Source organism: Streptomyces sp. NPDC085937 (assembly GCF_044540535.1).
Lineage (GTDB): Bacteria > Actinomycetota > Actinomycetes > Streptomycetales > Streptomycetaceae > Streptomyces.
Genome location: NZ_JBITSH010000001.1, coordinates 115344 through 346029 on the forward strand (window position 1 = coordinate 115344; position 230686 = coordinate 346029).

Consider the following 230686-nt stretch of genomic DNA (forward strand, 5'->3'; position numbering starts at 1 on the left):
GGCCGAGTAGGGACCGGCCGGGACACGCGGGCGCGAGGAGCCCTGGTGGCGGGAACGTCACCAGGGCTCCCTTATGCCCGAATTGGGGCGGAGGTTGCCTGTCTGCCCTGTGGGATGCGCTACAAAAACGGGGATTCGTTTGAGGATTGAGAGATGCCCCGCTTAGTTTCATGCGGGCTGTTCGTCGGGCAGTGCGCCGCATCCGCGGCACCGGACAGTCATCGCCGAGTCCCCGTACGGCGCGAGCCAGGGGAGCCGGGGACCCACCTGTAGTCCCTGGGGTGAATCGGACGCCCGCGCGTGTCGCGAGGGTGCCCGTAGGAGACCTTCCTGCTCCGAACCCGTCAGCTAACCCGGTAGGCGAGAGGGAAGGAAAGGAACAGCCTGTACATGGCGTTCACGCGCGCCACCGGGAAGCACCGTCGTCCCAGCCGCGTCCAGCGCGGCACCGCCCGCGCCGCGGGCGTCGCGGCCCTCGCGGGCACCGGCGTCGTCGGCTCGCTCGCGGCCCCCGCACTCGCCGCCGAGCCCGCCGCGGCGCAGACCGGCCTCACCCCCGTCGTCACGCTGGGCGGCGTGGTCGCCGACCGCGTCGACGCCCAGGCGGCCGCCCAGCACGAGGCAGCCCGTGAGGCGGCCGAGGCCGCCGCGCGCAAGGCCGCCGAGGAGGCGGCCCGGGAGCGGGCGGCCGAGGAGGCCGAGAAGGCCCGTGCGGAGAAGGAGCGCGCTGCGCGCGAGGCCGAGCGCAAGCGCCTCAACACCTTCGTCTCCCCGATCCCCGGCTCCTACGTCTCGACGGCCTACCAGAGCGGCGGCGCCATCTGGTCGTCCGGCAGCCACACCGGGATCGACTTCCACGCCGCGAGTGGCACGCCCGTCCAGTCGGTCGGCGTCGGCACCGTCGTCGAGGCCGGCTGGGGCGGCGCGTACGGGAACCAGGTCGTGATCAAGATGCACGACGGCACCTACACCCAGTACGCCCACCTGTCCTCCCTCGCCGTGTCGGTGGGCCAGGAGGTCGCCGCGGGCCAGCAGATCGGCGTCTCCGGCGCCACCGGCAACGTCACGGGCGCCCATCTGCACTTCGAGGCGCGGATGTCCGCGGACTACGGCTCCGACCTCGACCCGGTCGCCTACCTCCGGTCGCACGGCGTGAACATCTAGGGAACGTCCAGGGCGCGCACGTCCGCCCTCCCGCCCCGGCTCCCCGTGAGCCGGGACTTTCGCCGTTTCGGGGCACAACCGTCAGCCCGCCGTCTGTCCAAAAAATATGTATGGATTCCCGCCCGCCGTCGGAAATTGTCGCCGATTGCAATAGAGTCACGAACGGACGTCAATCGACGACGTTTCACGGGGATTAATGCGGAGGTCGGTCATGCGTATTCCCGCGCACTCGGTGTGCACGGCGATCCGGGACGACATCGTCGCCGGTGTCTACGAGCGCGGTGGCCGGCTGACCGAGGAACTGCTCGCCCGCCGATACGGCGTCTCCCGCGTCCCCGTGCGCGAGGCGCTGCGCACGCTGGAGGCCGAGGGCTTCGTGGTGACCCGGCGGCACGCGGGCGCGTGCGTCGCGGAGCCCACCGAGCAGGAGGCCGCCGACCTGCTGGAGATGCGCCAGCTCCTGGAACCCTTGGGCGCCTCCCGGGCGGCCCAGCGGCGCACCGACGCCCATCTGAAGGTGCTGCGCGGTCTGGTCAGACTGGGGCAGGAACGCGCACGTCAGGGCAACAGCGACGACCTGCGCTCGCTGGGCGGCTGGTTCCACGAGACGCTCGCCCAGGCCTCGGGGAGTCCCGCGCTGACCTCGATGCTGACGCAGTTGCGGCACAAGATCGCCTGGATGTACGCGGTCGAGGGGCCGGCGGATCCGGTCGCGTACTGGGCGGAGCACGGCGCGATCGTGGACGCCGTGGCCCGTGGCGACGGCGACCGGGCGCGGACCCTCACGGCGCTGCACACCGAGCACGCGGGCGCCGGACACCGGCTGCGGTTCGCCTCCGGGGCCGAGCGTGCCGTACGCGCGGAGCGTGTGAGGAACTCGCAACATCCCGTAAACATGCCGAGCCTGCGCCATTAACACGGGTCCCGTATACAAAGAGCGGATAATTCGTGGGGGCTATTTCTGCTGCCCGGAAAGAGAAATGCAAAAGGCCCGCCCGGTGATCCGGACGGGCCTTTCGATGCCGTGTGGCCGACCTGGGGGAATTTCCCCGCGGTCGTCCGTCCGGCTCTTCTGCTCAGACGGTCTCGGGAAGCTCCTCGAGCCCCTCGGCGACCAGCTTCGCCAGACGGTCCAGGGCGGCGTCCGCGCCCTCGGCGTCGGAGGCGAGGACGATCTCCTCACCGCCCTGGGCGCCCAGGCCCAGGACGGCCAGCATCGAGGCCGCGTTCACGGGGGTGCCCCCGGCCTTGGCGATCGTCACCGGGACGCCTGCGGCCGTGGCGGCTCGGACGAAGATGGAGGCGGGGCGGGCGTGGAGACCCTCGGCCCAGCCGACGTTGACGCGGCGCTCAGCCATGTGTTGCTGCCCTTCGCAGTTCAGGGTTGTCTAGACCAGTCTTCCATATCGTGGCGCGTGCCCGGAGCGGCGTCCGGAACGGCCCCGGCGGCCCCCGGGCCGCGGCCTCGGCCCGGCGGTCGTCCACCACAGACTGCCTCGCGCCGCCGTCGGACGCGAGCCGTAGTCTGGGGCGCATGCAGACCTCGTCGGACCGCCACGAGTACCCCGCCCACTGGGAGGCCGACGTGGTGCTGCGCGACGGCGGCACCGCGCGCGTCCGCCCCATCACGGCCGACGACGCCGAGCGGCTGGTCAGCTTCTACGAGCAGGTGTCGGACGAGTCGAAGTACTACCGCTTCTTCGCCCCCTACCCGCGGCTGTCCGCCAAGGACGTCCACCGCTTCACCCACCACGACTTCGTGGACCGGGTGGGGCTCGCAGCGACCATCGGCGGCGAGTTCATCGCCACCGTGCGCTACGACCGCATCGGCGCCGGCGGCCGGCCCGCGAGCGGAGCGGACGCCGACGAGGCCGAGGTCGCCTTCCTGGTGCAGGACGCCCACCAGGGCCGGGGCGTCGCGTCCGCCCTGCTGGAGCACATCGCCGCCGTCGCCCGCGAGCGCGGCATCCGCAGGTTCGCCGCCGAGGTGCTGCCCGCCAACACCAAGATGATCAAGGTGTTCACCGACGCCGGGTACACCCAGAAGCGCAGCTTCGAGGACGGCGTCGTGCGCCTGGAGTTCGACCTCGAACCCACCGACCGCTCCCTCGCCGTGCAGTACGCGCGCGAACAGCGCGCGGAGGCGCGCTCGGTGCAGCGGCTGCTCGCGCCCGGCGCGGTGGCCGTCATCGGCACCGGCCGCACCCCCGGGGGCGTGGGACGCAGCATCCTGGACAACATCCGGGACGCCGGGTTCACCGGCCGCCTCTACGCCGTGAACGGGGCGCTGCCGGAGGGTCAGAAGGAACTCGACGGCGTGCCCGCCTTCCGCTCGGTGCGCGACATCGACGGGCCCGTGGACCTGGCGGTCGTCGCGGTGCCCGCCGAACGGGTCCCCGAGGTGGTCGCCGCGTGCGGCGAGCACGACGTCCAGGGGCTCGTGGTGGTCTCCGCCGGCTACGCCGAGTCCGGCCCCGAGGGCAAGGAACGCCAGCGCGCCCTGGTCCGGCAGGCCCGCAGCTACGGCATGCGCATCATCGGGCCGAACTCCTTCGGCGTCATCAACACCTCGCCCGAGGTCCGGCTGAACGCCTCGCTCGCCCCCGACATGCCCCGCCCCGGCCGGATCGGGCTGTTCGCCCAGTCCGGCGCCATCGGGGTCGCCCTGCTGTCGCGCCTGCACCGACGCGGGGGCGGCGTCACGGGCGTGACGGGCGTCTCCACGTTCGTCTCCTCCGGCAACCGCGCGGACGTCTCCGGCAACGACGTCCTGCAGTACTGGTACGAGGACGCCGACACCGACGTCACCCTCATGTACCTGGAGTCCATCGGCAACCCCCGCAAGTTCACCCGCCTCGCCCGCCGCACCGCCGCGGCGAAGCCCCTGGTCGTCGTCCAGGGCGCACGCCACGGAGCGGGACCGCGCGGGCACGCCGTCCGCGCGACCCAGCTGCCCCACGCGACCGTGTCGGCGCTGCTGCGGCAGGCCGGAGTGATCCGCGTGGACACCATCACCGACCTGGTCGACGCGGGGCTGCTGCTCGCCCGCCAGCCGCTGCCGGCCGGGCCCCGGGTGGCGATCCTCGGCAACTCCGAGTCCCTGGGCCTGCTCACCTACGACGCGTGCCTCGCCGAGGGTCTGCGCCCGCACCCCCCGCAGGACCTCTCCACGGCCGCCTCGGCGGCGGACTTCCACGCCGCGCTCTCCCGCGCGCTGGCCGACGACACCTCCGACGCCGTGGTCGTCACCGCGATCCCGGCCGTGGGGGAGGGCTCGGTGGGCGACGCCGCCCTCGCCGAGGCTCTGCGCTCGGCGGCCGCCGCGGCACCGACCAAGCCCGTCCTCGTGGTTCACGTGGAGCTGGGCGGCCTCGCGGAGGCCCTGTCGGCCGCGACCAGCACGGCACCCCAGCCGGGCGCGGCCTCCGGCCCGGTCCCGGCCGGCGGGGGCGCGACGGCGGACGGCGGCGGCGCGGCAACGGACGGCGGCACGGAGGCGGACGGCGGCGCCGGGCCCCAGGGCGCCGCGACCTTTGCCCCGGCCGCCCCGGTCCCGCCGCCCGAGGGCGCCCACCTCATCCCCGCCTACCCGGCCGCCGAGCGTGCCGTACGGGCGCTCGCGCACGCCGTGGCGTACGGGCAGTGGCGGCGTGAGGCCGCCGACCCCGGCAAGGTGCCCGAGTACGAGGACATCGACGAACGCGGCGCCGCCGCCCTCATCAAGGGGCTGCTCTCCCGCGGCCAGGGCCTCACCCTCACCACCCACGCCACCTGCGAACTGCTCGCCTCCTACGGCATCCACGTGCACCGCGCCCTGCCCGCGTCCACCCCGGACGCGGCCACCGAGGCCGCCCGCACCCTCGGCTACCCGGTCGCCCTGAAGGCGACCGCCCCGCACCTGAGGCACCGCGCCGACCTGGGCGGCGTCCGCCTGGACCTGGCCGACGAGGAACAGCTGCGCCGGGCCTACGGCGAGCTGACCGAGCTGTTCGGCGGCCCGGAGGAACTGCGCCCGGTGGTGCAGCGCATGGCCCCGCGCGGTGTCGACACCGTCGTCCGCGCGGTCATCGACCCGGCGGCCGGCGCCGTGCTGTCGTTCGGGCTCGCCGGGGCCGCCTCCCAGCTGCTGGGCGACATGGCGCACCGCCTGATCCCGGTCACCGACCGGGACGCGACCTCGCTGGTGCGGTCGATCCGTACCGCGCCCCTCCTGTTCGGCTGGCGCGGCTCGGCACCCGTCGACACCCCCGCGCTGGAGGAGCTGATGCTGCGGGTGTCGCGGCTGGTCCACGACCATCCGGAGGTCGTCGCCGTCACCCTGGAGCCGGTCGTCGTCGCCCCGCACGGCGTGAGCGTCCTGGGTGCCTCCGTGCGCCTGGCCCCGCCGCCCGCCCGCGACGACCACGGGCCCCGGACCCTGCCCACGTACTGACCGGGGGCGAGCGGTGCCTCGCAGTCGGTGGCCACCCGTAGGATGGGCGACATGGCCAAGACCAGTACGACGACCCAGGGGCTGCGGGCGGCGATCGAACGCAGCGGCTACTACCCGGCTCTCGTGGCCGAGGCGGTGGAGGCCGCCGTGGGCGGCGAGCCCGTCCGGTCGTACCTGGTCCATCAGGAGACGACGTTCGACCAGAACGAGGTGCGACGGCACGTGACCGTGCTCGTCCTCACCGGCAACCGCTTCATCGTCAGCCACACCGACGAGCAGGCCGCGGACAGCACCTCCTCCACCCCCTACGCCACCACCTCCACCGAATCGGTGAAGCTCGGCCGGATCTCGTCGATCGTGGTCAGCCGCGTCGTCGCCAACCCGGAGTCCTACACGCCGGGCACGCTGCCGCGCGAGATCGTGCTCACCATCGGCTGGGGCGCGGTCTCCCGCATCGACCTGGAGCCGGCCGCCTGCGGCGACCCCGACTGCGAGGCCGACCACGGCTACACCGGCAACTCCACGGCCGACGACCTGAGCCTGCGCGTCAGCGAGGCCGGTGACGGCCCGGAGACGGTGCGCCAGGCCCTGGTCTTCGCCCAGGCCCTGTCCGAGGCGACCGCGGACCTGCGCTGATGGCTCACCCCCCGCCCGCCGCCCACGACCGGGGGCACCCGGCAGCGCACCCCTGGGACACCCACCCGGAGCCGCTCCCCGTCGACTCCGCCCCCGTACCGGCGTACGGCACCGGCTCCCTCGCCGACCTGCTGCCCACCCTCGCCGCCGGCCTCGGCGTCCCCGGCATGACCGTCGGCATCGGTGAGCTCACCCCCGCCGACCGCAACTGCGTCTTCCTCATCGACGGCCTCGGCTGGGAGCAGCTGAAGGCCCACCCGGAGGAAGCGCCGTTCATGACGTCCCTGCTGGCCGCCTCGCGCGGCGGCACCGGACGCCCGATCACCGCCGGATACCCGGCGACCACCGCGACCTCCCTGGCCTCCGTCGGCACCGGGCTGCCGCCGGGCGCCCACGGCCTGCCCGGCTACACCGTGCGCGACCCGGACACCGGCGAGCTGATGAACCAGCTGCGCTGGCAGCCCTGGACCCCGCCCGGCGCCTGGCAGCCGTACCCGACCGTCTTCGAACTGGCGCACCGCGCGGGTGTGCACGCCGCGCAGGTGTCCTCCCCGCACTTCGTCAACACCCCGCTGACCAAGGTCGCGCTCAGCGGCGGCACCTTCCAGGGACGGCTGTCCGGGGAGGACCGCATGGACACCGCGGCGGAGCAGCTGGCCGCCGCCGACCGCTCGCTGGTCTACACGTACTACGCCGAGGTCGACGGGGCCGGTCACCGCTTCGGCGTCGACTCCGACACCTGGCGCGGTCAGCTGATGTACGTCGACCGCCTGGTGCAGCGCCTGGCCGAGCAGCTGCCGCCGCGCAGCGCCCTGTACGTCACCGCCGACCACGGCATGATCGACGTGCCCTTCGACGAGCAGCACCGGATCGACTTCGACGAGGACTGGGAGCTGAAGGCGGGCGTCGCCCTGCTCGGCGGCGAGGGCCGCGCGCGTCACGTCTACGCGGTGCCCGGCGCTGCCGGGGACGTGCTGGCCTGCTGGCGCGAGGTGCTCGGCGAGCAGTTCTGGGTGGCCTCGCGCGACGAGGCGATCGACGCGGGCTGGTTCGGCCCGGCGGTCGACGAGCGCGTGTACCACCGGATCGGCGACGTGGTCGCGGCCGCCCGGGACGACGTCCTGCTCATCGCCTCCGAGCGGGAGCCACGGGAGTCGGCGATGGTCGGCAACCACGGTTCCATGACCCCTGCCGAGCAGCTGGTCCCCCTGCTCGAAGTACGCTCCTGACGCGCGCCCCCGCTACTGATCCCTGCCGAAAGGTGCCCGACCCCCCATGTCCGAGCTGGTGTTCTTCTGCGGAACGATGGACTGCGGGAAGTCGACGCTCGCTCTGCAGATCGAGCACAACCGGTCGGCCCGCGGCCTGGTCGGCATGATCTTCACGCGGAACGACCGGGCCGGCGAGGGCAAGCTGTCCTCCCGCCTGGGCCTGGTCACCGACGCGGTGGAGGTCGGTGACGGCGCCGACCTGTACGCCCACCTCGTCGACCACCTCTCGCAGGGGCGGCGCGCGGACTACGTGATCGCCGACGAGGCGCAGTTCCTTGCGCCCGAGCAGATAGACCAGCTCGCGCGCGTGGTGGACGACCTGGAGCTCGACGTCTACGCCTTCGGCATCACCACCGACTTCCGCTCCAAGCTGTTCCCCGGCTCCCAGCGCCTGGTCGAACTCGCCGACCGTGTCGAGGTCCTCCAGGTCGAGGCCCTGTGCTGGTGCGGCGCCCGCGCCACGCACAACGCCCGCACGGTCGGCGGCGTGATGGTCGTCGAGGGCGCCCAGGTCGTCGTCGGCGACGTCACCGGCTCCGCGGACGAGATCGGTTACGAGGTCCTCTGCCGCCGCCACCACCGCCGCCGCATGACGGCGGCGACGGCGCGGGCGGCGGCCCTGGCACCGGACGTGCTGCCGGTGTCGTCGAGCTGACGGGCCCACGGGGCCGTATCAGCCCGCCACCTCCAGCAGCAGCTCGGTGAGTTCCTCCGGCATCGTGATCATGCAGTCGTGCCCGGTGGGCAGTTCCCGCACGCGGGACGGGGACCCGTTGGGCTGGGTCGCGGGGACGGGGCGCCGGACGATGCCCTCCGGAGCCGCGCCCACGCAGTGAATGTGGGTGCGGGCGACCTGCCGCAGGGCCGGGTTGTCCAGGCGGGCCGGCTGTTGCAGGCAGCGGACCGGGTGGTCCGAGAGTATTCCGCGCAGCCACGCCGCGTCCGCCGGATCGGTCACGCCGAACAGGCCGAAAGGCGGCGGCAGTTCCGCCAGCGGCGGGATGCGCCACGGGGCGTCCGTGGACGCGGCGAGGTCGATCAGGCTTTGGGTGACGGGCTGCGCGTCGACCGCGGTCTCGCCGTCCTCCGGCACCATCGCGTCCAGATACACCAGGTGCGCGACCCGTTCCGGGACCTCGTTCGCCGCCGACGTAATCACCAGTCCCGCGTAGCTGTGGCCGACCAGGATCACGTCGGTCAGGTCCTCGTCCTTGATCAGCCGGACGACGTCCTCGAGATGCGTGTCCAGGCCCACCTCGGGCCCGAGCAGGTGCGCCTTGTCGCCGTAGCCGGTCAGGGAGGGGTGGAACACGCGGTGGCCGGCCGCTTCCAGCAGCGGGGCCACCCGCTCCCAGCACCGTCCGTCGTGCCAGGCGCCGTGGACAAGGAGGTAGGTCGACACAAGGGTGCCTTTCGCGCAGGGGCAAGGGAGGGGAGCGGTTCCCTTCCGTGCCTCGGTACGCTTCGGGAACCGCTCGTTCATCGTGGTGCACCCGCCCGGTCACGGGCAATAAGGCACATTGCGGTGACCCGGTTCCCCGGAGGTAACCATGACCCCACCCGACGGCCCGTCAGAGCCGGTACGCCGGCAGGACCCGTGCCGGACGGCCGACGTGCTGAACATCGTCGGCGACAAGTGGTCCCTGCTGGTCGTCCGCAACCTCAGCCAGGGGCCGCGCCGCTTCACCGAGCTCAAGCGCGCCACCACCGGCATCAGCCAGCGCATGCTGACCGTCACCCTGCGCAGCCTGGAGCGCGACGGCATCCTCACGCGTACGGTCCACAACGTCATGCCGCCGCACGTCAGTTACGAGCTCACCCCGATGGGCGTGACCCTGCGACAGGCGACCGCGCCTCTGCTGGAGTGGTCCACCCACAACCTGGACGGCATCGCGGCCGCCCGGGCCGCCTACGACAGCCGCGCCGGGACCGGCCGGCCGTCACCCTCGTAAGCCCAGCCCGGCGGATCGTGCCGGACAGGACCTAGCCCTCCCGCCCGTACCGCCGCCGCAACCCCTCCGCCAGCGGGGCCTTGGCGAAGGCGCCCGCCGCCACCCGGGCCGCGACCGTGCGGCGGACGATCCGGTCGGTCAGCGCCGGGGCGTGCCGGGCCAGCGCCATCTCGGCCCGGCCGCGGCGGGTCGTCGCCACGTCGCGCGGGGCACGGCGGGCGGTGACCGCCGAGACCACCGCGGCCACCACACCCTCCAGCGGCTCCGGCCGCGACACCCCGTCCAGGGAGAGCCCCGCCTCCCGCGTGCTGTCGTGGATCGGGCTGCGCACCATGCTCGGGTAGACGGTCGTCACCCCCACATGCGTGCCGACCTCCAGCCGCAGCGTGTCCGCGTACGCGGCGAGGGCCCGCTTGGAGACCCCGTAGGCGGCGGCCAGCGGCAGCGGCATCACCGCCATCCGCGAGGCGATGAACACCACCCTGCCGCGCGCCCGTTCGAGATGGGGGAGGGCCGCCGCCGTCACGTCCCAGGCGGCGAGCAGGTTCAGGTCCAGCTGGGCGTGCACCTCCGCCGACGGCCGCAGCTCCGCGGGTGCCGGACCGCCCCGGCCCGCGTTGTTGACCAGGACGTCCACGCCCCCGCCGAGCAGCCGCACGGCCTCCTCGACTCCCTTGGTCACCGACTCCGGATCGGTCAGGTCGCAGCCCACCACCGGCACCGGGGCCGAGGCGTCGGCGTGCAGGTCCAGGCCGACCACGCGGGCGCCGAGCTCGGTGAACCGCGCCCCCAGCGCGCTGCCGAAGGTCCCCGCCGCGCCCGTCACGAGCACCCGCCGTCCCGCGAGCGGCGTCACGTCCCGTCCGCCGTCCAGGTCCCGCGCCACCTGGCGCAGGTACTGGTCGACGTCGATCCGCATGTGGGGCCGCTTGTCGCCCCAGCGTTCCCGCGCCGCGTGCAGCTCCGCGGTGACCGACGCCAGCATCCGGTCGCGCGGCGGCCTGCGCAGCCGTCCGGTCAGGTGCGCGGCGAGCAGCCGGCTCTGCGCCTCCACCACCGGCAGCGCCGACCCCGTCGACTGCATCAGGCCCACGAAGGACAGGGCGTCGTCGTCCAGAGGGAACACGTGCCGGTACAGCGGCAGCCGGGCCGGGTCGGGAACCAGTGCCGGGTCGAGGAACGGCACGGTCGCCCGGTACCCGGTGCACCACAGCACGTGGTCCACCTCGTCCTCCCGCCCGTCCGTGAAGCGCACCCGGCGCCCGTCGAAGCGTTCGATGCCCGCCCGTACGCCGATCTTCCCGGCCCGCACCAGCGCGGGGACCGTGTCGCTCAGCGTCGGATGGTCCTGGAGCACGCCCTCGGGGGACGGGGGCAGCGCCGGCCCCTCAGTGCCGCGGGCCGCGAGCCGCAGCATCGTCTGGGAGAGCCGCTGGCGCAGCCGCCACGGCAGGACGGCCGCCAGCGCGCCGTTCCACTGGTCGGTCGGGCGGCCGAACAGCCGCTTGGGCAGCACCCATACGCCGCGCCGAGCCGAGATCAGCACCTCGTCCGCCTGCTCCGCCAACTCCGTCGCGATGTCCATCGCGGAGTTGCCGGTGCCGACGACCAGCACCCGGCGACCCGCGAACTCCGACGGCTCGCGGTAGGCGTGCGCGTGCGAGGTGGTCCCCTCGAAGGTGCCGGGGTACGGCGGTTCGGGCAGACGCGGGGTGTGGTTGTGCCCGTTGGCGACCACGAGATGGGCGACCGACTCCTCGTACGCGCCGTCGGGGCCGTTCAGTTCGAGGAGCCAGCCGTCCTCGGTGCGCCGGGCGGCGGCGAGTTCCGTGCCGGTACGGAAGTGCTCCGTCACCCCGAAGCGTCCGGCGTAGTCCTGGACGTACGACAGCAGTTGGCCGCGTGAGGGGTAGTCCCCCCACTCCGCGGGCATCGGGTGGTCGGCGAACTCGGTGCGGGGCCTCGACGTGTTGAGCCGCAGCCCCTCGTACGCGGCGGTGTCCGGGGCCAGTCGCCACAGTCCGCCCAGCTCGTCGGCGCGCTCCACGCCGAACACCTCGACGCCCGCCCGGAGCAGCGCCTTCACGGCCGCGATGCCCGCTATGCCGCCGCCGACGACGGCCACCCGTCCCGGTCCCGCCGTGCCCCGCCCTGCGCCCATCGCGTCCGCGCCCTTCCCCGAGCCGTGCAGCCGTCACGCGCGGCTGTCCCGTGAAGTTATTCCAACGTGTGATGGATTATTACGTCACTTCCCTCGCCGGCACCAGACCCCGTCCCGGCCGCGCTCCCGTCCGTCCCGTACAGGGCGTCGAGGAAACGGCGCACCCAGAGCCGGAACTCGTAGCGCTCCCGCTCCCGTTCGGCGGGGGAGGCGGCGGCCAGCGCGGTGACGTGACCGTGCGCCGCCCACACCAGGCTGCGCACCGTGACGTGCGGCGTGGTCTCGCGCACGGTCCCCGCCTGGGCGGCCTCCAGCAGCGCCCGCTCCACGTCGCCGTACAGCGGCAGCGCGTACGCCCGGTCCAGGCCCGCGCCGCGCGTCGGGTCGAGCCACCGGCGCAGCCACAGGAACGTGGTGTGCGGATGCTCCTCAAGGAAGTCGACGAAGCCCTCCGCGAGCGCGCGCAGCGCCGCGCCGAGGGGCTCGCCGCCGGCCGCCGCGGCCCGGTCCAGATCGGCCACCAGCGGGGCGAGCGCCGCCCGCTCGGCCGCGTGCACCCGCTCGAAACAGGCGTCGTACAGGGCCTCCTTGGCGGGGAAGTGGTGGTGCAGGCTCGACACGTCGATGCCCACCCGCGCCGCGATGTCGCGCAGCGAGGTCCCCTCCGGCCCCCGGGCGGCGAACAGTTCCGTGGCCTCCCGCAGGATCCGCTCGCGCGTGGAGGGCCCGTCCCGCTCCGCGCGCCGGGGCCGTCCCGGACCGCGCCGGGCGGGCCGCTCGTCGGGGGATGTCTCGCTGCTCTTCCTCATCCGGCACAGTCTGGCTAGGATCCGCAGACCTCGCAATCCAACATCTGAGGGATTCATGAACGCCGCCACAGGATCCGAAGCCCCTCTCCCCGACGAGCGCGCCCCCGCCGCCGTGGCGGACGCCGGGGACGGCGCCGACGTGCCCCGCCCCGCGCTCGTGCGCTACGCGCTCGGCTCGGCCGGCATGGGCGTCTACGTCACCGTCCCGGGGCTGCTGCTCCTGTACTTCCTGACCGACACCCTCGGCGTCGCCCCCTGGCTGGCCGGCCTGGCGCTGCTGGTCCCCAAGGCCGTGGACATCGTCCTGCACCCGTACGTCGGCTCGCTTTCCGACCGGGAGCGTGCCAGCCGGGGGACCAGGCTGCGGCTCCTGAAGGGGGGCTGCGCCCTCGCGCCCGCCTTCGTCGCGCTGTTCGCCGTCCCCGGGCCGGTGGCCGACCGGACCTGGGCCGCCGCCCTCTGGGTCGCCGGCTGGTTCGTCGTCGCCAACGCCCTGTTCGCCGCGTACCAGGTGCCCTATCTCGCCACCCCCACCGACATGACCGTCGGCTACCACGGCCGGACCCGGGTGCTGTCCTTCCGGATGGTGGTCCTCACCGTCGGCATCCTCGTCGGCGGCGCGCTGGCCCCGCTGCTGGCGGGGGAGGGCGACTCGGTCGGCCGGTACGTGAGCATGGCCGTGGTCCTCGGCGCGTTCACCGTGGTCTTCCAGTTCGTCGGCGTCGGCGGCGTCCGCGACCTCCTGCCCGCCCCCGGACCCGGCGGGCGGGCCCCGGAACGGGCCCCGCACGGTCCGGCCCTCGCCCAGGTCCGGGACGTGCTGCGCCGCAACCGCCCCTTCCGGGTGCTGGTCTCCTGCTACCTCCTGGTCTCCACGACGACCCACCTGGTCCTCGCCGGTCTGCCGTACTACGCCCGGCACGTACTGGACCGCCCCGGCTTCACCACCGTCCTCATGGCCGCGTTCGTCGCCCCCGCGCTGCTCACCACGCCCGTGTGGTTCCGCCTGTCGCGGAGCTGGGGCAAGCAGCGCTGCCTGCTGCTGTGCCAGGCGTTCTTCGTCGCCGGGGCGCTCGGCCTCGCGGCGGGGAAGGGGGCCGGGCTCGGGGTGCCCGTCCTGTGCACCCTCGTGCTCGGCGTGTGCTTCGCGGGCCTGCAGCTCTTCCCGTTCTCGATGGTCCCGGACACCGTCCGCGCGGGCGGCGGCGCCGAAACCGACCGGACCGGCGCCTACACGGGGGTGTGGACCGCGACGGAGGCGACGGGCGCCGCGGCCGGTCCTTACCTGTACTCGGCGGCCCTGGCCCTCGGCGGGTACGCGGCCGCGCGGGCCGGGGAGGAGGTCACCCAGTCGGGCGGCGCGCACACGGCCATCCTGCTCGGCTTCACGCTCCTGCCCGCCCTCCTCATGGCCGCCGCCCTCGCGGTCCAGTCCCGCTACCGCCTCGACGTGGAACTCAGCGGGCCCCGGAGGCCGTGACGAGGCTCAGCCCGTCACGACAGCTTTGACAGCGCTCGGTCGGCGGCTGCCGGCACGCTCCTCGTCGTAACGGCCCGAGATACCGGGAGTTCCGCACGAAGCCGCCCCGACCCGCCGTGGCACGGCCTACGATGCCCCTCCGGGGAATCGAGTGCGCATCAGGGCTCCGGGATGCGCGACGGGGGCGGGGCGATGGCATGGGACCAGGCGCGGAGGACGGGGGCAGCCCGGTGATCGGGGTGGCCGCCGTGGACGACCACCCCATCCTGCTCGACGGCATCGCGGCGTACTTCGCTGCTCATGCGCCCGGTATCCGGCTCGTGGCCACGGCCGAGAACGTCGACCTCCTGCTCGCGGCACTCGCCGGTGACACCACGGCATCCGTTGTTCTGCTCGACCTGCGCCTGCGCGACGGCAGTGACGTCGCCTCGAATGTCCGACGGCTACGGGCCACGGGGGCGCGCGTGCTGGTCTTCACCGCCGAGCAGCGCCCCGCCCTGGTGCGTCGGGCGCTCGACGAGGGAGCGCTCGGCCTTGTGCTGAAGGAGGATCCGCAGGAACGGCTCGTCGACGCGATCCGCACGGCGGACTCGGGCGAAATCTACGTGTCCAGCCGCCTCGCCCACTCGATCGTGACCGATCCGCGGGGCGAGGTCCGGCTGTCCGCCCGCCAGCTGGAGGTGCTGCGACTGATCGCCCGGGGCCTGCCCTACGCGGACATCGCACGCATGCTGCACATCACCGAGGACACCTTGCACACCCACCGCAAGAGGGCGGTCGAGGCCTACGCCAAGGTGGCTGACGACCAGGTGGGAGGCACCAGCGAGCTCGTGTACCGAGCTGTGGCCGACGGGCACATCGACATCGGCCCGGACCTGCCGGAACGGACCGTCCCCTGAGACCGGGGTCCTACCGGTACGGGGTGGAGTGCGGGCTGTCCCGCGCGGTGGCCGCTCTGTCGGCCCTGTTCGCTCTGAGCTGGTCCGGATTCCTGCTGTCGGGAGCCGCGGAGCCATGGCCAGATGTCCGCGCGGTGGCACTGGTGTCGCTCGCGCAAGCTGTGGTGACGGTCGTACGCGGCGCACGGGTGCACCTTTCGCGTGGGGACCTCGGCATGGCGGTCGGCCTGGCGCTGGTGGGACCGGCGGTACTCGCCGCCGAGGGGACCTCCCGCGTCGTGATCGGGCAGCGTTGCCTGCTGACCACTCCCGCCGTGCTGCTCGCCGCAGCGGTGCTGCCGGGCCGTGCCCGGCGGTGGACGTACGCGGTGGTGATCGGTGCGCAGGTCGTCACCTGTTGGCCGGCGGACGGCCCGGCGGGCGCCGTCGAGGGCGTCTGGCCGCTGGTGGCGACGGCGGTGGCCGGTGATGTGCTTGCTCCGCTCATGCGCGGGGCGGGCGACCGGGCCGACCGAGCACGTGAGCGGGTACGGGCGGTACGAGCGGCTGCCGGCCGCGAGGCCGGCCGACGTGAGGCCCACCGCAACTTCCAGGGCGTGCTGCACGACGAGGTCAGTACCGCACTGCAGGCCATCACCCTGCCCGGCGTCCCGTTGCTCCGGCTGCGGGAGGCGGCTGCGGGAGCCGTGGCGGCGCTCGCGGCCTACCCGGTGCGGCCGGCCGGCGCCGGCATGGTGGACCTGACGGCTCCGGTCCGCGGACTCCGGCCGCCCGCAGGGACGGAGCTGACGGTCGAGACACCCGACGCGCTTCACGTTCCGGCACACGTCGCCGAGGCCGTGGCCGGCGCCGCCCGCGAGGCGCTGCGCAACGTCGAGGAGCATGCCGGGGCCCGGACCGTACGCGTACGTCTGCACAGCGTGGGCGGACAGGACCGTCCTGACACCGGGAGGGGCGCGGGTTTCCGGCTGAGCGTCACGGACGACGGGACGGGTTTCTCCGCCGGGGAGATCGCCCCGTCCTCGGTGGGCTTACAGCGTTCGGTCATCCGGCGCATGGACGAGGCCGGAGGACGGGCGGACATTCGCAGTACCCCTGGACGCGGCACCACCGTGCGGCTGGAGTGGCACCCGCCGGCCGCAGCTCCGGCGGACGCGGAAGAACTGGCCGGCGCCCGGGACGGAACCGCCGAGGCGACGCTCGCACGGATGCGGGCCGCCGTGGGGGACGTGCGGCGCCCCCTGGCCGCCGTATGTCTGCCGTTCCTCTCGGCCATGGGGATCGTCGCGGTCATACATGCCTCCCGCAGCCCGGGCACCGGCCCGCTCCTGGTCTGGTACGCGCTGCTCGCGGGCCTGACCGTGGCGCTGCTCCGGCGGGCGGATGCGGGCATCTCCCGGTACGCGGCCGGCGCGGCCTGCTGTTTCGCCGTTTCCGGCGTGCTCGGCAGCTTCCTGTTCCTTCCTCTCTCCGCCCTCAAGGACTTCGATTCCTGGCCGGTCGGCGCCGTGACACCGCTGCTGACTCTGCTGGTGATCGTCCGTCCTGCCTGGGAAGCGCTGACGGCACTGGCGCTGGAACAGGCGGGCATCGTCGTACTCGTAGCCACCGGCCCGCCGATCGCCTCCTCGCCCGGCGCAACCGTCGCCGTCGTGCTGCCCGCCCTCTTCGCGCCCGCACTCGGCGTCCTCACGGGCCTCGTCATCGGACGCACCATCGCCCACCTGGGCGGGGTGACCGCCCGGGCGGAGTCTGCCCGGTCGGCCTTGCTGGCCACCGAGGCGGCGCGGCGGGCCCGGGAGGAACTGCACCGTGAACGACTGGCCCTGCTCGGCGAGGAGATCCTTCCACTGCTGACCGAAGTGGGCTCCGGCCGGTGCGCGCCCGACGACCCGGGAATCAGGAACCGGGCCCGTCTGCTGTCCGGTGCCGTCCGCGACGAGCTCCAGCTTCCTGGCGTCCTCGACCGGACCGTGCGTGACCTGTTGGCGTCCGCCCGCCGGGCGGGATGCACCGTCGCCATTCAGTCGGACTCCGACGACCTGCATCCGCCCGCTCTTCTGCGGCTGTTGCTGAGTACGGCGCTGACCAGCGGCCCCGCGCCGCGCGAGATCATCCTTACCGTCAACGCCGTGACGGGCACCTTACGGGCCTCCCTCGTCGTGCTCCCAGGAGACCGGCAGCGGGCCCGGGCGCTGGAAGACGCGCTCTCGGCCGGCGGTGCCCGAACGGACGCCGACGTGCTGAACTCCGACACCTCCACCTACGTGGAAGCAGCCGTTCGCGCTCCCTGACCCCGCGCCCGTCGACCGTGTCCCCGTCGGCGGGGACAGACGGCACGATCCCCTTACCGGGACGATCGCGGTACCGGGGCGCGGGGCCCCGGCGATCCAGAAGGGGACGGTCATGTCCGGAACCATCCGCGACCGCCTGAGGCGGTTCACCACGTCGGTCGAGCAGTCCGAGGACCTCACACCCGCCCAGAAGAAGGCGGTCCTTGAAGGCTACGAGGAGGCGCTCGGCAAGGAAGGCCCGCCCCGGCTGGTCCTCATCGGCCAGACCGGTGTCGGCAAGTCCACGACGGTCAACGCCCTCTTCAACGCCGGACAGGAGGTCGGGCACAGCAAGGCGACCACGGACAGGGCCTGGACGATCCCGGTGCAGGAGGTCAGTGGGTGCAAGGGCGCCCTGGAGGTCGTCGACATGCCCGGCCTCGGTGACGACATCGCGAACTACCGCCGCTACCTGGACCTGTACCGGCAGATCCTGCCGACCGCGGACGCCATCGTGTGGATACACCCGGCCGAGGACCGGACGGTCCAGCTCGTGCAGCAGGCGCTGGCGGACGTCTTCGGGAACAGTCCCGAACTGGTCGGCCGCCTGGTGTTCGGCCTCAACAAGGCCGACGAGATCGGTCCGCACGACTGGAACAGGCACGCGAACCTGCCCTCCGAACTGCAGCGGACCGCGCTACGGGAGCGGGAGGAGGAGTTCACCCGCAGCATCGCCCGCGTGCTGCCGTCCTGGCGGGGCCGGGCGGTGTGCTACGCGGCCGGCCGGTTCTTCAACCTGACGGCCCTGTTCAAGGAGATGATGTACGCCGTCCCCGAGCAGCGCCGGTGGGTTCTGGAACAGCGCATGGCCCTGGCGGACTTCACGGCTCTGGTGGACCGCAAACTGCTTCGGGCCGCCACGGCGAGGACCCTGGCCGAGATTCCGGAAGGCGATCCGACCCCACCCGTCCCGCAGCAGACGCCCCAGGACCGGACGCGACAGCCCGATCCGCACGAGCCTCGGTCCGTCGCCGACGCGCTGGCGGAACTCTCCGACGCCCAGTGGCGAGAGCTGTACGCCGACCGGGCTCGGTTCGAGGAGTACGTACGCCGTGTGGAGCGGGGGCAGAGCCGATGAACGCCGAACCGCGTACGGGAGCCGAGTTCGACGCGGTGGTGAACGCCCTGCGCTCGGTCATCCAGGAGCAGATGGAGGACCTGCGGGAGATCGACCGGTTGTCGGAGGCGTCGTTCCGACTGTGGCTCAACAAAGTGGCCGGCCGGCTCGCGGCGGTCGCCGGCGTCTCCCTGGCGCGGGTCAGTGCCTTCATCGACGACCTCGCGTCGATCGCGGCCCGCATGGTCGAGACGGGGAAGCGGTCCTACCGGGACGCGTACCGCAGGGCCCGCCGCGTCCCGGACGACCCGCGACGGTCACCATGACGTGGGTCGAGTTCGCGTTCCCGCAGTGCCCGGCTTGCTCCCGCTCGTGGGCCGTGAGCCGGCATCGCAACTGCCCGGGAGACGCGGGGAGTGACGCCGGGAGCGGTGGCGGCAGTCTGGAGGTGGAGCCCGACCGGTCGCGCGTGCGCTGCTCGGGCTGCCGGCGGACGTGGGGGGTGTGGGAGACGAACTTCCACTGCCCCTGCGGACGCCGGTTCGAGGCACAGGAAGTGGAGGAGGCCGTTCGGGAGATCATCCGCGTCGCGTCCTTGCTGGCACAGGTGTTGGCTCAGCAGGCTCGGGACCTGGCGGACATCCGCCGCGCGGGTGACGCGTCGTTCCGCGCCTGGACGAGCCGTCTGGTCAACGCCGTGGCGAGTTCGCTCGGGACGATGGCAGGCCGTCTCGTCGGCAGTCTGCTGAGGGCCCTGGACTGAGAGCGATGGCGGCGGACCCGGGGCGCCGGCGTCCGCCGCCACATCGCCCAGATCCGGGTGCGTCCCGGGGGCTCGGCCGTACAGTCGACCGACTCGCCCCGTGCCCGGGCGCGACAGCCGCGGCCACCCGACACAGTCGCGTCAGCGCGGCCCCCGTACCAGCGCGAACCGCGCCCCCTCCGGGTCGGCCACCGTGGCGACGCGGCCGTGCTCGGTCTCCCGGGGCCCGGTGAGCACCTGGCCACCGAGGTGGAGGACCTGGTCCACCGCGTCGTCTGTGTCCTCCACCGTGAAGTACGTCGTCCAGTGCGGCCCCCGGTCGCGGGGCAGCGCGTTGCCCACGCCGTGGACGCCGGTCACCGGGCGGCCGTCCAGGCGCAGCGTCACATAGTCGAGGTCGGCCGAGACGACCGGATCCTCGTCGTAGCCGAACACGGTCTCGTAGAACTTGGCGACATGGGGCGTCTCGTAGGTCGTCAGCTCGTTCCACGCCGGGGTGCCGGGCCGGCCGGTGACGCCCCGGCCGGCTCCCGGGCCCGCCTGCCAGATGCCGAAGACCGCGCCGCACGGGTCCGAGGCCAGCGCCATCCGCCCGGCGTCGGCGGCGTCCAGCGGCCCCACGCCGACCGTGCCGCCGCACGAACGCACCACCTCGGCCGTCCGGTCCACGTCGTCCGAGGCGAAGTAGGGCGTCCAGGCGACGGGCAGCCGGCGATCGGGCGGCAGCACCCCGATCCCGGCCACCGCGTGCCCGTCGAGCACGGCACGCACGTAGGGGCCGAGCGGCTGCGGGCCCGGCCGGAACTCCCATCCGAACAGCGCTCCGTAGAACTTCTCGGTCGTGGCCAGTCCGCGCGCCATCAGACTCACCCAGCAGGGTGTGCCGGGCGTGTGCCGACCGGACCCGTCGCCGTTCGGGCGGGCGTTCCCCCGTGCGTCGGTCATCGTCACTCTCTTCTCGGCCGCTCGTACGTCGGCCGTGGTCTGCTCGCCCCTGCGGGGCCGTCTCGCGTCCGCCCGGCGGATCGTTCCCGCATCGCGGCCGACACCGTATGTGCCCGATCCCGTACGCCCGGTGACCGGATGTGCCCGGCCGAGCAGAGTAGTCGGAGCGGGACGAGTCGGCCACCCCGTGCGCGAGGATGGTGACCATGAACGCCATCATCTCCGCATCCGAACTCGCGGCCGCGCTGCAGACGGACCGCCCGCCGGTCCTGCTCGACATCCGCTGGCAGCTCAGCACGGCGGCCGCCAACGGCGAACCGCCGTTCGACGGGCGAGCCGCCTACGCGGCGGGCCATCTGCCCGGCGCCGTCTTCGTCGACCTGGACCGGGAGTTGGCGTCCGCGCCCGGCCCGCAGGGGCGCCATCCGCTGCCGGACCTCGCGGTGTTCGGTGCCGCGATGCGCCGTGCCGGGGTGTCCGCGGGGACGCCCGTGGTGGTGTACGACGGCGGCATCGGCTGGGCGGCCGCCCGCGCCTGGTGGCTGCTGCGCTGGACGGGTCACCCGGACGTGCGGGTCCTGGACGGCGGACTGTCCGCCTGGGAGGGGCCGTTGGAGACGGCGGTGCCGGAGCCGGCCGAGGGCGACTTCGTGCCGGAGCCGGGGGACACCGGGGTGCTGGACGCGGACGGTGCGGCGGATCTCGCCCGTACGGGGGTGCTGCTGGACGCCCGTGCGGGGGAGAGGTACCGGGGCGAGGTGGAGCCCATCGACCCGGTCGGCGGCCACATCCCGGGTGCCCTGTCCGCGCCGACCTCCGACAACGTGGGCGCCGACGGCCGGTTCCGGCCCGCCGACGAGCTGCGCGCCCGCTTCGGTGAGCTGGGTGTGACGCCGGAGGCACCGGTCGGCGTGTACTGCGGCTCGGGCGTGTCGGCGGCGCACGAGGTGCTGGCCCTGGCGGTCGCCGGTGTCCCGGCGGCTCTGTACGTCGGCTCCTGGTCGGAGTGGTCCTCCGACCCGGACCGACCGGTGGCGGTGGGACCGGACCCGCGGTAGCCGCCCCTTCCCGCCCCGGGGCTCCGCCCCGGACCCCGCTCCTCAAACGCCGGAGGGGCTGATTTCAGCCCGTCCGGCGTTTGAGGACGAGGCCCGTCAGGGCCGACAAGGCGGCGGGCTGTCCCGGAGAGGTGCGTAAGGGCAGCGCCCTTCAGGGGCTACGGGCCGGCGGGCCGGCCTTACTCCTGCTTCTTGCGGCGCGTCCCGAACACGATCTCGTCCCAGCTCGGCACCGCCGCTCGACGGCCCGGACGGACGCCGTCCGCCTCGGCCTGACGGTCGGTCGAGCCGATGAGACGGTCCCGGTGGCTGCCCACCGAACGGGGCATCAGCACGTCCGCATACGCGGAACCCGCGGAGGCGGCGGGCGCCGGCGGTTCCTCCGCCTCGGGCTCGGACTCCGGTTCCTCGGCGGACGGTTCGGGGGTGCGCTCCGGCACCACCAGGTCGCCGCGGAAGCTCGGTACCGCCTCCAGGAGGCTGGTCAGGGAGTCGCGTTCACCGGAGGCCGCGGCCGCGGTGGACTCCTCGGCCGGCTCGGACGCCTGCGCGGGCAGGCTCGGCCGCTCGCGGTCGCCGGGGCGGTCCAGCGGGCGGTCGCGCGGCAGCCGGGCGATGCGCGGCACGAACGGGAAGCTGGGCTCGGGCGCGGCGAGGTCGTCGGACTCGCCGATCAGCGAGCGCGCCTCCTCGTCGACGGCCTGGACCAGCCTGCGGGGCGGGTCGTACGTCCAGCTCGCCGAGTGCGGCTCGCCCGCGACCCGGTAGACCAGCAGTACTTCCCAGGTGCCGTCGTCGCGGCGCCAGGAGTCCCACTGGACGGTGTCCTTCTCCGCGCCGCGCAGCAGCAGCCGCTCCTGCACGGCCTCGCCCAGCGGGGGACCGGAGTTCTCCCCGGGGCGGCGGACGGGCGTCTTGCGGGCGCGCTCGGCCATGAAGGCGCGCTCGGCGAGGACGGGGCCTTCGAAGCGGCGGACGCGGTCGACGGGGATGCCGGCCATCTGGGCGACCTCTTCCGCGGTCGCACCGGCCCTTATACGGGCCTGGATGTCGCGGGGGCGGAGATGGCTCTCCACCTCGATCTCGATCTGGCCGAGGCGGGGACGGTCGCCGCGCACGGCGGCGCGGAGCCGTTCGTCGATCGGAAGCGTGTACTCCGTGCTGTCCGCAGCCTTCAGCACCAGCCGTGTGCCGTCATTCGAGACGGCCACGACACGCAGTTCGGGCATGGGGACCTCCCGGGTGGTGCCTGCCGACGTCACGTGCGTCGCTGCTTCCGCTAGTCGAGTGTGGCCTGCCCGGGTGCAGCCTGCCACAACCTTGCCGAGTTGCCCGGCGTGTCGGGCGCGGGCCCTGGATCGCCGTTATGGCACGGTTACCTATTCGCAACGCTAAGTGACCAAATGCGTCACCCTGTGCAACTAGCCCCCTCCCGGCGGTCCTCCGAGGACCCGGGCACCCTGACGGGAGTCCGGACCCAGGGTTCGTCACAGTACTCCATTTGGGCCACGTGCGTGGATTGGCACGCCGCCCGAGTTCGCGCAAGGGGTGGGACTTGGCCGTGGTTGCCCCACTCATCCGGCCCTGAACATGGCGGACTTGTGGGGAACTTCACGCAATCGCCGGAAACGGAGGCATGTCTACGCCCCCAGGACCCTCCGCAAGTAGTCGTTGCGGAACCGCCGTTCCGGATCGAGCCGTTCCCGGAGCGCGACGAACTCCTCGAAACGCGGATACACCCGTGAGAGGTACTCCGTGTCCCGTGTGTGGACCTTCCCCCAATGGGGTCGCCCCTCATGGGCGGTGAAAATCCGCTCGGCGGCGGTGAAGTAGCGCTGGTACGGCGTGCCCTTGTACATGTGGACCGCGATGTAGGCGCTCTCCCGGCCGGACGCCGTGGACAGCGCGATGTCGTCGGCCGGCGCGGTGCGCACCTCGACGGGGAAGCTGATCCGCAGCCCGGACCGGTCGACCATCGCCTTCAGCTCCCGCAGTGTCTCCACCAGCGCCTCGCGCGGGACGGCGTACTCCATCTCCACGAAGCGCACCCGGCGCGGGGAGGTGAACACCTTGTAGGGGATGTCGGTGTACGTCCGCGCGGACAGCGCCCGGCTGGAGATCTGCGCGACGGCCGGAATGCTCACCGGCGCGGCGCGGCCCACCCAGTTGGCCACCTGGAAGACGCCGTTGGAGAGGAACTCGTCCTCGAACCAGCCCCGCAGCGGCGGCACCGGGCGCTCGGGGCCCGCGCTGCGGTTGTTGCGTTTGGTGTTGGTGTTGCCGGTGTGCGGGAACCAGTAGAACTCGAAGTGCTCGTTCTCGGCGTGCAGCGCGTCGAACTCGGCGCACACGCGGTCGAACGTCATGGGCTCCTCGCGCGCGGTGAGGAGGAAGAGCGGCTCCACGGCGAAGGTGACCGCGGTGACCACGCCGAGGGCCCCGAGGCCGATCCGGGCGGCGGCGAAGACGTCCGGGTTCTCCTTCTCGGAGCAGGTGAGCACCGAGCCGTCGGCGGTGACCAGTTCCAGGCCCTTGATCTGGGCGGCGAGGGAGGCGGAGTCGCGGCCGGTGCCGTGGGTGCCGGTGCTGGTGGCGCCGGAGACCGTCTGCTCCATGATGTCGCCCATGTTGGTCAGCGACAGGCCCTCCCGCGCGAGGGCCACGTTGAGCCGCTTCAGCGGGGTGCCCGCCTCGACCGTGACGGTGCCCGCCTCGCGGTCGATCCGCCGGATCCCCGTCAGCAGCTCGGGGCGGATCATCAGGCCGTCGGTGGCGGCGATGGAGGTGAAGGAGTGGCCGGTGCCGACCGCCTTCACCGGCAGCCCGTCCGCGGCGGCCCGGCGCACCGCCGCGGCCAGTTCGTCGACGGAGGCAGGCGTGACCTCCCGGGCGGGCCGGACGGAGACGGTGCCTCCCCAGTTACGCCACGTGCGGTTCCTCGTGCTCGTCGTGCTGCCCAACGAAGCCTCCCCGACCCGGTGCCGGCCTCTCGAGCCGGCGGTACCCGAGGAAACCGACCGCGACCGCGACGGCCCCGGCCACCGCCGGAACCCCGTACCCGGCGCGCGCCCCGGCCGCGTCGATCACCCAGCCGCCCGCGGAGGAGCCGAGGGCGACCCCGACCGCGAGCCCGGTGCTCACCCAGGTCATGCCCTCGGTGAGCTGCGCGCGTGGTACGTGCTCTTCGATGAGGGACATGGTCGTGATCATCGTGGGAGCGATGGACAGACCCGCAACGAACAGCGCCACGGCCAGAAACGGCAAGTTCCCGACCAGTAGGAGTGGGATCATACTCACGGCCATGGCGCAAACGCCCAGCAACCACCGGCGTTCCGGTGCCCCCGCGAAGTGCAGCAGCCCGAACACCAGCCCGGCCACGCAGGAACCGAGGGCGTACACGGCGAGCACCACGCTGGCCGCGGCCTTGCGACCCTCCTCCTCGGCGAAGGCCACCGTGACCACGTCGACCGCGCCGAAGATCGTCCCCGTCGCCGCGAACGTCGCGACCAGCACCTGAAGACCCCGCGACCGCAGCGCCGAGCCGCCGCCCTGCTGCTCGCGGGGGTGCGGCGCGGGCTCGGTGGCGCGCTGGGCGGTCAGCCAGAAGACGCCCACCGCCAGGAAGCAGGCCGCCAGCAGCGGGCCGGCCTCCGGGAACCAGGCCGTGGACAGACCGATGGAGACGATCGGGCCGACGATGAAGCAGACCTCGTCCACCACCGACTCGAACGAGTACGCGGTGTGCAGCCGGGGCGTGCCCCGGTACAGGGCGGCCCAGCGCGCCCGGACCATGGCGCCGAGACTCGGCACGCAGCCGATCCCGACGCACGCGACGAACAGCACCCACTCCGGCCAGCCGTAGTGCGCGGCGCACAGCAGCACCGCGGCGCCGGACAGCGAGAGGAGTGTGGCCGGGCGCAGCACCCGGCGCTGGCCGTACCGGTCGACCAGGCGCGACACCTGCGGGCCCGCCAGCGCGGCGGAGAGCGCGATGGTGGCCGAGAGGGCGCCGGCCAGGCCGTACCGGCCGGTCACCTGGGAGATCATCGTGACCACGCCGATGCCCATCATCGACAGCGGCATCCGGCCGAGGAACCCCGCGGCGGAGAAGGCCCTGCTGCCGGGGGCGGCGAACAGGGCGCGATAGGGGCTGGGCACGGGGTTCTCCGGAAGATCAGTAAGGTGCTACCGCAGTCGATACAGCTTACTGGCGGCGTCACCCGGTTGCTCCGGTGATCCGCGGCACCTCCGGCGACACCCCCGGGCCCTGTCCCGGCCGCCGGTGCCGGGTGGGAGGATCGAGACATGTCTGACGTGCTCGATGCCAGTCCCTACGACGCCCTGCTCCTGCTCTCCTTCGGCGGCCCGGAAGGCCCGGACGACGTGGTCCCGTTCCTGGAGAACGTGACCCGCGGGCGGGGCATCCCCAAGGAACGCCTCAAGGAGGTCGGACAGCACTACTTCCTGTTCGGCGGGGTCAGCCCCATCAACGACCAGAACCGCGCCCTGCTGGACGCGCTGCGCAAGGACTTCGCCGAGCACGGCCTCGACCTGCCGGTGTACTGGGGCAACCGCAACTGGGCCCCCTACCTCACCGACACCCTGCGCGAGATGGTCCGCGACGGCCGCCGCCGCGTCCTGGTCCTCGCCACCAGCGCCTACGCCTCCTACTCCGGCTGCCGCCAGTACCGCGAGAACCTCGCCGACGCGCTGGCCACGCTGGAGAAGGAGGGGCTGGAGCTGCCGAAGATCGACAAGCTGCGCCACTACTTCAACCACCCCGGCTTCGTCGAGCCCATGGTCGACGGGGTGATCCGGTCGCTCGCCGATCTCCCCGAGGACGTCCGGGACGGCGCGCACATCGCCTTCTGCACCCACTCCATCCCCGACGCGGCCGCGGACACCTCGGGCCCGGTCGAGGCGCACGGCGACGGCGGGGCGTACGTCGCCCAGCACCTGGACGTGGCCCGGCTGATCGCCGACGCCGTCCGCGAGCGCACCGGTGTCGACCACCCCTGGCAGCTCGTCTACCAGTCCCGCTCCGGCGCCCCGCACATCCCGTGGCTGGAGCCCGACATCTGCGACCACCTTGAGGAGCGGCACGCGGCCGGGGTCCCGGCCGTGGTGATGGCGCCCATCGGCTTCGTCTCCGACCACATGGAGGTCCTCTACGACCTCGACACCGAGGCCACGGCCAAGGCGGAGGAACTGGGCCTGCCCGTGCGGCGATCCGCGACCGTCGGCGACGACCCCCGGTTCGCCGCGGCCGTCCGTGAACTGGTCCTGGAGCGCGCGGCCACCGAGAGCGGGCGGCAGATCACCCCGTGCGCCCTGGGCGCGCTCGGCGCCAGCCACGACCTGTGCCCGGTGGGCTGCTGCCCGGCCCGCGCCCCGCGCCCCGCCGCCGCGGGCGCCGACAGTCCCTACGCCTGAGGAGCCCCGTGACCGACCCCCTGCACGCGGAACTGCTGGAGCTGGCCCGGGAGGCCGCCCGGCGCGCGGGTGAGCTGCTGCGCGACGGCCGCCCCGCCGACCTCGCGGTCGCCGCCACCAAGTCCAGCGCGGTCGACGTCGTCACCGAGATGGACATCGCTGCGGAGAAGCTGATCACCGGGCTGATCGCCGAGCGCCGCCCGGAGGACGGCATCCTCGGCGAGGAGGGTGCCTCCACGGCCGGCAGCAGCGGCGTCCGCTGGGTCGTCGACCCCCTCGACGGCACGGTGAACTACCTGTACGGGCTGCCGACCTGGGCCGTCTCGATCGCGGCCGAGCAGGACGGGGTGACCGTGGCCGGCGCGGTGTTCGCCCCGATGCGCGGCGAGGCGTACCACGCGGTGCTGGGCGGCGGGGCCTGGGTCACGGGCGCCTGGGAGGGCGAGCGGCGCCTGGCCTGCCGGCCGTCGCCGCCGCTCGACCAGGCGCTTGTATCCACCGGCTTCAACTACGTCGCCGAGGTCCGCGACCACCAGGCCGAGGTGGCGCGCCGGCTGATCCCGCTGGTGCGGGACATCCGGCGCGGCGGCTCGGCGGCGATCGACCTGTGCGACGTGGCCGCCGGCCGGCTCGACGGCTACTTCGAGCGCGGGCTGCACCCGTGGGACCTCGCCGCGGGCGACCTCATAGCGCGGGAGGCGGGCGCCCGCACCGGCGGCCGTCACCCCGGCAGCGCGCCGTCCGGCGAGCTCGCGGTGGCGGCCTCCCCGGGCGTCTTCGACCCCCTCCTCCACCTCCTGGAGGACTTCGGCGCGTGGCACGACTGAGGTGACGGGCGGACCACCGCCCTGAGCCGCCCGACGAAGCACCCCCGAACACCGCCCCACGGCCAAAGGGCCCCGCCGCTGATCCCAGCGCCGGGGCCCTATGGCGCGAGGGCGCCGGCACGCACCGTCCACCACGCCACAACCCCTGGTGCCGAGCCGGGCACCGGTCTGCTGAGCCGTCCGCACGGCCCGGCCGGGCGGACGTCGTCAGGTGGCCGGCGCCTTGCGTCGGTGGTCGCGCACGCACGGGTGGGTGCACAAGGGCGGGCCCCGGCGGCTGGATCCGCCGGGGCCCGCCCTTGGTGCGGTGCCGGCTGGTCAGACGCTGTACGCGCCGACTTCCACGCCGTGCTCGGCGGCGAGGCGGCGCAGGTCGTCGAGTTCGCCCTGCTCCACTTCGACGAGGAAGTCGTCGCCCTCGTCGCGGGCACGCGACAGATCGGACTCGGTCGCCTTTATGCGCTGCAGAAGTCCTGCGGTGAATGCGTCCATGCTGCGCCCCCTCGTCCTGGGTCGGTGGGTCGGTGGCACGGGGGTGTGCCGTCGGAAGGGATGATCACGTCCGTGGCGGATGCCCAGCGCCGCTGGCCGGGCGGCGACGGTACCGGACATCCACGCCCGCTCTGCGGAAGCGGACCGTGTGCACCGCATGGTGGTGCGGTACATGCAGAGCGTGATCGCGGGATGTAAAACCCGTCCTCCCCAAGCTCCCTTCCGCGGAAACCTAACCGCGCGAGAAATTCTCGTATTCCCGGCCCGTTCGCCCGCAGGTTCCCCGGTCCCGGGCCGCCGGCCAACCCCGGGCCCGGCCGCCTTACAGCCGACTTACGGTCGAAAAGGGCAGGATGGAGGCAACACACCCACCCGTACCCCTGCCCGAGTGCGCGCTGCCGAAGGCCGCCGGGCCGGTCATGAGGAAGGACTAGCGACGTGCGTGTACTCGTCGTCGAGGACGAGCAACTGCTCGCCGATGCGGTGGCCACCGGACTGCGCCGGGAGGCCATGGCCGTCGACGTCGTGTACGACGGCGCGGCCGCCCTGGAACGCATCGGTGTCAACGACTACGACGTGGTCGTCCTCGACCGCGACCTCCCCCTCGTGCACGGCGACGACGTCTGCCGCAAGATCGTCGAGCTCGGCATGCCGACCCGCGTGCTGATGCTCACCGCCTCCGGCGACGTCAGCGACCGCGTCGAGGGCCTGGAGATCGGCGCCGACGACTACCTTCCCAAGCCCTTCGCGTTCAGCGAGCTGATCGCCCGCGTGCGGGCCCTCGGCCGGCGTACGAGCGTCCCCCTGCCGCCCGTCCTGGAACGGGCCGGGATCAAGCTCGACCCCAACCGCCGCGAGGTCTTCCGCGACGGCAAGGAGGTGCAGCTCGCACCGAAGGAGTTCGCCGTGCTCGAGGTCCTCATGCGCAGCGAGGGCGCCGTGGTCTCCGCGGAGCAGCTGCTGGAGAAGGCCTGGGACGAGAACACCGACCCGTTCACCAACGTGGTGCGGGTGACCGTCATGACCCTGCGCCGCAAGCTGGGCGAGCCGCCGGTCATCGTGACCGTGCCCGGCTCCGGATACCGGATCTGATCAACTGACCATGGCTGCCACCCCCGCGCCCCCCACGGCGCCCCCCAAGCCCACCTGGGACCCTCGGTCGCCCACCCCGCTGCCCTGGCTGCGTCCCACCATCCGCATACGGCTCACGCTGCTGTACGGCGGCATGTTCCTGATCGCCGGCATCCTGCTGCTGTCGATCATCTACCTGCTCGCCGCGCAGGCCCTGCGCACCGGCAGCCAGCCGCTGTTCAAGATCGTCGACTTCGACGGCCTCAAGGTCTCCAGCAACGACTGTCCGGGCATCGCCGACGGCAACCTCTCACTGTCCGAGTTCAACTCCGCGATCAGCGAGTGCATCGACCACCAGCGCCAGGGCGCCCTGGACAACCTGCTCAGCCGCTCCCTGCTGGCCCTGCTCGGCCTCGCCGTCATCGCGTTCGCCTTCGGCTACGCCATGGCGGGCCGGGTGCTGTCGCCGCTGGGCCGCATCACCCGCACCGCCCGCGCGGTGGCCGGCTCCGACCTCTCCCGCCGGATCGAGCTGGACGGCCCGGACGACGAGCTGAAGGAGCTGGCCGACACCTTCGACGACATGCTGGAGCGTCTCCAGCGCGCGTTCACGGCCCAGCAGCGCTTCGTGGGCAACGCCTCCCACGAGCTGCGCACCCCGCTGGCGATCAACCGCACGCTGCTGGAGGTGCACCTCTCCGACCCCCAGGCACCGGTGGAGCTCCAGCAGCTCGGCAAGACGCTGCTGGCCACCAACGAGCGCAGCGAACAGCTCGTCGAGGGTCTGCTGCTGCTCGCCCGCAGCGACAACCAGATCGTCGAGCGGGGTCCCGTCGACCTCGCCGAGGTGGCCGGGCAGGCCATCGACCAGGTGACCACGGAGGCGGACGCCCGCCACGTGGCGATCCGCAGCAGCCGCCGCCCGGCGGTCGTCCAGGGCAACGGCGTGCTGCTGGAGCGGATCGCCCTGAACCTGGTGCAGAACGCGGTGCGGTACAACGTGCCGGAGGACGGCTGGGTGGAGGTCACCACCGAGGTCCAGCACGGGCAGGCGATCCTCGTGGTGTCCAACACGGGCCCGGTCGTCCCCGCGTACGAGATCGAGAACCTCTTCGAGCCGTTCCGCAGGCTGCGCACCGAGAGGACGGGCAGCGACAAGGGCGTGGGACTGGGTCTGTCCATCGTGCGGTCGGTCGCCCGGGCGCACGGCGGGCACATCTACGCCCAGCCGAGAGAGGGAGGCGGGCTCGTGATGCGTGTCACCCTGCCGATCTGACATCATGCCCCGTCCCCGACATGTGTTCGCTCTGCGCGGAATTTTCGAGTCGCTCCGCAATCGAATTCATGTGTGATCGATCACAGACGCGCCGATTCGGCCATCTACTCTCCGTGATCATGGGTGCCGCTGTAAGGCCGGAAAAGTCCCGGTTTTCAGGGGCCCCCATCACGGGAAGTACACGGTGAGGTGCCTTTGAAGTGCGGCATCGGGACCGTGTACGGTCCCCTTCGCCATCCAAGCCGATCACTCGTGAGGAGTCCGGTTGGGTGTCGATTGAGTAACAGACCTTGATGTGAGGCAAAATCTCCGCCTCAGGTCGGGCACAAGTCCGGCCTCTCACGCGTTACGTGCGCTGGAGACACCGCATACACCCAGAGGGGGAGAGCGACATGGCTACCGACTACGACACTCCACGCAAGACCGACGACGACGTCGACTCGGACAGCTTGGAAGAGCTGAAGGCCCGGCGGAACGACAAGTCGGCCTCGGCCGTGGATGTCGACGAGTTCGAGGCCGCGGAAGGCCTGGAACTGCCCGGTGCGGACCTCTCGAACGAAGAGCTGGCCGTCCGGGTCCTGCCCAAGCAGCAGGACGAGTTCACCTGCATGAGCTGCTTCCTGGTGCACCACCGCAGCCAGCTGGCCCGCGAGAAGAACGGCCAGCCGATCTGCCGCGACTGCGACTGAGGCGGGGTCGGCCGTGACTGGCTCGACCCCACCGCGGAAGCGCCGCTTCTTCTCGAAGGGAGCGGACCAAGGGTCCTCCGAGGACCCACAGCACGACACGCGTGACCGAGAGCGAGGCTGGACCGGATCCGGGTCGGCCTCGCTCGAAGCGCCGGCCGGCCGGGGTGACCTCCCGGCGTCCCTGGAGGTCACCGCGCCCGTGGCGCGCAGACGTGCCGCCGTCGTCCGTGACAAGGCCCGGGAAGGCGTCCGCAAGGGCGGCACCCGCGCCCGCGCGGCGTTGGCGCACCTCGCCGACCGGATCATCGACATCGCCCCGCGCGTGCCCGTACGGGACCTCGCGACACTGCGGGAGCAGTTCCCCGGGCTCGGGCCCGAGGAGCTCGCCGACAAGCTCGTGGCGGGCGCCGCGAAGGCCACCGCGACGGTCGGGGCCGGAGTCGGCGCGGCGGCCATGATGCCCGTACCGCCCGCGATGCCGACGGAACTGGCGGCGGAGATCACCGGCGTCGCCGCGATCGAGCTGAAGCTCATCGCCGAACTGCACGAGGTCTACGGCGTACGCCCGGCGGGCGGCCTGGCCCAGCGCAGCACCGTCTACCTCAACTCCTGGTCGCAGGAGCGAGGGGTCGAGGCGACCAAGCCCTCCACCGTGAGCGCGGCGCTGAACAGCCGCATGAAGCGCGAGCTGCGCCAGCGGATCATGAAGCGCACGGTACGCAACCTGCCGAACCTGATGCCGTTCCTCGTGGGCGCGGCCGTGGGCGCCGTCATGAACCGGCGCGACACCAGAAAGCTCGCCACCCGCATCCGTGACGACCTGCGCAAGATCCAGGTGCCCTGGGACGCGCTGCCCGCGCTCCCGGCGCTGGAGCGTCCCGACGACGTCCTGCCCGAGGACGCCCTGAAGGAGCTCGGTGGCCGTCCCCGGAAGGACGACGGGCACTCCGCCCCCTGAGAACTCCCCCGTGCGGGCGACACCCCGCCCGCACGTCCCTCCCGTGCGCGCGCCGCTCCTCCTGTGGGCGCGGCGCTCCTTCTGTGTGCCCGGGCGCCTACGAGGCGTCCGCCGCGTCCTTCGCCGCCCGGAGCGCCTGCGTCAGCCGCTCGGGCTCGCGGGTCGACAGGAAGACGTAGGGAGTGGGGTCCGCCGGGTCCGTGACGTCCACGCGCAGCGCACCGGGAATGTACGCGCGCAGCAGCATGAAGGCGCGCGGGTCGGCCTTGGGGCCGCGCCAGGCACGGGCCTCCTCCGCGTCCAGGATTTCCGCGGTACCGAGCGCCGCCACCGGAATCTTCGCGTCGCCCGCGATCAGATGACCGTTCACGACGCGGATCCGCACCGAGCCGTACGCGCTCACCACGACCGCTGCCGCGGCGGTGCCGCCGGCCAGCCCGGCCAGCATCGGCAGGGTGCCGAACGGCAGCATGATCAACGCGAGGGAGAACCCGGCCAGGAGGGACAGGAACCACCAGGAGCGGGGCGCGGTGAGACGTTCTTCGTACGGGGCGGCGGAGAGCTGCATGAACCCAAGCTTGGCACGCTCCCCGCGGGCGTCCGGCTCCAGGGCGGGCGCGTGCGGAGCACCCACGGGGCGGGCGGGTAAGGTTCGCGCCTGTGAGTGGTAATTCCGCAGCTCTTCAGCCCCCCGCCGACGCCGTACCGCCCGTCCGTCACCCCGACGCCCCCGCACCCGGTGAGCTCCTGGGCGCGCACTACGGGCAGTGCTTCGGATGCGGCGACGAGCAGCCCCACGGGCTGCACCTCGAGGCGCGCGCCGGTGAAGGCGTGTCGATCACCGCCGAGTTCACCGTCCAGTCCGCCCACCAGGGCGCCCCCGGACTCGCCCACGGCGGCGTGCTGGCCACCGCCCTGGACGAGGCGCTCGGCTCGCTCAACTGGCTGCTGCGCACGATCGCGGTGACCGGCCGGCTGGAGACCGACTTCGTGCAGCCCGTCCCGGTCGGCACCGTGCTGCACCTGGAGGCGGAGGTGACGGCCGTGGCGGGACGCAAGATCTACTGCACCGCCACCGGGCGGATCGGCGGCCCCCAGGGCCCCGTCGCCGTCCGCGCGGACGCGCTGTTCATCGAGGTCAAGGTCGACCACTTCATCGACCACGGCCGGCAGGAGGAGATCCAGGCCGCCATGGAGGACCCCGACCAGGTCCGCCGGGCCCGCGCCTTCGAGGTGAACCCGTGAGCGAGCCGGCCGGCGGCGCGCTCGAGGTGCGGATCCGGCGCGTCGACCCGGACGTACCGCTTCCGGCGTACGAGCACCCGGGCGACGCGGGGGCCGATCTGCGCACCACCGAGGCATGCCTGCTGGAACCCGGTGAGCGGGCCGTGCTGCCCACCGGGGTGTCTGTCGCACTCCCCGAGGGGTACGCGGCCTTCGTGCACCCGCGATCCGGTCTCGCCGCCCGCTGTGGCGTCGCCCTGGTGAATGCCCCGGGGACGATTGATGCCGGGTACCGTGGGGAGATCAAGGTGATCGTGGTGAATCTCGACCCGCGCGAGACCGTGCGGTTCGAGCGCTTCGACCGGATTGCCCAACTGGTCGTGCAGAAGGTCGAGAGGGTGCGCTTCGTGTCGGTCGCGGAGCTTCCCGTCTCGGCCAGGGCCGAGGGGGGCTTCGGATCCACCGGCGGCCATGCCGCGGTGGAAGGTAAGAGCGGCACAAGCGTTCAGGCCGCCGTGGGCGGTGCAGCGGGTGGGAATCGATACGCTTCGGTCGTATCCGACCGGGAAGGACAGTGACGTGTTCGGACGTCGCAAGAAGACGGATGCCGCCGACGGTGCGGCCGGCGAGGCCGAGCAGGTCGTCGACGGTGTCGACGCGGAGGCGGACGGGGAGGCCGGGCGGCTGAGGCTCGAGCCCGCGCCGCGGCCCGACGGGCCCTGGGACAGCTCCGAGGTCCGCGAACCCGGTGAGGGCCGGGTCGATCTGGGCGGCCTGTTCGTGCCCGGCGTGGACGGCATGGAACTGCGCGTGGAGGTCGCGGGCGACGCGATCGTCGCGGCGACCGTCGTGCTGCGCGACAGCGCCATCCAGCTGCAGGCCTTCGCCGCGCCCAAGCGCGAGGGCATCTGGGGCGAGGTGCGCGAGGAGATCGCGACCGGCATCACCCAGCAGGGCGGCATCATCGACGAGGTCGAGGGCCCGCTCGGCTGGGAGCTCCGCGCCCAGGTGCCGGTGCAGCTGCCGGACGGCACCGGCGGCTTCCAGGTCGTGCGGTTCGTCGGCGTGGACGGCCCCCGCTGGTTCCTGCGCGGTGTGATCTCCGGTCAGGGCGCGGTCCAGCCGCAGGCCGCCGGACTGCTGGAGCAGATCTTCCGGGACACCGTGGTGGTGCGCGGTGAGGGCCCGATGGCCCCGCGCGACCCGATCGTCCTGAAGCTGCCGAACGACGCGCAGATGGTCCCCGAGAACGTGCAGCAGGACGAGGGCGGCTCCCGCTTCGCCGGCGGCATGAGCCGCCTCCAGCGCGGCCCGGAGATCACCGAGGTCCGCTGAGCCCGCGCCGGAGCGGGTGCAGTGCCGCTCGCTCCGGCTCGGTCCCTTCGACCGCCCTCCGGCCCCGGTCGCTGTCGGCGGATGCCGGGCAGGGGCTGTTATCGTCGGCGGGTGCGCCCGGAGGGCCAAGGCGGCGCTGGGGGTTGATCGCCCTGGATGCGGGGCCTGGTGGCGGGCGTGCGAGTGGCGGAGTGGAGGTCCGGGCCGCAGGGGCCGGTGGCTCAACTCGGCCGCGTTGACAAGGTGGTGCGGGCGCGAAATCCGCTGTCGGCGCGTGTCGGCGTCGTGTCAGGATCCGGCGCATGTCAGTCCGCTACCCGCGCCCCCTGCGCCCCGGTGACCGTGTCGGTGTGACCGCTCCGTCGAGCGGTGTCCCGAAGCCCCTGCTCGCGCGGCTGGACGTCGCCCTCCAGGACCTGCGCGCACGCGGGTACGAGGTCGTCGTCGGGGAGTGCCTGGACGGCTCCGGGCACGTCAGCGCCCCGGCCGCCGACCGTGCGCGCGAGCTGACGGCGATGCTGACCGACCCCGCCATCAGGGCCGTCGTGCCGCCGTGGGGCGGGGAGACCGCCATCGACCTGATCCGGCTGCTCGACTGGGACCGGCTGCGTGAGGCGGAGCCGACCTGGCTCGTCGGCTTCTCCGACCTCTCGACCCTGATGACCCCGCTGACGCTGCTCACCGGCACGGCGACGCTGCACGGCAACAACCTGATGGACACGCCCCATCGCGTGTCCGAGGGGCTGCTGTCGTGGCTCGACGTCGTAGCCGCCCCCACCGGTCACCGGTTCACGCAGACCCCGCCCGGCCGCCACCGGACCGTCGGCTTCGACGACTTCGCCGCCTTCCCCGACGTACGGGAGTACACGCTCGACGCGCGGGGCTCCTGGACCCGGCTCGACGGCGACGGCCCCGTGGAGGCCGAGGGCAGGCTGATCGGCGGGTGCGTCGAGACGCTGTGCAACCTCGCGGGCACGCCGTACCTCGACGTCTCGGCCTTCGCCCGCGACGAGGCGCCGGAAGGGCTCCTCGTGTACGTGGAGGCGGCCGAGGACAACGCCTACACCATCTGCCGGTACCTGCACGGCATGCGGCTGGCCGGGTTCTTCGACCACGCCAACGCGATCCTCGTCGGCCGTACCGGCGCGCCGGACGGTGCCTCCCTCAGCCAGCACGACGCCGTCCTCGACGCCATCGGCTCCCTGGGCGTGCCGATCGTCGCGGACGTCGAGTGCGGCCACGTCCCGCCCTACCTGCCGATCGTCAACGGAGCCCGCGGCCGCGTCGTGCACGCACCGGGGCGCGGCGAGCTGACGCAGACGCTGGACTGACGTCGACGGCGCGGGTCCCGTCCGGAAGCCGCCGTCCCCGTATGCGTGCGCGGACCCTTGACGGTGAATTGGTCTGGACCTACCGTGCCGGGTCATCCGGGCGTTCAAAAGGACGCCCTCTGTTCACGTACGAGAACGGATGGCCCCCACATGTCCGCTGCACCCCCACGTCACCGCCGCAGAGCTCGTGCCACCCTGTTCGCCCTGCTGACCACCGCGCTGGTCGGCACCCTCGTCCTCCGTCCCGACGCCCCGCCCGCCGACGCCGCCCCCGTCGCGGCGGCCCCCGCCACCTTCACGCACCCCGGCGTCACCGTCTCCCGGGGCCAGCTGGACTTCGCGCGGAGCAAGGTCCAGGCAGGCGCCCAGCCATGGAAGAACGCCTACGACCGGATGGCGGCGAGCAAGTACGCCGACCTGAACCGCACGCCCCGGCCCCGCGCGGTCGTGGAGTGCGGCTCGTACTCCAACCCCAACCTCGGCTGCACCGACGAGCGCGAGGACGCGATCGCCGCGTACACCCAGGCGCTCCTGTGGTACGTCACCCGCGACGACCGCCACGCCCAGAAGGCCATCCAGCTGATGGACGCCTGGTCCGCCGTGATCCGCGACCACACCAACAGCAACGCGCCCCTGCAGACCGGCTGGGCCGGCTCCTCCTGGGCCAAGGCCGCCGAGATCGTCAAGCACACCTACACCGGCGGCTGGCCCGGCGCGGGCCGCTTCGCCACCACGCTCCGCGACGTCTACCTGCCCGAGATCATCAACGGCTCCCATTCCAACGGGAACTGGGAGCTGACGATGATGGAGGCCGCCGTCGGCATCTCCGTCCACCTGGAGGACCGCGCCTCCTACGACAAGGCCATGGCGACGTTCCGCACCCGCACCGCCGCCTACGTGTACCTGGCCTCCGACGGCGCCCTGCCGAAGACCGTGCCGAGCCAGAACCTCGACACCCGGGACAAGATCGTCAGGTACTGGCAGAACCAGTCCACCTTCGTCACCGGCCTCACCCAGGAGACCTGCCGCGACTTCACCCACACCGGGTACGGCCTCTCCTCGATCTCCCACATCGCCGAGACCAGCCGCATCCAGGGCCAGGACCTCTACGGCACCGACGTCGGCGAGCGACTGCGGCACGGACTCGGCTTCCAGGCGAAGTACGAGCGGGGAGAGGCCGCTCCCGGCTGGCTGTGCGGAGGCACCCTGCACCGCGGCCTCGGCCCGGTCACCGAAGTCGGCTACAACGCCCTGCACAACCGCCTCGGCCACGCCATGACCAACACCCAGGCGCTGACCGAAGGCACCCGCCCCGCCGGCACCAACAACCTGTTCGTCGCGTGGGAAACCCTCACACACGGGGACAACCCGGCCTGACCCCGTTGATCAGCCGGGCGCCGGACAGCGATACTGGCGCCCGGTTCACGGGGAGGGCAGGCACACATGGGTCGGACGGTCACCGAGACCATGGTGCGCGTCGAGGACGTGCACAAGTCGTACGGCACCGGGGCCGCCGCGGTGCACGCGCTGCGCGGCGTCTCCTTCGAGATCCCGCGCGGCGAACTCGTCGCCCTCAAGGGACGCTCCGGATCGGGCAAGACCACACTGCTGAACATCGTCGGCGGCCTGGACACCCCCGACCGGGGCCGGGTCGACGTCGGCGGACGCGACCTCGCCGGCCTCGACGAGAACGGCCTGCTCGCCCTGCGCCGCGACCACGTCGGCTTCGTCTTCCAGTCCTTCGGGCTCATCCCCATCCTCAGCGCCGCCGAGAACGTGGGCGTCCCGCTGCGCCTGCGCGGGGCCGACCCGCGCGAGCGCGAGGAGCGCGTGGACCTGCTGCTGTCCCTCGTCGGCCTCGCCGACCACGCCGCCCAGCGGCCCGGCGAACTCTCCGGCGGCCAGCAGCAGCGAGTCGCCATCGCCCGCGCCCTCGCCAACAACCCCTCCCTCCTCATCGCCGACGAGCCCACCGGGCAGCTCGACGCCGAGACCGGGCACGCCGTGATGGAGCTGCTGCGCGCGGTCGTCCGCAGCGAGAACGTCACCGCGCTCGTCGCCACCCACGACGCCACGCTGCTCGACCTGGCCGACCGGGTCCTGGAGCTCGGCGACGGCGAGATCGTCGAGCACTGACCGCCCGGCCGGGACCGTCCCGGCGTCAGGGTTGCGTCAAGGACGGTCCGCGGGCCCCTCCCACCGCCCGTCCCGCGCGTACGGCGACCTAAGGTCGACTCCGCGACACAGGAGCGGAAGACAATGGGGCCATGGGACGCGGCAAGCTTCGGATCCACCTCGGCGCGGCACCGGGCGTGGGCAAGACCTACGCGATGCTCGCCGAGGCGCACCGGCGTGCCGAGCGGGGCACCGACTGCGTCGTCGCCTTCGTCGAGACGCACGGCAGGCCCCGCACCGAGGCGCTGCTGACCGGGCTGGAACGCGTCCCGTACCGGGAGCTGGAGCACGGCGGCGCCGTCGTCACGGAGATGGACCTGGACGCCGTCCTCGCCCGGCGCCCCCGGGTCGCCCTGGTCGACGAGCTCGCCCACACCAACGTCCCCGGCTCTCGCAACGCCAAGCGCTGGCAGGACGTGGAGGAGCTGCTGGCCGCCGGGATCGACGTGCTGTCCACCGTCGACATCCAGCACCTGGAGTCGCTGGGCGACGTCGTCGAGTCCATCACCGGCGTACGGGAGCGGGAGACCGTGCCGGACGAGGTGGTGCGCCGGGCCGACCAGGTGGAACTGGTCGACATGACGCCCGAGGCGCTGCGCCGCCGCATGGCGCACGGCAACATCCACCAGCCCGACCAGGTCGACGCCGCCCTCTCCAACTACTTCCGCCCCGGCAACCTCGCCGCCCTGCGCGAACTGGCCCTGCTGTGGGTCGCCGACCGGGTCGACGCCCACCTCCAGCGCTACCGCAGCGAGCACGAGGTCTCGGCGATCTGGGGCTCCCGCGAGCGGATCGTGGTCGGTCTGACCGGCGGACCCGAGGGCCGCACGCTCATCCGGCGGGCCGCGCGGCTCGCGGAGAAGGGCGCCGGCGGGCAGCTGCTCGCCGTGTACATATCCCGCAGCGACGGGCTCACCTCCGCCTCGCCCGGGGAGCTGGCCGCCCAGCGCACCCTCGTGGAGGACCTCGGCGGCAGCTTCCACCACGTCGTCGGCGACGACATACCCGCCGCCCTGCTGGACTTCGCGCGCGGCGCCAACGCCACCCAGATCGTGCTGGGCTCCTCCCGCCGCAGGGCCTGGCAGTACGTCTTCGGCCCCGGCGTCGGCGCGACGGTCGCGCGGGACTGCGGGCCCGACATGGACGTGCACATCGTCACCCACGAGGAGGTCGCCAAGGGACGCGGCCTGCCCGTCGCCCGCGGTGCCCGGCTGGGACGCCTGCGGCTCGCCTGGGGCTGGGCGGTCGGGACGGCCGGGCCCGTGGCCCTGGCGGTGCTGCTGAGCGCCGTCGACCCGGGCCTCGCCATCGACATGCTGCTGTTCCTGGCGGTGACGGTGGCCGCGGCGCTGCTCGGCGGACTGTGGCCGGCGCTCGCCTCGGCGGCGGTCGGCTCGCTGCTGCTCAACTTCCTCTACACCCCGCCCCTGCACACCTGGAGCGTCTCCAGCCCGCGGAACATCATCGCCATCGTGATCTTCGTCGCGGTCGGGTCGTCGGTGGCGTCCGTGGTCGACCTCGCAGCCCGGCGCACCCACCAGGCGGCCCGGCTGCGCGCCGAGTCGGAGATCCTGTCCTTCCTCGCGGGCAACGTGCTGCGCGGCGAGACCGGTCTGGAGGACCTGCTGGAGCGGGTCCGCGAGACCTTCGGCATGGAGTCCGCCGCGCTGCTGGAACGCGCGGGCGACGTCGAGCCGTGGACCTGCGCGGGACGGGCCGGCCGGGGGAGGCCGGTCGAACGGCCCGAGGACGCGGACGTCGAGGTACCCGTCGGGGACCACATGGCGCTCGCGCTGACCGGCCGGGTGCCGCCCGCCGAGGACCGCAGGGTGCTGGCCGCGTTCGCCGCGCAGGCCGCCGTGGTCCTGGACCGCCGGCGGCTGCGGGAGGAGGCCGACCGCGCCCTCGCCCTCGCCGAGCGCAACCGCATCCGCACCGCGCTGCTCGCCGCCGTCAGCCACGACCTGCGCACCCCGCTGGCCGGGATCAAGGCAGCCGTCTCCTCGCTGCGCTCCGAGGACGTCGAGTGGTCGGACGAGGACCGGGCCGAACTGCTCGAAGGCATCGAGGACGGCGCGGACCGGCTGGACCACCTGGTGGGCAACCTGCTGGACATGTCCCGCCTGCACACCGGCACCGTCGCGCCCCTGATGCGCGGGACCGACCTGGACGAGGTGGTGCCGCGCGCGCTCGGCGGGGTGCCGGAGGGCAGCGTCGCCCTGGACGTGCCCGAGGCGCTGCCCATGGTCGCCGCGGACCCCGGACTGCTGGAGCGGGCGATGGCCAACGTGATCGAGAACGCCGTGAAGTACAGCCCGCCGGGGGAGAGGGTCCTGGTGGCCGCCAGCGCCCTCGCCGACCGGGTCGAGGTGCGGGTCGTCGACCGCGGCCCCGGCGTCCCCGACGAGGCCAAGGACAGCATCTTCGAGCCCTTCCAACGGCACGGCGACGCCCCGCGCGGTGCGGGCGTCGGCCTCGGCCTGGCGGTCGCCCGGGGCTTCACGGAGGCGATGGGCGGCACCCTGAATGCGGAGGACACCCCCGGTGGGGGGCTCACCATGGCCCTCACCCTGCGCGCGACCGCCACCCGCCCGCCGGCCCCACCCCCGCCCGCCGAACCCGGCCGCCCGGCGCCGGACACGGCGCCCCGGCCCGGGAGCGCGGCGGGACGGCCCGGCGGCGTCGGGCCTGGTCGGGCGGGCGAGGACTTTGTGGGTGGCCGGGAGGACGGAGATCCCGTGTGCGGTCGTGCGGACGTGGAGAAGGGGAGGCGGTTGTCATGACCCGTGTGCTGGTGGTCGACGACGACCCGGCCATCGTGCGTGCCCTGGTGATCAACCTCAAGGCACGGTCGTACGACGTCGACTCCGCGCAGGACGGTGCCGGTGCCCTGCGCGCGGCGACCGCCCGCCACCCGGACGTGGTCGTCCTCGACCTGGGCCTGCCCGACATGGACGGCGTCGAGGTGATCCGGCGCCTGCGCGAGTGGACCCGGGTGCCGGTCCTGGTGCTGTCCGCGCGGCACGCCTCCGCCGAGAAGGTGCAGGCGCTGGACGCCGGCGCCGACGACTACGTCACCAAGCCCTTCGGCATGGACGAGCTGCTGGCCCGGCTGCGGGCCGCCGTACGCCGCGCGGAGCCCGTCGGCGACGAGGGAGACCTGGTCGTGGAGACCGAGGCGTTCACCGTCGACCTGGCCGCCAAGAAGGTGCACCGCGACGGCGGGGACGTACGGCTGACGCCCACCGAGTGGCACCTGCTGGAGGTGCTGGTGCGTGGCGGCGGGAGGCTGGTGGCGCAGAAGCAGCTGCTGCGGGAGGTGTGGGGGCCGTCGTACGGGACGGAGACCAACTACCTGCGCGTGTACATGGCCCAGCTGCGCCGCAAACTGGAGGCCGACCCGTCGCGTCCGCGGCACCTCATCACCGAGCCCGGCATGGGATACCGCTTCGAGAAGTGAGGCAGGCCCGTTCGGACCGGGCAAGCAGGGGGTACGTAACCGTCAGTGCGCCCCGGTACGCTTCAGATATGAGTGCTGTTCCTCGACCAGAGAAGCCGGCAGGCCGGTTCCGGCGCATGCTCGACCGGCTCTCGTCCTCGCAGGAGGACCTGGAGTCGGAGGAGCTGCGCGAGGACGCCGCGACTGCCGGGTGCACGCGGATAGGTGACTGCCAGGACCGGCAGGTCGTTACCGTTACTGGTACCTTGCGCACGGTCACGCTGCGGCCGCGTGCGGGAGTCCCGGCCCTGGAGGCCGAGCTCTTCGACGGTACGGCCGCGCTGGACGTGGTGTGGCTCGGCAGGCGCTCCATCGTGGGGATAGAGCCGGGGCGCAAGCTGATCGCATCGGGCCGGATCGCCATGAGCCACGGCCGCCGGGTGCTGTTCAATCCGAAATACGAACTGAGACCCCTCGGACGGGAGTAGCCGGTGACGTCGCTCGACAAGCCGACAACCGAAGAGACATCCGCGGACACGTCCGCGGACGACGCCCGGGCGGTGACGGAAGCCGCCCTGTTCGAGGCGTTCGGCGGTGTCCGGGGCATGGTCGAGACGGTGCTGCCGGGGCTGCTGTTCGTCAGCATCTACACGGTCAACAAGAACCTGCACATGTCGGCGCTCGCGGCGCTCGGTGTGGCGCTGGCGATGGTCGTGGTCCGGCTGGTCCGCAGGGACACCGTGAAGCACGCGTTCAGCGGCGTCTTCGGCGTCGGCTTCGGTGTGGTCTTCGCGATGATGACCGGCAACGCCAAGGACTTCTACCTGCCGGGCATGCTCTACACGCTGGGCCTGGCCGTGGCGTACATCGTCACGGCGATGGCGGGCGTCCCGCTGATCGGCCTGATGCTGGGCCCGGTCTTCAAGGAGAACCTCTCCTGGCGCACCCGCAACCCCGGCCGCAAGAAGGCGTACACCAAGGCCAGCTGGGCCTGGGGCCTGATCCTGCTCGCCAAGTGCGCGATCCTCTTCCCGCTGTACTGGTGGGCGGACACCACCCAGCTGGGCTGGGTGCTGGTGGCGCTGAAGATCCCGCCGTTCCTGCTTGCGGTCTACCTGACCTGGGTGTTCCTGGCGAAGGCGCCGCCGCCGATCGACGTCTTCGCCGAGATGGAGGCGGAGGAGCGCGCCGAGGAGGAGCGCAAGGCGGCGGCCGCCGCGGGCGAGAGCGAAGGGGCACCGGCCGGCCGGCACCGCCGCGAGTCCTGACCGGCGACGACATGAGGGGCGCCCGGAGAGATCCTCCCCGGGCGCCCCTCACCAGTACCTGGGCACACGCGCGTACGGCTATGCCTGCTTGCGGACCGAGAGCAGGTCCTCCAGCTGCTCCTCCCGGGCCTGCGCGGCGACGAAGAGCAGTTCGTCACCCGCCTCCAGGGAGTCCTCGCGGGTCGGGGTCAGCACCCGCGTGCCGCGGATGATGGTGACCAGCGAGGTGTCCTGCGGCCACTCCACGTCCCCGACCTGCGTGCCCGCCAGCGCGGACTCCTCCGGGAGCGTCAGCTCCACCAGGTTGGCGTCGCCGTGGCTGAAGCGCAGCAGCCGGACCAGGTCGCCGACGCTCACCGCCTCCTCCACCAGCGCCGACATCAGACGCGGGGTGGACACGGCGACGTCCACGCCCCAGGACTCGTTGAACAGCCACTCGTTCTTCGGGTTGTTCACCCGGGCGACGACGCGCGGCACACCGTACTCGGTCTTGGCGAGCAGCGAGACGACCAGGTTGACCTTGTCGTCGCCGGTCGCGGCGATGACGACGTTGCAGCGCTGGAGCGCCGCCTCGTCCAGGGACGTGATCTCGCAGGCGTCGGCCAGCAGCCACTCCGCCTGCGGCACCCGCTCCACCGAGATGGCGGTCGGCGCCTTGTCGATCAGCAGGACCTCGTGGCCGTTCTCCAGCAGTTCGCCCGCGATCGAACGGCCCACGGCGCCGGCTCCGGCGATGGCGACCCTCATCAGCGACCGCCCTCCTCGTCGGGTCCCTTGGCGAAGGCCGCCTCGACCCGGTCGATCTCGTCCGTACGCATCATCACGTGCACCAGGTCCCCGTCCTGCAGCACCGTCTGCGAGCTGGGCAGGATGGCCTCGCCGAGCCGGGTCAGGAACGCGACCCGCACGCCCGTCTCGTCCTGGAGCCGGGAGATGCGGTGTCCCACCCACGCCGTGGAGGTGTGCACCTCGGCGAGCTGCACCCCGCCCGTGGGGTCGCGCCACAGGGGCTCGGCGCCCGAGGGGAGCAGCCGGCGCAGCATCTGGTCGGCCGTCCAGCGGACGGTGGCGACGGTGGGAATGCCCAGGCGCTGGTAGACCTCCGCGCGGCGGGGGTCGTAGATGCGGGCGGCGACGTTCTCGATGCCGAACATCTCGCGGGCCACCCGGGCGGCGATGATGTTGGAGTTGTCGCCGCTGGACACGGCGGCGAAGGCGCCCGCGTCCTCGATGCCCGCCTCGCGCAGGGTGTCCTGGTCGAAGCCGACGCCGGTGACCCGGCGGCCCCCGAACGAGGAGCCCAGCCGGCGGAACGCGGTGGGGTCCTGGTCGATCACGGCGATGGTGTGCCCCTGCTCCTCCAGGGCCTGGGCCAAGGCGGAGCCAACCCTTCCGCAGCCCATGATGACAATATGCATCGCGTCACACCGCGCTTCCTGCAGGCCTTCCGACCTTCATGACCTTCGTGCTCATGTCTCTCTTTCGGCTCGCCAGGCAACACGTCGCGGCCTGCGTGCGGGCCGCCGGGCAACATCATGCCGGGGTCCGTGCACCCTGACGCCCCTCGGGGGCGCTCTGCCCGCCGTAACCGACGGTACGCGCGGTCACCGTCACCGGCGGTAGGACGGGCGCGGGCGTGGCGCCACCATGGGGCCGCTCCCCCCGGCGGGGGGGGCGGTTCGGTTCGATTCCGTCCGCGGCGCGGTGAGGGCTTGGCGCGCAGTTCCCCGCGCCCCCGAGGGCGCTGCGGTGAACGCGCCCGGAAGGGGCGCGGGGAACTGCGCGAGCAACCCACGACGACCCGCACCCGCGTGCGGCCTGAACCGCCACGGCGGGACACGGGCCACCCAACACCTAGCGGCGCGTGATGCTGCGCACGCTCGCCACCGCCAGGATGCCGAGGACGACGAGTCCGGCCGCCGCGCCGATCAGTTCTGCGGTCGTGTGCATGGAACCCTCCACGAGGCGTGGCGACAACGGCCGGACATGTGGTCGTACAGGCATGGGACTCCCCCGGCCCGCCCCGTCCGCAGCCCGCTGCCCGCACTTTTCACCCGGAGGGCAGCGGCCGTATGGATGCCGTATGGATGTGGGGTGGCGCGTGCGTCACTTCCCGGCGGACGCCTTACGATCCACACTTGTGTCCAAACTGACCGACGTGCCCAAACGCATCCTCATCGGGCGCGCACTGCGCAGCGACCGGCTGGGGGAAACCCTCCTGCCGAAGCGCGTCGCACTCCCCGTCTTCGCGTCCGACCCGCTGTCCTCCGTGGCGTACGCACCGGGCGAGGTACTGCTGGTCCTGTCCATCGCGGGCCTGTCGGCGTACCACTTCAGCCCCTGGATCGCGGTCGCGGTCGTCGTGCTGATGTTCACCGTGGTCGCCTCCTACCGGCAGAACGTGCACGCCTACCCGAGCGGCGGCGGCGACTACGAGGTGGCCACCACCAACCTCGGCCCGAAGGCCGGCCTCACCGTCGCGAGCGCCTTGCTCGTCGACTACGTCCTCACCGTCGCCGTGTCGATCTCCTCCGGCATCGAGAACCTCGGCTCCGCCGTCCCCTTCGTCATCGAGAACAAGGTGCCCTGCGCGATCGGCGTCATCGTGCTGCTGACGGTGATGAACCTGCGCGGGGTCCGGGAGTCGGGCACACTCTTCGCGATCCCCACCTACGTCTTCGTCGCGGGCGTCTTCCTGATGATCGCGTGGGGCGCGTTCCGCGGGGTCGTCCTCGGCGACGACATGCGGGCGCCGACCGCCGACTTCGAGATCAAACCCGAGCACCCCGGACTCGCCGGCTTCGCCCTCGTCTTCCTGCTGCTGCGCGCCTTCTCCTCCGGCTGCGCCGCCCTCACCGGCGTCGAGGCGATCTCCAACGGCGTGCCCGGCTTCCGCAAGCCCAAGTCGCGCAACGCGGCGACCACCCTCGCCCTGATGGGCCTGCTCGCCGTCACCATGTTCTGCGGCATCATCGCGCTGGCCTCCGCCACCGATGTGCGGATGGCCGAGAACCCGGGCAAGGACCTGGTCCACAACGGCGTACCCCTCGGCCCCGCCTACGTCCAGGACCCGGTGATCTCCCAGGTCGCCGAGGCCGTCTTCGGCAGCGGCACCTTCCTGTTCGTCGTCCTCGCCGCCGCCACCGCCCTGGTGCTGTTCCTCGCCGCGAACACCGCCTACAACGGCTTCCCGCTGCTCGGCTCGATCCTCGCCCAGGACCGCTACCTGCCCCGCCAGCTGCACACCCGCGGCGACCGCCTCGCCTTCTCCAACGGCATCCTGCTGCTCGCCGGCGCCGCCGGACTGCTGGTGTGGGTCTACGGCGCCGACTCCACCCGGCTGATCCAGCTGTACATCGTCGGCGTGTTCGTGTCCTTCACCCTCAGCCAGACCGGCATGGTGCGGCACTGGAACCGCCTGCTGGCCACGGAGAGGGACCAGGCCAAGCGCCGGCACATGATCCGCTCCCGGGCCATCAACGCCTTCGGTGCCTTCTTCACCGGCCTGGTCCTGGTCGTCGTGCTGCTGACCAAGTTCACCCACGGCGCCTGGGTCGCCCTGCTCGGCATGTGCATCTTCTACGCGACGATGACCGCGATCCGCCGCCACTACGACCGGGTCGCCGAGGAGATCGCCGCGCCGGACGCCCCGAGCGAGGACACGGTGCGGCCGTCCCGCGTCCACTCCGTGGTCCTGGTCTCCAAGGTCCACCGCCCCGCCCTGCGCGCCCTCGGCTACGCCAAGCTGCTGCGCTCCGACACCCTGGAGGCGGTCAGCGTCAACGTGGACGCCGAGGAGACCCGGGCACTGCGCGAGGAGTGGGAGCGGCGCGGCATCGACGTCCCCCTGAAGGTGCTCGACTCGCCGTACCGGGAGGTCACCCGTCCGGTGATCGAGTACGTCAAGAGCCTGCGCGCGCAGTCGCCGCGCGACGTGGTGTCCGTGATCATCCCCGAGTACGTGGTCGGCCACTGGTACGAGCACTTCCTGCACAACCAGAGCGCGCTGCGGCTGAAGGGCCGGCTGCTGTTCACGCCCGGTGTGATGGTCACCTCGGTGCCCTACCAGCTGGAGTCGTCCGAGGCCGCGAAACTGCGGGCGCGCAGGCGGCAGAACTGGTCCGCGCCCGGCTCCGTGCGCCGGGGCCCGGCTGAGCGGACGAAGGACACCTCCCCGCGCACGTAGACTGGTGGGCTGTTGTCCCGGGCCGCGAGGCCCGGCCGCCCGTACCCGATGTTGTGGAGTCACCCCGCCATGCAGGCAGAACCGAAGAAGTCACTGGTGGGGGAGGAGTACGAGGTCGAGATCGGCCCCGTCGCCCACGGCGGCCACTGCATCGCCCGTACGTCGGAGGGGCAGGTCCTCTTCGTCCGGCACGCGCTGCCCGGAGAGCGGGTCGTCGCCCGGGTCACCGAGGGCGAGGAGGGCGCGCGGTTCCTGCGCGCGGACGCGGTGACGGTGCTGGACGCCTCCAAGGACCGCATCGACGCCCCCTGCCCGTTCGCCGGCCCCGGCCGCTGCGGAGGCTGCGACTGGCAGCACGCCAAGCCCGGTGCCCAGCGGCGCCTCAAGGGCGAGGTCGTCGCCGAGCAGCTTCAGCGGCTGGCCGGGCTGACGCCCGAGGAGGCCGGCTGGGACGGCACGGTGATGCCCGCCGAGGGCGACAAGGTACCGGCCGGCCAGGTCCCGTCGTGGCGCACGCGCGTGCAGTACGCGGTCACGGCCGACGGCCGCGCGGGTCTGCGCCGGCACCGCTCGCACGAGGTGGAGCCGATCGACCACTGCCTGATCGCCGCCGAGGGCGTCAGCGAGCTGGGCATCGAGAAGCGGGACTGGACCGGCATGGACTCGGTCGAGGCGATCGCCGCGACCGGCTCCCAGGACCGCCAGGTCGTCCTGACCCCCAAGCCCGGCGCCCGCCTCCCGCTGGTGGAGCTGGACCGCCCGGTGTCGGTGCTGCGCATCGACGAGCGCAACGGCCAGGTGCACCGCGTGCACGGCCGCCCCTTCGTCCGCGAGCGCGCCGACGGCCGCACCCACCGGGTCGGCAACGGCGGCTTCTGGCAGGTGCACCCGAAGGCCGCCGACACCCTCGTGACGGCGGTCATGCAGGGCCTGCTGCCCCGCAAGGGCGACATGGCGCTCGACCTGTACTGCGGCGTCGGCCTGTTCGCCGGCGCGCTGGCCGACCGGGTCGGCGAGCAGGGTGCCGTCCTCGGCATCGAGTCCGGCAAGCGCGCGGTGGAGGACGCCCGGCACAACCTCGCGGAGTTCCCGCGCGTGCGGATCGAGCAGGGCAAGGTCGAGTCGGTCCTGCCCCGCACCGGCATCACCGAGGTCGACCTGGTCGTCCTCGACCCGCCCCGCGCGGGCGCCGGCCGCAAGACGGTCGAGCACCTGACGTCCCTGGGCGCCCGCCGCGTCGCGTACGTGGCCTGCGACCCGGCCGCCCTCGCCCGCGACCTGGCGTACTTCCGGGACGGCGGGTACAAGGTGCGGACGCTGCGCGTGTTCGACCTGTTCCCGATGACCCACCATGTGGAGTGCGTGGCGATCCTTGAGCCTGCTGAAAAGGGCCGCTGACCTGCTAGTTTGCTGATTGTCCAGTTTCGGGTGGGTCGCGCCCACATGTTTCCATGGGCATACGACGTGAACGTGCGTCGCTTGTCGGGCAAACACTTCTGACCTGCGGTTTCGACCAGGGAACGGGGGGATCGCAGTGACGTCCTCCGGTTACCGCGGAGCCAGCGCAAGACAATCTCGACGCTCGTTTGACGCTCTTTCTGCCGGGGCGTCAGATGTGTATGAGGGCGACGGTCAGGGGCGTTCGGCTCATGTGTCAATGATTCAGCGGTCCACTGCCGACGAGCCGCTGCTTCGCTCACAGGTCGAATAGTGCATCGCCCGCGTCCGACTTCGCCTGCAGTGCCTTGGTTGCCTCTGTGGGCACGGGAAGGATGCCCGCTGTGGTCAGGTCCGTCACCGTGATCAGCGGGCCCGCGCACACCTCGTTCAAGAGGTCAGCCTGCGCTGGCTCCTCCCGTATGAGCAGGCCGAGGACGTTCAGCAACTCCAGCAGTTCCGTGGTCCAGGAGGGAAGCCAGCGCGTAGCCACCACGTGGTCCAGTTCGAGGCGTCGCTTGCCGGCGGGATTCCTCCGGCGGTAGCCGAACCACTTGTCGAGAACGTTCATCCCGGACACTTCGTATTCCCGGACCGTGCGAGGTACCGGACTGATCCGTCCACTGCCGACGCACAGGTCCTGCGTCACGGGGTCGTATGCCAGTTTCTCCGGCATGGCTTCCACATCGTCTGGGATCTCCGTGACGCATCGGGGACGGTCGCGTGGTAGCAGCACCCTGCCGTACGGCCTCCCGGCCGTCTCGTCGGCGTACCGCTCGCCGTAGGTGTGCAGCCACAGAACTCGGCGGCCGATGGCAACCGCCCGCTCCCACAGGCAAGGGGCGGCGGTGAGGGGTATCCGTGCGCCCGGGACTTCGAGGTCTTCCTGGAATCGAGCTGTGTACTCCGGGTGGGACGCGATCGCGGCGATGTAGGCCAGCAGGTCTTCGGCGACGACCGGTATGCCGAGCCGCCCGGCGAGCAGGGGGAGCAGACCGGGCGTGACGTTGGGCAGCGTACCGGCAGCGTTGCGGTGGAGAGGACGGGCGCAACCGCTGCGGTTGTTGAAGTAGTGCATGTCGGGAATGAGGGCGCTGAAGACCAGTGCCGGACCGTTGGCCACCGGGTGGGCGTTCTGCTCTACGGTGTAGATCTGGCGGTCGCTGCGGACTCGCCAGAGGTCTGCCCTGCCTCGTTCCATCAATCGACTGTCCGGCAGTACATACTGCCGGTCGAACGACCGGAACCCGATGCGCACCGTTTGAGTGTTTGTCCTGTGCTCGGCGGCGAGTGGTATCCGCCCGTGGGATTCAACCCCGGGCAGGGGCGGGACATTGTCTCCAGGCGTTCGCTCGCCAGAGGGTCCGAGCATCTCGGTGCGCCGGTCGGTGTCCGCGGCGACAAACCGCCGCCACCGTTCATGGAGCGTGTCCTCGTCCGGTGCATAGACCCACATGCGCCCGGGGGTGACGCCACGCGACGACCACGGCATCAGGTCTCTCAGCTGCGGGCAGGACTCCCACAGGTCGCTGCCGGGTGGCAGGAAGGCGTCTGTCTCGCCTGTGGCGCACTCGCGCCATTCCGGGTCATCGAGCCTGAGGGTCGTCAGGCGTTCGACCTTCTCGCCGCGGCGCCCGCCGATCTTGAGGTGTCTTACTTCTGCGGCCTGCCGGTCTGTCCGCGGCCTGGGGCTGTCCCGCCATCGTACGAAGATCGCGATGCACAACTCCTGGGCGACCTCGGGGAAGATACGGGTCGCGCCATCTGCGCGGTGGCCCTCGGGGGACAGATCGATGATCCAGCCCTCATCGGCGGTTTCACGCAGGTAACGCCGCATTCCGGCGAACGCCCGCCCCTTGAGCCATGCCTTCGGCGTGATCAGCGCGACCACACCGAATGGCGCGTCGTCGTGTGCGTCGAAGACCTTCCACGTGGCCCAGCGCCAGAAGTAGACGTAAAGGTTGGCGATCTTCGACTCGTACCTACCGTTACCGGGTTGCCGGAAGGCCCCCAGCGGGGCGGGGATGTCCGCCTCGGGTTCCCCCCGTTCCACCCACTTGCCGGCGCCTCGACTTACAGCGTCGTGAGGGGGGTTGCCCATGACGACCATGACACGCTCGTCCCGCTTGACCTGGTTGGCCTGGCGGCGGGATTCGGCGAGCGCCCGGTAGGTATGAGGGATCCAGTTGAACTCGGCTGTCGGGCTGTCCAGAGCATCAGCCACCAGCAGTCTGAGACCTTGGGAGGGGGCCGCGGACCCGTACTGCTTGAGCATGGCGTGCATACGCAGTTCTGCGACGGCGAACGGACCGACCTGCATCTCGAAACCGACCAGCCGACGTCCCACCATTTCTCGCAGACGCGGTCCCACCGCGCCCGGACCCTCTTCTTCGGCGATGGTCTCGGCAGCGAGCTCTAGCGCCGACAACAGGAAAGTGCCGGTACCCATGGCCGGATCGACAAGGACCACATCGGGAGAAGCGAAGCCGGACGGGATACGGAATCCCTCCCGTCTCAGGACGTCCTCGACCAGCCGTGCCATGGCCGAGACGACACCACGCGGTGTGTAGTACGAGCCAGTGCGTATCCGCAGATCAGGGTCGTAGATATGGAGGAAGTGCTCGTAGAGCAGGAAATAGGCGTCGCCCGTTCCGTCGTCCAGCACGTCCCATCTGACCGCGCCGATGACACGGAGCAGTGTGTTGAGCGTGGTGGACAGCCCAGCGACCGAGTCTCCGGCGAGGGCGTCCAGTGCCTGGCCCATCAGCGAGTGCTTCTTGCCCAGCTTCGTGGCGATACTGTGCATGGTCTCGCCCTCGAAGGTGATCTCCTCCACCCGAGCCAGCAGAAGGGCGAACACGACGGCTTGACCGTACTGTTCGACGAACTCGGCGTCGGTAGCCTCCGGGAACAGCAAGTGCCGCCAGTCCTTGGCCAGTTTCGTGAAGGCCGGCAGACGGCGTCGGCTCTTTTCCTGCTCGATCGCCTCACCGACCTCTTCCGACAGAAGTTGGCATAGCCCGGCGACTGCTCGGATGAGCTGACTGGTGGTGCGGGGTGTCTGCGGCTCCCAGGTCAGGAAGTCGTACAACACCCGCGCAAGCGCCCCGTCGGCGGGCGTAAGCCGGGCGCCGGAGGTGAGGACCGAGCCGCGCAGGTAGGCCACTTCGCCAATCTGCTGGCCCTGCTGGTGGACGGAGAACTCGTTTCCGTCACAGAGCAGTACGTTGTTGAGCAGCCGCAGTTTCGCCCACTGTTCGGCGTTGCGGCCTGTGTAGACGGACGGGTCGGCCTGGCTGCCCGGCTTCTTGAGCTCGATGTAACCGACGAGAGCGCCGCCGACCTCAACCGCATAGTCAGGGCGGGCTCCCATGTCGACGAGCGGAACCTCGCCGATGAGGGTGACGTCCAGACCGAGGCCACGGCACACGGACCGGATCATGTTCTCCAGCGGCCCCCGAAGCTGGTCCTCCTGCCACCCGCTGCCTCTCAGCTTCGGCATGACCTCCGCTCCAAACGCGGACACAGCGGATTGGACTGCCTGCTCGAAGCTGTCATGGATCCTGCGTCGGGAACTCATACCGCCCCATCCCCAAGGCGGGCAGATCCGGCCGACGTCAGGTCGGTGCGGCTATCTGCCGCACCTTGCTCCCGTCGGGGCCGGACTTCATTCCAGCCCTCGCTTTCCACGACCGTAGGAGGGGAGGGTGGGGCGCAACGAGGGTGCATGTGGGGGCGCGCAGAGGCGCGTAGGCATGCAAGATGCGCCATCGGAATGCCTGCGCGTTGCACTGCCGACATCGCCAAGGGCGGCAGACTCACCTCCAGATACATCAGTGCAGTTTGGGGCGGAGCCTTGGGGTGGCGTGTGGTGCTCCGGCTCTGTGCTGCGCAGGTTCTTACGCTCGGCGCCGGCCGGGTGCTGCGGCATTGGATGCGTCAGGCGGGGGGCCGGTTCTGCTGCACGATCGGGATGCATCGCCCGCTGCTGCTCGCGGAGATCGACCACGTCGCCACGCGCGAGCTCGGTCGTGAAGCGGCCCTCAGTGCGGTCGACGACATCCGCCACTGGGTGCGCCGAGGCCGTGTCGTTCTACCCGAGATCACGGAGGATCACCTGGGTGTCGCCCAGTCGGTGCGCGCCCGCTATCGCGACTTGGACCTGGACCTCGCGGATGCGGTGAACGTGGCCCTAGCCGCTGAGTACGACACCGACGCGGTACTCACGCTCGACCGTCGCGATTTCCGGGCTGTGCGCCCGTTGGGCCGGCACAAGGCGTTCCGGGTGCTGCCAGACGACCTTCCGATCTGATGTCGGATCTGTCCGGCTGTGTCGTCAGATTCCGTGGGTCGTGACGCTCGCATGACGCTCGCGGCGCGCGTGGACTCTCCGATGAGGCGGGAAAACCTATCTGACCTGCAGTTTCCCGGATGCGGTTCCGGCTGACGTCCTTTCGATGACGTCGCACGTGGAGTGCGTGGCGATCCTGGAGCCGGTGAAGAAGGACGTCTGACCTGCGGGTTCTCTGTCCCGGGTCGGTTATCGACGTGTTCTGCCATGCACAACAGGTGGGGCGGGGTACATCCGCCCCACCTGCGGTTTTCCGCTGCCGGGATGCGCACGCGAGAGGTCGCCTGCCAAAACACCAGGAATCTTGACGCACATCTGACGCTCGATACGACGGCCGGACTGGATTGCCGGCGGCTCTGACGCCGAAGCCGTCACCCGCCAAGAACGGTGCCCTGTACGAGGGGCTGAGGAGCCCCGCCGACGGCGACGGCTTCCGCCCCGGAGGTGATCTGGTGACGAGAGCGGTTCGGGGCGGGATTCATGCGTGCCTCCTTGGCAGAGAGGGGACGTGTCGGTGCAGGAACGTGATCTGGTCTGCGATGACGGTGTCGAACAGGGGCTCGACGTAGGGATCGAAGTGGCCGCCCTCGTAGACGCGGACCGTGGAGTGCCGCATCTTGCCCGCTGCGCGTTCGGCGACGCGCCGGGGGGTGATCGCGTCCTGCGCGACGATCTGGACCAGGACCGGGCACTCGATGTCGTCGGCCCAACGCCGGGGTGAGTAGAGGCCGATCTTCAGCGCGATGCGGGCCGCCACGGTGTGGGGGTAGGCGTCCTCCTTCAGCCCCGACTTGCGGAGGAGCGTGTGCATGCCTGGATAGGCGTCCGGCGAGGTCATCATCGCGGTGCGGCCGGGAAGGCCGACGCTCTGGACGTAAACAGGTTCACGACCGAGCCGGGAGGCGATCGCGTCACGCATCCCCGGCACGCCGACCCGGAGAGCGGCCCGCAGGCCGGTCGACCTCACCGCTGCCGGGCCGCTGACGTGCGGGACCTGAGCGATGACGGCGGCGAGGGGCTCTCCTTGGCCGGCGATGGTGATGACGTGGCCGCCGGCGAACGAGGTACCCCACGCCACGACTCGTGCGGGGTCGATGCCCTCAAGTGACCTGGCGTAGCGGAGGGCGGCGCGCCAGTCCGCGTGCTGCATCGCGATGTCCAGGACCTGGCGCGGCGCACCCTCGCTCTCCCCGAAATTTCGGTAGTCGAAGACCACGACGGCGTATCCGGCGGCGGCGAAGCGCTCGGCGTAGGCGTAGAGCCGCAGCGCACGCACCGCGCCGAAACCGTGCGCCATCACGACGACGGGCGGCGGTTGATCTGCGGTGGTGGGCCGGTAGACGCGTGCGGCGCAGCGGGTGCCGCCGGAGTCGAACCACTCCTCCGACGTCGTGTACGTGCCGTCGTGCGACTCGGCCATGGTGCACTCCTCATCTGACTGCGTCGTCTTGACGATGTCCAAGGCGACGGGCGGTTCTCGACCGGCGGACGCCGGTCCACGCCGCTAGGGCGCGCCACTTCGGCAGTCGCCGCGCCACCACGGCGTCATGGACGTCGCGACGATCGCCCCGGAAGAGCCGGGAGCCTCGCGAAGCACGCCCGTGCTGGTGATCCGCGCAGTGCTCACGGCGTCGCCTCCGCCCCGGCGAGAGGCCCAGAATCGCCCGTGCGGACGAAGAAGTCCTCGGCCGGACACACCAAAAAGAGCGGCTCGCTCCGTGGTCGTGGACCAATCCGTTCTCATCCGTGCGGGGATCCGGTGGGGATCACGGAGATCGGGGGAGCACGGCAGGTCCGAGCCAGCGGCACGCGGCGAGCGCGAGCTCGAGGTCGAACCGGTCCTCGTCGAGCGGCCGCCCCCGCAGCCGCACCGCTTTGTCCACCCGGTACTTGACCGTGTTCTTGTGAAGGTGAACCTTCGCGGCGGTTGCGACGAAGCTCTGGTTCTCCTGGAGGAAGACGGTGAGTGTCTCACGCAGCCGCTCGACACCTTCGTCGTCCTGCGCCAGCCCCCCGAGCATCGATGTGACGAGGTCGCGGGCGGTGGTGAGGTCGCCTGCGAGGATCGCGGCCGCCCGGAGGCCGGGGGCGGTGAACGAGGTGATCCGGTGGGCCCGCTCAGCTCCGGCGACGGCGACCTGGTGAGCTTGCAATGCCTGACGATGTGTCGCACGGAAGCCCGCCGGTCCCGTCCCGACCGCGCCGATCGCCGCCTTCACCTCATTCCCTGCCCCACCGAGGCATCGGGCCAAGCGGTCGAGGTCGATGCTCGCCCCTGCGGGCAGCGGCACCCAGCCCCAGCCGAGCGAGCGGTCCTGCGGGACGAACAGCGGCGATGCCTCCGAACCAATTTCCTGGGCCATCTCGCCGGTCAGTTGCCCAAGACGCGCCAGCGGTCCCGTCGAGGCCATCCGTTCGTCCGACCAGAGGACGAGTCCGAGGTGTTCCTGGCGGAGCCGATAGCCGAGTACCTGCTCCGCCGCGTCCACGTCCACCTCCTCCCCGGCGAGGAGCGCGCTCAGCGTGGCCGTGCGGATCGTGCTGCGATTGGCCAGCCACCGCTCCCGCTCGGTCTCGTACTCCGCGACGACCTGCTCGGAAACCCGGTCGATGTAGGCGAAGGCGGCGTCCTGGAGCATCTGCAACGCGGCGAAGGAGATCCTGCCGTCCGGCTCGACGACGGCCAGCTCCCCGGCCACCCACTCAAGGACGCGCCGGTGACCGAGGCGGTACGCCCGCAGCAGGGCGTTCGAGGAGATCTCGCGCTGCGCAAGGCGTCGCGCGTACTCGACGGCCGGCCAGGGTGCCTCCACCGTGTCGACCGGGACTCCGTACCGCGCGATGTGGAAGAACGTCTTCACGTTGCTCTCCACACTCGCGTGGAGGAGGTCGAGCATCAGCTGGTCCCCGCGAAGCTCCGAGATCGACCCGGCGAGCTCGGTCTGCAGCAGGCGCGCCACCTCGTCGAGCTGCGCGCTCGAGGCCGCGGCGATGTCGGCGACGCGGGCGGCCGCACGGCGGGCGATCTCCTCGCGGTCCGCCCAGGGATCCATGGTCGACGCTCCCTCCGGTGTTGGTCCCCGGGCACAGGTGTGTGGTGGGCACTCGGGCCGTCACTGCCGGAACGGTGGCCAGGAGCGGGAGGCACGGAGACCAATCCCCACCCGCTCTTTCGGTTCGCGCGCACAGTGTCCCAGGTCTCCCCGTCTCCCTAAAGTTCGTGCGTCCGGATCGCGTGACGCGACCTCGGAAGCCGACGGCGTGCCATCCCTGGCGGGTGGCCACCGATGCGCCCGGACCACCACGATGAGGAGCACCCATTGGGATTCATCAGACCGTCTCCGCAGCCGGTCGAGCCGACGGTCTTCCTGAGGCTTCCCCTGCGCGAACGCGTTCGCATCCTCAGCACCCACTGGGTCGACGACGGCTTCGGCACACCGCGCGTGCTGCACATCGTGTACATCGTCAAGATGCTCGGCCTCTACTTCGGCGTCGGCATCTGGATCGCGTCGGCGACGTCCGGGATCGAGTTCACCGACATCGGCAGCTGGTACCACAACATCGTCGTGTACCAGAAGCTCGCCGTGTGGCTGATGCTGCTGGAGGTGATCGGACTCGGCGGTGCGTTCGGCCCCTTGTGCGGCCACTTCCGCCCGATGATCGGCAACATCCGGTACTGGATCCGACCCGGCACCATCCGCATGGCGCCCTGGGGCAGCCGCGTGCCGCTGACCGGCGGCGACGAGCGCACCTGGTTCGATGTGGCGCTCTTCGTCGGCGTGCTCGCCGGCCTCGTCTACCCGCTGGCCGCGTCGGCCGAGCCCGTGCCGAGCGCGTTCCTTCCGGCGGGCACCGGCACGCAGGAGCTCATCGCGCCGCACTGCTTCCTCCCGGTGCTCGTCCTCATGCCCCTGATGGGTCTGCGTGACAAGGTCGTCTTCCTGGCCGGCCGGTCCGAGCAGTACCTGCCGATCATGCTGTTCTCCGCGCTGATGGGGAGCATCGGCAGCACCGCGGACTTCATCGACCTCGTCGTGGTGTTCAAGATCGTGATCTGCGTCGTATGGATCGGGGCCGGCGTGTCCAAGTTCGGTGCCCACTTCAAGAACGTCGTGCCGCCCATGGTCTCCAACAGCCCGGCCATGCCAGGACGAGCCCTCAAACGTCTGCACTACCGGGACGCCCCGGACGATCTGCACCCCTCCCGCGTCGCCTGGTTCATGGCGCACGCCGGCGGCATCGCCGTCGAGATCGTCGTCCCCGTCACCCTGCTGCTCACGACGAGCGCGCCGGTGGCCCTGATCGGCGCGCTCTGCATGCTGGCCTTCCACATCTTCATCACCTCGACCTTCCCGCTCGCCGTCCCATTGGAGTGGAACGTCTTCTTCGGGTTCATCACGATCGTCCTGTGGGTCGGGTTCGATCCCGGCACGTACAGCGTCTGGAACTTCTCGCAGCCACTCCTGCTCGTCCCGGTCCTCGCGCTGCTGATGTTCGGGCCGGTCCTGGGCAACCTGCGTCCCGACCTCGTCTCCTTCCTGCCCTCCATGCGCCAGTACGCCGGGAACTGGGCCTCGTCCGTGTGGGCGGTGAAGCCCGGCGTGGAGGAGCGGCTCAACGAGCTGCCCGGGGTGGAGAACCAGATCGACCAACTGCAGCGCATGATTCCGACGCCTGCGCCCGGCCCGACAGCCCGTGCCTCTCCGACGAGACCGTCGGTACGCTCACCGACCAGGCATTCGCCACACGGGTCGAGGCAGCGTCACGCGTGCTCGCGACCCACGGGGTGGCTCGCGGCACGGTGGTCGCGGTCGGCAGGTTCGACAAGACGCGACGGCGCACCACCGTCGCGTCCACGGGCGCCCGAGCCGTGAGCCCCGACCAGGAGCCGTCGTGACGACCGCTGTCGTCGTCGGCAGCGGTCCCAACGGTCTCGCAGCCGCGCTCGTACTGGCCGACGCCGGGGTCCGGGTACGCGTCGTCGAGGCCGCCGACACTCTGGGGGGCGGCACGCGCTCGGCGGAACTGACCCTTCCGGGACTCGTGCACGACGTGTGCGCGGCGATCCACCCACTGGCGGTCACCACGCGGTTCTCCAAGGCGTTCGGCCTCGCCGAGCACGGCTTGTCGTGGGCGGAGCCGCCGGTGCAGTACTCCCACCCGCTTGACCACGGATGCGGCGCCGCCGCCTACCGCTCCGTCGAGGAGACCGGCCGTCACCTCGGTGGGTGCGACGGCCGCACCTGGAGCCGCGTGTTCGGCTCGCTGACCGACCGCTTCGACACCATCGCCGACGAGTTCCTGCAACCGGTCCTCCACATCCCGAGGCACCCGCTCCACCTCGGCCGGTTCGGGTTGTACGCCGGGCTGCCCGCCTCGCTCCTGGCCCGACGCTGGCACCACGACGAGGCCCGCGCCCTGCTCGCCGGGCTCGCCGCGCACGCCTTCCGCCCGTTCGGCGCCCTCGCGTCCTCCGCCATCGGCGTGGCACTCGGCACGGCCGCGCACCGGTACGGCTGGGGTGCCGCCGTCGGCGGCTCGGCCGCCATCGCCACGGCGATGATCGCCGCGGCCAAGCAGCGGGGCGTGCTGTTCGAGACCGGGCGCACGGTCACCAACCTCGACGAGCTCGGACCCGTCGACCTGGTCATGCTCGACACCGCCCCCGGCGCCGCAGCCGACATCATCGGCGACCGACTTCCACGACACGTGGCACGCGCGTACCGCGCCTACCGCCACGGCCCGGGCGCCTTCAAGGTCGACTTCGCCGTCGAGGGCGGTGTGCCGTGGACACATGAGCCGAGCCGGCACGCCGGCACGGTGCACGTCGGCGGGACGTTCGAGGAGATCGCGTCGGCCGAGGCGACCGTCGCCCGCGGCCGCATGCCGGACCGGCCATTCGTCCTGGCGGCACAGCAGTACGTCGCCGACCCGTCGCGGTCCGTCGACGGTGTGCACCCGTTCTACACCTACGCCCACGTGCCGGCCGGCTACGCCGGGGACGCGACGGAAGCGATCATCGCCCAGATCGAGCGCTTCGCGCCCGGCTTCCACGACCGCATCCGCGGCACGGCCGTATGCAGCACCACCGAAATGTCCCGCAAGAACGCCAACTACGTCGGCGGCGACATCGTGTCGGGCTCCAACGACCCCCTACAGCTCGTGTTCCGCCCTCGCGTCACGCTGCACCCTTACGCCACCGGGGTCGACGGGGTCTTCATCTGCTCGGCCGCCACGCCCCCCGGAGCCGGTGCACACGGCATGTCGGGCTACTGGGCCGCACAGGCCGCCCTACGCAAGGTCGCCGCAACAAGGTAGCGGCGCCCTGATGTGCCGCGAGCTGACGCTGAACTCGTCCCCGAGACATGGACACCAGGGCCGAGGCTCGTCCGTGTCTTTTCCCACCTCACGCCTCGGCGTGAGGTGGGAAAAGGTGGGTGCGTACGGCCAGGTGTGACGCTCATTTGACGCTCTGGGTGCCCTCACGCTGCTCAGCGAGCCGGAAAAGCTGCCCTGACCTGGCCTTTTGTATAACTTGCTTAGGTTGACGCCTTTTCGATGACCTCGCATGTGGAGTGCGTGGCTATTTTGGAGCCTGCTGCAAAGGGGCTCTGACCTGCCGTTTTCCTGGGTTTCTCATACGCGGCTGGTCGTATTCGACCTGTTTTCCGAAGCGCGGCGGTTCGAGCGGGCGGATCGATCTCTATAACTCGCTGACCTGCAGATTCGTGAGCGAGGTGCGTTGCACCGGCGACGTCTTTGAGGGGCGTTCGGAGATTCTTGACGCTCGGATGACGCTCGCAGCAGAAGCCTCTGCTGCCCCTCCTGAGGTGCTGTGCGCCGCCGCCTTGGGCCCTCCGTCTTCGGGGATCGCGACTCGACCGAGACAGCCGTGATACCGGTCAGGTATCATGACTGTATGGCGATGACACTCCGACTGCCTGATGACCTTGACGCGAAGCTGTCCGAGCGGGCTCGTCGGGAAGGCCGTAGCAAGCAGGAGCTTGCTATCGAGGCCATCCGTGATGCCCAGGACCGGGCCGAGCTGAAGGTCGATGACGTTCTGGCCGAGCTGATGGACAGTGATGCGGAGATTCTGGACTACCTGAAGTGACGGACGTGCGCTACCTCCAGATCGACGAGATCCTGGCCATCGCCCGCGCGGTCAACGGTACCGAGCACAGTGTGCGTGACATGGGGCTTCTGGTCTCGGCGATCGAGAGACCACGCACGAATGTGTTCGGGGCCGAGCTGTATCCCACGCTGCACGAGAAGGCTGCGGCACTGCTGCACTCCGTAGCCCGTAATCACGCGTTGATCGATGGCAACAAGCGGACCGCCTGGCTCGCCATGCGTGTCTTCCTGCGGTTCAACGGCGTGAGCGCCGGCACCGTCCCGCCGCCCGTCTCCGTTGCCGGCCCGTTCGTCGAGGACGTTGCACAGGACAACATCGATGTAACCGTTGTCGCCAAGCGCCTCTCGACCTGGTTCCCCGTTTCCTGACGTGCGGTGTCGTGCGGTGGGGAGTCGGAACGAGGTCTGGAAAGTGGTGCTGGCTCCGTGGATTCCGATTGGCTGGCCGCTAGCCGCGGAGGAGCGAGGAATGGGAATACGGCCAGGTGGCAACGACATCCCCCGTGAGGGTGAAGGAACAAGTGCCATCCCCACATGAGTAGGGGCCTCGGCGACGACGCCCTGGCCACCACGATCCCTTGACCGCCTCCTGCGCCACTGCCAGATCGTGCCGATCAACGGGCGACAGCTGCCGGCTCAAGAACCGCCTCCAGGCCATCGAGCGGGACACCGACGTGGCCTGAGCAGTGGTGCACGGAAACTCGTACTCGGGGGTGCATTCAGACGAGTAGGCGGACAACATAGCGGCGATGCTGCCAGGGCGCGGGTCAATGTGGCCCCGGAGCCGGGCCCTGGGCCGGGGCGCCTTCCAGGCAGGTGTGAGCGCCACCGCATGGACCCGGGGGGGTCTCCGAGTATGTACTGCTGGCCCGGCTGACCACCGGTGAACGGCAAGCGCGGCGGCGGCGCGTTCGTGCTGCTGCTGAAGGTGGTCAACTCCCAGGCGTACGGGCCGGACGCGGTGGAACTGGTCCGCGACGTGCCCCGGGCCGCGACCACCCCGACCCCGACCCCGGACCGAGATCCGGAGCCGGGCCAGCCCTGTCTCAGTCGGCCATCTCCACCTCGGGCGACACCTCGAACCGATTGAAGATCATCCAAGCCACCCGCACCTGCTCCCGCAGGCAGGCCAGCCCTTCGGCCACAACGACCCTGACCTCCGTCTCCCCTTCCTCCACGACCCGGGACATGGCGACCTCAAGAGCGGCGTCGTCGCCCAGCGGATAACCGAACCAGCCGTCGCCGCCCGCCCCCACCTCCAGCCCCGCTTCGACGGCTCCCCAGTCGGAGCCGTCGAAGCGGTACCCGATGACCTCCGACAGGGCGACGAGGAATCCCTTCAGGTTGTCTCGCCGCAGCCAACCGCCGACGTGTTCCACGACCGCACCGCCCTCAGTCATCGTAAGGAGTACTCACCTCCATGACCTCCAGAGCCTCCCGGGCATTCGCCATGACCGGTCCCCACTTCTGTGAGTGCAACGCCTCGTCGAGGACGAGGCCCAGCCTTCGCATGGCTTCCGCCTCTCTCTCGTCACGGAGCAGGTAGCCGATGCGTGCCCCGGGGTCGTCCAGCACCCCGGTGTCGTCGAAGAAGTCCAGCAGGTGGTCCAGGGACTCGCTTCCGGACGGAACGCGGAGCGTTTCTAGTTGGCTCCTGTCCCCGAGCTGCCGGAGCCAGTCGACAAGCTGGTCACGCAACCAGGGTGTCTGCAGGTCCGTGTCATCAGGGCCCTCAGGGGGCATTCCAGCTCCTCCATGTCTGCCACTCGCTCAGTGGTACGTGCGCTTCGACCGGGTAGTCCTGGATTCTCGCGTTGGGAGGCAGCAGCACGCCATTGCGTCCCACGGTCCTGCCGCCTGAGTTGATCACGACGTGATCCACCTGCTGAGTGGCGTGCGCCGAATTAGGGTCGCCCTTGTCGATGCGTACACTGTCCTGGCCCTTGGGGGCACGCCATACAAAGCCGGGTTTATTGGCGTCCTTGCGGTACTTCCTTGTCATGTCGGGACCGCTCCATCCCCCGGGGATCTTTCCGCTGCCGTACGGGAACCAGCCCGGGCCCACGTCGCCGGTCGGCTTGGGCTTGCGTACGCCGTTGTGCGCGAAGATCGCCGCCAGTGCCGAAGGCGCCTGGTACTCGTCGCTGGAGATGTCGTAGCCCCTGCTCGGCCACCCACTGGTCGAACTGCGCCCCGTAGTCACAGCCCGGCGTTCCCGGCCCACCGCCCCAGCAGTCCTCGTCCCAGAGCCAGCCGGCGTACTCGACTGCGTGCGGGACGTTGCTGATGGCGCCGTAGGAGACCTCTCCGACGCTGCGGCAGACACTGGACAGGAAACCCCAGTCCTTGCAGCCGTCGTTGACCTGGACGGCTTTCTGCTGGGAGGCGTTGCTCGTGGAGGTGCCGCCACCGAAGGATCCGGCCTGGCTACCGCCGCTGTGGCCGCCGCCGCCCGAGGTGCCGCCCGTGTACTCCGGGCACTGCGGGTTGATCAGGCTCGGGCAGGCGTACACCGGCTTGACGGCCTCGTTGGGGCGGCCGTTGCCGGGGGTGCCGTCGGGGCGGGTCGGGCAGGCGACGCCGAACCGGAGGCCGCAGGCCAGGCCGAGTCGCTGGTGTCCGCCTGGGTGACGGGCTTCTGGGCGGCGTAGCCGTAGCGGTTGAGGGTCTGCGGGATGTCCGTCTGCAGTAGTGGGTCGACGCTGATGAACTGGCCGATCGCGGCGTCGTACTCGCGGGCGCCGACGTGGGTGAGGCCGGTGGTGGTGTCGGTGGGATTGTCGAGGAACGCCTTGTCGTCGGGCCAGTTCGCGGTGGTGTCGCCGCGTTCCGCGCCGAAGGGGCTCAGGTAGCGCTTGGTGAGGGCCTGGTCGTCGGAGGTGATCGCCACCGTGCCGGTGCCGTGCTGGTCGCCGGTGAGGTAGCTGGTCTTGGCCGTGCCGGACTGGTTGGTGCACAGGGCGACGGTCTCGCCGCCGTGGGTGTAGTAGCGGTTGGCCCAGGTCTTGCCGCCCTTCAGGTGCACCTCGGTGGCGCCGAGGTAGAGGACTGTCTCGCCGCCGGCCGAGGTGTCCCGGCGGATGAGCAGGCTGCCGTCGGCGCCGTAGATGTAGTCGGTGGCGCGGGCGGCGCCGTCCGGGTCCTCGGTCAGGCGGCTGAGCTTGCCCTCGCTGTTCCGGTCGAGTTGCTGGGTGGTGCTGCCGTCCGGGCGTTCGGTGGTGTTGCCGTCGGCGTCGTAGGCGTACCTGTCGCCGGCGCCGGCCGACGAGGGGCGCGGCGTACGCGGCATCGACCTGTTCGTGCGCAGCGACGCGCATCAGTTGGCGCACCTGGTGGAACTCGTCGACCGCGGGGACCTGCGCGTCGGCGCCTGACGCCCACCCGACCTTCCAGGAGGCGACCACGATGATCCCCGACGACGACCCGTCCCGTTCGCTGACCGTGGCGGCCCCCGACGACCGCGACACGACGTACGTCTCCCTCGTGGGCAACACGTACGCCATGCTGGTCACCGGCGACCGGACCGACGGCCGGTACTGCCTGATCGAGATGCACGTCCCTGACGGCGGCGGCCCGCCGCCGCACCGGCACGACTTCGAGGAGATGTTCACGATCCTCGAAGGCGAGATCGAGTTCACCTTCCGCGGCGAGAAGCACACGGTACGGGCCGGTACCACGGTCAACGTCCCGGCCAACGCGCCGCACCACTTCCGTAACGTCTCGGGTGCGCCGGCCCGCATGCTGTGCATGTGCACCCCGGCCGGCCAGGACGAGTACTTCATGCGCATCGGGGACGTCGTCGCCGGCATGGACGCGCCGGCCCCCGAGCTGACGGAGGACGAGGCCGCCGAACGCCGTCGCCTCGCCGCCGAGCTGGCCCCGGTCTACCGGAGCGAGTTCCTGTAGTGCGCAGGCCCGGCGAGTCCCGCACCGGTGCAATGCGGACTCGCCCGGGCCTTCCGCCGGCGCATCTCGGGCGCGGGGCGCCGGACTCAGCCACCCCCGAACCCGCTTTCCGCCGCCGGCCCCTGGAAACCCCGCGTTTGCCGTGATCCGGCGCGGAAACACCCCACGAGGACGAAGGTCAACGGGACGGTTCCCGGCCCCTGGCCGGCGGCGGCCGAGGGGGTGACGGACTCCCCGCCGCCGTCATGTGTCCCGTTGGTGTACCTCCCGCGCAGGTGTCGTGAGGGCCCGCATTATCCTGAGCTCCGCGACCGGTGGCCTGTGGGTGGGGCGCATCCCCTTGAGGGGTGACGGGGCGAACCGCACGGGTGGGCAGGGACGTGGCCGAGGACGTGGGCCGGCATGAGGGAAAGGGTGTCGCGTGGAGCGTGCAGGCCGGTCGGTGAACGGGTCGCGGGACGGAATCGACGCACAGGTGTTCACCGCCGACCCGGAGGTGGGCAGGGACCTCGCCGAGGTCGACTGGGCGGCCACACCGCTCGGCCCGCCGCAGCAGTGGCCGCAGAGTCTGCAGACGGCCGTCAGCATCCTGCTCTCCTCCCGGTTCCCGATGTGGATGGCGTGGGGCGAGGAGCTGACGTTCTTCTGCAACGCGGCCTACCGGCGCGACACCCTCGGCCGCAAGTACCCCTGGGCGCTGGGCCGGCCCGCGAGCGAGGTGTGGGCGGAGATCTGGGGGGACATCGGCCCGCGCATCGAGGCCGTGCTCGGCACGGGGCAGGCCACGTGGGACGAGGGACTGCTCCTCTTCCTGGAGCGTTCCGGCTACACCGAGGAGACGTACCACACGTTCTCCTACAGCCCGCTGCGGGACGACGCCGGTGACATCGTCGGCATGCTCTGCGTAGTCAGCGAGGAGACCGAGCGGGTGATCGGCGAGCGGCGCATGGCCACCCTGCGTGACCTGGGCTCCGACCCGAGCGTGATCCGCACCGAGCAGGAGGTGCTGGCCTTCGCCGACCGGCAGCTGTCCCGCAACCGCAAGGACCTGCCCTTCACCCTGACCTACCTGTTCGACGGCGACGACGCCCGGCTGGCCGGTGCGACCGGCGTCACCCCCGGCCTGCCCCTCGCACCCCGCTCTCTCCCCGGGGCCGGCTCCGAGGGCCCCTGGCCCGCCGCGGCGCTGGCCGAGGGCGAGGCGCGGGTGGTCCCGCTGACCGGCGCACCGTTCGACGGTCTGCCCGGCGGCGACTGGCCCGAGCCTCCCGAGGAGGCACTCGTGGTGCCCCTGCTGCAGCAGGGCAGCGCGCCGTACGGCTTCCTCGTTGCCGCCCTGAACCGCTACCGCGAGCTGGACGAGCGCTACCGCGGGTTCATCGAGCTGGCGGCCGGACACATCGCGTCCGGCATCGGCAGCGCCCGCAGCTACGAGGCGCAGCAGCGGCGCGCGGAGGAACTGGCGGAGCTGGACCGGGCCAAGACCACCTTCTTCTCGAACATCAGCCACGAGCTCCGCACCCCCCTGACCCTGATCACGGGACCGGTCGAGGAACTGCGCACCCGGCTCACCGACGCGGGCGAGGAGATACGCGCCGAACTCGACGTCATCCACCGCAACGGGCTGCGGCTGGGCAAGCTGGTCAACACGCTCCTGGACTTCTCCCGCATTGAGGCCGGCCGGATGCAGGCCAGCTACGAACCGGTCGAACTGGGCGCGGTCACGGCGGAACTGGCCAGCGTCTTCCGCTCGGCCGTGGAGCGGGCCGGGCTCACCTTCGACGTGGACTGCTCCCCGCTGGACGAGCCGGTGTACGTGGACCGCACCATGTGGGAGAAGGTGGTCCTGAACCTGCTGAGCAACGCGCTGAAGTTCACCTTCGAGGGAACGGTCCGCGTCGCCGTGCGGCGGTCCGGCTCCCACGCCGTGGTCACGGTGGCCGACACCGGGACAGGCGTGCCGGAGGCGGAGATGCCCCGGCTGTTCGAGCGCTTCCACCGCATCGAGAACGCCCGCTCCCGGTCGAACGAGGGGAGCGGCATCGGGCTGGCCCTGGTGCGCGAACTCGTCGGCCTGCACGGCGGCACGATCGACGCCGAGAGCGCCGAGGGGGAGGGCACCACCTTCACCATCCGGGTGCCGTTCGGCACCGAGCACCTGCCCGCCGACTCCGTCGTGGCCGCTCCCGCCGGCACCCCGGCCTCGGCCACCGCCGACCCCTACGTCCACGAGGCCCTCCGCTGGCTCCCGGAGAGCGCGCCGGGCGCCGCGGCAGACGACGGCCCGGAGCCGGAGGGCGCCGCCCCGCTCGGGTCGGACGCCGGTCCCACGCGCAGCGCGCGGGTGCTGGTGGCCGACGACAACGCCGACATGCGCGAGTACCTCACCCGCATCCTGACCGCCGGAGGGTACGAGGTCACCGCGGTCACCGACGGCGTCGAAGCGCTCGACGCCGCCCGCCGCCGCACCCCCGACCTCGTCGTCAGCGACGTGATGATGCCCCGGCTGGACGGCCTGGAGCTGGTGTCACGCCTGCGGGGTGACCCCCGTACGGCCTCCGTGCCGGTGCTGCTGCTGTCGGCCAGGGCCGGGCAGGAGGCGTCGATCGAGGGACTGCAGGCCGGCGCCGACGACTACCTGGTGAAGCCCTTCGCCGCCGCCGAACTGCTCGCCCGGGTCCGCGCCAACGTCGAACTGGCCCGGCTGCGCGGCCACCACCTGCGCTGGCGCACCGCCCTCATCGACTCGCTCCAGGAGGCGTTCTTCGTCTGCGACGAGTCCGGGGCCGTCGTGGAGATCAACGCCGCCTTCACCGACATCCTCGGCTACGGGCCCGAGGACCTGCCGTACGCCCCGGTGCACCCGTGGTGGCCGGACGCGGTCTCCGACCCGGGCGCGCACGAGGAGGTCGGCGACGCCTTCGCCGGCCTGCTGGTGAACGCGCAGGGCTCGTACACCGTGCCGGTCACCAGCCGCGACGGCCGTCGGCTGTGGATAGCCGTGACCTACAACAAGGCCGAGGACCCGGACACGGGGCGCCGGGTCACGGTCGGCACCTTCCGCGACGTCACCGCCGAGCACTACGCCATCCAGCGCGAGTCGGCGCTCGCGGCGCTGAGCACCTCGTTGTCCCGCGCCTCCAACATGCCCGAGGCGCTGTCCGGCGCACTGGACCAGCTGCGGTCGCTGTGGCACGCGGACGTCGTGGTGGCCGCCGTCTTCGGCAGCGACGACACACCGTCGCTCACGGCCACCGACGCGGACCTGCGGTGGGAGGACCTGCCGGCCGAGCGCCGGGAACTGCTCGCGGCGCTGCGCAGCCGGCCCCCGCTCACCGTGGTGACGGAGGACAGCGGAGCGGGCGTCCTGCTGGAACACCCGCAGGGCCCGCTGGCCCTGTGGGCCGACCTGGGCGGACACCGACCCTTCAGCTCCGAGGACCAGCTGCTGCTGTCGCTGCTCGCCGGGCACCTCGCGCAGGGCCTGGTGCGGGCGCACCAGATCGACCAGCAGCGCGAGGCCGCGATCGCGCTCCAGCGCGCCATCCTGGGCCCCGCACAGCTCCCCGACGGCTTCGCCGTGCGGTACGAACCGGCCACGCGCCCCCTGGAGGTGGGCGGCGACTGGTACGACACCGTCGCCCTGCCGGACGGGCGCATCGGCATCGTCGTGGGTGACTGCGTCGGACGCGGCCTGGAGGCCGCCAGCGTCATGGGGCAGCTGCGCAGCGCGTGCCGCGCCCTGCTGCTCCAGGACCCCAGCCCCGCCCGGACGCTGACGGCGCTCGACCAGTTCGCGGCGAGCGTGGCCGGCGCGCTGTGCACGACCGTGTTCTGCGGTGTGCTCGACCCGGCCACCGGAGAGCTCACCTACTCCAGCGCCGGGCACCCGCCGGGCATCCTGGTGCATCCCGACGGCACCACCCGGCTGCTGGAGGAGGGACGCGCGCTGCCCCTGGCCGTACGGCCGGGCCGGCCGCGCCCGGAGGCCTCGTGCTCCCTTCCCGCCCGGGCCACGCTGCTGCTGTACACCGACGGTCTCGTCGAACGCCGGCGGCGTCCCCTCAGCACGGGCATCGAGCAGGCCGGCGACGCCATGCAGGAGGGCCGCGAGATGCCGGTCGAGGACCTCGCCAGCGCGGTGATGTCGCGGCTCGCGCCGGCCGGCGGGTACGACGACGACGTGGCGCTGCTGCTGTACCGTCACCCGGCGCCGCTGGAGATCACCTTCCCGGCCGAGTCCTCCCAGCTGGCACCCGTCCGCAAGGCGCTGCGCAGCTGGCTCGCCCAGTGCGACCTGCCGCCGAACACGGTGCAGAACGTACTCGTCGCCGCCGGTGAGGCGTGCGCGAACGCGATCGAGCACGGCCATCGGAACGCCCCGGGAGAAGACGTACGGCTGCGCGCCGTGGCCCTGGTGGACACCCTGCGCGTGACGGTGGCCGACAGCGGCCGGTGGAAGGTCCCGCAGCCCGAGAACAACGCTCACCGCGGCCGGGGCATGTCCCTGATGCACGCGCTGATGCAGCACGTCACCGTCTCTCCCGGCCCGTCCGGCACCACCGTCGACATGCAGATGAGGATCGCCTGATGACAACCCCGCTCACGCTCATACCCGGACGGAGCCCCGACGGCACCGTCCGGCTCGCCGTCAGCGGCGAGATCGACATGAGCAACGTCGGTCATCTCGCCGAAGCCCTGGACGGAGCAGCGGGCCCCCTCGTCCTGGACCTGACGGAGGTGGAGTACCTCGACAGCGCCGGGCTGAGCGTGCTGTTCGCCCACGCCGAGCGGCTGGAACTGGTCGTCCCCCCGCTGCTCGAACCCGTGCTCACCGTCTCGGGTCTCGCCGATCTCGTCCCCGCCGTCCACAGCTCCGGCACCCGGAACGGACCGCAGGGTTGACCCGGCCCGGTGGGGGAATGCGCACCTTTGCCCGTCCTCTCCCGGCGACCGGGCGGCGGTGACCCCGCCTCCGCACCCGCCAGCCGTATCAGAGCCGCCCGTCCAGGAGTGATGTCTCACGTGAGTGACACCCTCGACACGAACATCAGCTACACCGGGGAGCGCACCGCCGTCGTCGTCGTCACCGGAGACGTCGACCTGCACACCGCGCCCGTGCTGCGGGCGCAGGCGCTCACCGCCGTGGGACAAGGTGCTCCGCACCTCGTCCTGGACATGGCCCAGGTGGACTTCGTCGACTCCACCGGCCTCAGCACCCTCATCGTCCTGATGCACGCCACCCAGGAGGCCGGCGGGTCGCTCCGCATCGCGAGCGTTCCCGACCGTCTCGTGCGCATGGTGACCATGACCGGCATCTCCCAGCTGCTCCCCCTGCACGACACGGTCGCCGACGCGCTGGCCGCCCTCGCCGCGGGCGGCGCCGCCGACGGCACCGGCCCGTCCCGGTGACCCGTCCCTCACGGGCGGACCGGTTCTCCGTGCCGTCCTGTACGGCCCGGCCGGGGTGCCGCTTCCGCGTTCGTTGCGCCACACCCCGTCATGACCGGCGGCGTGCCGGGCAGCCGGGACGCCAGGACACAGGGTCCCGCGGGAGGCAGGGGCCGGTGCCGGGGGGAACGAGTGCCGGCGCGCCGCACGCGCCGGCGGAGGGGCGAGATGAGAGCTGAACGGGAAACGCGGTCACCGCGGGGGGCGCGCCCGTCACCGGAGGCACGGGCCTCGGACGAGGACCTGTCGCTGCTGTTCGGGACGTCGACCGCGCTGTTCGCCTCCATGGCGGGACCCGCCCATGTGCTGGAGGCCGCGAACCCGGCGTTCTTCACCGCGATCGGGGGCGAGCGGCGGGAACGCACCGGTGTGCCCCTGGGCGATCTGATGCCCGAGCTGAAGGCCCAGGGCTTCCTCGCGCTGCTCGACCAGGTCTACCGGACGGGGGAGCGGCACGTCGGCCGGGACACCCGCGTCGTCCTCGGCGTCGGCAGCCAGGCCCGTGAGGCGTTCGTCGACTTCACCTACGAGGCCCGCCGCGACGCCGGCGGCAACGTCATCGGCGTCCGCATGATCGGCGTGGAGACCACCCAGGCCAAGCACGCCCGGCGCCTGGCCGCCGAGCAGCGCGCCCTGCTCGAACAGATCGCCCGCCAGGCGCCGCTGCCCGAGGTGCTGGAGGGCATGTGCCGGGTGATCGAGGAGCTGTCTCCCGGGGTCATCGTCTCGGTGCTGCTGGCGGACGAGGAGGGCCGCCACCTGCACCACGGCGCCGCGCCCAGCCTGCCCGTCTTCTACAACCAGGCCATCGACGGCATCGCCACAGGTGAGGGCGCCGGCTCGTGCGGCACGGCCGCCCACCGGCGGCGCAAGGTGATCGTCACCGACATCGCCACCGACCCCCTGTGGGACGACTTCCGTGACCTGGCCGTCCGGGCGGGGCTGGCCGCGTGCTGGTCCACGCCGATCCTCGCCCGTGACGGGCGGGTGCTGGGCACCTTCGCGATGTACCACCGCACACCGCGCGCCCCCCAGGACACCGACCTGGCGCTGGCCCGCCTGTTCGTCGACACCGCCGGCCTCGCCATCGAGCGGCACCACGCCGAGCAGGCCCGGCGGGTGGCCGACGCCCGGGAGAAGGCGGCACGCGACGACCTCTCCTTCCTGCTGAACGTCAGCACCGCGCTGGCCGGCCCGCTGGACGAGGGGCAGACCCTCCAACGCGTGGCCGACCTGGCGGTCCCGGTGCTGGCCCCGCTCGCCGCCGTGGACGTCGTGGAGGCCGGGCGCGTGCACCGGGTGGCGGTCGCCGCCACGACCGGGCACGCCCGCGAACTGCTCGCCTCGCACGGTGCCCTGAGGGAGACCGGGGACGACGCCGTCGCACGGGTCCTGGCCACCGGCCTCACCGAGGTGGCCCGCCGCACCCCGGTCGGTCCCGGACTCTGGCGGGAGCTGGGCGTCACCGGATACGTCTGCGTGCCGCTCATGGACCGGGAGCGGCCGTTCGGCGTCCTGAGCCTGTTCGCGACGGACGACTCCTCCCTCGACGGCCACCGGATCGCCCTGGCGGAGGAAGTGGCCCGCCGCGCCGCCTCGGCCGCGCGCAACGCCCGCCAGTACGCGCAGCGCGCCGCCCTCGCCCGTGACCTCCAGACCGGCCTGCTGCTGCCGGACCTGCCCGACGTCCCCGGCGCGCAGCTGGCCGCCCTCTACCGCCCTGCGGGCCAAGGGCTCGACATCGGGGGCGACTTCTACGACGTCTTCCCCCGCGGCGACGGCAGCTGGTCCTTCGTCCTCGGTGACGTGTGCGGGCGCGGGGCGAGGGCGGCCACCACGACGGCCCTGGTCCGGCACACCGCTCGTGCCGTCGCCCCGCTGATCGACGAACCGGTCGGCATCGTGAAGGCCGTCGACAGAGCGCTGAACGACCGCAACGCCCACCAGAACAACGGTTTCGTGACGCTCGTCTACGGCCATCTCACGCCGGCCGCCGACGGACTCGCCGTCGACCTGGTGAGGGCGGGCCACACACCGCCCCTCCTGCTGGACGCCGGCCACACGGTGACCCCCGTCGAGGCCCCCGGCGGTCTGATCGGCATCGGCATCCCGCCCACGCTCGAGGCGGTCCGCTTCACCCTGCGTCCCACGGAGAGCCTGGTGCTGTACACCGACGGCATCACCGAGTGCCGGGCCGCGGGCACGGAGCAGTACGGGGACGCGCGACTGGCCGACGCCCTGGCGTCCGCCCCTTCCCGCCCGACCGCGGCCGACGTCGTACGGACGCTGACGGAGGACATCCGGGCGTTCATGTGCGGCCACACGGTCGACGACGACCAGGCGGCGCTGGTCGTCACGGCGGACGGGCCGTCGGCGGGTATGCGGTAGGCGCGCGAGGCCCCGCCGGGCCGAAGCCCGGCGGGGCCGACGAGCGTGCCTTACGGCGGTGGCCGTTAGCGCACCGCGTACCCGAAGTACTCGCCGTGGGAGGGGAGTCCGCCCTGGCCCGGCTGGTACGTGGTCGCGGGCCTGCTCGTGCCGCCCGTCACGGCGTTCGGGTACGGCAGGACGTGCAGGGCACCGGTGGGCACGGGCCCGTAGGGCATTCCGGCGTAGAGGTTCCGTGAGGTGAAGTGGATGCTCGTGCCCAGCTTGGCACCCGCACTCGGGGGACCGGGAACGCCGTCGCCGTCACCCGCCTCGATCCACAGATCGTTGGCTCCCGCCGCCCCCATCAGGGAGAAGGTGTGGATGGCGCCGGCGTCGGTGACACCCGCGAGGTCCTCGCCGGGGGTGCCCACGGCGATCTTCAGCGTCTCGGCCGAACCGACCTGCCGGGGCGCGATGTTGACCGCGCTGAGGGACGCTCCGGTCTGGTCGCCCGCCTCGATCGTGCCGGAGCGGTCGTCGGTCCCGGAGCCCTGGTTCAGTGCGCGCAGGTACTCCCAGCCGCCGTCCGCCTTGAAGTGCAGGAGGAGGACGTTGCCCGCGCCGGCCAGCTGCGGGCCGCCGCTCGTGGCGGCCAGGGCCTCGCCGGGCGCGCCGACCGCGAGGATCGAGTCGGTGGCCGTGGCCGCGCCGGCCGGGCGGTAGGCGACCAGCGCGAGTGCCTGGCCGAACTTGTCACCTGCCTCGGCCCCGGCGTTGATCTCCGCGTTGTCCTGGTCCAGTCCCGTGACCACGGTGGGCCGTCCGGCGCTGTCCAGCTTGTGGCTGAACACGGCGAGGTTGCCCGCGTTCGCGTCGCCGCCGATGGCGTCGTTGGGAGCGCCGACGGCGATGAAGTTGGAGTCGCCCGCTACGGCGGTGCCGAAGCCGTCGTTCGCCTCGGCAGCGCCGGGGACGTCGGGGGAGTCCTGCGTGATGTTGATGCTGGTGTCGCCGTGCACGTAGTAGGCGCCGCCCGCCTTGGCGAGCGAACCGATCGCCTCGCCCGGCACGCCGATCAGGACCCACGGCCTGCCCTCGGCGGTGGTGCCCGCCTCGAGGGCGGCGCCCATCCGGTCGTTGCTCTCGGGCTTGGCGGTACCGATGGAGCCGGTACCGGCGCCCTGTTCGAGGTGGCGGGCAGCCGGGCCGCTGCCGAGGCCGCCCTTGCCTCCGAACAGGATGTCGACGAAGCCGGCGTCGACCGCGCTGCCGAGGTCCTCCTCGGACGCGGACACCACGAGGTCGGTGTAGCCGTCCTCGTTGTAGTCGACGGTCGCGAGGTGGTTGCCGAAGTGGTCCCCGGCCTCCGAGCCGCCGGGCACCCAGTCGAGGTCCTGGGTGATCTCGGCGGTGCCCTTGCCGCCGCCAAGGACGACGCGGACGAGACCCGCGGTGGTGTCGCCGCCGACCGTGGCCATCGGGTCGCCGATCGCGATGTCCTCGACGGCGTCGCCGTTGAAGTCGACGACACGGGTGGCGCCGGCCTTCTCCTCGACCCAGGAAGCGAGGTCGTCGACCCGCGCGACGACACCCGCGGTGGAGGTCTGGGCCTCGTCGGTGCCGAGGCAGCCGCCCTGGAAGGACCGGCTGGTGAGCCCGACGAGCTTGCCGGCGGAGACGACCGGGCCCCCGGTGTCGCCCATGCAGGCGGCGGCGTCCTTGCCGGTGACGTTCGCGGAGGTGGCCTCGGTGGAGTCCACGGTGTAGGTGCCGGTGTGCAGCTTCGGCGGCGCCCACACGGTGTCGGTACGGCCGTATCCGGCGAAGGTGAGCTCCGCACCGGACACGGGCGCCGTGGTGGCGAAGGGGGCGGGGGTCACGTCGAGGACGGGCCGGCTGAGGCGGGCCAGGACCACGTCGCGGTCCGTGCGCGGCACGATCTCGACGACGCGGCGCTCGGCGCCCTGCGTGCCGGAGAGGTCGGGCCGGCCGATGACGGCGGTGGTCGTCCTGGAGGGGACGCCGGCCGGGACGGCGAGCGAGGCGGCCGGGTCGTCGGCGAAGCAACTGGCCGCGGTGAGCAGCCATTCGGCGTCGACGAGGACGGCTGAGCAGCCGCGGTCGTGGGCGCCCACGGTGATCTTCGCCGTGTAGGCGTAGGTGGTGTCCGAGCCGGCGACCGGTGTGCCGCCGGTGACGGCGACCGCGGGTGCCGCGCCCAGCGCGAGCGACCCGGCGGCCAGGACCGCACCGAGCGCGGCCGTCCGGGGACGTCTGATGAGAGACATAAGAGTGGGTTCCTCAATCACGGGATCGCGTGACTCAGTTGGTGACGGTGATCTCGACCAGCACGTGCTCGCGGCCGTCGACGGACTCGCCGACGCCCTCCCACGTGTTGGCGGGGATGTCGTACTCGACCTGGTCGTCCTCGGCGGTCATCTCCAGGTGGGTGTTGGCCGAGTCCTCCGTCTTCACGCCGTGCACCGCGGGCAGTTCCAGGGTCAGGAAGCCCTCGTCGGCGGTGACCTCGAAGCAGACGTCGTCGTGATCGCGGGTGAGGAACTGCAGGAGGTTGCCCCCGGCAGCGCAGTCGGTGAGCACGATGTGACCGTCGCCGCGCTTGAGGAGCACGTCGTGCTCGGTGAGGATCTTGTCGGCGTTCGGGTAGGCGTAGTCCTCGACGGCGTAGCCGGGCGCGGCGTCGGCGACGGCCTCGGCCGAGGGGCCGGAGGCGGCTCCCGCGGGGCCCTGGTCGAGCACCGTCCAGGCCAGGGCGCCGGCGGCGGCCGCGGAGCCCAGTACGCGCACGAATGTGTTGCGTGTTTTCATCACAGTCCTAGAAGGTTGGGATTGTCTGCGTTCAAGCCCCGTATGAGTGCGGGCAGATGGAGAGCACGTCCGATCGCGCGCCGAAACGGGCAGGGGGCGGTGACCGGTGGGTGCGGACCGTCGTCGTGATCCGCACCCGCCCGGTGAAGGATGGTGGCGCGGCGCCGGGGCCTTGACGGTCCGGCGCCGCCCGGCGGCTCACTCCGTCCTGTCGAACGTCTGCGTGACCGGGCCGTCCGGATCGAATCGGAAGTACAGCGTGTCCTGGTCGTCCACGTAGAGCTGGATACCGCCGATGCCGTCGAGCCCGCCGTCCTCGATCCCCAGGTACACGAAGTCGCTTCCTGCGTCCGGGTCCTCGTAGTCCCAGGTGCCGGTGAGGTCGACCGGGCCCGCGCCCTCACCCGTCGTCACGCGGGTGGCCGAGAACGTGCCGTCCGCCGAGAGTTCGATCTGCCCGCCGTCGTCGTTCCGGTACACACCGGTCAGCTTCTGGGGGTCGACGGCCTCGGAGCACCCCGCGAGCGGCAGGACGGACGCGGAGAGCACGGCGAGGAGCCACCGTCCGGCCCCCCTCCCGCGCGTCACGGGCCCAACGTGACGTCGAACTCGATCACCTGGGTCTTGGGTGACATCGGCCCCTCGTCGCCGACCACCTTGTCGACGAACGCGCCCACGGTGTCGCTCCACCAGTCCGTGTACCCGATGACCGGCGGGTGCGTAGCCGACTCGATGTCCGACTCGTTGTACGCGGTGTAGCGCCAGGTGACCGAGCCGTCCGCGTTCTCCCGGATGGGCGTCATACGGACCTGGTGCGAACCGAGGAAGGTGTACGCGAGGTTCCCGGTGAGCCCGGCCGTGGTGAGCGTGCCGTAGTCGGTGACGTACTTGCCGGCACCGTCGAAGCCGCTGAGCATGTAGTCGTACATGTAGGTGCGGCCCAGTTGGTACTTCCCGGTGCGCTGCCACTCCCTGAGGAAGTAGTCGATGGCGCCCTTGGTGTGCGCGTGCTCGCGGTAGAGCCGGGTGAACTCGTCGTCCGGGCCGAAGCACTGCGACCGGGGACCGGTGCCGCTCAGCCAGCTCCAGCCCAACTCCCACGGGTTGGTGCTGTTGCTGTGCTCGATCGGGTCGCCGAACGGCGTCAGGCAGCTTTCGGCGCCGTCGGGGAGCCCGGTCTTGCCGTCGATCGGCACCTTCGAGTTGTCGATCGCGTCCTGGATCGCCTGCCGGATGGCGGCCTGGACGACCAGGATCCGCGCCTCCGTGGCGGCCCTGGCCGCCTGGGCGTGGGACTTGCCCGCCGCCAGCTCTGCCTGCCGGGCCTTCGTCGCGGAGGCCTGCGCGTCGGCGGCGTAGGCGGCGGCGGTCGACGCGGAGCGCACGGCCCGGTTGGCCGCGTCCCGTGCCACACCGCTCGCCTTCCGGGCCGCCGCGGCCGCGTTCGCCGCGGTCTGCGCGGACTTGGCGGCGGAGGCGGCCGAGGCCTCTGCGGCCTCCGCATTCTCGCGGGCCTCCTCGGCGGAATTCTTGGCGTCGGCCGCCCAGCCCTTGGCCTTGTTCGACCACGTGGTGGCCTCCTCGGCGGCATCCCGGGCGACGGCCGCTGCCTCGGAGGCGCGCGCCGCGTCCTCGAGCGCGTCCTGCGCGATCTTGGCCGCCCGTGCGATCGCCGCACGGACAGCGCTGATGTGCGTGGAGTGATCGTGGTCGATGCGCGCGAACTCGTGCTGCGTCGTTCCGATGAACTGGCGCAGCATGTGCGTGTCGCCTTCGAGTGCGACCTGCGCCGCCGCCCGCACGTACGGACCGCCGTTCGCCAGGAGCGTGGTGGCCGCCACCCTGTCGTCCTCATGGACGGCCGCGGCGCGCTCCACGTGCAGGAAGGTGTGCAACGCCTCGGCGGAACCGTCCGTCAGGGCGGCCTCGGCGGCCCGCCGCACGGCGGTGCCGGTGGTGGGGGCTGCGAGGAGCGTGGTGATCTCCACCTCGTTGTCGTCCCTGGCCGCCTCGACCGCGCCCTTCTCCAGGAAGGCCCGGATGACGGCGGCGTCCTCGCTGCGCAGCGCGGTCGCGGCGGCCTCGGCCACGTTCTGCGTGGAGACAGCGGAGACGGCCGCGGCGTTCTCGGCGTTGTCCTGCTCCAGTGCGATGATCCGGTCGGCCTCGATCCAACGCAGTACGTCCTCGTCCGAGCCGGCCAGCGCGAACTCCGCTGCCTCCCGGGTCCACGTGCCGGACCGGTCGAGGAGCAGGACGGCGGCCTGCCGTCCCTTGCTCACGGCCTCCCCGGTCCTGCCGTCGGCGAGGGCCGTCTCCATCGCCGTGATCAGCGCGACGAGTTCCTCGGACAGTCGCGCCTCCTGCGTGCGCTCCCGGTTGGCGCGCTCCAGGCGGTCGGTCTCCTCACGCCGCTGCTGCCTGGCGACCTCGACGGCTTCCTCGGTCTCCTCGTTCAGCCGGGCGATCTCGGCCTCACGGGCCTCCATCTCGACCTCCCGCGCCTCGGTGACGGCGTCGTACGCCTTGGTCGCGGCTTCCAGGGCGGCCTTCGCGGCTGCGGTGGAGCGGTTGGCGTAGTCCACGGCCTTGCCGGCGTTGCGGGCCGCTTCCTCGGCGGCGTCGGCAGCCTTCTCCGCGTGGTCGGCCGCGCTGTCGGCGGCTGCGGACGCGGTGCGCGCGGCCGCGGCCGACCTGCGGGACAGGGTCGAGGCCCGGCTCGCGGCCGCGGTGGCCCGGCCGGCGGCGGCCTCCGCGACGGCGGCCTGGCGCTGCGCCTCGGCGGCTTCGGACTGCGCGGCACCGGACGCCACGGCGGCGTCGGCGGAAGCGCGCGCGGCGGCGGCCGAGTTGACCGCGGCACCCGCGGCGGCGATGCCCGCGGCCTCCGCCGCGTCGGAGGAGAGGGCGGCGAGCTTGGCCTTCGCGGCCACCGACCGCACCCAGCTGACCATGGCCCGCGCGGCCTGCGCCGCCTGGTTGGCGGCCTCCGCCATGTTCGCGTTCTTCGACGCGCTGATCGCGGCGTGATAGGCACGCGACGCGGCGCGCCCCGCCGCTGCGGCGGCTGCCGCGGCGGCGTTCGCGGCGGACACCGAACGCCGGGCCGCGGCCTGCGCGGTGCGCGAGGCGGACACCGCCGTCGACGCGGCGGCCGCGGCACCCTGGGCGGCCCGCGCCGCCTTGTTCGCAGCCCTCGCCGAGCGCTGCACATCCTGCTCGGCGGCCTGCGCCTCGGCCTTCGCCTCCAGCGCGGCCGCCTTGGCCTTCTCGGCGGCCTGGACCGCCTGCTGGGACAGCTCGACGGCTTCGTCGGTCTTGCGTTCGGCGAGCTGCCCCTCCGACTCCACGATCTTGACCAACTGCTGGATCGTCGCCGACTCCTCGTCCCGCGCCCGGGCGATGTACTGCCCCGTCGTCAGGAACCACTGGATCGCCCGCGGCGACCCGTCGTCGAGCGCCCGTGACGCGTACTCCCGCACCTGCGGTGAAGCGGTCACGAGGATGGAGGTCACCTGGACGCGCTGGTCCTCGTCGTGCGCGTCGTACTGCCCGGTGCTGAGGAAGCGCCGCAGCGCGAAGTCCGTTCCGGTCGCCAGGGCCTCGGAGGACTCACGCTTCACGGCCTTGCCGCCGTGCGCGTTGACGGTGGTCACGGCGACCCGGAGGTCCTCGCGCACCGACGGCTGGAAGCCTCCCTCGAGGTAGGCGGCCACCGCCGCGTCCCCGCCGGACAGCGCCTGTCCGATCCCGGTACGCGTCGCCTTGCCCGCGTTGACCAGGGCCTGGGTGAGGGTGAACCGGTTGTCCTCGGCCGTGGCCGCCGGCAACCGGGTGCTGAGGAACGTGGTCACGTCGTCCGTGCCGCCCACGAGCGCCGCCGCCGCGGCCGTGCGTACCGCGCGGCCGCCGGTCCGGTACGCCTGCACGGCCTTGCCGCGGTCGGTGTCGGGCAGCCGGGGGCCGCCGTCGTCCGTCACGGCGGCCGCCGCGTACGCGGGCCGGGAGGACCCGAAAAGACTCAGGGGCACCGCGGTGCCTGCCGCGATGCCACCGAAGATGGCCAATGACTGACGTCTGCTGAATATCCCTCGTGCCTGTGGCATCGAGACCCCCTTCTCGGCTCCCACGGGAGGTCCCGCCCCCGCGGTTCAGGGCCCTAATGGAAACCGGATCTTGAAGGCTCGTCCAACCCGATAAAGAGGCGGAAACCGGGGCAACCATCGGTTCTCCGCCGTGATGTGCGTCACGCAGTGGAATGGTTGTAGCGCGGTCGGTAACGAAGTGCCGGGTGGCTTGGATTGGCGTGAATGCGTTGGTGGCGAGAGGGGGGGCCGAAGCGCGGGAGGCTACGGGGTGCGCTGGGGGATCGGGGCGCCGAGTGCCGCGAAGTGGCGGCGCCGGACCGGCGTGCGGTGCGTCCAGGCCTGTGCCGGTGGCTGGTTCTCGCGGGAGCTCGGGGGGCTGTCGTTACTTTCGCGGGGCTCCGGGCGGGTGGGTTGCCGCGCCGGTGTCGCGTCGGGTGACCGCCGACCCGTCCGCGAGCGCCCGAAAGTTTCGCCCTTCTGGCTCGGGCTTACGGTGCCATCTTCGGGAATCCGGTGCCGCCTCGCGCGAAAGGTCGTGGGTGGTCGTGCCTGACCAGCGCATATGGTCAAGTCAAGACCTCGCCCGCAAAGGGCAAGTTTCCGAAAGTGCGTCGAAACTGTTGACACGCTCATGTCGCTCTACGAACACTGTGGCCACCGCACGACAGCCAACCCCCGTGCCCCAGGCGTCACTTGCCGCCGGGGACGGTGGTCGGCCATGCAAGGCAGCGGGTGGCAGCAGCCGCCCGGCCCCCCACCGGCCTTCATCGGGAGGACGCATGTACCAGGACGGCAAGCGGCACGAGACCCAGCACAACCCCGCCCCCTTCAGCGGCCTGAGCCGCCGCGGCTTCCTCGTCGGCGCCGGGGCCGGCGCCGCCGCGCTCGCCACCGCGTCGGGGCTGGTACTGCCCGGCACCGCGCACGCCGCCACCACCATCACCACCAACCAGACCGGCTACGACGGCATGTACTACTCGTTCTGGACCGACGGCGGCGGCTCCGTCTCCATGACGCTCAACGGCGGCGGCAGCTACAGCACCCGGTGGACCAACTGCGGCAACTTCGTCGCCGGCAAGGGCTGGGGCAACGGCGGACGCAGGACGGTCCGCTACAACGGCTACTTCAACCCGTCGGGCAACGGCTACGGCTGCCTCTACGGCTGGACCTCGAACCCTCTGGTCGAGTACTACATCGTCGACAACTGGGGCAGCTACCGGCCCACGGGTGAGTTCCGGGGCACCGTCTCCAGCGACGGCGGCACGTACGACATCTACAGGACGACCCGGTACAACGCCCCCTCGGTCGAGGGCACCCGCACCTTCGACCAGTACTGGAGCGTCCGGCAGCAGAAGGTGACCAGTGGCTCCGGCACCATCACCACCGGCAACCACTTCGACGCCTGGGCACGCGCCGGGATGAACCTCGGACAGTTCCGGTACTACATGATCATGGCGACCGAGGGCTACCAGAGCAGCGGCAGCTCCACCATCACCGTCTCCGGCTGACGCCGGACACCACGCCCTCCCCGGCCGGCGGTCTCACCCTGCGAACCGCCGGTTGGGGAGCTCCACCTCGGCCGCCATCATGTGGGCCATGCACAGGCCGCCGCCCCGTCTCCGCACCCCCGAGTGGTTCACGGCCGACGGGTCGGTCCTGAACGTCGCCCTCGTCTATCCGATGCGAGGGCCCGCAGGCATCTTCGGGCCCACCTGCGCGTCCTGCGCGCGGCTCGCCGCCGAGGAGGTCAACCGGGCCGGCGGTGTGCTCGGCAGGGAACTGCGGCTGGTGGAGGTCGACGGGGGCGCCGGTCCCCGGCAGGTCGCCGACGAGGTCGAGGCCCTCGTCGCCACCGGCGCCGTGCACGGGGTCACCGGCTGGCACATCTCCTCCGTACGGCAGGCCGTCGCCCCGCGGATCGCGCACCGTGTGCCGTACGTCTACACCGCCCTGTACGAGGGCGGCGAGCGCACCGACGGGGTCTACCTCGCCGGCGAGACGCCCTCCTGGCAGCTGCTCCCGGCGATGCGGCTGCTCGCCGAGGAGCGGGGCGTGCGCCGCTGGTTCGTCGTCGGCAACGACTACGTCTGGCCCCGGCACACCGCCCGCGCCGCCAGGCGGTACGCCCGCGGCAGCCGGGGGCGCGTCTGCGGAGAGGCGTATCTTCCGCTCGGCACCGACGAGTTCGCCGGGCTGCTGCGGCGCATCGAGCGCGCCGACGCCGACGGCGTGATCGTGCTCCTGGTCGGCAGTGACGCCGTCCGCTTCAACCGCGCGTTCGCCGCCGCCGGACTCGACCGGCGCTGTCTGCGGCTGTCCACCCTCATGGACGAGAACATGCTCCTCGCCGGCGGCCCCGAGGCCACCGTCGACCTCTACAGCACGGCCGGGTACTTCGCCTCGCTCGCCGACCGCAACACCCTCGACTTCCACGGACGCCACGCCGCCCGCTTCGGCGTCGACGCGCCCGTGCCCGGCAGCCTCGGCGAGTCCTGCTACGAGGGCGTGCTGCTGCTCGCCGCGCTCGTCGAGCGGGCCCGCACCCTCGACGTGTCCGCCATCGGCGCGACCGCCGGCGACGTCCGCTACGAAGGACCGCGCGGGCTGCTCGGCCTCGACGGACGGCATGTGCGCCAGCGCATCTATCTCGCGCGGGCGGACGGGCTGGACTTCACCGTCCTCGCCCAACTGCGCGCCCCTCACGAACTGTCGTGATCCCGTCCGACGCCTCCTCCCACGCGTCGCCGAGCCGGGCCAGCAGGGTCCGCAGCGCGTCCTCGTCCTCCGGGGCCAAGGGCTCCGCCTCCGCCCACTGCGCCCGCACCGCGCGCGACACCCGCTGCCAGCGCTCCAGGCCCCGCGGGGTGAGCTGCGCCAGGACACGGCGCCGGTCCGCCGGGTCGATGCGGCGGAACACCAGGTTGTCGTCGACGAGCTGGTCGACCAGCTTCGTCAGCGTCGGCGCCGGCAGGAACGTGTGGTCGGCGACGGCGGTCATGTGGTGTCCCGCGCCGTCGGAGAGCAGGCCGAGCACCCGCCACGCCTCCACGGAACAGCCGAACTCGTCGAGCACGGACCGGATCCGCTCCACCGAGAGGCGCTCGGCCCGCGTCAGCAGATGAAGCAGTTCCTCGGGCCGCCGGGGCCGCCTCGCCATCGCACTCCTCAGCATGCGTCCGGGGTACGCCCCCGCCCTGGGGACGCGTCGAGCGTACCTGCCAACCGCGCCTCCGTTACAGGGCATTGACACGAACTGATCCTTTCCCGGGGAAGCAATAAAGGCGCGCCGAAAAGCCGTTGGATACGGTTCGTCAATTGCGCCGAAACGCCGGGGAAACAGTTCCGCCCCAGGCTGTGGACGCACTTCGGCGACCGGCCCGGAGGGTCCCCCCACTCCGTCCCCACTTCCCTCAATCGCCCTTCTGGGCAAGGAGGTTCCGCATGTCCGGCCTCGGCATCAGCAGGCGCGGTCTTCTGACCGGTCTCTCCGTCCTCGGTACCTCCGCCGCTCTCGGCGCATGCGGCGCCAAGACCGGGAGCGACACGTCCTCCGCCTCCGGCGCGAAAGCCGACACCTCCGGTGACAGCGTGAAAGTGGGCCTGCTGAATTCGCTGTCCGGCACCATGGCCATCAGCGAGGTGACCGTGCACAACGCGCTTCTTCTCGCCGTCAAGGAGATCAACGCCGCCGGCGGTGTCCTGGGCAAGAAACTCGACCCGGTCAGCCAGGACGGCGCCTCCGACTGGCCCACCTTCGCCGAGAAGGCGCAGACCCTGATCACGGACTCCAAGGTCGTCGTCACCTTCGGCTGCTGGACCTCCGCCAGCCGCAAGGCCGTCAAACCGGTCTTCGAGCGGAACAGGTCGCTGCTGTTCTACCCCGTGCAGTACGAGGGCCTGGAGCAGTCCCCGTACATCTTCTACGTGGGCGCCACCACCAACCAGCAGATCGTGCCCGGCCTGGACTACCTCAAGAAGCAGGGGCTGACGAGGCTCTACCTGGTCGGCAGCGACTACGTCTTCCCGCGCACCGCCAACAAGGAGATCCGGGCCTACGCGAAGGCCAACGGCATGGAGGTGGTCGGCGAGGACTACGCCCCCCTCGGCTCCACCGAGTTCAGCACCATCGTGAACAAGGTCAAGGGCGCCGGCGCGGACGCCGTGTTCAACACCCTCAACGGCGACAGCAACGTGGCCTTCTTCAAGGAGTACAAGTCCGCCGGGCTCACCGCGAAGAGCCTGCCGGTGCTGTCGGTGTCGATCGCCGAGGAGGAGGTCAAGAGCATCGGCACCCAGTACCTGGAGGGCCAGCTGACCGCCTGGAACTACTACCAGACCACTCCCGGCGCCGCGAACGAGAAGTTCGTGCGGGCGTACCAGGCCGCGTACGGCAAGGACAAGCCGACCTCGGACCCGATGGAGGCCGCGTACATCTCCGTCCACCTGTGGAAGGCGATGGTCGAGAAGGCGGGCTCGTTCGACGTGGCCGAGGTGAAGGCCGCCGCGGACGGCATCACGTTCGACGCCCCCGAGGGCACCGTCATCGTCGACGGCGCCACCCAGCACGTCCACAAGACGGCCCGCATCGGCAAGGTCGGCGCGGACGGTCTGATCACCGAGGTGTGGAACTCGGGCAAGCCGATCAAGCCGGACCCGTACCTCAAGGGCTACTCCTGGGCGGCCGGCCTCTCCTGAGCCCGTACGGCCCCTCGCGGCGGGACCCGGCCCCCTCACCGGCCGGGTCCGCCCCGCGCGCCCGCACTCCCCGTCCCCGACCCGGAGCCGCCTCATGACGGTCGTCCTCAACCAGTCCTTCACCGGTATCAGCATCGGTGCCGTCCTGCTGCTCATCGCCCTCGGACTCACCCTGACCTTCGGGCAGATGGGCGTCATCAACATGGCGCACGGCGAGTTCATCATGGCCGGCGCCTACACCACGTACGTCCTTCAGCAGTCCGTCAGCGGCGCGGGCGTCTCCCTGCTCGTCGCCCTGCCGCTGGCCTTCCTCGTCGCCGGGACCTTGGGCGCCCTCCTGGAGTGGCTGCTCATCCGGCGCCTCTACACCCGCCCGCTGGACACCCTGCTGGTCACCTGGGGCGTCTCCCTGATGCTCCAGCAGCTCGCCCGGGACGTCTTCGGCGCCCCCAACGTGCAGACCACGGCGCCGGACCTGCTCACCGGCAACATCTCCGTCGGCGGTGTCACCCTCGCCAACAACCGGCTGTTCATCCTCGGCCTCGCCCTGCTGTGCGTCCTCGCCCTCACGCTGATCCTGCGGCTCACCCCGCTCGGGCGCCGCATCCGGGCCGTCGTCCAGAACCGCGACCTCGCCGAGGTGTCCGGCATCGCCACCGGACGCGTCGACCGCACCACCTTCTTCATCGGCTCGGGCCTCGCGGGCGTGGCCGGCGTCGCGCTCACCCTGGTCGGCCCGATCGGCCCGACGATGGGCACCAACTACATCGTCGACGCCTTCCTGGTGGTGGTCGTCGGCGGCATCGCCCAGCTCAAGGGCAGCGTCATCACGGCCTTCGCGCTCGGCGTGCTCCAGTCGGTGCTGGAGTACTCGACGACCGTCAGCGTCGCCAAGGTCGTCGTGCTCGTGGCGATCGTCGTCTTCCTCCAGTGGCGGCCCCAGGGCCTGTACACCCTGCGCACCAGGAGCCTGGCATGACGACAACGACACCCCCCGTCGACAGGACGGCCACCGAACCGCCCGTCACGGAATCCCCGGCCCCGTTCCTGGCACGCGTCCGCGTCCCCGGCGCCTTCCTCCTCGGCGCCCTGCTCCTGCTCGGGGTCGCCCCGCTCGCCCTCTCCGACTTCCGCCTCAACCTCCTCGCCAAGTACCTGTGTTACGCGATCGTCGCGGTCGGGGTGAGTCTCGCCTGGGGCCGCGGCGGGCTGCTGGTCCTCGGCCAGGGCGTCTTCTTCGGGCTCGGCGGCTACGCCATGGCGATGCACCTGAAGCTCGCCGACGCCGCCGTCACCGGCCAGACCCTCCCCGACTTCATGCAGCTGTACGGCACCGGCGACGCGCTGCCCTGGTGGTGGGAGCCGTTCACGAACCCCGCCTTCGCCCTCGCCATGACCGTGCTGCTGCCGATGGCGGTGGCCGCGCTGCTCGGCTTCTTCGTGTTCCGCCGCCGGGTGAAGGGCGCCTACTTCGCGATCCTGAGCCAGGCGCTGGCCGCCGCGTTCGCCATCTGGCTCGTCGGCCAGCAGGCCACCACGGGCGGCACCAACGGCCTGACCGACATCCAGGGCTTCTTCGGCTACGACCTGGGCGACCCGGTCAACCAGCGGATGGTGTACTTCGTGGTCGCCGCCGTCCTGCTGCTGCTGATGGCCGCCGCCCGCCAGCTGTTCGTCAGCCGCTACGGCGAACTCCTCGTCGCCGTGCGGGACTCCGAGGAGCGGGTGCGCTTCCTCGGCTACGACCCCGCCAACGTCAAGCTGGTGGCGTACGTCGTCGCCGCCGGCATGGCGGGCCTCGCCGGCGCCCTCTTCGTGCCCGCCGTCGGCATCATCTCCCCGGCGCTGATCGGGATCGTGCCGTCCATCGGCTTCGTCATCGGCGCCGCGGTCGGCGGGCGGGCCAGCCTGACGGGCGCGGTGCTCGGCGCGGTCGCGGTGGCCTGGACGCAGAGCACGCTGTCGGACGCCTACCCCGCCGCGTGGACCTACCTCCAGGGCCTGCTCTTCGTGGTGGCGGTCGGCTTCCTGCCCGGCGGACTCGCCTCCCTGGTCACCGTCGTACGGCGGAAACGGCGCACCCCCATCACCACCCCGGGCACCGGAGGGACGGCATGAGCGGCGAGGGACTGACCGTACGCGGCCTGCGGGTGACGTTCGACGGGTTCACGGCCGTCGACGGCGTGGACCTGGACATCCGCCCGGGCGACCTGCGTTTCCTCATCGGACCGAACGGCGCCGGGAAGACCACCCTGGTCGACGCGGTCACCGGGCTGGTGAGGGCGAGCGGGTCGGTCCGCTTCGGCGGTGAGGAACTGCTGGGCAGGCCCGTGCACCGGATCGCCCGCCTCGGGATCGGCCGCACCTTCCAGACCGCCACGGTCTTCGAGGAGCTGACCGTCCTGCAGAACCTCGACATCGCCGCCGGCGCCGGGCGCGGCCCGCTGACCATGCTGCGGCGCCGCAAGGGTGTCCCCGAGGAGGTGACGCGGGCCCTGGAGACCACCGGGCTCACCGCCCTGCGGGACCGGCCGGCGGGCGTGCTCGCCCACGGCCAGAAGCAGTGGCTGGAGATCGGCATGCTGCTGGTCAAGGACGTGAAGCTGCTGCTGCTCGACGAGCCGGTCGCCGGAATGAGCCACGACGAGCGCGAGGCCACCGGAGAGCTGCTGCGGCGGGTCGGCGAGGAGCGCACGGTCGTCGTCATCGAGCACGACATGGACTTCATGCGCTCCTTCGCCCGCAGCGTGAGTGTGCTGCACGCGGGCAAGGTGCTCAGCGAGGGCTCGGTCACCGAGGTGCAGGCCGACGCCAAGGTGCAGGAGGTCTACCTGGGCCGCGCCTCCGAACCGGCACCCGACGCGGAACCCGCACCCGACGCGGAACCCGCACCCGTGCCCGGTCCCGCACCCGCGCCCGGCGCCGCACCCGGTCCCGTGCCGGCCGCCGTTCCCGTCGCCGAGGAGGCGTGACGCGCATGCTGCAGATCAACACCGTCCGGGCCGGCTACGACCGCACCACCGTGCTGCACGGCGTGACCGTCGAGGTGCCCAGGGACGGGGTCGCCGCCGTCCTCGGCCACAACGGCGCCGGGAAGAGCACCCTGCTGCGCGCGGTCATGGGGCTGATCGTGCCGACCGGCGGCACGGTGCTGCTGGACGGCGAGGACATCACCCGCCTCGCCCCGCACCGGCGGGTCGCCCGCGGCGTGGCGTACGTCCCGCAGGGCCAGCAGTCCTTCCCGCACCTCACCACCGCGGAGAACCTCCAGCTCGTCGCCGACGGACGCCCGGACGGCAAGGAGGCCGTCGCCGAGGCGCTGGACCTCTTCCCGGTGCTGCGGGAGCTGTCCGGCCGCCGCGCCGGCCTGCTCTCCGGCGGCCAGCGCCAGCAGCTCGCCATCGCCCGGGCGCTGATCACCCGGCCCCGGCTGCTGCTCCTGGACGAACCGACCGAGGGCATCCAGCCGTCCGTCGTCGCCGAGATCGAGGAGACGGTCCTCGCCCTGACCCGGCGGGGCGGTCTCTCCGTCCTCCTCGTCGAACAGCACGTCGGCTTCGCCATGCGGGCGGCGCAGCGCTACTACGTCCTGGAGGCCGGACGCGTCACCTCCTCGGGGGAGGGCGGTGCGGCGGCGGAAGGGACGGTGCGGGCCGCGCTGAGCGTGTGACGCGTCCGGGTGCGGGGGCTGCACACGGACGGGGTGTCGGTCGGCCGGGACGGGGCGTCCGCGCCGACGCCCCTGGAGGCAGACGGACGGCGGGGGACTCGCCCCTCAGTCACGGCCCCGCGCGTGCCGGAAGCGGGTGAGGGCGTCGGCGAGGTCGACGATCGGGGCCGGGTAGGCGAGCGCCGTACGGGCGTCCTCCGGCAACCGCCACGGTTCGTGGATCCGCCCGCCGGCGACGTCCGCGAGTTCCGGGACCCAGCGGCGCACGTACGCGCCGTCCGGGTCGAACCGCTTGGCCTGGACCGTGGGATTGAGGACCCGGTGGGGACGGGTGTCGGTGCCCGTGCCGGCGGCCCACTGCCAGTTGAGCTGGTTGTTGACGACGTCGCCGTCCACGAGCAGGTCCAGGAAGTGCCGGGCACCGATCCGCCAGTCGACGTACAGCGTCTTGCTGAGGAAACTCGCCGTCAGCAGACGCGCCCGGTTGTGCATCCAGCCCTCGTGACGCAGCTGGCGCATGGCCGCGTCGACGATCGGGTAGCCGGTCCGCCCGTCCCGCCACGCGGCGATGTCCTCGGCGGCGTCGTCCTCGCCGCGCCACCGGTCGTCGCGTGTGCGGTAGTCCCGCCAGGACGCCTCGGGCCGGGCCGCCAGCACCTGGTGGTGGAAGTCCCGCCAGCACAGCTGACGGACGAACGCCTCCGCGCCCGGACCTCCGAGCCCGCGCGCCCGGTGGATCGCCTCCGCCGGGGACAGCGCCCCGAAATGGAAGTACGGCGACAGCCGCGAGGTGGCGTCGCCCGCGAGGTCGTCGTGCCGTTCCTCGTAGGCGGCCATGCCCCCGGAGCGTGTCCACCGCGCGAGCCGGTCCCGGCCGGCCGTCTCCCCTCCCGCCGGCAGACCGGGGGAGGTGCCCGGCACGTCCGCGCGGCCGGGCAGCGGCTCACCGCGCACCCCGTCGGGCACGCGCACGGCGCGAGGGGCCGCGAGCGGCTCGCGGAGCCGCCGCTCCGACCAGCGGCGGGAGTACGGGGTGAACACGGCGAAGTGGTCCGAGCCGGCCGGGGTCACCGCACCCGGGGCGACGGCGGTGATCACCGTCTCGTGCACCCGCAGGGCCACGCCGGCGGTGCCGAGCTCCCGGCGCAGCCGCTCCTCACGGCGGTGGGCGTACGCGGTGACGCCCGCGGCCAGGTGCACCTCGGCGGCCCCGCACGCGGTGGCCACCGCGCGTACCTCCCGGACGACCGGCCCTGAGCGGACCACCAGCCGGCCGCCGCGGCGCCGCAGGCCGGCGTCGAGGTCGCCCAGGCAGTCGGCGAGGAAGGCCCGCCGGTTCGGCGCGTCGAAGCCGGCCGTGTGGATGCCGGGATCGAGCACGAACAACGGCACCACCTCGTCCGCCGACCGCAGCGCCGCGTGCAGCGGCGGATGGTCGCGCAGGCGCAGGTCCGCGGTGAACAGGACCACGGCGACGGTCACGGCGTCAGGCCGGGCGCCGGGCGCGTCACCCGTTCCCCCCGCCGCTGTCGTCCGGTCCGGCGCCGGGGCGGTCGGAGCGGTGGCGGGTGCCGGGCAGCATCTCCTGGACCTTGGCCTTCAGGCCCTGCCTCACCATGGAGCCGCGGTCGCTGTCGCCCTTGAGGATCGCGGTGGCCGCCGCCTCGATCTGGTCCAGGGACGCGTGCGGCGGGACGGGCGGCACCGCCGGGTCGGTGCGGAAGTCGATGACGAACGGCCGGTCCGCGGCGAGCGCCCGGTCCCAGGCGTCCTCGACCTGCTTCGGCTTCTCCACCCGCACCCCGTCCAGGCCCATGCTCCGGGCGAGGTCCGCGTAGGGGAGGTCCGGGATGTGCTGCGACTCCTCGAACTGCGGGGCGCCGGACATGGCGCGCATCTCCCACGTGACCTGGTTGAGGTCGCCGTTGTTCAGCACGGCGACGACCAGCCGCGGGTCGGACCACTCGCGGTAGTACTTCGCGGCCGTGACCATCTCCATCATCCCGTTCATCTGCATCGCCCCGTCCCCGACCAGGGCGACGGCCGGCCGGTCGGGATGGGCGAACTTCGCACCGATGCAGTACGGCACACCGGGGCCCATCGTGGCGAGGGTGCCGGACAGCGAGCCGCGCATCCGGCCGCGCAGGCGCAGGTGCCGGGCGTACCAGTTGGCGGCCGAACCGGAGTCGGCGGCGAGGATCACGTCGTCGGGCAGCCGGCCGTCCAGGGCGTGGACGACGTACTCCGGGTTGACCGGGTCGGCGCTGACGGCGGCGCGCCGCTGCATCACCTCCCACCAGCGGGCGACGTTCTTCTCGACCCCCTCCCGCCAGGTCCGGTCCTCCTTGCGGTGCAGGCGCGGCAGCAGCCGCCGCAGGGTCTCGCGGGCGTCGCCGACCAGGTTCACCTCGTTCGGGTAGCGCAGGCCGATCATGTGCGGGTCGATGTCGATCTGCACGGCCCGTGCCTGGTCCAGCTCCGGCAGGAACTGCGTGTACGGGAAGCTGGAGCCGATCATCAGCAGCGTGTCGCACCCCTGCATCAGCTCGTAGGAGGGGCGGGTGCCCAGCAGCCCGATGGAGCCGGTCACGTAGGGCAGGTCGTCGGGCAGGGCGTCCTTGCCGAGCAGCGCCTTGGCCACCCCGGCGCCCAGCACGTCCGCCAGCCGCTCGACCTCCTCGCGGGCGCCGCGCGCGCCCTGCCCGATCAGGACGGCGACCTTCTCACCCGCGTTCAGCACGTCGGCGGCCCGCTGCAGGTCCTCGTCCGCGGGGACCGGCGCCGACCGGCCGAGGCCCAGGCTGGAGGGCACCATCTTGAAGGCGTGCGTGGGCGGGCTGTAGTCCAGTTCCTGCACGTCACCGGGGAGGATGACCGCGGTGACCGTGCGGCGGGCGTAGGCGGTGCGGAACGCCCGGTCGATCAGGTTCGGCAGCTGCTCGGGGACCGTCGCCGTCTCGCAGAAGTCGGACGCCACGTCCTTGAACAGCGCGGCGAGGTCGACCTCCTGCTGGTAGGAGCCGCCCATCGCGCTGCGGTTGGTCTGCCCGACCAGCGCCACCACCGGCACGTGGTCCAGCTTGGCGTCGTACAGCCCGTTCAGCAGGTGGATGGCGCCGGGTCCCGAGGTCGCCGCGCACACGCCGGCCTTGCCGGAGAACTTGGCGTAGCCGACCGCCTGGAAGGCGGCCATCTCCTCGTGCCGTGCCTGCACGAACTTCGGCTTGTTGTCGGCGCGGCCCCAGGCGGCCAGCAGCCCGTTGATCCCGTCGCCCGCGTAGCCGAAGACGTGGTCGACATCCCAGTCGCGCAGGCGCTGGAGGATGAAGTCGGACACCTTCGTACTGGCCATGCGAGCTCCGTCTCTGCTCCCGCCGGCGGACGACCGTCCCCGGCGCCGGACGTGGGGGTGCGGCGCGGTCCCGGCGTGCGGGGTGCGCCACCGCGCGGGTAACCGAGCGGGTGGGCGGGAAACGTCGCCCGCGCCGGACGGGGTGCGTGACCCGGACCGGCGGGGTTACTCGTCCGGCATGACTGACACACGGCCACTCGCACTGATCACCGGCGCGTCCAGCGGCATCGGCCTCGAGCTGGCCCGGCAGTTCGCGTCGCACGGCTACGACCTCGTGGTCAACGCCGAGGACGACGAGCTGGAGTCCGCCGCCCGGGAGCTGCGGGAGTCGGGCGCGGAGGTGCGCGCGGTGCGCGCCGATCTGCGGACCGGCGAGGGACGGTTCCTGCTCCTGGACGCGCTCGACGGCCTGACGGTCGACGTCGCCGCGCTGAACGCCGGGGTCGGCCAGGGCGGCGCCTTCGTCGACACCGACCTCACCGACGACCAGGAGGTCATCGACCTCAACGTCACCGCGACCGTCCGGCTGGCCAAGCCGCTGCTGCGGGCGATGGTGGCGCGCGGCGAGGGGCGGCTCGCCTTCACCTCGTCCGTCGCCTCGCAGATGCCCGGCTCCTTCCAGCCGGTCTACAACGCGTCCAAATCGTTCGTGCAGTCCTTCGCCCAGGCGCTGGCGGAGGAGGTGAAGGACACGGGTGTGACCGTCACGTCCTTCATGCCGGGTCCGACGGAGACCGAGTTCTTCGACCGGGCGGACATGAGCGAGGACACCCGCATGGGCTCCATGAAGAAGGACGCCCCCGCGCAGGTGGCCGAGCAGGCGTTCGAGGCGATCGTGAAGGGTGAGAAGAAGGCCGTCACCGGGTCGCTGATGACCAAGGCACAGGGCCTGGCCGGGAAGGTACTGCCCGACGGGGTGAAGGCGGCGGCCCACCGGCGGATGGCCGAGCCGGGGACGGGGGACGGCGAGGGCTCCGGACAGAAGTGATCCGGGGACGCGTCCGGGCCGGGTGTTTCGGCGCGGGACCACGAGTCACCCGGTGAGCGGCAGGCCATCGAGGCGCAGGCGACGCAAGGAGGAAGCCGATGTCGAACCCGCAACAGCCCGAGCTGCGGCGCAGTGACAAGGGCGGGGCCACTCCGCAGGACAGCGAGGCCCGCAAGGCGTCCCAGCCCGGCCGGGGAGCCGGAGGCCACGCCCACGGCACCGACCGCGGCAACAAGGGCGGCGGCCGGGGCGGCGGCAAGCCCCCGGAGCAGCAGCCGGACCATCCGGCCTGAGAAGTCGTCGACCGAGGAGGGGCGCGCCGTGAGCCACGGCGCGCCCCTCGCGCGTGCCCGGGCACCGGAGAGCTGGACGCAGGCTGTGGGCCGTAGGCGCAAATGGATTATGTATGACATCTATCACGTGGACGGTGCGCGCGTGCCGGAGGCAGAATGACGGCGGTCGCTGTACGCCGTGCACACCCCCACGGCGTGCGGCGGACCCTTCACGGGGGCGACCTCCGCACCCCGGCACCGACAGCAGGAGAGCGCGACGATGGCATGGTCCGTCACCGGCAGTCCCGAACTGTTCCGGCGGGAGGCCGGCGCCTTCGTCTCCGCGCGGCCCGACCGGCACACGATGCTGTTGTCCGCGCTCGACTCGCTCGAACGCGCCCCGCTCGCCGGCGCCGGGACGGCCGCCCGCCTGGGCTGGTGGCGTGAGGCGTCCGACGCCCCGGTGACGGCCGCGTTCGTCGGGACGCCGCACCTCACGGTCGCCACCGCCCTCCCGCCGGACGCCGTGCGCGACCTGGCCCGGTCACTCCTCACCCACGCCCACCCGCACGCCGGGCTGATGAGCGACGAAGCGTCCGTGCGCGCCTTCGAGGAGGCCTGGGAGAAGGAGACGGGCGCGGCCCCGGGCGCCGGGCCCCGCCTGCGTCTGCACCGGCTGGACCGGCTCGCCCCGCCCGTCGACGCGCCGCCGGGAGCGGCACGCGTGGCGACCGGGGACGACCGGGCCCTGCTGCGCGCCTGGTGCGACCGCTTCGTCGCCGAGGCGGGATCGCTCGGCGCGGATCTGGACCGGTTCGTCGACGAGCGGATCGCCGAGGGCGGCTGGCGGATCTGGTCGGTCGACGGCGAGCCCGTCGCGACGGCCGCCACGACCACCGTCGTGGCCGCCACCGCCCGCATCACCCCGGTGTACGTGCCGCCCCCGCACCGTGGGCGCGGGTACGGCGCGGCGGTCACCATCGCCGTGTCCCGCGCCGCGCGCGACGCGGGCGCGGAGCACGTACTGCTGTTCACCGACCTGTCCAACCCGGTGAGCAACCGCCTCTACCTGCGCATCGGTTACCGGCCGGTGGCCGACTACCGCATCGTGACGCCGTAGGCGCTGACGAGAAGGACGACCAGCATGAACGACACCGTGCGCACGGACGCCGGACCGGACACCCGGCACGCCGGACTTCTGGACCGGGTGTACGCCAACTTCCGCCAGTACCTGACAGGCTGGGGAGAAGAGGTGCGGGCGACGGGCGTCACCGACCACTTCCGCAGCGGCCTCGCCCAGCCGCAGTTCAACGGGGTGGTCCGGCTGCGGCGACCGGCGGAGGCGGGGGAGGCGGTCACCGCAGCGGGCGAGGCGCTCGCGGGGGTGCCCTGGTGGTGGTGGGTGGGGGAGGACAGTCCCGTGGGCACGCGGGAGGCGCTCACCCGGCACGGCATGACCGAACTGGGGTCCCTCCCGGTGATGGCGCGCCCCCTCGACCGGCTCGGCCCCGCACCGCGCACACCGGAGGGCGTACGGATCGTTCCCGAGGCCGGGCCCGGCCTGCTCGCGGACGTGGTGCGCGTCTACAGCACGTCGATGGGCGCCGTCCCCGGTATCGAGCCCGACCTGGCGCGCATCGAGGCGCGGCGTGCCGACAACGGGGTCATCGACCGGCTGGCCGCACTCGACGAAGGGCGCGTGATCGGGACCGCCACGGTGATCTCGGCGTACGACGTGGCGGGGATCTTCCTCGTCCATGTCGCCGAGGAGTACCGCCGTCGCGGGATCGGCGCGGCCCTGACCGAGGCGGCCCTGCGCGCCGGGCGCGACCGCGGCATGCGCCACGCGGCCCTCGTCGCCAGTCCCGCGGGCGAACCGCTCTACCGGCGCCTGGAGTTCACCACGGTGTCCGGGTACCACCTGTTCGCGCCGCCCGCCCCCTGACGCAGTCCGTCCGCCAACTCCCCGCATCCCGGCGTCGGTTAGGCTGACTAGGGACGTTTCGCGGGGGTGGGCGGCACGGTGACGGTGACGGACGGCAGGGCGGTCGTGCCGCCGGTGGTTCCGGCGGCGCTCCGCGGACGGCTCGCGGCCGTGGCCGCGCTCGCCGCGCTGGTGGTCCTCGTGCTCGGCATGCGTTACGCCGGTGACGCCGGGCCCGGCCGGACGGACGCCCGGATCGGGGAGGCGGCGTACGGGGCCGGCGCCCCGTGGTGGCACATCGCCTCCGCGACGGACTTCCTCGGCGACCCGGCGGGCGCCCTGCTCCTGCTCGCGGCCGGCGTGACGGGCTGCCTGCTGCTGCGGTGGCAGCGCGCGGCCGTGCTGCTCGTCGCCGGCAGCGGTGCCGCCGTCGGCGTGACCAAACTGCTGAAGCCGCTGGCCGCCCGCACCATCAACGGCGACGACAACCTCGCCTTCCCCAGCGGCCACACCGCCTTCCTCACCGCGTTCGCCCTCACCGTCGCGCTGCTCGCGACGGGCCGGCTCGGCCTCGGGCCCACGGCCGGGACGGCGCTCGTACTGGGCGCCGCCTCGGCCGCCGGAGCCGCCATGGGATGGGCGCAGGTCGCCACCGGAGCGCACTACCCGACCGACACCGTCGGCGGCTGGGGCACCGCGCTCGCGGTGGTGCCGGTGGTGGCGTGGGCGGTCGACCGGACGGCCGACGCCTGCCGCCACCGGACCGGCTGACGGGACCTCACCCGACCCGGCGCCTCACGCCCGCCGGCGGAACACCGGCCGCACCGGCCGTCCCCCCAGCCACGGCGTCGGGTCGCCCGCGTCCAGCGCCTTCCGGTACACCGCGCACGCCTGGCCCACCACGTCCACCGTGCGGTCGACATCGGCCTCGTCGAGCGCGGCGCTCACCACGAACGACGGCGCCAGCACCCCGCCCGTCAGCAGCCGGCGCAGGAACAGCGTCCGGTACTCCTGCGACGGCCGCCCCCGCTCGTCCAGAGTGGCGTAGACCAGGTTGCTGGCCCGGCCCCGCACCACCACATGGCCGTCCACGCCCATCGCGGCCGCCGCGTCCCGCACCCCGGCGGCCAGCCGCTCGCCCAGCGCGTGCAGCCGCGCGGTGACGCCCTCCTCGGTGTAGGTGGCCTGCACGGCCATCGCCGCCGCCAGGGCGTGCGTCTCCGCGCCGTGCGTGGTGGACAGCAGGAAGACCCGGTCCTCGTCGTGGCGCAGCCCGCCCCGCTCCATCAGCGCGCGGCGCCCGGCCAGCGCGGACACCGCGAAGCCGTTGCCCAGCGCCTTGCCGAACGTGGACAGGTCGGGGACCACCCCGTACAGGCCCTGGGCGCCCGCCTCCGACCAGCGGAAACCGGTGATCATCTCGTCGAAGACGAGCACGCAGCCGTGCCGGTCGGCCAGCTCGCGCAGCCCGGCGAGGTAGCCGGGCGGCGGCTCGGTCTGCGCGGCCGGCTCCAGGATCAGGCAGGCGATCTCGCCCCGGTACCGGTCGAGCAGCTCCTCCGTGGCGGCCAGGTCGCCGTAGGGGAACGTCACGGTCAGCTCGGTGGTCTCCGCCGGGATGCCCGCGGACATCGGCGTGGTGCCGATGAACCAGTCGTCGACGGAGAAGAACGGATGGTCGGCGCAGAGCGCCACCCGGGCGCGTCCGGTGACGGCGCGCGCGAGGCGCACCGCCGCCGTGGTCGCGTCCGAGCCGTTCTTCGCGAACTTCACCATCTCGGCGGTCGGCACCGTGGCGAGGAACCGCTCCGCCGCCTCCGCCTCCACCACGGACGGCCGCACGAAGTTGCCGCCGCGGTCGAGCTCCCGCCGTACCGCCTCGAGGACCCGGGGATGGGCGTGGCCGAGACTCACCGACCTGAGCCCCGAGCCGTACTCGATGTAGCGGTTGCCGTCGACGTCCCACACATGGGCGCCCCGCCCGTGACTGATGACCGGAGCCAGGTCCTGCGGGTACTGGTCGTCGCCCTTGGCATAGGTGTGCGCGCCGCCGGGGATCAGGGCGTGCAGCCGCTCGTTGACCGCCTGCGACCGGGGCAGCCGCAATTCCTCGCCACTCACGCCTGCTTCACCCCCGCCCGCCGCGCCTCCAGCGTCCTCAGCGCCTCGGCCAGTCCCGGCGCCTTGCGGTCGCGTGCGGACGTCGCCGTGACGGGCAGCGGCCAGGGGACGGCCAGTTCGGGGTCGTCGAAGGCGATCGTCACGTCCTCGGCCGGATCGTGCGGCCGGTCGATGCGGTACGAGGTGTCGGCGGTCTCCGTCAGCGCCTGGAAGCCGTGCGCGCAGCCCGCCGGGACGTACAGGGTCGCCTGCGTCTCGCCGGACAGCTCGAACGTGGCCCGGCCCAGGTACGTCGGCGAGCCGGGCCGCAGGTCCACGACCACGTCGAAGATCCGCCCGGACGAGCAGCGCACCAGCTTGGCCTCGCCGGCGCCGGACCGCAGGTGCATGCCGCGCACCACACCCCGCACCGAGCGGGACAGGCTGTCCTGGACGAAGGCGTCCGGGTCGATGCCCGCGGAACGCACCACGTCCGCGTCGAACGTCCGGCAGAAGAAGCCGCGTTCGTCGGCGAACGGCGTCGGCTCGAACAGAAACGCCCCGGCGATCGCCGGGACCTCGGTCACCTTCATGGGGTCTCCTGTCGTACGGGGGCCGGGGCGGGGTCGGACCCGGGTAACAGGGCGGACAGCGCGGCGAACTGCTGCCGGACCCGCCCCACGAGCACCGGGTTGCGTTCGGCGAGGATCCGCCGCACCCGCGACCGGTCCCGCTCCAGCTCCCGGAACTGCTCCAGCAGCCGGTCGGCGTCGATCTCGCGCGCCGAGTGGCAGTAGGCGCCCACGCCCATGTCCGCCATCAGCCGGTCGCTCTTGGCCGCGTAGCTCACGGCGAGCGCCGGGGTGCCGACCTTCAGCGCGCAGACCAGGTTGTGGTAGCGGGTCGCCACCACCGCGTCGGCGACCGTCATCTCCTTCATCAGGTCGCCCAGGGACGCCGTCGCGGCCGCGGTGACCATCGGCGAGTCCACCGCCTCGATGATCGCCTCGGCCACCGGCCGGTCCACGTCGTCACCGGTCAGCAGCCGCACCGGCCTGCCCTCCGCGGCCAGCGCGCCGACGAACCGCGTGATGCCGTCCAGGTAACGGCCGTTCAGTTCCTCCGCCCGGTCCCGCTCGTCGTTGCTGCCGTGGAAGTCCATGATGCCGACGCAGACCGGCCCGGGCGGGCCCGACAGCTCGCCCCGCGGCGGGGTCGGCAGGGCGAACACCAGGTCCGTGTGGACCTGGTCGCCCGTGGTGTCCACGCCCATGGCCCGCATCGCGTCGCGGGACAGGGTGTCCCGGTACGAGCGGTACGCGGCCAGCCGCGCCGCCCACCGGGTCAGCAGCCGCACCGGCCGGCTGCCGGTCCCGGAGGCACCGACGGCGACGAGCGCGACCCGGGCGCTCAGCACCCGGCCCCACCCGCACAGCAGGAACAGCGAGTACGGCAGGCCCCAGGGCCGCAGCGGCAGCGTGCTCTCCAGGATGCCGGTGCCCGGCACGACCACCACGTCGTGCCGGCGCACCCAGGCCGCGATGCGGAAGGCGTCCACGAGCTTGCCCAGGCCCTTGCCCGCGATGTCCTTCAGCCGCGAGGCGGTGCGGTACTCGCCGCGGTACCAGTGCAGCCGGGTCGCCGGAATCCCGTACCGCGCCGTGACGGTCTCGGGTCCGCCGCACAGGGCGTCCACGACCGCGTCCGGGTGCGCGGCACGCAGGTGGTCCAGCACGGCTTCGAGCGACCCGTCGTTGCCGACGTTCCCCGAGCCGAACAGGCCGAAGATGCCCACACGAGGGGACGTCACACGTCCCCCCTCTCGCGTCCGGCGACCAGGGCGTCGACGGAGACCGCGTGCTCGGCCGGATCCACCAGGGCCCGGTCCTCGACCCGCTCGCCGGCGCCCGGCCGGACGCGGCTGGTCGCCCACGCGGCCAGATGCCGGTAGCAGGCGCGCCGGTCGGCGGCGGACAGCGGCGCCCGCTTGACCGCCGACACGAAACCCCAGGCGTACTCGGCGAGCAGCCGGGGTGTCGGGTGCAGGGGCCCGGCCCGGCGCGGGTCCAGGTTGACGCAGCGGGCGCGCTTGGAGGGGTTGGCCCGCTCGGCGCGGGTGGGGTGGTCGCGGCGGAAGTACAGCAGCTCCGGCACCTGGTGGAAGGGGCCGTGCAGGGTGATCTCGGCGACGAACGTGCGGTCCGCGTGGTGGTAGCTGTCGTGCGGCTTCACCCGCCGCAGCACGTCGGCCCGCATCACGCCGTAGAAGTCGTCACCGCCGGGCTCGAACAGCAGGCTGCGGAAGCGCTCCGGAGCGTGCGGTGAGCCGGTGTTCAGCGTGTACGCGTAGGGCACCTTGACCTTGCCGTCCTGGTCGATGACGGCCTGGTCGCTGTGCGCGAGGATCACGTCCGGGCGTTCGTCCAGCGCCTCCACGCAGCGCCTCAGCAGGTCACGGGCGTACAGGTCGTCGTGCGAGGCCCACTTGAACAGCTCGCCACGGCACTCGGTGAAGACGTAGTTGTGGTTCGGCGCGGCGCCGATGTTCCGGGGCAGCCGGATGTACCGGATCCGCGAGTCCTGCCCGGCGTAGCGCCGGCAGATGTCCTCGGTCCCGTCGGTCGACGCGTTGTCGGAAATGACCAACTCGAAGTCCTCGTACGTCTGGCCGAGCAGGGCCTCCAGCGACTCGGCGAGGTACTCCTCGCCGTTGTACACGGGAAGGCCGATGCTCAGCCGTGGTTGCGCGGTCATGACGTCCTCACTTCACGGATGAGAGATCTCGGTGGTGCTCGCGCAGTGCGATCTTCAGGTGCAGCCACCACGCGGCCGATCCGCACACCGATGCGGCGGCGGCCCCCCAGGCCGAGCCGACGGTGCCGCCGAGGGCCGCACCGCCGATCCCGAGGCCCACGTAGCAGACCGAGGCGAAGACCTGGCACCGGAGACTGAGCCGGGCCGCGCCGAGCGCGCGCAGCCCGGCGGCCGCTCCGGTACCGACACCGGCCCCCGCGACACTGAGGGTGGCCGGAACAATGAGTTCCTTGGCGGCGGGCCAGACGTCTCCCAGGACCAGCTCCCCAGCCGGGTCCGGCATCAGCAGCAGCACGCCGCCCCACAGCAGGGCGGCGACCGCCTGACCGCCGCCCAGGAGCAGACAGAACCGGCCCAGCCGGTGCGGGGCCTGCCGCAGCATCCGCGCCGCCTCCGCGACGGTGACCAGCGTCAGCCCCATCAGCACGGCCGTGAACGGACCCTGCAGCAGTTCGGCGCCCCGGACGACACCGACCGCGCCGACGCCGACGATCGCGCCGAGCCCGTACGCGCGCAGCTGGCTCGCTCCGCTCACGCACGTGTTCTCGACCAGGTACCGGAAGCCGAGGTCACGGTGGTCGCGGACCCACGGCCGCGCCCCCGCGGGCCGCGGCCGGATGCGGGACTGGAGCCAGCCGTACGCGCCCGCCACCGCCGCCGACCCGCCCCAGGCGAGCACGAACGCGGGCACGGTGCCCACCTGGGCCGCCACGACCATGGCGGGGATCAGCGCCACACCCCACACCACGTCGTTGACGAACGCCTTCCGGCCGACGCCGGCCGCGAAGAACGAGTACCGCCAGGCGTCCTGCAGCAGCAGCCCCGGCAGGACGACGCCGAGACAGGCGAAGGCGGCGCCCACGCTGCCGCCGAGCAGCGGCCACAACGCCAGGCACAGCGTCCCGATGCCGGCACCGACGACCAGCGAGGTGCCCGTCGACCGGGCCACCGCCTGCCGCCAGGACGCATCGGACACGGCGCTGAAGCGCACCACGAGCGGGTCGGTGGCCACTCCCCGGGAGACGCTGAGCACCACGCCGTAGGTCACCCAGGCCAGGCTGAACACGCCGAACGCGGTCAGTCCCAGCGAGCGCGCCACGTACACGCCCACGGCGAAGTTGGACAGGCTGGAGGCCGCCTGGTCGGCCAGCCCCCACGACAGCCGCCCCGCGACGGCCCGCGTCACGGTGCGGGCCGGCCGCGCCGGCGTCGTCGTCCTGTCCCCCTCGGTGGCCATCCGCCTCACACCTTGACCAGTCCGGCCCCGTGCAGGGCGTCGGCCGCGGCGGCCACGGTGTCGAACGGCAGACCCGACCGCTCGGCCACCTCCAGCAGTCCGTGCTCCCCGTCGGAGAGGCTGAGCACCCACAGCATCGCCATCTGGGCCTCCTGCGCGTCACTGCGGCCGCCCAGCGCCTCGTACAGCCCGCGCCGCCCCAACTGCGGCTCCCCGTACGGGCTGAGGTTCACGTACCGCCGGTCGCGGTCCAGCACCGCGAACACCTCGCGGCATACGGCGAGGGTGTCCTCCATCGCCTCCGGGGAGACGAGGTCCGGGTCGTCCGCCGAGGTGTGGTACTCGGGATAACCGGCGTACGGGGTCCGGCTGAGCGAGCCCACACCGAGGTCGAAGCCCGGCGAGCAGAACTGCCGCTCGTCGTAGCCGTACGGCGTGAACTCCCGTATCGAGTGCGGCCGTCCTGAGGTCTCCAGCACATGCCGCATCGCCCGGTCGATCCCCGCGTCCCCACGCCGGCTCCGCTTGTACGTCAGCGCGCCCCGGTCGCCGGCGCAGGCCAGCACCAGCCCGTGCTTCACCCGCTCCACCCGCTCGGCGTTGCGGGCGAGCCAGGTGATCGCCCCGATGGTGCCGGGCGCGAACAGGAACCGGTAGGTGTGGTACGGCGTGCGCTCCGCCAGCGACCGGGCGAGGAAAGCCGCCACCGCGATGCCGGCCAGGTTGTCGTTGGCCAGCGACGGGTGGCAGACGTGACTGGAGACGATCACCTCGTCGGACACCTGCCCGGGCACCACGTGCTCGGCGTAGGTGAGGTGCCCGTCGGCGAGGGTGGAGTCGACGCGCACCTCGTACTCGCCGTCCGGCAGCGCGTCCAGGGTCTCCTGCGTCAGACAGAAGCCCCAGTCCGGCTTGTAGTAACTGGTGCGGTACGGGATCCACTTCGGGTGCTCCGGCAGCGCGTGCAGGTGCGGGCGCAGCTCGGACAGCGGCATCCTCGCCGACACCGGCACGCTGTAACCCAGCACGTGCAGGCTGGAGTCGGCGAAGTCGACGACCCGCCGGCCGGACGGGTCGGCGATCCACGCCTCCCGGATGTTCCACTCCTGCGGCACCGTCCAGTCGAGCACCTGCGTGCCGGTGGGCACCTCGCGCACCTCCAGCGGCAGGTACTCGCCGACGACGTCCAGGGTGGCGCGCACCCCGTCGCCGGTGATGCTCCGGCACAGCGGGTACAGCCGCCGCACCAGGGCGTGCATCTCCTCGCCGGGCGTGGTCACGACCGCCACCGCAGGGTGTCGTCGACCTCACCCGCGTCGGACGCCGCGCGCAGCACGGCCAGCCGGGTGAACCGCTGCTCGAACGCCTCCCGGGTCAGCCCGTGCGTCCGGTAGGCGTCGGCGAGTTCCAGCGCGCCCCGCTTCACCGTCCATGCGCAGTCGAAGCCGGGGATCGCCGCGCGGAACCGGGAGAAGTCCACCCGGTAGGAGCGCGGGTCGGCACCCGTCTCCCCGGTGATGACCACCTTGGAGCCGTCCACCGCGTCCGCGACCTGCTGGGCGATCTCCGCGACCGTGACGTTGTTGGTCTCGCTGCCGATGTTGAACGCCCGGTCGTGCACCGCCTCCCGCGGCGCCTCCAGGGCGGCCGTGAACGCGCGGGCGATGTCCGCGGCGTGCACCAGCGGACGCCACGGGGTGCCGTCGGAGAGCACCAGCACCTCACCGGAGAGCAGCGCGTGGCCCACCAGGTTGTTCAGCACGATGTCGGCACGCAGCCGGGGCGAGTACCCGAACGCGGTGGCGTTGCGCATGTACACCGGACTGAAGCCGCTGTCGGCCAGCTCGTGCAGGTCGTCCTCCACCCGCACCTTGGACTCCGCGTACGGCGTCACCGGGCGCAACGGGGCGTCCTCGGCGACCAGTTCGTCCCCGCCGGCGGCGCCGTACACCGAGCAGGTGGAGGCGTACAGGAAGCGCCGCACCCCCGCGTCGCGGGCCAGCCGGGCCAGCCGCACGGACGCGTGGTGGTTGATGTCGTAGGTCAGTTCCGGCGCCAGCGCCCCCAGCGGGTCGTTGGACAGGGCGGCCAGGTGGATCACGGCGTCCACCCCGGCCACGTGGTCGGCCGTGACGTCCCGCAGGTCCACCCGCGTCCCCGGCGGGTCCGCGGGCGCCGGCCCCAGCACGCAGTCGGCGAACAGGCCGGCGTCAAGACCGACGACCTCGTGTCCGGCGGCCCTGAGCACCGGGGCCATCACGGTGCCCAGATAGCCCTGGTGTCCGGTGAGCAGTACGCGCAAGGTTTCAACCCCCAAGGTCGACAGTGAGTTTGGTGACGGCGAACGCCTCGGCGTAGCGCGCGTTGCTTTCGATGCCCCGGATCCGGGCGAGCCCGAGGAAGGCCTCCCGGTCGTACCAGGGCCGGTGCCGCTGCGAGGGGTAGTGCTCCTGCAGCAGCCGTACCTTGTCCTCGGCCGCCTCGGGCGTCAGCGGCTGGTACACCACCGGGCGGCCCAGGTCCCCGTCCCACTTGACGATCTCGTAGCCGAGCACGAGGTGGTCGCGGAACGCGGTGGTCATCAGCTTCGCGAGGCCTCGGTGGTCCTGGTGCGCGTCCTCGGTGCGCGGGGCGAGCACCAGGTCGGGCTCGGTGCGGGCGCGCAGCTCCTCGACCGCCGCCTTGGCGTCCGCCCAGTGCGCGGGCAGCCGGCCGTCCGGCATCTTGTCCACGGTCAGCCGCAGGTCGGCACCCGGGCAGAAGGCGGTGAGCGCCTCCTGCTCCTCCTGCTCGCGCTCGGTGCCGCCGCCGGAGAGCACCAGCGCGTCGACCCGGAGGCCCGGGTGGGCCCGGCACAGGGACAGCAGGGTGCCCCCGGCGCCGATGGCGATGTCGTCGCAGTGCGCGCCCACGGCGACGACCCGCTCCAGACGTCCCGTTCCCAGCCGGATCACGCGGTCCCCACCCCCGCCTCGGTCCGCTTCCGTTCCCACACGGCCCACGGGCGGTCGCCCCGGGCGTAGGCCTCGTCGAGCGCGGCCTTTTCCTTCACGGTGTCGGTCGGCTTCCAGAAGCCGCGGTGCTGGTGCGCCACCAGTCTGCCCCGCTTGGCCAGTTGGGCGCATCCGTCGGCGACCAGGTCGCCGTTCTCCGGGATGTGGTCGAAGACCTCCTGGCGCAGCACGAAGTAGCCGCCGTTCTCCCACAGCGGCAGCTCGCTCACCGGGGTGATGCCGCCCACCAGGCCGTCCTCGCCCAGCTCGACGCAGTGGAACGAGGACTGCGGGGGGACCACCATCATCGACGCGCCGGCGTCCCTGCGGGAGAACCGGTCGATCATCTCGGGCAGCGGGGCGTCCGTGAGGACGTCCGCGTAGTTGGCGAGGAACATCTCGTCGCCGTCCAGGTGGTGCCGCACCCGGCGCAGCCGCTCGCCGATCGGCGACTCGATGCCGGTCTGCGCGAAGGTGATGGTCCAGTCCGCGATGTCAGTGGACAGCAGCTCCGTCCGCCCGCCGCGCAGCACGAAGTCGTTGGACGTGGTCTCCTCGTAGTTGAGGAAGAAGTCCTTGATGTGGTGCGCCCCGTAACCCAGGCACAGGATGAACTCCTTGTGCCCGAAGTGCGCGTAGTAGCGCATCACGTGCCAGATCAGCGGGCGCGGGCCGACCATCGCCATCGGCTTGGGCACGTCGTCGGACGCCCCGGCGCGCATGCGCAGCCCGTAACCGCCGCAGAACAGTACGACCTTCATCGCTCGACCTCGACAATGCTCAGTTCCGGGATGGGGAAGACCAGCCGGCCGCCCCACTCGTGCACGAAGGACAGCTGCTCGACCAGCTCGGCCCGCAGGTTCCAGGGCAGCACCAGCACGTAGTCCGGCCGGTCGGCGGCGATCCGGTCGGGCGGCAGGATCGGGATGCGGGTGCCCGGGGTGTACCGGCCGTGCTTGTAGGGGTTGCGGTCGACCGTGTACGGCAGCAGGTCGGGCCGGATGCCGCAGTGGTTGAGCAGGGTGTTGCCCTTGCCCGGGGCGCCGTACCCGACGACCGTCCTGCCGTCCTCCGCCGCGTCGATCAGGAACCGCAGCAGGTCCCGGCGCACCTTGGCCACCCGGGCGGAGAACTCGGTGTACCCGGACAGCTCCTGGAGCCCGGCGGCCTTCTCCCGGGCCAGGACGTCGGCCACCCGCCTGCCGGGCTCGCCGGCCACCTCGTCGGGCCGGGCCCACAGCCGCAGCGAACCGCCGTGCGTGGGCAGCAGCTCCACGTCCACCAGCGTCAGCCCGCCGCTCGCCAGCGCCCGGATCGCGGACGCCACCGTGTAGTACTGGAAGTGCTCGTGGTAGATCGTGTCGTACTGGTTCTCCTCGATCAGGGTGAGCAGGTGCTGCACCTCGATCGACACCCAGCCGTCGTCGGCGACCAGCGCGCGCAGCCCCTTGGTGAACCCGATGACGTCGGGGATGTGCGCGTACACGTTGTTGGCCACCACCAGGTCGGCCGGGCCGTGTTCGGCGCGCACGGCGGCGCCGGTGTCCGGGCTGAGGAACTCCGTCACCGTGGGCACCCCCGCGTCCCGCGCGGCGGCGCCGACGTTCACCGACGGCTCGACGCCGAGGCAGCGGATGCCCCGCTCCACCACGTGCCGCAGCAGATAGCCGTCGTTGCTGGCCACCTCGACCACGAAGGAGTCGCCGCCGAGGCCCAGCCGCGCCGCCGCGTCCGCCACGAAGGTGCGCGCGTGCTCCACCCAGGAGGAGGAGTACGACGAGAAGTACGCGTACTCGCTGAACGTGTCCTCCGGCGTGATCAGCGGCGGGATCTGCGCCAGCCAGCAGTCGGTGCACACCCGCAGGTGCAGCGGGTACGCCGGTTCCGGCGCGTCGAGCCGCTCCGCCGAGAGGAAGCTCTCGCACGGCGGGGTCGCCCCCAGGTCGACGACGCTCTCCAGCGCCGTCGAACCGCACAGTCGGCAACGTGTCATCTGTTTCCCCCATCCCGCTCGCGCAGGTCCCCCCGGCGCGAGCCCGTGTGCGTCTCCCCGCGCGACGGGCCGTCCGCCCCGCCGTGTCCCGCGATCGCGGCGCGGTACCCCTCCACCAGGCGCTGCAGCCCGACCTCCGGGCTGAACCCCCGCTCGTAACGGAGGCGGGCCGCCCGGCCCATCTCCTGGTTGTGGCCGCCCTCGGCGGTGACCCGGCGCAGCGCGGCGGCCAGCGACGCGGCGTCGCCCGGCCGGTGCAGGAGCCCGGTCACCCCGTCCTCCACCAGCTCGGTGAAGGCGCCGTGTCCCGAGGCGACGGCCGGCACGCCCGCCGCCATCGCCTCCACCACGACCAGCCCGAACGCCTCCTGCCACGTCGACGGGGCCACCACGGCCACCGCCTCCGCCACGGCCCGCCGGCACCGGACCCGGTCGTACAGGCCGACGTAGCGCACGTCGTCCCGGCCCGCGGCCCAGGCCGCCACCTCCGCCTCCAGCGGGCCCGTGCCGGCGATCACCAGCGGCACGCCCACCCCGCCGGCGGCGGCGAGCTCCTCCCACGCGGCCATCAGCACCCGGACGCCCTTGACCTCCGCGAGCCGCCCCAGGTACAGCAGGTGCTCGCCCCGGCCGGTGCGGCGCACCTCCGTCTCGGGCACGAAGTTGTGCTTCACCACGAGCCGTTCGGCCGGCATCCCGGCGCCCACCAGGACCTCGCGCTGCGCCGCGGAGATGCAGAAGAACCGCTCCACGCCCGACCACCAGCGCCGCCGGTTGACCGACAGGCTCACCGCGAGCGGCACCGTCGCCAGGCTGCTGCCCCGGTAGCAGCCGTGCCGCACGGCGGGCAGCGGCGCCCGGCCCACGCACGCCGTGCAGGGCGAACCGTCCCGGTGGAGGGTGCCCGGCGGACACACCTGGGTGTAGTTGTGCAGCGTGGCCACGGCCGGCACGCCCGCGTCCGCGCAGGCGGCCAGCACCGCCGGCGACAGCAGCGGGAAGACGTTGTGGACGTGCACCACGTCCGGCCGCTCGGCGCGCAGCCGCTCGGCCAGCCGCGTGCGCACCGCCGGGTTCCACGGCACCAGCAGCGGGATCGCGGCCTTGGCGGGCAGCGAGCGGGCCGCGATGTCGTCGCTGCGCCGCTCGAACACCCCGACCCGGTGGCCGCCCTCGCGCAGCAGCGCCACCTCCTGGTCGACGACCTTGTTCTCCCCGCTCGGCTGCGCCGACGCGTAGCGGTTGTGCACCACCATGACGTGCATGCTCACGCCACCTCCGTTCCGGGGACCGGCCGTGGGACGGCCCGTCGGGCGGGTTCCGGCGACCGCGGTCCTGCCGGGGGCGCGGGCGGGGCGGCGACGGGCGCCACCAGCAGCGAGGCCGCCACCGACAGGTGCAGCAGGTACGGCGAGGCGTCGCCCAGCCCCGCCTCGGTGTACGACGCGATCCCGCAGTAGCTGATCAGGAACAGCGCGCAGGCCCGCGCGAGCGACGGCGGGCGCAGCAGCGCGACCGTGCCCAGCACCAGCACGAACCCCGCCACCAGCCCCACGCCCAGCAGCCCCTGCTCGTGGTAGACCGCCAGCCAGCTGTTGTCGATGGGCAGCCCGTCGAACGACTTGTCGCCGAGCCCGACGCCGAACAGCTGCTCCGCGCCCGTCCGGGGCGCGTCCAGCAGCGCCTCCCACACCTTGGCGCGGCCGGTGAGGCTGGAGAAGTTCTCCTCGGTCTGCCCGCGCAGGAACCACGCCTGGAGCAGGGACCCGAACGCGACCGCGGCGACGGCCGCGCACAGCACCGCCCAGCCGAACCAGCGGCGCGCGGCGGCACTGGTCAGCATCATCGAGCCGATCGCCACCACCAGCCCGGCCAGCAGTCCGATCGTGGCCGTGCGGGTGTGCGTGAGGGCGAGCAGCGCCAGCGACGGCACGATCACCAGCGCGGCGCTCCCGCGGTCCGTCCGGCCGCCCAGGAGCAGCAGCACGGCGAGCCCGACGACCACCGCCGCGTACTGCCCGATCTGCGGCGGGGTCAGCGGCCACAGCGCGCCCACCAGCCGGCCGCCGTAGAGGTCGGGCAGCGCGGTGCCGGGCGACACCAGCAGCCCGGCCGCCACCGAGCACAGGACCACGAAGTACATCCGGATGTGGTGCCGTGCGAACGTCGTGGAACCGTCCCACCAGCGGCTGAGCAGCCACAGCGTGGCGACGAACACCGCGAGCCGCCCGCAGCGGAACAGCGCCCCGAGACCCGCGCTCAGGTCCACGCTGGAGATCAGGCTCGGCACCAGCAGCAGGCTGAGCAGCAGCAGGAACGCGCTGGACCGTACCCGCAGCCGCAGGTTGACGGCGAGCGCCAGCGTGAACGCGGCGACCAGCGCGCCCATGGTGACCATCTGGATGAGGGACCGGGGCAGCGGCACGATCGTCTCCGCCCCCGTGGAGCCGAGGGTGTTGAGGACCAGCAGCCCCCACACCGTTCCGACCGTCCTCGGCGTGTGCTCCACCCGCACGTCAACCACCGTCCCCGGCACGGTGGGTGCTGCCCGCGTCCTGCCGGTACGGCGCGCCCTGCCACTCCCGGTAGTCCAGCTCGCCGCTCGGGTCGCGCGCGACGAACGTCCACGGCCCCTCGTAGACGTTCTCGCGCCAGCGGTTGTGCTGCTTCAGCGTGATGGCGTCGGCGACCTTCTCGCCCATGTACGGCGACCAGTCCGGGTAGGTGCCGTAGTTGGCGAGGACCGCCATGCGGTCGCACATCGACGTGCAGCCCATCGCGGACTTGTCCAGCAGGAACCGGTTGTGGTGCACGTCCACCCGCTGGGTCCGCCACCGGCAGTCCGTGTACAGCGGCGCCTTGGTGATGCCGGGCCGCACGCAGCGGTCGATGTCCTCGACGAGCAGGGTGCAGTCGGCCGAGGAGGTGTTGGCGGGGCTGTTGCAGAACCGGTCGGCGTTCTCCCACAGGGTGATCGCGTTCCAGTTGTCCTCGAAGAGGTTCCCGGAGATCTCCAGCGTGTCCGTGCGGGCCTTCACGCGGGGCTCACCGCCGGACTCCGAGATGTAGACGGTGGCGAACGGGAAGGTGTCGCCGCGCCCGGCGTACCGCTTCCCTTCCACCCAGTTGTTCCGCCGGATCGTGTTGTTCCTGATCACCGCGTTGTAGCTGGTCTCGTACATCAGGGCGGCACCCTGGTTGTCCTCCAGGACGTTGCCCTCGATCAGGAAGTCGTTGTTGTTGGTGTCCGCCCACAGACCGGTGCCGCGGTTGCCGTGCACCCAGTTGCCGCGCACGTCCGCGCCGTCGACGGCCCAGAACTTCACGCCGCCGGTGCAGCCGCAGCCGGGCCGCTTCCGCTCCCAGTCGTGCCGGTTGTTGTCGGTGATCTCGTTGCCCTCCAGCACGAGATCACGCAACGGCCCCGACCCCTTGTACGCGTTCATGCCGTACTGGCCGTTGCCGCGCAGGCAGCTCGCCCTCACCTGCTGACCGGACCCGGCCATCAGCCCGGCGCCGGAGTTGAACTGGACCCGGGAGTGCTCGATCACCCAGCCGTCGGCCGAGTCGTGGTTGACCACGCCCTCGTCGTGCGGCGCGACGAACCCCTGCACCGTCAGGTGACGGATGGTCACGTCGCGCGCCCCGCCGCCGAAGGCGTACTGGTTCGTCCTCCGGCCGTCGAGTACCGCGCCGGGCGCGCCGACGTAGGTGTTGCCGTCCTTGGGCTCCACCTGCGCGTACCGGTCGTCGGCCAGCCGGTGCCTGCCGGGCTTCAGCCAGAACGTGGTGCCCGGGGGGCCGGCGTTGGTCTTCGCGGAGAGGTCGCCGGGCACCGAAGGGTCCACGGTCACCGCGCCGGACGGCGCCTTCGCCGGTCCGGGCTTCGGCTTCTCGCACACCCGGGCCACCGGCCGCGGCGCCCCGCCGGCGTCCTCCGGCTGGGTGCGGGCGTCCGCCCGTGACCGCCCGTCCGGCTTCGTCTCCGGCCCGGGCTCGCTCTCGCAGCCGGCGGTGGCCACCAGGGCGAGCGCCAGCCCGGCCGCCGACGCCCAGCGCCGCCACCGCCGCACGCCCCCTCCACGCAGAACCATCGCAGCCCCCTAGCCGTCGAACCCGAGAACGGTGGTGAACCCGGCCGTCCCGTCGACGGATCCGCTGCCGACCAGCGTGGTGCTCGGCACCTTGCGGCCGAACCCGGGGGAGTACCAGCCGAGCGGCGGTTCGCTCTCGCCCCGGTGCGCCCGCCAGGTGAGCCCGGCCGGCAGGTCCAGCACGGCCGAGCGGTCCTCGCCGTCCCGCTCCCAGGTGAGCAGCGCCCGATGCCCCTCCAGCTCCGCCGTGACGGCCGGCCCGAGGTGGAACGCCAGCCGCACCTCCCGGCGGTCGCCGCTCACCGTGTCGACGACCCTCACCTCGCGGCTGTCGTGCACCACGTCCACCTGGCGCCGGTGGGTCAGCGGCAGGTACCCGTCGTGCTCGGCGCACCAGCGGGCCGCCCGCGTGCCGGAGGTGTCCACGGCCAGCACCTGGGTGCGGGCGTGCCGGGTCCACAGGAACGGCCCGCCGGAGAGCGACTGGTCCCGGCCGTCCGCCTCCAGCGTGTTGTGGCCGAGCGTCGAGCGGAAGTAACTCCGCCACCGGGGCTCGCCGTGGTAGCAGTACGTGCCCGGGTCGGCCAGCACGTCCACCCCGTCGTGCCGCACCTCCACGGACAGCGCGTCCGCGTGGGCGTGCGCCGCGATGGACAGGAAACCGTGCGGCCCGCCGTCGCAGCGGCACCAGATCTCCCCGGGCCCCCGCAGCACGGTCAGCCCCGCGTCCGCGAAGTGCGCGGGCCGGCTCACCGGACGCGCCACCGCCGTCCCGTACGGCCGGACCAGCGAGGCCAGCAGCGGGGTGCGGACGTCGGTGCCGGGCACCCGCGGCCACCAGTCGAGCCGGCCGAACACGGCCTCCCCGGTGGCCAGCAGCGACCCCCAGCGGTCGGTGCCCGCGCCGTCCACGACCAGCCCGTGGCCGTCGTCCGCGTCCCCCTGCCGGGGCGGACGCAGCCGGTTGTCGACGACGGCCGCGAGCGCGTCCGTCATCCGCAGCAGCACCAGCCGCACCGTCGTCGGGACCTCGGCGCCCGCCGCGTCGGCCTCGGCCAGCGCGGCCAGACCCAGCTCCAGGACCAGCCCGTGGTACTCGCTCGCCAGCTCACGGTTGAGCCCGGACAGGAAGGTGTTGGCGCGCAGATGGCGGTCCAGGTCGCGCAGCGCGTCCGCCCGCCACCGGGGCGAGTACGGGAACCAGCCGAACGCGCAGGAGGCGGCGAGCTGCCCGGCGGCCTCGGCGACGGCGTGGTTGTTCGCCGACGACCCCCGGCTGGGGAAGGTGGCGAGCCAGCGCTGGTGGTGCCAGATCTGGTCCAGCGCCACCGGGTTCTCCTCGAACAGCGCGGGCGCTCCCGCCCAGCCGTCCAGCAGCCGGCGCACCCACACCCACGACACCAGCCGGATGCCCAGCTCGATGCCGCTGACCCAGTGCACGCCCCGCAGCGGCGGGTTGGCCTCCCACCACGACCGCAGATGCGCGGCCACCCGCTCCGCGTACCGGTCGTTCCCGGTGAGCGCGTACGCGGCGGCCAGCACCGTCAGGTACTGGTGCCGGGACGGCTCCCAGATCTGCTTGATGTCACCGACCGCGCCCTCGTCGCGGTACGGCACGTCGAAGGCGTACCCGAGCGGGGCCCGGCGTCCGGTCCTCGGGTCGAACTGCCAGTCGGGGTCGGCCATGTCGTCGCGGGTCACCCCGAAGTACTCGGCCTGCCCGGCCATCAGCCGGTCCGCCTCGGCGACCAGACGCTTCACCGCGTCCGGCGCCACCGCGCCGAGCGCGTCCGCCGGCAGCACGGCCGTGAACCGGGCGCCGCTCACCGGCGGCCGCCCGGGCACCCCCGAACGCCACCGCCGGCGGCGCACCGCGTCGGCCGCCCGGCCGCCGGCCTCCCGCGGCCCCATCCGGGACAGCCGCCGCAGGTACCAGCCCGCGCCCATGCTCATCGCGCCTCCGCCAGCGTGACCGGCACGCCGCTCGCCAGGGCGGTCGTGACGGCGAGCGTGGCCGTCGTGGTGGCGACCAGCGACTCCAGCGGCACCGGCATCGGCCCGCCGGTGCGGACGGCCTTCACGAACGCCGCCAGCTCCGCCGACTGACCCTTGTCCCGCGCCTTGGGCAGCCGCGAGCCGACCCACTGCCTGCGGCGGCCGTCGTGGACCGCCGCCCGCACGAAGTCGTCCAGCCGCAGCACCTTGTTGTCCGCGATGAGGTCCAGCGTCTCCTTGGGGAAGGAGGACGGCCCGGACGTGACGTAACTGATCGTGGCCGTGGACCCGTCCGGGTAGCGCAGCACGATCTGCAGGTCCTCGTTGCCGTCCGGGGCGACCGCGTACACCGACACCGGGTCGGCGCCCAGCAGCCAGCTCGCGGTGTCGACGAAGTGCCCGCCCTCCCCGGCGAACCGCGACCCCTCGGTGTCCTGGCGCAGATACCAGCTGCCGTGGTCCAGACGGCCCGCGTTGACCAGGTAGCGCAGGCTCGCCGGCCCGGACCGGGCGCCGAACCGATCCCGCGCCTCCCGCAGCAGCGGGGCGAACCGGCGGTTGAAGCCCACCTGGATCCGGTCGTTGCCGGACTCCTCCACGGCCGCGAGCACGGAGGCCAGTTCCTCCTCGGAGAGCGCCAGCGGCTTCTCCACGAACACCGCCTTGCCGGCCAGCAGCGCCCGCCGGGTCAGCTCGGCGTGCGAGCTGTGCCGGGTCACCACGCAGACCGCGTCCACGGCCGGGTCGCCGAGCACCGCGTCCAGGTCGGTGGTGGCCTCCGAGAAGCCGAACTTCCGCTGCGCGTTGGCCGCGGACAGCGCCGTCGTGGTGACGACCGTGGCCAGCTCCACTCCGTTCCGGCGGGCCAGGTGCGGCAGCAGCATCGACGACGCGTAGTTGCCCGCGCCGACGAACGCCAGCCGCACCGTGCCCGTGCGCCGGACGGGTCCCGACCGCTCGGGCCGCCGCCGCACCTCGGGCACGGTCACCTCGGGGGCCTCCTCCGTGGGCGTCTCCCCGGCCGGGGCGGCGTACCGGAACAGCACGGCGACGGCCTTCAGGTCGCCTTCCTCCAGGCGCCGGTACGTCTCCACCGCGTCCTCGAAGCCGGAGACGTGCGACACCAGCGGCTCCACGTCGACCCGGCCCCGGGCGATCAGGTCCAGGAAGCACGCCAGGTTGCGGCGCTCGGTCCAGCGGACGTAGCCGATCGGGTAGTCCCGGCCCTGGAGCTCGTACTCCGGGTCGTAGCGGCCGGGGCCGTAACTGCGGGAGAAGCGGACGTCGAGTTCCTTCTCGTAGTACGCGTTCCACGGCAGGTCGAGCCGGCACTTGCCGATGTCGACCACCCGGCCGCGGTCCCGGCACAGCCGCGCGGCCAGCTCGACGGGCTGGTTGCTGCTCCCGCCGGCCGCCAGGTACACCTGGTCCACGCCCATGCCGCCGGTGAGTTCGGCGACCGCGTGCTCCACGCTCGCGGACCCGGGGTCCCCGCAGGACACCGCGCCCAGCCGCTCGGCCAGCTCGCAGCGCGCCGGATCGGGGTCCACGCCGACCACCCGTACCCCGGAGGCGTTCAGCAGCTGCGTCACCAGCTGCCCGATCAGCCCCAGACCGATGACCAGCGCCACCTCGCCGAGCCGCGACTCGCCCTGCCGCACGCCCTGCAACGCGATCGACCCGACCGTGCCGAACGCCGCGTGCCGGGGCGCGACCCCGTCGGGGACCGGCACGTACAGGTTCTTCGGCACCCAGTTCAGCTCTGCGTGCAGCGCGTGCTCGTTGCCCGCGCACGCCACCAGGTCACCGGCCTTCACGTCGTCGATGCCGGCGCCGACCTGCTCCACCACCCCGCACAGCGAGTAGCCCAGCGGCGTGTACGAGTCGAGCTTGCCCATCACCTTGCGGTAGGTGGCGGGCACCCCGTTCGCGGCGACGCTCTGCACGACCTTCGCCACCTGGTCCGGCCGGGAACGCGCCTTGCCCAGCATCGACATGCCGGCCTCGGACACCTTCATCAGCTCGGTGCCGGTGGAGATCAGCGAGAAGGCGGTGCGCACCAGCACCCCGCCCGGCTTGCAGCCCGGTTCCGGCACGTCGAGCAGCGCCAGCTCACCGCTCTTGTAGTTCTGCACTACCTGTTTCACGGAGTTCCTCTTGTCTCTACGCCGTCGAGGTGGGGGAGTCCTGGCCGGCCCTGGAGGTCGCGTCGCGGTACCAGTACTCGAGGGTCAGCACGTGCCACAGATGCTTGGAGAAGTCCCGCTGCCCGGCCGCGTCCTCGGCGACCATGCGCGCCAGCGCGTCCCGGCGCAGGAACCCGGAGCGGACCAGAAGGCCGTCGTTCACCACCTCGCGCACCAGCGGCGCGAGGTCCCGGCTCATCCAGGCCCGCAGCGGGGCGCTGAACAGGCCCTTGGGCCGGTACACGATCTCCCGAGGCAGCACCGTCGTGGCCGCCTCCTTCAGCACCGCCTTGCCCTGCCGCCCCACGATCTTGCGGGCGCCCGGGACCGCGAACGCCGCCCTGACCACCTCGACGTCCACGTACGGCACCCGCACCTCGGTCGACGCGGCCATGCTCGACCGGTCGGTGTAGGCGAGGTTGAGGCCCGGCAGGAACATCCGGGCATCGGCCAGGCACATGCGGTTGACGAAGTCGTCCAGCTCGTTGTCCCGGTAGACGTCCGCGTGCTCGGCCAGCACGTCGTCCACCGCCGGGGCCAGGTCCGGGTCGAGCAGGCCGGCCAGCTCCTGGCGGTCGTACAAGGTGTAGCTGCGCCGGAACGCGGTCTCCTCCGGCAGGCCCGCGAAGGACAGGAACCGCTTCGCGAACCGCACCGACCGCAGTCCGCGACGGCTGGTGGCGACCGGCAGCCGGTCCACGGAGGCGGCCACCCCCCGCCGCACCGGCCCCGGAACGCGCCGGTAGCGCACGGCGATCAGGTTGGCGAGGTGCTTGCGGTACCCGGCGAACAGCTCGTCGGCGCCCATCCCCGACAGCATCACCTTCACCCCGGCCTCCCGGGCGGCCGAGCAGATCAGGAAGGTGTTGATCGCCGCCGGGTCACCGACCGGCTCGTCCAGGTGGTACGTCATCCGGGGCAGCAGGTCGAGCACGTCCGGGGCGATCTCGATCTCCCGCAGGTCCACGCCGAACCGTTCGGCCACCCGGCGGGCGTAGCGCAGGTCGTCCGGCATCGCCTCGAACCGCGCGTCCTCCGCCCGGAACCCGATCGTGTACGCGGGGATGCCCGGCCGGTCGCGGGCCGCCAGCGCGGTCAGGTAGCTGGAGTCCAGCCCGCCGGACAGGAACGTCGCCACCGGCACGTCGGACAGCAGATGACGCCGCGTCGACTCCTCCACCACGGCCGCCAGGTCCGGCAGATCACCGGACCGTGCCCGCTCCTGCCCCTCGGCGGCGACCTCGCGCAGGTCCCAGAACCGGCCGCGCTGCACCGAGCCGTCGGCCCGGCACCGCAGCCAGGTCCCCGGCGGCAGCTTCTCCGCCCCGCGGAACGCGCACCGCGAGTCCGGCACCCAGTAGTACAGCAGCGAGGCGACCAGAGCCGCCGGGTCCACCTCGAGCGACCCACCGGTCACCGCCGCCAGCGCCTTCAGCTCCGAGGCGAACACCAGCCCTTCACCCCGCCGCAGCAGGAACAGCGGCTTGATGCCGAGCTGGTCGCGCACCAGCACCAGATCCCCGGTGCGCTCGTCGAACACCGCGAACGCGAACATCCCGCGCAGCCGGGGCAGGCAGTCCGTGCCCCAGCGCCGCCACGCCTCCAGCAGCACCTCGGTGTCCGAGGTGCCCCGGAACCGCACCCCGGCGCCCTCCAGCTCGGCGCGCAGCTCGGGCGCGTTGTACAGCTCGCCGTTGTACGTCAGGGCCAGACCGCCCGACACCATCGGCTGGGCGCCGTTCTCCGACAGGTCGAGGATGGCGAGCCTGCGGTGCCCGAGGTGCACCTCGCCGTCGCCGAGGGCGTGACTGTAGCCGCCCGACCCGTCCGGGCCGCGGTGGGCGAGGGTCTCGGTGAGCCGGTCGGTGACGGCCTTGCCGTCCGGCCACCGGTACGTGCCTGCGATGCCGCACATGAGCTACCGCGCCTCCTGGTCGCTGTCCGGGACCCGCGCCGCCCACATCGGCAGCCGCTCGGTCCGCCGCGTACCGTCCCCCACCGCCTGCACGGTGGAGGAGGTGCCGCCGTTCTGCCGGGCCGGGCGCTCTCCCCGGGCCCGCTGCACGGGGAACGGCCCGTCCCACAGCGTCCCGTCGGTCCGGTCCCGCGGATCGGGGTCGACCAGCACCACACCGGCCACCTCGACGCGCCGGTCCGCGAGCTGCCGGGCCACCGTGTGCAGCCAGGCGGTGGTGCCGTGCCCGGCCCGTACGACGAGCACCGTCCGGGTGCCGAGGGAGGCGAGGTCCGCCCAGGTCGCGCCGGGCGCCACCGAACCGACACCGATCCGGCGCCGCTCGGGCGACACGGCCGCGGCGCGCTCCACGCCGACCACCTCCGGGTCGCCCTGCTTCGGCCGGCGCCGCGCGGCCGGGCCGTGCCGGGGCAGGGCGTCGACGACGACCACCGGTTCGTCCACCGCCAGCGTCCGGGCGAGGTCCAGGGCGATCGCGCCGGCGCCGCGCGTACAGCCCAGCTCCAGCAGGGACAACGGCTCGGTGGAACCGCGCACCGTACGGGCCAGGGACGAGCTGAGCCGGGTCCGTGCCGCGCGCCTGCGGCGCCTGCGCCACAGCCCGCCCGTCCGCAGTGCCGAGCGGGACACCTCCGCGGTGACCGAGGCGCCCAGGTGTGCCGCGATCTCCCGCCGCAGCACCGGGCGGTCGCCCACCACCGAGGCGACCGCCGCGACCACGAGCCCCAGCACCAGGCCGAGGACCAGCCCGATCCCGCCGTCGGTCGCGAGGGCCCTGGGTATCGAGTGCCGCACCGTGTGCGGCGCGTCGACGATCTGCGTGCCGGCGATCAACCGGGGGGTGCCGACCCGGGCCTCCGCGGCGCGCTGCGTGAAGTCGCTGATGCGGGAGCTGAGTTCGGCGCGGCGGGCGAACAGCGACTCCAGGTTCGCCGACTGCTCCGGGCTGCCCTCCGGCGGCCCGTCGCCGATTGTCTCGTTCACCTGGTCGAGCTCTTCCTGCATGCGGTCGCGCTGGACGAGCAGGGTCGAGGCGTCGGCGGCCGCGGCCTGTTTGATCCGCCGCACGTGGTCCGCGACGAACGCATCGGCCACCGCCTCGGCACGGGCCACCGCCTCCGCGCCGGTGTCGCCCGTCGCGGTGATCTCCATCAGGTTGTTGGTCAGACCGGCGCCCGCGTAGTCCTCCATGAAGTCCTCCGCGCTCTCGGAGGACCCGAGCGACTCCAGCGCGGCGTCGGCGATCCGCGTGGTGTGCAGCAGCGCCACGTCCGTGAGGATGAGCGTGCCGGGGTCGTTCGGCTGGTCGTCCTGGTGGGCCACCAGCACCTTGGTCACCGCGGTCGGCGGCGGCGGGAGGAGCACCGCCACCGCCGCGCCGAGGAGCAGCCCCAGCAGCGCCAGGGAGCCCCACAGGCGGCGGCGTCTGCGCACCGACACCACCAGCGCCTGCAGATCCAGCAGGGGAGCGGCGGCCGTCGGCTCCGTCGGCGTACTCGTCGTCATCGCGTACCTCCCCGCGCGCCGTCGCCGACCGCGAGGGCCGGCGCGGCGGCCTCCCGCAGCGGGCCGGCGGACCGCGCCGGACGGGTCCGGACCGCGTCGGCCAGGACGACGCCGACGACGTCGTGGCCCGCGTCCGCGCACGCCTCCGCGATGCCGGCCAGCTCGGCGGCGGTGCGGGTGCCCGTGCCCAGCACCACCAGGACACCCGATTCGTCGTCGCGGTCCGCCACCAGCGGCGCCTCGACGGAGACCTCCGCCACAAGCAGCAGCGGATCACCCCCGGACTCCTCCACCAGCCGCGCCGCGGCCCGGAGGGCGACCGGGTCGTCGTCGGGCACGACGAGCACCAGGCGCCGCGCGCCCGGCAGCAGGTCGCGGAGGCGGGCGCACACCCGCCGGTAGCGGATTCCGAGGTTCGCCTCGTCGCCGGCCCGCCGCGGAGCCGGCGCGTTCCACGGCCGGTCGACGCCCAGCAGCCGGCGGAGCCGGTGGCGCGCCCCACCGTCCCCCGGCCGGCGCGCGCCCCGTTCGGCGGGGACGTCGACGCCGCCCAGCAGCCCGGACCGCAGCGCCGCGGCGATCTCCGGCTCACCGCGCAGCCGGCGGCTCACCCGGGCCGCGGTGAGATGCCCGACGACCGTGAGCAGCAGGAACAGCACCGCCCCCGCGGCCACCAGCTGCACCCGGGTCGGCGGGGCCTCGCCGGTGGGTTCGGCCGCCGGACCCATCACGACCAGGCGAGAACCCGCCGAGGACGGGTCCGTCCGGCTGAGCTTGCCGAGGGCCTCCTGCAACGTGGTGCGCAGCTTCGCCAGCTCGGTGCGGGTCTGCACGCTCTCCACCGTCCGGCCGGGGTCGGCGGAGTCGGCCAGCTCGGTGATGCGGCGGCTGGTGGTGAGCACCGTCTGCCGCAGTTCGTCGGGGCCGGCCGTCGCGGCCGGATCGGCCGTCTCGTCCACCACCCGCGCGGAGAACTGCACGAACTGCCGCGCCAGTTCGTCGGCGAGCCGCTGGGCCCGCTCGGGGCTCTCGGCGGTGCCCGAGATCTTGATGATGTTGCCGTCGGTGGCCTCGGCACGCACCCGCTCGCGCAGCTCCTCGCCGTCCACCCCGCCCCAGCGCAGCGCGGCGGCCGTCCGGTCGGTGACCACCGTGCTGGTGGCGATCTCCGCCTGGGTCAGCAGCACGCGCTCCTCCCAGGCCCCCGGCAGCAGCACCGACGCCGACGTCGTGTACCGCGGCGGGAACACCAGGGAGGCGCCGAAGCCGGCCAGCGCCCCCAGCACCACGAGGAACGCCAGCAGCCTCCCGCGCCGGCGGAACATCCGCCCGACGGTCACCAGGCGTATCGCGTCATCGCTCAAGGGACGTGCCTCTTTCCCGCCCGTTCCGGGCCGCCACCGCGCCCGCGCCGCCCCGGACGGCGGCCTCGTACGCGGCGAGCAGCGCCGCCTGCGAATGACGCCAGGCGAGCGGGCCGTTGATCCGTTCCTGCCCGAACTTGCCCATACGGGCGCGCTGTTCGGGGTCGTCCAGCAGCTGGGCGATCAGCCCGGCGAACGCGGTCTCGTCGTCGCCCGCCGCGTAGACGGCGGCCTCACCGGCGGAGACCCGCGCCTCCTTCAGGTCGAAGGAGACGATCGGCCGGCCCATCACCATGTACTCCAGGACCTTGTTCATGGTCGACACGTCGTTGAGCGGGTTGCACGGGTCGGGGGAGAGGCACACGTCCGCGGAGGACAGGTAGCGCACCAGGTCGGCGTCCGGCACGCGCCCCGTGAACTCCACCTGCTCCGCCAGCCCCAGCTCCCGGGACAGTCCGACCATCGCGTCGAAGGTGTCGCCGGCCCCGACGAACACCGCGTGCCAGTCGGTCCGCCCCAGCTGGTCACGGAGCTTCGCCAGCGCCCGCAGCGCGTAGTCGACGCCGTCCTGCGGGCCCATCACGCCCAGGTAGCACAGCAGATGGGGCTTGCCGCGCTTCAGCTCCGGCTCCGGGTCCACGGGGTGGAACCGCTCGGTGTCCGGCGCGCTGCGCACCACGAACACGTCTTCGGGGCGCCGCCCGCCCCGGCGCACGGCGACGTCCTTGTAGCTCTCGTTGGTGGCGAGCACCACGTCCGCCGCCCGGTACGTCATCCGCTCCAGCGCGCACACGCCCCGGTACAGCAGGTCCTTGCCCCGGCCGAACCGGGAGAGGTACAGCTCGGGCACCAGGTCGTGCTGGTCGAAGACGAACCTCGCCCCGCGCCGCTTCAGCATGAGGGCGGGCAGGAACAACAGGTCCGGCGGGTTGCAGGCGTGCACTACGTCGACCGGGCCGACCTTGCGGGCCAGGCGGGCGGTGTGCCACAGCGCCGTGCCGTACTCCTTGAGGTAGCCGGCCGGTCCTCCGGTGGCCGCGCGCAGCGGGTAGCGGTGGATCCGCACCCCGTCGATCACGGCCTCCGGCTCGGTGTCCCGCTTGGTGCCCCGCGGGCAGATGACGTCGACCTCCCAGCCCGCGTCCCGCAGCGTCCGGCACTCCTGCCACACCCGCCGGTCGAACGGCACCGACAGGTTCTCCACCAGGATCAGCGCGCGGCGGCCGCGCCCGCCCTTCGTCTCACCAAGCAAGGCCCACGTACCCGGGTTCGGCCCGGCGCGCCTCGGCGTCGGGGAGGCGGACGAGGTCGACGATCACGGGCCCGTCGCCGCCGTGCGGCAGCGCCGACAGCACCGCGGGGTCCTTGGTCCCGACCAGGACGACCTCGGCGTGCTCCAGCACCTCGCCGACGGAGTCGGCGAGCAGTTGGGCCAGGTGCGGCAGCCGGGTCTCGATGTACTCGCGGTTCGCGCCGAGCAGCCGGGACAGGCTGACGTTGGCGTCGTGGATGCGCAGGTCGTACCCCTTGCCGAAGAGCCGCTCCGCCAGTTCGACGAGGGGGCTCTCGCGCAGGTCGTCGGTCCCGGGCTTGAACGACAGCCCGAACAGGCCCACCTTGCGTCTCCCGGTGCGTTCGACCAGCTCGATCGCGCGCTGCAGATGCTCCTCGTTGGACGGCAGCACATGGGCGAGGATCGGCACCGACACGTCGGCCCGCCGCGCCGCGTGGACCAGGCTGCGCAGGTCCTTCGGCAGGCAGGAGCCGCCGAAGGCGAAGCCGGGACGCAGGTAGGCGGGGCTGATGTTCAGCTTGCGGTCGGCGAGGAACACGTCCATCACCTGGTGCGAGTCGACCCCGAGCGCCCGGCACACCGCGCCCAGTTCGTTCGCGAAGCCGATCTTCAGTCCGTGGAAGGCGTTGTCGGCGTACTTGATCGCCTCGGCCGTCGGCACCGGCACCCGGAACACCTCGCCGGGCAGGTCCGCGTAGAGCGCCGCGACGACGTCACCGCTCGCCGGGTCGAGTTCGCCGATGACGGTCTTCGGCGGGTCGAAGAAGTCCCGCACGCTGGTGCCCTCGCGCAGGAACTCCGGATTGACCGCGACACCGATGTCCACGCCCGCGGTGCCGCCGACGTGCTTCTCCAGGACCGGCACCAGCAGACCGAGGCAGGTGCCCGGCAGCATCGTGGAGCGGAACACCACCGTGTGCCGCCCGCCCCGCTCGGCCAGCGCCGCGCCGATCTGCTCGGTCACCCGCTCCAAGTAGGTGGTGCACAGGCTGCCGTTGGGCTCCGACGGGGTGCCCACGCAGACCAGGGACACCTCGCTGCCCGCGATCGCCTCGCGCACGTCGGTGGTGGCCCGCAGCGCCCCGCTGCCCACCACCTCGGCGGTCAGTTCGCCGATCCGTTCCTCGACGACGGGCGCCTTGCCGTCGTTGACCAGGTCCACCTTCACCGGGTTGACGTCCACCCCGATGACCTCGTGACCCATGCTGGCCAGGCACGCGGCCGACACGCAGCCCACGTAACCGAGCCCGAACACGCTGACTCTCATGTCCCGTTCCTCCCCCCGGGCAGGCCCCCTCGGCCTGCGGTCCGCACCACGCCGGCCGCCCCACGGCCGTCGCGCATCAGTAGGCCCCCTGTCCCTGCACCACCGCGCGCAGCGTCTTCCACAAGATCACGGTGTCCAGGGCGAGGGACCAGTCCTCCACGTACCGCAGGTCCAGCCGGACCGCCTCCTCCCACGAGAGGTCGCTGCGCCCGCTGATCTGCCACAGGCCGGTGAGGCCGGGCTTGACCTTCAGCCGACGCCGGATGTCCGGACCGTAGGCGGCGCACTCCTCGGGCAGCGGCGGCCGCGGGCCCACCAGCGACATCGACCCGGTGAGCACGTTGAACAGCTGCGGCAGTTCGTCCAGCGACCAGCGGCGCAGCACCGCCCCCACCCGGGTCACCCGCGGGTCCCGGCGCATCTTGAACAGCGGCCCGGCGCCCTCGTTGCGGTCGGCGAGCGCGGCGCGTACGCGGTCCGCGTCGGGGATCATCGTGCGGAACTTGAGGATGGTGAACTCGCGGCCGTCCTTGCCGACCCTGCGCTGCCGGTAGAACACCCCGCCCCGGCTGTCCGTCGCCACGAGCAGCGCGACCAGCAGCATCAGCGGCGCCAGCACCAGCAGCAGGATCAGCGCGCCCAGCCGGTCGACGACCCCCTTGACCGCCCGGCGGCCCCCGGTGAACGCCGGCATGCTGACCCGCAGCAGCGGTATGCCGAGGACCGCGTCGACGTGCAGCCGCGGGCCGGCCACCTCCATCAGCACCGGGGCGACGACCATCTCGGCGTCGCTGCCCTCGAGGTTCCAGGACAGCCGCTGAAGCCGGTCGGGCGACCAGTGCGGGTCCGGGGTGACGGCGACGACGCGGTAGCCGTCGTGGCGGACGTGCTCGGCGACGTCCGCCAGCCGTCCGACCACCGGCACGCCGTCCAGCCGGTCGCCGTCCAGCCCGGGCCCTTCGGTGGTGCAGACCGCGTCCACCCGCCAGCCCAGATGCGGGAACCTGCGGGTGCGGGCGATCAGGTCGCGCACCGTGGCGGGGCTCCCGGCGGCGAGCACCGGCCGCAGGCACCGCCCCTCCTTGCGCCGGCGGTGCAGCCACAGCCGCAGCAGGTACCGCATCGTCATGGTGACGAGCGCGATGGCGGGCACCGCGACGAAGATCCAGAGTTTGATGTTGCGCGAGGTCAGGGCGATCCCGCCGAGCGCCAGCACCACGGTCGCCATGAACAGCGAGCGCCCGAGCCGGCGGAACTCCTCGGCGCCCTGGCCCAGCACGGTCGGAGCCCACGAGCGGCTCACCGCGAGCGCCGCCAGCACCAGTAACCAGGTGCCGAAGGCGAGGATGCCCCACTTCTCGTGCCAGTCGGCGGCGTCCCGGACGCCGAAGAAGTTCCCGATGCCCGCCACCACGACGGCGGTGGCCACGGTGTCGCCGGTGATCACGGTACGGCGGTACCGGTGCTCCCAGTCGGCCGTGCCTCTGCTGATCCGCCCGTCCGCCAGCTGCCCCCGCTCCGACGGGAACGGGCTGACCACTCCCCCTTGCCGCACAGAACCCCCCAGGTCCCCAGTGATGCGACGTGTGCGCCTGACACTGTTTCTCCCGCCGGGGGGACCCCACCCCCCGAACCGCGCTGTTCCTCACCCCGGGAGGCCCCCACCTCCCGTGCATGGCATGCCGAGTACGTCAGAACAACGTGAACAACCTGTCGCGGCGGCAACGGCACACGGCCGCGCCGGTGTAACGAGCCGAGCGGACCATCCGGTCCCCCGGGTGCGTGCCGCACCCGAGCCCCCCCGGGGCTCAGCGGTGTGATCACCCCCACGCCTGGCGCCGCGGAATGTCCCTTCCCGCGGGGCCGGACTCAAAGATCATTTAATCGGTCGCCTCGGGCTTGAACATCCGAAGCAGGGTCAATCTAGACCATCAGGGCCGGTATGAAGAGAGGGTGTGTGGAAAATGTGGTCAAGTGACGTGGCCGATTCGGACGGCCGGAGCCTGCCCGTCGGCCGCGTTCGGTAATCCCCAACTCCCGTAAGACACGCGGCGGATGAGACGCGCGGTGCCCGCGGGCCCGGTCCGGCCGGTCGCACCGGGGGGAGCGGCCGTGTCGACGGCGCCGGAGCCTCCCGTGCACGTGGCGGCCTCGCGGGGTGGGTGACCTGGGCGGGACGTAAGCGCCCGGTGAGCCGCCCCCGGCCGCTCCGCCGCCCTCGAGCGACGCTGTCCGAACGGGCTCAGAGACGGGCCCGTTCGGGCGCGCGGGGCCACCTCGTACCGCCGACACGGATGTCCGAGATCACATGGGTGATCCACCCCGCCCGCCCTGCGGAACCTCCGGTTCATCCCCTCCGAGGCGGATCGCGCCCGGCGGATCCGGGTGGCTCGGACCGCCCGCGGGATCTTGAGGCCGTGAGGGGGGCGTGGCAGGCTCCCGCCGTGTGATCGACGCATACGCGAAGGACCATCTGCACGGCCGGCTGCGGCGGGACCGCGAGGCGCTGCTCTGGAAGCTCGACGGCCTGTCCGAGTACGACGCCCGCCGGCCCCTGACGGCGACCGGGACCAATCTCCTCGGTCTGGTCAAGCACGTCGCCACCGTCGAGGCCAGGTACTTCGGCGAGGTCTTCGGCCGACCGTCCCCGCAGCCGCTGCCCCGGTGGCAGGACGCCGACGGCGGCGACCTGTGGGCGGCCGAGGGCGAGACCCGCGACGGGGTCGTCGGGTTCTACCGGCGCACGTGGGAGCACTCCGACGCGACGATCGACGCGCTTGCCCTCGACGCCCCCGGCCACGTGCCGTGGTGGCCGGAACCCTGTGCCGGGACGAACCTGTTCGCCGTCATGGTCCACGTCCTCGGCGAGACCGTCCGTCACACCGGCCACGCCGACATCCTGCGTGAGGGCCTCGACGGCCGCACCGGGCTGCGCCCCGAGCACGAGCGGCCGATCGACGAGCAGGCCCGCGCGGCCCACCGGGCAAGGCTCGAACGGGCCGCCGGGGCGCCCGGGTCACCACTACGATCATGGTCATGACGTCACCGGAACCAACCATCGTCGCCACCTCGGGCGGGCACCGGGTCGGAACGCGTACCCGGGTGACGTTCGATGCCCTGGTGCATCACGCCGTCGACCTCTCCGGCGTCCACGGCCGGCGCCCGCGCGTCATGTACGTGGGCACCGCCATAGGGGACGCGGAGCACTTCACGGCCCGGATGACAGAGGCCGCGCGGATCGCGGGATTCGATCTGACGCCTCTGCACCTGTTCCCCATGCCCAACGTCGAGGACATCGAGGCGACGGTGCTCGACCAGGACGTCGTCTGGGTCATGGGCGGCTCCGTGGCCAACCTGCTGGCGGTGTGGCGCGTCCACGGGCTGGACCGCGTCATGCGCCGCGCCTGGCAGGCAGGCGTCGTACTGAGCGGGGTGAGCGCGGGCTCCCTGTGCTGGTTCGAAGGGGGAGCCACCGACTCGTTCGGACCGGAGCTGCGCCCGCTCACGAACGCCCTCGGTCTCCTTCCCTACGGCAACGGCGTGCACTACGACACGGACGAGGGGCGACGGCCGCTGACGCACCGCCTCGTCGCGGACGGAACGCTGCCGACGGCCCATTGCACCGACGACGGAGTCGGTCTGGTCTACCGCGGGACGGAACTGGTGGAGGCGGTGACCGAGGTCCCCGGCAAGGGGGCCTACCTCGTCAGACGCGAGGGGGACAAGGTGGTGGAGGAGCGCATCGAGCCTCGCAGGCTCACCGTCCCCGCGACGTGACCACCGGTTCGTGCCGCGGCCCCCTCACACCTGCGGTCGCCGCAGCCGCGCCGTGAACCTGTAGCGGGAGCCGCGGTACACCGACCGTACCCACTCCACCGGGGCCCCGTTCTCGTCCCGCGAGTGGCGGGACAGCAGCAGCATCGGCAGACCCACGTCCGTGCCCAGGAGACCCGCCTCACGCGGGGTCGCCGGGGAGGTCTCGATGGTCTCGTCCGCCTCCGCCGGGCGGACCCCGTACACCTCGGCGAGCGTGGTGTAGAGCGAGGTGTAGCGGGAGAGGTTGCGCCGCAGGCCGGGAAAGCGGCGGGCGGACAGGTGGGTCGCCTCGATGGCCATCGGCTCGCCCCCGGCCAGCCGCAGCCGCTCGATCCGCAGGACCCGGTCCTCCGGTTCCACCTCCAGCAGCGCCGCCAGTTCCGCGTCCGCCGGGACGTACCCGATGTCCAGGACCCGCGAGGCCGGGCTGAGTCCCTGGGCCCGCATGTCCTCGGTGTACGACGTCAGCTGGAGCGTCCGGTACACCTTCGGCCGGGCCACGAAGGTGCCCTTGCCCTGGATGCGGTCGAGCCGGCCCTCGCTCACCAGCTCCAGCAGCGCCTTGCGGACGGTGGTGCGGGACGTGCCGAACTCGACGGCGAGCAGCCGTTCGGCCGGCATCGGGGAGCCCGGCGCGCGCTCGTCGGTCATCTGCAGCAGCCGCTGCTTGATGCGGTAGTACTTCGGCACGCGGTCCCGGCGGCCCGGCGCCCTCGTGTCGGCCCGGGCGCTGCTGACGTCCGTAGTCATGACCTGCCTTCCGGCTGCGGTGTCCGGCGCGCGGACGGCAGGGGCCGGCCGCGGTGCCCGTCGGCGGACCGCCAGGGATCGGCGCCGCACGCTCGGCGATCCCGTTATAACGGCGTGTCGTCAATTTGGTCTAGTCCAACCCTGCAACACGCCCCTCTTTGGGTGGAGTTCTCCGCCCCCGTTTCACCTCCCGTTCCGTTGTCCAGTCGTTCGTGGACAACCCTTGACAGAGCCATAGGTCTAGGCCAAGCTCCCCTTGCTGGTCTAAACCATTTAGAGGAAGCCGGGTCCCAGCCCGCCGAGCTGTTGCGCCGTTGCGGGGGTCACCGCCGAGGGCGTGGGTGCGCAAGGCATTCCTGAGGAGGGGTGGCGCGTGAAGCGCAAGCTGATAGCCGCGATCGGGGTCGCGGGCATGTTGTTCTCCGTCGCTGCGTGTGGTGGCGACGACGGCGACGGCGGCGGCAACAAGGCCGGCGCGGACGGTTACGCCGGTCAGACGCTCACCGTGTGGGTCATGGACGGCTCCTCGCCGGACCAGTGGCAGAAGGACCTCACCGCCGAGTTCGAGAAGAAGACCAAGGCGAAGGTCAAGTTCGAGGTCCAGCAGTGGAACGGCATCCAGCAGAAGCTGACCACCGCCCTGTCCGAGGAGAACCCGCCGGACGTCTTCGAGATCGGCAACACCCAGACCCCGGCCTACGCCAAGACCGGTGGCCTCGCCGACCTCGCCGACCTCAAGACCGAGATCGGCGGCGAGTGGACCGAGTCCCTCAACGAGTCGTCCGTCTTCGAGGGCAAGCAGTACGCCGCGCCGTGGTACTTCGCCAACCGCGTCGTCCTCTACAACAAGAAGGTCTGGGCGGACGCCGGCCTCAAGGACACGCCCAAGACCCGCGACGAGTTCTACGCCGCGCTCAAGACGATCGGCGCCAAGACCGACGCCGAGCCGATCTACCTGCCCGGCCAGAACTGGTACCACTTCGTCGGCCTGGTCGTCGGCGAGGGCGGCGAACTGGTCAAGAAGGACGGCGACAAGTACGTCTCCAACCTCGACGACCCCAAGGTCGCCAAGGCCGCCGAGACCTACAAGAAGTTCCAGGCCCTCTCCAAGGCCCCCAAGGACAAGGACGAGGCCACCCCGCAGCAGGGTGAGGTCTTCGCCAAGGGCAACGTCGGCGCCTTCATCGGCATGGGCTGGGAGGCCGGCATCGCCATCGAGGCCAACCCGGCCATCGAGAAGGAGATCGGCTACTTCACCATCCCCGGTGCCACGGCCGACAAGCCCGAGGGCGTCTTCCTCGGCGGCTCCAACCTCGCCGTCGCCGCGGGCAGCCAGAAGCAGGAGCTCGCCAAGGAGTTCCTGAAGCTCGCGCTCTCCGACAAGTACGAGGGCCAGCTCGCCAAGCTCAACGGCGTCATCCCCAACAAGGAGTCGCTGCAGGGCAACCTCAAGGGCAACGCCCCCGCCGAGGCCGCCGCACCGGCCGCCGCCGTCGGCGGCACCACGCCGCTGATCCCGGAGTGGGCCGCGGTCGAGAACGACCCCAACCCGGTCAAGACGTACCTGACCGCCGTGCTGAACGGCAAGTCCCCGGCCGCCGCCGCGAAGCAGGTCGAGGGCGAGTTCAACAAGCGCCTGGCGCAGCAGCAGTAACAGCGCACGCGCTCCGACCGGAGCGGGGACCGGCCGACCGGACGGTCCCCGCCCCGCGTTGAGCACGCCGAGAAGAGAGATCGCGAGCATGACCGTGCAGACCGAACGGCCGCCCTCCGGACCGGCGGACGTCCGCAAGTCGGGCGAGACCGCACCGGGCGGGCCCCCACCGAGAGCCGCGTCGCGGGCCGGCGCGCTCGCCCCGTACCTCTTGCTGCTGCCCGCCTGTGCGGCCACCGTGCTGCTGCTGGGCTGGCCGCTGCTGAAGGACCTGCTGCTGTCGTTCCAGAACCTCAACATGGCGCAGCTGATCCAGCACGTCACCGAGTGGAACGGCGTCGAGAACTACAAGGAGGTCCTCACCGGCGAGGACTTCTGGCGGGTCACCCTCCGCTCCATCCTGTTCACGGCCGTCAACGTCGCCCTCACCATGCTGCTGGGCGCCCTGGTCGGTCTGCTGCTCGCCCGCCTCGGCAAGCGGATGCGGCTCACCCTGATGATCGGCCTGGTCCTGGCCTGGGCCATGCCCGTGGTCGCGGCCACCACCGTCTACCAGTGGCTCTTCGCCCAGCGCTTCGGCGTCGTCAACTGGGTCCTGGACAAGCTCGGCTGGCACTCCATGGCCGACTACAGCTGGACCAGCAGCCAGATGTCGACGTTCTTCGTCGTCACCCTGCTGATCGTGTGGATGTCCGTGCCGTTCGTCGCGATCAACCTCTACGCGGCGACGACCACGATCCCCGGCGAACTGTACGAGGCGGCCGCCCTGGACGGCGCCGGCGCCTGGCGCAGCTTCACCACGGTCACCCTGCCGTTCCTGCGGCCGTTCCTCTACGCCACGACGTTCCTGGAGATCATCTGGATCTTCAAGGCGTTCGTCCAGGTCTTCACCTTCAACGGCGGCGGCCCCGACCGGCTCACCGAGATCCTGCCCGTCTACGCCTACATCGAGGGCGTCGGCAACCAGCACTACGGCATGGGCGCGGCGATCGCGGTGCTGACCATCCTGATCATGCTCGGCCTGACCGCGTACTACCTCAGGATCGTGCTCAAGCAAGAGGAGGACGCGCTGTGAAGCGCTCGCTCTTCGGCCGTGTCTGGCCCAACGCCACGGCCCTCGTCGTGTTCGTCGCCTGCCTCTTCCCCGTGTACTGGATGTTCGCCACCGCCCTGAAGCCCACCGGCGACATCATCGCCGAGGACCCGGTGTGGTTCCCGACGAACGTCACCTTCGAGCACTTCGCGACGGCGGTCGACGCCGACCACTTCTGGACGTACGTCCGCAACTCGCTGACCGTCACCTGCCTGGCCGTCCTCTTCTCCCTGGCCATCGCGCTGGCCGGGTCCTTCGCCCTGGCCCGCATGCGGTTCAAGGGGCGGCGCGGCTTCGTCATCGGCTTCATGCTGGCCCAGATGGCGCCCTGGGAGGTCATGGTCATCGCGATCTACATGATCGTGCGGGACGCCTCCATGCTGAACAGCCTGGTGCCGCTGACGGCCTTCTACATGATGATGATCCTGCCCTTCACCATCCTGACGCTGCGCGGCTTCGTCGCCGCCGTGCCGAAGGAGCTGGAGGAGTCGGCGATGGTCGACGGCTGCACCCGCGCCCAGGCCTTCCGCCGGGTCATCCTGCCGCTGCTCGCGCCGGGCCTGATGTCCACCTCCATGTTCGGCTTCATCACCGCGTGGAACGAGTTCCCCCTCGTGCTGGTGCTCAGCAAGGAGTCCGGCGGTGCGCAGACCCTGCCGCTGTGGCTGTCCAGCTTCCAGACCCAGTTCGGCGACGACTGGGGCGCGACCATGGCCGCCTCGTCCCTGTTCGCCGTCCCCATCCTGATCCTCTTCGTCTTCCTGCAGCGCCGGGCCGTCAGCGGCCTCACCGCGGGCGCCGTGAAGGGATAACGCCACCCGATGACGACATTCACCGCCGGCACCGACACCCTCACCCGGGACGCGCTCGCCGTGCTGCAGCCGGGCTTCACCGGCACCACCGCGCCCGACTGGATCAGGCGCCGGCTGGCCGAAGGCCTCGCCTCCGTCGCCCTGTTCGGCCGGAACGTCGCCGACCCCGGTCAGGTCGCCGCCCTCACCGCACAACTGCGGGCCGAACGGGACGACCTGCTGGTCGCGATCGACGAGGAGAGCGGTGACGTCACCCGCCTCGAGGTCCGCACCGGCTCCTCCTTCCCCGGCAGCCACGCCCTCGGCGCCGTCGACGACCCCGCCCTCACCCGGCAGGTGGCCCGCGAACTGGGCCGCCGGCTCGCCGAGTGCGGCGTCAACCTCAACTGGGCCCCGTCGGCCGACGTCAACGCCAACGCCGACAACCCGGTGATCGGCGTCCGCTCCTTCGGCCACGACACCGCCCTGGTCGCCCGGCACACCGCCGCCTACGTCGAAGGTCTGCAGTCCACCGGCGTCGCCGCCTGCACCAAGCACTTCCCGGGCCACGGCGACACCAGCGTCGACTCCCACCACGCTCTCCCGCAGATCGACCTCGACGCCACGACGCTGCACCAGCGCGAACTGCAGCCGTTCCGCGCGGCCATCGAGGCCGGCACCCGGGCCGTGATGACCGCGCACATCCGGGTGCCGGTGCTCGACCCGGACCGCCCGGCCACCCTGTCCCGGCGCATCCTCACCGACCTGCTGCGCGGCGAACTCGGCTACGACGGCCTGATCGTCACCGACGGCATGGAGATGGGCGCCGTCGCGGACACCTACGGCCTCGAACACGGCGTGGTCCTGGCCATCGCGGCGGGCGCCGACGCGATCTGCGTGGGCGGCGGACTCAGCGACGAGGGCACGGTGCAGCGCCTCCAGGACGCCCTGGTCGCCGCCGTGCGTTCGGGCGAACTGCCGGAGGAGCGGCTTGCCGACGCCGCCGCCCGGGTCCGCTCCCTCGCCGAGTGGACCACCGGCATGCGCCGCTCACCCGCGTCCGTCGCGGACCCCGCGCCGGAGATCGGACTGGCCGCCGCCCGCCGCGCGGTGACCGTCACCCGCGCCGCCGGTCCCGCACCGCTCACCGGGCCCGTGTACGTCGCCACGTTCAGCCCCGCCCCGAACATCGCGGTCGGCGCGGAGACGCCGTGGGGCGTCGGCACGGAACTGGAACGGCTGCTGCCGGGCACCGTCACGGGCCACTTCACCGGTCCGGACGCCGGCGCGGAGGCGCTGCGCGCGGCGGGGGGCCAACGGGTCGTCGCCGTGGTCCGTGACGAGCACCGGCACGCGTGGATGGGCGCGGCCCTCGACAGCCTGCTCGCCGCGGGACCGGACACGGCGGTCGTGGAGATGGGCGTCCCCCAGGCCATGCCCCGCGGCGCCCTGCACATCGCCACCCACGGCGCGGCCCGCGTCTGCGGAGTCGCGGCGGCGGAGGCGCTCCTGAGGGGCTGAACGTCAGCCCCTCAGGCGTTCGAGGAGCGGGGTCCGGGGCGGAGCCCCGGGCCGGTCACGGGTACAGCTTCTCGCCTGCCGCCAGCATGGTCACGAACTTCTCGATACGCGCCGCACGCGTCTGCGCCCGCTTCGCCTCCTCGACGCGGTGCAGGATCGCGTAACGGTTCCTGCTGTCCAGCGTGTCGAAGAACTCACGGGCGGCGGGCCGCGCCTCCAGCGCGGCCCGCAGGTCGTCGGGGACGGTCGCCGTTCGCTGACTCGCGTACGCCGCCTCCCACCGGCCGTCCGCCTGCGCCTTCTCCACCTCCCGCAGGCCCGCCGGCCGCATCCGGCCCCGCGCGATGAGGTCGAGTGCCTTCTGCCGGTTGACCGCCGACCACCTGCTGCGCGGGCGCCGGGGCGTGAACCGCTGGATCCAGTGCGTCTCGTCCAGACTCCTCTTGTGCCCGTCGATCCAGCCGTGGCACAGCGCCGACTCCAGGGCGGTGGCGTAGTCGATGCCGGGAAGCCCCGATCCCTTCCGCGGAATCCTCAACCACACCCCCGCCGTGTCCCCTTGATGCTCCTCCAGCCACGTCTCCCAGTCCTCCTGGGTGTCGAAGCCGAGCACCGGGCCCGTCCCACCGTCCGTCTCACCAGCCATGCGCTCATGCAACCCGCACGCGGCGCCGGGGTCAACGTCAGCCGTCCGTCCGGGGGTTGTCCGCCGGGGGATGGCGGAGCGTGTCGTTATTGGGCCGAACGGGTGACCATGGGTAAGAATTGGCTGATGCAGACAGCCAGCGCGACAGGGGACGGAGCATGCCGGTGAGCAGCCACGATGTCACCGACGAACAGTGGGAGGGGCTCGCCCAGGTCGTGCCGCTGCGGGGCCGCGACGCGTGGCCGTCCGCGGTGGGCCACCGCGCCCTGCCGGAGGCCCCGACGGAGGCGCGGCGCCGCTTCGTCGTCCTGCGGGTGAACGTCTTCGCCGACGCCCGCGAGGTCGCCGAGACCCTGATGTCCGGGATACCCGTCCTGCTGGACCTGACCGGCGCGGAGTCCGACGTCGCCAAGCGCGTCCTGGACTTCAGCACGGGCGTCGTCTTCGGGCTCGCCAGCGGCATGCACCGGGTCGACCGCAACGTCTTCCTCCTCACCCCGGCCGGCACCGAGGTCACGGGCCTCATGGAGGGCGTGGGCGCACCGGGGGCGTGACGGGCCCGGCCCGGGGCGCGCACGGCCCCGTGCGAGCGCGGCCCGAGGGGCGCGTGCGGCGCGAGGGTGCGGGCGTTCCCGAGGGGCGCGTGCCGTCCGTCCGTAGGAACGACCGGGCGACGGAACGGTTCGCCGGGGTGAGGAGCGTTTAGCGTCCGGCACATGACCCCGCCGCCCCCGCCCCAGCCGGTCGCGACCACCTTCCCGCGGCCCGCCGCACCGCTCACGCACGCACCCGCGGACACAGGCCGGTCGACGCGGCGGCCCGGGCTGCCACGGGTCACCGAACTGCTGCTCTCCGCCTTCGCCGGGCACCGCGGCACCACCCTCCGCCTGGGCGACCTCACCCTGCTCGCCGGGCCCAGCGGCAGCGGCAAGACCAGCGCCCTGCGCGCGTACGAGGCGCTGGCCCGGCTGGGCGGCGGGGCCGAACTGGGCGAGGCGTTCCCCGAGCCCGCCGCCTACGTGCCGGAGTGGGCGCGCGCCGACGCCCAGCGCCGCCGGGGCTTCCGCATCGGCTGCACCGCAGACGGGCCCGAAGGGCCGGTCCGACTGGAGGTCGCCGTACAGGCCGAACCCGAACTGCGGATCGTGGGGGAGCGGCTGTCCGCCGACGGCCTGGTCCTCCTGGAGACCGCCCTGCGCGACCCCCGGCGGCGCGCCGTCCAGGCCGCCTGGCACACGGCGGGCGCCACCGCCGTCACCCGTGGCCCCCTTCCCGACGACCGCCTCGGCACCGCCCTGCTGCCGCTGCGCGTGGCCGGTACGACCGCCGGTCAGCTCCGGGTGCTCGCCGCGGCCGAGCAGATGCTGGTGGCGCTGCGCTCCGTCTTCCCCTGCGACCCCCGCCCCGAGCGCATGCGCGACCCCGTCCCGGGCGGCACCGGCCGGCTGCTGGGCGGCTGCGACAACCTCGCCGACGTCCTGTGGCGCACCCGGGCCGAGTGCACCCGGCGGCACGGGCTCCTCGTGGACGCCGTACGCGTCGGCTGCGCCGGGACGGTCGCCGACCTGCTCGCCGAGCCCTGCGACGGGGGCCGCCTGGTGCGTGCCCTGTTCGACCGGGGGAACGGCACCCGCACCGAGCTGCGCCGGCTCGGCGACGGCGAACTGCGCTACACCGCCCTCGCGCTGGTGCTGCTCACCGGACCCGGTGTGCTGGAGACCGACGTGCCCGGCGAGGTCCCGGCCGCGCTGCAGTGCCTCACCGTCCTCGCCGACGGCCTGGACCGGTCCCTGGACCCGGCGCAGCGCGCGGCCCTCCTCAAGCTGGCGGCGCGGATGTGTGAACGCGGGCACATCCGTCTGACGGGTGCGGTGAGCGACGCCACGTGGGCCGCCGGGGTGCCCGGCGCGACCGTGGTACACCTGAGGCGTGACTGATCCGCACGCCGAGGGGACCCGCCCCGACGACCTGCCCGGGCTCCAGCGCCGCCTCGCCGACTTCGCCGCCACGCGTCACTGGCAGCCGTACCACACGCCCAAGAACCTGGTCGCCGCGCTCGGTGTGGAGGCCGCCGAACTCCAGGAAATCTTCCAGTGGTTGACGCCGGAGGAGTCCGCGCGCGTGATGGACGACCCGGACACCGCGCACCGTGTCACGGACGAGGTGGCCGACGTCCTCGCCTACCTCCTGCAGTTCTGCGAGGTGCTCGGCGTCGATCCGCTGGACGCCCTGGCCCGCAAGATCGAGCGGAACGAGCACAGGTTCCCGGTCCCCACCCCGCCCGAGACGTAGGACGCGAGCCCTCCGCTCTCACGCTCCGTGTTCGAAAAGTCGACCCGGCTCGAATTGTTGTCCCCAGATTTCGGACTTCCTCTGGTCTTTTGTCTCACAGAGCTTCACTCTGGGTAGTGAACAAGGGAGTTCAACGGATGCGGACGCGTGGGCAGCGCGTCGGACAGACGGGGGCAGCGCATGGACGCTGTGCGGCTCATCGTGAAGAGCAGGAAGGCCCTGGCCGCCGGCGTCGGTGTGCCGGAGCTGCTGACCGAGGTGTGGCAGGCGCAGGCGCTGGCCCAGGCGATAGGGAGCCGCCTGGCCGTCGCCGGCCCGCCCGAACTGCGAGGTGAGGCACAAGGGCTGGCCGAACTGGCCGGCCGGGGCTGCGGGGTGCTGGACCCTCCGCAGCCCACCCCGGGCAAGCCCCGTGCGGCCAAGCTGACCGACCTGGGCGAGACCCGCCCCTGCCTCACACATCTCGGCGGTCTCCTCGGCGACGTCGGCATCGCCCTCGTCGGCATCGCCTGCGCCGCCGACGACGAGGCCACGTACTGGAGTTGCGTGGAGGCCATCGACGCGGCAGACGAGGCGCGCGACCGCGTCCGGGACATGCTCCGCAAGCTGGCGGAGCGCGACGCGGCCTTACTCGCGCGGGAGGCCGGCTGACCGCGCCGCCCCTCCCGCAGGACCCCCTCGCGTGCGCCCGGCCCTCCCGCGCGCCCGCCCCTCCGCCGGGCCCCTCAGCGGCCCCCGCTCTCCTCCACGGCTCCGCCCTCGCCCGGCCCCGACCCCGTGGCCCGCAGATCCGCGTCCAGCGCGGACAGGTCCGCGTTCAGCGCCGCCATCAGCTCCTCCATCTGCCGCAGCAGCCCCGACGGCGGCCCGTCTCCCGCCCCGCCCCGCAGCGGCACGCTTCCCTCGGACATGACGGCCTCCCCAGCCCATGGCCCCACCCGGGGGCCGACACAGTGACACCCCGGCACACCCACCGGCCGACGCGGGCGCCGGGTGCTCCGGCTCCGCCCGAGCCAACGATCTTCCTCACCCCCGGTCACTGCCGGTCCACGCCCCGCGCCGGGTCCCGGCCGCGATTCACCCGACCGTGGCCCACGGGAGCGCACGCGCACGGCCCCGGGGCGCGCCCGGTGATCCGCGCGCGCCCGCGCGCCCCGGAGCGTGCAGGATGGAGTCATGGATCTTCGCATCTTCACCGAGCCCCAGCAGGGGGCCACCTACGACACCTTGCTCACCGTCGCCAAGGCCACCGAGGACCTGGGCTTCGACGCCTTCTTCCGCTCCGACCACTACCTGAGCATGGGCTCCGGCGACGGCCTGCCCGGACCCACCGACGCCTGGATCACCCTCGCCGGACTCGCCCGCGAGACCAAGCGCATCCGGCTCGGCACGCTGATGACGGCCGGCACCTTCCGCCTCCCCGGCGTGCTCGCCATCCAGGTCGCCCAGGTCGACCAGATGTCCGGCGGCCGGGTCGAACTGGGTCTGGGCGCGGGCTGGTTCGAGGAGGAGCACAAGGCGTACGGCATCCCCTTCCCCAAGGAGAAGTTCGCGCGCCTCGAGGAGCAGCTGGAGATCGTCACCGGCCTGTGGGCCACCGAGTCCGGCAAGACCTTCGACCACCACGGCACCTACTACGACCTCACCAAGTCGCCCGCGCTGCCCAAGCCGGCCCAGTCCAAGGTGCCCGTGCTGATCGGCGGCCACGGCGCCAAGCGGACCCCGCGCCTCGCGGCCCGCTTCGCGGACGAGTTCAACATCCCCTTCGCGTCGGTCGAGGACTCCGCGGCCCAGTTCCAGCGGGTCCGCGACGCCGCCCGCGAGGCCGGACGCGACCCCGGCGACCTCGTCTACTCGAACGCGCTCGTGGTCTGCGTCGGCCGGAACGACCAGGAGGTCGCCCGCCGCGCCGCCGCGATCGGCCGCGAGGCCGACGAGCTCAAGGCCAACGGCCTCGCGGGCTCCCCGGCCGAGGTCGTCGACAAGATCGGCCGCTACGCCGAGACCGGCTCCAGCCGTATCTACCTCCAGGTCCTGGACCTGTCCGACCTGGACCACCTGGAGCTGATCTCCTCCGAGGTCCAGTCCCAGCTGTCCTGACCCGGTCGTCCTCACCCGGTCGTTTCGACCCGGTTCCGCAGCGGGGCCGTCCCCACCGGGGACGGCCCCGCTCCACGTACGCCCCCGGGTCCCCGCGCCCCGGTACGAAAAATGCACGGACCGCCGCGAGACCTTCCCTGTACGTTGGGCCGACACCGGAATCCCGGTGTGTACCCGCAGCTCAGAAGGTGTCTCGAGGTGTGACCCCGTGTTCCTGACGATCAGTACCACCGGCTCCGCGCAGCGTCCGGCGACCGACCTCGGTTATCTGTTGCACAAGCATCCCGAGAAGGCGCAGGCGTTCTCCACGTCGTACGGCACGGCCCACGTCCTCTACCCCGAGGCGGACGCCGAGCGCTGCACGGCGGCGCTGCTGCTGGAGGTCGACGCGGTGGCACTGGTCCGGCGCGGCAAGGGCAAGGGCCGCGGCGGCGCCCCCGACGCCGCCCTCGCGCAGTACGTCAACGACCGTCCCTACGCGGCCTCCTCACTCCTCGCGGTCGCCCTCGGCGCCGTCTTCTCCAGTGCCATGCGCGGCGTGTGCACGGCCCGCCCGGAGCTGCCGGACGCCCCGCGGCCGCTGCGCATCGAGGTTCCCGTGCTGCCCGCACGCGGCGGCGCCGAACTGGTCCGCCGCCTCTTCGAGCCGCTCGGCTGGACGGTCACCGCTGAACCGGTGCCGCTGGACACCGCCTTCCCGGACTGGGGCGACTCCCGCTACATACGCCTGGCCCTCCAGGCCGAGTCCCTCACCCTCGCCGAGGCGCTGCGCCACCTCTACGTGCTGCTCCCCGTCCTCGACGACGCCAAGCACTACTGGGTCTCCCCGGACGAGGTCGACAAGCTGCTGCGCGTCGGGGACGGCTGGCTGCCCGGGCACCCCGAGCGGGAGCTGATCACCCGCCGCTACCTCTCGCACCGCTGGTCGCTGACCCGTCAGGCGAAGGAGCGGCTGGAGCTGGTCCGGCTGGCCGAGGCGGACGACAGCGAGGTCGACGAGCTCGACAACGCCGTCGAGCCGGAGACCGAGGAGGAGGAGAAGCCGGCCCCGCTCGCGGTGCAGCGCCGCGAGGCGATCCTGTCCGTGCTGCGGACGTCCGGCGCCGCCCGGGTGCTGGACCTCGGCTGCGGCCAGGGCCAGCTGGTGCAGGCGCTGCTGAGGGACCCGGCGTTCACCGAGGTCGTCGGTGTCGACGTGTCGATGCGGGCGCTCACCATCGCCTCCCGGCGGCTGAAGCTGGACCGCATGGGGGAGCGGCAGGCGTCCCGCGTCACCCTCCTCCAGGGCTCCCTCGCCTACACCGACAAGCGCCTCAAGGGCTACGACGCCGCCGTGCTCAGCGAGGTGATCGAGCATCTCGACCTGCCCCGGCTGCCCGCCCTGGAGTACGCGGTGTTCGGGTCGGCCCGCCCCCGGACCGTCTGTGTCACCACCCCGAACGTCGAGTACAACGTGCGCTGGGAGAGCCTGCCGGCCGGGCACGTCCGGCACGGCGACCACCGCTTCGAGTGGACCCGGGAGGAGTTCCGCGGCTGGGCCCGCACCGTCGCCGAACGGCACGGCTACGCCGTGGAGTTCCTGCCCGTCGGGCCGGACGACCCCGAGGTCGGACCGCCCACCCAGATGGCCGTGTTCCGGCTCGACACCCCGAAGATCGACACCCCGAAGGAGGCGAAGGCCGCATGACCACCATCACCGACACCGACACCGCCGCCGCACGCGGCAGTACGCTGCCGGTCACCGACCTGTCCCTGGTCGTGCTGATCGGTGCCTCCGGCTCGGGCAAGTCCACCTTCGCCCGGCGGCACTTCAAGCCCACCGAGGTGATCTCCTCCGACTTCTGCCGGGGTCTGGTCGCCGACGACGAGAACGACCAGAGCGCCTCCCGTGACGCCTTCGACGTGCTGCACTACATCGCCGGCAAGCGCCTCGCGGCCGGCCGCCGCACCGTCGTCGACGCCACCAGCGTCCAGCAGGACGCCCGGCGCCAGCTGATCGACCTGGCCAAGCAGCACGACGTGCTGCCCATCGCCGTCGTGCTGGACGTGCCCGAGGAGGTGTGCGCCGAGCGCAACGCGGCCCGTACCGACCGTGCCGACATGCCCCGCCGGGTCATCCGCCGCCACACCCGGGAACTCCGGCGCGGCCTGCGCCACCTGGAGCGCGAGGGCTTCCGCAAGGTGCACGTACTGCGCGGCGTGGAGGAGATCGAGCACGCGACCGTCGTCACCGAGAAGCGGTTCAACGACCTCACCCACCTCACCGGGCCGTTCGACATCGTCGGCGACATCCACGGCTGCTCCGCCGAGCTGGAGGCGCTGCTCGGGAAGCTGGGCTACGTCGACGGCGTCCACCCGGAGGGCCGCACCGCGGTGTTCGTCGGCGACCTCGTCGACCGGGGGCCCGACAGCCCCGGCGTGCTGCGCCGCGTGATGGCCATGGTGAAGTCGGGCAACGCCCTGTGCGTGCCCGGCAACCACGAGAACAAGTTCGGCCGCCACCTCAAGGGCCGCAAGGTGCAGCTCACCCACGGACTCGCCGAGACCGTCGCGCAGATGGCGGGCGAGAGCGAGGAGTTCCGCGCCGAGGTACGGCAGTTCGTCGAGGGCCTGGTCAGCCACTACGTCCTCGACGGCGGCAACCTCGTGGTCTGCCACGCCGGCCTGCCGGAGAAGTACCACGGCCGCACCTCCGGCCGGGTCCGCAGTCACGCCCTCTACGGCGACACCACCGGCGAGACCGACGAGTTCGGGCTGCCCGTGCGCTACCCGTGGGCCGAGGACTACCGCGGCCGGGCCGCCGTCGTCTACGGCCACACGCCCGTGCCCGAGGCGACCTGGCTCAACAACACCATCTGCCTGGACACCGGCGCCGTGTTCGGGGGCAAGCTCACCGCGCTGCGCTGGCCGGAGCGCGAGCTGGTCGACGTACCGGCCGAGCAGGTCTGGTACGAGCCGGTCCGTCCGCTGCGGAGCGAGGCTCCCGGCGGCCACGAAGGGCGCCCGCTGGACCTGGCGGACGTGCACGGCCGGCGCGTGGTGGAGACCCGGCACATGGGCCGGGTGTCCGTGCGCGAGGAGAACGCGGCGGCGGCCCTGGAGGTGATGAGCCGCTTCGCGCTCGACCCGCGGCTGCTGCCGTACCTGCCGCCGACCATGGCGCCCACCGCCACCTCGCAGCTCGACGGCTACCTGGAGCACCCGGTGGAGGCCTTCGCCCGCTACGAGCAGGACGGCGTCGCCCGGGTGGTGTGCGAGGAGAAGCACATGGGCTCGCGCGCGGTCGCCCTGGTGTGCCGCGACGCGGGCGTGGCGGCCCGGCGCTTCGGCGCGGCGGGGGGCGGGACGGGGTCGCTGTACACGCGTACCGGCCGGCCGTTCTTCGACGACGCCGCCGTCGCCGAGGAGATACTCGGCCGGCTGCGCACGGCGGCCGGCGAGGCCGGGCTCTGGGAGGAGCTGGAGACGGACTGGCTGCTGCTGGACGCCGAGCTGATGCCCTGGTCGCTGAAGGCGTCCGGGCTGCTGCGCACGCAGTACGCGGCGGTCGGCGCCGCGGCCGGCGCGGTGTTCCCGGCCGCCCTGTCGGCGCTGGAGGGCGCGGCGGCCCGCGGGGTGGACGTGGGGGAGCTGCTGGACCGGCAGCGCGAGCGCGCCGGATCGGCGGCGGGGTTCACCGACGCGTACCGCCGCTACTGCTGGACCACCGACGGGCTGGACGGCGTGCGCCTCGCGCCGTTCCAGATCCTCGCCGTCCAGGGCCGCAGCCTGGCCGCCCTGCCGCACGACCGGCAGCTCGCCCTGCTCGACCGCATGGTCGAGCACGACGGCACCGGCCTGCTGCAGACCACCCGCCGGCTCTACGTCGACACCGCCGATCCCGAGTCGGTGCGGGCCGGCGTGGACTGGTGGCTGGAAATGACCGGACGCGGCGGCGAGGGCATGGTCGTCAAGCCGGTCGAGGCCCTGGCCCGCGACGGCGCCGGACGCCTGGTGCAGCCCGGCATCAAGTGCCGGGGCAGGGAGTACCTGCGGATCATCTACGGTCCCGAGTACACCCGCCCGGAGAACCTGGCCCGGCTGCGGTCCCGCTTCCTCGGCCACAAGCAGTCCCTCGCGCTGCGCGAGTACGCGCTCGGTCTGGAGGCCCTGGACCGCCTCGCCGAGGGGGAGCCGCTGTGGCGGGTCCACGAGCCGGTGTTCGCGGTCCTCGCCCTGGAGTCGGAGCCGGTCGACCCGCGCCTGTGAGGCGGGCGGGGGCGGAGGGCCGGCGCCCTCCGCCCCCGCCGCGGCTCCGCGTGCGGCGGACGGGATTCGCGGCAGGCAGGGGTGAACCCGGGTCCGGGCGGTCAGGATGGAGGCATGACCTACCACGTCGACTCCGAGGCCGGGCGGCTGCGCCGCGTCATCCTGCACCGGCCCGATATCGAGCTCAAAAGGCTCACCCCCAGCAACAAGGACGCCCTGCTCTTCGACGACGTGCTCTGGGTGCGCCGGGCGCGCGCCGAGCACGACGGGTTCGCCGACGTGCTGCGCGACCGCGGTGTCACCGTCCACCTCTTCGGCGACCTGCTCTCCGAGACGCTGGAGCTGCCCGAGGCCCGCGCGCTCGTCCTGGACCGGGTCTTCGACGAGAAGGAGTACGGTCCGCTGGCCACCGACCACCTCCGTGCCGCGTTCGAGACGCTGCCCGCGCCGGAGCTGGCCGAGGTGCTGGTCGGCGGGACGACCAAGCGGGAGTTCCTGGACGCCCACCCGGAGCCGGTGTCCGTGCGCTTCCACGCCATGGAGCTCGACGACTTCCTGCTCGGCCCGCTGCCCAACCACCTCTTCACCCGCGACACCTCCGCCTGGATCTACGACGGGGTCGCCATCAACGCCATGCGGTGGCCGGCCCGGCAGCGCGAGACCGTGCACTTCGAGGCGATCTACCGGCACCACCCGCTGTTCCGCAAGGAGTCCTTCCACCTCTGGTCCGAGGGGCAGGCCGACTACCCGTCCACCATCGAGGGCGGGGACGTGCTGGTCATCGGCAACGGCGCGGTGCTGATCGGGATGAGTGAGCGCACCACCCCGCAGGCCGTGGAGATGCTCGCGCACAAACTGTTCGCGGTCGGCTCGGCCCGCACCATCGTCGCCCTGGACATGCCGAAGAGACGCGCGCTGATGCACCTCGACACCGTGATGACCATGGTCGACGGCGACACCTTCACCCAGTACGCGGGCCTCGGCATGCTCCGCTCCTACACCATCGAGCCGGGCGCCGACGACAAGGAGCTGAAGGTCACCGACCACCCGCCGGAGCACATGCACCGGGCGATCGCCGCCGCGCTCGGCCTGAGCGAGATCCGCGTGCTGACCGCCACCCAGGACGTGCACGCGGCCGAGCGGGAGCAGTGGGACGACGGCTGCAACGTGCTGGCGGTCGAACCGGGCGTGGTCGTCGCCTACGAGCGGAACGCCACCACCAACACCCACCTGCGCAAACAGGGCATCGAGGTGATAGAGATCCCGGGCAGCGAGCTGGGCCGGGGGAGGGGCGGGCCGCGCTGCATGAGCTGTCCCGTGGAGCGGGACGCCGTATAGACAGCGCTGTATAAAATTGCGGATCGTCGTATAGACTTCCATGGTTCGTGTCCCCCATCCCTGGAGCGCCCCCATGGCGACAGTCCCGACCCCCCTCGCCGGCCGTCACTTCCTCAAGGAGGTCGACTTCACCGCGGAGGAGTTCCGCGGCCTGCTGGAGCTGGCCGCGGAGCTGAAGGCCGCCAAGCGGGCCGGGACCGAGACGCCGTACCTGCGCGGCAGGAACATCGCGCTGATCTTCGAGAAGACCTCGACGCGCACCCGCTGCGCCTTCGAGGTCGCCGCCGCCGACCAGGGCGCCTCCACGACCTACCTCGACCCCTCCGGCTCGCAGATCGGCCACAAGGAGTCCGTGAAGGACACCGCCCGGGTGCTGGGCCGGATGTACGACGGGATCGAGTACCGGGGCGACAGCCAGGACAAGGTGGAGGAGCTGGCCGCCCACGCCGGCGTGCCCGTCTACAACGGCCTCACCGACGACTGGCACCCCACCCAGATGCTCGCCGACGTGCTCACCATGACCGAGCACAGCGACAAGCCGCTGACGGAGATCGGCTTCGCCTACCTCGGCGACGCCCGGTTCAACATGGGCAACTCCTACCTGGTCACCGCGGCCCTGCTGGGCATGGACGTGCGCATCGTCGCCCCGAAGACCTACTGGCCCGCGCAGGAGGTCGTCGACCGGGCCCGCGAGCTGGCCGTGACCAGCGGCGCCCGCATCACGCTCACCGAGGAGGTCGCCGAGGGGGTGGCCGGTGCCGACTTCGTCGCCACCGACGTCTGGGTGTCCATGGGGGAGCCCAAGGACGTCTGGGGCGAGCGGATCGCCGCCCTCGCGCCGTACGCGGTGACCATGGACGTGCTGCGCGCCACCGGCAACCCGGACGTCGGCTTCCTGCACTGCCTGCCGGCCTTCCACGACCTGGGCACCGCGGTCGGACGGGACGTGTACGAGACGCACGGCCTCGAGTCGCTGGAGGTGACCGACGAGGTGTTCGAGTCGGCGCACTCGCTGGTCTTCGACGAGGCCGAGAACCGCATGCACACCATCAAGGCGATCCTGGTCGCCACCCTCGGCTGAGCCGCCGGCGCCGGTCCGGCGGCCCCGGAGACTCAGACCGGGCGCCGCTGGCCCGGCAGCCGGAACCACACGGCCTTGCCGGACTCGGTGGGGCGGTGCCCGCAGGACGAGCTGAGCATACGGATCAGCAGCAGCCCACGCCCGTGCTCCTGCCACGGGTCGGGCAGGTCGGGGTTGGGCCGGGTGAGGTCATGGGGCGGCCTCGGGTCGGCGTCGTGCACCTCCACCTGGAAACCGGTCGGCAGCAGCCGTACGACCAGCTCTATCGGGGCGGGGCCCGAGGTGTGCTCCACGGCGTTCGCCACCAGTTCCGCCGTCAGCAGCTCCGCCGTGTCGCAGTCGGCGGTGTGCTCCCGCTCGGCCAGCGCCGTGCGCACCAGCGCACGCGCGACCGGCACGGCCGCGGTGGTGTGCGGCAGCGCGACGCGCCAGGAGGTGGGTGCGGCGGGGGGTTCGTACACAGTGGTTCCGTTCATGGAGCAGGCGCTCCCGTGTTCGAGTGCCCATGGTACGGCGCACGGAACCCGGGCCCCGCCCGGGGAGGGGCGGTACCGCGGCCCTGCCGGGGCGCGCCGTCCGGAGCTGCGCCCCGGCACCGGCGGCCTACCCGCGCCGCGGCCCCGCCTCGCGCGCCCGCCCGCACCGTTACCTAGGCGTCGACGATCCGTGACGCGTGTGACGGCGCCCGAACGGCGTATCGCGCAGTCATGACGACAGTCACCGACAGGTGATAACTTCGAGGGGCAGACCTCAGTGAGCCGCGCAGTGCCCGCCCGAGGAGGCCGCCCTCATGAGTCCCTTCACCGGCTCCGCCGCCCGCACCGCGCGCTGGGAGCATCTGCGCGTCGAGCTCGCCGACGGCGTCGCCACCGTCACCCTCGCCCGCCCCGGCAAACTGAACGCGCTCACCTTCGGCGCCTACGCCGACCTGCGCGACCTGCTCGCCGAGCTGTCCCGGGAGCGTGCCGTGCGCGCCCTGGTGCTGGGCGGCGAGGGCCGCGGCTTCTGCTCCGGCGGTGACGTCGACGAGATCATCGGCGCCACCCTCGGCATGGACACCGCCCGGCTGCTCGACTTCAACCGGATGACCGGCCAGGTGGTCCGGGCCGTACGGGAGTGCCCGTTCCCGGTGGTCGCCGCGGTGCACGGGGTGGCGGCCGGCGCCGGCGCGGTCCTCGCGCTGGCCGCGGACTTCCGGGTCGCCGACCCCACCGCCCGCTTCGCCTTCCTGTTCACCCGGGTCGGCCTGTCCGGCGGCGACATGGGCGCGGCCTACCTGCTGCCCCGGGTCGTCGGCCTCGGTCACGCCACCCGGCTGCTGATGCTGGGCGAGCCGGTGCACGCGCCGGAGGCCGAACGCATCGGCCTGATCAGCGCGCTCGCCGACGAGGGCGGCGCGGACACGGCGGCCCGGGACCTGGCCCGCCGCCTTGCCGACGGCCCGGCGCTCGCGTACGCCCAGACGAAGGCCCTGCTCACGGCCGAGCTGGACATGCCGCTCGCGGCGTCGGTGGAACTGGACGCCTCCACCCAGGCCCTCCTGATGCACGGCGAGGACTACGCGGAGTTCCACGCCGCCTTCACGGAGAAGCGCCCCCCGAAGTGGCGGGGAAGGTGACCCCGATGCTGTCGACCCCCTCAGGGGCGCGGGGAACCGCGCGACCAGGCACAACGAAACCGCACCCGCCGACGAAGGCGAACAACGACCCCCTACGCGTGGCGATCGTCGGAGGAGGCCCCGGCGGCCTCTACGCCGCAGCCCTCCTCAAACGCCTGGACCCGACGAGGGACATCACGCTCTGGGAACGCAACGCCCCCGACGACACCTTCGGCTTCGGAGTCGTCCTCTCCGACGAGACCCTCGGCGGCATCGAACACGCCGACCCCGAGGTCCACACCGCCCTCCAGGCGGAGTTCGTCCGCTGGGACGACATCGACATCGTCCACCGCGGCACCCGCCACACATCCGGAGGACACGGCTTCGCCGCCCTCGGCCGGCGCCGCCTCCTGGAAATCCTGCACGACCGCTGCCGCGCCCTCGGCGTCGACCTCCGCTTCCGCGCGGAGGCGCCCGACCCGGCCCGCCTCGCGGAGACGTACGACCTGGTGATCGCCGCCGACGGCGTGCACAGCACCACCCGCGCGGCCTTCACGGACGTCTTCCGCCCGACCGTCACCGCGCACCGCTGCCGCTACATCTGGCTGGCCGCCGACTTCGCCTTCGACGCCTTCCGCTTCGAGATCGCGGAGACCGAGCACGGCGTGATGCAACTGCACGGCTACCCCTTCTCCGCGGACGCCTCCACCGTGATCGTCGAGATGCGCGAAGAGGTGTGGCGGGCCGCCGGGTTCGACGAGCTCGACGAGACCGAGTCCGTCGAACGCTGCGCCAAGATCTTCGCCGACGCGCTCGGCGGACGCCCGCTGCGCTCCAACAACTCGGCCTGGACCACCTTCCGCACGGTGGTCAACGCACACTGGTCGCACGGGAACGTCGTGCTGCTCGGCGACGCAGCCCACACCGCCCACTTCTCCATCGGCTCCGGCACCAAGCTCGCCGTGGAGGACGCGCTCGCCCTCGCGGCCTGCCTGGGCGAACATCCCTCGCTCGACGACGCTTTGCACGCCTACGAGGCCGAGCGCAGGCCCGTCGTCGCCTCCACCCAGCGCGCGGCGCGCGCCAGCCTGGAGTGGTTCGAGAACGTCTCCCTCTACCTCCACCAGCCGTCCCGCCAGTTCGCCTTCAACCTGCTCACCCGCAGCCGCCGCGTCACGCACGACAACCTGCGCCTGCGCGACGCCCGGTTCACCGAGTCCGTGGAGAGCGGGTTCGGCTGCCCGCCCGGCACGCCCCCGATGTTCACGCCGTTCCGGCTGCGAGGCCTCACCCTGCGCAACCGGGTGGTGGTCTCCCCCATGGACATGTACTCGGCGGCCGACGGGGTGCCCGGCGACTTCCACCTCGTCCACCTCGGCGCCCGCGCGCTGGGCGGCGCGGGGCTGGTGATGACGGAGATGGTGTGCGTGAGCCCGGAGGGCCGCATCACGCCCGGCTGCGCCGGCCTGTGGTCCGGCAGGCAGGCGGAGGCGTGGCGGCGGATCACCGACTTCGTGCACACCCGCGCGCCGGGGACGGCCGTCGGTGTGCAACTGGGGCACAGCGGGCGCAAGGGCTCGACCAAGCTGATGTGGGAGGGCATGGACGAGCCGCTGGACGACGGCAACTGGCCGCTGGTCGCCGCGTCCGCGCTGCCGTACAAGCCGGGCAGTCAGATGCCCCGTGAACTGTCCCGCGCCCAGCTCACCGACCTGCGCGAGCAGTTCACGGCCGCCGCGGTGCGCGCCGCGCGGGCCGGCTTCGACCTGCTCGAACTGCACTGCGCCCACGGCTATCTGCTCTCCGGCTTCCTCTCACCGCTCACCAACCGGCGCACCGACGCCTACGGCGGCTCCCTGGAGAAGCGGCTGCGCTTCCCGCTGGAGGTGTTCGACGCGGTGCGCGCGGTGTGGCCGGGGGACCGGCCGATGACCGTGCGGATCTCCGCGACCGACTGGGCGCAGGGCGGTACGACGGCGGAGGACGCGGTCGCCGTCGCGCGCGCCTTCGCCGAGCACGGGGCCGACGCGATCGACGTCTCGACCGGGCAGGTCGTGGCCGACGAGGAACCGGAGTTCGGCCGCTCCTACCAGACGCCGTTCGCCGACCGGGTGCGCAACGAGGTCCGCGTCCCGGTGGTCGCGGTCGGCGCGATCTCCTCCTGGGACGACGTCAACTCCCTGATCCTCGCCGGGCGCACCGACCTGTGCGCGCTGGCCCGCCCGCACCTGTACGACCCGCACTGGACGCTGCACGCGGCCGCCGAGCAGGGCTACGAGGGCCCGGGCGTGGCCTGGCCCCCGCAGTACCGCGCGGGCAGCCGCCCGCCGCGCACCGGCCGCACCGACGCCCCCAAACCCCGGCTCACCCTCTCCGGCCCGCCGCTCGCCGAGGCCCCGGCGCCCGGGGCGTGACCCCCGCCGGGCGTCAGCCGGCTTCCGGGAGCGCGAACCGGGCGCCCGCGTCGCGCAGTCGCTCGTGCAGTGCCTGGAAGACGGACGCCGATCGGGTGCCGGGCCAGTCGGCGGGGAGCAGCGCGGCGGGCAGGCCCGGGTCGGTGTAGGGCAGGTGACGCCAGGAGTCCAGGGCGAGCAGGTAGTCGCGGTAGGCCTCCTCCGGCGGGGTGTCCGCGCGCCGCTCCCAGGCCCGCAGCACGGGCGCCTGCCGCTCGAGGAACGCCTCGTGCCGTTCCGCGATCGCCTCCAGGTCCCACCAGCGCGCGACCGCCTCCGCGGTGGCCGCGAACCCGAGGTGCTCGCCCCGGAACAGGTCGACGTACCCGTCCAGGCGCAGGCGCTGAAGGGTGTGCCGGGTCTCCTCGTGCAGTCGGGACGGGGCGATCCACACCCCGGGCGCCGCCGTGCCGAAGCCGAGGCCGGAGAGCCGGGAGCGCAGCAGGTGCCGCTTCTGCCGCTGGGACTCCGGCACCGAGAACACCGCGAGCACCCAGCCCTCGTCACCGGGCGGCGCGGTGGCGTAGATCCGCCGGTCACCGTCCTCCAGCAACTGGCGCGCCTCACCGGACAGTTCGTAGCCCGCCGCGCCCTGTGCGGTGCGGGCGGGCAGGAGCAGCCCGCGCCGCTTGAGCCGGGACACGGAGGAACGCACGGACGGGGCGTCCACGCCGACGGCGGCCAGCAGCCGGATCAGCTCCGCGACGGGCACCGGGCCCGGTACGAAGCGGCCGTAGGCGCCGTAGAGCGTGACGATGAGAGACCGTGGAGCATGCTGGTCGGACACGTTGATCATCTTAGGTCGTGCCCGAGGGCCCCGTTCCCCGGCATCAGTCCCGGCCAGCTCCGGTGCCGGCGCCCGTGCGCAGCCGGAACCGCTGGAGCTTGCCGGTCGCCGTGCGCGGCAGCGCGTCCAGGAACACGATCTCCCGGGGGCACTTGTACGGCGCCAGCTCCGCCTTCACGAAGGCCCGCAGCGCCTCCGCGTCCCGCTCCGCGCCCTCCCTGAGCACCGTGTACGCCACCACGACCTGACCGCGCGCCTCGTCGGGGCGGCCGACCACCGCCGCCTCCACCACGTCCGGATGACGCAGCAGGGCGTCCTCGACCTCCGGCCCGGCGATGTTGTACCCGGCCGAGATGATCATGTCGTCGGCGCGGGCGACGTACCGGAAGTAGCCGTCCGGGTCCCGGACATACGTGTCGCCGGTGATGTTCCAGCCGCCCCGCACGTAGTTCCGCTGGCGCGGGTCGGCCAGGTAGCGGCAGCCGACGGGACCGCGCACCGCGAGCAGACCCGGCTGCCCGTCGGGAACCGGGACGCCGTCCGCGTCCTGCACCCGCGCCTGCCAGCCCGGCACCGGGACGCCGGTGGTGCCGGGGCGGATGTCCTCGTCCGCGGCGGAGACGAAGATGTGCAGCAGTTCGGTGGCGCCGATGCCGTTGATGATGCGCAGTCCGGTGCGCTCGTGCCACGCCCGCCAGGTCGCCGCCGGCAGGTTCTCGCCCGCGGAGACGCAGCGGCGCAGGCTCGTGAGGTCGTGGGCGTCCGCCTCGGCCAGCATCGCCCGGTAGGCGGTGGGCGCGGTGAACACCACCGTCACCCGGTGTTCCGCGATCGCCGCCAAAAGCTGCGGGGGATGCGCCTGTTCGAGCAGCAGGGCGCTCGCGCCGGCCCGTAGCGGGAACACCACGAGACCGCCGAGGCCGAAGGTGAAGCCGAGCGGGGGACTGCCGGTGAACACGTCGTCGGCGACCGGCTTGAGGACGTGCCGGGAGAAGGTGTCCGCGATCGCCAGCACGTCCCGGTGGAAGTGCGTGCAGCCCTTGGGCTTCCCGGTGGTTCCGGACGTGAAGGCGATCAGGGCGACGTCGTCCGCGGCCGTGGGCACCGCCTCGAACGGCCCGTCGGGTGCCGGGCGGCGCAGCAGGTCGTCCCGGGAGTCCCCGCCGTACGTGGCGATGCGCAGACCCGGGACCTCGGCCTTGACCAGGTCGTCGACCGACCGGATGTCGCACAGGGCGTGCCGGACCTCGGCGAGCGCGCAGACGGTGGCGAGTTCGTGCGGGCGCTGCTGGGCCAGCACGGTGACGGCGACCGCGCCCGCCTTCAGCACCGCCAGCCAGCAGGCGGCCAGCCAGGGCGTGGTCGGGCCGCGCAGCAGCACCCGGTTGCCCGGGACCACCCCGAGGTCGCCGGTGAGCAGGTGCGCCAGCCGGTCCACCCGGGCGCGCAGCTCGCCGTACGTCCAGGCCGGGCCGTCCGGGGTGCGGAACACCGGGCGGTCGTCGGGCTGGCCGTGCAGCAGTTCGGCGGCGCAGTTCAGCCGCTCGGGATAGCGCAGCTCCGGCAGGTCGAAGAGGAGCTCGGGCCACTCGTCGGGTGGCGGGAGATGGTCGCGGGCGAAGGTGTCGACGTGCGCGGTGGCCCGTGGATTCATGTCGATCCGCCCCCTTGGCGTGGTGGGCTCGCATCGAGAGCGTATCGTGTTGGTGACGGCAGTCAACGGTCCGCGATAACCTCGCAAGTGGCCCAGCGGCGAGGGAAGGGACCGGCGATGACCGCATTCTCGCTCGAACCGGCACAACTCGCCCGGTGCGCGGAGCTGCGTGACCTGGGCGCCGAACGGCTCCGTCCGCTCGCCGAGAAGGGTGAACCGGGCCGCGTCAACCGCGCCCTCGTCGCCGAGTTGGGCGCCCTCGGGCTGCTCGCCCGGCTGTTCACCTCGGGCGCGCTGGAGCTGTGCCTGATGCGCGAGTCCCTCGCCCGTACGTGCACCGAGGCGGAGACCGCCCTCGCCCTCCAAGGGCTCGGCGCCCACCCCGTGCACGCCCACGGCACCCCCGCACAACGCGAGCGCTGGCTCCCCCGGGTGGGTGACGGCACCGCGATCGCGGCCTTCGCCCTGTCCGAACCGGGCGCCGGCTCGGACGCGGCGGCACTGTCCCTGTCCGCGGAGCCCGACGGCACGGGCCGCCGGCGGCTCACCGGCGAGAAGTGCTGGATCTCCAACGCCCCCGACGCCGACTTCTACACCGTCTTCGCGCGCACCACCCCCGGGGCCGGCGCGCGCGGGGTCACCGCGTTCCTGGTGCCCGCCGACCGGCCCGGCCTGACCGGCAGCCGGCTCGACATGATCTCCCCGCACGCCCTCGGCGCCCTGCGCTTCGACGGCGTGCCGGTGACCGACGACGACGTCCTCGGGGAACCCGAGGCCGGCTTCCGGGTGGCCATGGACACCCTCAACCTGTTCCGGCCCAGCGTCGGCGCCTTCGCCGTCGGGATGGCGCAGGCCGCCCTGGACGCGACCGTCACCCACACCGCCCGGCGGGACGCGTTCGGCGGGCGGCTGAAGGACCTGCAGTCCGTCGCCCACCAGGTCGCCGAGATGTCGGTGCGCACCGAGGCGGCCCGCCTGATGGTCTACGCGGCGGCCACCGCGTACGACGAGGGCGCCGCCGACGTCCCCCGGCGCTCCGCGATGGCGAAGCTGCTGGCCACCGAGACCGCCCAGTACGTCGTCGACACGGCCGTCCAGCTGCACGGCGCCCGCGCCCTGCGCCGCGGCCACCTGCTCGAACACCTCTACCGCGAGGTCCGCGCCCCCCGCATCTACGAAGGGGCGAGCGAGGTCCAGCGCGGCATCATCGCCAAGGAGCTGTACAAGACCCTGGAGGACCGGTGACCGCCGAGCGCGTCAACCCACCCGGCCTGGCCCCGGCGGCCGGCTTCTCGCACGCCGTCGTCGCCACCGGCACCCGCCTGGTGTTCCTCGCCGGGCAGACCGCCCTCGACGGCGACGGGAAGATCGTCGGCGACACCCTGCCCGAGCAGTTCACCCGCGCCCTCGGCAACCTGCTCACCGCCCTGCGGGCCGCCGGCGGCACACCCGCCGACCTGGCCCGCGTCACGGTCTACGCCACCGACGTCGCCGCGTACCGCGCCCACGCCCGCGAACTCGGCCGCGTCTGGCGCGACCTGGCGGGCCGCGACTACCCGGCGATGGCGGTCGTCCAGGTGGTCCGGCTGTGGGACGAGGAGGCGATGGTCGAACTCGACGGTTTCGCCCTGCTCCCGTGAGCCGCCGGGCGCGTCCGGCCCACGCCTCCTAGCCTGGGGTGATGCCGGAGATCGAGCTGGGCGCGGGCACCGTCGAGTACGAGGACACGGGCGGCGAGGGACCCGTCGTCGTGCTGTTGCACGGACTCCTCCACGACGCCTCCGTCTGGCGGAACGTCATCGCCGAACTGCGCGCCGACCACCGGATCCTCGCGCCGACCCTCCCGTACGGCGCGCACCGCAGGCCGATGACCCGCCCGCCCACTCCGGACCTGGTCAACGAGCTGATCGCGGAGTTCCTCGACCGGCTGGACCTCACCGACGTCACCCTCGTCGAGAGCGACTGCGGACGTGCCCAGACGGTCGCCGCCCGCCACCCCGAGCGGCTGGCCCGGCTGGTGCTGATCTCCTGCGAGGCCTTCGACAACTACCCGCCCGGGCTGCCCGGCAGGATGATCCGCCTCGCCTGCCGCGTGCCCGGCGGCGTCCCGCTCCTGGTCCGCACCCTGGGCTCGAAGCCCTTGCGCCGGCTGCCCGTCGGCCTCGGCGCGCTCACCAAGCGCCCGGTGCCGGACGAGATCGTCGACCGCTGGCTGAGGCCCCTGCGCACCGACCCGGCGATCCGCCGCGACTTCCGCCACTACAACACGCACGTCCGGCGCACGGAACTCCTCGAGGCGGCCCAGGGGTTGCGGTACTTCGGCCGCCCCGCGCTGATCGTCTGGGCGACGGAGGACCTGATGATGCCCCGCGAACACGGCCGCCTGCTGGCGGAGTTGCTGCCGCAGGGGCGGCTGGTGGAGTTGAGGAACACCCGGACTCTTGTCGCCGAGGACCGCCCGCAGAGGTTGGCCTCGCTGCTGCGGTGGTTCGTGGCGGAGGGCTGAGCGGTCCCCCTCAGAGGCGTGGGGAACGGCGCGAACGGTCACCCGGAGAGGGGGCGCCCCTCACGCCGCGACCGCCAGCCGGTGCGGAGCGACCACGCGGCCGTCAGGACGCAGTTCCCCCGTGTCGTCGAAGACGATCGAGCCGTCGCACAGCAGGGTCCACCCCTGCTCGGGGTGCGCGGCCACCACGTGCGGCGCGGGGGAGTCGGTGGGGTTGCAGGACGTCCGGTGGGCACACATGGCGCACCTCCACATCGGTGGAACGATCCGAACACGTCGTACGAGCGCGTCGTACAGCACGACCATGCGGCGGCCGGCGCAGCCGCCGATACGGTCCGGCGGGAAGCGTGACAGTCCCCGGACACTCCCGGGACGGTTCCCCGACGGCCGAGGCGACTCCGCCACCGAAGGGTGACGATGAGTGGCCGTGCCCCCGCACGGCGGGTACTGCTGGAGGTCACCCTTACGCCCTCTCCCGGAGGTTCCCCCATGCCAGTACGCCCCGTCCTCGGCACGGCGGCCGGCGCCGCCCTGCTGCTGCTCGGCACCGCCGTCGCGGCCCCCTCGGCCTCCGCGTCCGCCGTCCCCGAGGAGTACGTGACGGTGGACCCGGAGGGCCGCGTCACCGCCGACGGCACCGTGACCCTCTCCGGCACCTACCGCTGCACCGCCGGCACCGGCCCCGTCTTCGTCAGCTCCTCCGTCAGTCAGGGCACGCCCACCATCAACTACGGCATCGGCGGCACCGGCGCGGTGTGCGACGGTGAGGAGCACCGCTGGCAGAACAGCGGCACCGCCCCCCGGAACGCCCTGGCGGCCGGTCCCGCCCGGGTGGAGGCCACCGTCCTGGAACTGCGCGGCAGCGGCCTGCTGGTCATCCCCGTCCCGCACGCCGTGAGCCACGAGGACGTCACCCTCGTCGACGGCTGACCGCCCCTCACCCGCCGGGGGCCGCGCCCGCCGCCCCGCCGCCCCGCTGCCGAGCCCCGGAAGCACCCCGGCGGACGTTCTGCCGGGCACGGGCATGGACCGGGGGACCCCACGGCCGCCACCGTGTCCCCATGGTCCGACTCGCCCACACGGTGGTCCTCGCCCCTGTGCCGCGTCCTTGGCTCGTCGACGCCCTCGGCGTCCTGATGGACCTCGCCGAGAGCAGTCGCACGGAGGCGGGGTACGTCCTGCTGCCCGACGGACGCGAGGTGCCGGACGTGCGGCTGGTCGAAGGACGCCACCTGCGCCCGGGCGCCGTCTACGAGAGCGTCGCGGAGGAGACCGGGAGCCCGGACGGCACCGCCGGCACCGCCGGCACCTCGGACACCGGGTACGCCAAGGGGGACTCCGGGGCCGCCGCCGGTGAGAGGGTGCGCGTCACCGTCGAGGAGTGGCGCCGTACCCGGGCGCTGCGGCTCGCCGTCGCGGCGTCCGCGCCCGACGGCGTCCTCTCGGCGCACGCCGTGCTGCGCGGCCCGGACCGCCCGGACCTGGTCGAACTGACGGGCCGCGCACACATCGAGAACGTGTGGTCCGCGCTGTCCCGGCCGAGCGGCGACGCCGTCCTGCGGTGCGAGGACTGGTGGACGGCGGCGGACCGGGGCCGCCCCGCGCGCAAGGCACCGCTGCGGGTCCGGCTGGCGTGCGGCATCGCCCGCGCGGAGCTGGTGGCCCTCCCGAGTCCCGCGCGCGAGGACGACGGCTGGGAGGTGAGGGTGACGGCGCGTCTGCGCGGCCGGGGCGTGCTCCGTCCGGTCACCGCGTTGGCCCTGCGCCTGTTCCGCCGCCCCCTCGCCCGCGCCTGGGGCCGGGCGCTGGACGACTTCGCCGCGCAGTGGAACACCGAGGTACCGCAGCTGACGGCCCTGGGCCCGGATGACCTACGCCGCGAGATCCTGCCGGAACCGGAGTCGTGACTGTGCCGGTGCCGGTGCCGGTGCCGGTGCCGGAGCCGTGGGCGGACCCGCACCCGAACCCGGGCCCGGTGCCGGTGTCGGAGCTGTGGACGGACCCGCACCCGAACCCGGACCCGGGCCCGAAGTCGGAGCCGGTGCTGTGGGCGGACCCGGACCCGGTGCCGTAGGCGTGGGCGGAGACCCGGACGGGGTTCGAGGTGAAGGTGGAGGCCGGGGTCCCGGCTTGGTCCCGGCCCGCGTGTCGGCTCAGGCCGCGGCGGCCGGCCAGTCCAGCAGGCGGGCCCCGATGACCGCCGTCTGCAGCATGTAGCGGTGCGCCGGGTCCCCGGGGTCCGCGCCGGTGAGCCGGTGGATCCGCTCCAGCCGGTACGTCAGCGCCCGCACGCTCAGGGACAGCCGCCGGGCCGCCTCGGCGGCGACGCAGCCGGAGTCGAAGTAGGCGGTGAGCGTGTCGAGGAGCGGCCCGGCCCCGCCGCGCGCCTCGGTCAGCGGACCCAGGGTGTTGTGCACCAGGTCGGCCATGGCCTGCCGGTCGCGGGCCAGCACGGGGTAGACGAGCAGGTCCGAGGCACGCAGCACCGGATCGTCCATGCCCAGCCGCTCGGCGATCTCCAGGGCGTTGAGCGCCTCCTCGTACGACTGGACGACCCCGCCCGGGCCGGACTGCGGGCGTCCGAGGGCGACCTGTCCGCCGTCGGTGGCGGCGTGCGCCTGCTTGGCGAAGTGGATGAGCACCTCGCCCTGATGGCCGGGCGCGATGCACAGCAGCCGCCCGTCCTTGGTGGTGAGCAGGATGCTGCGGTCACCGAACCGGGAGATCAGCGCGCGCTCCACCTGCCGGGGCACCGGGTCGCCCTCCTCGTAGGCGACGGGCCCCCGGGCGACGGCGACCGCGTGCTCGTGGGACAGCCGCAGCCCGAACCGCTCGGCGCGCTCGGCCAGCCGGCCCAGGTCGCTGCGGCCGTAGAGCAGGTCGTCGATGAACTCCCGTCGCGCGGCCTCCTCCTGACGGACCGCCTGCCGCTGCGCCCGCTCGTACCCTTCGGCGAACGCGTCCACGACCTGCTGCACGGCCGCGAGGGCGTCGTCGGCCGCGTCCGTGCCGCGCGACGGCCACGCGCCGCGGGCGCCGGCGAGATGGGCGATGACGAGGGAGCGCAGACCGAAGCCGGCCTCCGCGGCCCGTTCCCCGAGGGCGCGGCGGGAGGCGAGTTCGTCCCGGGTGAGGCGCCTGCCCGTGGCCGCGACCTCGGCCAGGATCTGGGCATAGCCCTCCAGATACTGCTCCGGAAGGTCTCGTTCCGTCACGTCGTCCCCCCAACTCTTGACGCGTTCCTGATGCGGTTCTGATGCGTTCATGGCGGCTCACCGGCATGCAGACCCTAATGAACTTTGCCGGGATCCGGCAATGCATCGTGCACCCCCGACCGGGCAGCATGACTCGCGGGGAGCACTGCGCAGGTTCCGGTGCCGGACACCGGCAGGTGTCCGCGCCGGAACCGGAGGGGAGCAGTGCTACCCGATGACGTCGACCGATGGACGGAAGGGGGCGGGGATGCGCGGCTTCGTGAAGTGTGCCGACGGCCTGACCGCCCCCCGCCGCACGGGCCCGCTGCACCGCAGCGCCCCTGACGAACCCGTGCCGTCCCGGTCCCCGCGTACCCGCGGTGCGGACCGGGACGGTGCGGCGGAACCGGCGCGCCGCGCCACGGACGCCGTCCGTCCGCATCCGGCGCAGAACCGCACCGCCGGCTGAGCCGTCTCCCTCTCCACCGGACGCCACCGTCTCGCCCGCACGAGGCACCACACCCTTGAGGCACCTCGCCCGCGAGGCGCCGTACGCACCCGACTTCTGCCCATATGTCAGCCCAGAAGGACGTGTCCCATGGATGCCGCCACCGTGGGCATCGCCGTACTCGCCGGCGCCGCCCTGTTGCTCGTGCTCATCGGTCTGCTGCTCGTCACCAAACTGTTCCGCAAGGTGGAACAGGGCAAGGCACTGATCGTCTCCAAGACCCGCAAGGTCGATGTGACCTTCACCGGCTCGGTCGTCCTGCCGGTGCTGCACAAGGCCGAGGTGATGGACATCTCGGTGAAGACCATCGAGATCACCCGGGCCGGCAAGGAAGGCCTGATCTGCCGGGACAACATCCGGGCGGACATCCGCATCACGTTCTTCGTCAAGGTCAGCAAGACCGTCGAGGACGTCATCAAGGTCGCCCAGGCCGTCGGCACCGCCCGCGCCAGTGACCGCAACACCCTGCAGGAACTGTTCCACGCCAAGTTCTCCGAGGCGCTGAAGACCGTCGGCAAGCAGATGGACTTCACCGACCTCTACACCAAGCGCGAGGAACTGCGGTACCGCATCATCGAGGTCATCGGCGTCGACCTGAACGGCTACCACCTCGAGGACGCGGCGATCGACTACCTGGAGCAGACGCCGCTCACCCAGCTCGACCCGGGCAACGTCCTCGACGCGCAGGGCATCCGCAAGATCACCGAGCTGACGGCGGTGGAACACGTCCGCACCAACGAGGCCCAGCGCAACGAGGAGAAGGAGATCACCCGGCAGGACGTCGACGCCCGCGAGGCGATCCTGGAGCTGCAGCGCCGGCAGACGGACGCCGAGATCAAGCAGAAGCGGGAGATCGAGACCGTGCGCGCCCGCGAGGAGGCGGAGACCGCCCGGGTGGTCGAGGAGGAGCGGCTGCGGGCGCAGAGCGCCTTCCTGAAGACCGAGGAACAGCTCGGCGTGCAGCGGGAGAACCAGGCCCGCGAGGTCGCCGTCGCCGCGAAGAACCGTGAGCGGGTCATCGCCGTGGAGAGCGAGCGGATCGAGAAGGACCGTCTGCTGGAGGTCATCGCCCGCGAGCGGGAGACCTCGCTGACCAGGATCGCCGCCGACAAGGAGGTCGAGGCGGAGAAGCGGGAGATCGCCGAGGTCGTCCGCGAGCGGGTGGCGGTGGACCGTACGGTCGCCGAGCAGGAGGAGTCCATCAAGAAGCTGCGGGCCGTCGAGGAGGCGGAGCGCCGGCGGCAGGCCGTGATCATCGCGGCGGAGGCCGAGGCGCAGGAGAAGCTGGTCAAGGACATCAAGGCCGCCGAGGCCGCCGAGCAGGCCGCCACGCACCGCGCCGCCGAGGAACTCACCCTCGCCGAGGCCCGGTTGAAGACCGCCGACCTCGACGCGCAGGCCAAGCTGCGGCTCGCGGAGGCCGTCCAGGCCGAGTCCGCCGCCGAAGGGCTCGCCGCGGTCCAGGTGCGCGACAAGGAGGCCGAGGTCATCGAGAAGGCGGGCCGCGCCGAGGCCGAGGCCACCGAGGCCCGGATGCGCGCGGAGGCCGAGGGCGCGCGGGCCAAGGCGCTCGCCGAGGCGGAGGCCGTCGGCAGCAAGCTGCGGGCGGAGGCGGCCGGACTCACCGAGAAGGCGGCGGCGATGGCCGCGCTCGACGAGGCGTCCCGCGGTCACGAGGAGTACCGGCTGCGCCTCGAGGCCGAGAAGGACGTCCGGCTCGCGGGTCTCGACGTGCAGCGGCAGGTCGCGGAGGCCCAGGCCACCGTCCTCGCCACCGGCCTGGAGAACGCGGACATCAACATCGTCGGCGGGGACTCGGTGTTCTTCGACCGCCTGATGTCGTCCATCGCGCTCGGCAAGAGCGTGGACGGGTTCGTCAAGAACTCCGAGACCGCGCAGGCCCTCGCCGGGCCCTGGCTGGACGGCTCCGCCAGCTTCCCCGACGACCTGAGCCGCATCCTCGGCTCCGTCTCCGCGGCCGACGTGCAGAACCTCACGGTGTCCGCCCTGCTGATGAAGCTGATGAGGCAGGGCGGCGACAACACCGGGCAGTTCAAGCAACTGCTCGACAAGGCGGGTGAGTTGGGTCTGGCGGACACTCCGCTGGCCGTGCTGAACGGCCGCACCAGGGCCTGACCACCACCCGTCCGGGAGCCGCCGCACAGGGGACGGCGGCTCCCGGCCGGAACCCTCCCGAGAGGCAGCCATGACCACCGGCACCCACGAGCCCACCCACGACAGCGCCCGCTCCGGCCCGGCCGGCGCCGCCAAGGAGGCGTCCACGGCGGTCGACGGCGGCGCCTACCAGGTGCTGCGCGACCGCCTCACCGACCGCGCCTTCGAACTCGCTCGCCGCGCCGAGGTGTTGAACCGCCGCCGGGCCGAGGAGTTCGGCGCTCCGGAACTGCGCCTCACCGGCACCGAGCGGCTGCACACCGAACGCACCGCGGTGCCACGCGACATCGTCGCCGTCGGTGACGTGCTGCTCTTCGGCTACGAGACCCGGCCCCGCCCGGAGCGGGACACGACGGTCGGTGACGTCCTCGTACCGCACGACCGCGACCTGAACCGGCTGCCCGACGACGCCGTCCCCGGTCTCCTCGACGACCCTGCGTTCGTGCGGGAGTTCGCCGCCCTGCACCGCTACTACCGGCAGGCCCGCCTGCTGCGGCTGCGCCGTGTGGAGGGCAAGCTGCTCGCCGTCTTCCAGACCGGGGAGAAGCCCGGCGACATCCGCGTCCTGCGCTGGTCGGTGTCCGAGGACGGCCGCGCGGAGTTCCTCGACGCCCGCGGCGACCGCGACCACGCGAGCGTCCCGCCCGCCGACATCACGTGGACGCCCGCCACCCGCGAGGACCACGTCCTCGGCCGCCACCCGCACGTCTCCGTGCGGGGCGAAGTGTTCGTCGACACCCTCGGCGGCACCCTCACGGTCAAGGCGGAGAACGACACCGGCACGCCCGACGGCATCCACAGCGAACCCGTCGACGAGCCCCTGCAGTCCCTCGCCGACGCCGACGTCGCGCACGCCCGCGTCGGCCCGCTGATCCTGCTGCGGATCCTCCCGTACAAGGAGACCGTCCACCGTCACCTGGTCTTCAACACCCTCACCCGCGCCGTCGTCCGCCTCGACGGCATCGGGCAGGGCTGCCGCCGGCTGCCCGAGGACCAGGGCATCGTCTTCCCCGGCGGCTACTGCCTCGCCGCCGGCAGCCACAAGACCTACGAACTCGACACCGGGGGCATGGAGTTCGAGCGGGAGGTGCGCTCCCCGTACGGCGAGGACGTGCTGTACGCCTTCCACGCGCCCGGACGCGGACGCGCCCTGCTGCTCTCCTACAACCAGATCCGCGAGGCCGTCGCCACCCCGATGGCCTGCCACGGCTGGGCCCTCTTCGACGACGGGCACCTCGCCCTGCTGCGCCCCGAGGGCGACGAACCCGCCCGCGTGCACCCGGTGCAGTTGTGGGACTCGCCCTACCTCTCCGACACCCACGCGGCCGCGCAGCCGGCCGGCGAGGGACCACTGGCCCGGGTGGGCAACGCCGACCTCGTCCGCGGCATCTCCGACTGCCTGTCCCTGGCCCGCTCCGCCGCCGAGACCACCCCCACCGCCGGGATCTACGCGACCCTCGCCGCCGCCTGTGTGCGCGCCCTGGACACCCACCACTGGCTCGGCGACCCCGAGGTCGGCGACCTGCGCGGCCCCATGGAGGAGGTGCGCGCCACCGCCGAGCAGGTGCTCGCCGAGTTCGAGACCGTCACCGACCTCACCCGCCGGGCCGCCGAGGCACTCGACGAGGCGGCCGGGCGGATCGCGTCCGTGGTGCGCCGGCTGCGCGGCGAACAGCCCCGCGAGGCCGCCGCCTGGGTGCGCGGCCTCACCGAACTCCGCCACGCCCAGGGCCACCTGCTCACCCTGAAGGAGATGCGGTACGCGGACCACGAGCGCATCGACGCGCTGGCCGCCGAGGCCGACGACGACCTCGCCTCCTTCGGGCAGCGCGCCGTCGCCTTCCTGGCCCGCACGGACGCCTTCGCCGCTCACCACGAGGATCTGGAGCGGCTGCACGCAGACATCGACGCGGTCACCACCACCGCCCAGGCCGCCCCGCTCACCGCCCGGCTCGACGAACTCGCCGACGGACTGCGCACGGTCACCGAGGTGGTCGCCGGGCTCGACATCGCCGACGCCACCGTCCGCACCGGCGTCCTGGAGCGCGTCGCCGACGCCATGGGCGGCGTCAACCGTGCCCGCGCCACCCTCGACACCCGCCGCCGGGGCCTGCTCGACCGGGAGGCGCGCGCCGGGTTCGCCGCCGAGCTGACCCTGCTCGGCCAGACCGTGACCGGGGCCCTCGCCGCCGCCGGTGACCCGGACGCCTGCGACGACCAGTTGGCCCGGGTCCTCGCCCAGCTCGAGGAACTGGAGTCGCGGTTCGTCGAGTTCGACGACGTCCTCGGCGAACTCGCCGACAGACGGACCGAGGTCCACGACGCGTTCTCCGCCCGCAAGCAGAGCCTCACCGACGCCCGCGCCCGCCGTGCCGGACAGCTCGCCTCCGCCGCCGAGCGGGTGCTGGAGACGATCGCCCGCCGCAGCGCCGCGCTCGCCGACACGGACGCGGTGAGCACCTACTTCGCCTCCGACCCGCTGGTCGCCAAGGTCCGCCGCAGCGCCGACGACCTGCGCGCCCTCGGCGACCGGGTGCGCGCCGAGGAACTCGACGGCAAGCTGCGGTCCGCCCGCGAGGAGGCCGCCCGCGCCCTGCGCGACCGCACCGACCTCTACGCCGACGGCGGCCGCACCCTCCGCCTCGGCACCCACCGCTTCGCCGTCTCCACGCAGCCCTTCGACCTCACCGTCGTCCCGCACGACGACGGCCTCGCCCTCGCCCTCACCGGCACCGACTACCGCGCCCCCGTCACCGACCCGGCCCTGCTCGCCGACCGCCCGCTGTGGGACCGGCACCTGCCGTCCGAGTCGCCGCGGGTCGCCCGCGCCGAGCACCTCGCCGCCCGGCTGCTGCACGTACACGGCCCGGACGTCCTCGCCGGCGCCGACGACCTCCCCGCGCTGGTCCGCACGGCCGCCGAGGAGGCGTACGACGAGGGCTACGAGCGGGGTGTCCACGACCACGACGCCACCGCGATCCTCACCGCCCTGCTCCCGCTGTACGACGGCGCCGGCACCCTGCGTCACGCCTCCGCCGCCCGCGCGCACGCCCTGCTGTTCTGGGCGCACGGCACGACGGAGCAGGAGCGCGCCGACTGGACGACCCGCTCCCGCTCACTGGCCCGGGTCCGGGACGCCTTCGGCGCGCCGCCCGCGCTGGACGCCCTGCGGGACGAACTCGCCCGCGCGGTGGGGGAGCGGGCCCCGGACGCGCCCGTCCGCCCGGAGGCGTGCGCCGCGTACCTCTTCGACGAACTCACCACCGGACCCGAGGGGTTCGTGATCAGCGCCCGTGCGCGCACCCTCCTCGACAAGTTCCGCCGCACGGTCGCCGGCGCGGCGTACGACGAGGACCTCACCGCCCTCGGCGACCTCACCGCGCGCCGCCAGCTGGTCGAGGCGTGGCTGACCGCGTACACCGAGGCCACCGGCGACCGGGTGGACGCGGACGACCTCGCGGAGGCCGTCGCCGCGGAGCTGTGCCCGGACCAGCCCCGGCACGAGTCGGACGCGGTCCTCACCGTCACCGTCGAGGGCCTGGTCTCCACCCACCCGCGCATCACCGACCGCCGCCTCACCCTGCGTCTGGACGAGTTCCTCGCCCGTACCGACGCCTTCCGGGCGCGCGAGGTGCCCGCCTTCCGCGCCTTCCAGCGCCGCCGCGCCGACCTCGTCACCACCGAACGCGCGCGGCTGCGCCTGGACGACCACCGGCCGCGCGTGATGGCGTCCTTCGTCCGCAACCGCCTGGTCGACGAGGTCTACCTGCCGCTGATCGGTGACAGCCTCGCCAAGCAGCTCGGCACCACGGGCGAGTCCGCCCGCACCGGCACCGGCGGACTGCTGCTCCTGCTGTCCCCGCCCGGCTACGGCAAGACGACGCTCATGGAGTACGTCGCCCACCGGCTCGGCCTGGTGCTGGTGCGGATCAGCGGCCCCGCGCTCGGTCACGGCGTCACCTCGCTCGACCCGGCCGAGGCGCCGAACGCCACCGCACGCCAGGAGGTCGAGAAGATCAACTTCGCTCTGGCGGCGGGCAGCAACACCCTGCTGTACCTGGACGACATCCAGCACACCTCGCCCGAACTGCTCCAGAAGTTCATCCCGTTGTGCGACGCCACCCGCCGAGTGGAGGGCGTGTGGCAGGGCGAGCCGCGCACCTACGACCTGCGCGGCAAGCGGTTCGCGGTGTGCATGGCCGGCAACCCCTACACCGAGTCCGGCGAGGTCTTCCGGGTCCCCGACATGCTGGCCAACCGGGCCGACGTGTGGAACCTCGGTGACGTCCTCACCGGCAAGGAGGACGTCTTCGCGCTCAGCTTCGTGGAGAACGCCCTCACCGCGAACCCGGTCCTCGCCCCGCTCGCCGGACGTGACCGCGCCGACCTGGACCTGCTCATCCGGCTCGCCTCCGACGACCCGACGGCCCGTCCGGACCGGCTGCTCCACCCGTACGCGCCCACCGAACTCGACCGTGTCCTGGCGGTGTTGCGCCATCTGCTCACGGCCCGCCGCACGGTCCTCGCGGTGAACGCGACGTACATCGCCTCCGCCGCCCGGTCCGACGACGCCCGCACCGAGCCGCCGTTCCTGCTCCAGGGCTCCTACCGCAACATGAACAAGATCGCGCAGCGGATCCAGCCCGTGATGAACGACGCCGAGCTGTCCGCCGTCATCGAGGACCACTACACGGCCGAGGCCCAGACCCTCACCACGGGCGCCGAGGCGAACCTGCTGAAGCTCGCCGAACTGCGCGGCACGCTCACACCCCCACAGGCGGCGCGCTGGGCGGAGGTGAAGGCGGCCCATGTCCGCACCCTCACCCTGGGCGGCCCGGACGACGACGCCCTCGGCCGCGCGGTGGCCGCCCTCGCCCTCCTCGGCGACCGCATCGCGGCGGTCGAGTCGGCGATCACCCGCGCCGCGGACCCCCGCCACCTCCTGGCAGGGCGGCCCCGGCAGGGGGACGACGGCTGAACGCGGTCGGCCGAGGACACCGATGCCGGGCCGCGCCGAGGCGTGACCTGGCATCGGTTTCACGCCATCAAGTTGACGTGAACATGGCCTGATGCACGTTTATCTACGCGCGGAGCCGGCTCGGCGAAATCAGTATTCGGGTCATTATGGAAGACTTTTCGACCGGTAGTTACCGGGCGGTATTCCGGCCTGCTACAACACCTGTTGCTCCCTCAACTACCGTCGCGAGATTCGTCGTGAAGGGCGGATACACGTGTCAACGCGTTCACTGGGAACAACTCTCGCCACCCTCGTCCTGGGTGTGGCGACCGTACTCGGCCTCGCCCAGCCCGCCGCTGCCGCCGGCCACAACTACGTGGCGCTCGGCGACTCCTACTCCTCCGGCGTGGGCGCCGGCAGCTACACCTCCGAGAGCGGCGACTGCAAGCGCAGCACCGTCGCCTACCCCCAGCTCTGGAAGAACGCCAACGCCCCGGCCTCGTTCAAGTTCGTCGCCTGCTCCGGCGCGACGACGACAAGTGTGGCCTCCACCCAGCTCAGCGCCCTGTCCTCCGCCACGACCCTCGTGAGTGTCACCGCGGGCGGCAACGACGTCGGCTTCGCGGACGTCATGCAGACCTGCGTGCTGCAGAGCGAGGCGACCTGCGTCTCCCGGGTCAACACCGCGGTCTCGCAGATGCAGAACACCCTCCCGGGCAAGCTGGACTCGCTGTACTCCGGCATCCGCTCCCGCTCCCCGCAGGCACGCGTGGTCGTCCTCGGATACCCGCGCTTCTACAAGCTGTCGGGCAGCTGCATCGTGGGCCTGACCGAGACCGAGCGCTCCGCGATCAACAGCGCCGGTGACGTGCTGAACGGGGTGATCGCCAAACGGGCGGCCAACGCCGGGTTCGCCTACTCCAGCGTGGTCGACGAGTTCAGCGGACACGAGATCTGCTCGGGCGACGCCTGGCTGCACAGCGTGACCATCCCGATCGGCAACTCCTACCACCCGAAGGCCGTCGGCCAGTCCGGCGGCTACCTGCCCGCCTTCCGCTCGGCCGTCTGAACCGCCGCCGCACACCACCTCGTTGACCCATGAGGGTCAGCGGGGTGGACGGCCGCCAGGCAGACGGTGCCGGCGCGCCCCCTCGGCGCCGGCATTCCGTTTTGTCCTCTGGCGGACGCGCGTAGACCACGGGCATCATCGGTCTGTTCCGCCTGCACAGCCGTCCCCTCACGCACCATGGCCCCCAGCAGGAAGGTCCCCCCATATGAAGACCCTCAAGGCCCCGAAGCTCCGCTCGGTCCTGACCGCCCTCGCCCTCGTCGTCGCCCCGGGCGCCGCCGTCATGGGTACCGCGGGCGAGGCCGCCGCCGTCACCAAGATCAGCCACGCGACCGCGACCTCCATGTTCAGCCAGGCCGGCATCACGTGGTCGTCGTCCGGAGGCTGCTCGAACCGCAACGTCTCCACCTGTACGTCGTTCGACCAGCTCAACCTGGCCACGGCCCAGGGCGCCCAGACCCTCAAGCGGGCCACCGGCTGCGCCCTGAACATCACCGGCGGCACCGAGACCGGGCACGCCTCCGGCACGTACTCGCACTGGAACGGCTACAAGCTCGACTTCGGCAAGACCACCTGCGTCTCGAACTACGTGAAGAACACGTTCACCTACATCGGCGTGCGCGGCGACGGGGCCCCGCAGTGGCGCTCCGGCTCGGGCAACGTCTACGCCGACGAGGGCAACCACTGGGACGTCACGTACTACAACTGCGGCGGCTGCTGACCGGTTCCGTCTCTCGGACTCACATGTGCGCTGTTCCCCGCGCCCCTCAAGGGGCGCGGGGAACAGCGCGAACGGCGGGACAGGGCGCCGGGCTTTATCACACGGCAAGTTCGCCGGAGGCATCGGCGCCGGCATCGGCTTCGCGGTGTCGGGACGTGCGGGTGCCGGCGGCCGGGGCCACGAGGACGGCCGCGGCGACGAACGCCAGGACCACCACCATCGCCGGGCGCAGTCCGTAGTGATCGCCCAGGAAGCCGAGAGTGGGCGGCCCCACCAGGAACGCGATGTAGCCGATCGTCGCCACGAGGCCGACGCGGGCGGTCTCGTCGGGCCCCGAGTCGCCGGCCGCCGACAGGGCCACCGGAAAGCCCAGGGACGCGCCCAGCCCCCAGAACAGGACGGCGGCCGCGGCCACGACGGCGTTGTCGGAGAAGATGACCAGGCACAGACCGACGGCTCCGGAGACCGCGCTGGCCCGTACCACGGTCGCCCGGCTGTACCGGCTGAGGAAGAACGCGCCGCCGAAGCGTCCCAGGGTCATGGCCGCGGCGAACCCCACGAAGACCAGCGAGCCGACGGCGGCGTCGAGACCGTGACCGTCGACCATCAGCAGCGGCAGCCAGTCGTTGGCGGCGCCCTCGGCGAGAGCCATGGCCAGGACGATGGCCCCGATCATCAGCAGCCGCCGGTCCTTCCACACCTGCGGGCCCGAGGGCCGCACGGAGTCCGAAGCGGGCACCGCGGCACGAACCCCGGTTCCGGCGGGGACGCCGCCGATGGCGTACCCGAACATCGCGGCCGTCACCGCGGCCACCGCCAGGAGGTGCCAGTGGGCGGGCAACGCCGCCGCGGTGGCCGCCATGCCGGCCAGGCCGCCGACGACGGTGCCCAGGCTGAAGCATCCGTGCAGCGTGGGCAGAACGGGCCTGCCGGTGATCCGTTCGACGTCGGCGCCGTCCACATTGATCGCCACCTCGCCCGCACCGACCCCCAGGCCGAACAGGCACAGCCCCGCGGCGACCAGGAGCGCGGAGGCGAGGGCGGTGCCCCCGCCCACGACGACCACGCTCGCGACGACGAACAGTGTGCCGAGCGCTGTCACGGGCCTGGTCCCGAATCGGGACACGAAACGCCCGGAACACAGGATGCCGGCCATGGAGCCGACGGACAGCCCGAACAGCACCAGCCCCATCTGACCCGTGGACACACCCAGACGGTCACGGACGTCCGGGGTGCGCGTGATCCACGAGGACATGGCGATGCCGTTGAGGAAGAAGAAGAGGTACAGCGCCCGGCGGCGCCGGCGCACGGCATGGTCGGTCAAGGAGGGGCTCCGCCGGTGTTGGAGAAGATGAGGGGGAGGCAGGTGACGATCCCGCTTCACCCACCGAGTATGAACAAATGTACACATCGGTGCGGTGACCGAGAAGACAAGGCGGACAACGGCGATGACAGGCAGCACACGTGGCCCCAACGACCCTCGGCGCCGCGAACGCATCCTCGACGCCACGCTCGACGTCATCGCGGAGCACGGCGCCATCAAGGTGACCTTCCGTAAGATCGCGGAGGCGGCCGGCGTGCCCCTCGGGTCACTCACCTACTACTTCGACGACATGCAGCACCTGCTGACCGCCGCTTTCACCCGGCTCGCGGAGACCGTCTCCACGCGCTACGGCGCACTTCTCGAGGCCGCGCGGACCGGCCGGGAGGCCGAGGAGGCGGTCGTCGAGATCATCTGCGGCAAGGTCTGGGGGACCGACCGCAACCTCCTGCTCAGCTACGAGCTCTACGCCTTCGCCACCCGCCATCCCGAGGTGCGCGCCGTCATGCGCTCCTGGATGGAGACCAGCCGGGCTTCCCTGGCCAGGCACTTCGACCCGCTCACCGCTCGGGCCCTGGACGCGCTGGTCGAGGGATTCTCCATCCACAACTCGGTCGACCCGCGGCCCACCGACCGCGAGGAGGTCGCCGCCGTCGTCCGTGCCGTCGTCGACAGGCACCGCTGAACAGGACCGGCCGGGGTCCTGTCAGGTGCCGGCGTCGGACGCGTGCCGAGTCGACTCGGCGGCCATCGCCGCCAGTTCCTCCGGGGTGCGGGGACCGGGACCCTTGCCCGCCCCCGGCCCGTGCGCCCGCAGGAAGAGCCCGGCTGCCACACCCCACGGCAGACGGAGCCCCGCCGCCGTGAGCAGGTCCCGGCGCGCCAGCGTCTCGGCGACGGGGCCGGTGTGGACGCCGGACGGGGTGAGCAGCGCCGCGTCGTCGGCCCAGCGCAGGGCGAGGTCCACGTCGTGGGTGGCCATCACGACGGTCGTGCCGTCGGCCCGCAGCCCGTCCAGGGTGGCGAGCAGGCGTTCCTGGCCGTCGGGGTCGAGCCCCGCCGTCGGCTCGTCCAGGATCAGCACCCGGGGCCGCATGGCGACCGCGCCCGCGATCGCCGTCCGCTTGCGCTGCCCGTAGGAGAGCAGGTGCGTGGGCCGGTCGGCGAGCGCGGTGATGTCCAGCGCGGCCAGCGCCTCCGCCACCCGCGCGCGCACCTCCGTCTCGGGCAGCCCCAGGTTCAGCGGGCCGAACGACACGTCCTGCGCCACGGACGCGGCGAACAACTGGTCGTCGGGGTCCTGCACCACCAACTGCACGGTGGTGCGCAGCGTCGTCAGCCCCTTCCGGTCGTGCCGCACCACCCGCCCCGACACGCTCAACTCCCCGCTCTCCGGCCGGAGTCCGCCGCTCAGCAGGCGCATCAGCGTCGTCTTGCCGCTGCCGTTGCGCCCCAGCAGGGCCAGCGCCCGGCCCTCGCGCACCTCGAAGTCCAGCCCGGTGAACACCGGCGGGCCCTCCTCGTACGCGAACGACACGCCCCGCAGGGCCACCAGCACCGACTCGCTCACGACAGGGGCCTTTCCAGTACGAAAGTGAGGACGGCCAGCGCCGCCAGGAGCGCCCCGCTCGCCGCCGTGAACCGCGCGGAGACACGGGCCTCGGGCACCAGGACGCGCAGGGTGCCGTCGTAGCCGCGCCCCGCGAGCCCGGTCTGCAGCCGCGCCGCCCGGTCGAAGGACCGTACGAACGCGGTCGCGCCGAGCCCGCCGAGCGAACGCCAGGTCGCCGCCCGGGTGGTGTGCCCGAGCCGGGCCGCCTGCGCCGCGTGCACCCGGCGCACCGAGTCCAGCAGCAGGAAGCTCATCCGGTACGTCACCAGCGCCACGTCCACGAGCGGCGCGGGCACCCCGGCGCGCACCAGCCGGGGCAGCAGGTCCGACATCGGCGTGGTGAACGCGAACAGCAGCACGCCCAGCGAGGCGGCCGAGGTACGCAGCAGCAACTCCCCGGCGCGCACGGGCCCGTTGCCGGCCAGGGAGACGAAACCGTCCGGGCCGCCCACCTGCACCAGCAGGGTGAGCGCCCCGGTGACGCAGAAGCCCAGCGGCACCCGGTACGCGCGCCACAGCCGCCGCGCCGGCACGCCCGCCGGGCCGAGCAGCAGCCCGAGCGCGGTGACCAGCACCAGGGCCGCGCCCGGCCAGGGCGGGAGCGAGATCGCGAGCACGGTGAGACCGAGGCCGAGAACGGCCTTGTCCACCGGATGACGGCGGCGCCAGCGGCTGCTGTGCGCCGCCGCGTCGATCGGCAGCACGGAACGTCAGTCCCGTCCGTCACCGGCGCCGGTAGGCACACCCGCGCCGGGACCCGCGGCGTCCGTGCCCGTACCTGTGCCGGCACCCGTACCTGAGGCACCCGCACCCGTACCTGCGGCACCCGCACCCGTACCCGTGCCTGAGACACCCGCACCCGCGTCCGCCGTGGTCAGCTCACGTGCCCGCGCCTCGCCCTGCCGGCGCCCGCGGCGCAACCCGAAGTAGTAGGCCAGGACGCCCGCGCCGAGTGCCGCCTGGAGGGCGAACAGCGCCGACTCGATCTCGCCGGAAGGCGGTTCGTACAGCGGTGAGAACCACGGCTCGTAGTCCGGGTGGAGCTCGGTGATCGCGGTCTCCGCCTCCCCGTCCGCCCCGGCGAACGGCTCCTCCTTGTGGTCGCCGAGCCCGAGCGCCAGCGGGATCACGGCGAGCGTGGCGACGAGCAGCAGGAGCAGGGTGTTGATCCTCGTGTTGCGGCTCATCGGCCCACCACCTCCGCCGACGTCGCCGACTCCGCCGACGCGGCGGACTCCGCCCGCTCGCGACGCCCGGCGACCGAGGTGACCAGCACCCCGAGCCGGGTCAGCTCGCCCTTGCTCGACTGCACCAGCAGACGCATCACCAGCACGGTCAGCAGCCCCTCGCTCACCGCGAGCGGGATCTGCGTGACCGCGAAGATGGACCCGAACTTGCCCAGCGCGCCCAGGAATCCGCTGCCGGGGTCCGGAAAGGCGAGCGCCAGCTGCACGCTCGTCACGCAGTACGTCGACAGGTCGGCGACGAACGCCCCGCAGAACACCGCGCCCATCAGCGGCACGTCGTACCGGCGCAGCAGCCGGTAGACGGCGTACCCCGCCCACGGTCCGACGATCGCCATGGAGAAGACGTTGGCGCCCAGGGTGGTCAGCCCGCCGTGCGCGAGCAGCAGCGCCTGGAACAGCAGGGTGATGGTCCCGAGCACCGCCATGACGGGTGGCCGGAACAGGATCGCACCCAGCCCCGTACCGGTGGGGTGGGAGCAACTCCCGGTCACCGACGGGAGTTTCAGCGCGGACAGGACGAACGTGAAGGCGCCCGACGCGCCCAGCAGCAGTGTGCTCTCGGGATGAGCTCTCACTTCACGGATGAGCGACCGGGCTCCGTGGACGACGAACGGCGCCGACGCGACGCCCCAGGCGACCGCGTGCGCCGGAGGCAGAAAACCCTCGGCAATGTGCATGGCTCAGCAGACCCTCTCCAGCACCTCGTGGATGGTTGACGCGCCTTGGCCGGTCTCCTGGCTGACGGGTACCACCGCCCGTGCTCCGCCTTCCCGGGTCCCGAAGGACCCAGTGGCTGCCCGCGAGGGCCGGAGCCGGACTTCCCGATCACAGTGGCGAGGGCCGCACCGGTATCGCACCGATTTCCCGTCACCAAGGCGTGGCGACAGTAGTCCCCGGCGTGGCCCGGTGACAAGCGGCGACGGGGGCGCGCGGACGGCGCCCGGCAGCTCGCGACCCGGCGCACACCTGCGCGTTCGGGTCGCGGGGGGCCCGCGTCAGGATCCGGGGGATAGGGGGCCGCCGTCCTGGGCAGGGTCTTGCTGCAACTAATATGCAACAACGACTTGCGGGCAGTAGATCCGGGGTCATGGTCATGGTCATGGGCACGAGGGCCGGGCTGGACGTCCGGCCAACAGGGATGTGAGGTTCGATGACGACCCGACGCATACGGGGAGCCGCCGCGGTACTGGCGACGGCCGCGGTGGCCACGGCCTGCTCGGCGCCCGGCAGTGGCGGCGCGGACGGTGGGGCGGCCGACGGGTCCGTCGTGATCGGGGTGTCCACCGAGCCCGACACCCTGAGCCCGCTGCTCGGTTACGGCAAGGACGGCAACTCGAAGATCTTCGACGGACTCCTCGCCCGCGACGCCGGCATGAACCTCGAGCCGGCGCTGGCCAAGGCGCTCCCCAAGATCACTGACGGGGGCCGCACGTACACCTACACCCTGCGCCAGGGCGTGGAGTTCAGCGACGGCGAGCCGCTGACCGCGCGGGACGTCGTCTTCACGTACCGCACGGTGCTCGACGACGCCACCAACAACACCGCCAAGAGCGAACTGGCCGCGGTCAAGGACGTCCGTGCGGTGGGCGACGACACGGTCGTCTTCACCCTGCACCACCCCTACGCGCCCTTCGCCGCCCGCACGGTGCTGCCGGTCGTCCCCGAGCACGTCGCCGGGAAGCAGGACCCCAACACCGGCGCCTTCAACACCGAGCCGGTCGGCACCGGACCGTACGTCCTCGTCGACTGGCGCAAGGGCGAGAAGCTCACCTTCAAGGCCAACCCGCACTACTGGGGCGGCGCACCGAAGGTGAAGAAGCTCACCATGGCGATCGTCGCCGACGACGACGTCCGCGCCACCCGTCTGCGCTCCGGCGACCTCGACGGCGCGGTCCTCCCGCCCAACCTCGCCGCCACCTTCAAGAGCGACGACGACAGGAAGACGTACCGGGCGACCTCGTACGACTTCCGCGCGGTCAGCCTTCCCACCGGCAACCCCGTCACCGGCGACACCGCGATCCGCCGCGCCCTCGACCTGGCCGTCGACCGGCAGGCCATGGTCGACAAGATCCTCGACGGCGCCGGACGCCCCGCCTACGGCCCGCTGCCCGTCGACGACCCCTGGTTCGCCCAGGACGTCGAGCGGTTCCGGGACCTCGCCGAGGCCGGGCGCATCCTCGACGCGGCAGGCTGGAAGGAAGGCAACGACGGCGTCCGTGCCAAGGACGGCCGCCCCGCCCGCTTCACCCTGTACTACCCCTCCGGCGACAAGGTCCGACAGGACCACGCCCTCGCCTACGCCTCCGACGCCAAGAAGGCCGGCATCGACGTGCGGGTGCAGAGCGCCACCTGGGAGGTCATCGAACCCCGCATGAACCACGACGCCGTCCTCGCCGGCTTCGGCAGCGTCGGCGACCCGGACTTCGGCCTCTACACCCTGCTGCACTCCTCCCTCGCCGGCGACGGCTTCAACAACATGGCCCGCTACGACAACCCGGCCGTGGACCGGGCCCTGGAGACCGGCCGCCGCACCCAGGACCCCGAGGCCCGCAAGGCCGCCTACGACGACCTGCAGCGCGCCCTGATGAAGGACCCCGGCTACACCTTCCTCACCCACATCGACCACATGTACGTACTCGCCGACCGCTGGAAGGGCCTCACCACCCAGACCGAACCCCACGAGCACGGCTTCGCCGCCGGCCCCTGGTGGAACGTCGAGGACTGGCAGCCCGCGCCATGACCCACGCCCCCTGGCAAGCGATGGCACGGCTCACCGCCCGCCGCGCCCTGTACGCCGTACCGGTGCTCGGCGTCGTCACCTTCGGCGTGTTCGCCGTCGCCGCCGCCTCCCCCTTCGACCCCGTCAAGGCGTACGCGGGCACCGCCGCGCTCGGCGCCGACCAGGAGACCCTGGACCGGCTGCGGGACAACCTGGGCGTGGACCGGCCGTTCACCGCGCACTGGTGGGACTGGCTCACCTCCGCCGTCGGCGGCGACCTCGGCCGGTCCACCGTCATGCGTCAGCCGGTGGCCGAGGTGATCGGCGAACGCCTGCTGTGGTCCACCCTGTTGTGCGCCGTCGCGTTCGCGGCCGCCGTGCTGCTCGGCACGGTGCTCGGGGTGCTCGCCGCCCGCCGCCCCGGCTCCCTCGTCGACCGCGCGGTCACCTCGCTCGCGTACACCCTGGAGGCCGCTCCGGTCTTCTGGATCGCGCTGCTCGCCGTCTGGCTGTTCGCCCTGCGGCTCGACGTCCTCCCGGCCGGGGGCCTCACCGACACCGGCAGCGATGTGGTCACGTTCGGCGGGCTGGTCCAGCACCTGATCCTCCCCGCCGGCGTGCTCGCCCTCTCCCAACTGCCCTGGTTCACGCTGTACGTCCGCCAAGGCGTCGGCGACGCCCTCGCGGAGGACCCCGTGCGCGGGGCCAGGGCCCGCGGCCTGAGTGAACGCACGGTGCTGCTCGGCCACGCCCTGCGCTCCGGACTGCTGCCGGTGCTGACGCTCATCGGCTCCCGCGTGCCGGAACTCATCACCGGCGCCCTGCTGGTGGAGACCGTCTTCAGCTGGCCCGGGATCGCCTCGGCGACCGTCGAGGCGGCCACAGCCGTCGACTTCCCGCTGCTGGCCGCCCTCACCACCCTCGCCACCGCCGCCGTCCTCGCCGGCAACCTGCTGGCCGACCTGCTCTACGGGCTGATCGACCCGAGGGTGAAGCTGGAGGAGATGTGACGACCGACGTCGACACGGCGGACGTGAAACGGGCTGCCGCCCCCGCGTGGCGCGCGCACGGGACCGCACGCCGCTCCACGCACCTCCTGCGGCTGCGGGTCTCCGGCGTGCTGGTCGCCGTGACGGTGCTCGCCGTGCTGCTCGTGCCGCCGCTGACCCAGCTCGACCAGCAGGCGGTCGACCTGGCCGCCAAGCTCCAGCCACCCAGCTGGTCGCACCCGTTCGGCACCGACGACGTGGGGCGCGACCTGCTGCTGCGCTGCGTCTACGGCCTGCGCGTCTCGCTGCTGGTGGGCGTGGTGGCCGCCCTGACCGCCACCGTCATCGGTACGGCCGTCGGCGCCACCGCCGGCGCCCTGGGCGGCTGGGCCGACCGCGCGGTCATGCGCCTGGTCGACACCCTGTCCTCCGTGCCGCATCTGCTGCTCGGCATCTTCATCGTGGCCATGTTCCGGCCGGGCGTCTGGCCGGTGGTGGTCTCCGTCGCACTGACCCACTGGCTGTCCACCGCGCGCATCGTCCGGGCGGAGGTGCTGTCGCTGCGGTCCCGGCCGTTCGTCGACGCGGCCGTCTCCGGTGGCGCGTCCCGGTGGCGCGTGACGGTACGCCACCTGCTGCCGGGGGTGCTGCCGCAGGCCGGCCTCGCCGCCGTCCTGATGGTCCCCCACGCCATGTGGCACGAGTCGGCCCTGTCCTTCCTGGGTCTCGGCCTGCCCACCCACACCGCCAGCCTCGGCACCCTGATCCAGGGCGCCCGCGGCTCGCTGCTCGCCGGGCAGTGGTGGCCCACCCTCTTCCCGGGCCTGTTCCTGATCATCCCCACCCTCGCGGTCGCCGGTCTGGCCGGCGTCTGGCGCGAGCGGATCAACCCGCGCCGCCGATCGGAGCTGATGCTGTGACTTCGCGAGACGCCTTGACATCGGTGCCTCCCCCGGCAGGGACGGACTCGGCCGCCGTGCCGGTTGCCGCGCCGGCCGCTGGAGACGGCGAGGCCGGTCCGGCACCCTCGTCGCCGGGCGCCGCCCCTGCGGTTGCGGCCGCGTCGACCGGGCGGGACGCGGCCCCCACCTCTGAGGTGGCTCGGCCGTCCGGGCGGGACGCCGGCACCGCCCCGGCCGGTGCCGGGCGGAGCCGCCTCGCGCCGGTGCTGTCCGTCCGTGGGCTTTCCGTGCGGTTCCTGCTGCCCGGAGGGCGCCGCGTCGCCGCCGTGGCCGACGCGTCGTTCGACGTCGCGCCGGGGGAGTGCCTCGCCCTCATCGGGGAGAGCGGCTGCGGCAAGTCCGTGCTGGCCTCCGCCCTGCTCGGGCTCCTCCCCGCCAACGCCCGCACCGCCGGGCACGCCCACCTCGGCGACCTCGACCTGCTCACGGCCGACGAACCCACCCTCGCCCGCACCGTACGGGGCCGCCGTGTCGGGCTCGTCCCGCAGTCCCCGGCGGCGCACCTCACACCCGTGCGCACCATCCGCTCCCACATCGAGGAGACGGTCGCCCGGCTCACCGGCACCCGGGGCCGCGCCGCCCGCCGGAAGGCGGCCGAACGGGCGGCGTCACGCGTCGAATTCCCCCTCGACCACCTCGACCGCCACCCGCACGAACTCTCCGGCGGCCTGGCCCAGCGCGCCGCCACCGCCCTCGCGCTCGTCGGAGACGCCCCGCTGCTGCTCGCCGACGAGCCCACCACCGGCCTGGACCGCGACCTCGTGGACCGCACGGTGGACGAACTGCGCCGCCATGTGGACGCCGGCCACGCCCTGCTGATGATCACGCACGACCTGGCCGCCGCCGAGCGCATCGCCGACCGCGTGGCGGTCATGTACGCGGGCCGGATCGTCGAACTGGCCGATGCCCGCGCCTTCTTCGGCTCCCCGGGCCCCCGCCACCCCTACAGCCGCGGCCTGCTGGAAGCCCTCCCCGAACGGTCCTTCACCCCTGTCCCTGGGCTGCCACCCGAGCTGGGGAACCTCCCCGACGGCTGCGCCTTCGCCCCCCGCTGCGACCGCGCCACGGACCTCTGCGCCACCCTGCCGCCGTTCACGGACTCCGTCGCCTGCCACCACCCGGCCCCCGCCGGCCCGCAGGAAACGGCCCGCACCCCGGAGGACACCCGTGCTTGAGCTGCGCGCCGTCACCGCCGGCTACGACCGCCGCGCCCCCGTCGTCCGCGACGCGACCCTCACCGTCACCCCGGGCGAGGCGGTGGGCCTGCTCGGCCCGAGCGGCTGCGGCAAGTCCACCCTGGCCAGGGTCGCCGCCCTGCTGCACCGCCCGGACGCCGGCGAGGTCGTCCTCGACGGCGTTCCCGTGAACCGCTTCCGGCACCGCGCACCCCGTGCACAGCGCACCGCCGTCGGCGTCGTCTTCCAGCAGCCCCGCCTGGCGGCCGACCCCCGGCTGCGCCTCGCCGACCTGATCGCGGAACCCCTGCGGGCGACGGGCCGCCGCGCCGCGGCCCCCGCCCGCGTGGCCGAACTGGCCGGCACCGTCGGCCTCACCCCCGACCTGCTGGGCCGCCGCCCCCACGAGGTCAGCGACGGCCAACTGCAGCGCGCCTGCCTGGCGCGTGCGTTGGCCCTGGAACCGCGCTGGCTGGTGTGCGACGAGATGACGGCGATGCTGGACGCGTCGACCACGGCGGCGCTGGTGCGCGTCGTCGAGGACTACCGCGCGTCGACGGGCGCCGGCCTCCTGTCGGTGGGCCACGACCGCACCCTGCTGAACCGCTGGTGCGACCGCACGGTCCCCTGGGAGGCGGTGGCCGCGGGCTGAGAACCCGGCGCGGCCCCGCACCCCGGGGGAGGGGTCACCACATCTGCGTGTCGTCCGAGAGGTCGCCCTCCACGATCGTCGGGTCACCGAACTCCCCGTCCGTCATCGCGGAGCCGACGGCCCCGGCGAAGAGTCCCCCGAGGATCTCCTCGACGCGCACCTCGGTGGCACCGGCGGGCGCCGTGGTCTTCTCGCCCTCGCCGAGGCGCAGCACCAGCGCGAACTTCTTGACCTTCGCCTTCTCCGCCAGCTTGGAGAGGTCCACGGACACCTCGGTCAGCTCACCGTTCTTCAGGGTGAAGTCGGCGGTGACCTTCTTGTCGGGCGCGTCCGCGAAGTCCTTGGCGGTGGGCAGTTCGTCGCCGATCGGCAGCTCCTTCTGCAGCGGCCGGAGCGTGTCGAACAGCTCGGTCACCAGGGTGCGGAACGGTGCCGTGGCCTCGATGTGCTCGGTGCCGTCCGACCCGCCGGAGGTGGTGAAGTCGACCTGCTCGGCGACGACCTTCTTCAACGCGTCCGTCAGCTTCTTCTGCGCCTTGGCGTCGAGGGTGGGCTCCGCCGACGGCTCGTCGCCCCCGAGGCCCCCGGCACCCGACATCCCCTTGCCGGTCTCCTCCATCTCCTTCTTCGAGACCTTGAGCCACTTGCCGTCGAGGAGCTTCTTGAACGCCCCGGCCTCGGCGGGAAGTTCGTCGGCCGACGGCATGGGGCTGCCCGAGAGCTCCCCGAGGGTCACGGCGTCGACGCGGAAGTAGACGTCGTCGCCGATCAGCCGGTACTCGAGCAGGTCGCCGTCGTTGCCGCTGACCTTCATCGCCATGGCCGTGAAGTCCTTCTCCTCGGACTTCTCGATCGGCTTCCTCGACTGCACGGAGAAGCTGATCCGCGCCTCGCTGAGCAGCTCGGCGACCTCGTCGGGCATCTCCTCGCCCGGATCCGACGACTCGGCGTCCAGCGCCTTCAGCGACGCGGCGTCGGTGTCCAGGTCCAGCTCGAAGGAGACCGAACGCTCCTCACCGAGCTTGTCGAAGGCGTTGTCCAGCTTCTGCCCGGCGGACAGGTTCTCCACGGTGCCGCAGGCGGCGGTGCCGGCGAGAACCATGCCGGCGACGGCGGTGGTGGTCAGAGTCTTGCGCAGCGCGAAAATGACGATCTCCTCGTGAGAATGACCGCGTCGGTCATCGATGAAGACCGTTCGGGACGTCGAACGGTTGTATGGCAAACGTAAGTTCCCTGACGGTTCCGCCCGTTGAGTGCGGGCTGCGCCGACTCACCGGACCGCCGGGCGGGAAGAAGCGGGACATGTCCACTCACACGACGGCGGCGGCCGGGGTCCAGGTCTGTTCCCTCAAGCGGGACACTCCGCAGACGATCCCGGCGAACAGCCCCTACACGGTCATCAGGTTCCCTTTCGGGTCCGCCGAGTCCAGCGACCAGTTCACCATGCACCAGGTCAACCAGCCGGACGGGTACGTCATCACCAACTGGGACACCGACCCGCGCTCCGGACTCATATGGCCGAGCGTCGCCGGCTGGGGGACCCTGTACGCGATGATCCAGTGGGAGGCCGGTGGCTACAGCGAACTACGCGACCAGTTCGTCCGCGACCCGCTCGGTCTCACCCCGAACCCGAACGACACCACGGCCACGGAACACCGCCCGCCCAGCCCCGGCATGCAGTGCTGGACCAAGAGCTGGGGCATCTTCGTGGACCCGGCCGTCCCCCTCGCCGTACGCGCCACCCATGACGACGGCGTGGCGCGCAAGATCGTCCTGGCCGAGTTCAAACTCGTGATCCACGAAGCCGCCTGACCCGCCCCGGCCTGACCCGCCCCGGCCTGACCCGCCTCGGCGTGACCCGCCCCGGTCTGACCCGCCCCGGTTAGGGCGGTCCTCCGGCCGGGGTCATCGCGGGGTGACGGTGACCGTGGCGTACGCGAAGGCCTCACCCTCCCGGGGCGCGCGGTTCCAGGACCGGGTGGTCAGCTGCGGCAGGATGCCCTCGGCCAGGGCGTGCCGGGGGAGGGAGAGGCCGAACTCGTCCTGCACGGCGCCCAGCAGGCGTCGCTCGCGGTCCGCGTCGTCGACGCCGCGCAGGACATGGTCCGGGTCGAGGGCCGTGGGCACCTGCCCCGAGCGCTCGACGTCCGTGCCGCGCAGTGTGTAGGCGTACCGCTCCTCACCCCGCTCGGCCACCGAGAGGTGGAACACCGCGGAGGTGTCGTCGTGACCGCGGCGCACCCACAGCACCACGGCGCGTCCGCCGCGCGAGGCACCGGCGGCCGGGGAGACGAAGAAGGTCCGGGGCTCCGAAGCCCGCGGGGCCGTGTCGAAGCCGAACGCCCACCCGGAGCCCGTCCGGCCCACCGCCACCACGGCCCGGTCCTCCCACGGCGCCGAGTCGTCCCGCGGCCTGACGTCGTACGGGAACCACCCGGCGGGACGGACGGGCGGGGCGGTCAGACCCGCGCCCCCGTCCTCACCGACCAGACCGGGCAGCGCCTCCGGCTCCACGCCCTCCACCCACAGGCACCGGTAGGAGCGGTGCGGGGCGTTCCACCGCTGGGGCTCCGCCAGCCAGCGCAGCCCCGGCGGATCCAGGTCCGGCACCGGCTCGGGTATCGCGCCCGCGCGGCCGGCCCGGGGCGTGGCCAGCAACTCCAGCCCCCGCTCCCGCGTCACCACCGGCCCCAGGACGGGGTCGGCCAGCAGGCCGAGCGGTGCCAGCAGGTCCGGCGCGGGCGGCTGCCACGACGGCAGCGCGACGCGGATCAGCCGCCACGCGGTGTCCGTGTCACCCCGGCGCGCCGCGTCCCGCGCCTCGGCGACCGCCTGTCCGAAGGCGCCGTCCGGTGCGTAGCGGTGGGAGCCGTCGCGCACCCGGGCGAGTATCGAGTCGGCGGCCGCCCGAACGCCGTCGTCGGTCTCGACGCCCAGCGCGAACGGCCGCTCGGACCGGCCGGGGCGGCTGTCCCGCACGTGGGCGAGGGCCATCACGGGCACCAGCTCGTCCGTGCAGCGCGGATCGGCGACGAGCCCGCCGAAGAAAATGCCACCGTGCCCGACGCCTCGCGACAGGACGTCGAGCTGCCCCAGCATGCCCCAGGCCCCCGGCCGCCCGTAGCGCTGCGCGGAAGCGAGCAGCTCCCGGGCGGCCTCCCGCCTCCCGCTCAGAGCCTCCTCCCGCGCCCGCTCGACCTCGGCGTCCCGGGCGCGGGTCGTGTCGTTCACGAAGTCCGGGAGCGGCGCCCGCTCGGCGTGGAAGGACTCGTACCTGCGCCGCATGTAGGCACGGAACGACGGATACCGGGTCGGGTACTCGCCGCTCCAGCCCTTGTAGACGTAGAGGGCCCACTCACCGTCGTCGTCGGTGTCGCCCGGGTCGAGCAGCGCGTAGGACATGTCGGAGTCGGTCTCCAGCTGAAGCGCGCGCTCCCACATCCCGGCGAGCAGCACCTCCTGCTCGGTCGCCCGCTCGTCCAGGCTCTCCCGGTACATCGGCGTCATGCCGAACGGGTCGCCGAACCAGCCGATCTCGTGCGCCGCACCGAGCTGGTGGATCGAATCGTCGCGCAGGCTCCAGCCGTTGCTCGCCAGAAGGAACTCCCGGTAGGACGGCGGCAGTCGGGTCCCCAGACGCCGCTCGGCGTCGGCCACCTCGGCCTCGGACGCCGGCGGAGCCGCGAGCGTCAGGTCGGCGAGGGTCGTCTCCCCCTCCGCCAGCTCCATCGCCTCGTCCTCGCTCGGCACCCACTCGTCCTGCCAACGCCGCAGGAACGTCCCCCAGTCGAACCCGTCACTGTTCATGCGCCGATGGTGGCACCCACCACTGACATCGCCGCTTCCTTGGTCCCGTCGCCCGAGGCCGGACAGGGACGAAAGTCGCCCGTCCGACGACTTCCGCCCGATGTCTTCGCCGGACGCCCGCCGATGGACTGGGCGCATGCCGATCCGGACGTCAAAGCCCACCGCCGTGGCCACCCGCGCCCTCGCCCCCGACCTGGCGCGGGGCTTCATGCTCCTGTTCATCGCGCTCGCCAACTCCCACTATTTCTTGCGGGGCACGGCGGTGCTCGGCGGATACCCACGCGACGGCTCCCCCGTGGACTCGGCCGTGACATGGCTGATCTCGACGTTCGTCGACGGCCGCGCCTTCCCGATGTTCGGGCTGCTGTTCGGGTACGGCGTCGCCCGCATCGTGAGCAGGCAGGAGGACGGCACACCACGGTCGGTGCGGCGGCTTCTGTGGCGACGCAGCCTGGCACTGGTCGTCGTCGGTTCCCTGCACGCACTGCTGCTGTACGTCGGGGACATCCTGGCGGCCTACGGGGTGCTGCTGTTCGTCGGAGCGTGGATGGTCCGCTGGAAGGACCGCTCGCTGCTGCTGACCGCCGCGCTGTTCCTGGTGCTCGTCTCCCTGCCGGGCGGGGACTCGTCGACCATCAGCACCGATCCGCCCGACGGCGCGCTGCTCCCCGCCGACCTGCTCACGATGGTCGTGGAGCGGGCGCGGACGGCGCCCTACATCGCGCTGCTCGGACCTCTCGGGTTCATGTGCCCGTTCGCGGCGGGGCTCTGGGCGGGCCGCCGGCGGATCCTGGAACAGCCCGAGCGGTACCGGGCCTTGCTGCGGGTCACGGCCTCCGTGGGGCTGGGCGCCGCCGTCCTCGGCGCCCAGCCGATCTCGCTGATGCTGGCGGGAGTCGTGCCCGTGCCGGACCGGCCGGCCCAGGAACTGATCGGCCCGCTGCACGACGCGACGGGCGTCCTCGGCGGCTTCGGCTACGCGGCGGCGGTGTCCTTGCTCGTGCTTCGGCTCGGGAACCGCCGGGGCCCGGTGGTGAACGCGATCGCCGCCACGGGCCAGCGGTCGATGACGTGCTACCTCGCACAGTCGGTGATCTGGGCGCTCGTCTTCACGCCCTTCCTGCTGGACCTCTCCGCGACCCTGACGGTCACCACCACGGCCCTCCTGGCCCTCATTACCTGGACGGCGACAGTATTGCTGGCCCACCACCTGCACCGAACGGGGCACCGGGGCCCGTTCGAGGTACTGGTCAGGCGCGTGACCTACGGACGACCACCCGTCTGAGCGGGGTGGGACAAGTCGGCAAGGGTGATGTCGTCGGCCACGTCCGCTCATCGACGTGGGAGCGTTCGTCGTCCCCCCAGGTTGCTCCGGGCGTCGAACCGGTCGCCTCCGGTTGTCCTACGCGAGGCTGCTGTCCCGGTGGGTACGGGCGACGGCGGGGTGATGCAGGGGAGCGGCCGGTCGACGGCCCGCATGGTGGCGCCCTGATAGAGGGGCTACGGTTCCCCGGTGCCGAGCAGTATCCCTGCGGAGCTGACTCGTCGAAGCGCCATCCACACGAGGATCTAAAACATGTAACGTTTGTCAACGCACTTTACTCACGGCTTGTTCGTGCGGTCCGTGTACGCTGAGCGTATGACCGACAACGCCGCTTCTTCGGCCGGGCCCCTTGTCACCGGCTCCGAGATCGCTCGGCTTGCCGGCGTCACCAGGGCGGCCGTCTCCAACTGGCGCCGCCGCTACGAGGACTTCCCCGCGCCGGCCGGAGGATCGGCGAACAGCCCGCTCTACGCGATGAGCGAGGTGCAGGCCTGGCTGGAGAAGCAGCGCAAGGGCCAGGAGGTCTCACCGGAGGTCGAACTCTGGCAGGCGATGCGGGCCGCGTACGGGGAGCAGATGCTCACGGGCCTCGCCGACGTGGCGGGACTGCTGACCGGAGAAGACGCGTCGGGGCCGCCCGATGTCGTCACCGTCCGGGTGCGTGAGCTGCTGCGGACCGAAACGCCCGCCGACGTCGTCGACGGACTGGCGGAACGTTTCATGGACTCGGCCCGGCGTTCCGGTTCCGACCTGGTGACGTCTGAACGGCTCGTGCGGGCGGTACGCCACTTCGCTCCCGATCTGCCGGCCGACGCGACAGTCTTCGACCCCGCCTGCGGTATCGGATCGCTGCTCCTTTCCGTCGCGGCCGGAGACGGAACCGACTGCCGGGGTCAGGAACTGGATGCTGACAGCGCACGCTTCGCGCAGCACCGGGCCGATCTCATGGGCAGGTCTGTAGTGCGCATCGTCGCGGGCGACTCCCTGCGCGCGGACGAGTGGCCGGACCTCAAGGCGGACCTGGTCGTCTGCGACCCCCCGGCCGGTGTGACCGATTGGGGCCGGGAGGAGCTGCTGCTCGACTCCCGCTGGGAACTGGGTACCCCCTCCAAGGCTGAGGGGGAACTCGCCTGGCTCCAGCACGCTTACGCCCACACGGCGCCCGGCGGCCGGGTTCTCATGGTCATGCCCGCCTCGGTGGCCTACCGCAAGGCGGGCCGGCGCATCAGGGCCGAACTCGTCCGCAGGGGCATCGTGTGCCAGGTGGTCGCCCTCCCGCCGGGTACGGCGACGTCCCACGCCCTGCCGGTTCACCTGTGGTGTCTACGGCGTCCCGCGAACACGAACGCCGACGACGGCAACCGAACGGTGCGCATGGTCGACCTGACCGCCAACGACCCCGACGCGGGTCTGGAGCCACGCCCCGACCAGGTGGCGGACGTGCCGTTGATCGCGCTCATGGACGACACGGTCGACCTGACACCCGGCAGACACATGAGGGCGCTCCATCGCGACTACCCCGGTGAGTACGCCGCGCTGCGGGAGGAACTGGCGGAGGAGCTCGGCCGGCTCGCCGCTCTCCTGCCTCAGCTCGGACCTGGTGACGGACCTGGCTACCTGGACGGAGCCACGACCAGCGTCGCGGAGCTCGCCCGCGCAGGTCTCGTCGCGTACGACGGCGCGGAACCGGTCTCGACCAGTGACCAGCTCGACACGGACTATTTGCAAGGCTTTCTGCGCAGTTCCGTCAACGCACGCAGATCCACCAGCGCCAGTGGAACCTATCGCCTGGATGGCAAGGGCTCACGTGTTCCCCGCATGGGCATCGACGACCAGCGCCGCTACGGATCGGCCTTCCGGGGCCTGTCCGAGTTCGAGGAGCGCATCCGCAAGGTCGACGAGCTGAGCCGCCGGCTCGCGGACATCGCCCGCGAAGGGCTGGCCACTGGCGCCCTGGCACCGGAGAAGTAGAGGGCAGGGCGCCGGCCGGACCGTCAGGCGACGTGCGCGAGGAACGGGCTCGCGGCTCCGCTCCACGTCACGCTCAACGCCTCCCTGGCCCGCGTGCAGGCGACGAAGAGGAGGCACCGTTCGCGGAGCAGGTCGGCTTCGTGCTGTGGTGCGTCCGCCTCGCGCGGGGTGATCTCCCGGGTAAACGGGACAGCCCCCTCGCCGACTCCTAGGACGGACACCGCCCGGAACTCCAGGCCCTTCATCGCGTGCATCGTCGCCAGCCGCACTCCCTCGGCGCCCTGCGCGGTCTGGCCCTTGACCCGGAGCACCGGTATCCCGGCGGCCCTCAGCTTCTCCTCAGCGGCGTCCAAGGAGAGGTTGAAGCGTGCGCACACGCCGATCTCGTGCGGGGCCAGGCCGTCGTCCAGCAGCTCCCGCACCCGGTCCACCAGGGCCTCGGTCTCCTCCTGACGGGTGGCGTAGCCCTGCGCCTGGGGGTGGCCCCCGTGCAACAGCGAGCGATACCCGGCGAGCGAGTCTGTGCCCTCGCCCTCCAGCGTGTCGACCGTGACGGGAGCCAGAAGCCGCGCCGACCAGGCGAGGATTTCCTCGGTCGAGCGGTAGTTCACGCGCAGGCGGAAGCTGCGGCCGACCGTGGCGATGCCCAGGGAGCCGAGCGACACACGGGAGTCGTAGATCCGCTGATGAGGGTCGCCGGTGATGAACAGATCATCGGGGCCCGTCGCCACGGCGGCACGCAGCACACGCCACTGCGCGGGGTGCAGGTCCTGCGCCTCGTCGACCACGACATGGGCGTACGGGGCCGGCCCCGCGGCCAGGAGATCCGCGGCGCGTGCGCAGATGCCGAGGTGCGTGGTCTCACCGCTGTCCCGCAGCAGCCGCTCGAAACGCTCGACGCCGCTCCACACCTGCCGGCGGCGCGCCGGCCCGAGACCGGTGCCGCGTCCCCGCCGGCTCGCGCCGAGGTAGGCGTCGAGGTCGCGGAGGTCCTGGCCGAGGACGACGTGACGGTACTCCTGTGCCAGAAACCGGGCGGTGAAGGGCAGAGCGAGCTGCTTGACGACCTTCTCCCACAGCTGCCGCTGGTCCCGGTCCCCGACCGGCTTGGGTGTCGCCGCCGACCCTGCCCGCACGACACCGTTGGCGAAGGCGTCCACGGTGGTCACGTCGACCCGCGCCAGCAGCTCCTCGTCCTCGTCGAGCAGCAGGCCGAGCATGTCGCGCAGGCCGGCGGCGAGCGCGTTCGTGTACGTGGTGAGCAGGATGCGGCTGTCGTCGGAGCGTCCCAGCAGGTGCTTGACACGGTGCAGGGCCGCCACCGTCTTGCCCGTTCCGGGGCCGCCGGTGACCTGGACAGGGCCCCCGAACGAGGCGCGGTAGGCGACGCGTCGCTGGGAAGGGTGGAGGAAGACCCGCCAGGCGGCGAACGGCTTGTCCAGGGCCTCCTCCAGCTCCCGCGGGCCCGTGACCAGGCGGATGCGCGCCGAGGTGTTGGCGATCACCGTGGCCAGGTCCTCGACCGGCTCGGCGGGCGCGTCGGCGGGCCGGCGGACGGCCACGACGTCCCGGTACACCTCTTCCGGGCTGAAGCCTTCGGCGAGGTACTGCAGCACCTCCAGCTGGTCCTCCGGAAGGAGCGTGGAGAACGCCTCCAGCTGGGCCTTGCTCGCCAAGGAGCGCGCGGCGCGCAGGACCTGGTCGTCGATGCCCAGCTCACGCAGCGTGCCGTCCGAGATGTGCTCGAAGAGCAGCCGGGAGGCGGAGCGGGCCGCGGTCTCGTACACCGGGGTCAGCTCGTCCAGGGCGACGGCGTTGCGCACTTCCAGGGCCCGGGTCGCGGAGTTCGCGCTGTAGAGGCGCTTCGCCGCCCAGGTGTAGGCGTCGTCGTGCGGCAGCACGTTGACGAGGAGGAAGACGTCGCTGCCGTCGTCCGGAGCCAGGACGACACCGCGCCAGAAGTCCGTGACGCGGATGGTGCGCATACGTTTGTCACGGGCGTTCTCGACGGACTCCAGGTGCAGTCCCTTGTCGGCGTTGAGTTCGGCGGCGCTCATGGCCTGGAACTTGGCCATGGCCTTGCGCACTCCGGCCCGGACCGGTTTTTCGAGGGCGTCGTAGCCGTCCCAGAAGCTCTGGGCGAAGGCGAGCCGGGGCATACGGTGTCTTCCTTTCCGTCGGGCCGATGATCATGATTACGCGGGGGAGCAGGCGCGGGCCAGGAGGGTGGCGATGTCGCGCAAGGCCGACAGCAGCTGCCTCGGTTCACGGGCGAGGTCGACGCTGTGCTGGTACAGCCGCAGTCCGCGTCCGTCCGTGCCCACCGCCGTCCCGCGCACCTCGTGGAAGCGCGTGGGCTGCCGTCCGGCCGCGTAGACCAGGTGTGCCTCGCGCAGGCCGAGCACCGTGGCGTACGCCAGGGCCTGGTAGAAGTCGGCGTTGAGACGGCCGTCGGCCTTCTCCACCTTGTACTTGGCGTCGACGACGGCGACCGGTGTCCGGCCGTCGCGGGTGCGTACCACAAGGTCGGGGCGGATCCGCACGAGGCCGGCGGTGTCCAGGTGGTGGGGATCCTGCGGACGAGGAGCCAGTCCCCGCTCCTTCAGCGCCGCGCTCAGCGCGACGGTGACGAAGTCCTCGAACAACTGGTTCATGTCGAAGAGGAAGCCGTCCACGGCGAGCGGATCGGCGCCTGGGAGCAGGTGCTCCGGCGAGGAGTCCCGCAGGACGGCCTCGCAGAGCCGCAAGGCGGGCTGATAGCGGGAGTTGAGACGGGAGGGCTGCCAGCGCGGCAGTTCCTGTCCTCTGACCAGGGGCAGTGCATCGGCGAGACGGACCCGCTGGTGCGCCAAGCGCCGCCGCACGGGTCCGGGAACGCCGGACAACCGCAGGAGCCGCTCGACGGCGGCCCGCAGGATGCGGTTCTCGGCGGTGTCCGCGGTGTAGGCGTCGTACGCGATCTCCACGGGGGGCGTGCGACCGAAGTGCCGCCGGATTTGTTCGGCCTCGCGTATCCGCCCACGCACCACCAGAGAGGACTCCTCCACCTCCCGGTAACCCTGGAGGACCCCTTGGCGCAGTGCCGCGTCGATCCGTCGTTCCACGGCGTGGGCGAGCGCGGGCACCACGTCGTCGTACGCGCCGGTGTCGACGGTGCCCTCCCGGTCGTCACGCCAGGCCCGTTCCGGGTCGAGGCTGAATCCGAGCAGGAAGAAGATCCGGCTCACCGGGGTCTTGGGCATGATGCGTACGACCGGACCGCCGGGCGTGCGGAGCGCGCCGACGTGGCTCCCCGCCCGCAGCAGCCAGTGGCCGTCCTGGGCCGGGTCCGGTGTGACGCTCTGGAGTACGCCGGAGGCGGCGAGGGCCCGGCCGGCCGCGGCACCGAGCGGTACGGAGACGGCGGGACCGTACTCGCGCAACACCACGTCCGGCCCGGGTGCGGTCATGCCGGCCGCTCGCGCAGCGAGTCGAGACCGTAGCGGGCGGCGACGTCGATGCCCTCGCCGTAGTGATGCTCTTCGAGCAACGGAAGGATCTTCGTGCGCCAGGTCCGGTCGAGGCCGCCGTCGCGGTACACGCCCGGCTTCATCAGGTACGAGGGGCCGATCGCGAAGTCCGCGTCGCTGATCCGGGAGTTCAGGGCGTCGAGGAGGCGGGCCGGCTCGGCGTCGCGGCCCTCACGTTCGAGCCAGCGTCGGAGCAGCCCGGAGGTCGGCTCGGTGCGCGGGGACAGCTCCACGAAGGCGAAGCGGCGCCGCATGGCCGCGTCGACCAGGGCGATCGACCGGTCGGCGGTGTTCATCGTGCCGATCACGAAGAGGTTGGGAGGCAACGGGAAGTCGTCCCCGGAGTAGGTGAGCCGCACGGACCGGTCCCGGTACTCCAGCAGGAAGTACAGCTCGCCGAACACCTTGGCCAGGTTGGCCCGGTTGATCTCGTCGATGATCAGGAAGTGGGGGACGTGCCGGTTGCCCTCGCGGGAGGCGAGGTCGGCGAGCTCTCGCAGCGGGCCGGCGGTCAGCCGGAACGCCACCTCCCGCGTCTCCGGATCCTCCACCGGCCGGAACCCCTCGAAGAAGTCCTCGTACGCGTACGACGGATGGAACTGCACGATTTTGACCTGTTCCGGGCCGCCGCCGAAGTACTCGGCCAGCTTCATCGCCAGGAATGTCTTGCCCGTGCCCGGGGGACCGTAGAACACCAGCTGCTTCTCGTCGAGCAAGAGCTCGCGCAGTTCCTCCAGCCACGCCCGGTCATGGACCAGAAGCTCGTCGGCGAGCGCGTCGCTGATCTCGGGCAGGGCCAGCTCCTTCGGCGCGGGCCGCTCAAGGGTCTCCGCGACCTCGGCCTCGTCCGTGCCGGCCGCCTCACCGGCCAGCCCGTCCAGCGCGTCCAGGACGCCGGTCAGATCGACCAGGTCGTGCTGCACGGACAGCTTCTGCCGCACTTCTCCCGGTAGTTCGTCGTACGCGTGACCGTCCGTGCGCCAGGTGACCGGCCGGCGCAGGTTGGACAGCCCGCCGGGCGACGTGGTCTGCACGGCCTCCCCGGTGATCCGGCCGAGGTACAGCCGGTCGTCGTCGTAGGTGGCCACAGTGTCCCCGACGCGCATCTGCGTCAGGAAGGCGTGCAACTCGTCCACCAGCCCCTGCTTCTGGTGGTACGAGGCCGCTCCCTCGTACCCCTCCTCGACGAAGCGGCGCAGCGCGCTCTTGGTCGGGTCGGATTCCTCCAGCGGGGGCAGGTGCGCGCCCGACAGCGACACGAAGCCTTCCTTCAGCCACAGTTGCCGCACCAGGTTGTGACCCGAGACGTTCGAGCCGCGCACCAGCCACGCCTTGAGCGGGGGACGCCAGCCGGTGGACAGGTAGTCGGAGAGCGGATGGCCCTCGTCGGTGCGCCAGGACTCCGGCCCGGAGGCGTCGTAGCCGTACACGAGCGAGGCGGCGGCCGACGAGGAGTTGCACTCGATGTCCCGGGTCACCACCCAGCGTGCGGGCGCGTCCTGAATACGGCCGGGGACGGCCGGAGCATCCACTAGGGCGCCGTCCGCGCGGAGTTCCGCCCGGAAGCGGCGCGCGTGGCGGCCGAGCCCCGGCCACTCGTCGGCGGTCACGAGGGACCCCTCCCGCAGCAGGAACTTGTTCGTGCCGTTGCCGCCGAACGGCGTCAGCAGGTACCCGCGCGCCTCGGCGCCGTCCTGCGGCAGCTTGATGCGGAAGTCGGGCGTACCGGGGAGGCGGTCGGGGTGGGGCATGAGGTGACCTTCCAGAAGGGCGGGCCTGCGGGAAACAGACTAGGCGTTGACGCTGTCAACGCGTTGGGGTGAGCGTTCTCAGGCTTCCTCGGACAGAGCCGCGCGCAGGTCGGCCAGCGCCACCTGGCCCTCAGGAGTGTCGGCCAGCCAGAAGGTCCAGCCGTTGGTCCCCGCGCCCACCGCGTTGGCGGCTCCGGACGGGGTGTCGTGGATCTGCTCGTCGATCCGGATGCGGCCCTGCTCGTCGACGACGGCTACCTGCTCGTGCTCCTCCCACGCGGGGGTCAGCACGGTCCCCGCGCTGATCAGGCCGGCGTCCAGGAGTTCCGACAGCTTGATCCGGCGGGAGGGAATCCTGCCCGCCGTGCGCTGCTCGGGCACGACCGACGGAGGGCTGTAGACGGGGCGGTAGGAGTCGCTCTCCAACTGTCCGAAGGCGTCGCGGACGACCTGCGCCATCAGAGCACGACGGGCGGTGAGGAAGGTGTCGTAGTCCATCGACGGCCAGTCGTCCGGCAGCGCGTGCAGATAGCGCTGACGGGCCAGGACGTCGGCGGGCAGCCCCTTGGCGGTCAGTTGCGCGGGCCAGTACTGCGACGGCGCCTGGTCGGAGATGGTGATGTTGTCGCTCCACTCCAGCAGCGCCATGTTGGCGATCTGGTTGATGCGCGTGCTCGTCGTGATCCTGAGCGAGTTCTGCAGGTACTTCCGGGGGAAGAGGTGGTGACGCTCGACGCCCTTGCGCGCGAGGATGGCCGGGTCGAGCCGGGTGCGGACCTTGACGTCGGACAGCAGGACGTCCGCGTCCAGGATGTTGAGGGCCGCGATGTACGCGAGCAGGGCGGGGGACTTGGCGGCGGAGCTGTTCAGCGTGTTGGGCAGGGTGATGGACCAGAAGTCCGAGGTGAGGGTCTCCCGGACGACCCGGTCGAGGGTCGTGATGTAACCGTCCGCATCGCCGTGGGGGACGTCCCGCAGCAGGGCGAGATCATGCTCCATCTGGGACTCCACCGACCCGGTGTAACGGCCGGTGAGCTGGGCCATGAAGAACCAGCGCGCGATGACGGACCGGAGCCGGTCGAGAGGGACGTCGTAACGGACGCGACCGATCAGCCAGAGCGCGTAGCTGTACAGCAGGGCGTTCTGGCTGGAGATCATCTTCTCGCCGCGGAAGCCGGCGCGTTCCAGGCAGAGGAAGAACTCGTGCCAGTGCTGGATGTCGAGCACGTGCTGTTGTGCCTGCTGGAGCTGTCCGAAGCGTGCCTCGCGCTGCTCGGAGGACAGTTTCCCCGAGGCGTCCCGTCCGCGCAGGGTCGCGTACACCTGCTTGAGCACGGCGGAGTCCAGGCCGACGGCCGCGACCACACGCAGCAGCTGGGGAGGCTTGGGCTTGATGTACCAGTTGAAGGGTGACGCACCGTGGAGCGCGGGAGTACGCGACTGCCGGCAGAAATCCTCCAGAGCGCGGCGTCCCTCCTCCCAGAACACGGAGGTGAGCGTCAGGATGAAGTCGGCCTGGTCGAGCTTCACGCCTTCACTGTTGATGCGGACGAAGATCTCCGCGACCTGTTCCTCGTCGATGTCGGCCGAGAGCACCACCCCCTTGAACGGGTAGCTCTCCAGGTCGTGCAGACGGTCGAGGGCGTCCTGGATGCGGTCCTCCTCGGCCTCGGTGAGGGGACGCTTGTCGTTGAGGCGGGCGAGAAAGTCACGGATGACCTTGCGCCGTCCTGTGGCGGTGTCCCACAGCAGGCTGATGTCCGGGAGGTACTCGGGGTCCCTCTCGATGGCCGCGTCCGTGACGGCGAAGGTGTCGTCCGAGGGACGGAAGGCGAGCCGGACGCGCGTGGTGCGGTAGTCCTCACGCACCACGGGCGTACCAGTCATGACGGCGAAGAGTGAGGTGAGGCGCTGCTGGCCGTCGACGATCAGTCGGCGAGCCGCCTCCTGCTTGGCCCCTTCGCCGATCTGCCGTGCGCCGGGCTCGATTCCGGTCTCCCAGAAGAGCAGGTAACCGACCGGGAAGCCCTTGTACATCGAGTCGAACAGCTCTCGCGCCTTGGCCGGCTGCCACACATAGGGCCGCTGCAGGTCGGGGAGGGCGATCTCGCCGCGACGGATGTCGGTGATCAGATCGGCTACCTGGTGGGTCGTGTCCTTGAACAGCACGGTGGCCATCGGCCGGGTCTCCTCGGGAAGTGTGGATGGAACTGGGCGGACCAGGGGATCAGCCGGTCATGGTGAGCAACGCGGCGGTCGCAGTTCCGGTACGTCGGCAGGTGCCGATCCGGCCGCTTCTTCGCCGGTTCCGGCTTCGTCGTCCTGGTTGCGCAGTCGGCCGAGGGCCCACTTCAGACCCGCCCCGGCCAGGGTGACAGCGAGGACGCCGGCAGTGGCCTCCACTCGCCCCTTCGTCCTGTAGTGGCCTCGTAAGTCGTCAGGCCCGCCCAGTTCCTTTGCCTCTTGGGTGAGCCGTGTCCAGTCGTTTCCCATGACTCCACTCGATCCGTCCGGTGGCCCGACTGCCCTTCGGGCAGCCGGCTCTCTCAGCCGCGCCCGGGGCGCCGATGCCGCCAGTACTGGTGGACCTTCAGCACCTCGTAGCTCCAGGTCTGTTGCTGCGCCGCTGTGCCCGAGCACGGCAGGCCGAGCTGCTCCGCGATGGCCGGAAAACGGGGATGCATCTGCCGGTCGCCGACGGTGAGGAGAGCGCAGAGGAGAGGTTCACCCTCCCGACGCTCCTCGTCCACCAGCCACAGGATGACGCTCTGGTCGTCCCGGTGGAGCCGTGGCAGTCTGGGGATGCGTTTGCTGATACGCGACCAGGTGGTCGTCGCGCCCATGCGGGCGGTCTGTTCCAGCAGAGGGCGGAGCTCGGTGGCGATCTCCGACAGCTGACCGGTTTTCAACAGGGGCGGCTCGTCACGACGGACCGGTGTCCGAGCGCCGGAACCGGGCGTCGGCGAGGTTGTGCGGTGCGCTGCGGTCTCCTTGGCAGCCTTCGCCTCTCGACGCGGCACGTGACCGTTCGCGCGCTTCACGGCAGGGCGGCGCCCCGGGCGCGCCGTGGAGCGCTGCCCGGCCGGGGGCTCGTGCCGGACTTCGGCCGTCGCCGCGCGCCGACGCCCCTCCTGCAGCCAGGACGCGGAGGTGATCAACTTCTTGAACGCCTGGAGTTCTTCCCGCTGCTTGCGGGTCTCACTGGGCGGCGCCTCGGCCACCTGGGACCAGGCCAGCCCGTAGAGGTCGGTCGCCTCGGCCACCGCGTATCTGTCCACGGCGCGCTGCAGGTCTAGGAGGATGTGGTTGACGTCCCGGTGGAGGCGAGCGACGTCCATGGCGGTGCGCACGGGGCGCCCTGTGGTCCTGCGACGGAAGTCCGTCTGCCAGCTCGAGCCGCCGCTGAGACGTACCCGGTTCCGCGTCAAACCATCCCCCCACCGGTGACAGGCTGTGCGTCTCGTCCACGGCACGGACGAGGGGGTCGTCCCCTCGACGACACCCGCATACGCAGACAACGCTAGATTGATGCGTTGGCAGTGTCAACAGAGCGTATGCTGAGTGGTGTTGCTCGCGCGCCGCGCCGACCGGCTGTGCCGAGAGGCGTTGGACGAGGACCGAGTGACACACGGTGTGCCGATTCGGCTATACCGTTCTGCTGGGACGTCAGACGCAGGCTGACGTGGGGATGAGTTGGGGGGACGATGATCGACTACCGCAAGGCGCCGAACGTTCCGGTCTGGACGCTGGCGACACGCGATGTCCAGGTGCCGGCCGTCATCGGGGACGGGCCCATGACGGCGGAGCGGTTGAACGAACTGCGGGGTGTGCTGGCGGCGTTGGCCGACCAGCCGATCGTCACGCTGGAGGCGCACCCGCTGCCCGAGAAGCTCGACCGCAGCCGGGGCATCCCACTCGACGCCGCCAGCCCGTTGGCGCAGCACCTGTCGCAGCTCATCACCGAGTCGGCGAAGACGTCCGCCGCGGCTGCCAAGGCGACGGCGTCGGGAGAGCTCCTGTGCCGCGTGGTCGTCCCGGCGAAGGTTGCCGAGGAGTTCGGACAGGGGCTGGTTCGCTGGATGGAGCCGAAGGGGGCGACGGGCGGGTTCTACGGCACCCTCGTGAACTCGGCGACGGGTCAGATCGTTGCCAAGCCGACGCTTGTGCCGGTCAGTGGAGCGGCAGCGGCGGGCACGGTCGGTGGCGCGGGCGCGACCGCCGGCGCCGCGGCTGCGGGCGGCACGGTGCTCACCGTGGCCGCTCCGCTCGTGCTCATGGCGGTGGCCGTCGGGGTGAGCGCCCACGCCGACCGCAAGCGGCAGCAGGCCATCGAGCACATCACGGACCTTCTGGAGCAGCTCCAGGCCGACAAGCTCGACGACGAGCACAGCGCACTCAACGGCTGCCGTCCCGCCATCGACAAGGCCACGGCCATCCTGCTCGACCAGGGGAAGCTCGGTGTCTCGCTGGGACTCGACTCGGCGGTGCACGCCATCGACACGGCACTGAGCAAGGCCGACATCCGTCTCGCCCGTTGGCGGGGCGCGCTCGACAAGCTGCCGGCCGGTGAGCCCGTCGAGATGGGCACGCTGACCGAGGCGTTCCCCGGCATCGACGAGCAGGGCGGAGTGTTCCGCACCCACCTCGAACTGGCGTCGCTGGCCATCGCCTTGAAGCGACGCGTCAACGTCCTCCAGGCGGTCGAGCGGGCCCAGAGCGAGCCGGACAACCTGTTCGAGAACTTCGCTCGTGCCCTCAAGGACGACGAGCAGCGGCTTGAGGAACTGGAGAAGGGCATCGCCGGCGTGCTGCTGCGTCTGTCGACGGTTCAGCTGGCCCGCCCGAGCAGCAAGCGCCCCGTCCTCCTGAACGCTGAGGTCGACCGGCTTCTGCGTTCGGCGTACCAGCTCCGCAGCCTGGGCGACGGCGTCGCACTCAACGGCCGCCCGGCGGACGTGGCGATCGAGATCGCCCGCGACCGGGACGGCTCGGTGGTGGTGTTCCCGGCGCTGCCCGCCCAGGTGTAGGCGCTGTCGCACTCACTTCTGATCGGTGCTGCTCGCCACCATCGGGCAGGCATCCCTCCCGTTCGTCGATCAAGCAGGAGGCCGACATTGAGACCCACCCCACTGGTGATGCCCAGTCGCAAGCCCACGCCGCAGGCTATGAGGTGGGGTCGGGACGAGTTTTCCCGAGACGAGCCACGCGCTGAGAACCCGCTGGTCTATCGGGCGGTACTACCGATCCCTGAAGACGAGCAGCAGCAGATGTTCGCCGGGGCTCGTTCGTGCTTCACCTCGTGGCTGGAGAGCAAGGGACTGGCGACGCACCTCTCCTCGGGCGTCCATCGGCTCACGGATACCTACACCCTCACCGTGACCGACTCATACAGCACCGACGGCCATCAAACTGCGCTGCGACTTCGTCTACGTGAGAGTAAGGAGGATAGGCAAGAGGGGACATGGCAGACGACGCTCACGTCCGCTGTCGACCGTGAGTCTCAAGTGGCCTATGTCGGTGTCGACCTGGAGCACTACCCCAGTGCGGGCAAACGCCAGGCCAGACCGGTCCCGCCTCGGCTCGTCCGTGAAATACTTGATCATTTTAACGTGCCGGACGGGACGATTCGGCTCACAACGGCACCTCATCTGATCGGCTCCGACTCCGTCGACTTGCTCACGTCCGCGCTCACCGATCCCTCCCGAGGGCTGCCTTTGGTCCTCGCGGCGGAGCCGTCCAACGATGATCCGGCCTGGGAAAAGCTGCTGACCGGAGTTGTCAGGAATCTGGTAGGGATCGCATCTGTGTTCCGGCTGGAACGGGAAGCCGTTCCCGCCTTCCGGGAGGTTGCCGGAGACCGGCACGATGTGTTTCCCGGGCAGATCCGCACTTATCTTCCCGACGTCGCTTTCGGCTCCGCCGAGGACGGTCGGCGGCACCGCCTCCTGACGTACCGACGGCTCAGCGATCCGGAGTTCCGTAACGCAGAAGTCCGGATTTCCAGGTACCCGCGCCAGCACGCTGTCACCACACCACAGCCGCCCCTGCTCGCTGAACCCGCGTTTCCAGGCATCGAGGAGGTCCTCAAGGACCTGCGCGCGGCAAGGTCTCAGACCGCTGAGTCATCTGGGAACGAGACCATCGACTCTCTGCGTGCCCAGCTGAGCACGGCCAACGAGACGATCGACAAAGCGCTGGAGGAGCTGAGCGAGGCCGCCAACGCCCGGGGCCTGGCGGAGCGGCGCAGGCGTGCGCTCGACGAGCAGCTGCGGGAGGCGACCGACCGCTATGAGGACGAAATCGCCGACCACGACGCCACTCAGGCACAGCTGTCTGCCCTGCGCCACCAAGTAGCGGTGCTGCAACAGCGGCTCGTGGAGGCCGGCCGTGCGGAGGACGCCTACACGCCGCCGACGGAGGAACCGGCGCCGATGTCTTTCGCCGAACTGAACGAACGTGTGCAAGAGCGGTTGAAGCATCTTGTTCTTACCTACGACAAGAGCAAGGCGGCCGACCTCGATGACGATATGAAGAGCTCGACCTGGGCGTCCAAGGTGTGGGACGCCCTGCTGGCGCTGGATTCGTACGGGGCGAGCAGCGCCGACGAGCAGGGATTCGACGGAACCTTCCGGGATTTCTGCGAAGCTTCCCCGCAGGGCATGCGCACCTATCCGGTGACGCGTGTGGCCATGGTGGAGTCCGACTCCGTGCGCAACGACAGGAAGTTCCGGCAGCAGCGCATGCTTCCTGTACCGCTGGAGGTCGACGCCTCGGGAAAGGTGTTCATGGAGGCGCACATCAAGATTGACAACAAGGGCAGGATCGCGCCTCGCATCCACTTCTACGACGACACGGCGGGCGTCACGGGCAAGGTGATAGTCGGCTACGTGGGGCCGCACTTGTCAAACACCCGTACGAACTGAGCGCCTCGCCCAGCCCGAGCGTTCAAGCCGACTCGGTGGCAGGTGTTCCCTCGCTGCGGAACTCTGCATCGCGGCCCCTGCCGATTCAGAACGGTCGGCGACAGCCTGCCCGATACAAAGATGATCGGCGCTGTCCTCACAGATCACTGCGGCGGCAGTCCAGGAGTGGCCGGTGCCCAAAGCGGTACTTCCCTCCCGCCGCGGAGAGGTGGCTGCGGCGTTCCGGGTGCCTTGGCGCGCGGGCACGAGAGCATTGCCCGGATGGTCTTGCCACTGGGTGGGTAGGGGACGCAGTCCCAGTGGTCGGCGAGGGCGGTGACGAGGGTCAGGCCGCGTCCGGTGGTGCCGAGTGGGTCGGACGCGGCGTCCGTGGGGCCGTGGAGCGGGCGGAGGTCTCCGCGGGCGTCGCTGACCTCGATGCGGAGGCGGCCGGCGGCCGGGTCGAGGACGAGCGTGAGCCGGAAGCAGCGGCCGGGCACGCGGCCGTGCAGGACGGCGTTGGCGGCGAGCTCCGCGACGACGAGCTCGGCACGCTCCGTGAGGTCTGGCGAGGCATCTCGGGAGCGCAGCTCGGTCACCGCGAGCAGCCGGGCGAGACGGGCACCCCGCCGCGTGGACGACAGCAGTTGCGTGAAGGTGTGCACGGGCGTGCCGACGCCAGGTGTTGCGTGGTTCATGGCGCCAGAGTGGCGGTTCGGCGTGTGCGGATGCGAGTGCTGCGCCGCGTACGGGAGCAGGCGTACGGACGAGGGAGGCGGGCGGTACGCCAGAGTCTCGCGCGGCTGCGTGAGGAGCGCGTGAAGGGGGCGCAGGGTTCAAGCCATTGACGGACGTTGCCGTGGTGCACGTCACCCGTGGGGCTTTTCAGTCGCCACGCGACACTAAACTGCGAGTGCAGAAACGATACGGTGACGCGTCGGTGCAGCGAATGACCACCGCTGCCGGCGTGACCGCTTTGCCCAGTCGTGCCGTTGCCGGGCCGACGGGACACGTACGCAGGGGGAGATGTCGCTTGACCATCGTGCGCAAGCTCGACGTGGAATCCAGACCGGCCGCGGGGCTGGTGGCGTTCCCTCAGTACGGATCCCCTCGCTGAGGAAGCAACCGCCGTCTGAAGCGTAGCCGCAAGGGGCGGTGGAGGGGTCCGCCGGACACGGGCGGACGGGACGCGAGGGCTCACAACTCATGCACGTCCGCGCCCTGTTGTCACGGGCGCGGTGAGCTTGCTGCCCCATGCGGTGACAGCGTCTCGTGACGCGGTGGGCTGACCGGCCGGCCTCGTCCCCGGTGCCAGACCGCGATCCGACTGCTGGCCGAGCGCCGGTCCCGCCCAGACGACGCGGCCGACTCCGAATGTCTCGCCCGGGAACCCGCCGTACGGCTCTCACGCCGCACGGCGGCATCTGAACACCACTACATCGAGAGGACCACGACAAGCGTCGTGAGGATCACCTGGTTCGCTTGGTTGGCGCAGCACGTCGATGAATATGGTTACGACGACGGGCCATTGCGCGCCTCGATCGGCACGGGCGCCGTGTTGGTGACAGCCGCACTGCTCTGGGGCGCACTGCACCGCAACCGGCCCGCCGCCATGGCCGCCGCCGGCCTCACCTGCGTTCTGGGGGTCCTCTGGCTGGCCCTCCACTGAGGCGCGAGCTCATGACGGGCGCGGTCTTCTGCTGTTACGTGTCGAACGAGCACCGTTGTACACCCCTACCTAAAAGGGGGCCTGTCTCTGGCTCGTGGGGTGGCTGGAAAGAGTGCGGTCGGCCCTTCCTCCGTACCCGTCCGCTTGTGCAGCCCCGATAATCCCCGCATGGAGACACGGAAACGGGTCGCATGCCTCATTGCGGTATGCGTGGGGACTCTGGCCGCGGTCGGCTTGCTTGTCTTGGCCTTCATGGGGGATGTGGGCACGACGGGGCTGGCGGCGAGCGTCGGCGGAGCGGTAGCGGGCATTGTGGGGGCGGTCGCATCCCTCGTCGCGCTGCTACGGGCATCAGCCCCTTCACAAGCCCCCGTCACCATGCGAGCAGGGCGCGGGTCGATCCTCGCGCAGGGGGACGTCGAGAGTTCGCGTGCGCGGGTGCCGCGGACAGGGGCCGCGGCACCAGAAGTCAGTGACGTCATCACCATGGCAGCGGGTGATGGGTCCGTGCTCTCAGGTGGAAGCCTTCGTGACGTTGATGCGGGAGAGGAGGACCAGCGCTCATGACCACCGATCGCGACCCGAGGACAGAGCCGCACCCCTCGACGCGACCTGCGTTTCCGCCGCCACCGCCGTATCCGCCGTCCGCAGCATTCACAGCGGGCGATGGGGCCATGATGGCAGGGCGGGACATCCGGAACTCGGCAGGGCGGGACATCAACAATGTCCGTCGGACGAAGATCGGTGGTGGCTGGGGCATCGCCCTGGTAGCTCTGCTGCTGGCCGGAGTCGGTGGAGGCGTCTACGTAGCGACTGACGGTGATTCCGGCGTGTCTGGTGTCGGTGCTCAGGAGGGTGAAGCTGGCGTCCGTGAGACGTGGGAAGCGACGGCCGCGGCCGTGCGTGCAGGGGACAGTGCATCTCTGTGCACGCTCATGACGCCGGACTTCCGGAAGGAGATCGAGAACCGGGCGTCCGGCGACTGCGTCGCTTCGATTGGGGAACTGTTCGCAAGCTCCGATGCATCGCGGCAGGACGCCGGCGCGGGTCAGCTGGAGAGCGTGACAGTACGGGGGCGCTGGGCAGAGGTGGTCGAAGTTTGGCCTGAATCAACTGAGCCCTCCTACCGATACATGGAACGCTTCGGTGACAGATGGCGCTGGACTCATCACTTTCACTTCAGCGCGTTCCATCCCGATGAATGTCCTGAGTTCACATGGAACAATCCCAGTCCCAGTGATCGCAGATGCTCCCAACAGACTATTTTCTCCTAGAGGTTGATGAGGAGCTCGTGAGGATCTTCATCGCGGAGCGGCTCGGTATGGCCCTCCAAGGTGAGGCGGTCGCGGACCGCGTTGGCGACGTTGTGCGCAGCTTCTGCAAGCCGCGGTCCGGAGAGATCGGCAAACCTGGCCACTGTTCTGGGTGAACCCGGGCAGGACCTCTGACGGCACTTACGACTGCGACCCGAAGGCGCTTCCCAAGCTCTTTGAGGACTGGAAGACCGAGACCATGCACGCCCACGGCTGGGCGCGCGCCCCGTGGCCCGAAGCGCCACCTGCGCCTTGTTGTACGCGGACACGGATGACCCAGGCGCGTGCACGCAGCCTGGAACGGGGCCGCACGTCCTATCGCACGGCCGCCTCGTTGGGCTGGGCATGACGACGTACGACACCGCGCCCCGGCCAGCTCCGAAGGCAGGACCGGCGAGGCTGGTGCCGATCCAGTTCAGGGTGAGGCTGCAGCCCTGCTTCCGGCACTCGACGTCCTGAACCAGCCATTCGAGCTTGTCGTCGTCGCCGGCCTCAACCCGCTGGAGGTCATGCACCACCCCGACAACTCCGCCTCCGGACGGGCCTTGCTTATAGAACACCTCTTTTAGGGCCGCCCGGCCGCGGTGGCATGGCGTGATTCCGGCGCCGCCCGTGCCGAACCCAGGCGGTCCGGAAGCGGCCAAGGCTGACTGCCTCTTCGCAGGGTGATCCCCTGGGCAGACGCCTGCTTCTCCCGCGTGGCAGGCGGGCCGGGCACACTGGATCAGGGCGATCGCTTGCTCGAAGAGTGACGCTGTGCGCGAGGTGGGGAACCGGTATCGCCGTCCTTCGACGCGTCGCGAGAATCCGGCCGAGGGCTGCCAGGCGCGGGAGGCCCAGGTCTCGGGTCAGGCGCAGGGACAGATCAGTCCGGGGACCGCGCGGTTGGGGGAGCAGGTGACCACGGCGAGGGCGAGGTAGGAGGGGCGTTCGAGGTAGCGGCCGCACGACACGTCGCCGCCCGCGTGCAGCCGTTCGGCGGCGGAGTCCACCAGCCGGGCCAGGCGTACGGGGTCCCGGTCGTGCTCCGCGGCGAACCGCGGGGCGTACTCGGCCAGGCGCTCACCCAGCCAGGCCGCCGCCTCTTTCGCCTCCTCCCAGGTGCCCCGCACCAGCGAGCGCGGCTTGACGAGCCAGTACGCCGTCTCCAGGGGCGGGAGATCCGACGTGCGGAACTCCGCGGCGACCTGGCGGTAGCGCTCGATCAGTTCCGGCCTGCTCCCGGCCGGGGGCGGATCGGGATGCGGGGGCCGTCGCAGGGCCTCGTCGTCGAAGCGCGTCTTCGGGCCGGTCCAGAGGTAGGCGTGGTGGTGCACGTGCTGCTCCCGGAGTGCGGAGCGCCGGCCGGACGCGGGGAGGAACCCGGTCCGGCCGGCGACAGGGGAGGGGAGGGAGGAGGGTCAGGCGCCGAGGCCGAAGCGGGCCGGGTCGATACCGGCGGCGTCCAGTTCCTCCGTGGTGAACCGCAGCGGCTCCACGTCCGGCCGCTTGCTGTCGCCCAGCGCCCAGGCGTCCTCACCGATCCGGGCGAGGGTCACGCACCCTTCCGTGCAGGGGCCGCCGCAGGCCTTCGTGAACGAGGCCGCGTTGATGTCGAGCGCGTAGAGGTTGGTTCCGTTCTGCATGACTGCACCTTCCAGCTCGTCTGACGCGGCCGGGTCCGGCCGCGGCCGCCCGGGGTGGGCGGGAGTGCACGGAGGGGGCGTGCCGTCTGGGTGTTTCCGCAGGTGAGCGCTGGACACGGACGGCTCGTCCCGGATCTCCGTGACCTCAGAGTGGCGGTCGGACGGGGGCGGGGACGAGTGTGGCACCTCGTACGCTGAGTCAGCGTACGGACACGAAGAGTGGACGGTACGTCTGATGATCCGTCAGGCTGGGGGTGGACGCGGGCGGCGTGAGAGACGGCCGTCACGGCGCGCTGCGGAGGCGAGGAAAGGGGCGGCGGATGGACGTGGTCGGGGTCGAGGGGGAGGCGGTGGCTGGGAGCGCCGGCGGTGGGCGGGCGGTTCCGGCGGGGCCGGTGGGGGAGTGGGAGCGGGAGCCGTATCCGTCGGACAGCCTGCGGACGTTCGGGGCGGTCGTCCAGGCGCTGCGTGAGCATGCCGGGCTGAGCCGGGCCGACCTCGGTGCGAGGGTCCAGTACTCGAAACACACGGTCGAGTCCGTGGAGTTGGGGCGCCGGATGCCGGACGAGGCGTTCGTGGAGCGCGCGGAGGAGGCGCTGGGCAACACGGGGGCGCTGCGGAAGGCTGCGCGGCATCTGACGCGGGGGGAGGCGGGGCTGGCTGCTTGGTTCCGGCGGTGGGCGCGGCTGGAGCGGGAGGCGGTGAGTCTTTGTACGTATGAGTGTCGGTTGGTTCCGGGGTTGTTGCAGTCGGAGGCGTATGCGCGGGCGGTCTTCGACAACAGCATCCCGTTGCTGACCGACGAGCAGACGGAGGCGCAGGTCACGGCCCGAATGGAACGGCAGGCGATGATGCGGGAGCGGCCGACCGTGCCGTTCGGCTTCATCGTGGAGGAGTCGGTGTTCCGGCGCGGGCTGGGCGGGGCACAGGTCCAGGCGAACATGCTGGACCACGTGCTTGAGTTGACCGCGCCGCGCAACGTGACGCTTCAAGTGGTGCCGTTGAAGTTGGAGTTCCATGGGTGCCTGGACGGGCCCGTCCAGTTGGTGGAGACCTTGGAGGGACGGCGGCTTGGATACTCCGAGGGGCAGCAGAACGGGCGGCTGATCTCCGGCGCGAAAGAGGTGAGCTTGCTCTGCCGACGCTATGACACACTGCGCTCGCAGGCCCTCAACCCCAAGGAATCCCGGGACCTGCTGGAGCGACTGCGAGGAGAGCTATGAGCAGCGGTATGTCGGAACTCGCCTGGTTCAAGTCCAGCTACAGTGGCACCCAGGGTGACAGCTGCGTGGAGGTCGCGTTCGCCGAACAGGCCGTTCACGTAAGGGACTCCAAGGACGTGACCCGTCCGGCCTTCGCTGTCGGACGTGAAGGCTGGGGACAGTTTGTGCGGTTCGCGTCGGAGCGCTGAGCGACTTGGGTGTGTCGTCCGCCGAAGTGGCGGACGGCACACCCTTTGCAGCGCAAGGCGTCAGGTGAGGGTGTTACGCAGGTGCGGACCGAGGTACCGGACGTATACCGCTTCCGGAGCGGAGGAAGTCACCGGAGAAGGAGGCGTGGGGCTATGGTGTCTCCTTCGCCAATCTTCAAATGGGCTTGATCGATGACCTGGCCGACGGGGTCCACGTCCTGCGATACCGGTACCACCAACTCATTGCGAATTCTCGTCTAGCGGGCGTCCGGTCCGACATGTATCAGTTCGGAGAATCGTCAGAGGGCCTGGAGGATCGCACACTGTTGATCAATTGAGAAATTAGGTTAGACTCCACCCTTCCTGCGATTGTCGTTCTTGCAGAGCATCTTGCAGTTTGCTGGGATGGTCGGTCCGCCGGCATGCCAAGGCGTGATGTGATCCGCCTCCATCTCGGCGATCTCAAAATGTTTCTTACAGACAGGGCAAATACCCCTCTGCCGCTCGTACGCCTCACGCTTATGATTGTCGGTAAACGAGCGGATGCTCAGATGACGCTCTTCCCGATTAAGGACGTACAAGTATATGCCACTCTTTTTGGTGACGTCTTCGTCCTGCATGAGCCTGGAAATTTCGGCTTCCAGCTCAGTCGGATTAAGGTCAGCGTTTTTGAACTCATTGTAAAGAAACCCCCACTGGACAGGGCGCATCTCCTTGCGCCACTTGGGGAAGGTTGTCTTTACCCACCTCACGACATCCTGAAAGTACAGCCACAGCGCTTCGGCGCTGGGGTCGTGCTGATGTTTGGCCATGTATCCGTCGACGTCACCGTTATTTATCCACTTGATGGCTGTCTCGAGATATTCCTGCCGGATATGCGACCCCGTCATGTAATTGGACGCGATAGCGTGGGCAGGGCAGTTGTTCTTCGAGAAGTACTTCTTAGCTGCAGAAACCCAGACACCGTGGTAGACAGCGTTGCGCAGCTCCTGATCGGTGAGCTCCTCGCCAGCGATGTTGATCGTCTTGAACCATTCTAACTTTTCGGAATCGGTTCCCTCGCAGATGTAGACCATAAGCTCGTAGTCGAGGATCTGTTCTCGCTGGTCTTGCTGCAAGTTATGGAAAGCGAGCCGGTGCCCGTCGATTGGTATGGAGAAGTCGCCCTCAACGTACTGGCAGATCGAGATGGTGCGCTGCTGCCCGTCGATCACCTCGAAGGTACCGTCGTGACGCACAGCCCAGTACATGACGTTCAACGGGAAACCCCGGCGCAGTGTCTCTATGACGGCATTGCGCTGCTTGTCCTTGTAGACGAACTCACGCTGATAAGGCGGACGTACGTCCAGCTTGTCACCATAGGCCCTCACGCCCAACTCGTCATTATCCTCGTAGTCTTCGACGAGGTCGCGCACCCGGATATTTTTGAGGTCGATTTTCATGCGGTCACTCTCTTGTGTCGGATAAGAACGCGTGCGTACAGTTGGACGTAGTACTCGCCATCGACTTCGTAGTAGGTTTTGTCGGTCGGCGGCGTCTCCACTTTCAGCGCAGGACCATCATTAAGCTTCGTGACCGTGCTCCGCACGCCGTTCGCGCTGACCTGTGTTTGCTTCGGATAGATCTTAGACGGCTCTCCCAGCGGGGCCTTAGCGATCCCTACTATCTCGAACTGGTCGGGATTGTATTTACCAAGGAAGGTAATGGGCACACCCATTACCCCATCCCAGTCAACGGGGATGTTGACAGCCTTGCCAACCTCGATGCCGTTGTAGTTGTCGTAGGGGAGGTAGGCGTCAGGGTCGTGAGTGCGATAGAGCGTGAGCTCCTCGTGCCGCTTTGAGTGATCAAGGTTCGTGAACCATGCTGAGTGGCCAACGGTCTGGTAGCGGTCGCCGTCATGGACGCGCTGCCCCTGCTTCACCGGAGCGTCGTCCTTGATGCGAAACCACATCTGCCCGGTGCCGGTGCGTGTGACCCCGAGCCAGATGCGATTTTGCTGGATGTAGGGCCAAATCTCCTTGTACGTGACGGCATTCATGTTCCCAATGATCAGGAACTTTTTGTTGTACTCCATTAGCTGCGCGACGTACTCGCGGAACAAGGAGAATGGAGGGTTGGTTACGACAATGTCGGCTTCTTTAAGGAGAGTGATGCTCTCCTGTGAGCGAAAGTCCCCGTCACCGTTGAAGTGCTTCACCTCGATCTCATTGCGGCCCGGGATTCGATCACCATCCTTATCACCTGTGTATTCCAGGTAGATGGCTCTCTCGCTGTCCCTCGAGGAGAACAGGTCCATGTCTTGGCTTTTATAACAGGTGGCAATAAGTTTCTTCAGGTCAAGTCTCTCAAAGTTGTAGCTGAAGTAGTGGAAGAACTGAGATGCGCGAGGGTCATCGCAGTTAAGGTAGACGACCTTACCTTTGAAGTGCTTCTTGTAGTGTCGAATTTCCTTCTCGATGTCGGATAGCTGTGTGTAGAACTCATCCAGTTTGGCCAGTTTGGCATTACCGAGACTCTGCCGCTTTGACGCCATATTTATTCCACTCCGTTCGCCTAGTGCGCTATCGCGTTGCTCATTTAAGGGATGCGTCTGCGGAGTCACCCTACCGGCGTGGTGGGACATTGCAAGGGTTGACCTCGGATTATTCGATGAGTTTCTGATCGGCTGAGGTGTTGTATAAGCAGGTTAACCGTGGCGAGGGCCCTCGCCCGGCGGCGGGGCCAAAGTGGATCGGTAGGTGCCGAACTCGCCCTCAGCGAGCGGGGTTTTCAGAGTCAGGCCGGCGGTGGCCATGCGGTCGTATTCGGCGAGAACCAGTCTCTTGGTTCGGTATTCACCATACTTGGCGATTTCGTTGTTCTTAAGGCCTCCCCTCTCTGTCTGGAAGGACTCAAGGATGTAGTCAGTGTCCTCGCGACTGATTCCATACAGGTGGAAGAAGCAAGCGTCCAGCTCGGCGCGCAGTTGGGCGCGGCGATGGTCGTCCCAGCGGAACGGCTCTCCTTTGTCGTTCAGATCGCGGGCGAAGGGGGTCAAGTCGCGAGCGGTGTACGTGAGCTCAAGGAATCGGGTGAGGATGAAATCCATGTGAGGTTCCACTGAGTCGGGTGGAAGCACTGGCAGCTGTTTTACAATGAAGTAATTGAAGTTCACGCCGCCGATTTTCTGACGGGCGATATAGTCAAGCATCATGCTCGACAGAAGGGCTGCCAGGGTTGCCGTCTTCTTTGGGCTCTCGCGCGAGATGATGATGTTCCCAGAATCGCCTAGGCCGACGCGCGGCATGATGGACCCGATGAACGTACGCTCATCTGTTGAGCTTGTGATTTTACGGAAAGCGAAGAACCACTCTCTGTCCCATTTATTTCGCCTAAGCTTCTCAGTGATTTCGCTTTCGGGTACCCAGTAGCGGCCTTGCGGCAGGTGTGTCGGATCATCCAGCATTTCGACGGATGGTGTCGGAAGTTGACGAACTGCTTTTCCGGTTTCTCCATCCGCCAGTTGGTAGTCGCCGAATCTGTGATTGTATAGGTGAAACATTTTCGCCTCGTAAAGAGGGAGGAGGCGTTCGTCTTTCCTTACTAGAGAACTGCCGTCAAAACGCCAACCGTCGATCAGCATCGAGTCAAGGCTTTCATGGTTAGCGGCGGAGGGTCGGAAGAGGTCAGATTCATTGGCCATGTGAAACATGGTCATGAAAGATACGCCCCAGGGATCACCGCTTACCGTTCCGGGCTCCGTGAGTAGCGCCGGTGTCCGGCGGTAAATGTCAAGCGTAATTTTGGCGTCGCGGTAATTCGTGAAGATTGGGCATGTTCCGGTGTTTGGGTTGAGGATGTTGATCTCTTGATTTGTGATATGCACGTGACGCTCAGGGTCTTCGAGATCACTCAAACTCGTTGCTCGGAAGACGATGTCGATTGGTTTTTCGTTTTTCCGTCCGGTGAGGGAGAGCAGGCAAAACCGGTTGCCTTGGGCGCCAGCGACATCTGCGAAAAACCCAGCGTTGCGGAAATCGTAAAGTGATGCCAATGCGCCGTGGCTGGTCAAATCCTTGAAGAAGTACTGCGTAGTGTCGTCTGTTGCGATTCCCGTCGGAACAATCACTCCCGTGCGCCCTCGGTTTCCCGTCAATATGCGGTCGGTCTCCGTGAAGACGGCATACGTGTTGATGTCCCCTCGACCTGTGAGTGGATAGCGGCCGCTGACGCGCAAGAAGTGGCTTTCCCCTTCCGCGCGCCGTTTAGCGGCCTCAAATTCCGCAGCGAGGTGCGCGCGGTCAGGGTCGCTACGAAGCATCACGATTAGACGTTTGCGAGCGGCTGCGTTCTTGGCGTTCGCGATTTCAGTGTCGCGCTGCGCGAAGAACTCTTGCTCCTGAAGCTTCACGCGCTCCCACGGTGGATTACCTACCACCGCGTCGAACCCGCCGACCCAACCCGTCCCCTGCTGGATGCCCATCACCGATTCTTGAACCGCAAACACCTCCGGGAACTCCAGGTGCCAGTGGAAGAACCGGTACTGATTCCGCAGACTCATGATCTCGGCGTGCGTGGCGTCCGGCACCGCAGACTGGTCACGCCCGCGCAGCGCGCGGAACACCTGGTCGGTCGGCGCCTCTGGCGCTCCCGCCCGCTTGGGCCATACGAACGCGGCGCACCATGCGTCAGCGGCGTGCAAGTCCTGGATGTACGTCGTGGACTCGACGTAGGCGCGGTACGCGGACTCCTGAGCCCGCACCTGCTCCAGAGAGTCGGCCGGGGCCGCGGTGATCCGGGCCAGCTCGGCGGCGTACTGGTCATTGCCGGGCAGGACGTCCGTGTCGAAGAGCAGCTCGTCCTGGCCACCGCGCTGAGCCTTGTTCCGCTTGACCAGTCCGGCCGCATACTTCTTGTCGTCCCCCTCGATCGGCTTGAACGCGTCGTCCGGGACCCCTTCCGCCAGTAGCTTCGGCGTCGCACCGATCAGCCCATTGCCATGCTTGATATGGGCGTCGAGAAAGCCGAGCGCCTTGCCGGGCTCCAGCGCCTCCAGCCACAGCGAGACCTTCGCCAGCTCCACGGCCATCGGGTTGAGGTCGACACCGTAGATACAGCGCGCGACGACCTCGTGCAGCGCATGCCGCACCGCGTCGACCGTAGGCTCCGGGTTCCGCTCGCGCACCGACGCCACCCGCTTGGCGATACGCCGGGCCGAGGCGACCAGGAAGTGCCCGGAACCACAAGCCGGGTCGCAGACCGTCAGGGACAGCAGCTCGTCGACGATGTCGTCGGCCGGGTCGGGACGGCCGGCCTCCGTGGCCCGCTGCTCGCCCCGCTTCACAGCGTCGTCTATGACCGGATTCAGCGTCGTGTCCAGCAGGCACTCGATCAGCGACGACGGTGTGTAGTAACTACCCGTCGTCTTCCTGCTGTTGCCCGCGACCTCGATCAACTCAAAGGTCCGGTCCGCAGCCGAGTGCTTCGGCTCCAGCTCCAGCAGCGACTCGTAGACCGAGCCCAGCTCCTCCGCGTCCAGGTGCCGGTAGTCGACCGACCGCCACCGCCGCGCACCTGGGTCCCGTACCTGCGCCAGATGCCGCACGGCAGCCAGCAGCGACTCGTTGGACAGCTTCAGCCCGTCCAGCGGCGTGTCAGCCGCCGTAGGGGAGAACAATCCACCGAGTCCCGGCAACCCCAGCTCAGGGCGCCCCTCTTCCTTCCCCAGCGCCTCAAGAACGATCCGCAGCGCCTCGTACTGGTCACCGTGTGCCGTCCCCTGCCGACGCCGCGCCCGCTCCCGCAGCCGCGCCGACGAGAAGTACCGCTCGTACGCCTCCCGCTGTCGCTCACTCGCGTTCGGATCGAGCAGAGCGTCCCGGTCCTCAGCCACAAACACGAACAACAGCCGATACACCAGCCGCAGCAACGCATCCCGCAGCGCCTTCGGGTCCACGTCCTCCCGCAGCCGCACGTTCTCCGGATGCCGCAGGAACCCGGTGCCCAGCACGGTCAGCGCGTTCTGCACGCCCAGCCGAAGCTGGTCCAGCGCCCGCGCCCCCGACGTGACGGCCTCCGCCCGCCACTTCTCCAGCCAGCACCCGGCCGGCGCCGCCCCCTCCGGCACAGCGAACCGCGACGCGTGCAGCACGCAGTACAGCAGCACGAACTCGCTGAACAGCTCCCCGTCGAAGATCGCCTCGAGGTCGAACTCGACGTACGCCGCCGTCGCGAAGGACGACGAGTCCCGCAGCAGCCGCAGCCGGCGCCCGTTGGTAAGTACCGCCCACAGGTGGGCCTCCGTACGGTTCAGGCAGTCCTGGAGCATCGACTGCGCCGGGACCTGACCGGCCGCCGGACGCTTGTCCAACTCCTGGTTCCACGGCACCAGATGCACCAGCGCCTGACCATGCCGGTGCGACACCGGGAACCGCTTCTCCGCATCCGAATCAGCCGGAATACCCGCCGCCCCGACCTCCGTCAGCGCGCCGAAGTCCAGCTTGCGGAAGAGCTGGGCGAGCCAGTCGGAGCCGGCCCGCCCCGTCGGGTCGGCGGACGGCGCGCCCGTGACCGGGTCCGAGGGCAGCGCGGCGCGCAGCTCGCGCCAGAGCGGCTTGAGATACTCCCAGGCGCGCTCGGCCTCGTCCCGGACGGGCACGGACGCGGGCAGGCCGTAGTCGGCGGGCTTGGTGCCCGGCAGGTTCCGCGCCTCGGCGATGCGCAGCAGCATGTCGGCGGGGAGGAGACCGCCGACCGTGGTGACGGCGGTGAAGGCCAGGGCGGTGCGGGTGGCGGCGGCGGACATCAGGCTTCGGCTCCGGACACGGTAGAGGCGGCGAGGGCGGCGGGCGGCACGTAGACGTACACGCCGAGGACGTCGGCGGGCTCCTGCGGGAGGACCTTCAGGCCGCGGACGATCTCCTCGTTGGCCTTGCGCACGCGGCGGTGCGAGGCGTCGAGTTCGGCGGCCAGACGGGTGCCGTACTCGGTGAGATGGTCGGCGAGGCCCGGCAGGCCCTCCAGCGCGCGGGTGATGGACTTGCGGGCGGCCAGCTCGTGGGTGTTGGCGGTGGCGCGGGCGCCGAGCAGCGCGGCGGCCGCGTCGTCGTCCAGCCAGCGGGCGCGCTGCGGCAGACCCTCGTAGGCCAGCAGCCGCGCGTCCTCCGCGACCACCTGCCGCTCACCCGAGCGGGACGGCAAGGTGAGGTGGAAGCGGTACCGGACCAGCAGCAGCGTCGTGCGGACGCTCACCGCGTCCGTCGTCACCACACCGCAGCGGCGGGCCGGGCGCGGACCCTGCGCCTTCGCGTCCAGTGCCGAGTCCAGGACGTAGGAGGCGACGGCCCCGATCGCCGGGTCGGTGCGGACGAGGGCGGCCTCGCCGCGGCCGATCGCCGGCGTGGTGCGGAACGGGATCTCGCGGTCCTCCTCGACCAGCCGGTTGCCCAGCGTGGCCGCGAGCGCGTCCCGCAGTCCCGCCGGGGTGCCGCCGACCTGCGCGGTGAAGTCACCGCTGCCGTCCCGTGGGTCGCGGATCAGCGCGTCCAGGTCCCGCAGCGCCTCCAGCGTGAACTCGCGCACCTCCTCCGCACCGCCGAGGGCGGCCCGTACGGCGGCCACCTCGCGGGCCACCTCCTCCGGGTGGATGGCACGCTGCGCGTACTTGGAGCGGGACGTCTTCTCCCGCTCGGCCGCCGACGTCCACTCCCGCTCGATACGGTCGAACGACTCCTGGTGGCCGTCCATCTCGAACAGGCTCTCCTGGCTGCCCTGCCGGCCGTGCAGCAGCAGCCACTCCACCACGGCGTCCGTGACGCCGCTCGCGGTCTCGTCGGGCACGGAGACGGAGATGCCGAGGTCCTTCTTGATCTGCCGGTGCTTCTTGAACAGCACCTCCAGGACCTTGCCGTCGATGCCGTTGTCCTCGCCGTACATGGTGATGACGCGGACTTGGTCGCGCTTCTGGCCGTAGCGGTCGACGCGGCCCTCGCGCTGGTCGTGGCGGGTCGGGTTCCACGCCAGGTCGTAGTGAACGACGGCGTCGAAGTGGTGCTGGAGGTTGACGCCCTCGGAGAGGCAGTCGGTGGCGATCAGCACGTGCCGCACGGACGGGTCGCCGCCCTCCTCGGCGGCGAGCTGCTCGATCCGCTCCAGGCGCTGCTGCGGGGAAAGCGTGCCGGTCACGGCGGCCATTCTCGTCTTCTTGCCGAGCTTGCCGTCCAGCTGCTGTGCGAGGTAGTCGGCCGTGGGGATGTACCGGCAGAACACGATCGGGTTGTAGCCCTCGCCGATCAGGTCCTTCAGGTGCTTGGTCAGCGCCTTCAGCTTCGCGTCCCCCGCCGGGCCCATCAACTCCTCGGCACGTCCGGCGAGATCCAGCAGGCGGGCGCCCGCGTCCTCCGACTCGGCGGCGCCGGGCGCCACGTCCATGCCCTCAAGGCGGTCGTTCTCGGCGGAGTCGGCGGCCACCGGGGCGCCCAGCACGTCCGCCTCGTGCGCGGTGCGGGCAGTGGCGGACTCGGAGCGCGTCTTCAGGGTCTGCGCGGCGGCGGCCGGGGACGACACCATGGAACGCAACAGCGCGATCACCGACCACCAGGCGATGCGGGCCTCCCGCTTGCCCTGCTCGCCGGCCGCGTGGACACGGTCCGCGGCGTAGGCGATCGCGTCGTCAAGGAGCGCCCGGTAGGCGGGCGTCAGTTTGTACGGCTCGTCTTTCGTCCAGCGGTCGGACGGGAACGCGGTCCGCTCGGCCAGCGAGTCGTCGGCAAGACCGTCCTCCTTGGTGAGGTAGTCGCGCACGTCGGCGCGCTTGCGGGCCACGAAGTGCTCGGCAAGCTTCGCCCGGCCCGCCGGGTTCTCCAGGTCCAGCGTCGCCAGCTCGGGCCGCACCAGGCTCAGCAGGTTGCGGAACGCGGACTCCTTGCCGGAGTGCGGGGTCGCCGTCAGCAGCAGCAGATGGCGGTCGGCGTCGGCGGAGACCTTCCGCAGCAGCTCGTAGCGGAGCTGGTTCGTCGCGGAGGACGCGCCGCCCTGCGCGGGGTCGTCGGCGGCCACGCAGGTGTGCGCCTCGTCGACGATCACCAGGTCGGGGCAGTGCTTGACGAAGTCCTCGCGGTGGCGGGTCGACTTGATGAAGTCCGTCGAGATGATCGTGAACGGGTGCCGGTCGAACAGCGACTGGCCCAGCTCCAGGTTCCGCTCCAGGCGCGACACCGTGGAGGCCAGCACCAGTTCCGCGTCGATGCCGAACTTCTCCCGCAGCTCGCCCTGCCACTGCTCGGCCAGCGCGGGGGAGCACAGCACCGCCAGCCGGGTCGCCTCACCCTGCGCCAGCACCTCCTTGGCGATCAGACCCGCCTCGACCGTCTTGCCGATACCGACGTCGTCCGAGATCAGCAGCCGTACCGTGCGCTGCCGCAGCGCCATCAGCAGCGGCACCAGCTGATAGGCGCGGGGCTCCACGGCGATCGACGCCAGCGAGCGGAACGGGCCGGCGCCCGACCGGAACCCGATGCGCAGCGCCGTGCGCAACAGGCCGGCGGCCCGCTGGTCGCCCAGGTCGTCCGGGCTCGGCGCGGCGAACTCGGCGGGGCGCACCTCCTCGAACGAGGGGAAGACGGCCGCGATGTCGTCCTCGCTCCCGCCCAGCGGGCGCAGCACCAGCATGTCGGGGGCGCTCTCGGGCAGCACCACCCATTCCCGGCCACGGGCCGCGACCAGCGAGCCGGCTGTGTACGTGAGGCTCATGGGATGTCTCAGTTCCTCGGGTCGATACGTCGGGAGGTCGTCAGGGGCGCGACGGTCAGCGCAGGTGGAAGTAGGCGGCTTGATGGTCGACGACGGCGTCCCAGTCCGCGTCCGTCGGGAAGCGCACGACGTCCCAGCCCGCCTCCTCCAGGCGGTAGCCGGCCTCCACGTCACGAGTGGAGTCGGCCGGCCGGTCCGGGGTGTCGACGAACACGGCGAGGTGGACGTCGTCCAGGTAGAACACCAAATCGGGCCGGGCCGCCGCCGCGTCGACGAACACGTCGGCCTCGTCCGGCAGCCGGTAGCCCTTCGCCTTCAGCCAGCCCACCAGATCGCCCTGCGCGACGAGCGCCGACAGGTCCGTCTCCAGCGGGGTCGGCACGGGCGCGGGGGAGTCCTGGGCGGCGGCGGGAGCGTCCGCGGTCGCCTTGGTGGTGCCCGCACCGGAAACGGTCGCCGGGACCAGCCTGCGGAACACCTCGCTGCGGGACTCGCCCCGGTCCTCCCGCTCGGTGCGGGCGCCGGCCAGACGCAGCAGCAGCGGGCGGGCGGTGTGCCGGCTGAGCTGTCGGTGGTGGCCCTGGTTTGCGTACGTCAGCAGGCATGTGTAGCACCCGCGGGCGCACTTCTCGCGCTTCGCTCGGACGCACTTCTCGTCCTTTGCAGGGCCGCCCAGGTCCTCACCCGTGTCCGGGTCGAAGTGGCAGATCTCCAGCGCGGTCCGGGCGGCCTTCGCGAGGGCGTCCTTCTCGTGCTGGATGCGGCGCAGCACGCCTGCGCCGCCCTCCGCGGCCTCCGTGAACAGCATGCGGCGGCGCGGCCCGTCGTCCGGCGGCAGCAGCTCCGCCGTCAGCTCGGAGTCCTCCAGCTCGAACGCCGCCTCGATGCCCCGCTCCAGGGCGTACAGGAACGACAGCGCCACCGGCTCCGGCTGCGGCTCGTCCAGCGTCACCACCAGGATGTTCCGGCGGTCCTCCACGTACGGCAGGACCCGCTTCTTGCGGCGCTTCTCGTTGCCGTCCTCGTCGACCACCGGCATGCCCGTGCCCTCGATGGCGTCCGCGGCGGCCCGGTCGTTCAGCCAGCGGCCGTCGCCCAGGTCCAGCCAGTAGCCGTCCGGCTCGCCCTCCTTGTCGCGGACCCGGCCCAGGTTGGTGATGCGGACAGTCGCCGAGTCGCCGTAGTCCAGGTCGAGGACGGGCGTCCCCTCCGCGTCGCCGACGTGCGAGGTGAGACGGCCCTTGCGGGCGCCGTGGTCCTGGAACGCGTACGACGTCTCCAGGCGGAAACCTGCCCGGCGGCGCTCCTCCTCGTCGGAGGAGATCCGCTCGCGCGGGGTCGTGTACACGGTGTGCAGCTGGAGCAGGCCCGTGCGCTTGCCGCGCAGCGGCTCGCCGCACATCGCGCACAGGTCGGAACCGGCCCTCACATCGTGGTGGTAGCCGCAGCCGTCGCAGCGGCGGGCCTCCGCCGTCGCCAGGTCGCCCGAGGCGTCCGGCGGCAGCTGGACGCGGGTCACCTGGTAGCGGGCGCCCTCGTGGTAGATGAGCGCGCCGGGGCCGAACTCGCGGATCGCGAGGAACCGGGGCCGCTGGAGGTAGTCGCCGTCGGCGTTGCGGCGGTTGCCGGAACGCGGGATGTAAGCGGCCAGCGGCAGCCTCGGGAAGCTGTAGCCGGGCAGGAACCCCTCGGACGCCAGGTAGCGGTACGGGTTGAAGTCGCTCATCACCGACTTGCTGTCGGTGGAGCGGTTCAGCAGCAGGTTGGTCTGCGTCTCCGCCTCCCGGCGGCGGGTGCGCGCCCGCACCTGCTCACCGGGGGAGAGGGTGTGGTCGACGACCCGCTTGTTCTGCTCGTACTGGTCGATGACGGCCGCCCGGAAGAGGTCCCGCCACCGGTCGAACGCGGCGTCGAACCGTGCCGGTGCGCGCTCGATCCGGTCCTCGATCCACTCGTCGTACCACCAGGTCGTCGCCTGGAAGTCCGCGATCAGCGGGGCCAGGACCGTGCGGGCCGCGGCGACGGCACGGCGGCGGGCACCCTCGTCCAGGGACAGGTCCCGGATGCCGTCGAGCAGCGGCAGCGGCATCTGCGGGTCGGGGCGGTCGTCGCCGTCCGGGTCGTAGGCGACGTCGACGACGTCCGGGATCGCGGCACCGAGCTTCATCCCGGTCTCCGCCAGCCAGATGCCCTGGAGGTGCGAGCGGACCAGGTCCTCGTTGGCGAGGTCCAGGCGCGGCGGGGCCACCTGCCCCGACACCATGTCCTGGGAACGCCGGAAGTAGTACTGGTCGTGGCTGTTGCCCGTCGCGCAGTACGTGGTCACCAGCGCGGGCTGGCCGGAGCGGCCCGCCCGGCCCGAGCGCTGCGCGTAGTTCGCCGGGGTCGGCGGCACGTTGCGCATCATCACCGCGTTGAGCGAGGAGATGTCCACGCCCAGCTCCATCGTCGGCGAGCAGTACAGCAGCGGCAGTTCGGCGTCGCGGAACTGCCGCTCGCGCTCCAGCCGGTCCTCCGGCGTGACCTGCGCGGTGTGCTCCCGCGCGAACAGGCCGGCCAGCTCGGCCGCCGCCGTGCGGTACAGGTCGCGGAAGAAGGGGTTCACGCGCGGTCCCTCGCCGCTGGTGTAGGTGCGCGCCAGCGGATCGACCGCGCCCCGCTCGCCGTCACCGGCCCGCCAGATCAGCGCGGCGGCCGCCACCCGGTAGCCGAGGCGCTTCTCCGACGCGCGGCGGCGGAAGGCCGGCCCCGAGCGCTCGGGAGTCGCCTCCACCTCACGCACGAGCTCCGCGTCCCGCAGCACCTTCAGCAGGTCCTCGATGACGCACTGCACGTCCTCCAGCGAGGCGGACGCCTCACGCAGCGCGGGCAGGTTCCGCCGCAGGTACTTGCCGAACTTGCCGCGCGCCGACAGGAACAGCGCGGACCGCTCCATGCCGGGCCGCGAACCGTACGGGTAGGCGGTGCCGACGGTCGGCTGGTCGGAGTCGCTCAGCACCCACGGCCCGGTCAGCCGTTCCTCGCTCGCCCGCTGCAAGGTGTCGAAGTCGTCGCGGAAGTACTGCACGTCGATGGCGAGTTCACGCCGCATGTAGTCGAGCAGCGTGCGGCCGATCTCCTCGCGTAGCTCCGGGTCGGCGTCGCGCAGCACCGCGTGGGCGGACTGCCAGCGGTCCGGCTGGGCGGCGACCCAGGCCAGGTCCTCGTAGTCGATCCGCAGCAGACCGGTCTGCTCCAGGTTCGGCATCGTGATGCGCCAGCCGCGCTCCAGGTCGCGGTAGAGGCGGTACCCGACGACGTCCCGGAACACCTTCGCCGCCCGCTTCTCCATGGACGGAGGCAGGTTCGTGCCCGACGCGTAATCGCGGGGCGTCAGGCCCATCACCTCGGTGACGGCCTCGGCGAGGTCGTCGTGGCGCAGCCCGTCCTCACCCGCCCGCACCGCCGCCTGGTACAGCGCGCCGCGCAACTGCGTCACCTGGGCGAAGTCGTTGAAGTGCCCTGCCTGCAGGGACGCGTCCTGCCGGTTGTCGACGAAGGTGAGGAGCTTGCGCGCCTCCTTGCCCAGGCTGTCCTCGGGCACCGCCCGCAAGGACTTCACGATCGACGCGGAGATCAGCGAGGTCGCCGACGAACGCCCCTCCTGGTCCAGGGTGGCCAGCTTGGCGAAGTCCCGGCCGCGCGTCTGCTCGTAACTGACCTGGCAGTGCACGCAGAAGAGGAACGGCGCCGGCACGAACGCCGCCACCAGGCCCTCACCGGACTCGTTGCCGTGGGCGTCCACGACGACGCGCTTCGGCAGACGGGGGCGGTAGGACTTCTTGACGGTCATCCCGCCGTTCGCGTCCGGCTCCAGCCACGACTCCGGCAGCCGGCGGTCGTCCACCGCCTTCTGCGGATCGGCCGGCCACTCGTAGTCCTGCCCCGGCATGCCCAGGTACAGATAGCCCTCGCCCTCACGCCCCCCGGAGGCGGAGGTGTCCCGGCGCGGCTCGTACCGGAAGGCGCCGCCGTCCTCGCTGCGCCAGACCGTCAGGTACTCCTGACCGCACTCACGGCAGAACGCCAGCGGGAACAGCGGCTTGCCGCCGCTGCCCGGCTGCTCCAGCTGATAGGTGCGGGTCAGCGGCCGGGTGAGCGGGTCCTCCAGCGTCGTGTAGACGGTGTCGCCCTTGGACAGGAACTGGTGCAGCCGGAAGGCGAACAGCGGCCGCTCCGTCACGGGGTGCTTGGCCTGCGCGCCCGCCTCCAGCGTCGTGCGGATCGCCTCGCGCACGGTCTCCTCGGCGACACCGGACACGGCGGACAGCTCCGCCGCCGCCTCCTCGACGGTGGCCGGGGCACGGCGGCGCAGGCGGCCCGTGCCCTCCTCCCGCTCAAGACCGAACCGCGACTCCACCCAGCGCGCCAGGGAGTCCTTCGTCAGCGCCTCGTACGACCGGGGCGCCGAGGGCACCCGCAGCCGCTCGGCGGGCACGGACTCCGGCGCCTCGTCGGTGGCCCGCACCAGGGTCTCGCCGATGACCTGATCCGGCAGCACCGTCGTTCCGAACAGCCGCTTGGCGACCTTGGCGACCTCGCGCCGCTGGTCGTCCCAGGTGCCCTCGGTCGACATGGTCGCCGAGGTGCCGATGCACTGGAGGGACTCCGACGCCCGGCACGCCTCACGGACCCGCCGGATCAGGAACGCCACGTCGGCGCCCTGCCGGCCCCGGTAGGTGTGCAGCTCGTCGAAGACGAGGAACTGCAGTCCCTCCGCCATGCGGATCAGGCTGGACCGGTCGTCCGGCCGGGTCAGCATCAGCTCCAGCATCACGTAGTTGGTCAGCAGGATGTCCGGCGGGTTCTTGCGCAGCTCACGGCGCTCCTCGCTGGACTCCTGACCGGTGTAACGGGCGAAGGTGACCGGCTCGCGGCCCTTCCCGAAACCGTGGCGCAGGTACTTCTCCAGCTCCCCGAGCTGCGAGTTGGCCAGTGCGTTCATCGGGTAGACGACGATCGCCCGCACCCGGCGCTCGGCATTCGGGCCGGCCGCTTCACGCTCCTTCAGGACGCGGTCGACGATCGGCACGATGTACGACAGCGACTTGCCGGAGCCGGTGCCGGTGGTCAGCACGTAGGAGTCGCCCGCCTGCGCGGCCTCGATCGCCTGGCGCTGGTGCAGGTGGAAGGTCAGCGGCCGTCCGTCCGGACGCGACGAGGTCTCCTTCTTGCCCGCCTGGAAGATCTCCGCGCACCTCGGGTGCAGGACGCCGTCCCGCACCAGGTCGGTGACCTGGCCGCCGTCGGCGAAGAACGGGTTCAGCGACAGCCACGGGTCGGGCCACTGCGACTTCGCCCTCAGATCGTCGGCGACGAAGCCCTCGATGCGCGCGTCCCGGATCACCGTGCCGCTCTTGGTGAAGCTCTCGTACTCGGTGATCAGGTCGGCGTGGATGCCGAAGACGTCCATCGCCTCCGGCAGACGCGGCTGCCTGCGCGGCGCGGGCGCGGGTACGGCGGGGGCCCGCTCGGGGAGCAGGGCGCGCAGCCGCGCCACCGGGTCCATCTGCTGCCAGTGCGGAGCGAGCAGGGCGGCCGTGGGGTCCTGAGCGAGCGCGAGCGGGACCAGCGCCTCACGGACCGACGCGGCGTTCTCCGGGCGGTGTTCGGCGTCCTTCTCCAGCAGACGCTCCACCAGCCGGACCAGACCGGCGGGCAGATCCGGACGCACCAGCGTCAACTGGGGCGGCAGTTCCCGCAGATGCTGCTCGGAGATCTCGTAGTGGGTCCGGCCGGAGAACGGCGGACGGCCGATGAGCAGTTCGTAGAGGATGCAGCCGAGCGCGTAGAGGTCGGCCGAGGCGGAGACCTGCTCGGCGCGGAACTGCTCGGGCGCCATGTAGCGCGCCGTGCCGAGGCTGACGCCCGTGCTGGTCAGGCGCGTCTGGTCGGGGTCGTCGACGATCGAGCCCATGCCGAAGTCGAGCACCTTGACGGTGCCGTCACCGGTCAGCATCACGTTGGCCGGCTTCAGGTCGCGGTGGACGACCCCGGCGGTGTGCGCGGCGGTGAGCCCGGACGCGATCTGCGCGCCGATGGCGGCGACCCAGGAGACCGGCAGCTGGGGCTCCTCGTCGATGAGGTCCGCGAGCGGACTGCCGTCGAGCAGCTCCATCGCCAGGTACGGCAGTCCGCCGCCGTCCGCGGTGTCGTCCACGCCGCCGTCGATCAGGAGCGTGAGGTTCGGGTGCCCCTGCGAGAGCATGCGCATGATGCGCACCTCGCGGCGGAAGCGGGCGGTCTCCTTGCCGGACCCCGAGGCGTCGATCGCACCTCCGGTCCGGCTGCGCAGCAGGGTCTTGACGGCGACCTGCCGGTGCGGGGAGTCCGGGGCGGCCTTCAGGTCCTCGGCCCGGTGCACCTCGCCCATGTTTCCGCGTCCGACGACGCCCGTGATGCGGAAACGTCCGCCGACAGTCCCCAACCCCACTTACCCCTCCCCATGACGCCCGTCTCGTGCAAGATGGGTACATCTTGCTGGAGCGTACACCTTAGTCCGTACGAGCGGCTCACGTCTACGTGTTGAGGATGTCAACACGCTTCTCGCGCGTGAACGGCGTGGTCGTGTACGGCGTCGGAGCTGGGGTCGGTGTGACGTCGGTCCTCTCTACTCCCCGAGCGAAGCCACCGCCTCCCGGTAACCCCCCGTCGGCGGCGCCGTGTCCGGCCCGTACACCAGGTTCAGCACCCCCGTGCCGAACGTCTCCGACTTCAGCAGCCGCAGCGGGATCGACGGCTCGCCCTCGTCGAACAGGCGCATGCCCTTGCGGACGGCGACGGGGTGGACGAGAAGCTGGAGCTCGTCGAGCAGGCCCGCCGCGAGCAGCTGCCGGACGACCGACACCGAACCGCTCAGCCCGATGTCACCCCCGGACTCGCCCTTCAGGGCGGAGGCCACCTCGGCCACGTCGCCCTGCGCCTGCTCCGAGTTGCGCCACTGGAACTCGAGCGGGCTGCGCGAGAACACGATCTTGCGCATGTCGCCGAGCTGCTTGGCGAAGCCCGCGTCCTCCGCGCCCGCCGTCTCCCGCTCCGGCCAGGCGCCGGCGAAACTGTCGTACGTCACGCGGCCGAAAAGCATGGTGTCGGCGTTGCCCAGGCCCTCGCCGACGGCCGCACCCATCTCGTCGTTGAAGTACGGGAAGTGCCACTGGTCGGGGGCCTCGACGACACCGTCGAGGGAGATGAACAGGCTGGCGACGATCTTCCGGGACATGGTGTCCTCCTGGGGTGTCCGGTCCGTGTTACCGATGAAGACCGTGCCACCGACCGGAAATCATCGGTGGGCGGCACGCGGTGAAGACCTCCGGACGGTGTCACCGGCCGTCCGGCGCGGATCCGTGACGCTGCCCAGCCAGCCCAGCAGGAACCCGACCGGCGTCGTCACCAGCCCCGGGATGGTCACGTCCCAGACCCGGAAGTCGTGCCCCGGCATGATCGACGTGGGGGTGCCGGACATGTACGGCGACACCGCGAGCGCCACGACGGTCACCACCGTCGCACCCCACAGGCACCACAGCGCGCCGCGGGCGGTGAACCCGGGCCAGTACAGCGCGTACAGCAGGACGGGCGCGAGGGCGGCGCCGCAGAGGCCGAGCCAGAGCGTCGAGACGACCACCAGGTTCCAGTCGGCGCACACCACGGCGACGGCCGCGGCGGCCAGCCCGGTCAGCGCGGCGGCCCACCGCGACGCGGTGCCGTCCACCCGGCCCGCCGGGCGTCCGCCGGAGGCCCCCAGCACGTCCCGGCCCAGGGTGATCCCGGCGGCGAGGGTCACGTCGACCACGGCGGCCAGCGCCGTGAGGAAGAGGACGCAGGCCAGGGCCGCGACCAGGATGCCGCCGCTGTCCAGCGCCCGCCCCAGCAGCAGCGGCGTGAACACCTGCGCCGACGGACCGGCCTCCCGCAGCATCCCGCCCGCCAGGGCCGCCGCGCCGACGCCGACGACGGCGAGGGCGCCGTACAGCAGGACGAGCTCACCGAGCATCCAGCGGCCGACGGTACGGGCCCCGCGCGGGCTCTTCGTCGCGATGGCCCGCATCAGTACGGCGGGCATGGCCAGCGTGGCCATGGTCATGCCGAGGATCTGCCCGACGCGGTTCACCGCCCCGACCCACCCGTCACCCGTGTAGCCACCGGGCCGGAGGAATCCCTCGCCCGTCCCCGAACCGTTCGCGGCCGCGTCCAGCAGGCGCCCCAGATCCCCGCCGAAGCGGTGCAGGACGAGCGCGGCGGCGACCAGCAGCACGGGCAGGGCGATCACCGACTTGGCGATCATCACCACACCCGTGCCCCGGATGCCGCCGCTGACGGCCAGCGCGGTCATCACACAGCCGATGACGACGATGCACCCGGTCCGCGCGCCGGGCTGCCCGAGCAGCGCGGCGGCCACATTGCCGACGACCACCAACTGGACCACCAGCAGCGGGAAACAGACCAGCAGCGTCACCACACCCCAGGCCACCCGCACACCGGACCCGCCGCTGCCGCGCGCGTCCAGCAGGTCCGGGGTGGTCAGCGAGGCCTGCGCGCGCAGCGGCTCGATGACCAGCACGAGGAACAGCAGGACGCCGACCAGGCTGCCCAGCATGACACCGAGCCCGTCGAACCCGGTGGTGGCGACCATGCCCACCAGCACGGTGACGGTCGCGACGGTGGTGGTGTCGCCGCCCATCGCGATGCCCTGCTGCCAGGACCGGAGCCGCCGGCTGTCGGACCGCACGAGCGCGCGGTCGTCCTCGTCGGCGCCGGTGATGACGCACAGCATCAGGCAGATGACGACGAACACGGAGAACACGGCGAAGACGAGCGACCGTGAGGAGGAGTCGAGCAACGCGGTCACGCCCACCTCCGGTCGTCCCCGTCGGAGGCCGCGGTGACCTGGTCGACCCGCCGCCCGTACACGACCAGGCCGTGCACACCGATCCCGAGCGGTACGACCGCCAGCACCACCCCGAGACTCACGGCCCCGGCGACCGGAGTGCCGTACACACCGGGGACGAGCGCGGCGGCCACCACGTACAGCACCCACACGAGGGCGATGCGCAGACCGACCCGCAAGCCAACCCTCAAGCGCGCGTCCTCCGCCGGGACTTGCGCGGACAGGGCGCGGTCGTCAGGCACCGGCGGGCCCTGCCGGTACGGCTCCGCTTCGTAGAACTCCAAGACAACTCCGCTCACGCACGTCGACCCGGCACCCCGTGATGGGCGCCGGCACGGATGTGGGGGTGGCCGCGGAGTCAACCAGACGCGGAGGCGGCATGGAGGGGGACTGTTCCCTCGCCCAATCAGGAGCTCACGGGACGGTGAGCGCGCACTCGATTCACGCCCGTACGGCGATCGGGACTCTGTGAACGGGCCGCCGGTCCACAGGCGGGCCGGCGGTCGACGCGGGACGCGTCGGGCGGTGTCATGTCGTGCCCAGTTGCCCCCGGCGGAACGGTTGACCGCCGAGCACGTACTCACTAGCGTGCTGGGCACAACATCAGACATCAGATGTCTTACGAGCGATAGGGGTCGGCATGAACGCCGTGAAGGACGACGCCTCGGTGTCCAGGCGCAAGGCGCTCGCCGGTGCCGCGGGCGCCTTCTCGGCAGGAATGCTGATCGCGCCGTCCGCATCGGCCGCGGCCCCGCCCGCCACGGCACGGGCCGCCGACGTGACGGCGACGGGCCTGCCCGTCCTGGCGGTGGGTCAGAACTGGCAGCAGGTGCTGGCGACCACCCGCCGGGTCCAGCTCGAGCCCGGAGCCACCTACGTCCTTCCGGCGACGGTGGAACTGCCCGACGACTGCCTCGTCGTGGGCAACGGCGCCACGGTCACGGTCACCGGCCCCTCGGTCACCGCCCTGCGCGTCACTCAGAAGCGGAACGTCACCGTCACCGGGGTGCGCTTCCGCGGGCAGGAGGCCGACCCGCTGGGTACCTCCATGGCCGCGAACCACGTGGCCGTGAGGATCACGCGCGGCAGCGACGTCCGCGTCACCGACTGCGACTTCGCCCGGTGGCGCGGAGCCGGCGTCGTGGTCACCGGCTCCGCCGCCGACGACTACTTCGGCTCCCGCACCGTGGTGAGCGGCAACACCTTCGACCGGTGCTACTTCGGCTTCTCGGCGGCGGACCGCAGCGAGTACGCGCTGCTGGCGAACAACGTCTTCACCTACTGCCGACTGGCCGTGTGGAACTCCTCCGGCAACTGGAACATCCAGGGCAACACCGTCGTCGGCTGTTACGGCGCCTACTACTCCCTCGCGGCCACGAGTCCCTACGGCGGTCAGAGCAGCGACAACTGGAACCACGGCGCCGTGACCGGCAGCACCTTCAACCACTCGAACGGCGGCACCCCCGTCCGGTGGACGGCCAACCTCGCGTTCCCCGTGGGCGGTTCGCCGGCCGACCCGGGACCCGGCGTCGTCGTGTCAGGGGTCCTGCCGCCCACCTTCAGCGGCAACACCCTGTGGTACACGGACGTGACCGCCACCAACCTCCAGGGCAGCCGGTGGGTGCTGGCCGGATGCGCGCTCTCGGACCTCACGGTGAGGTGTTCCGGATCCGCCCCGGTGCACCTCGTCGGCCACCAGGGCAACCACGCGCCCGTGCTGACGGGCAACGTCGTCGACGTACTGGCCGGCTGACGGGGGTCGCGGCCCTCACGGCCCTTACCAGCCCTTCTCCGCCTGCGGCGCGAGATCCTCGATCTGACACCGTCGTACCGGGGCGCCGCCGCCACGCCACTTCCGCCTCGCGTTCGCTCAGGTCGGGAGGGGCGTGACGGCGTCCTGCCCGGCTTCTCTCAGATGTCCCGGAAGGGACCGGCGAATGCCGTGACCTGCTGCGATGGACCGTTGCAGGTCGCTGACCTGGGGAAATAATCTTTCGGCTGTTGCACGATCGTGGCCGTTGATGCGGCCGGAAGTCCCAGAAAAGTCCCAGGGTCCGACCTTTCGACACTGCGGGAAGCCGCCACGGCCGCCATGCATCTGTCCGCACGGACGCCCGCCGTTTTCCTGGTGTGCGCTTCCCGCCTGCTCGACCTGCGAGAGAAGGACATCTGATCGCTCTCTCACTACGGCGCAATTTCCTGGGTGAGAGAGCGATCAGGTTCATCGAGCCGGACCGGGACACCTGGTGACTGTTTCCCGCGTTCCAGGTGAGTACCGGTAGCCGGCGGGGCACATGAGCCTTGATCAGGCGACGGACCTGCTGATAGGCGCCGCCGTAGCATCGGCGTACGACGACGTTCTGCACGGCGTCGGCCCTCTTGCCTTCGACCACCTTCCCCGCAGCCTTTTCGAGGATGCTGGAGAGGTCGAAGCGCTGAACAAGATCCTCAGGGACTTGACGGGCTAGGACATAGGCCGGCCTCCGGCCTGACTCGGAGACCACCACGCCACCTCTGGCGCAAGCCCCTGCTGGGCATGGTCACGCTGTGCGCTCATGTACGGCCACTCCTCACGCGACCGGTGCTTTGGGGGCGGCGGGTGCCGCATGGGTGCCACATGTCGAACGGTTGAGGACGAATTCAGATCGGCAGATAACCGAAATTGAATCAAATGCGACCGTTGTGCATTTAGAGACTAATGGTGACAAGATGCGGCCCCGGATCCTGAGGGGTGACGGCATCTCATGGGGGTTGTGGCTCCTTTTGCTGTGCGTTCCCCCAAGACGTCCCAGGATGTGTACGAGCGCAGCAAGGAGCCGCGATGACCCAGACCACTGCACCGCCTGTCATCCCAGGTCCGCGAGACGGTTCCGCCGAACCACGTGGACCCGTGGCCCCGGTGCCGCCCCGGCTCACCAAGGCGGTCATCCGCAACTTCCGGCTGCTTCGCAGAACCGAGCTTTCCTTCACCGACGAGGTGACACTGTGCGTCGGCCGTAACAACACGGGAAAGACCTCGCTGGCGAAGCTGTTCGAATTCTTCGTGGCGAGGAAGAAGACCGCGCTGCGCATGGAGGACTTCTCCGCCGACTGCTACGAGGAGTTCCTCGCTGCCCATCGCCTCTTCGCCGCGGGCGAGGTGGAGCAGGCGCGCGACACGGCTCCGGCAGTCACCCTCACCCTTCACATCGCCTACGACAAGGACTGCGGCCAGTATGGGCCACTGGCCCCCTTCGTGGTGGACCTCGACCCCGACTGCTCCGAGGTGGTGATCAGGTTCGCCTACGCGTTGGGGGACGGTGCCCTGAAGGAGTTCTTCGGGAATGTGCCTGTCGAGCCGGATGCCACCGCCACGCTTGAGCGGCTGGGCAGAGACATCCCGAAGCACTTCGAGATGTCGGTGACGGCGGTCGACCCGACCGATGAGGCGAACGTCCGACCGGTCGACCTCGCGGACGTGCGCACCCTGGTGAGGGTGGACTTCGTCGAGGCGCAGCGAGGACTGGACGACGAGGGCGAGGGGCATGCCGCGCCGATCGGAGCGGTTTTCGAGCAACTGCTGACCGCGGCGGAGAAGAGCCAGAACGCGACGTGGCTGGAGGAGCTCGCCGCGAGCATCGACAGGACGCTCGTGGACACCTCCGGCAGTCTCGACAGCAGCCTCCAGAAGGTCCGCGAACGGGTGGCGCCGACGTTGAAGGCCTTCGGTTATCCAGGCTTGGGTAACCAGGAGTTCGTCACGGCCGCCCGGCTGGACTCCAAGAGGCTGCTCAGGAACTTCGCGCGCATTCACTATCCGGGAGTGGCCGGTGTGCGGTTCCCGGAGTCGTACAACGGCCTCGGTACGCGGAACCTGGTGATGATTCTGCTCAGGCTATTCACCTGCTACCGCGACCACACGGCGACGTCTCTGGAGTCGGGGATCCATCTCGTCTTCCTGGAGGAACCGGAGGCCCATCTGCATCCGCAGATGCAGGAGGCGTTCATCCAGCGACTCACGTACTCCGTCAGTCTGTTCCCTCGGATCGACGCGCAGATGAGGGCGAGCATGCCCGGGCAGGCGGGAGCGGTCGAAGAGAGCACCACCGCAGGCGACAGCGGCCCCCGGTGGAACGCTCAGTTCGTGGTGACCACCCACTCGGCACACGTGGCCAACCAGGGGCGCTTCTCCGACATCCGGTACTTCCGAAAGGAGGAGGACGCCGTGGAGAGCGGAGGCGAGCCGGGGGCGGCCCGCACCGTCATCAAGGACCTGTCCCAGGTGACCGGCGACGAGAGGTTCCTCCGCAAGTACCTGACCCTCACCCGGGCCGACCTCTATTTCGCGGACAAGGCCATCCTCGTCGAGGGCGCCAGCGAGCGAGTCTTCGTCCCGGCGGCGGAGGAGAAGCTGGCGGCGAGGAGGCCCGGAGAGACGCCCCAGCACCAGTACGTGACCCTGATGGAGGTCGGCGGGGCGCATGCCCACAGGTTCTATCCGCTGCTGAAGGTCCTCGGGATCCCGGCCCTGATCATCACGGACCTCGATCCCGTCGACAAGAGCGGGCCCAAGAGGGGCAAGTGTCTGGTGTCCGAGGCCGGACATACTCACAACCCGTCCATCAAGGCGTGGTTCTCCGAGACGGCGGACATCACGGTGGCCGAGCTGCTGCAGCGGGCCGAGACGGACCCGCCGATCGCCGGCGGCAGCATGTGCCTCGCCTACCAGGTGCCGGAGGAGCCCGGCGGTCCGTGCGGCCGTACCTTCGAGGACGCCTTCGCGCTGACCAACCGGGCCCTGTTCGGCATCTCCGCAGGTGACGCTCCCACCCAGGAACTGGAGGAACAAGCCCGTGGCAGCGTGGAAAGCAGGCGCAGCAAGGTCGACTTCGCCCTCGACCACGTTCTCGGGGACCACGACTGGGAGGTCCCGAAGTACATCAGGCGCGGCCTCGAGTGGCTCATGGCACAGGACGGGACGGCGACGAAGGCGGACGACGAGTGACGACCGAGGCGGAAAACGTCACGCACACGATCCTGACGTCCCTCCGGGAAGGCCGGCACTTCAAGGTGGAGGCCGGCGCCGGTGCGGGCAAGACCAGCTCACTGATCGAGGCACTCCGGAGCATCCTGGCCGACCGCGCCCGCTACCTCCCGCGGCCCCACCAACGCGTCGCCTGCGTCACCTACACCAATGTGGCCCGCGACGAGATCATCAGCCGCACCGACCGCAGCCCGTACGTGTTCGCCGAAACCATCCACGGCTTCCTGTGGCAGCTGCTCTCCCCTTTCCGTAAGCACCTGCTGCGCCACATCGTCGAGCTGGACATCATGCCGTCGAAGATGGAGGGCCGCACCTCGCTGGACGGCTACACCGTCGAGTACAGCACCGGCTTCCAGAAAGTGGACCACGACACCCGTCATGTGCAGCTGGGGCACAACGACCTGCCTGTCCTCGCAGGGGCGTTCTTCGCCCTTCCCAAGTTCCGGGCCCTGGCCGCCGACCGGTTTCCGATCATCTTCGTGGACGAGTACCAGGACACCCCCGCCGGCCTGGCGGAGGCCATGCTGGGCGCACCGGGCGAGAAGACCACAGAGCGCGGCCCCCTCTGCGGCTTCTTCGGGGACCACTGGCAGCAGATCTACGAGAACGCGTGCGGGGCACTCGAGGACGCGCGCCCGACACCGATCTTCAGACGGCGCAACCGCCGCTCGCAGCGCGCCGTCGTGAACCTCCTGAACAGGATGCGCCCCGAACTGACACAGACCACGGTGCCAGGAGCGGGCGAGGGCACCGTCGCCGTCTATCACACCAACGAGTGGGCCGGGACAAGACTCACTCACCATCGGAAGGGCCAACTCGACTGGGGCGCGGCCCACGCGGCCCGGAGCTGGGTATTGAACGATGCCCGCGAGCGGTTCTGGAGCACCGGGACATCCGGGCACGATGACCCGGCGTGGGCGGAGGAGCCGAGCACGAAGATCCTCATGCTCACGCACGAGACGATCGCCGGCGAGCTGGGCTACCAGAAGCTCCACGGAGCCTTTCGGCGCAACGATTCCTACGTGAAGAAGGAGGACCATGCAATGGCCTTCTTCATGGACACGCTGGAACCTGCCCTGCTCCACCACCGGCACAAGCGCTACGGCGCGATGTTCGACGCACTCGACCCACGTGGCCGCCCACCCATCAACTCGCCCGCCGACAAGCAAGAATGGGTGGCGTTCCTGGAAAAGCTGGGGGAGACCCGCGAGACGGGCACGGTCGGCGACGTCCTCGACCTCTGTCTTGAGCAGCAGCTCTTCGACGGCCTGGAGAAGGTACGCGAGCGTCATCGGAAGACCGTGTCACCAAACGCCGCCGACCCGCAGGCTGTGAGTGACGACAAGGCCAAGGCCCGGGCGGCGGCCCGGTCGAAGGAGTACCAGCAGCTGCGCGACGTTCCGTACGCGCAGCTGCTGGCGCTGAACGAACACCTCGGCGGTGGCACACCCTTCGCCACACAACACGGAGTGAAGGGACTGGAGTTCACCCGGGTCCTCACAGTGGTCAGCAAGGGTCACACCCGCTTCCAGATCCCCGAGATGCTGGCCAACTTCTCCCGGCGCGACGAACTGGTGGACAAGGATCTGGAAGCGTTCATCCGAGCGCGCAACCTGTTCTACGTGGCGTGCTCACGAGCCAGAGAGCACCTGGCCATCCTCTTCACCACGAAACTCGAGCCTGCCGCACTGGACACCATCCGGGAATGGGTCGGTGAGTCGCGGATCACGTCGCTGCGATTCGACGGGGACAGAGTGGTGGGGGGTGAGCGGGAAGGCTGATACTCCCACCCCGGAACCGAAGCAGCCCGGTCGGAGGTGGGTGCCACGTGACCGGTCGGCCGGGTGGGGTGCTGTCACTTGCCCTCGTAGAGACGGTTCAGGTCGACCAGTTGGACGGTCCGGTTGCGGTCCGCGATGCCGTGCAGGTCGTGGGCGGAGGCGGCGCTGCTGAAGCAGAGCAGGCGGGTCTGGTCGGAGGCGGGTGGTGCCGGTGGCACGAGAGGCTGGCGGGCGCCGTGACCTGCCCCGGATCTGCCCGGCGTGCTTGACGTGGGCAAGCCCCCCTAATCATTCCTCGGCTCTTGCTCTGATTGCTTGCAGTTGCGATCCGATTCGGACGTGATTACTCGATGCCCGGATCATCGGCCTCTTCGAGGAGGCGGGCCGCGAGGTCGTCGGCCCACTCCACGGCCCAGGAGCGGAGAGCGGTGATGGTGGCGTCATCGAGCCCGTAAGCGGCGAAGGCTTCGTCGTCAGTCCACTCGGCGCCTGTGAGATTCGACTGTAGATCCTCGCGCTCGAAGCGGCCGCGGGCGTGGCGGCGGCCGAACTCCTCGAGCTCGGCAGTGGTCCAGCGGCGCGAGGCTGCGAACACGTCGATCAGGTCGCGGGGCGCTCCACGGTCGGCGAGAGCACGGACCTTGGTCCCGATCACATCCTCCTCCGCGAGGACGGGCCCGTACGGACTCTGGGCGACCGGCCGCCAGAAGATCTCCTTGAGGATGTCGACCTCGCAGTCCTGCCCGGTGGCCGGATCGGACACGGTGAAGCGGGCGGACAGCGGGGCAATTTCCAGCGCGTGCACCTTCCAGCCGCGGGCTTCCAGGCCGACGCGGAGCGTGGCGGCGATGTCGGCCATGGGCGCCGGGTTCTCGGTGGCGACATCAAGATTCTGGCTGGGGCGGGTCACGAGGCGGTGCGCCCGCACGGCGTACCCACCGGTGAGAACCAGGGGATACGGGGAACCCAGCGCGATCACATCTGCCAGGAGCCGTGTGTGCAGCTCCGGCATGTCCGTCACGCGGCTGCCCGGATGTGGGAGGCGAGCTGGGGGAAAGCATCTTCCCATACGGCGCGCACGCTGCGGCCGACGAGGGTGCGCAGCACCGGCCACAGCTGGAGGAGCAGTTCCTGGTTGAGGTAGCGGGGCAGGTCGTCGCGCAGGCCCTCATGCAGAACAGTGCGGTAGAGGCCCATGCGCTGGCGAGGCTTTTCCAGGTCGTACGACGTCATCCCGGACCAGGCCATGTGCAGCGGTAGCTCCACGATCCCCTGGGTGGGGCCGTGCAACTCGTCCAGTGACTCCGGCAGACGCCGCCGGAATTTCTCCCGGTACAGCGCGAGATCTTCGGCGACCGCGTCCGAGAGGCCGCTCGGCGCGGGTACGGGGCGCTTTGAGCTGGAGGTCATGCTTCTATTATGACCGCAGGGGAGCGGTAAGGGTCATGATGCGCGAGCTTGCGTCCGCAGTGAGCGGGACGGGCTTGTGAAGGGTGTCTGAGTCTGACAGCAAGGCAGCGAGTCGAGAAACCCTCCCTGACGTGTGCTCGTCTATGAGGCGCTCAGGCCGACGTCTTCCGGACGCAGTACGTGGAGTGCCGGGCAATCCGTTCCCCAGCCCCTGAGGCCGATACAGTCTCCCGGCCCGGCCCGGCCCACAAGTCCCTGAGAAGTCCCACAGACGAAGCAGGACCCCCTCCTGGCTCGCGTACACGCAGGTCAGGAGGGGTGTAGCGGTGTTGTTTCTGAGGACTTTCAGATGTCCCGGAAGATCTCGATCTGCGCCCCGATCGAGTTCAGCCGCTCCGCCAGGTCCTCGTAACCGCGGTTGATGACGTACACGTTGCGCAGTACCGACGTGCCCTCCGCCGCCATCATGGCGAGCAGGACGACGACGGCCGGGCGCAGCGCCGGCGGGCACATCATCTCGGCGGCGCGCCAGCGGGTCGGGCCCTCGACCAGGACGCGGTGCGGGTCGAGGAGCTGGAGCCGGCCGCCGAGGCGGTTGAGGTCGGTCAGGTAGATGGCGCGGTTGTCGTAGACCCAGTCGTGGATGAGGGTCTTGCCCTGCGCCACCGCCGCGATCGCCGCGAAGAACGGCACGTTGTCGATGTTCAGGCCCGGGAACGGCATCGGGTGGATCTTGTCGATCGGCGCCTCCAGCTTGGAGGGCCGGACGGTCAGGTCCACCAGCCGCGTACGGCCGTTGTCCGCGAAGTACTCCGGCGTGCGGTCGTGGTCGAGGCCCATCTCCTCCAGGACCGCCAGCTCGATCTCCAGGAACTCGATCGGCACCCGGCGGACCGTCAGCTCCGACTCCGTCACCACCGCCGCCGCCACCAGGCTCATCGCCTCGACCGGGTCCTCGGAGGGGGAGTAGTCGACGTCCACGTCGATCTTCGGCACACCGTGCACGGTCAGCGTCGTCGTGCCGATGCCGTCGACCTTGACGCCCAGCGCCTCCAGGAAGAAGCACAGGTCCTGGACCATGTAGTTGGAGGACGCGTTGCGGATGACGGTCGTGCCGTCGTGCCGCGCGGCGGCCAGCAGCGCGTTCTCGGTGACCGTGTCCCCGCGCTCGGTCAGCACGATCGGGCGGTCCGGGGCGACGGCCCGGTCGACCACCGCGTGGTACTGGCCCTCCGTCGCCGCGATGTCCAGCCCGAACCGGCGCAGCGCGATCATGTGTGGCTCCACCGTGCGCGTGCCGAGGTCGCAGCCTCCGGCGTACGGCAGCATGAAGCGGTCCATGCGGTGCAGCAGCGGGCCGAGGAACATGATGATGGAGCGGGTGCGGCGGGCCGCCTCCGCGTCGATCGCGGCGAGGTCCAGCTCGGCCGGCGGCACGATCTCCAGGTCGACGCCCTCGTTGATCCAGCGGGTGCGCACCCCGATGGAGTTCAGCACCTCCAGGAGGCGGTAGACCTCCTCGATGCGGGCCACGCGGCGCAGCACCGTGCGCCCGCTGTTGAGCAGCGAGGCGCACAGCAGTGCCACGCACGCGTTCTTGCTCGTCTTGACGTCGATGGAGCCGGAGAGGTGCCGGCCGCCCACCACCCGCAGGTGCATCGGACCGGCGTAGCCCAGGGAGACGATCTCACTGTCGAGCGCCTCACCGATGCGGGCGATCATCTCAAGGCTGATGTTCTGGTTGCCGCGCTCGATGCGGTTGACGGCGCTCTGACTGGTGCCGAGCGCCTCGGCGAGCTGGGTCTGTGTCCAGCCGCGGTGCTGCCTGGCGTCACGGATGAGCTTGCCGATGCGTACGAGGTAGTCGTCTGCCATGGGGTTGAGGCTATCTCAGATATGAGATGGCACCTCTTGGGGGGTCCGTTCGGGTGATGGTCGGGTGATGTGACGTCAGTGTGCCCCGGCTATCCGCTGGTCCGACGGCTGCGGGTGGTGCGGCGCCAACCGAAAGGTCCGGGCAAATCCATCGATGTCGTACGACGTCCGGTACTGCTCCGGGTGTACCGGGGGCCGTTCTTCCCCCCGCCGGTGGTGATGGACCACGACTTCTTGTTGATGTTCAGCCGCACCCCCGGAAGGATCCGGAAACTCTTACGGAACGTGAGGGGCATCCCCGCCTCCTTGGTCGGTCCTGCCGTGACTGACTGTGTCTCAGTCGGATACCCCGGTCCGGAGCGGTGATGGCACCCGGTGTCCTCGGGGGTTCTCGGCACCTTCGGTGCCCTCGATCACTCCGGGTGCCACTGGAGCCGGAGCCGGAGCCGGAGCCGGAGCCGCGTCACCCGTGGCGCCCGGCCCGTCACGGCGGGAGGGTGGAGGGGAGGAGGACAGTGCGCCCGCGGAAGGGCGCCGGGAGCGGGCGCACCGGGGCCACACCGGAACCCGGGCATGACCATTCCGCGCCCGTGTACTAGAGTTATCTCGACATCGAGATATCTGCCGAGGCGCACCGCGGTCGCCACTCGAGTTAGGCATGCCTAACTTAGCCCGACCTCACCGGAACGGCCAAGCCGGCGTGGCGGCACGATTGACGGTGGTACGCGCACATCAATGAAGGAGACTGTCGTGTCGGCGAACAGCTTCGACGCCCGCAGCACGCTGCAGGTGGGCGACGAGTCGTACGAGATCTTCCGGCTGGACAAGGTCGAGGGCTCCGCGCGCCTTCCCTACAGCCTGAAGGTGCTGCTGGAGAACCTGCTCCGCACGGAGGACGGCGCGAACATCACCGCCGACCACATCCGTGCCCTGGGCGGCTGGGACTCCCAGGCGCAGCCGTCGCAGGAGATCCAGTTCACGCCGGCCCGCGTGATCATGCAGGACTTCACCGGCGTGCCCTGTGTCGTCGACCTCGCCACGATGCGTGAGGCCGTGAAGGAGCTCGGCGGCGACGCGGCGAAGATCAACCCGCTGGCGCCGGCCGAGCTGGTCATCGACCACTCCGTCATCGCCGACAAGTTCGGCACCAACGACGCCTTCAAGCAGAACGTCGACCTGGAGTACGGCCGCAACAAGGAGCGCTACCAGTTCCTGCGCTGGGGCCAGACCGCGTTCGACGAGTTCAAGGTCGTCCCGCCCGGCACCGGCATCGTCCACCAGGTGAACATCGAGCACCTGGCCCGCGTCGTCATGATCCGCGACGGCAAGGCGTACCCCGACACCCTGGTCGGCACCGACTCGCACACCACCATGGTCAACGGCCTCGGCGTCCTCGGCTGGGGCGTCGGCGGCATCGAGGCCGAGGCCGCGATGCTCGGCCAGCCGGTCTCCATGCTGATCCCGCGCGTCGTCGGCTTCAAGCTCACCGGTGAGCTGAAGCCCGGCACCACTGCCACCGACCTGGTGCTCACCATCACCGAGATGCTGCGCAAGCACGGCGTCGTCGGCAAGTTCGTCGAGTTCTACGGCGAGGGCGTGGCCTCCACCAGCCTCGCCAACCGCGCCACCATCGGCAACATGTCGCCGGAGTTCGGCTCCACCGCCGCGATCTTCCCGATCGACGACGAGACGCTGAACTACCTGCGCCTGACCGGCCGCAGCGACCAGCAGGTCGCCCTGGTCGAGGCGTACGCCAAGGAGCAGGGCCTCTGGCTGGACCCGAAGGCCGAGCCGGACTTCTCCGAGAAGCTCGAGCTGGACCTGGCCACGGTCGTCCCGTCCATCGCCGGCCCGAAGCGCCCGCAGGACCGCATCGTCCTCGCCGACGCCAAGACCCAGTTCGCCCAGGACGTGCGCAACTACGTCAAGGACGGCGGCGACGTCGACGAGGCCAGCAAGGAGTCCTTCCCGGCCTCCGACGCCCCGGCGATCTCCAACGGCGCGCCCTCCCACCCGGTCGAGGTGACCGCCCCCGACGGCACCACCTACACGCTGGACCACGGCGCGGTGACGGTCGCGGCCATCACCTCCTGCACCAACACCTCCAACCCGTACGTCATGGTCGCCGCCGCGCTGGTGGCCAAGAAGGCGGTCGAGAAGGGCCTGACCCGCAAGCCGTGGGTCAAGACCACCCTCGCCCCGGGCTCCAAGGTCGTCACCGACTACTTCGAGAAGGCGGGCCTGACCCCCTACCTCGACAAGGTCGGCTTCAACCTGGTCGGTTACGGCTGCACCACCTGCATCGGCAACTCCGGCCCGCTGCCGGACGAGGTCTCCAAGGCCGTCAACGAGCACGACCTCGCCGTCACCTCGGTGCTGTCCGGCAACCGCAACTTCGAGGGCCGGATCAACCCGGACGTCAAGATGAACTACCTGGCGTCCCCGCCGCTGGTCGTCGCCTACGCGATCGCCGGTTCCATGAAGGTGGACATCACCCGCGAGGCCCTCGGCCACGACCAGGACAACAACCCGGTCTTCCTGAAGGACATCTGGCCCTCCGAGGCCGAGGTCAACGACGTCGTGGCGAACGCCATCGGCGAGGACATGTTCTCCAAGTCCTACTCCGACGTCTTCGCCGGCGACGCCCAGTGGCAGGCGCTGCCCATCCCGACCGGCGACACCTTCGAGTGGGACAGCGAGTCCACCTACGTGCGCAAGCCCCCGTACTTCGAGGGCATGCAGATGGAGCCGGCTCCGGTCGAGGACATCGCCGGCGCCCGCGTGCTGGCCAAGCTGGGCGACTCGGTCACCACCGACCACATCTCCCCGGCCGGCGCCATCAAGGCCGACACCCCGGCCGGCAAGTACCTCACGGAGCACGGCATCGAGCGCCGCGACTTCAACAGCTACGGCTCCCGCCGCGGCAACCACGAGGTCATGATCCGCGGTACGTTCGCCAACATCCGCCTGCGCAACCAGATCGCGCCGGGCACCGAGGGCGGCTACACCCGCGACTTCACGCAGGACGGCGGCCCGGTCTCCTTCATCTACGACGCCTCGCAGAACTACCAGGCCGCCGGCGT

At 71.7% G+C, this 230686-nt stretch carries 183 protein-coding genes, 1 pseudogene and 2 riboswitches (2 of these 186 only partly in view); of the genes and pseudogenes, 101 read left to right on the forward strand and 83 right to left on the reverse strand.

Annotated features, from left to right (window positions below; genetic code table 11):
• From ACIF8S_RS00475 to ACIF8S_RS00485, 3 genes are all read left to right on the forward strand, one after another.
• On the forward strand, nucleotides 1–10 hold the 3' portion of the coding sequence (locus tag ACIF8S_RS00475; protein WP_399996474.1) for a M16 family metallopeptidase. It extends 1379 nt beyond the left edge of the window; only the last 10 of its 1389 coding nucleotides appear in the window; its start codon lies off the left edge, out of view; the stop codon is at nucleotides 8–10.
• 202 nt (nucleotides 11–212) lie between these two features.
• Nucleotides 213–378: riboswitch (cyclic di-AMP (ydaO/yuaA leader) on the forward strand.
• Between the two features lie 12 nt (nucleotides 379–390).
• Nucleotides 391–1164 (forward strand): M23 family metallopeptidase, encoded by a 774-nt coding sequence (locus ACIF8S_RS00480; protein WP_399996475.1) that lies wholly within the window; start codon nucleotides 391–393, stop codon nucleotides 1162–1164.
• Nucleotides 1165–1375: 211 nt separating this feature from the next.
• On the forward strand, nucleotides 1376–2080 hold the full coding sequence (locus ACIF8S_RS00485; protein WP_352168877.1) for a GntR family transcriptional regulator: 705 nt from the start codon (nucleotides 1376–1378) through the stop codon (nucleotides 2078–2080).
• 160 nt (nucleotides 2081–2240) lie between these two features.
• On the opposite strand, the gene ACIF8S_RS00490 is transcribed toward ACIF8S_RS00485, so the two are convergent.
• Nucleotides 2241–2522, reverse strand: a complete 282-nt coding sequence (locus tag ACIF8S_RS00490; RefSeq protein ID WP_006136411.1) for an HPr family phosphocarrier protein — start codon at nucleotides 2520–2522, stop codon at nucleotides 2241–2243.
• Between the two features lie 176 nt (nucleotides 2523–2698).
• Between ACIF8S_RS00490 and ACIF8S_RS00495 the strand changes: the two genes are divergently transcribed.
• From ACIF8S_RS00495 to ACIF8S_RS00510, 4 genes are read left to right on the forward strand one after another with little or no spacing between them, the layout of a single operon-like run.
• The gene (locus ACIF8S_RS00495) at nucleotides 2699–5596 is read left to right on the forward strand and encodes a GNAT family N-acetyltransferase (RefSeq protein WP_399996477.1); all 2898 of its coding nucleotides are present in this window, start codon (nucleotides 2699–2701) and stop codon (nucleotides 5594–5596) included.
• 51 nt (nucleotides 5597–5647) lie between these two features.
• Complete coding sequence (locus tag ACIF8S_RS00500) at nucleotides 5648–6232, forward strand: DUF5998 family protein (RefSeq protein ID WP_399996478.1); 585 nt, start codon at nucleotides 5648–5650, stop codon at nucleotides 6230–6232.
• Nucleotides 6232–7461: an alkaline phosphatase family protein gene (locus ACIF8S_RS00505; RefSeq protein ID WP_399996479.1), complete on the forward strand. Its 1230-nt coding sequence runs from the start codon at nucleotides 6232–6234 to the stop codon at nucleotides 7459–7461. The genes ACIF8S_RS00500 and ACIF8S_RS00505 overlap by 1 nt, the downstream gene beginning before the upstream one ends.
• A gap of 46 nt (nucleotides 7462–7507) precedes the next feature.
• A complete protein-coding gene (locus ACIF8S_RS00510; RefSeq protein WP_349797662.1) occupies nucleotides 7508–8158 on the forward strand; it encodes a thymidine kinase in 651 nt (216 codons plus the stop codon).
• An 18-nt stretch (nucleotides 8159–8176) separates the two neighbouring features.
• Here the strand turns inward: ACIF8S_RS00510 and ACIF8S_RS00515 are convergent, their stop codons facing one another.
• On the reverse strand, nucleotides 8177–8905 hold the full coding sequence (locus ACIF8S_RS00515) for an alpha/beta fold hydrolase (RefSeq protein WP_399996480.1): 729 nt from the start codon (nucleotides 8903–8905) through the stop codon (nucleotides 8177–8179).
• 148 nt (nucleotides 8906–9053) lie between these two features.
• Here ACIF8S_RS00515 and ACIF8S_RS00520 point away from each other — a divergent pair, with 148 nt between their 5' ends.
• The gene (locus ACIF8S_RS00520) at nucleotides 9054–9455 is read left to right on the forward strand and encodes a winged helix-turn-helix transcriptional regulator (RefSeq protein ID WP_399996482.1); all 402 of its coding nucleotides are present in this window, start codon (nucleotides 9054–9056) and stop codon (nucleotides 9453–9455) included.
• A 31-nt stretch (nucleotides 9456–9486) separates the two neighbouring features.
• Here ACIF8S_RS00520 and ACIF8S_RS00525 read toward each other — a convergent pair whose 3' ends face one another.
• Entirely contained in the window at nucleotides 9487–11616 is a 2130-nt protein-coding gene (locus ACIF8S_RS00525; protein ID WP_399996483.1) for an SDR family NAD(P)-dependent oxidoreductase, read from the reverse strand.
• 56 nt (nucleotides 11617–11672) lie between these two features.
• On the reverse strand, nucleotides 11673–12425 hold the full coding sequence (locus tag ACIF8S_RS00530) for a TetR/AcrR family transcriptional regulator (protein WP_399996484.1): 753 nt from the start codon (nucleotides 12423–12425) through the stop codon (nucleotides 11673–11675).
• A gap of 55 nt (nucleotides 12426–12480) precedes the next feature.
• Between ACIF8S_RS00530 and ACIF8S_RS00535 the strand changes: the two genes are divergently transcribed.
• The 6 genes from ACIF8S_RS00535 (at nucleotide 12481) to ACIF8S_RS00560 (ending at nucleotide 18957) form a co-directional block, all read left to right on the forward strand.
• Nucleotides 12481–13905, forward strand: a complete 1425-nt coding sequence (locus tag ACIF8S_RS00535) for an MFS transporter (RefSeq protein ID WP_399996485.1) — start codon at nucleotides 12481–12483, stop codon at nucleotides 13903–13905.
• Nucleotides 13906–14102: 197 nt separating this feature from the next.
• On the forward strand, nucleotides 14103–14804 hold the full coding sequence (locus ACIF8S_RS00540; protein ID WP_399996487.1) for a response regulator: 702 nt from the start codon (nucleotides 14103–14105) through the stop codon (nucleotides 14802–14804).
• A 215-nt stretch (nucleotides 14805–15019) separates the two neighbouring features.
• The gene (locus tag ACIF8S_RS00545) at nucleotides 15020–17098 is read left to right on the forward strand and encodes a sensor histidine kinase (protein WP_399996488.1); all 2079 of its coding nucleotides are present in this window, start codon (nucleotides 15020–15022) and stop codon (nucleotides 17096–17098) included.
• Nucleotides 17099–17210: 112 nt separating this feature from the next.
• The gene (locus tag ACIF8S_RS00550; protein ID WP_399996489.1) at nucleotides 17211–18215 is read left to right on the forward strand and encodes a GTPase family protein; all 1005 of its coding nucleotides are present in this window, start codon (nucleotides 17211–17213) and stop codon (nucleotides 18213–18215) included.
• The gene (locus ACIF8S_RS00555) at nucleotides 18212–18520 is read left to right on the forward strand and encodes a hypothetical protein (RefSeq protein WP_399996490.1); all 309 of its coding nucleotides are present in this window, start codon (nucleotides 18212–18214) and stop codon (nucleotides 18518–18520) included. The genes ACIF8S_RS00550 and ACIF8S_RS00555 overlap by 4 nt, the downstream gene beginning before the upstream one ends.
• Nucleotides 18521–18750: 230 nt before the next feature.
• A complete protein-coding gene (locus tag ACIF8S_RS00560) occupies nucleotides 18751–18957 on the forward strand; it encodes a hypothetical protein (protein ID WP_158686724.1) in 207 nt (68 codons plus the stop codon).
• 141 nt (nucleotides 18958–19098) lie between these two features.
• On the opposite strand, the gene ACIF8S_RS00565 is transcribed toward ACIF8S_RS00560, so the two are convergent.
• Nucleotides 19099–19902 (reverse strand): VOC family protein, encoded by an 804-nt coding sequence (locus ACIF8S_RS00565; RefSeq protein WP_399996492.1) that lies wholly within the window; start codon nucleotides 19900–19902, stop codon nucleotides 19099–19101.
• A gap of 206 nt (nucleotides 19903–20108) precedes the next feature.
• Between ACIF8S_RS00565 and ACIF8S_RS00570 the strand changes: the two genes are divergently transcribed.
• Entirely contained in the window at nucleotides 20109–20960 is an 852-nt protein-coding gene (locus ACIF8S_RS00570; protein ID WP_399996494.1) for a sulfurtransferase, read from the forward strand.
• A gap of 179 nt (nucleotides 20961–21139) precedes the next feature.
• On the opposite strand, the gene sepH is transcribed toward ACIF8S_RS00570, so the two are convergent.
• The 3 genes from sepH to ACIF8S_RS00585 all read right to left on the reverse strand — a co-directional run bounded on the left by sepH (nucleotide 21140) and on the right by ACIF8S_RS00585 (nucleotide 25118).
• The gene (sepH, locus tag ACIF8S_RS00575) at nucleotides 21140–22189 is read right to left on the reverse strand and encodes a septation protein SepH (protein ID WP_399996495.1); all 1050 of its coding nucleotides are present in this window, start codon (nucleotides 22187–22189) and stop codon (nucleotides 21140–21142) included.
• Nucleotides 22190–22600: 411 nt separating this feature from the next.
• Nucleotides 22601–23920: a D-arabinono-1,4-lactone oxidase gene (locus ACIF8S_RS00580; RefSeq protein ID WP_399996496.1), complete on the reverse strand. Its 1320-nt coding sequence runs from the start codon at nucleotides 23918–23920 to the stop codon at nucleotides 22601–22603.
• Nucleotides 23880–25118 carry an MFS transporter gene (locus tag ACIF8S_RS00585; protein ID WP_399996497.1) on the reverse strand — a complete coding sequence of 413 codons (1239 nt, stop codon included), beginning with the start codon at nucleotides 25116–25118 and terminating at the stop codon, nucleotides 23880–23882. The genes ACIF8S_RS00580 and ACIF8S_RS00585 overlap by 41 nt, the downstream gene beginning before the upstream one ends.
• Before the next feature lie 147 nt (nucleotides 25119–25265).
• On the opposite strand from ACIF8S_RS00585, the gene ACIF8S_RS00590 reads away from it, so the two are divergent.
• Nucleotides 25266–26393 (forward strand): ferrochelatase, encoded by a 1128-nt coding sequence (locus ACIF8S_RS00590; protein WP_399996498.1) that lies wholly within the window; start codon nucleotides 25266–25268, stop codon nucleotides 26391–26393.
• A gap of 8 nt (nucleotides 26394–26401) precedes the next feature.
• Nucleotides 26402–27220 (forward strand): inositol monophosphatase family protein, encoded by an 819-nt coding sequence (locus ACIF8S_RS00595; RefSeq protein ID WP_215210933.1) that lies wholly within the window; start codon nucleotides 26402–26404, stop codon nucleotides 27218–27220.
• Nucleotides 27221–27538: 318 nt separating this feature from the next.
• Here the strand turns inward: ACIF8S_RS00595 and ACIF8S_RS00600 are convergent, their stop codons facing one another.
• Nucleotides 27539–27712: a hypothetical protein gene (locus ACIF8S_RS00600; RefSeq protein ID WP_199785258.1), complete on the reverse strand. Its 174-nt coding sequence runs from the start codon at nucleotides 27710–27712 to the stop codon at nucleotides 27539–27541.
• A 438-nt stretch (nucleotides 27713–28150) separates the two neighbouring features.
• On the opposite strand from ACIF8S_RS00600, the gene ACIF8S_RS00605 reads away from it, so the two are divergent.
• The 4 genes from ACIF8S_RS00605 to ACIF8S_RS00620 all read left to right on the forward strand — a co-directional run bounded on the left by ACIF8S_RS00605 (nucleotide 28151) and on the right by ACIF8S_RS00620 (nucleotide 31706).
• The gene (locus ACIF8S_RS00605) at nucleotides 28151–28804 is read left to right on the forward strand and encodes a response regulator transcription factor (protein ID WP_003993508.1); all 654 of its coding nucleotides are present in this window, start codon (nucleotides 28151–28153) and stop codon (nucleotides 28802–28804) included.
• A 10-nt stretch (nucleotides 28805–28814) separates the two neighbouring features.
• Nucleotides 28815–30059, forward strand: a complete 1245-nt coding sequence (locus ACIF8S_RS00610; protein WP_024885593.1) for a HAMP domain-containing sensor histidine kinase — start codon at nucleotides 28815–28817, stop codon at nucleotides 30057–30059.
• Between the two features lie 392 nt (nucleotides 30060–30451).
• Complete coding sequence (locus ACIF8S_RS00615) at nucleotides 30452–30748, forward strand: DUF4193 domain-containing protein (protein WP_003993510.1); 297 nt, start codon at nucleotides 30452–30454, stop codon at nucleotides 30746–30748.
• 13 nt (nucleotides 30749–30761) lie between these two features.
• Nucleotides 30762–31706, forward strand: coding sequence for a hypothetical protein (locus ACIF8S_RS00620; RefSeq protein WP_399996499.1), 945 nt, complete (start codon nucleotides 30762–30764; stop codon nucleotides 31704–31706).
• Nucleotides 31707–31803: 97 nt separating this feature from the next.
• Here ACIF8S_RS00620 and ACIF8S_RS00625 read toward each other — a convergent pair whose 3' ends face one another.
• Nucleotides 31804–32274, reverse strand: a complete 471-nt coding sequence (locus ACIF8S_RS00625; RefSeq protein WP_024885591.1) for a DUF3093 domain-containing protein — start codon at nucleotides 32272–32274, stop codon at nucleotides 31804–31806.
• Nucleotides 32275–32366: 92 nt separating this feature from the next.
• On the opposite strand from ACIF8S_RS00625, the gene ACIF8S_RS00630 reads away from it, so the two are divergent.
• From ACIF8S_RS00630 to ACIF8S_RS00675, 10 genes are all read left to right on the forward strand, one after another.
• Nucleotides 32367–32951, forward strand: coding sequence for a PaaI family thioesterase (locus tag ACIF8S_RS00630; protein ID WP_399996500.1), 585 nt, complete (start codon nucleotides 32367–32369; stop codon nucleotides 32949–32951).
• Nucleotides 32948–33508 (forward strand): dUTP diphosphatase, encoded by a 561-nt coding sequence (dut, locus tag ACIF8S_RS00635; protein WP_399996501.1) that lies wholly within the window; start codon nucleotides 32948–32950, stop codon nucleotides 33506–33508. Before ACIF8S_RS00630 ends, dut begins: the two co-directional genes overlap by 4 nt.
• Before the next feature lies 1 nt (nucleotide 33509).
• The gene (locus tag ACIF8S_RS00640; protein ID WP_349797593.1) at nucleotides 33510–34265 is read left to right on the forward strand and encodes a DUF3710 domain-containing protein; all 756 of its coding nucleotides are present in this window, start codon (nucleotides 33510–33512) and stop codon (nucleotides 34263–34265) included.
• A gap of 302 nt (nucleotides 34266–34567) precedes the next feature.
• A complete protein-coding gene (locus ACIF8S_RS00645) occupies nucleotides 34568–35596 on the forward strand; it encodes a S66 peptidase family protein (RefSeq protein ID WP_399996503.1) in 1029 nt (342 codons plus the stop codon).
• Between the two features lie 150 nt (nucleotides 35597–35746).
• Nucleotides 35747–36973 carry an alginate lyase family protein gene (locus tag ACIF8S_RS00650; RefSeq protein ID WP_399996504.1) on the forward strand — a complete coding sequence of 409 codons (1227 nt, stop codon included), beginning with the start codon at nucleotides 35747–35749 and terminating at the stop codon, nucleotides 36971–36973.
• A 66-nt stretch (nucleotides 36974–37039) separates the two neighbouring features.
• Nucleotides 37040–37732: an ABC transporter ATP-binding protein gene (locus ACIF8S_RS00655; protein ID WP_399996505.1), complete on the forward strand. Its 693-nt coding sequence runs from the start codon at nucleotides 37040–37042 to the stop codon at nucleotides 37730–37732.
• 131 nt (nucleotides 37733–37863) lie between these two features.
• On the forward strand, nucleotides 37864–40554 hold the full coding sequence (locus tag ACIF8S_RS00660) for an ATP-binding protein (protein ID WP_399996506.1): 2691 nt from the start codon (nucleotides 37864–37866) through the stop codon (nucleotides 40552–40554).
• Entirely contained in the window at nucleotides 40551–41231 is a 681-nt protein-coding gene (locus ACIF8S_RS00665; protein WP_349797583.1) for a response regulator, read from the forward strand. The genes ACIF8S_RS00660 and ACIF8S_RS00665 overlap by 4 nt, the downstream gene beginning before the upstream one ends.
• Nucleotides 41232–41299: 68 nt before the next feature.
• Nucleotides 41300–41698 (forward strand): OB-fold nucleic acid binding domain-containing protein, encoded by a 399-nt coding sequence (locus tag ACIF8S_RS00670; RefSeq protein ID WP_399996507.1) that lies wholly within the window; start codon nucleotides 41300–41302, stop codon nucleotides 41696–41698.
• A gap of 3 nt (nucleotides 41699–41701) precedes the next feature.
• Nucleotides 41702–42478: a DUF3159 domain-containing protein gene (locus tag ACIF8S_RS00675; protein ID WP_349797581.1), complete on the forward strand. Its 777-nt coding sequence runs from the start codon at nucleotides 41702–41704 to the stop codon at nucleotides 42476–42478.
• Between the two features lie 78 nt (nucleotides 42479–42556).
• Here the strand turns inward: ACIF8S_RS00675 and ACIF8S_RS00680 are convergent, their stop codons facing one another.
• Both ACIF8S_RS00680 and ACIF8S_RS00685 read right to left on the reverse strand, forming a co-directional pair.
• On the reverse strand, nucleotides 42557–43225 hold the full coding sequence (locus ACIF8S_RS00680) for a TrkA family potassium uptake protein (protein WP_024885580.1): 669 nt from the start codon (nucleotides 43223–43225) through the stop codon (nucleotides 42557–42559).
• Entirely contained in the window at nucleotides 43225–43896 is a 672-nt protein-coding gene (locus ACIF8S_RS00685) for a TrkA family potassium uptake protein (protein WP_215210920.1), read from the reverse strand. Before ACIF8S_RS00685 ends, ACIF8S_RS00680 begins: the two co-directional genes overlap by 1 nt.
• Before the next feature lie 722 nt (nucleotides 43897–44618).
• Between ACIF8S_RS00685 and ACIF8S_RS00690 the strand changes: the two genes are divergently transcribed.
• Both ACIF8S_RS00690 and ACIF8S_RS00695 read left to right on the forward strand, forming a co-directional pair.
• The gene (locus tag ACIF8S_RS00690) at nucleotides 44619–46664 is read left to right on the forward strand and encodes an APC family permease (RefSeq protein WP_399996508.1); all 2046 of its coding nucleotides are present in this window, start codon (nucleotides 44619–44621) and stop codon (nucleotides 46662–46664) included.
• Between the two features lie 69 nt (nucleotides 46665–46733).
• Nucleotides 46734–48062 (forward strand): class I SAM-dependent RNA methyltransferase, encoded by a 1329-nt coding sequence (locus ACIF8S_RS00695; protein WP_399996509.1) that lies wholly within the window; start codon nucleotides 46734–46736, stop codon nucleotides 48060–48062.
• Nucleotides 48063–48360: 298 nt separating this feature from the next.
• On the opposite strand, the gene ACIF8S_RS00700 is transcribed toward ACIF8S_RS00695, so the two are convergent.
• On the reverse strand, nucleotides 48361–51603 hold the full coding sequence (locus tag ACIF8S_RS00700) for a type ISP restriction/modification enzyme (protein WP_399996510.1): 3243 nt from the start codon (nucleotides 51601–51603) through the stop codon (nucleotides 48361–48363).
• A gap of 432 nt (nucleotides 51604–52035) precedes the next feature.
• Between ACIF8S_RS00700 and ACIF8S_RS00705 the strand changes: the two genes are divergently transcribed.
• The gene (locus tag ACIF8S_RS00705; RefSeq protein ID WP_399997050.1) at nucleotides 52036–52413 is read left to right on the forward strand and encodes a PIN domain-containing protein; all 378 of its coding nucleotides are present in this window, start codon (nucleotides 52036–52038) and stop codon (nucleotides 52411–52413) included.
• A 517-nt stretch (nucleotides 52414–52930) separates the two neighbouring features.
• Here the strand turns inward: ACIF8S_RS00705 and ACIF8S_RS00710 are convergent.
• Nucleotides 52931–53872, reverse strand: coding sequence for an alpha/beta hydrolase (locus tag ACIF8S_RS00710; protein WP_399996511.1), 942 nt, complete (start codon nucleotides 53870–53872; stop codon nucleotides 52931–52933).
• A gap of 346 nt (nucleotides 53873–54218) precedes the next feature.
• Entirely contained in the window at nucleotides 54219–55505 is a 1287-nt protein-coding gene (locus ACIF8S_RS00715) for a PucR family transcriptional regulator (RefSeq protein WP_399996512.1), read from the reverse strand.
• 267 nt (nucleotides 55506–55772) lie between these two features.
• Here ACIF8S_RS00715 and ACIF8S_RS00720 point away from each other — a divergent pair, with 267 nt between their 5' ends.
• The 4 genes from ACIF8S_RS00720 (at nucleotide 55773) to ACIF8S_RS00735 (ending at nucleotide 59955) form a co-directional block, all read left to right on the forward strand.
• Nucleotides 55773–57326: a DUF3556 domain-containing protein gene (locus ACIF8S_RS00720; protein WP_399996513.1), complete on the forward strand. Its 1554-nt coding sequence runs from the start codon at nucleotides 55773–55775 to the stop codon at nucleotides 57324–57326.
• A 19-nt stretch (nucleotides 57327–57345) separates the two neighbouring features.
• Nucleotides 57346–58770, forward strand: a complete 1425-nt coding sequence (locus ACIF8S_RS00725) for a phytoene desaturase family protein (RefSeq protein ID WP_399996514.1) — start codon at nucleotides 57346–57348, stop codon at nucleotides 58768–58770.
• A 601-nt stretch (nucleotides 58771–59371) separates the two neighbouring features.
• Nucleotides 59372–59566: a ribbon-helix-helix protein, CopG family gene (locus ACIF8S_RS00730; protein ID WP_125490113.1), complete on the forward strand. Its 195-nt coding sequence runs from the start codon at nucleotides 59372–59374 to the stop codon at nucleotides 59564–59566.
• Nucleotides 59563–59955, forward strand: a complete 393-nt coding sequence (locus tag ACIF8S_RS00735; protein WP_399996515.1) for a type II toxin-antitoxin system death-on-curing family toxin — start codon at nucleotides 59563–59565, stop codon at nucleotides 59953–59955. Before ACIF8S_RS00730 ends, ACIF8S_RS00735 begins: the two co-directional genes overlap by 4 nt.
• A gap of 677 nt (nucleotides 59956–60632) precedes the next feature.
• Here the strand turns inward: ACIF8S_RS00735 and ACIF8S_RS00740 are convergent.
• The 4 genes from ACIF8S_RS00740 to ACIF8S_RS00755 form a co-directional block, all read right to left on the reverse strand.
• A complete protein-coding gene (locus ACIF8S_RS00740) occupies nucleotides 60633–60986 on the reverse strand; it encodes a hypothetical protein (protein WP_399996516.1) in 354 nt (117 codons plus the stop codon).
• Nucleotides 60979–61329, reverse strand: a complete 351-nt coding sequence (locus tag ACIF8S_RS00745) for a hypothetical protein (protein ID WP_399996517.1) — start codon at nucleotides 61327–61329, stop codon at nucleotides 60979–60981. The genes ACIF8S_RS00740 and ACIF8S_RS00745 overlap by 8 nt, the downstream gene beginning before the upstream one ends.
• The gene (locus ACIF8S_RS00750) at nucleotides 61319–61789 is read right to left on the reverse strand and encodes a hypothetical protein (protein ID WP_399996518.1); all 471 of its coding nucleotides are present in this window, start codon (nucleotides 61787–61789) and stop codon (nucleotides 61319–61321) included. The genes ACIF8S_RS00745 and ACIF8S_RS00750 overlap by 11 nt, the downstream gene beginning before the upstream one ends.
• Nucleotides 61790–62077: 288 nt before the next feature.
• A complete protein-coding gene (locus tag ACIF8S_RS00755; protein ID WP_399996519.1) occupies nucleotides 62078–62875 on the reverse strand; it encodes an RHS repeat-associated core domain-containing protein in 798 nt (265 codons plus the stop codon).
• A 116-nt stretch (nucleotides 62876–62991) separates the two neighbouring features.
• Between ACIF8S_RS00755 and ACIF8S_RS00760 the strand changes: the two genes are divergently transcribed.
• The 5 genes from ACIF8S_RS00760 (at nucleotide 62992) to ACIF8S_RS00780 (ending at nucleotide 71331) form a co-directional block, all read left to right on the forward strand.
• Nucleotides 62992–63492: a cupin domain-containing protein gene (locus ACIF8S_RS00760; RefSeq protein ID WP_399996520.1), complete on the forward strand. Its 501-nt coding sequence runs from the start codon at nucleotides 62992–62994 to the stop codon at nucleotides 63490–63492.
• A 421-nt stretch (nucleotides 63493–63913) separates the two neighbouring features.
• A complete protein-coding gene (locus ACIF8S_RS00765) occupies nucleotides 63914–68083 on the forward strand; it encodes a SpoIIE family protein phosphatase (protein WP_399996521.1) in 4170 nt (1389 codons plus the stop codon).
• Nucleotides 68083–68397 (forward strand): STAS domain-containing protein, encoded by a 315-nt coding sequence (locus tag ACIF8S_RS00770; protein ID WP_399996522.1) that lies wholly within the window; start codon nucleotides 68083–68085, stop codon nucleotides 68395–68397. Before ACIF8S_RS00765 ends, ACIF8S_RS00770 begins: the two co-directional genes overlap by 1 nt.
• A 111-nt stretch (nucleotides 68398–68508) precedes the next feature.
• On the forward strand, nucleotides 68509–68904 hold the full coding sequence (locus ACIF8S_RS00775) for an STAS domain-containing protein (protein ID WP_399996523.1): 396 nt from the start codon (nucleotides 68509–68511) through the stop codon (nucleotides 68902–68904).
• A 207-nt stretch (nucleotides 68905–69111) separates the two neighbouring features.
• Nucleotides 69112–71331: a SpoIIE family protein phosphatase gene (locus ACIF8S_RS00780; RefSeq protein ID WP_399996524.1), complete on the forward strand. Its 2220-nt coding sequence runs from the start codon at nucleotides 69112–69114 to the stop codon at nucleotides 71329–71331.
• A 65-nt stretch (nucleotides 71332–71396) separates the two neighbouring features.
• Here the strand turns inward: ACIF8S_RS00780 and ACIF8S_RS00785 are convergent, their stop codons facing one another.
• The 4 genes from ACIF8S_RS00785 to ACIF8S_RS00800 form a co-directional block, all read right to left on the reverse strand.
• Nucleotides 71397–73601: a S1 family peptidase gene (locus tag ACIF8S_RS00785; RefSeq protein ID WP_399996526.1), complete on the reverse strand. Its 2205-nt coding sequence runs from the start codon at nucleotides 73599–73601 to the stop codon at nucleotides 71397–71399.
• 34 nt (nucleotides 73602–73635) lie between these two features.
• Nucleotides 73636–74142 (reverse strand): hypothetical protein, encoded by a 507-nt coding sequence (locus ACIF8S_RS00790; RefSeq protein ID WP_399996528.1) that lies wholly within the window; start codon nucleotides 74140–74142, stop codon nucleotides 73636–73638.
• A 198-nt stretch (nucleotides 74143–74340) separates the two neighbouring features.
• A complete protein-coding gene (locus ACIF8S_RS00795; RefSeq protein ID WP_399996529.1) occupies nucleotides 74341–74730 on the reverse strand; it encodes a hypothetical protein in 390 nt (129 codons plus the stop codon).
• Nucleotides 74727–78173 (reverse strand): hypothetical protein, encoded by a 3447-nt coding sequence (locus ACIF8S_RS00800; RefSeq protein ID WP_399996530.1) that lies wholly within the window; start codon nucleotides 78171–78173, stop codon nucleotides 74727–74729. Before ACIF8S_RS00800 ends, ACIF8S_RS00795 begins: the two co-directional genes overlap by 4 nt.
• Before the next feature lie 836 nt (nucleotides 78174–79009).
• Here ACIF8S_RS00800 and ACIF8S_RS00805 point away from each other — a divergent pair.
• Entirely contained in the window at nucleotides 79010–79738 is a 729-nt protein-coding gene (locus tag ACIF8S_RS00805) for a glycoside hydrolase family 11 protein (RefSeq protein WP_399996532.1), read from the forward strand.
• Nucleotides 79739–79826: 88 nt separating this feature from the next.
• On the forward strand, nucleotides 79827–80945 hold the full coding sequence (locus ACIF8S_RS00810; protein WP_399996533.1) for a substrate-binding domain-containing protein: 1119 nt from the start codon (nucleotides 79827–79829) through the stop codon (nucleotides 80943–80945).
• On the opposite strand, the gene ACIF8S_RS00815 is transcribed toward ACIF8S_RS00810, so the two are convergent.
• A complete protein-coding gene (locus ACIF8S_RS00815; protein WP_399996534.1) occupies nucleotides 80902–81387 on the reverse strand; it encodes a MarR family winged helix-turn-helix transcriptional regulator in 486 nt (161 codons plus the stop codon). The two genes, ACIF8S_RS00810 and ACIF8S_RS00815, sit on opposite strands and share 44 nt — an antisense overlap.
• Before the next feature lie 284 nt (nucleotides 81388–81671).
• Between ACIF8S_RS00815 and urtA the strand changes: the two genes are divergently transcribed.
• The 5 genes from urtA to urtE all read left to right on the forward strand — a co-directional run bounded on the left by urtA (nucleotide 81672) and on the right by urtE (nucleotide 86595).
• Nucleotides 81672–82925 carry an urea ABC transporter substrate-binding protein gene (gene urtA, locus ACIF8S_RS00820; RefSeq protein ID WP_399996535.1) on the forward strand — a complete coding sequence of 418 codons (1254 nt, stop codon included), beginning with the start codon at nucleotides 81672–81674 and terminating at the stop codon, nucleotides 82923–82925.
• 94 nt (nucleotides 82926–83019) lie between these two features.
• Nucleotides 83020–83904 (forward strand): urea ABC transporter permease subunit UrtB, encoded by an 885-nt coding sequence (urtB, locus tag ACIF8S_RS00825; RefSeq protein WP_399996536.1) that lies wholly within the window; start codon nucleotides 83020–83022, stop codon nucleotides 83902–83904.
• Nucleotides 83901–85043, forward strand: a complete 1143-nt coding sequence (gene urtC / locus ACIF8S_RS00830) for an urea ABC transporter permease subunit UrtC (RefSeq protein ID WP_399996537.1) — start codon at nucleotides 83901–83903, stop codon at nucleotides 85041–85043. Before urtB ends, urtC begins: the two co-directional genes overlap by 4 nt.
• Nucleotides 85040–85897: an urea ABC transporter ATP-binding protein UrtD gene (gene urtD, locus ACIF8S_RS00835; RefSeq protein ID WP_399996538.1), complete on the forward strand. Its 858-nt coding sequence runs from the start codon at nucleotides 85040–85042 to the stop codon at nucleotides 85895–85897. Before urtC ends, urtD begins: the two co-directional genes overlap by 4 nt.
• A gap of 5 nt (nucleotides 85898–85902) precedes the next feature.
• Nucleotides 85903–86595: an urea ABC transporter ATP-binding subunit UrtE gene (gene urtE / locus ACIF8S_RS00840; protein WP_399996539.1), complete on the forward strand. Its 693-nt coding sequence runs from the start codon at nucleotides 85903–85905 to the stop codon at nucleotides 86593–86595.
• A gap of 105 nt (nucleotides 86596–86700) precedes the next feature.
• Here the strand turns inward: urtE and ACIF8S_RS00845 are convergent, their stop codons facing one another.
• Together ACIF8S_RS00845 and ACIF8S_RS00850 are read right to left on the reverse strand one after the other, a co-directional pair.
• Nucleotides 86701–88077 (reverse strand): cryptochrome/photolyase family protein, encoded by a 1377-nt coding sequence (locus ACIF8S_RS00845; protein ID WP_399996541.1) that lies wholly within the window; start codon nucleotides 88075–88077, stop codon nucleotides 86701–86703.
• Between the two features lie 25 nt (nucleotides 88078–88102).
• Entirely contained in the window at nucleotides 88103–89947 is a 1845-nt protein-coding gene (locus ACIF8S_RS00850; protein ID WP_399996542.1) for a thiamine pyrophosphate-requiring protein, read from the reverse strand.
• A 178-nt stretch (nucleotides 89948–90125) separates the two neighbouring features.
• Here ACIF8S_RS00850 and ACIF8S_RS00855 point away from each other — a divergent pair, with 178 nt between their 5' ends.
• From ACIF8S_RS00855 to ACIF8S_RS00875, 5 genes are all read left to right on the forward strand, one after another.
• Nucleotides 90126–90935 carry an SDR family NAD(P)-dependent oxidoreductase gene (locus tag ACIF8S_RS00855; protein WP_399996543.1) on the forward strand — a complete coding sequence of 270 codons (810 nt, stop codon included), beginning with the start codon at nucleotides 90126–90128 and terminating at the stop codon, nucleotides 90933–90935.
• Nucleotides 90936–91033: 98 nt separating this feature from the next.
• Entirely contained in the window at nucleotides 91034–91228 is a 195-nt protein-coding gene (locus tag ACIF8S_RS00860) for a hypothetical protein (RefSeq protein ID WP_006133547.1), read from the forward strand.
• Between the two features lie 259 nt (nucleotides 91229–91487).
• Nucleotides 91488–92327: a GNAT family N-acetyltransferase gene (locus ACIF8S_RS00865; RefSeq protein ID WP_399996544.1), complete on the forward strand. Its 840-nt coding sequence runs from the start codon at nucleotides 91488–91490 to the stop codon at nucleotides 92325–92327.
• A gap of 24 nt (nucleotides 92328–92351) precedes the next feature.
• A complete protein-coding gene (locus ACIF8S_RS00870; RefSeq protein ID WP_399996545.1) occupies nucleotides 92352–93152 on the forward strand; it encodes a GNAT family N-acetyltransferase in 801 nt (266 codons plus the stop codon).
• 78 nt (nucleotides 93153–93230) lie between these two features.
• The gene (locus tag ACIF8S_RS00875) at nucleotides 93231–93902 is read left to right on the forward strand and encodes a phosphatase PAP2 family protein (protein ID WP_399996546.1); all 672 of its coding nucleotides are present in this window, start codon (nucleotides 93231–93233) and stop codon (nucleotides 93900–93902) included.
• Nucleotides 93903–93926: 24 nt separating this feature from the next.
• Here the strand turns inward: ACIF8S_RS00875 and ACIF8S_RS00880 are convergent, their stop codons facing one another.
• From ACIF8S_RS00880 to ACIF8S_RS00980, 21 genes are all read right to left on the reverse strand, one after another.
• Entirely contained in the window at nucleotides 93927–95252 is a 1326-nt protein-coding gene (locus ACIF8S_RS00880; RefSeq protein ID WP_399996547.1) for a glutamate-1-semialdehyde 2,1-aminomutase, read from the reverse strand.
• On the reverse strand, nucleotides 95249–95824 hold the full coding sequence (locus tag ACIF8S_RS00885) for a dTDP-4-dehydrorhamnose 3,5-epimerase family protein (RefSeq protein ID WP_399996548.1): 576 nt from the start codon (nucleotides 95822–95824) through the stop codon (nucleotides 95249–95251). Before ACIF8S_RS00885 ends, ACIF8S_RS00880 begins: the two co-directional genes overlap by 4 nt.
• Complete coding sequence (locus ACIF8S_RS00890) at nucleotides 95821–97026, reverse strand: polysaccharide pyruvyl transferase family protein (RefSeq protein WP_399997051.1); 1206 nt, start codon at nucleotides 97024–97026, stop codon at nucleotides 95821–95823. Before ACIF8S_RS00890 ends, ACIF8S_RS00885 begins: the two co-directional genes overlap by 4 nt.
• A gap of 11 nt (nucleotides 97027–97037) precedes the next feature.
• Nucleotides 97038–97985, reverse strand: a complete 948-nt coding sequence (locus ACIF8S_RS00895; protein WP_399996549.1) for a glycosyltransferase family 2 protein — start codon at nucleotides 97983–97985, stop codon at nucleotides 97038–97040.
• A gap of 7 nt (nucleotides 97986–97992) precedes the next feature.
• The gene (locus ACIF8S_RS00900) at nucleotides 97993–99282 is read right to left on the reverse strand and encodes a hypothetical protein (RefSeq protein WP_399996550.1); all 1290 of its coding nucleotides are present in this window, start codon (nucleotides 99280–99282) and stop codon (nucleotides 97993–97995) included.
• Between the two features lie 5 nt (nucleotides 99283–99287).
• Nucleotides 99288–100571 (reverse strand): DUF4910 domain-containing protein, encoded by a 1284-nt coding sequence (locus ACIF8S_RS00905; protein ID WP_399996551.1) that lies wholly within the window; start codon nucleotides 100569–100571, stop codon nucleotides 99288–99290.
• Nucleotides 100559–101584 carry an SDR family oxidoreductase gene (locus ACIF8S_RS00910; protein WP_349797534.1) on the reverse strand — a complete coding sequence of 342 codons (1026 nt, stop codon included), beginning with the start codon at nucleotides 101582–101584 and terminating at the stop codon, nucleotides 100559–100561. The genes ACIF8S_RS00905 and ACIF8S_RS00910 overlap by 13 nt, the downstream gene beginning before the upstream one ends.
• Nucleotides 101585–101588: 4 nt before the next feature.
• The gene (locus tag ACIF8S_RS00915; protein ID WP_399996552.1) at nucleotides 101589–102236 is read right to left on the reverse strand and encodes a PIG-L deacetylase family protein; all 648 of its coding nucleotides are present in this window, start codon (nucleotides 102234–102236) and stop codon (nucleotides 101589–101591) included.
• Complete coding sequence (locus tag ACIF8S_RS00920; RefSeq protein WP_349797530.1) at nucleotides 102233–103036, reverse strand: glucose-1-phosphate cytidylyltransferase; 804 nt, start codon at nucleotides 103034–103036, stop codon at nucleotides 102233–102235. Before ACIF8S_RS00920 ends, ACIF8S_RS00915 begins: the two co-directional genes overlap by 4 nt.
• Complete coding sequence (locus ACIF8S_RS00925; RefSeq protein ID WP_399996553.1) at nucleotides 103033–104268, reverse strand: class I SAM-dependent methyltransferase; 1236 nt, start codon at nucleotides 104266–104268, stop codon at nucleotides 103033–103035. Before ACIF8S_RS00925 ends, ACIF8S_RS00920 begins: the two co-directional genes overlap by 4 nt.
• The gene (locus ACIF8S_RS00930) at nucleotides 104265–105533 is read right to left on the reverse strand and encodes a glycosyltransferase (protein ID WP_399997052.1); all 1269 of its coding nucleotides are present in this window, start codon (nucleotides 105531–105533) and stop codon (nucleotides 104265–104267) included. Before ACIF8S_RS00930 ends, ACIF8S_RS00925 begins: the two co-directional genes overlap by 4 nt.
• Nucleotides 105534–105535: 2 nt before the next feature.
• On the reverse strand, nucleotides 105536–106792 hold the full coding sequence (locus tag ACIF8S_RS00935) for an O-antigen ligase domain-containing protein (RefSeq protein ID WP_399996554.1): 1257 nt from the start codon (nucleotides 106790–106792) through the stop codon (nucleotides 105536–105538).
• A complete protein-coding gene (locus ACIF8S_RS00940) occupies nucleotides 106785–108362 on the reverse strand; it encodes a right-handed parallel beta-helix repeat-containing protein (protein ID WP_399996555.1) in 1578 nt (525 codons plus the stop codon). Before ACIF8S_RS00940 ends, ACIF8S_RS00935 begins: the two co-directional genes overlap by 8 nt.
• A gap of 9 nt (nucleotides 108363–108371) precedes the next feature.
• Nucleotides 108372–110315, reverse strand: coding sequence for an alginate lyase family protein (locus ACIF8S_RS00945; RefSeq protein WP_399996556.1), 1944 nt, complete (start codon nucleotides 110313–110315; stop codon nucleotides 108372–108374).
• Nucleotides 110312–112504 (reverse strand): bi-domain-containing oxidoreductase, encoded by a 2193-nt coding sequence (locus tag ACIF8S_RS00950; protein ID WP_399996557.1) that lies wholly within the window; start codon nucleotides 112502–112504, stop codon nucleotides 110312–110314. The genes ACIF8S_RS00945 and ACIF8S_RS00950 overlap by 4 nt, the downstream gene beginning before the upstream one ends.
• A 16-nt stretch (nucleotides 112505–112520) precedes the next feature.
• Complete coding sequence (gene asnB, locus ACIF8S_RS00955) at nucleotides 112521–114458, reverse strand: asparagine synthase (glutamine-hydrolyzing) (protein WP_399996559.1); 1938 nt, start codon at nucleotides 114456–114458, stop codon at nucleotides 112521–112523.
• A gap of 3 nt (nucleotides 114459–114461) precedes the next feature.
• Nucleotides 114462–116024 carry a Wzz/FepE/Etk N-terminal domain-containing protein gene (locus ACIF8S_RS00960; protein WP_399996560.1) on the reverse strand — a complete coding sequence of 521 codons (1563 nt, stop codon included), beginning with the start codon at nucleotides 116022–116024 and terminating at the stop codon, nucleotides 114462–114464.
• A complete protein-coding gene (locus ACIF8S_RS00965) occupies nucleotides 116021–117388 on the reverse strand; it encodes a polysaccharide biosynthesis protein (RefSeq protein WP_399996561.1) in 1368 nt (455 codons plus the stop codon). Before ACIF8S_RS00965 ends, ACIF8S_RS00960 begins: the two co-directional genes overlap by 4 nt.
• A complete protein-coding gene (locus ACIF8S_RS00970) occupies nucleotides 117378–118640 on the reverse strand; it encodes a glycosyltransferase family 4 protein (protein ID WP_399996562.1) in 1263 nt (420 codons plus the stop codon). Before ACIF8S_RS00970 ends, ACIF8S_RS00965 begins: the two co-directional genes overlap by 11 nt.
• Complete coding sequence (locus tag ACIF8S_RS00975) at nucleotides 118630–119949, reverse strand: nucleotide sugar dehydrogenase (RefSeq protein ID WP_399996563.1); 1320 nt, start codon at nucleotides 119947–119949, stop codon at nucleotides 118630–118632. Before ACIF8S_RS00975 ends, ACIF8S_RS00970 begins: the two co-directional genes overlap by 11 nt.
• Nucleotides 119950–120025: 76 nt before the next feature.
• Complete coding sequence (locus tag ACIF8S_RS00980; RefSeq protein ID WP_399996564.1) at nucleotides 120026–121504, reverse strand: sugar transferase; 1479 nt, start codon at nucleotides 121502–121504, stop codon at nucleotides 120026–120028.
• An 891-nt stretch (nucleotides 121505–122395) separates the two neighbouring features.
• On the opposite strand from ACIF8S_RS00980, the gene ACIF8S_RS00985 reads away from it, so the two are divergent.
• Nucleotides 122396–122989, forward strand: a complete 594-nt coding sequence (locus ACIF8S_RS00985; RefSeq protein WP_399996565.1) for a DinB family protein — start codon at nucleotides 122396–122398, stop codon at nucleotides 122987–122989.
• Entirely contained in the window at nucleotides 122986–123726 is a 741-nt protein-coding gene (locus tag ACIF8S_RS00990; RefSeq protein ID WP_399996567.1) for a Type 1 glutamine amidotransferase-like domain-containing protein, read from the forward strand. The genes ACIF8S_RS00985 and ACIF8S_RS00990 overlap by 4 nt, the downstream gene beginning before the upstream one ends.
• A gap of 24 nt (nucleotides 123727–123750) precedes the next feature.
• Here ACIF8S_RS00990 and ACIF8S_RS00995 read toward each other — a convergent pair whose 3' ends face one another.
• Complete coding sequence (locus ACIF8S_RS00995; protein ID WP_399996569.1) at nucleotides 123751–124515, reverse strand: GntR family transcriptional regulator; 765 nt, start codon at nucleotides 124513–124515, stop codon at nucleotides 123751–123753.
• 373 nt (nucleotides 124516–124888) lie between these two features.
• Here ACIF8S_RS00995 and ACIF8S_RS01000 point away from each other — a divergent pair, with 373 nt between their 5' ends.
• From ACIF8S_RS01000 to ACIF8S_RS01015, 4 genes are all read left to right on the forward strand, one after another.
• Entirely contained in the window at nucleotides 124889–126169 is a 1281-nt protein-coding gene (locus tag ACIF8S_RS01000) for an extracellular solute-binding protein (RefSeq protein WP_399996570.1), read from the forward strand.
• An 88-nt stretch (nucleotides 126170–126257) separates the two neighbouring features.
• Nucleotides 126258–127244 carry a carbohydrate ABC transporter permease gene (locus ACIF8S_RS01005; RefSeq protein WP_399996571.1) on the forward strand — a complete coding sequence of 329 codons (987 nt, stop codon included), beginning with the start codon at nucleotides 126258–126260 and terminating at the stop codon, nucleotides 127242–127244.
• Nucleotides 127241–128074 (forward strand): carbohydrate ABC transporter permease, encoded by an 834-nt coding sequence (locus tag ACIF8S_RS01010; RefSeq protein WP_399996572.1) that lies wholly within the window; start codon nucleotides 127241–127243, stop codon nucleotides 128072–128074. Before ACIF8S_RS01005 ends, ACIF8S_RS01010 begins: the two co-directional genes overlap by 4 nt.
• A gap of 9 nt (nucleotides 128075–128083) precedes the next feature.
• Nucleotides 128084–129574, forward strand: a complete 1491-nt coding sequence (locus ACIF8S_RS01015) for a glycoside hydrolase family 3 protein (RefSeq protein ID WP_399996573.1) — start codon at nucleotides 128084–128086, stop codon at nucleotides 129572–129574.
• A gap of 55 nt (nucleotides 129575–129629) precedes the next feature.
• On the opposite strand, the gene ACIF8S_RS01020 is transcribed toward ACIF8S_RS01015, so the two are convergent.
• Nucleotides 129630–130220: a YdeI family protein gene (locus ACIF8S_RS01020; RefSeq protein ID WP_399996574.1), complete on the reverse strand. Its 591-nt coding sequence runs from the start codon at nucleotides 130218–130220 to the stop codon at nucleotides 129630–129632.
• 158 nt (nucleotides 130221–130378) lie between these two features.
• Here ACIF8S_RS01020 and ACIF8S_RS01025 point away from each other — a divergent pair, with 158 nt between their 5' ends.
• The 4 genes from ACIF8S_RS01025 to ACIF8S_RS01040 all read left to right on the forward strand — a co-directional run bounded on the left by ACIF8S_RS01025 (nucleotide 130379) and on the right by ACIF8S_RS01040 (nucleotide 133163).
• A complete protein-coding gene (locus ACIF8S_RS01025) occupies nucleotides 130379–130774 on the forward strand; it encodes a cell division protein SepF (protein ID WP_024884819.1) in 396 nt (131 codons plus the stop codon).
• A 162-nt stretch (nucleotides 130775–130936) separates the two neighbouring features.
• Nucleotides 130937–132157 carry an ATP-binding protein gene (locus tag ACIF8S_RS01030; RefSeq protein ID WP_399996575.1) on the forward strand — a complete coding sequence of 407 codons (1221 nt, stop codon included), beginning with the start codon at nucleotides 130937–130939 and terminating at the stop codon, nucleotides 132155–132157.
• Nucleotides 132150–132512 (forward strand): nucleotide pyrophosphohydrolase, encoded by a 363-nt coding sequence (locus ACIF8S_RS01035; RefSeq protein WP_399996576.1) that lies wholly within the window; start codon nucleotides 132150–132152, stop codon nucleotides 132510–132512. The genes ACIF8S_RS01030 and ACIF8S_RS01035 overlap by 8 nt, the downstream gene beginning before the upstream one ends.
• Nucleotides 132513–132692: 180 nt before the next feature.
• Nucleotides 132693–133163, forward strand: coding sequence for a DUF6099 family protein (locus ACIF8S_RS01040; RefSeq protein WP_399996578.1), 471 nt, complete (start codon nucleotides 132693–132695; stop codon nucleotides 133161–133163).
• A 74-nt stretch (nucleotides 133164–133237) separates the two neighbouring features.
• Here the strand turns inward: ACIF8S_RS01040 and ACIF8S_RS01045 are convergent, their stop codons facing one another.
• Nucleotides 133238–133423 (reverse strand): hypothetical protein, encoded by a 186-nt coding sequence (locus ACIF8S_RS01045; protein ID WP_399996580.1) that lies wholly within the window; start codon nucleotides 133421–133423, stop codon nucleotides 133238–133240.
• Nucleotides 133424–133688: 265 nt separating this feature from the next.
• Between ACIF8S_RS01045 and ACIF8S_RS01050 the strand changes: the two genes are divergently transcribed.
• The 5 genes from ACIF8S_RS01050 to argF all read left to right on the forward strand — a co-directional run bounded on the left by ACIF8S_RS01050 (nucleotide 133689) and on the right by argF (nucleotide 141279).
• Complete coding sequence (locus tag ACIF8S_RS01050; RefSeq protein WP_399996581.1) at nucleotides 133689–134612, forward strand: LLM class F420-dependent oxidoreductase; 924 nt, start codon at nucleotides 133689–133691, stop codon at nucleotides 134610–134612.
• A gap of 208 nt (nucleotides 134613–134820) precedes the next feature.
• Nucleotides 134821–136299, forward strand: a complete 1479-nt coding sequence (locus ACIF8S_RS01055) for a 3' terminal RNA ribose 2'-O-methyltransferase Hen1 (RefSeq protein WP_399996582.1) — start codon at nucleotides 134821–134823, stop codon at nucleotides 136297–136299.
• The gene (locus ACIF8S_RS01060) at nucleotides 136296–138860 is read left to right on the forward strand and encodes a polynucleotide kinase-phosphatase (protein ID WP_399996584.1); all 2565 of its coding nucleotides are present in this window, start codon (nucleotides 136296–136298) and stop codon (nucleotides 138858–138860) included. The genes ACIF8S_RS01055 and ACIF8S_RS01060 overlap by 4 nt, the downstream gene beginning before the upstream one ends.
• A 114-nt stretch (nucleotides 138861–138974) precedes the next feature.
• On the forward strand, nucleotides 138975–140198 hold the full coding sequence (locus tag ACIF8S_RS01065) for an arginine deiminase (protein ID WP_399996585.1): 1224 nt from the start codon (nucleotides 138975–138977) through the stop codon (nucleotides 140196–140198).
• A 73-nt stretch (nucleotides 140199–140271) separates the two neighbouring features.
• Complete coding sequence (gene argF, locus ACIF8S_RS01070; RefSeq protein ID WP_399996587.1) at nucleotides 140272–141279, forward strand: ornithine carbamoyltransferase; 1008 nt, start codon at nucleotides 140272–140274, stop codon at nucleotides 141277–141279.
• 32 nt (nucleotides 141280–141311) lie between these two features.
• Here argF and ACIF8S_RS01075 read toward each other — a convergent pair whose 3' ends face one another.
• Nucleotides 141312–141755, reverse strand: a complete 444-nt coding sequence (locus tag ACIF8S_RS01075) for an ATP-binding protein (RefSeq protein WP_399996588.1) — start codon at nucleotides 141753–141755, stop codon at nucleotides 141312–141314.
• Between the two features lie 314 nt (nucleotides 141756–142069).
• Between ACIF8S_RS01075 and ACIF8S_RS01080 the strand changes: the two genes are divergently transcribed.
• Both ACIF8S_RS01080 and ACIF8S_RS01085 read left to right on the forward strand, forming a co-directional pair.
• Nucleotides 142070–142897, forward strand: coding sequence for an enoyl-CoA hydratase family protein (locus ACIF8S_RS01080; RefSeq protein ID WP_150154232.1), 828 nt, complete (start codon nucleotides 142070–142072; stop codon nucleotides 142895–142897).
• A 5-nt stretch (nucleotides 142898–142902) separates the two neighbouring features.
• Nucleotides 142903–145290, forward strand: a complete 2388-nt coding sequence (locus ACIF8S_RS01085; RefSeq protein ID WP_399996590.1) for a bifunctional salicylyl-CoA 5-hydroxylase/oxidoreductase — start codon at nucleotides 142903–142905, stop codon at nucleotides 145288–145290.
• A gap of 13 nt (nucleotides 145291–145303) precedes the next feature.
• Here ACIF8S_RS01085 and ACIF8S_RS01090 read toward each other — a convergent pair whose 3' ends face one another.
• Together ACIF8S_RS01090 and ACIF8S_RS01095 are read right to left on the reverse strand one after the other, a co-directional pair.
• Nucleotides 145304–146125, reverse strand: coding sequence for a PaaX family transcriptional regulator C-terminal domain-containing protein (locus tag ACIF8S_RS01090; RefSeq protein ID WP_399996591.1), 822 nt, complete (start codon nucleotides 146123–146125; stop codon nucleotides 145304–145306).
• 34 nt (nucleotides 146126–146159) lie between these two features.
• On the reverse strand, nucleotides 146160–147770 hold the full coding sequence (locus ACIF8S_RS01095; RefSeq protein ID WP_399996592.1) for an AMP-binding protein: 1611 nt from the start codon (nucleotides 147768–147770) through the stop codon (nucleotides 146160–146162).
• Between the two features lie 117 nt (nucleotides 147771–147887).
• Between ACIF8S_RS01095 and ACIF8S_RS01100 the strand changes: the two genes are divergently transcribed.
• The 3 genes from ACIF8S_RS01100 to ACIF8S_RS01110 are packed head-to-tail and all read left to right on the forward strand — an operon-like array spanning nucleotide 147888 to nucleotide 150276.
• The gene (locus ACIF8S_RS01100) at nucleotides 147888–149015 is read left to right on the forward strand and encodes an acyl-CoA dehydrogenase family protein (protein ID WP_399996593.1); all 1128 of its coding nucleotides are present in this window, start codon (nucleotides 147888–147890) and stop codon (nucleotides 149013–149015) included.
• On the forward strand, nucleotides 149012–149410 hold the full coding sequence (locus tag ACIF8S_RS01105) for a RidA family protein (RefSeq protein WP_399996594.1): 399 nt from the start codon (nucleotides 149012–149014) through the stop codon (nucleotides 149408–149410). The genes ACIF8S_RS01100 and ACIF8S_RS01105 overlap by 4 nt, the downstream gene beginning before the upstream one ends.
• A 41-nt stretch (nucleotides 149411–149451) precedes the next feature.
• Nucleotides 149452–150276, forward strand: coding sequence for an alpha/beta fold hydrolase (locus ACIF8S_RS01110; protein WP_399996595.1), 825 nt, complete (start codon nucleotides 149452–149454; stop codon nucleotides 150274–150276).
• Between the two features lie 60 nt (nucleotides 150277–150336).
• Here ACIF8S_RS01110 and ACIF8S_RS01115 read toward each other — a convergent pair whose 3' ends face one another.
• Nucleotides 150337–150516, reverse strand: a complete 180-nt coding sequence (locus tag ACIF8S_RS01115; protein WP_349797455.1) for a DUF5999 family protein — start codon at nucleotides 150514–150516, stop codon at nucleotides 150337–150339.
• Nucleotides 150517–150765: 249 nt separating this feature from the next.
• Between ACIF8S_RS01115 and ACIF8S_RS01120 the strand changes: the two genes are divergently transcribed.
• The 3 genes from ACIF8S_RS01120 (at nucleotide 150766) to ACIF8S_RS01130 (ending at nucleotide 152350) form a co-directional block, all read left to right on the forward strand.
• Nucleotides 150766–151206 (forward strand): DUF6299 family protein, encoded by a 441-nt coding sequence (locus tag ACIF8S_RS01120; RefSeq protein WP_399996597.1) that lies wholly within the window; start codon nucleotides 150766–150768, stop codon nucleotides 151204–151206.
• A gap of 131 nt (nucleotides 151207–151337) precedes the next feature.
• Nucleotides 151338–152183 carry a hypothetical protein gene (locus ACIF8S_RS01125; RefSeq protein WP_399996599.1) on the forward strand — a complete coding sequence of 282 codons (846 nt, stop codon included), beginning with the start codon at nucleotides 151338–151340 and terminating at the stop codon, nucleotides 152181–152183.
• A complete protein-coding gene (locus tag ACIF8S_RS01130) occupies nucleotides 152180–152350 on the forward strand; it encodes a hypothetical protein (protein WP_399996600.1) in 171 nt (56 codons plus the stop codon). Before ACIF8S_RS01125 ends, ACIF8S_RS01130 begins: the two co-directional genes overlap by 4 nt.
• A 79-nt stretch (nucleotides 152351–152429) precedes the next feature.
• Here the strand turns inward: ACIF8S_RS01130 and ACIF8S_RS01135 are convergent, their stop codons facing one another.
• On the reverse strand, nucleotides 152430–153491 hold the full coding sequence (locus ACIF8S_RS01135) for a PucR family transcriptional regulator (protein ID WP_399996602.1): 1062 nt from the start codon (nucleotides 153489–153491) through the stop codon (nucleotides 152430–152432).
• A 577-nt stretch (nucleotides 153492–154068) separates the two neighbouring features.
• Between ACIF8S_RS01135 and ACIF8S_RS01140 the strand changes: the two genes are divergently transcribed.
• The 4 genes from ACIF8S_RS01140 to ACIF8S_RS01155 all read left to right on the forward strand — a co-directional run bounded on the left by ACIF8S_RS01140 (nucleotide 154069) and on the right by ACIF8S_RS01155 (nucleotide 162900).
• Nucleotides 154069–156114 carry an SPFH domain-containing protein gene (locus ACIF8S_RS01140; RefSeq protein WP_399996604.1) on the forward strand — a complete coding sequence of 682 codons (2046 nt, stop codon included), beginning with the start codon at nucleotides 154069–154071 and terminating at the stop codon, nucleotides 156112–156114.
• 70 nt (nucleotides 156115–156184) lie between these two features.
• Complete coding sequence (locus tag ACIF8S_RS01145) at nucleotides 156185–161131, forward strand: DNA repair ATPase (protein ID WP_399996605.1); 4947 nt, start codon at nucleotides 156185–156187, stop codon at nucleotides 161129–161131.
• Nucleotides 161132–161384: 253 nt separating this feature from the next.
• Nucleotides 161385–162179 (forward strand): SGNH/GDSL hydrolase family protein, encoded by a 795-nt coding sequence (locus ACIF8S_RS01150; RefSeq protein ID WP_399996606.1) that lies wholly within the window; start codon nucleotides 161385–161387, stop codon nucleotides 162177–162179.
• A 205-nt stretch (nucleotides 162180–162384) separates the two neighbouring features.
• Complete coding sequence (locus ACIF8S_RS01155; protein WP_399996607.1) at nucleotides 162385–162900, forward strand: hypothetical protein; 516 nt, start codon at nucleotides 162385–162387, stop codon at nucleotides 162898–162900.
• A gap of 97 nt (nucleotides 162901–162997) precedes the next feature.
• Here the strand turns inward: ACIF8S_RS01155 and ACIF8S_RS01160 are convergent, their stop codons facing one another.
• Nucleotides 162998–164440: an MFS transporter gene (locus tag ACIF8S_RS01160; RefSeq protein WP_399996609.1), complete on the reverse strand. Its 1443-nt coding sequence runs from the start codon at nucleotides 164438–164440 to the stop codon at nucleotides 162998–163000.
• Between ACIF8S_RS01160 and ACIF8S_RS01165 the strand changes: the two genes are divergently transcribed.
• A complete protein-coding gene (locus tag ACIF8S_RS01165; protein ID WP_399996610.1) occupies nucleotides 164349–164906 on the forward strand; it encodes a TetR/AcrR family transcriptional regulator in 558 nt (185 codons plus the stop codon). The genes ACIF8S_RS01160 and ACIF8S_RS01165 overlap by 92 nt on opposite strands.
• 21 nt (nucleotides 164907–164927) lie before the next feature.
• On the opposite strand, the gene ACIF8S_RS01170 is transcribed toward ACIF8S_RS01165, so the two are convergent.
• The 4 genes from ACIF8S_RS01170 to ACIF8S_RS01185 are packed head-to-tail and all read right to left on the reverse strand — an operon-like array spanning nucleotide 164928 to nucleotide 167757.
• Nucleotides 164928–165791: an energy-coupling factor ABC transporter ATP-binding protein gene (locus ACIF8S_RS01170; RefSeq protein ID WP_399996611.1), complete on the reverse strand. Its 864-nt coding sequence runs from the start codon at nucleotides 165789–165791 to the stop codon at nucleotides 164928–164930.
• On the reverse strand, nucleotides 165788–166537 hold the full coding sequence (gene cbiQ / locus ACIF8S_RS01175) for a cobalt ECF transporter T component CbiQ (protein WP_399996612.1): 750 nt from the start codon (nucleotides 166535–166537) through the stop codon (nucleotides 165788–165790). The genes ACIF8S_RS01170 and cbiQ overlap by 4 nt, the downstream gene beginning before the upstream one ends.
• 6 nt (nucleotides 166538–166543) lie before the next feature.
• On the reverse strand, nucleotides 166544–167020 hold the full coding sequence (locus ACIF8S_RS01180) for an energy-coupling factor ABC transporter substrate-binding protein (protein ID WP_399996613.1): 477 nt from the start codon (nucleotides 167018–167020) through the stop codon (nucleotides 166544–166546).
• On the reverse strand, nucleotides 167017–167757 hold the full coding sequence (locus ACIF8S_RS01185; protein ID WP_399996614.1) for an energy-coupling factor ABC transporter permease: 741 nt from the start codon (nucleotides 167755–167757) through the stop codon (nucleotides 167017–167019). Before ACIF8S_RS01185 ends, ACIF8S_RS01180 begins: the two co-directional genes overlap by 4 nt.
• 29 nt (nucleotides 167758–167786) lie before the next feature.
• Nucleotides 167787–167970: riboswitch (cobalamin riboswitch) on the reverse strand.
• Between the two features lie 260 nt (nucleotides 167971–168230).
• Between ACIF8S_RS01185 and ACIF8S_RS01190 the strand changes: the two genes are divergently transcribed.
• The 5 genes from ACIF8S_RS01190 (at nucleotide 168231) to ACIF8S_RS01210 (ending at nucleotide 173577) form a co-directional block, all read left to right on the forward strand.
• Nucleotides 168231–169820, forward strand: coding sequence for an ABC transporter substrate-binding protein (locus tag ACIF8S_RS01190; protein ID WP_399996615.1), 1590 nt, complete (start codon nucleotides 168231–168233; stop codon nucleotides 169818–169820).
• Nucleotides 169821–169840: 20 nt separating this feature from the next.
• On the forward strand, nucleotides 169841–170809 hold the full coding sequence (locus tag ACIF8S_RS01195) for an ABC transporter permease (protein ID WP_399997053.1): 969 nt from the start codon (nucleotides 169841–169843) through the stop codon (nucleotides 170807–170809).
• On the forward strand, nucleotides 170806–171708 hold the full coding sequence (locus ACIF8S_RS01200; RefSeq protein ID WP_399996616.1) for an ABC transporter permease: 903 nt from the start codon (nucleotides 170806–170808) through the stop codon (nucleotides 171706–171708). The genes ACIF8S_RS01195 and ACIF8S_RS01200 overlap by 4 nt, the downstream gene beginning before the upstream one ends.
• Before the next feature lie 245 nt (nucleotides 171709–171953).
• Nucleotides 171954–172925: an ABC transporter ATP-binding protein gene (locus ACIF8S_RS01205; protein WP_399996617.1), complete on the forward strand. Its 972-nt coding sequence runs from the start codon at nucleotides 171954–171956 to the stop codon at nucleotides 172923–172925.
• A complete protein-coding gene (locus tag ACIF8S_RS01210; RefSeq protein ID WP_399996618.1) occupies nucleotides 172918–173577 on the forward strand; it encodes an ABC transporter ATP-binding protein in 660 nt (219 codons plus the stop codon). Before ACIF8S_RS01205 ends, ACIF8S_RS01210 begins: the two co-directional genes overlap by 8 nt.
• A gap of 34 nt (nucleotides 173578–173611) precedes the next feature.
• Here the strand turns inward: ACIF8S_RS01210 and ACIF8S_RS01215 are convergent, their stop codons facing one another.
• Nucleotides 173612–174679, reverse strand: coding sequence for a hypothetical protein (locus ACIF8S_RS01215; protein WP_399996620.1), 1068 nt, complete (start codon nucleotides 174677–174679; stop codon nucleotides 173612–173614).
• Between the two features lie 200 nt (nucleotides 174680–174879).
• Between ACIF8S_RS01215 and ACIF8S_RS01220 the strand changes: the two genes are divergently transcribed.
• Nucleotides 174880–175389 carry a hypothetical protein gene (locus tag ACIF8S_RS01220; RefSeq protein WP_399996621.1) on the forward strand — a complete coding sequence of 170 codons (510 nt, stop codon included), beginning with the start codon at nucleotides 174880–174882 and terminating at the stop codon, nucleotides 175387–175389.
• Nucleotides 175390–175482: 93 nt separating this feature from the next.
• Here ACIF8S_RS01220 and ACIF8S_RS01225 read toward each other — a convergent pair whose 3' ends face one another.
• Nucleotides 175483–177384 carry an SMI1/KNR4 family protein gene (locus ACIF8S_RS01225; protein ID WP_399996622.1) on the reverse strand — a complete coding sequence of 634 codons (1902 nt, stop codon included), beginning with the start codon at nucleotides 177382–177384 and terminating at the stop codon, nucleotides 175483–175485.
• Nucleotides 177385–177520: 136 nt separating this feature from the next.
• Between ACIF8S_RS01225 and ACIF8S_RS01230 the strand changes: the two genes are divergently transcribed.
• Together ACIF8S_RS01230 and ACIF8S_RS01235 are read left to right on the forward strand one after the other, a co-directional pair.
• Entirely contained in the window at nucleotides 177521–178669 is a 1149-nt protein-coding gene (locus ACIF8S_RS01230; protein WP_399996624.1) for a DUF418 domain-containing protein, read from the forward strand.
• A gap of 354 nt (nucleotides 178670–179023) precedes the next feature.
• Nucleotides 179024–180679 carry an N-6 DNA methylase gene (locus ACIF8S_RS01235; RefSeq protein WP_399996625.1) on the forward strand — a complete coding sequence of 552 codons (1656 nt, stop codon included), beginning with the start codon at nucleotides 179024–179026 and terminating at the stop codon, nucleotides 180677–180679.
• Between the two features lie 23 nt (nucleotides 180680–180702).
• Here the strand turns inward: ACIF8S_RS01235 and ACIF8S_RS01240 are convergent, their stop codons facing one another.
• The 5 genes from ACIF8S_RS01240 to ACIF8S_RS01260 form a co-directional block, all read right to left on the reverse strand.
• Nucleotides 180703–182838 (reverse strand): UvrD-helicase domain-containing protein, encoded by a 2136-nt coding sequence (locus ACIF8S_RS01240; protein WP_399996627.1) that lies wholly within the window; start codon nucleotides 182836–182838, stop codon nucleotides 180703–180705.
• Nucleotides 182839–182874: 36 nt separating this feature from the next.
• Nucleotides 182875–184128 carry an McrC family protein gene (locus tag ACIF8S_RS01245; RefSeq protein WP_399996628.1) on the reverse strand — a complete coding sequence of 418 codons (1254 nt, stop codon included), beginning with the start codon at nucleotides 184126–184128 and terminating at the stop codon, nucleotides 182875–182877.
• A complete protein-coding gene (locus ACIF8S_RS01250) occupies nucleotides 184125–185939 on the reverse strand; it encodes a DUF4357 domain-containing protein (protein WP_399996630.1) in 1815 nt (604 codons plus the stop codon). The genes ACIF8S_RS01245 and ACIF8S_RS01250 overlap by 4 nt, the downstream gene beginning before the upstream one ends.
• A gap of 78 nt (nucleotides 185940–186017) precedes the next feature.
• Entirely contained in the window at nucleotides 186018–188117 is a 2100-nt protein-coding gene (locus tag ACIF8S_RS01255) for a DUF262 domain-containing protein (RefSeq protein WP_399996631.1), read from the reverse strand.
• A gap of 368 nt (nucleotides 188118–188485) precedes the next feature.
• Nucleotides 188486–189289: a hypothetical protein gene (locus tag ACIF8S_RS01260; protein ID WP_399996632.1), complete on the reverse strand. Its 804-nt coding sequence runs from the start codon at nucleotides 189287–189289 to the stop codon at nucleotides 188486–188488.
• Between the two features lie 354 nt (nucleotides 189290–189643).
• On the opposite strand from ACIF8S_RS01260, the gene ACIF8S_RS01265 reads away from it, so the two are divergent.
• Nucleotides 189644–190966, forward strand: a complete 1323-nt coding sequence (locus ACIF8S_RS01265) for a hypothetical protein (protein WP_399996633.1) — start codon at nucleotides 189644–189646, stop codon at nucleotides 190964–190966.
• 108 nt (nucleotides 190967–191074) lie between these two features.
• On the forward strand, nucleotides 191075–192862 hold the full coding sequence (locus ACIF8S_RS01270) for a hypothetical protein (RefSeq protein ID WP_399996634.1): 1788 nt from the start codon (nucleotides 191075–191077) through the stop codon (nucleotides 192860–192862).
• Nucleotides 192863–193005: 143 nt separating this feature from the next.
• On the opposite strand, the gene ACIF8S_RS01275 is transcribed toward ACIF8S_RS01270, so the two are convergent.
• Nucleotides 193006–193539: an ATP-binding protein gene (locus ACIF8S_RS01275; RefSeq protein ID WP_370405016.1), complete on the reverse strand. Its 534-nt coding sequence runs from the start codon at nucleotides 193537–193539 to the stop codon at nucleotides 193006–193008.
• 764 nt (nucleotides 193540–194303) lie between these two features.
• Between ACIF8S_RS01275 and ACIF8S_RS01280 the strand changes: the two genes are divergently transcribed.
• Nucleotides 194304–194510, forward strand: coding sequence for a hypothetical protein (locus ACIF8S_RS01280; protein ID WP_370405017.1), 207 nt, complete (start codon nucleotides 194304–194306; stop codon nucleotides 194508–194510).
• 2161 nt (nucleotides 194511–196671) lie between these two features.
• Here the strand turns inward: ACIF8S_RS01280 and ACIF8S_RS01285 are convergent.
• Entirely contained in the window at nucleotides 196672–197139 is a 468-nt protein-coding gene (locus tag ACIF8S_RS01285) for a hypothetical protein (protein WP_399996636.1), read from the reverse strand.
• 84 nt (nucleotides 197140–197223) lie between these two features.
• Entirely contained in the window at nucleotides 197224–197448 is a 225-nt protein-coding gene (locus tag ACIF8S_RS01290) for a DUF397 domain-containing protein (RefSeq protein WP_399996637.1), read from the reverse strand.
• A gap of 320 nt (nucleotides 197449–197768) precedes the next feature.
• Between ACIF8S_RS01290 and ACIF8S_RS01295 the strand changes: the two genes are divergently transcribed.
• Nucleotides 197769–198671, forward strand: a complete 903-nt coding sequence (locus ACIF8S_RS01295) for a Scr1 family TA system antitoxin-like transcriptional regulator (protein ID WP_399996638.1) — start codon at nucleotides 197769–197771, stop codon at nucleotides 198669–198671.
• Entirely contained in the window at nucleotides 198668–198859 is a 192-nt protein-coding gene (locus ACIF8S_RS01300) for a DUF397 domain-containing protein (RefSeq protein WP_399996639.1), read from the forward strand. Before ACIF8S_RS01295 ends, ACIF8S_RS01300 begins: the two co-directional genes overlap by 4 nt.
• A gap of 347 nt (nucleotides 198860–199206) precedes the next feature.
• Here the strand turns inward: ACIF8S_RS01300 and ACIF8S_RS01305 are convergent, their stop codons facing one another.
• The 8 genes and pseudogenes from ACIF8S_RS01305 to ACIF8S_RS01340 form a co-directional block, all read right to left on the reverse strand.
• Nucleotides 199207–200301, reverse strand: coding sequence for an HNH endonuclease family protein (locus ACIF8S_RS01305; RefSeq protein ID WP_399996641.1), 1095 nt, complete (start codon nucleotides 200299–200301; stop codon nucleotides 199207–199209).
• On the reverse strand, nucleotides 200298–201395 hold the full coding sequence (locus tag ACIF8S_RS01310) for an adenine-specific methyltransferase EcoRI family protein (protein ID WP_399996642.1): 1098 nt from the start codon (nucleotides 201393–201395) through the stop codon (nucleotides 200298–200300). Before ACIF8S_RS01310 ends, ACIF8S_RS01305 begins: the two co-directional genes overlap by 4 nt.
• A gap of 153 nt (nucleotides 201396–201548) precedes the next feature.
• Nucleotides 201549–205646: an Eco57I restriction-modification methylase domain-containing protein gene (locus tag ACIF8S_RS01315; protein ID WP_399996643.1), complete on the reverse strand. Its 4098-nt coding sequence runs from the start codon at nucleotides 205644–205646 to the stop codon at nucleotides 201549–201551.
• Nucleotides 205647–206866: 1220 nt separating this feature from the next.
• Nucleotides 206867–208591, reverse strand: a pseudogene (locus tag ACIF8S_RS01320) (helicase-related protein); the annotation flags it as partial.
• Between the two features lie 55 nt (nucleotides 208592–208646).
• Nucleotides 208647–215063 carry a protein kinase gene (locus tag ACIF8S_RS01325; protein ID WP_399996644.1) on the reverse strand — a complete coding sequence of 2139 codons (6417 nt, stop codon included), beginning with the start codon at nucleotides 215061–215063 and terminating at the stop codon, nucleotides 208647–208649.
• Nucleotides 215064–215240: 177 nt separating this feature from the next.
• A complete protein-coding gene (locus ACIF8S_RS01330) occupies nucleotides 215241–215849 on the reverse strand; it encodes a dihydrofolate reductase family protein (RefSeq protein WP_399996645.1) in 609 nt (202 codons plus the stop codon).
• A 60-nt stretch (nucleotides 215850–215909) separates the two neighbouring features.
• Nucleotides 215910–217475: a transporter gene (locus tag ACIF8S_RS01335; protein WP_399996646.1), complete on the reverse strand. Its 1566-nt coding sequence runs from the start codon at nucleotides 217473–217475 to the stop codon at nucleotides 215910–215912.
• The gene (locus ACIF8S_RS01340) at nucleotides 217472–217705 is read right to left on the reverse strand and encodes a hypothetical protein (protein ID WP_399996648.1); all 234 of its coding nucleotides are present in this window, start codon (nucleotides 217703–217705) and stop codon (nucleotides 217472–217474) included. Before ACIF8S_RS01340 ends, ACIF8S_RS01335 begins: the two co-directional genes overlap by 4 nt.
• 449 nt (nucleotides 217706–218154) lie before the next feature.
• Here ACIF8S_RS01340 and ACIF8S_RS01345 point away from each other — a divergent pair, with 449 nt between their 5' ends.
• The 4 genes from ACIF8S_RS01345 (at nucleotide 218155) to ACIF8S_RS01360 (ending at nucleotide 224318) form a co-directional block, all read left to right on the forward strand.
• Nucleotides 218155–219267 carry a right-handed parallel beta-helix repeat-containing protein gene (locus ACIF8S_RS01345; protein WP_399996649.1) on the forward strand — a complete coding sequence of 371 codons (1113 nt, stop codon included), beginning with the start codon at nucleotides 218155–218157 and terminating at the stop codon, nucleotides 219265–219267.
• A gap of 541 nt (nucleotides 219268–219808) precedes the next feature.
• Nucleotides 219809–219982, forward strand: coding sequence for a hypothetical protein (locus ACIF8S_RS01350; RefSeq protein WP_399996650.1), 174 nt, complete (start codon nucleotides 219809–219811; stop codon nucleotides 219980–219982).
• A 353-nt stretch (nucleotides 219983–220335) separates the two neighbouring features.
• Nucleotides 220336–222498 (forward strand): ATP-dependent nuclease, encoded by a 2163-nt coding sequence (locus tag ACIF8S_RS01355; protein ID WP_399996652.1) that lies wholly within the window; start codon nucleotides 220336–220338, stop codon nucleotides 222496–222498.
• Complete coding sequence (locus ACIF8S_RS01360; RefSeq protein ID WP_399996653.1) at nucleotides 222495–224318, forward strand: UvrD-helicase domain-containing protein; 1824 nt, start codon at nucleotides 222495–222497, stop codon at nucleotides 224316–224318. The genes ACIF8S_RS01355 and ACIF8S_RS01360 overlap by 4 nt, the downstream gene beginning before the upstream one ends.
• Nucleotides 224319–224392: 74 nt before the next feature.
• On the opposite strand, the gene ACIF8S_RS01365 is transcribed toward ACIF8S_RS01360, so the two are convergent.
• The 5 genes from ACIF8S_RS01365 to ACIF8S_RS01385 all read right to left on the reverse strand — a co-directional run bounded on the left by ACIF8S_RS01365 (nucleotide 224393) and on the right by ACIF8S_RS01385 (nucleotide 227899).
• Nucleotides 224393–224536, reverse strand: coding sequence for a hypothetical protein (locus tag ACIF8S_RS01365; RefSeq protein WP_399996654.1), 144 nt, complete (start codon nucleotides 224534–224536; stop codon nucleotides 224393–224395).
• Between the two features lie 125 nt (nucleotides 224537–224661).
• Nucleotides 224662–225330: a nucleotidyl transferase AbiEii/AbiGii toxin family protein gene (locus tag ACIF8S_RS01370; RefSeq protein ID WP_399996655.1), complete on the reverse strand. Its 669-nt coding sequence runs from the start codon at nucleotides 225328–225330 to the stop codon at nucleotides 224662–224664.
• 5 nt (nucleotides 225331–225335) lie between these two features.
• Nucleotides 225336–225728, reverse strand: a complete 393-nt coding sequence (locus tag ACIF8S_RS01375; RefSeq protein WP_399996657.1) for a hypothetical protein — start codon at nucleotides 225726–225728, stop codon at nucleotides 225336–225338.
• A 345-nt stretch (nucleotides 225729–226073) separates the two neighbouring features.
• Complete coding sequence (locus ACIF8S_RS01380) at nucleotides 226074–227603, reverse strand: helix-turn-helix domain-containing protein (RefSeq protein WP_399996658.1); 1530 nt, start codon at nucleotides 227601–227603, stop codon at nucleotides 226074–226076.
• An 89-nt stretch (nucleotides 227604–227692) separates the two neighbouring features.
• Entirely contained in the window at nucleotides 227693–227899 is a 207-nt protein-coding gene (locus tag ACIF8S_RS01385) for a DUF4236 domain-containing protein (protein ID WP_078895000.1), read from the reverse strand.
• Between the two features lie 454 nt (nucleotides 227900–228353).
• Between ACIF8S_RS01385 and acnA the strand changes: the two genes are divergently transcribed.
• Nucleotides 228354–230686: the 5' portion of an aconitate hydratase AcnA gene (acnA, locus tag ACIF8S_RS01390; RefSeq protein ID WP_349797387.1), read on the forward strand. It continues 391 nt past the right edge of the window; only the first 2333 of its 2724 coding nucleotides appear in the window; the start codon lies at nucleotides 228354–228356; its stop codon lies off the right edge, out of view.

What these genes read in the sequence shown, in the direction of transcription:
- ACIF8S_RS00480 (WP_399996475.1), top strand. Translation starts at nt 391, where the DNA reads ATGGCGTTCACGCGCGCCACCGGGAAGCACCGTCGTCCCAGCCGCGTC.
- ACIF8S_RS00485 (WP_352168877.1), top strand. Translation starts at nt 1,376, where the DNA reads ATGCGTATTCCCGCGCACTCGGTGTGCACGGCGATCCGGGACGACATC.
- ACIF8S_RS00490 (WP_006136411.1), bottom strand. Translation starts at nt 2,522, where the DNA reads ATGGCTGAGCGCCGCGTCAACGTCGGCTGGGCCGAGGGTCTCCACGCC.
- ACIF8S_RS00495 (WP_399996477.1), top strand. Translation starts at nt 2,699, where the DNA reads ATGCAGACCTCGTCGGACCGCCACGAGTACCCCGCCCACTGGGAGGCC.
- ACIF8S_RS00500 (WP_399996478.1), top strand. Translation starts at nt 5,648, where the DNA reads ATGGCCAAGACCAGTACGACGACCCAGGGGCTGCGGGCGGCGATCGAA.
- ACIF8S_RS00505 (WP_399996479.1), top strand. Translation starts at nt 6,232, where the DNA reads ATGGCTCACCCCCCGCCCGCCGCCCACGACCGGGGGCACCCGGCAGCG.
- ACIF8S_RS00510 (WP_349797662.1), top strand. Translation starts at nt 7,508, where the DNA reads ATGTCCGAGCTGGTGTTCTTCTGCGGAACGATGGACTGCGGGAAGTCG.
- ACIF8S_RS00520 (WP_399996482.1), top strand. Translation starts at nt 9,054, where the DNA reads ATGACCCCACCCGACGGCCCGTCAGAGCCGGTACGCCGGCAGGACCCG.
- ACIF8S_RS00525 (WP_399996483.1), bottom strand. Translation starts at nt 11,616, where the DNA reads ATGGGCGCAGGGCGGGGCACGGCGGGACCGGGACGGGTGGCCGTCGTC.
- ACIF8S_RS00530 (WP_399996484.1), bottom strand. Translation starts at nt 12,425, where the DNA reads ATGAGGAAGAGCAGCGAGACATCCCCCGACGAGCGGCCCGCCCGGCGC.
- ACIF8S_RS00535 (WP_399996485.1), top strand. Translation starts at nt 12,481, where the DNA reads ATGAACGCCGCCACAGGATCCGAAGCCCCTCTCCCCGACGAGCGCGCC.
- ACIF8S_RS00540 (WP_399996487.1), top strand. Translation starts at nt 14,103, where the DNA reads ATGGGACCAGGCGCGGAGGACGGGGGCAGCCCGGTGATCGGGGTGGCC.
- ACIF8S_RS00545 (WP_399996488.1), top strand. Translation starts at nt 15,020, where the DNA reads ATGGCGGTCGGCCTGGCGCTGGTGGGACCGGCGGTACTCGCCGCCGAG.
- ACIF8S_RS00550 (WP_399996489.1), top strand. Translation starts at nt 17,211, where the DNA reads ATGTCCGGAACCATCCGCGACCGCCTGAGGCGGTTCACCACGTCGGTC.
- ACIF8S_RS00555 (WP_399996490.1), top strand. Translation starts at nt 18,212, where the DNA reads ATGAACGCCGAACCGCGTACGGGAGCCGAGTTCGACGCGGTGGTGAAC.
- ACIF8S_RS00565 (WP_399996492.1), bottom strand. Translation starts at nt 19,902, where the DNA reads ATGACCGACGCACGGGGGAACGCCCGCCCGAACGGCGACGGGTCCGGT.
- ACIF8S_RS00570 (WP_399996494.1), top strand. Translation starts at nt 20,109, where the DNA reads ATGAACGCCATCATCTCCGCATCCGAACTCGCGGCCGCGCTGCAGACG.
- sepH (WP_399996495.1), bottom strand. Translation starts at nt 22,189, where the DNA reads ATGCCCGAACTGCGTGTCGTGGCCGTCTCGAATGACGGCACACGGCTG.
- ACIF8S_RS00590 (WP_399996498.1), top strand. Translation starts at nt 25,266, where the DNA reads ATGTCTGACGTGCTCGATGCCAGTCCCTACGACGCCCTGCTCCTGCTC.
- ACIF8S_RS00600 (WP_199785258.1), bottom strand. Translation starts at nt 27,712, where the DNA reads ATGGACGCATTCACCGCAGGACTTCTGCAGCGCATAAAGGCGACCGAG.
- ACIF8S_RS00610 (WP_024885593.1), top strand. Translation starts at nt 28,815, where the DNA reads ATGGCTGCCACCCCCGCGCCCCCCACGGCGCCCCCCAAGCCCACCTGG.
- ACIF8S_RS00615 (WP_003993510.1), top strand. Translation starts at nt 30,452, where the DNA reads ATGGCTACCGACTACGACACTCCACGCAAGACCGACGACGACGTCGAC.
- ACIF8S_RS00625 (WP_024885591.1), bottom strand. Translation starts at nt 32,274, where the DNA reads ATGCAGCTCTCCGCCGCCCCGTACGAAGAACGTCTCACCGCGCCCCGC.
- ACIF8S_RS00645 (WP_399996503.1), top strand. Translation starts at nt 34,568, where the DNA reads ATGTCAGTCCGCTACCCGCGCCCCCTGCGCCCCGGTGACCGTGTCGGT.
- ACIF8S_RS00650 (WP_399996504.1), top strand. Translation starts at nt 35,747, where the DNA reads ATGTCCGCTGCACCCCCACGTCACCGCCGCAGAGCTCGTGCCACCCTG.
- ACIF8S_RS00655 (WP_399996505.1), top strand. Translation starts at nt 37,040, where the DNA reads ATGGGTCGGACGGTCACCGAGACCATGGTGCGCGTCGAGGACGTGCAC.
- ACIF8S_RS00660 (WP_399996506.1), top strand. Translation starts at nt 37,864, where the DNA reads ATGGGACGCGGCAAGCTTCGGATCCACCTCGGCGCGGCACCGGGCGTG.
- ACIF8S_RS00665 (WP_349797583.1), top strand. Translation starts at nt 40,551, where the DNA reads ATGACCCGTGTGCTGGTGGTCGACGACGACCCGGCCATCGTGCGTGCC.
- ACIF8S_RS00670 (WP_399996507.1), top strand. Translation starts at nt 41,300, where the DNA reads ATGAGTGCTGTTCCTCGACCAGAGAAGCCGGCAGGCCGGTTCCGGCGC.
- ACIF8S_RS00680 (WP_024885580.1), bottom strand. Translation starts at nt 43,225, where the DNA reads ATGAGGGTCGCCATCGCCGGAGCCGGCGCCGTGGGCCGTTCGATCGCG.
- ACIF8S_RS00685 (WP_215210920.1), bottom strand. Translation starts at nt 43,896, where the DNA reads ATGCATATTGTCATCATGGGCTGCGGAAGGGTTGGCTCCGCCTTGGCC.
- ACIF8S_RS00695 (WP_399996509.1), top strand. Translation starts at nt 46,734, where the DNA reads ATGCAGGCAGAACCGAAGAAGTCACTGGTGGGGGAGGAGTACGAGGTC.
- ACIF8S_RS00700 (WP_399996510.1), bottom strand. Translation starts at nt 51,603, where the DNA reads ATGCCGAAGCTGAGAGGCAGCGGGTGGCAGGAGGACCAGCTTCGGGGG.
- ACIF8S_RS00705 (WP_399997050.1), top strand. Translation starts at nt 52,036, where the DNA reads ATGCGTCAGGCGGGGGGCCGGTTCTGCTGCACGATCGGGATGCATCGC.
- ACIF8S_RS00710 (WP_399996511.1), bottom strand. Translation starts at nt 53,872, where the DNA reads ATGGCCGAGTCGCACGACGGCACGTACACGACGTCGGAGGAGTGGTTC.
- ACIF8S_RS00715 (WP_399996512.1), bottom strand. Translation starts at nt 55,505, where the DNA reads ATGGATCCCTGGGCGGACCGCGAGGAGATCGCCCGCCGTGCGGCCGCC.
- ACIF8S_RS00730 (WP_125490113.1), top strand. Translation starts at nt 59,372, where the DNA reads ATGGCGATGACACTCCGACTGCCTGATGACCTTGACGCGAAGCTGTCC.
- ACIF8S_RS00740 (WP_399996516.1), bottom strand. Translation starts at nt 60,986, where the DNA reads ATGACTGAGGGCGGTGCGGTCGTGGAACACGTCGGCGGTTGGCTGCGG.
- ACIF8S_RS00745 (WP_399996517.1), bottom strand. Translation starts at nt 61,329, where the DNA reads ATGCCCCCTGAGGGCCCTGATGACACGGACCTGCAGACACCCTGGTTG.
- ACIF8S_RS00755 (WP_399996519.1), bottom strand. Translation starts at nt 62,875, where the DNA reads ATGCCGCGTACGCCGCGCCCCTCGTCGGCCGGCGCCGGCGACAGGTAC.
- ACIF8S_RS00760 (WP_399996520.1), top strand. Translation starts at nt 62,992, where the DNA reads ATGATCCCCGACGACGACCCGTCCCGTTCGCTGACCGTGGCGGCCCCC.
- ACIF8S_RS00770 (WP_399996522.1), top strand. Translation starts at nt 68,083, where the DNA reads ATGACAACCCCGCTCACGCTCATACCCGGACGGAGCCCCGACGGCACC.
- ACIF8S_RS00775 (WP_399996523.1), top strand. Translation starts at nt 68,509, where the DNA reads ATGTCTCACGTGAGTGACACCCTCGACACGAACATCAGCTACACCGGG.
- ACIF8S_RS00780 (WP_399996524.1), top strand. Translation starts at nt 69,112, where the DNA reads ATGAGAGCTGAACGGGAAACGCGGTCACCGCGGGGGGCGCGCCCGTCA.
- ACIF8S_RS00785 (WP_399996526.1), bottom strand. Translation starts at nt 73,601, where the DNA reads ATGTCTCTCATCAGACGTCCCCGGACGGCCGCGCTCGGTGCGGTCCTG.
- ACIF8S_RS00790 (WP_399996528.1), bottom strand. Translation starts at nt 74,142, where the DNA reads ATGAAAACACGCAACACATTCGTGCGCGTACTGGGCTCCGCGGCCGCC.
- ACIF8S_RS00805 (WP_399996532.1), top strand. Translation starts at nt 79,010, where the DNA reads ATGTACCAGGACGGCAAGCGGCACGAGACCCAGCACAACCCCGCCCCC.
- ACIF8S_RS00810 (WP_399996533.1), top strand. Translation starts at nt 79,827, where the DNA reads ATGCACAGGCCGCCGCCCCGTCTCCGCACCCCCGAGTGGTTCACGGCC.
- ACIF8S_RS00815 (WP_399996534.1), bottom strand. Translation starts at nt 81,387, where the DNA reads ATGGCGAGGCGGCCCCGGCGGCCCGAGGAACTGCTTCATCTGCTGACG.
- urtA (WP_399996535.1), top strand. Translation starts at nt 81,672, where the DNA reads ATGTCCGGCCTCGGCATCAGCAGGCGCGGTCTTCTGACCGGTCTCTCC.
- urtB (WP_399996536.1), top strand. Translation starts at nt 83,020, where the DNA reads ATGACGGTCGTCCTCAACCAGTCCTTCACCGGTATCAGCATCGGTGCC.
- urtC (WP_399996537.1), top strand. Translation starts at nt 83,901, where the DNA reads ATGACGACAACGACACCCCCCGTCGACAGGACGGCCACCGAACCGCCC.
- urtD (WP_399996538.1), top strand. Translation starts at nt 85,040, where the DNA reads ATGAGCGGCGAGGGACTGACCGTACGCGGCCTGCGGGTGACGTTCGAC.
- urtE (WP_399996539.1), top strand. Translation starts at nt 85,903, where the DNA reads ATGCTGCAGATCAACACCGTCCGGGCCGGCTACGACCGCACCACCGTG.
- ACIF8S_RS00850 (WP_399996542.1), bottom strand. Translation starts at nt 89,947, where the DNA reads ATGGCCAGTACGAAGGTGTCCGACTTCATCCTCCAGCGCCTGCGCGAC.
- ACIF8S_RS00855 (WP_399996543.1), top strand. Translation starts at nt 90,126, where the DNA reads ATGACTGACACACGGCCACTCGCACTGATCACCGGCGCGTCCAGCGGC.
- ACIF8S_RS00860 (WP_006133547.1), top strand. Translation starts at nt 91,034, where the DNA reads ATGTCGAACCCGCAACAGCCCGAGCTGCGGCGCAGTGACAAGGGCGGG.
- ACIF8S_RS00865 (WP_399996544.1), top strand. Translation starts at nt 91,488, where the DNA reads ATGGCATGGTCCGTCACCGGCAGTCCCGAACTGTTCCGGCGGGAGGCC.
- ACIF8S_RS00870 (WP_399996545.1), top strand. Translation starts at nt 92,352, where the DNA reads ATGAACGACACCGTGCGCACGGACGCCGGACCGGACACCCGGCACGCC.
- ACIF8S_RS00885 (WP_399996548.1), bottom strand. Translation starts at nt 95,824, where the DNA reads ATGAAGGTGACCGAGGTCCCGGCGATCGCCGGGGCGTTTCTGTTCGAG.
- ACIF8S_RS00895 (WP_399996549.1), bottom strand. Translation starts at nt 97,985, where the DNA reads ATGACCGCGCAACCACGGCTGAGCATCGGCCTTCCCGTGTACAACGGC.
- ACIF8S_RS00900 (WP_399996550.1), bottom strand. Translation starts at nt 99,282, where the DNA reads ATGGCCACCGAGGGGGACAGGACGACGACGCCGGCGCGGCCGGCCCGC.
- ACIF8S_RS00920 (WP_349797530.1), bottom strand. Translation starts at nt 103,036, where the DNA reads ATGAAGGTCGTACTGTTCTGCGGCGGTTACGGGCTGCGCATGCGCGCC.
- ACIF8S_RS00925 (WP_399996553.1), bottom strand. Translation starts at nt 104,268, where the DNA reads ATGACACGTTGCCGACTGTGCGGTTCGACGGCGCTGGAGAGCGTCGTC.
- ACIF8S_RS00930 (WP_399997052.1), bottom strand. Translation starts at nt 105,533, where the DNA reads ATGCACGTCATGGTGGTGCACAACCGCTACGCGTCGGCGCAGCCGAGC.
- ACIF8S_RS00940 (WP_399996555.1), bottom strand. Translation starts at nt 108,362, where the DNA reads ATGGTTCTGCGTGGAGGGGGCGTGCGGCGGTGGCGGCGCTGGGCGTCG.
- ACIF8S_RS00945 (WP_399996556.1), bottom strand. Translation starts at nt 110,315, where the DNA reads ATGAGCATGGGCGCGGGCTGGTACCTGCGGCGGCTGTCCCGGATGGGG.
- asnB (WP_399996559.1), bottom strand. Translation starts at nt 114,458, where the DNA reads ATGTGCGGCATCGCAGGCACGTACCGGTGGCCGGACGGCAAGGCCGTC.
- ACIF8S_RS00960 (WP_399996560.1), bottom strand. Translation starts at nt 116,024, where the DNA reads ATGACGACGAGTACGCCGACGGAGCCGACGGCCGCCGCTCCCCTGCTG.
- ACIF8S_RS00975 (WP_399996563.1), bottom strand. Translation starts at nt 119,949, where the DNA reads ATGAGAGTCAGCGTGTTCGGGCTCGGTTACGTGGGCTGCGTGTCGGCC.
- ACIF8S_RS00990 (WP_399996567.1), top strand. Translation starts at nt 122,986, where the DNA reads ATGACGTCACCGGAACCAACCATCGTCGCCACCTCGGGCGGGCACCGG.
- ACIF8S_RS00995 (WP_399996569.1), bottom strand. Translation starts at nt 124,515, where the DNA reads ATGACTACGGACGTCAGCAGCGCCCGGGCCGACACGAGGGCGCCGGGC.
- ACIF8S_RS01005 (WP_399996571.1), top strand. Translation starts at nt 126,258, where the DNA reads ATGACCGTGCAGACCGAACGGCCGCCCTCCGGACCGGCGGACGTCCGC.
- ACIF8S_RS01015 (WP_399996573.1), top strand. Translation starts at nt 128,084, where the DNA reads ATGACGACATTCACCGCCGGCACCGACACCCTCACCCGGGACGCGCTC.
- ACIF8S_RS01020 (WP_399996574.1), bottom strand. Translation starts at nt 130,220, where the DNA reads ATGGCTGGTGAGACGGACGGTGGGACGGGCCCGGTGCTCGGCTTCGAC.
- ACIF8S_RS01025 (WP_024884819.1), top strand. Translation starts at nt 130,379, where the DNA reads ATGCCGGTGAGCAGCCACGATGTCACCGACGAACAGTGGGAGGGGCTC.
- ACIF8S_RS01030 (WP_399996575.1), top strand. Translation starts at nt 130,937, where the DNA reads ATGACCCCGCCGCCCCCGCCCCAGCCGGTCGCGACCACCTTCCCGCGG.
- ACIF8S_RS01040 (WP_399996578.1), top strand. Translation starts at nt 132,693, where the DNA reads ATGGACGCTGTGCGGCTCATCGTGAAGAGCAGGAAGGCCCTGGCCGCC.
- ACIF8S_RS01045 (WP_399996580.1), bottom strand. Translation starts at nt 133,423, where the DNA reads ATGTCCGAGGGAAGCGTGCCGCTGCGGGGCGGGGCGGGAGACGGGCCG.
- ACIF8S_RS01050 (WP_399996581.1), top strand. Translation starts at nt 133,689, where the DNA reads ATGGATCTTCGCATCTTCACCGAGCCCCAGCAGGGGGCCACCTACGAC.
- ACIF8S_RS01060 (WP_399996584.1), top strand. Translation starts at nt 136,296, where the DNA reads ATGACCACCATCACCGACACCGACACCGCCGCCGCACGCGGCAGTACG.
- ACIF8S_RS01065 (WP_399996585.1), top strand. Translation starts at nt 138,975, where the DNA reads ATGACCTACCACGTCGACTCCGAGGCCGGGCGGCTGCGCCGCGTCATC.
- argF (WP_399996587.1), top strand. Translation starts at nt 140,272, where the DNA reads ATGGCGACAGTCCCGACCCCCCTCGCCGGCCGTCACTTCCTCAAGGAG.
- ACIF8S_RS01075 (WP_399996588.1), bottom strand. Translation starts at nt 141,755, where the DNA reads ATGAACGGAACCACTGTGTACGAACCCCCCGCCGCACCCACCTCCTGG.
- ACIF8S_RS01080 (WP_150154232.1), top strand. Translation starts at nt 142,070, where the DNA reads ATGAGTCCCTTCACCGGCTCCGCCGCCCGCACCGCGCGCTGGGAGCAT.
- ACIF8S_RS01085 (WP_399996590.1), top strand. Translation starts at nt 142,903, where the DNA reads ATGCTGTCGACCCCCTCAGGGGCGCGGGGAACCGCGCGACCAGGCACA.
- ACIF8S_RS01090 (WP_399996591.1), bottom strand. Translation starts at nt 146,125, where the DNA reads ATGATCAACGTGTCCGACCAGCATGCTCCACGGTCTCTCATCGTCACG.
- ACIF8S_RS01095 (WP_399996592.1), bottom strand. Translation starts at nt 147,770, where the DNA reads ATGAATCCACGGGCCACCGCGCACGTCGACACCTTCGCCCGCGACCAT.
- ACIF8S_RS01100 (WP_399996593.1), top strand. Translation starts at nt 147,888, where the DNA reads ATGACCGCATTCTCGCTCGAACCGGCACAACTCGCCCGGTGCGCGGAG.
- ACIF8S_RS01110 (WP_399996595.1), top strand. Translation starts at nt 149,452, where the DNA reads ATGCCGGAGATCGAGCTGGGCGCGGGCACCGTCGAGTACGAGGACACG.
- ACIF8S_RS01115 (WP_349797455.1), bottom strand. Translation starts at nt 150,516, where the DNA reads ATGTGTGCCCACCGGACGTCCTGCAACCCCACCGACTCCCCCGCGCCG.
- ACIF8S_RS01120 (WP_399996597.1), top strand. Translation starts at nt 150,766, where the DNA reads ATGCCAGTACGCCCCGTCCTCGGCACGGCGGCCGGCGCCGCCCTGCTG.
- ACIF8S_RS01125 (WP_399996599.1), top strand. Translation starts at nt 151,338, where the DNA reads ATGGTCCGACTCGCCCACACGGTGGTCCTCGCCCCTGTGCCGCGTCCT.
- ACIF8S_RS01140 (WP_399996604.1), top strand. Translation starts at nt 154,069, where the DNA reads ATGGATGCCGCCACCGTGGGCATCGCCGTACTCGCCGGCGCCGCCCTG.
- ACIF8S_RS01145 (WP_399996605.1), top strand. Translation starts at nt 156,185, where the DNA reads ATGACCACCGGCACCCACGAGCCCACCCACGACAGCGCCCGCTCCGGC.
- ACIF8S_RS01155 (WP_399996607.1), top strand. Translation starts at nt 162,385, where the DNA reads ATGAAGACCCTCAAGGCCCCGAAGCTCCGCTCGGTCCTGACCGCCCTC.
- ACIF8S_RS01165 (WP_399996610.1), top strand. Translation starts at nt 164,349, where the DNA reads ATGACAGGCAGCACACGTGGCCCCAACGACCCTCGGCGCCGCGAACGC.
- ACIF8S_RS01160 (WP_399996609.1), bottom strand. Translation starts at nt 164,440, where the DNA reads ATGGCGCCGTGCTCCGCGATGACGTCGAGCGTGGCGTCGAGGATGCGT.
- ACIF8S_RS01180 (WP_399996613.1), bottom strand. Translation starts at nt 167,020, where the DNA reads ATGAGCCGCAACACGAGGATCAACACCCTGCTCCTGCTGCTCGTCGCC.
- ACIF8S_RS01185 (WP_399996614.1), bottom strand. Translation starts at nt 167,757, where the DNA reads ATGCACATTGCCGAGGGTTTTCTGCCTCCGGCGCACGCGGTCGCCTGG.
- ACIF8S_RS01190 (WP_399996615.1), top strand. Translation starts at nt 168,231, where the DNA reads ATGACGACCCGACGCATACGGGGAGCCGCCGCGGTACTGGCGACGGCC.
- ACIF8S_RS01195 (WP_399997053.1), top strand. Translation starts at nt 169,841, where the DNA reads ATGGCACGGCTCACCGCCCGCCGCGCCCTGTACGCCGTACCGGTGCTC.
- ACIF8S_RS01215 (WP_399996620.1), bottom strand. Translation starts at nt 174,679, where the DNA reads ATGGTTCTCGCCGGCACCGCCGCCTGCGGCACCGTGGAGAACCTGTCC.
- ACIF8S_RS01220 (WP_399996621.1), top strand. Translation starts at nt 174,880, where the DNA reads ATGTCCACTCACACGACGGCGGCGGCCGGGGTCCAGGTCTGTTCCCTC.
- ACIF8S_RS01225 (WP_399996622.1), bottom strand. Translation starts at nt 177,384, where the DNA reads ATGAACAGTGACGGGTTCGACTGGGGGACGTTCCTGCGGCGTTGGCAG.
- ACIF8S_RS01230 (WP_399996624.1), top strand. Translation starts at nt 177,521, where the DNA reads ATGCCGATCCGGACGTCAAAGCCCACCGCCGTGGCCACCCGCGCCCTC.
- ACIF8S_RS01235 (WP_399996625.1), top strand. Translation starts at nt 179,024, where the DNA reads ATGACCGACAACGCCGCTTCTTCGGCCGGGCCCCTTGTCACCGGCTCC.
- ACIF8S_RS01240 (WP_399996627.1), bottom strand. Translation starts at nt 182,838, where the DNA reads ATGCCCCGGCTCGCCTTCGCCCAGAGCTTCTGGGACGGCTACGACGCC.
- ACIF8S_RS01245 (WP_399996628.1), bottom strand. Translation starts at nt 184,128, where the DNA reads ATGACCGCACCCGGGCCGGACGTGGTGTTGCGCGAGTACGGTCCCGCC.
- ACIF8S_RS01250 (WP_399996630.1), bottom strand. Translation starts at nt 185,939, where the DNA reads ATGCCCCACCCCGACCGCCTCCCCGGTACGCCCGACTTCCGCATCAAG.
- ACIF8S_RS01255 (WP_399996631.1), bottom strand. Translation starts at nt 188,117, where the DNA reads ATGGCCACCGTGCTGTTCAAGGACACGACCCACCAGGTAGCCGATCTG.
- ACIF8S_RS01265 (WP_399996633.1), top strand. Translation starts at nt 189,644, where the DNA reads ATGATCGACTACCGCAAGGCGCCGAACGTTCCGGTCTGGACGCTGGCG.
- ACIF8S_RS01270 (WP_399996634.1), top strand. Translation starts at nt 191,075, where the DNA reads ATGCCCAGTCGCAAGCCCACGCCGCAGGCTATGAGGTGGGGTCGGGAC.
- ACIF8S_RS01275 (WP_370405016.1), bottom strand. Translation starts at nt 193,539, where the DNA reads ATGAACCACGCAACACCTGGCGTCGGCACGCCCGTGCACACCTTCACG.
- ACIF8S_RS01290 (WP_399996637.1), bottom strand. Translation starts at nt 197,448, where the DNA reads ATGCAGAACGGAACCAACCTCTACGCGCTCGACATCAACGCGGCCTCG.
- ACIF8S_RS01295 (WP_399996638.1), top strand. Translation starts at nt 197,769, where the DNA reads ATGGACGTGGTCGGGGTCGAGGGGGAGGCGGTGGCTGGGAGCGCCGGC.
- ACIF8S_RS01300 (WP_399996639.1), top strand. Translation starts at nt 198,668, where the DNA reads ATGAGCAGCGGTATGTCGGAACTCGCCTGGTTCAAGTCCAGCTACAGT.
- ACIF8S_RS01305 (WP_399996641.1), bottom strand. Translation starts at nt 200,301, where the DNA reads ATGAAAATCGACCTCAAAAATATCCGGGTGCGCGACCTCGTCGAAGAC.
- ACIF8S_RS01310 (WP_399996642.1), bottom strand. Translation starts at nt 201,395, where the DNA reads ATGGCGTCAAAGCGGCAGAGTCTCGGTAATGCCAAACTGGCCAAACTG.
- ACIF8S_RS01315 (WP_399996643.1), bottom strand. Translation starts at nt 205,646, where the DNA reads ATGTCCGCCGCCGCCACCCGCACCGCCCTGGCCTTCACCGCCGTCACC.
- ACIF8S_RS01330 (WP_399996645.1), bottom strand. Translation starts at nt 215,849, where the DNA reads ATGTCCCGGAAGATCGTCGCCAGCCTGTTCATCTCCCTCGACGGTGTC.
- ACIF8S_RS01345 (WP_399996649.1), top strand. Translation starts at nt 218,155, where the DNA reads ATGAACGCCGTGAAGGACGACGCCTCGGTGTCCAGGCGCAAGGCGCTC.
- ACIF8S_RS01350 (WP_399996650.1), top strand. Translation starts at nt 219,809, where the DNA reads ATGAGCCTTGATCAGGCGACGGACCTGCTGATAGGCGCCGCCGTAGCA.
- ACIF8S_RS01355 (WP_399996652.1), top strand. Translation starts at nt 220,336, where the DNA reads ATGACCCAGACCACTGCACCGCCTGTCATCCCAGGTCCGCGAGACGGT.
- ACIF8S_RS01370 (WP_399996655.1), bottom strand. Translation starts at nt 225,330, where the DNA reads ATGCCGGAGCTGCACACACGGCTCCTGGCAGATGTGATCGCGCTGGGT.
- ACIF8S_RS01375 (WP_399996657.1), bottom strand. Translation starts at nt 225,728, where the DNA reads ATGACCTCCAGCTCAAAGCGCCCCGTACCCGCGCCGAGCGGCCTCTCG.
- ACIF8S_RS01380 (WP_399996658.1), bottom strand. Translation starts at nt 227,603, where the DNA reads ATGGCAGACGACTACCTCGTACGCATCGGCAAGCTCATCCGTGACGCC.
- ACIF8S_RS01385 (WP_078895000.1), bottom strand. Translation starts at nt 227,899, where the DNA reads ATGCCCCTCACGTTCCGTAAGAGTTTCCGGATCCTTCCGGGGGTGCGG.